This is a genomic window from Mycobacterium sp. NGS54, from assembly GCF_059812465.1.
Genome location: NZ_JCALCS010000003.1, coordinates 1 through 225,286, shown reverse-complemented (window position 1 = coordinate 225,286; position 225,286 = coordinate 1). Strand labels below are relative to the sequence as shown.

Here is a 225,286-nt window from a genome sequence, read left to right as displayed (position 1 = left end):
CCCGGGGCGGGATCTGACGCGTACCTCCCGGATTGACGCTCGGGTTTGCTGTATATTTGCCTGACTTCGGCGCCAGCAAAGAGAGGCAGCTGCCATGAGTTATCCCCCAGGGCCCTATGAGGGTTCCCCAGAATGGCAGGGCCAGCAGCCGCCGGCGTGGCAGGGCCAGCCGCCACCGCCGCCGCCCGGATACCCGGTGCCGCAGCCGGGTTGGCCGGCCCAGCGCGAGCCGGACAACTATCTCGTCTGGGCGATCCTGGTGACGGTGCTGTGCTGCCTGCCGTTCGGGATCGTCTCGATCGTGTACTCCACCAAGGTGTCCGGGCTGTGGACCCAGGGTCGGTACGCCGAGGCGCAGTCCGCGGCCGACAGCGCGAAGAAGTGGGCCATCATCGGCGCGATCGCGGGCGTGGCCGCCTTCGTCATCATCGGCATCCTGTACGCCTTCGTCTTCGCGGTGGCCGTCTCGAACCTCCCGTCCACGACCACCACCACCTATTCGGGCTTCTGAGCTTTGACGCCTTGGGCGCCAACGTAAGTCGCGTCAACCAGCCCCCACTCCCGGGCTGTCTCGGCGCCGATCGTCCGGCCGGACAGCACCAGGTACGCCGTGCGCCAGCGCCCGATCCGCCGGGCGATGCTGACGGTCCCGCCGGCACCGGGGATCAGGCCCAGGCCCAATTCGGGTAGCCCGAACACCGAATCGTCGCGCGCCTCAATCCATCCGCAGAACGCCGCCATCTCCAGCCCGCTGCCCATCACCCGGCCGTGCACCCGGGCGCGGCAGGACGGCCCGAGCCGCGCGGTCAGCGCGTCGAGGGCCAGCGCGGGGCTGTGTCGGGTGCGGGCCAGGTGCGCGCTCGCCGGGTCGGCGAAGGTGCCGAATTCCGCGAGGTCTCCACCGCTGCCGAACGATGGGCCGTTGCCGCTCAACACGATCCCGGTCACCGACGGGTCCAGCAGCGCGACGGTCAGCGCCTCGAGCAGCGCGGCCCGCGCATCGGTGGAGAACGCGTTGTGGCGCTGCGGCCGGTTCAAGGTGATCCGCAGGGTGTCGCCGTCGCGCCGCGCGAGCACCGGCTCGGCGATCTCGGGCACGCGGGCCGGGCCGCGTTCGGCCAGCCACCGCGCGAACTCCGGGCCGGCCTGCAGGGTGGAGTAGGCCAGCGATTCGGTCACCACCCCGGCCAGCGTCGGGCCGCCGGGGTCGATCGCGCGCAGCACGTCGTCGCACACCGCGCTGGCGTGCGGCCAGCGCTCACAGCGCTCGGTGAGCTCGGCCAGGGCATCGGGCACCGAGTCGACGACGACGACCCTGCGATCGTCACACGATTCTTCGGTCAGCGTGAACGTGGCGCGATCGAGCCAATATTCGTCGGCGTCCGCGATCGGCCCAACGGCGACCTGCACACCGGGCAGCGCATCGCCATCGGGCTGCGGCGGCCCGCTCAGACCAACGACGCGCAGGGTCACACCGAGTACTTCTCGATCAGCCCATTCTTGTAGAGCTTGCCGGTGTCGGTGCGCGGCAGCTGCGCCTCGAAGGCGATCGAGCGCGGACATTTGTAGTGCGCCAGGCGGTCCCGCAGCCATCCGGTCAGTTCGTCGGCGAACTGGTCGGTGGCGTCGGCCGGGTCGACGGTCTGCACGGCCGCCATGACGCGCTGGCCCATCTCGTCGTCGGGAACGCCGAACACCGCGGCGTCCAACACCTTCGGGTGGGTGACCAGAAGGTTCTCCGTCTCCTGCGGGTAGATGTTCACCCCGCCGGAGATGATCATGTGGTGGCGCCGGTCCGTGAGGTAGAGGTAGCCCTCCTCGTCGAGGTAGCCGACATCGCCGACCGTCATCCAGCCGTGCGTGTCGCGCGAGGCGGCGGTTTTCGTCGGATCGTTGAGGTATTCGAACGAGTGCCCGCCCTCGAAGTAGATCTCTCCGGGCTGGCCCGGCGGCAGCTCGGTGCCGTCCTCGCCGAGGATGTGAGCCGCGCCCAGGTACGGCTTGCCGACCGAACCCGGATGCGCCAGCCACTCCTCGGCGCTGATCAACGTCGCCCCGATCGCCTCGGAGGAGGCGTAATACTCGTCGATGATCGGCCCCCACCAGTCGATCATCTGCTTCTTGATCTCCACCGGGCACGGGGCCGCGGCGTGCATCGCGCGCTTGAGGCTGGACAGGTCGTACGAATCACGAACGGCCGCAGGTAGTTTCAGCATGCGGGTGAACATCGCCGGCACGAACTGGCCGTGGGTGATGCGGTGGCGCTGGATGGCGTCCAGTGTGCCCTCGGCGTCGAACTTCTCCAGCACGACGGTGGTGATGCCGCCGGCCTGCGCGCTCATCGACCACACCGACGGCGCGGTGTGATAGAGCGGGGCGGGGCTCAGATAGATCGAGTCGGGGGACATCCAGATCTCGACCAGCGCCGACATCATCCCCGGCGCCTCGGCCGGCGGGAGATGCGGCAGGTCGCGTCGGATCCCCTTGGGCCGCCCGGTGGTGCCCGACGAGTACTGCAGCAGGTCGCCCTCGATCTCGTCGTCGATCGGGGTATCCGGTTGGTGCGCAACGCATTCCGGGTAGCGCTCCCAGCCCGGCAGGTCGCCGTCGGCGATCATCAGCAGCTCCGGCAGCCCGGGCAGATGGTCACCCAACTGCACCAGCGTGTCGCGCAAGGCCGCCGAACCGATGATCGCCTTGGCGTTGCTGTTGTCAACGATGTAAGCGGCCTCGGCCGCGGTCAGGTGGGTGTTGATCGGCACGTAGTACAAACCGCTGCGGCGGGCCCCCCACATCACCGCGTGGATGTGCTCGTTGTTCTCCATCAAGATCGCGACGGTGTCCCCCTCGCGCAGGCCGGCCTGGCGGAACCGGTGCGCCAGTCGGTTGGCGCGGGCTTCCAGGTCATCGAAGGTGACGACGGTGCCGGACGGGTACAGGATCACGGCAGGCTTGTCGGCGCCGACATGGGGGCGAATCTGCATGCGCAGACTGTACGACGCCCGGTTTGACACGTGTCATGCGGGCAGCAGCAGCGCGCTGTCCCCGAATTCGTGCCACAGATAACCGCGCGCGACGGCCTCTCGGTAGGCCGCCGCGACCAGGTCGGGGCCCGCGACGGCCTCGAGCAGCAACAGATGCGAGGCGCCGGCGTCGTGCCACCCGGTGATCAGGCCGTCGACCACCCGGCATGGGCGGTGCGGGCCGAGCACCAGGTCGGTCCAGCCGACCGCCGGGCGGACCACGCCGGCGGCGTTCGCGGCCGACTCCAGCGCGCGCGTCACCGTGGTGCCGACGGCGATCACCCGGTTACCGGCCGCGCGCGCCGAATTCACCAGCCGCGCGGTGGGCGCCGGCACCTCGAACAGCTCAGGTGTCGGCGGCTCGCCGGCTTCCACCGAGGACACCCCGGCGTGCAACGTGATCGGCGCGATCACTATCCCAGCGGAGACCAGGGCAGTCACCAGCTCGGTGCTGAAAGGACGTGCGGCGCTCGGCATTTCGGCGCTTCCGGCGGACCGGGCGAACACGGTCTGGTAGTCGCGCAGCGGCCACTCCCGCGGCACGTACGCATACCGGATCGGCCGCCCGTGCCGCGCCAGGTAGGCCCCCAGGTCGCCCTCCAGGATGACGCGCGCGGTCCACAGCCGCGCGCCCTCGGCCCCCGGTTCCGGATACGACGACCCGATGGCCAGGCCCGCGCCGCCGGGCAACTCGACGCGTTCGCCGGGCCGCACGTCGGTGAGGTGGCCGGTGGCGTCCGCCGGGGGCCGCAGTTCCACCACCCACTCCGTGTCGCCGCGCGCCGTCGAGAAGTGCACCGCGACGGCCCGCCCGCCGCGGCGGCCGTCGACCGCGGCGGGCATCGTGGCGGAGTTGTTCACCACCAGCAGATCGCCCGGTCGCAGGTAGTCTCCGAGGTCGGCGAAGCGGGCGTGGCTGACCCCGTCCGGGCGGGCGACCAGCAGCCGGACCGCGTCGCGGGCGAGGCCGCGGGCTTCGGGCGGCTCGCCGGCGTCGGAGCCCGGGGGGCGCTGGAAGTGGATCATGACAGCGCACCCGACAACAGCTCCGCGGCCCGGTAACGACCCGCGGGCGGCCGCCTTTCCAGCAGGCGCAGCAGGGCCGGGACGACCGACTCGGGCTCGGCGCGATCGGAGATGTCCGCACCGGGAAACGCGGCCTGGTGCATCTCGGTGCGCATGTCACCCGGGTCGAAGGCGTAGACGGCAATGGCCGAAGCCTCGGCCGCCAGGACGGCCGACAGCTGATCCAGCGCGGCTTTGGACGACCCGTAGCCGCCCCACCCGGCGTACGGCTCGACGGCGGCGTCGGACGACAGGTTGACGATCGCCCCCGCGTTGTCGGCGAGCGCCGGCAGGGCCGCCCGGATCAGCGCCAGCGGGGCGAACACGTTGGTTTCGTATACGTCGCGCAACTCGCCGACTGGGTAGTCCGCGAGCGCCGGCTGCGGGCTGGGCCCAAGCCGGCTGGCGTTGTTAACCAGCAGGCCAAGGGGGCCGGCCCCGAGCGCGGCGGTCAGCAGCGCGTCACGGTGCGACGCGTCGGTCACGTCGCCCGGTAATCCGATCAGTCGATCCGAATTCAGCTCTGCAACAGTTGCTTTGAGTTCATGGGCGCGGCGGGCGTCGGCGACGACGGTCCACCCGCGGTCGAGCAGGGCGGCGGTCACCGCCCGGCCGAAACCGCGGGACGCGCCGGTGACGATGGCGACGGGGCTTGGTTGCGATTGAGTCATAGCGCCCATACTGATAGTTAAAGTAAACTTTAAGTCAAGTCCCCAATTCGAGAAGGCCGACAATGGACAAGCGGGATCTGTTCACCGTCAGCGAGATCGCGCGCCGCAGCGGCTTCGCCGCCTCGGCGATCCGCTTCTACGAGAGCCAGGGGCTCATCACGGCGACCCGGACGTCGGGCAATCAGCGCCGGTTCGAACGGCAGATGCTGCGGCGGCTGGCGTTCATCAAGGCCGCCCGCAACGTCGGGCTGAGCCTCGACGAGGTGGCCGACGCGCTGGCGACCCTGCCCGACGGCCGCACCCCCACCCGCGCCGACTGGGCCCGGTTGTCCAAGACCTGGCGCGCACGGCTGGACGACCAGATCGCCGGGTTGATCGCGTTGCGCGACAACCTCGACTCGTGCATCGGTTGCGGCTGCCTATCACTGAAGCGCTGCGCGATCTCCAATCCGGGCGACCTGGCGGCCGGCGCCGGAGCGGGCGCGGTGTACCTGCCGAGATCGCTGCGACGCCCGGCTACGGGTGCAAAACTTTAGGACTCGGCGAGCCGCTGCTTGAGCGCCTCGAACTCGTCCTTGACGCCGGTCGGCAGTTTGTCGCCGACGAACTCGAACCACTCCTCGATCAGGGGCAGTTCCTCGCGCCACTCGTCGGCGCGGACGGCCAGCGCCTGCGCGACCTCGTTGGCGTCCGCGTCGAGGCCGTCCAGGTCCAGGTCCTCGGGGGTCGGCACGATGCCGATCGGGGTGTCCTGGCCGCCCGCCCGGTGCTCGATGCGGTCGACGATCCACTTCAGCACACGGCTGTTCTCGCCGAAGCCGGGCCACAGGAACTCGCCCTTCTCGCCGCGGCGGAACCAGTTGACGAAGAACACCTTCGGCAGCTTGGACTCGTCGGAGTTCTTGCCCAGGTCCAGCCAGTGCTGGAAGTAGTCGCCGACGTGGTAGCCCAGGAACGGCAGCATGGCCATCGGGTCGCGGCGCACGGTGCCGACCTTGCCCTCGGCGGCGGCGGTCTGCTCGCTGCCCATGGTCGCCCCCATGAACACGCCGTGCTGCCAGTCGCGGGCCTCGGTCACCAGCGGCACCGTGGTCTTGCGGCGGGCGCCGAACAGGATGCCCGAAATCGGCACGCCCTGCGGGTCGTCCCACTCCGGCGCCAGGATGGGGCACTGCGACATCGGCGTGCAGTACCGTGAATTCGGGTGGGCCGCATTGGTTTCCGTCTCGCGGAAGTACCAGTCGTTGCCCTTCCAGTCGGTGAGGTGCTGCGGGTCGCCCTCGAGGCCTTCCCACCACACCTCGTCGTCGTCGGTGAGCGCGACGTTGGTGAAGACGGTGTTGCCCGCGGCGATGGTGCGCATCGCGTTGGGGTTGGACTTCCAGTTGGTGCCCGGCGCCACCCCGAAGAAGCCGAACTCGGGGTTGACCGCGTACAGGCGGCCATCCTTGCCGAACCGCATCCAGGCGATGTCGTCACCGAGCGTCTCGGCGCGCCAGCCCGGGATGGTCGGCTGCAACATGGCCAGGTTGGTCTTGCCACACGCGGACGGGAACGCCGCGGCGAAGTAGTACGCCTTGTTCTCCGGGGAGATCAGCTTGAGGATCAGCATGTGCTCGGCCAGCCAGCCCTCGTCGTGCGCCATCGCCGAGGCGATGCGCAGCGAGTAGCACTTCTTGCCCAGCAGCGCGTTGCCGCCGTAGCCGGAGCCGTAGCTCATGATCTCGCGGGTCTCGGGGAAGTGGGTGATGTACTTGGTCTCGTTGCACGGCCACGCCACGTCCTTCTGGCCCGGCTCCAGCGGGGCCCCGACGGAGTGCAGCGCCTTGACGAAGAAGCCGTCGTCGCCCATCTTCTCCAGGGCCGCCTTGCCCATCCGGGTCATCACCTTCATCGAGACGACGACGTATTCGGAGTCGGTGATCTCCACGCCCAGCTTGGGGTCGTCGGCGCCCAGCGGGCCCATGCAGAACGGCACCACATACATGGTGCGGCCGCGCATGCAGCCGCGGTACAGCTCCGTCATGGTGGACCGCATCTCGGCCGGGTCCATCCAGTTGTTGGTCGGGCCGGCGTCGATCTGCCGCTCGGAGCAGATGAAGGTCCGCGACTCCACACGCGCCACGTCGGAGGGGTCGGACAGCGCCAGGAAGGAGTTGGGGTACTCCTTGGGGTTCAGCCGCTTGAACGTGCCCGCCGCGACGAGCTGCTCGGTGAGCCGCTGCCACTCCTCGTCGGACCCGTCGGCGAAGACCACCCGGTCGGGCTGGGTCAGCTCGGCAACCTCCGCCACCCAGGACAGCAGCCCCTGGTGATTGGTGGGCGCGGTGTCCAAACCGGGGATGGTCGCTGAAGTCATCGAAGTCTCCTGGATTCTTCTGCCTGCTTACTCGGCTCGTGTTTGAGTTGCCTTGCTATGCCCTCGCCCACACAACTGTTTACATGGTGGCGTTAACTACAGGTTATCGTGAGCTACTTGTCGGAGAGGTCTCGGGCGGGTATAAGCCTTCTCACAACAACGATTCAGAAACAGGGCCGAACGTCACGCGTCGTCGCCATTCTCGCTCCCCGAAACCGGTTCATCGTTTTCGCCCTCGCGGTGGGGTATACCCGGTTGTCCCAGTTCTGCACGCACGGCGTCCAGGGCGGCCTGCACGGTCGGCATTTCCCGGTCGCGCACCGCGGCCGCCCGCGCCGCCGCGATCGCGTGCTCGCGCAGTTCGCTGTCGATCGCGCTGACCTGGTCGGCCACCTGCGCGTTCTCCGCCTCATCGCGGGCGACCAGCGCGGTGCTCAGCACCGACTCGGCGACCAGCACCCGGGTCGCCACCAACTCCTCCACCGTGGACTGCAGCGACGACGTCACATCGGCGGCCCAGCGGTCCAGCAGCGACCGGTCGCGCAGCAGTCCGCGGATGTGGACGACCACAAACGTGACCGCCACCCCGACGGCAACGCAGCCGACCGCGCCCGCCGCGGCCAGGGCGGGGCTGAGCCGGGAGGCCAGCCCGCCGACCAGCCGGCTGAGGGTCAACGCCACACCGAGCCCGAAGCCGGCGCCCAGGAGCATCATCAGCCAGGTTTCGTGCCGCCGGGATTTCAGAGGCGCGGGCGGGACCTCGACGGTCGGCAGCTGATCGACGCCGGGCAGGGCGACCGGCACACCCAGCACCTGCGCGACCTCGGCGAGGTGGGTGCCGGTTCCCTCGCTCACCTCGGCCACCACCTCGTCGACGCGGCCGCGCGCGTACTCACCGAAGCCGGCCATCTTCCGCCGGGACAGGCCGGCGGCGTCCTCTTGCAGCTCGGTGCGCACCGACGAGCACCGGTTGCGGGCGAAGTAGGACAACTGGACGCGGGCCTGCTGAATCTGGCCGCGCAGCGTGATGGTGCGCTCGGTTTTCGCCTGCCGCCGCTGCCGCAGGGCCCCGCTGCGCTCCTCCCGCAGCGCGTCGACCCGTGCCCGGCGCCCGGCGCCCTCGGCATCGCGGTCAATGCGCTTGGCGACCGTCTGCAGCCGGGATTCCCAGGCGCGCAACCTGTTTCGCCGCGGGATGTCGGGGGCGGCGAGTTGCTCGTCGACGGTGCGCACCAAATCGTCGACGCTCGGGTCGCCCACGTCGGGCAGGGCGGCGGCGCCGACCCAGGGCACGTGGGCGTACCGCGGCGCATGCGCGGCCAGGGTGTCACGGTTGGCGGCGAGGACGTCGCGCCAGTTGCGGTGCACGTCCACCTTGGACACCACGCCGACGACGACGTCGGTGTGCTCGGCGGCGGCGTCCAGCAGCGCGCAGTCGGATCCGGTCAACTGCGCCGCCGCGGAGACGACGAAGACCACCGCGACCGGCGCGTCGCCGGGTCCAAGATCCGCCGACTCGACGAACTTGTGCTGCGACAGCCGTTCCCGCAGCGCCGACACCACGGCGCTGACGCCGGCCATCCACGGGCCGGTCACCAACACCACGTCGCGACGGTTGATGCCGGGCGAATCCAGCCGGGGCCCGATCGCCGCCACCAGCGCGTCGACCTCGGCGGCCGGATCGTCGCCGCTCACCGTGGCTCCCCGAGCGGCGACCCGCACGCCTGCGACCACAACCGCAGCGATCCCCGGGCGATGTCCGCGCCGCAGGCGCGCTGCAGACCACTCACCGGTCCCAGCCTGCCAAGGCTGTAGCGCTGCCAGCGCACCGCCCGGGGCAGGGGGCCCGCGGGCTCGTCGCCGCCGGGGTCGAGCCCGGCGGCCTCGGCCAGGTCGACCGCGGCCGCCATCCGGGCGACCACCGTGTCGTCGCGGGACACAAAGCCGCTGATCACCTCGCCGGCCTCGCCCCACGTGACGGCCAGGGCCTCCAGCTCCGCGACGGCCCGCAGCACCCGCCGGTAGCGCACCTCCGCGCCGATCGCCGCGATGTTGTCCACGACCGCGTCGACGCCGCTCAGCTTGCGCAGCAGGGCTCGGGCCTGCGGCGGGGTCCTGCCCTGCCGGGCCGCCGCGATGCCCAGCGCGGTGCCGAACAGGTCGAGCGTCTCCAGCAGGCGCAGGCGCACGTCGGTCGGCACTGGAAGGTCCGCCGCGAGGAAGCCGGTGTAGGAGCCGTCCAGACAGCGCGCGCCCGCCGGGTCGGCGGCCAGCGCCCGCAGCGCCGCCCACAGCGCCGCGTCCAGACCGTCCAGCCCGGCGAGCGCGAGCAGACCGCTCATCGGCGCGATCGGCGCCCCGACGAGCGCCGCGAACCGCGCGGTGCGGGCGCTGGCGGACAGCCGGGCCAGGTCGGCCTTGTTCAGCACGGCCAGCACCGGGCGTCCGGCGGCGGCGACAGCGTCGGCGTCCTCGGGCTTGATCACCTCGGCGGTGACATAGACGACCACGTCGGCACCCGCCGCCGGCGCCGCCGTCGCCGTGATCCCGCGCCCGGCCCCGGCGCGGTCCAGGGCGCGGGCCACCGTGCGGCGACCCACCCCGCGGCGGCCGCGGACGGCCACGCGCAGCGGCGCGCCGGCCCGCTCGGCGATCGCCGCCAGGCGCGGGTCGGCGCGGCCGGCGGCAAAGCGCGCCAGCTCGTCGACGAAAATCCTGTGCCCTTGTCCCGTCATGTCCTACCCGTTCGATCCGACGGGCGTCCGTTTGCCGGGCGGCCAGTCGGGCCTCACCGAATGGTGGCATCTGCGTCATCGAGATGCGAGCCACCGCTACCAGCCGAAGGCAACTGTTGGGTATCAATCTGGACCAGGGGCGGCTACATCGAGGGTTCATGGGCCACCATGGACAAATGCATGCGCAACCCGGGGTCGGGACGTGTCCCGGCGCGCCGGTGGGAGTGGAGGCTGGCCTGCAGACCGGAGAACCGCCTGGTCCCGAACATCGCCGCCTGCCGGCCACGAGTTTCCGGTCGCGGCGTTCCGCGCTTTCGGAGGCCCAGCGCCAGACCTGGGAGCGGCTGTGGCCGAAACTGGGCATCTCGGTCGGCCCTCCCCCGGCCGGAGCTCCGCCGCGCCCGGAACCGCTGGACACCCGCGCATGGTTCGGCCGCCACGCCCCGGTGGTGCTCGAAATCGGTTGCGGCAGCGGCACATCCACCCTCGCGATGGCAAAGGACGAGCCCGACGTCGACGTGATCGCGGTGGAGGTCTACCGGCGGGGCCTGGCGCAGCTGCTGTCCGCGATCGACCGCGAGCAGGTCGGCAACATCCGGCTGATCCGCGGGAACGGCATCGACGTGCTGGACCGCCTGATCGCGCCGGGTTCGCTGACCGGGGTGCGCGTCTTCTTTCCCGATCCCTGGCCCAAGGCCCGTCACCACAAGCGCCGGTTCCTGCAGCCGAGCACGATTGGCCTGATCGCCGACCGGTTACTCCCTGGTGGTGTCCTGCACGCCGCGACCGACCATCCCGGCTACGCCGAGCACATCGCCGAGGCCGGCGATGCGGAACCCCGGCTTCGTCGCGTCCAGCCGGGAAGCCGGCTGCCGATCTCGGTCGTGCGCCCCACCACCAAGTACGAGACCAAGGCCCAAGAAGCGGGCAGCGCCGTGAACGAGTTCATCTGGAGTAGGCGATAGATATGAGCCTGACCGAAGAGGCGACAGCAGCGGAAGCGGCACTGGAACCGCTGGAAGCACCGGCGGTTCTGTCGGCCGAGGGCCTGAGCAGCTTCCAACCCCCAGCCGGGCGCGTGCTGCTCGTCTGGGACGCTCCCAACCTCGACATGGGCCTGGGCTCCATCTTGGGGCGGCGCCCCACGGCCCTGGAGCGACCCCGCTTCGACGCCCTGGGTCGCTGGCTGTTGGCGCGAACCGCGGAGGTCAGCTCGGGCCGCCCCGGCGTCGTCATCGAGCCCGAGGCCACCGTTTTCACCAACATCGCCCCGGGCAGCGCCGACGTCGTGCGGCCGTGGGTGGACGCGTTGCGAAACGTGGGTTTCGCGGTCTTCGCCAAGCCGAAGATCGACGAGGACAGCGACGTGGACCACGACATGCTGGCCCACATCGCGCAGCGGCATTCGGAAGGGCTCGCGGCGCTGGTGGTGGCGTCCGCCGACGGTCAGGCCTTCCGTCAACCGCTGGAAGAAATCGCGCGGACCGGGGTTCCCGTCCAGGTGATCGGATTTCGCGAACACGCCAGTTGGGCGTTAGCGTCGGATACCTTGGACTTCGTCGACCTGGAAGACATCGCGGGTGTGTTCCGGGAGCCGTTGCCGCGGATCGGCCTGGATTCGCTGCCTGACCATGGAGCATGGCTGCAGCCGTTCCGGCCGCTGTCCGCCCTGTTGACCACGCGTGTGTGAGACTGGGAACCCAATGCGTGGGTCGCTAGAGATCCAGTAAGGAGCTTACGTGTTCGCCTGGTGGGGACGAACTGTGTACCGATACCGGTACATCGTCATCGGGGTCATGGTGGCTCTGTGCCTCGGCGGCGGCATTTTCGGCATGAGCCTGGGCAAACACGTTACACAGAGCGGCTTTTACGACGACGGCAGCCAGTCCGTCAAGGCGTCGGTCCTGGGTGACCAGACCTACGGCCGCGACCGCACCAGCCACGTCGTCGCCACCTTCACCGCTCCCGACGGCAGGACCGTCGAGGATCCGGCGTGGCGGCAGAAGATCGTCGACGAGCTGAACAAGTTCAAGAACGACCACCCCGACCAGGTCGTCGGGTGGGCGGGCTGGCTGGCGGTGGCCAATCCCGCCGACGCGCCCCCGCTGATCAAGGGGATGGCGACCGAGGACAAGAAGCACACGTTCGTGTCGATCCCGCTGAAGGGCGACGACGACGACTCCATCCTCAACAACTACAAGACCATCGCGCCGGACCTGCAGAAGCTCGACGGCGGGACCGTCCAACTCGCGGGCCTGGAGCCGATTGCCAACGCCCTGACCGGCACCATCGCCACCGACCAGCGCCGCATGGAGGTGCTCGCGCTGCCGTTGGTGACGGTGGTGCTGTTCCTGGTGTTCGGCGGCGCGATCGCCGCCGGCCTGCCGGTCATCGTGGGCGGGCTGAGCATCGCGGGCGCCCTGGGCATCCTGCGGTTCGTCGCCATGTTCGGGCCGGTGCACTATTTCGCGCAGCCGGTGGTCTCGCTGATCGGCCTCGGCATCGCCATCGACTATGGGCTTTTCGTGGTGAGCCGGTTCCGGGAAGAGATCGCCGAGGGCTACGACACCGAGGCCGCCGTGCGACGCACCGTCATGACGGCAGGTCGCACCGTCACCTTCTCCGCGGTGCTGATCATCGCCTCGAGCGCCAGCCTGCTCGTGTTGCCGCAGGGCTTCGTGCATTCGCTGGTCTACGCGATCTTCGCCGCCGTCGGGCTCGCGGCGCTGCTGTCGATCACGCTGCTGCCGGCCTGCCTGGGCATCCTGGGCCGCCACGTCGACGCGCTGGGCGTGCGGACCGCGTTCCGCGTTCCCTTCCTGCGGAACTGGAAGGTGTCGCGCGCCTACCTCAACTGGCTGGCCGACCGGCTGCAGAAGACCAAGACCCGCGAAGAGGTCGAGGCCGGCTTCTGGGGCAAGCTGGTCAACTTCGTGATGAAGCGGCCGCTGGCGTTCGCCATCCCGATCGCCGTCGGCATGATCCTGCTGGTCATCCCGCTCGGCAACCTGTCGTTCGGGGGCATGAGCGAGAAGTACCTGCCGCCCAACAACTCCGTGCGCCTGGCGCAGGAGCACTTCGACAAGCTCTTCCCCGGCTACCGCACCGAGCAACTGACCGTGGTGATCAAGAGCAACAACGGCAGCAAGGTCACCGACCAGCAGGTGGCCGACATCCGCAACAGGATCGCGCCGATCACCGGGTTCACGGACAAATCCTGGGAGGAGCGACCGTGCCCGGCCATCGCGGGCAACCCCTGCGTCAACGGCCCGAACGGCGCGACGCAGCCCAAGAACGACTCGGTGCGCGTCATTCAGAACGGCCTGGTCAACAAGAATGACGCCGCCAAGAAGATCGACGAGCTGCGGGCCATAAATCCGCCGAAGGGCCTCACCCTGCTGGTCGGCGGCACGCCCGCGCTGGAGCAGGACAGCATCCACAGCCTGTTCGACAAGGCGCCGCTGATGCTGGTCCTGTTGCTCGGCGCCACCACCTTGCTGATGTTCCTGGCGTTCGGATCGGTGGTGTTGCCGATCAAGGCGGTGGTGATGAGCGCGCTGACGCTCGGGTCCACGCTGGGCATCCTGACCTGGATCTTCGTCGACGGGCACTTCTCGACGTTGCTGAACTTCACGCCGACACCGCTGATGGTGGTGCTGATCGCGCTCGTGGTCGCGGTGGGCTTCGGCCTGGCCACCGACTACGAGGTGTTCCTGGTGTCCCGAATGGTCGAGGCGCGCGAACGCGGCATGTCCACCGCGGAGGCGATCCGGATCGGCACCGCGACCACCGGACGCCTGATCACGGCCGCCGCCCTGGTCCTCGCCGTCGTCGCCGCGTCGTTCGTCTTCTCCGACCTGGTGCTGATGAAGTACCTGGCGTTCGGCCTGATGGCGGCGCTGTTGCTGGACGCCACCGTGGTCCGCATGTTCCTGGTGCCGTCGGTGATGAAGTTGCTCGGCGACGACTGCTGGTGGGCCCCGCGCTGGGCCCGGCGCCTGCAGAACAAGATGGGACTGGGCGAGATCGACCTGCCCGACGAGCGCAAGCGCCCCACCCTCAACGGCCGGCCCGCCCGGCCCCCCGTCGCGGCGGCCAGCCTGGCCGCCGGGGCACCGCGCGCACCGCACGACCCCACCCACCCCGGCTCGCTGGAGCCGTCGCGGGCGGGCCACCCGGACCAGCTCGAACCCCGGCCCGCCCGGGAACTGGCGGCGGGCGCGAGCACACCGTCCGCCGCGAGCACCACGCGCCTGCAGGCCCAGCCGACGGAAGCGAAGACCGCGCGCCTCACGGTGCCTCCGAACGCGGCCCCCAAGCCGCCGGTGTCGCCGCGGCCGCCGGTGCCCCCGACACCCTCGAGCGGTCAGACCCGGGCAATTCCGGTGCCGCCCAACAGCTCCGGTGACCACGACCCGGCCGACCCCACCGCCGCCCTGCCGGTCATGGGTTCGGACGCCAACGACTCCGACGCGGCCACCGAGAAACTCAACGCCCGCGGGCAAGGCGAGAACGGCGACCGGCGTCGCCGCGGCGCCGGCGGGGGCGTCAGCGCGCAGGATCTGCTGCGCCGCGAGGGACGGTTGTAGCGCCCGACGGCTCAGTCCGGCTCGTCCGGCTCCGCCTGGACGACGACCCCGGCCTCGTCGGTCTCCTCGGTCTGCTTTTCCGCCTTCGCGGACGGGTCCCGCGCGAGCAGCACCTGGATCGCGTTGTTGAGGAACGCGACCGTCGGCACGGCGAGCAGGGCCCCGACGATCCCGGCAAGCACGCCGCCGGTGGAGATGGCCAGCACCACCGCCAGCGGGTGAATGGAGACCGCACGCCCCATCACCAGCGGCTGCAGCAAATGCGCCTCGAGCTGGTTCACCGCGATCAGCAAACCGAAGGTGATCAGCGCGTAGACGAGCCCCTTGGCCAGCAGCGCGACCACCACCGCCAGCAGTCCCGAGACCAGCGCACCGATCAGCGGAATGAACGCGCCGAGAAACACGATTGAGGACAGCGGCAGCGCCAGCGGGATGCCCATGATCGCCAACCCGGTGCCGACTCCCGCGGCGTCGGTCAGGGCGACCAGGAAGGTGGCGCGCACGTAGCCGATCAACGACACGTATCCGGCGAAGCCCGCGGCCCGCACCCGCTCTCGGGCGCCCTCCGGGAAGATCTTCGTGACGTACTGCCAGATGTTGCGGCCGCCGTAGAGGAAGAAGATCAGCGTGAACAGCGTCAGCACGGCGGCCGTCACCAGCTCGGTGATGGTGGCCGCGGTGGAGAGCGCGCCGCTGGTCAGCTTGGACTGGTTGTTGTGCAGCGCCTGGATCGCGGCGTTGCCCGCGTTGGAGATCTGTTCGCCGCGCAGGTGCAGCGGGCCCTCCATCAGCCAGCGGCGGCTGGAGTCGATGCTGCGGCTGATCTGCTCGGTCAGGTCGGGCAGACCGTAGACGAACTGGACGATGACGAACGTCAGGATGCCGCCGAAAACCGCGAACCCGCCCAGCATGACCAACGCCACGGCCGCCCCGCGCGGCAGGCCACGCCGGTCGATCCAGTCGACGGCCGGCACCAGCAAAGCGCTGACCATCAGCGCCAGCAACACGGGAACGACGACGACTTCCAGCTTCTGCACGACCCAGAGCAGGGCGACCGCCGCGGCCAGGATGACCAGCAAACGCCACGCCCAGGCCGCGGCCTTTCGGACCAGAGGTTCGACGGACCCAGCCTCCAAGGCGTCGTCGGTGTTTGCCGGCATCAGGCCAGCCTATCTGGCGGCGGCGCGCCGCGACCGGCCGTCGGGCGTCCCGCGCGTGGCCCCGCCCGGCACGATCCGGTTACGACCCCGACACAGTCGGAGCTTCGCCTCGCTGGCCGCGCCACCTGCGCGGTTACCCTAAAGCACGTGTCGCACGACGCACCCGCTCGCAAGCTGGACCTGACGCGCGAAGAGACCCCGCGCGGCAGGTACTGGTGGGTGCGCTGGGTGGTCCTCGGGATCGTCGCGATCGTGCTTGCTGTCGAGATCGCGCTCGGCTGGCGCCAGTTGGCGAAGGCCTGGATGAGCCTCTACGAGGCCAACTGGTGGTGGCTGATCGCGTCGGTGGTGGCGGCGGCCGCGTCGATGCACAGCTTCGCCCAGATCCAGCGCACCCTGCTGAAATCGGCGGGCGTGCACGTCAAGCAGTTGCGGTCGGAGGCCGCGTTCTACGCCGCCAACTCGCTGAGCACGACCCTGCCCGGCGGGCCGGTGCTGTCGGCGACGTTCCTGTTCCGCCAGCAGCGGCTCTGGGGCGCGTCGACGGTGGTGGCCTCGTGGCAGTTGGTGATGTCGGGCGTGCTGCAGGCGGTGGGGCTGGCGCTGCTCGGCCTGGGCGGCGCCTTCTTCCTGGGGGCCAAGAACAACCCGTTCTCGCTGCTGTTCACGCTCGGCGGCTTCGTCGCGTTGCTGCTGTTGGCCCAGGCGGTGGCGTCGCGCCCGGACCTGATCGAGGGCATCGGCAGCCGGGTGCTGTCGTGGGTCAATTCGCTTCGCGGCAGGCCTGCCGACACCGGCCTGGACAAGTGGCGCGAGACCCTGATGCAGCTCGAGTCGGTGAGCCTGGGCCGCCGCGACCTGGGGGTGGCGTTCAGCTGGTCGATGTTCAACTGGATCGCCGACGTCGCCTGCCTGGGCTTCGCGGCGTACGCCGCCGGCGATCACGCGTCGGTCGCCGGGCTGACGGTCGCGTACGCCGCCGCCCGCGCGGTCGGCACGATTCCGCTGATGCCGGGCGGCCTGCTGGTGGTCGAGGCGGTGCTGGTGCCCGGCCTGGTCTCCAGCGGGATGTCATTGCCGAGCGCGATCTCGGCGATGTTGCTCTACCGGCTGATCAGCTGGTTGCTGATCGCCGCCATCGGCTGGGTGGTGTTCTTCTTCGTCTTTCGCACCGAAAACGTCGCCGACTCCGACGATGACGACCCGATCACCGGCCCGCTGGCCGTCGTGCGCGACGGCGACCCGACCACCGACCCGACCGAAACCGCCCTGCAGGGTCCGCTGCCGCCGCCCGAGCCCACCCAGGAAATCGACGGTTAGCGCGCGCCACCGATCGTCACGCCGGGCAGCGTCGGGGCCGGCACACCGCCGGCCGGGGAGGCGGCCGGCGTGCCACCGCCTGGCAGCGCGGGCAGCCCGCCCGCCGCGCCCTGCGCCTGCTGCATCATCCCCATCGCCTGCGGGATGCTGATCGGCAACTTGCACTGCGTCGACAGGCTGGTCAACGGCGACGCGATCGACGTCATGTCGCCGGCGACCTTCGGGTTGGCCTCGAAGTAGGACTTCAGCCCCGTCAACGACTGCGGGCCGGCCTGCTGCTGCAGCATCGAGGTCATCGTCTGGTTGGTCTCGGGATGCGAGTCCAGGTAGTCGCCCATCGACTTGGAGACCGAGCCGATGGTCCGGGCGATCTCGCTGGCCGCGCAGGGGTCGTTGGCGCCCGTCGCCGGCGGACCGGCGAGGACCGCGACGGCGGCGCCGGGCACCGTGATGGCCAGCAGCCCGGCGAAGATTCTGCGGCGCCCGGTCGCGGTGGCTGTCGTCATGGGTCACTCCTTGAAAGTTTGCGAGGCTGCGCGGCGTCGTGGGCACATCGCAAAACGGTTGGCGTGAACGGCTCTTCGTGACGGGGTTCCCCGCTCCCCCGCGCGGCCACCGGACATCCTGCCATCCCCACACGGCCGCTGCCAGTTCGTGTGATCCACATCCCGCTTGGTCACCGGTGCACAACGACTGGGCGGCGTCTTGGCAACATCCGTGTCGTTGCAGCTCAGGATGCAGATAAGCCGACATAATCCACAGGCTGCTGCGGTATTCTCGCCTGCACGCATTGCGCGAGAACCCGGGGAGTGAAGAAATCCAGCAGTTCATGATGCGCCTCAGTCGCAGCCTGCGTAAGTACCGCTGGTTGGTCTTCACAGGCTGGTTGCTGGCATTGGTGCCGGCGGTGTACATGGCGATGACGCAGTCGGGAAACCTCACCGGCGGCGGTTTCGAGGTGACCGGCTCGCAGTCGCTGGCGGTGCACGACCAGCTCGAGGATCTTTATCACGACCAGGGGGCGTCCTCGCTGGCGCTGGTGGCGGCCCCCCGCCCCGACGCCAGCTACGCCGACATCAACGACGCGGTCGCGCAGCTGAGGCAGATCGCCGGCGAGTTCCCCGGCGTCACCGAGGTCCCCAACCCCACCCAGCGGCCGCCGCAGCCGGACCGGCCGTACGTGATCTCGCTGCGGATGGACGCCCGCAACGCCGGCACCAGCGACCTGGCCAAGCAGTTGCGCCAGAAGGTCGGCATCAAGGGCGACCAGTCCGGCCAGACGGCGGACGGCCGGGTGCGGCTTTACGTGATCGGGCAGGGCGCCCTGTCCGCCGCCGCCGCGGCGAACACCAAGCACGACATCGCGGCCGCCGAAAAGTGGAACCTGCCGATCATTCTCGTCGTCTTGCTGGCGGTGTTCGGTTCGCTGGCCGCCGCGACGATCCCGCTCGCCCTCGGCATCTGCACGGTCGTCGTCACCATGGGCCTGGTCTACTTCCTGTCGGCCTACACCACCATGTCGGTGTTCGTGACCTCGACGGTGTCGATGTTCGGGATCGCGCTCGCCGTGGACTATTCGCTGTTCATCCTCATGCGTTTCCGCGAGGAACTGCGCGCCGGGCGCCAGCCGGACGAGGCCGTCGACGCCGCGATGGCCACGTCGGGGCTGGCGGTGGTGTTGTCCGGGATGACCGTCGTCGCCTCGCTGACCGGCATCTACATCATCAACACCCCGGCGCTGAAGTCGATGGCGACCGGCGCGATCCTGGCCGTGGCGGTGGCGATGCTGACCTCGGCCACCTTGACGCCGGCGGCGCTGGCCACGTTCGGGCGGGCGGCCGCCAAGAGGTCGCGCCTGCTGCACTGGTCGCGCCGGCCGGAGGGCAGCCAGTCCCGGTTCTGGATCCGGTGGATTTCAGCGGTGATGCGCCGGCCGTGGGCGTCGGCGGTGGCCGCGGCGGTGGTGCTCCTCGTCATGGCCGTGCCGACCGCGTCGATGGTGCTGGGCAACAGCCTGCTGCGCCAGTTCGACTCCGCCCATGAGATCCGCGCCGGCGTCGGAGCGGCGGCCCAGGCCCTCGGGCCCGGCGCGCTCGGCCCGATCCGGGTGCTCGTCACGTTTCCCGACGGCGGCGCGGCGTCGCCCGAGCACAGCCAGACGGTCACCGCGATCCGTCAGCGAATGACGCAGGCCCCCAACATCGTTTCGGTGTCGCCGCCGCAGTTCGCCGAGGACAACGGCAGCGCGCTGCTGTCGGCGGTGTTGTCGGTCGATCCCGAGGACATGAAGGCCCGCGAGACCGTCGGCTGGATGCGCGCGCAGCTACCCAAGATCCCCGACGCGGGGACGGCGCGCGTGGACGTGGGCGGCCCGACCGCGCTGATCAAGGACTTCGACGACCGGGTGTCGCAGACCGAGCCGCTGGTGCTGGCATTCGTCGCGTTGATCGCGTTCGTGATGCTGCTGATCTCGATCCACTCGATCTTCCTTGCGCTCAAGGGCGTGCTGATGACACTGCTGTCGGTCGCCGCCGCCTACGGCAGCCTCGTCGTGGTCTTCCAGTGGGGCTGGTTGAGCGACCTCGGTTTCACCCAGATCAGCTCGATCGACAGCACGGTGCCCCCGCTCGTGCTGGCGATGACCTTCGGGCTGTCGATGGACTACGAAATCTTCCTGCTCACCCGGATCCGGGAACGCTTCCTGCACTCCGGGAACACCCGCGACGCGGTCGCGTACGGCGTGAGCACCAGCGCCCGCACGATCACCAGCGCCGCCCTGATCATGATCGCCGTGTTCATCGGGTTCGCGTTCGCCGGCATGCCGCTGGTCGCCGAGATCGGGGTGGCGTGCGCCGTCGCGATCGCGGTCGACGCCACGGTGGTGCGCCTGGTCCTCGTCCCGGCGCTGATGGCGATGTTCGCGCAGTGGAACTGGTGGATGCCCCGGCTCCTGCGCCGCGTGCTGCCGTCGGTCGACTTCGACCGGCCGCTGCCCCAGGTCGACCTCGGTGACGTGGTCGTCATCCCCGACGACATCTCCGCGCTGGCCGCGCCCAGCGCCGACCTGCGGATGGTGCTCAAGTCGGCGGCCAAGCTCAAGCACCTGGCGCCCGACGCCATCTGCGTGGCCGACCCCCTCGCGTTCACCGGTTGCGGGCGCAACGGCGAGGCGACGCCGTCGGCCGCCGCCGATAGCCGCGGCCTCGGCCCCGGACAGATCCCCCACCAGGTCGACATCGACGACGGCGGCGCGGGGGTCGCGGCGAGCCCGGCCAAGAACGGCAGCAACGGCCATTCGCCCACCAAGAAGCTGGTCGGCGGCCTGGCGTCGCGCAACGGCATCGCCCGCGCGATCGCCGGGGACCGGCCCGTTCATCCGGTCACGCTGTGGCGGGGCCGGCTGTCCGTCGCGATCGACGCGCTGGAGACCGACGCCTCGAGCGCCGCCGCCTACGAGCGGCGTAGCCCGGTGGAGACCACCCACGTGCAGCTGCCAACGGGCGATCGGCTGCTCGTCCCGACCGGCGCGGAGGCGCTGCGCCTCAAGGGCTATCTGATCATGTGCCGTAACAGCAGCCGCGATTACGCCGACTTTGCAGACATGGTTGACAACGTGGAACCGGAGACCGCCGCGGTGGTGCTGGCCGGGATGGACAGGTATTACTGTTGTCAAACACCCAGGCGGGAATGGATGGCCACCCAGTTGGTCCGCCGGCTAGCGGACCCACATCCCTCCGATATCAGCGACGAATGGTCGGATTCCGACGCGAAAGCGGACTGGGACGACGTCAGGCAGCGCTGCCTGTCGGTGGCCGTGGCGATGTTGGAGGAGGCGAGGTGACTTTGGCATCCGAACGGCGCCCGGCACCGCCGCCCGAGCGGCCCGCCGGCGAACAACGCATGGCCAATGGCCCTTTTGACTCCGACCAGCCCGTCGAGTTCTGGTCGACGTCCGCCATCCGTTCGGCGCTGCAGGGCGGCGACATCACCACCTGGAAGCGCATCGCCGCGGCACTGAAACGCGACCCGTACGGTCGGACCGCGCGCCAGGTCGAAGAGGTGCTCGAGGGCACGCGGCCGTACGGCATCGCCAAAGCCCTCTGGGAGGTGCTGGAGCGCGCCCGCACCCACCTGGAGGCCAACGAGCGCGCGGAGGTGGCCCGGCACATCCGGTTGCTGATCGACCGGTCGGGCCTGGGCGAACAGGAATTCGCGTCGCGCATCGGGGTGTCGCCCGAGGACCTGGGCAGTTACCTCGACGGCAGCGTCAGCCCCACGTCCGCGCTGATGATCCGGATGCGCCGGCTCTCCGATCGGTTCGTCAAGGTGAAATCCGGGCGGTCCGCCGAATCCAACTGACGCGTCGGCGCTTGGTCGGTTTTAGAGGACCTGGGCGCTCACCACAGTGGCTAGGGCCCTCGCTGCCCGTCGGGCCCCGGCACGCCGAGCAATATCCCGCCGCTACCGCCTTGTCCGACGGTGCTACCGGTGCCGAAGCTGTTGCCGCCGTAGCCGCCGTTGCCGATCAGGATGGCACTGCCACCATCACCGCCGTTACCTTTGGCGACGCCGGTCCCGGCGCTGCCGCCGTTACCGCCGTTACCGATTAGGGCGCCATTGCCACCGTGACCACCGCTACCGGCGGTTGCGCCACCCTGGCCTCCGTCGCCGGCGTTCCCGCCGTTGCCGAACAGCCCAATCGCGTTGCCACCGGCACCGCCCGTGCCGCCAGTTGCGCTGGATTCCCCGCCGGGGCCGCCGTCGCCACCGTTGCCGATCAGCGCCCCGCCGAGACCACCGGCACCGCCGGCACCACTGGCCCCAGCGCCGACAGCGTCTGCGCCAGCCCCGCCGTGGCCACCGTGGCCGATCAGCCCGGCATTCCCGCCGTTGCCGGCGGGCTGGCTGCCGGCGATGGTGCCGTCTGTGGCGTTGCCGCCGCCGCCGCCGTTGCCGTATATCAGGCCGCCGTGGCCGCCGTGCCCCCCTGCGCCGCCTTCGGTGACGCCGGTAGCGGTGCCGCCGGCCCCTCCGGTGCCGCCGCTGCCGAATAACCCGATTGCGTTGCCGCCGGCCCCGCCTGCGCCGCCGCCGACGCCGCTGGAGGGAAAGATGGTGGAGTCATAGACGCCGCCGACGCCTCCTGGCCCGCCGTTGCCAAACAGCAACCCGCCGGTGCCGCCGGCGCCACCAGCGCCAGCGGGGGAGCCGGTGGTGCTTAGGCCGCCGGCCCCGCCGCGGCCGCCGTTGCCCCACAGCCCAGCGGGGCCGCCGTTACCGCCGGGTGAGTTTGGCGCGCCGGAGCCGCCGTTGCCGCCGTTGCCCCAGAGAATTCCGCCGGCGCCGCCATTCTGGCCGGTTCCCGGCAACCCGTTGGTGCCGTTGCCAATCAACGGGCGCTGTAAAAGCAGTTCGCTGGGCGCATTGATGACGCCGAGGACGTCTTGCTCGAGCGTCTGTAGGGGGTTGGCATTGGCTGCCTCGGCAAGCGCGTATTGCGACGCACCACCGTTGAGGAGTTGGACGAACTGTTGATGGAATTGCTCGGCTTGGGAGCTGAGGGCTTGATAGGCCTGCCCGTGGGCGCCGAAGAGGGCCGCGATGGCCGCTGAGACCTCGTCACCGGCCGCGGCGGTGATGGTTGACGTCGCGTGTGAGGCCGCGGTGTTGGCGGAGCTGATCGTCGAACCGATGTCGGCCAGATCTGTTGCCGCGGCCGCCACGTATTCCGGTGCGGTTAAAACGAACGACATCTTGGGTTCCTCCTTGAGCTTGCCTTTTGGGTGTGGTCGGGTTATCGGCTGTCAGACGTGTTGTTGGACAGTGGTATTCGTGTCGGTGGTTCACCAGGGTCCGACGGAGAAGTCGAGCAGGTCGGGTGAGTTGTCGCGGGCCGGGCTGGTCGGCTGCGGGCGCCGATTGGCTCGCGCAACCCGCAGCGCAAAGCGGGGTCCTAACAGCCGCCGTAGGGGGTCGATCATGGCGATCACGCGCACGAATTGTTGGGCGACGTCGATGTCGGTCTCGGCGGCGGTGAAGACCCGCTGTAGGTAGGCGTTACTCAGGCGCATGGAGACCGGGCGCGGCCCGACGACTTCGGGCAGGGCCAGATCGGAGCCCACGGCGGTGTACCACGCCACCCGCAGGTGTTTGGCGCTCGCACGAAAGAAGCGCCGGTGCAGGTAATGAGCGCCGCGGTGCAGGCAGTCCCGCAAGACGGTCGCTTCGATCGCGGCGACGGTCATGCCTTGGCCGTAGATCGGGTTGAAGCTGCAGATGGCGTCGCCGAACACCAGTAGCCCTTTGGGGAAGCGGCGCATCTTGTCGTAGCGTCGCCACCGATTCGAGGGCACCCGGTGGTGGGCGATCGTGCCGAGGGGTTCACCGGCTTGCAGTGCCTCAAGCGCATGCGCGGGCGCGAACTCGCGTGCCATGGCGATCATCTCGTCGCGCCCGCTCGGTGGCTGCCGTCCGGCCATGGCGCCCACGGCGAACATCCAGGTGTCGTTTTCGTAGCCGATGCCAGCGAACATGGTGGGCCGGCCCGGTTCGGGGTTGATGATGATCATGTGTTCGGCGATGCTGCCGGGTGGGATGCGCATCGTTTGGCAGGCGTAGGCCAGCTGGACCATCAGCTCGTCTTCGGGCGGCCTGCGGTAGCCGAGCTGCTCGAGGAAGGTCGGTGTGCGCGATCCCCGGCCGGTGGCGTCGACGACCAGATCAGCCCCCAGCGACGTCTCGGTGGCGGTGGCGCGGTTGACCATCCGGACGCCGGTGATGCGGTCGTGATCGGGCGAGGCGGTCAGCCGCACCACGTCATGGCCTTCGATGAGCCGTACGTTGGCGAGCGCGCGGACTCGCCGGCGCAGGTTCCATTCCAGCAGCGGCCGACTGGGAAACGTGATGGACATCGACCGTCCGCCGCGCGCAACGCCTTTCGCGACAAATTGATGCCCGCCCACCGAGACGCATACCTTGGAGAAGTCGCGGCCATCCCAGGTGGCCACGCCTGCGGCGGCGAGCTCATCGACAAACCCGGGAAACAGCTCGTCCATAATCTGTGTGCCGCGCGCCTGAACCGCGTGGATCATCCGGCCCTGGGGAACACCGCGCCGGTTGACCGGGTCAGTGGGCAACAAATCGCGCTCGACCACGCTGACCCTGGTATAAAAGTCGGCCAGCACCCGCGCGGCCAGCAAACCACCCATGCTTGCTCCCAAAACGACAGCATGCTCACCAAGCCATTCGTCGCGGGCCCCGATCATTTGCGTTGTCCGCGAAGGGGTTTCCTCAATCTTCGGTGTTGCTGAGGCTTTCATCGCGGCGGTCTCCTTTAAGGTGATGGTTGGGCTTGCGGGATGCGGTACGTCCAGAGTCGGACGCCCAGGCGCCGGGATCATCGGCCAGAACGCGTAACTCGCTGAACCGGCGGCGAAGGTCACTGCGCGGTTACGCGTAAAAGCGGCGCGGGCGTGGCGCGCAGCCAGGGACCGTGGGTGAGGTAGAACAAATTCGGACCGAGCAAGTGGCGCGTTAGGGCGACATCATCAACGGTCTCGACCATGGGGTTTCCTCACTTGGCGTCGACTGAACATCGGTACCTGGGGCTGATCGGTACGCTATGACGGGCGGCGACCGCACGGTTGAGTAGTCGGCTACCCCATTTGGACGAGTCAGTCATCCAACAGTCGGCATCAGAGATCTTCGAAGCCGTCAGCGGTCTTGCGGGCGGGGTCGAATGCGATGGGCAGGGTGGTGGGCCCGCCCAGCCCTGACCCTGGTTTCATGGGCGCCTGTGACGCCGGCGAGTTCGACATCCTCGACGGCGGGCGCAACGTGACGAACGTCGGCGTGGCCCAGCTCGTCAGCGAAGGACTGGGAAACAAGGGGACCGGCGCGCGCCTGTTCATCTCGGCGCACCGTCCAAGCCCACCTCACCCACGTCTAGAACCAACTCGGCCTGACCTCACGCGTACAACTGGCGCAGCAAGCAACCCGCGGTTGAAGCACCGGCAACCTGGTCGACAACGCTAGCCGGGAGCGCACAGGTGAGAAATGTCGAATTCCGTTACAACAGGCACGGTTTCACCTGACTCGCATCGTGTCAACCGCCTCGCCGTTCAGCATCGTAGGAGCCACCGCTCATGCGGATGCGGTCATGCCATACCTAAATCTAACTTAGGCATGTCGAGCGGCTTCTTGGACGAGCTGCACCCGCGAGGACACTCCGAGCTTGGCGTAGATGTGCGTGAGATGGGACTGCACGGTACGTGGGGAGATGAACAGGCGCGCGCCGGTCTCCTTGTTTCCCAGTCCTTCGCTGACGAGTCGAACGACGTCGAGTTCGGTGGGTGACAGCGACTCCCAACCGCTGGCCGGGCGCCCGCGTGCGCCGCGACGGCGCTGCGCATAGCTGATGGCCTCGGCGGTGGACAGCGCGTTGCCTTTCGACCATGCAGTCTCAAAGGCATGCTGCCCCAACGTTTCCCGTGCGATCTCCACCGCCGTGTCATAGCCGTCTTGGTAGGTCTTGAAACGCACCTCACCGTGCCGCTGCCGCATGGCGTCGGCCGCGCCGAAAAGTCGGGCGGCATGTTCGGGATTGGTGTCGGCGGCCAGTGATGCGAGACATTCGAGGGCATCCGGGAGGAACAGGTGCCCGCCGGTGCGCTCGGCGACTGCGACGGCATCGTGCAGGTCGGCTTCGGCCTGCTGCGGCTCGCCCTGGGCAATGGTGACCCGGGCGCGCGCGGTCAGCGCCAACATCTGATGGCACCCCGGAGCGGCCGCAACCGTGTCGTCCGCCCAGTGGCGGGCGGCGGCGAGATCCCCACAGCCCAGGTCCGCGTTGGCCATCGGCACGATGCTCCTGGTGAACAGCTCCTTCAACGGATAGGTGTGCCGCCATGCCGCGTCGCAGGCTTCTTTCGCCATAGCGGGGTCACCCCCCGCCAGCGCGGCAGTGGCCAAGGCCACGTAGGTGCTGTCCTCGTGGAATCCGCCCAAGGTGGCCCCGATTTCCAGGGCGGCTTCGGCCGACTCGCGCGCCGTCGCGGCATCGCCGGTGAACGCGAGCGTTTGCGCCAGCGCTATCAGGCCGAATGCCTCCATCGGGCGGTCCCCGGCCGCCCGTGCCTCCTCGACCAGCGAACGGGACACCAGCAGGCCCTCGGCCAGCTTGCCCTGCAGCGACAGCGCAATGCTGAGAAACATCCGGCTGTACCGGGACATGAAATTCTCGCCGAGAGCGTCCCCGAGGTCTCGCCCCTCCTCGCCGGCCGCCTGGGCAACGATTGGATCTCCGACAACAACGCCCGCGAAGCATTGGTAGGCGCGCAGGTGACAAAGCGCCGCAACATCACCCGATGCACGAGCCAGATCCGCCGCCTCGGCGAGATACGAGCGTGCCAATTCGGGGTTGTAGATCGCCAGCATGCCGCATGTCATCAAGACACGTGCGACGAGTGCCTGGTCGCCGAATTGGCGCACGGCGGCCAGGGCTTCTTCCGCGCGCCGCAGGCTAGCCGGGACAGAGAACCAGACCGCTAGCAACCCGGCGTCGGCTACCGCCCGCTCCCAGACCCCAGGCGCGACATCGACGTCGCGGTAACGCTCGTCGCCGAAGACTGCGTCGAACCCGGCCACGCCCTCCCGGAAGCGCCCCCGCGTCAGCCAGATCCGCTGCAACGCCGAGACGAGCCGCAACGCCGGCCCGAACTCCGCGGCATCGCAACTCCACGCATAGGCGGCTCGCAGGTTGTCCATCTCGAGTTCGGCCCACGGGATTAGCGGTGCACCGTCGCCGCCTGATTGCGATTCCAACGTCACCGCAGCTTCGGTGTAGTGGTCGCGGTGTCGGGTCCGCACGGTCTCGGCTTCGCCGGATTCCGTGAGCTTTTCCAGCCCGTACTGTCGGACGGTCTCCAGCAGGCGGTAGCGCATGGTGGCGTCGGTTTCTTCGGCGATGACCAGCGATTTGTCCACGAGCAGGCCGAGCAGGTCGATCAGCTGAAAATGCTCGACGTCCGCGTCGGCGCCCACAGCCTGGGCAGCGTCGAGGTCGAAGCCACCCATGAGCACCGCCAGGCGGCGAAACAGAACGCGTTCGGGTTCGGTGAGCATGGCGTGCGACCAGTCGATGGACGCGCGCAATGTCTGCTGGCGGCGAACCGCCGTACGCCCGCCGCCGGCGAGCAGGCGGAAGTTGTGGTGCAGGCCCTCGACGATCTGGGTCAGCGACAGCGTGCGAATCCTTGCGGCCGCCAGCTCGATCGCCAACGGCATGCCATCGAGGCGCCGGCAGATCTTGGCGATCGCGGACGAATTGTCTTCGGTCAGGCGGAAATCCGGCCTGGTCCGGCGGGCACGGTCGACGAACAACTCGACCGCTTCGCCGTCCACCGACAGCGACGGAGCCCGCCAAGTCAGCTCCCCTGCGATACCGATCGGCTCCCGGCTGGTCGCCAGGATCGTCACGTCCGGGCCTGCGTCGAGCAGAGCCATCATCAGGTCCGCGCTGGCGTCCAGGAGGTGCTCGCAATTGTCCAATACCAGCAGCATGGTGCGGTTGCAGACGAACTTCGCCACCGTCTCCATCGTTGAGCGGCCTGGCTGGTCGACAAGTCCCAAGGTGCGCGCCAGCACGACAGGCACGACAAGAGGGTTGGTGACCGGCGCAAGGTCGACAAACCAGACCCCGCCGGCGAATTCGGTTGCCACTTCGCCCGCGACCTGCACCGCCAACCGGGTCTTTCCGACGCCGCCCGCCCCGGTCAGGGTCACCAGCCTGTTCTCTTTGACGAGCTGCAAGATGTCGCTGATCTGCGGGCCGCGGCCCACGAAGCTCGTCAACGGGACCGGAAGATGCGACCCGCCAGTGTCATTGGTGCTGCGCAGCGGCGGGAAGTCGTTGCGCAGCTCGGGGTGATTGAGTTGTATGACCCGTTCCGGCCGTGGTAAGTCGCGCAGGGCGTACACGCCCAGGTCAGTCAGCCAGACGCCGACGGGGAGCCGGTCGATGACCAGCTGTTCGGTGGCGCCGGAAAGAACCGTCTGCCCGCCGTGGGCCAAATCGCGTAGTCGCGCGGTCCGGTTGATGGTGGGTCCGGCATAGGTGCCGGCGTCACGCAACTGCACTTCCCCGGTGTGCAGGCCGATGCGGATGCGGATCGGGGGCGGGACGGCGAGCTGCAGCTGCAGTGCGCAGGCGACGGCATCGCTGGCGCGGGCGAACGCGGCGACGAAGCTGTCGCCCTCGCCCTGCTCGACGGGCCGCACCCCGCCGTGGACGGCGACCAATTCGTCGACGCTGTCATTGAGCTGCTCCAGTGCGGTGGTCATGGATTCCGCTTGGGTTTCCCACAGCCGTGTGGAGCCTTCGACGTCGGCAAGGAGCAACGTCACGGTTCCGGTTGGCAGCTCGCCCACGCTCTGCTCGTTCCAGGTCGGCAGCGGCGTTTCCGCCGGCAAATCAATTGCGCTCATGCTAGCCAGCATCCAGGCACGGCGACTGGGAAAACATCAGCACAAACGCGTAAAGCCCGGCACACAGCACGCGGATTTACGCCCCCGGCCGGCGTTTTGTGAGGCACCCCGGATCATCGTCGGCCCCACCCGCCGCCAAGCGCGCATCGCCGTCGGGCTCGCCGAAGTTCTCCGCTACGAAGCGGGTCTTACCAGTCCACCAGCACACTGCCACCGCCACCGCTACTCCGCAGCCATTGGCCCTGGCAGCCGCTGACACAACGACGCCAGGAAATGGCGGCGGAATGGCCGCGCGTTTGGGTCCCGCCTCCGGAACCGGAGCCCCCGTTGGGCGATTCGGACTGGCTCACTACTGACGCGTCAGCGGGCGTTGATCGGCGTCACGTTGGACACCAGCCAGGTGTCGCCCTTCTTGGCCAGCGTCACCCGCAGCGCGGGCGCGGCCTGACTGGGCGGCTGGCCCGGGGCGTTCTGGGTGACCCGCAGGATCACGGCCACGCTGGCCGCCGACGGCCCCAGCGCCTCGACCCCCGCCGACAGCGTCGCGGCCTGCGCCGTCACGTTGTGCTGGGCCAGTTCCGCGCTCGACTTCCGGTACTGCTCCCGAAACGCGTCCGCCTGGTCCGGCACCATCATTGCCGCGGCCCGGTCGATGGAGCTGGTCGGGGTGTTCGGGGTGAACGAGGCCATCGCCTCGGCCATGCCCGTGGCGACCTGAACCACCTCGCGGGTGTCCTTCTTGAAGTTGCGGTCCGTCTTGGTCCAGTGCGTGTACCCGGTAAGCACGGCCGCGCACAGGGCGGCCGCGCACAGGAAGACGACGGCCAGCCGCAGCCCCGGGGCGTCGTCGTCGGTGCCGACGCTGACCGAATCGCGGCGCAGCAGCCAGAAGTTGACCCCCACCCCCTCGACGATCAGCAGCACCAAGACCGAGCACGCCGACACCCACCACAGCGGCCAGCCGAGGACGAACCCGATCGCCAACAGCGCGGCGATCGCGGCCAGCGGGGCCGCGATGTCGAAGGCCAGCAGGCGCCAGATGTTTCTCATCGGATGGAACTCAGCCCGGAGATCATCAGCTTGCCGTCGACGTCGGCCACCTCGAGCCGCAGGTTCCAGTGCACGACCTGCGGCTTGGCGCCGACGTTCTCGCTGACCGACGTCGCGACCAGCATCACCGAGTCCATCCGGCTGGCGAACGGCGGCAGCTTGGTCGTTACCACCGGTCGGGAGGCGCCGGGCTGGGTGTCCAGGTCGCGGTGCACCGTCTCGATCGCCACCGCCTCGATCCGCCCGGCGCTCTGCGACTGCAGCTTCTGCACCACCTGCCGATAGGGGTCCACGGCCGCGTCGAAGTCGGTGTTGAGTTCCCCGACCGTCCCGTCGTGCAGCTTTTGCAGGCTGGCGTCGATGTTTCCGCTGTTCATGTTGATCAGCACGCCCGTCCACTCGGCGGCGGTCTGCATGACGCGGGTCAGATAGACGCGCTCGGCCAGCTCGTCGCGGTGCGCGGACCAGATGACGTAGCCGAGCACGACGGCGGCGACCGCCAGCACACCGAGGACCGTCGACGCGATGCCGTAGGTGGAGAAGATCCGCCCGCCCGCGGGTTCGGATTCGTCTTCGGTTTCGACGTCGTCTTCGGTTTCGACAGCCTCGGCGTCGTCTGACATGGGCCGATCGTCGCATCCAAAAGAAGATGGAAGGATGGCGGGGTGACAGTAGAGGCCATTCGATCGGGCGTCGACCTGAGCTTTGTCGACGCGAACGCCCGCCCCCAAGACGACCTTTTCGGCCACGTCAACGGCCGCTGGCTGGATGACTACGACATTCCGCCGGACCGGGCGACCGACGGCGCGTTCCGCGCGCTGTACGACCGCGCCGAAGAGCAGGTGCGCGACCTGATCACCGAGGCGGCCGAGCGGGGCGCCGCGGCGGGGACCGACCCGCAACGCATCGGTGACCTCTACGCCAGCTTCCTCGACGAGGACGCCGTCGAGCGCCGGGGCGTGCAGCCGCTGCTCGACGAGCTGGCCGTCATCGACGACTGCGCCGACACCGCTGCGCTGGCCGCCGCGGTCGGCGCCCTGCAGCGCACCGGGGTCGGCGGGGGCATGGCGATGTACGTCGACACCGACGCCAAGAATTCGGCCCGCTATCTGGTGCACTTCTCCCAGTCCGGCATCGGCCTGCCCGACGAGTCCTATTTCCGCGAGGAGCGGCACGCCGAGGTGCTGGCCGCCTACCCGGGACACATCGCGCGGATGTTCGGCCTCGTCTACGGCGGGGACCCCGGAACCCACGCGGACACCGCGGCCCGGATCGTGGCGCTGGAGGCCAAGCTCGCCGCCGCCCACTGGGACGTGGTCAAGCGCCGCGACGCAGACCTCACGTACAACCTGCGCACGTTCGCCGAGCTGCGGACCGACGCGGCCGGCTTCGACTGGGACGGCTGGGTGAGCGCGCTGGGCGGCACGCCCGATGCGCTCGCGGAAGTGGTTGTGCGGCAACCGGATTACCTGGCCGCATTCGCCGCGTTATGGGACAGCGAAGATTTCGAGGACTGGAAGCGCTGGGCCCGTTGGCGTTTGATCCGCGCCCGTGCCGCCTGGCTGACCGACGACCTGGTCGCCGCGGACTTCGACTTCTACGGCCGGCTGCTGACCGGCGCCGAGCAGATCCGGGAACGCTGGAAGCGCGCGGTGGCCCTGGTGGAGAATCTGATGGGCGACGCCGTCGGAAAGCTTTACGTGCAGCGGCATTTCCCGCCGGACGCCAAGGCCCGGATCGACACCCTGGTGGACAACCTGAAGGCGGCGTACCGCCAGTCCATCGGCGACCTGGACTGGATGACGCCGCAGACCCGCGAGCGCGCGCTGGCCAAGCTGCAGAAGTTCACCGCCAAGGTGGGCTACCCCGAAAAGTGGCGCGACTACTCGAAGCTGGTCATCGACCGCGACGATCTGTACGGCAACTACCGGCGCGGGTACGCGGTCAACCACGACCGCGAGCTGGCCAAGCTCGGCGGCCCGGTGGACCGCGACGAGTGGTTCATGACGCCGCAGACCGTCAACGCCTATTACAACCCGGGGATGAACGAAATCGTCTTCCCCGCAGCCATTTTGCAGCCACCGTTCTTCGACGCCGAGGCCGACGACGCCGCCAACTACGGCGGGATCGGCGCGGTGATCGGCCACGAGATCGGGCACGGCTTCGACGACCAGGGCGCCAAGTACGACGGCGACGGCAACCTGGTCGACTGGTGGACCGACGACGACCGCACCGAGTTCGGCGCCCGCACCAACGCGCTGATCGAACAGTACGAGGCGTACGTGCCGCGGGCGCTCGGCGACGGCCACCACGTCAACGGCGCCTTCACGGTCGGCGAGAACATCGGCGACCTGGGCGGGTTGTCCATCGCGCTGCTGGCCTACCAGCTGTCGCTGAACGGCCAGGCCGCCCCGGTCATCAACGGCCTGAGCGGCGTGCAGCGCGTGTTCTACGGCTGGGCGCAGGTGTGGCGAACCAAATCGCGTGACGCCGAAGCGATCCGGCGCCTCGCGGTGGACCCGCATTCCCCGCCGGAGTTCCGTTGCAACGGCGTAGTCCGCAACATGGACGCGTTTTACGAGGCCTTCGGCGTGGCCGAGGGGGACGCGCTGTACCTGGCCCCGGCGAGCCGGGTCCGGATCTGGAACTAGGCAACCGCCTCGATGCGCGCCGGCACGTGCTTGTGCCACGGTGTGCCCGCGTAGGGGTCGCGCCATTCGGTGGAGGTGAGCGCGTTCGGGGCGACGCCCGGAACGACGGTGCACCCGTCCTCGTCGAGGTAGTCGAGACCGAAACCGTTGGGCAGGGCGGCATGCCCGGCGAGCATGGTCTCGGTGACTTCGACGGTCGCCTCGGCGCTGCCGGCCGCGGTGCTGACGCGCGCCCGGCCCCCGTCGACGAGCCCGAGCACCTGGGCGTCCTCGACGCTGACGCGCAGCGCCCCGTCGGCGTCGCGTTTGCGCCAGGACGGGTCGCGGAAGATGTCGTTGGCGGTGTAGGCGCGCCGCTCGCCCACCGACAGCACGATCGGGAACTCCGACGTGGTCAGCTCGGGCGGCGCCGCGGCCAAAGCCCTTAGGTCGTCCAGCATTTCGGGGATTTCCAGCGCGATCTTGTGATCGGAGTGGCCGATCAGCGCGAAGTCATCCTCGTAGTTGTGCGCGGTGAACGTGACCCCGGACGGGTTGTCCAGGATCGCGTCGAACAGCGCGTTGCCGTCGGCGTGGCCGGCCCGCCGGACCGCGTCCGGATAGGTCATGGCGGTCTTCTGGGCCAGCCCCCACAGGGCAGCCGCCCCGGCCATGCCCGCCGGCAGCGTGGGCCCCAGCGTCTCGTACAGGACGTAGGGCAGCAGCTTCGCCATGGCCGGGTTGCCGCCCACCGCGGTGAGGAATGCCTCGGTGTAGGCCTGGCGGCCCCGCTGCGCTGCCTCGCGCAGGGGTCGCAGGTCGGCGTCGCCGACCACCCCGAGAGCGCGTACCAGCCGGGCCCAGATCTCCGGTTCGGGCAGGGTGCCCGGCAGCGGCTCCAGAAGCGGGCGGCGCAGCTGAAAACCGTTGTGCGGGAATTCGAAGTTGAAGAACGTGGCTTCCGGCTTCTCGAACTGCGACGCCGCGGGGAGCACGTAGTGGGCCAGCCTGGCCGTCTCGGTCATCGCGACGTCGACGACCACCATCAGCTCCAGCGATCCGAACGCCTCCCGGCACGCCGCCGAATTGGCCAGCGAGTGGGCGGGATTCGCGCTTTCGACGACCATCGCCCGGAAGCGGTCCGGGTGATCAGTCAGGATCTCCTCGGGCACGGCGTTGCTGGGGATCAGCCCTGCGATGATCGGCGCGCCGGTGACGGGCGTGCGGCCCGTGACCGTGCTGAACAGCGGTGCGAGTGACGAATGCAGATGCTGGCCACCCTTTTTCGCGAAGTTGCCGGTGAGGATCCACAGCAACTTGTTCAGGTAGGAGCACAGCGTGCTGTTCGGTGCCTGCTGGATGCCGAGGTCTTCGAACACGGCGACGCTGGCGGCGCTGCCGATGCGCCGCGCGGCCGCGCGCAGCAATTCCTCGTCGACGCCGCAGCGCTGCGCGTAGTCGCCGACCGGGACCTCGCGCAGCTCCGCGCGGACGGCGTCGGCGCCGTGCACGTGCTCGGCGAGAAACGCTTCGTTGCAGAGGTTTTCCTGAACCAGGACGGCGGCCAGCGCCGCCAGGCACCAGGCGTCGGTCCCGGGCCGGACCCGCAGATGGAAGTCGGACATCTTGGCGGTGTCGGTGAGGACGGGATCGATCACGATCATCGACCGGGCCGGATTCTTGGCGATCTCGTTGAGCACCACCCGGGCCCGGGGGAAGCTCTGCGACATCCACGGGTTCTTGCCGACGAACACCGACACCTCGGCGTGCTCGAACTCGCCGCGCGTGTGTCCGCCGTACAGGTGCGCATCCACCCACGCTTCGCCGGTCTTCTCCTGTGCCAACGCATTTGACCGGTAGCGCGCGCCCAGCGCCTTCAGGAACGCCCCGCTGTAGGCCCCGCCCAGGTGATTGCCCTGCCCGCCGCCGCCGTAGTAGAAGATCTTGTCGCCGCCGTAGGTGTCGCGGATGTGTTTGAAGCCCTCGGCGATCTCGACAACGGCGGTGTCCCAGTCGATCTCCTCGAAGGTTCCGTCGGCGCGGCGGCGCATCGGCGACGTCAGGCGGGCGCGGTTGTTCTGGTAGTGGTCCAGCCGCAGCGCCTTGTTGCAGGTGTAGCCCTGCGTCCCCGGATGCTCCTTGTCACCCCGGATGCGGGCCAGTTTGCGATCCTCGACCTGCACCACGATGCCGCAGTTGCATTCGCACAGGATGCAGGCGGTGGGCTGCCAATCGGTGGTCGTCATTGCGAATTCCTCTCGGAGAGCTCGGCCGCCAGCAGCCGGTGCAGCTGCCGGTGCACGACATCAAGGGGTGTCAGGTCGCGCCGCACCCGGGCCAGCACGATCGCGCCCTCGAGCGCGCTCGTCGCCAGCACCGCGAATTCGTCGGCACGGTCCGGGGCCACGCCGTCGGCGACGACGCGATGCCCGATCAGGTCTGACCAGCGGTCGAACACCGCCGCCGCGCGCTCGACCACCGGCGCCATCCGCTCGCGGTCGGATTGCTCGCCGGCCTCGACGGCGACCGCGACGACGGGGCAGCCCGCGCGGAAGTCGCTGTCCAGCAGCTGGCGGCGGTACTTCTCGAACAGCGTGTCCAGCAGCTCGAGGCTGCCGCCGGCCTCGGCGATGACGGCGGCCACGTGCTCGCCGGCGTAGTCGACGGCCTCGCAGAGCAGCTGGGTCCGCCCTCCCGGGAAGTAGTGATAGGCCGACCCGCGCGGCGCCCCGCTGTGCTCGAGAACGTCCGAGATGGCGGTGGCGTGCGCCCCGCGCTCCCGGATCAGCAGGGCGGCGGAAACCACCATCCGCTCGCGGGGGCTACGCATATGTATGATGCTATACATAATCCGATGCCGCGCGAAAGTGCTCGCGCGAGAAGACACAAAATCGCCCTATTCCGAGCAAGAATGGGCGCTTTGCGTCTGGTGGTGGGGTTTAGTTCATCCAGTCGGCGGAGCCGTCGTTCTTCTTGTAGTCGCCGCCGGTCGAGTTCTTCACGATGATCGGGTCGCCGGGCCCGAAGTTGTCGAAGAACCACCGCGCGTTGCTCGGGCTGATGTTGATGCAGCCGTGGCTGACGTCGCGCTTGCCCTGGTCGTCCACCGACCACGGCGCGCTGTGCACGAAATCGCCGACGTTGTCGAAGCGGACGGCCAGCTCGACCGTCACCTTGTAGCCGTACGTCGAGTTCACCGGGACCCCGTAGGTCGAGGAATCCATCACCACCGAGGGCATCTTCTCCTGCACGTAGTAGGTGCCGTTGGGGGTCTGGTGGTTGCCGGACGTCATGCCCATCGACATCGGGATGGTCTTCTCTACGGTGCCGTTGCGGGTGACGGTCAGTTGGTGCGTGGAGTCGTCCGCCGTGGCCACCAGGGTGTCCCCGGTGTGGAAGCTCATCACGGTGCCGCCGGCGTCGACGGTCACGTCGGTGTGGGCGGGCCAGAAGCTCAGCGGGCGCCAGCGCAGCTGCGTCGGGGTCATCCAGTAGAACTTGCCCGGCACCGGCGGGGTCGACATCACGTGGACCGCGTCGATGGCCGCGCCCGCATCATCGACCCGGCCGGGGAAGTTGATGATGATCGGCTGGGCCACGCCCACCGTCGAGCCGTTCTTCGGGACGAACGAGGGCGGCCCGAACGGCGCCGTGCCGGTGAAGGGCGTCGGGTTCTGCCCGGCGGCGGGACCCGCGGCCGCGGGCAGTGCGCCGGGGAATTGGAACGGCGGCGGCGCGAGCGGTTCGGCGGGCGGCGGCGCCGCAACGGGCGGTGGCGCGGGAGCGGCGGGCGGGTCCGCGGGCGCCGCCACGGTCCCCGGATCGCCCGGGGCCGGGTCGGGATCGGCGAGCGCGGGCACCGCGCTCAGCACCAGGACCCCGCTCAACACGGAAGCCAATCCGGCCGCCTTCAGAGCCGCGAACATATGCATCCCTCCAGTCGACTACTCCGAAATAGTGTGGCATAGCGCTCGCCCCGGCTACCCATTCCGCGGCGGGCGGCGCCCCGGTGCGCGGCCCGGTCGGCGCCGCTGACCTGCGCAGCTATGAATTGCGTGAGCTTGCCGGGGCGGGCGCTGGAGCGGGGTCGAGCATCTGCCGATTGGCCGCCATCCCGGCCAGCGCGGCGCCCATCAGGCCGGCCGAGGCGGTCAGCATCAGCGCGACGCTGCGCTCGTAGAGCAGTCCCCCCGCCAGCGAGCCGGCCATGATGCCCACCTGGAACGCCGTCACGTACAACCCCGAGGCCCCGTCGGGGTCGTCGGCCCCGTTGCGCATCGCGGCGGACTGCAGCATCGGCGAGACGGCGGTGGCCATGGCGCCCCACAACACGATGGCCCCGATCCCGACCAGCGCGACCGAATAGGGGGCCGCGGCGCGTCCGCCGCCGAACGCGAGCGCGGTCAACACCACGAACGCGGCGGTCAACCCCGCCATGCAGACGAGCACGGCGCCCCGAGGCCGGCGGTCCAGGGGCCGCGCCACCAGACCCACGGCGATCACCCCGGCCGCGCCGTAGGCGGCCAGCACCCAGGCGAGGTTCGGTCCGCGCACGCCGACGACCTCCCGGATGATCACGACGATGTAGGTGTACGACACGAAATGGCCGGTGACGCCGACCATGGTGATGAGGCTGACGACGATCAGGGCGCGGTTGCGGTGGTGGCGCGCCCGCGGCCCCACACACTTGAGCTGGTCGGCGGACAACACCAGCTCGGGCAGCAACAGCCAGGCCGCCAGGGTCACGACGGCCGCCGCGACGGTGACGCATACCGCGGCCAGCCGCCAGCCCCACATCAGGCTCAGGGCGGCCGTGAGCGGGCTGCCGATCACCAGCGCCAGGCTGGTGCCGATGTAGATCGACATCGTGGCGCGTCCCGCGTGGCTCGGCGGCACCAGCCGGGTGGCGAGCGGGGCGATGATCGACCACAGCAGCCCGTGGGTGAGCGCGCAGAGCACCCGCCCGACGGCGAGCACGGCGAAGTTGGGCGCCAGCGCCGAGATGAGCTGCGAGACGGTCAGGCAGACGAGGCTGGCGACCAGCGCCCGGCGGCGCGGCCAATGCGCCGTCCAGCGCACCAGCGGAAACGTCGACAGGGCCGCCACCAGCGCGTACCAGGTCAGCAGGGTTCCCACCAGGACGACGCTGACCTGCAGGTTCCGCGCGATCGCCGACAGAGCGCCCACCGGCAGGATTTCCGCCGTGACGTACGTGAAGGCCGCGGCGGCCAGCACCGACAGCTGCGCCGCGACCCGTGGCGTCCACGTTCGCGCGGCAGTGGTGGCGGCTTCGACAGTCATAGGATCGGGTACGCAATCGGCCGGGCAAGGCTGGTTGGCGAGATCACGCTGCACCTACCGTACGCACCGCAACAATAGGTTCCCCGGAGTTAGCGGTTCAACACGCCTACCGAGACGCGATCAGGAACGGACCAGGCGCGCGATGGCGGCCGAGGCTTCGGCCAGCTTGTCGTCGGCCTCGTCGCCGCCCTCAGCGACCGCCCGGGTCACACAGTGGTTCAGGTGCTCGTCGAGCAGGTTCAGCGCCACCGACCGCAAGGCGCTGTTGACCGCGCTGATCTGGGTGAGGACGTCGATGCAGTACTTGTCTTCCTCGATCATGCGCGCGATGCCCCGCACCTGGCCCTCGATGCGCCGCAGCCGCTTGGCGTAGTTGTCCTTCTGCTGCGAGTATCCGTGCTCGGTCGTCATGTATCCATGCTACTTGGTACCCCGACGGGGTATGCCCGCAAATATTGGGTTGGTCGCGCCGCGCATACTTGCACGATGGCCCCTGACATCAAACCCCGCAGTCGCGAAGTCACCGACGGTCTGGAGAAGGCCGCCTCTCGTGGCATGCTGCGCGCGGTAGGCATGGGAGACGAGGATTTCGCCAAGCCGCAGATCGGGGTGGCCTCGTCGTGGAACGAGATCACACCGTGCAACCTGTCCCTGGACCGGCTCGCCAAGGCGGTCAAGGAGGGGGTGTTCTCGGCCGGCGGCTACCCGCTCGAATTCGGCACGATCTCGGTGTCCGACGGCATCTCGATGGGCCACGAGGGCATGCACTTCTCGCTGGTGTCGCGCGAGGTGATCGCCGACAGCGTCGAGACCGTGATGCAGGCCGAGCGCTTGGATGGGTCCGTGCTATTGGCCGGCTGCGACAAGTCGCTGCCCGGCATGCTGATGGCCGCCGCCCGCCTGGACCTGGCCGCGGTGTTTCTCTACGCGGGCTCAATCTTGCCGGGGGTGGCCAAGCTCTCCGACGGCAGCGAGCGCGAGGTCACCATCATTGACGCGTTCGAGGCCGTCGGGGCGTGCGCGCGCGGGTTGATGCCGCGCGAGGACGTCGACGCGATCGAGCGCGCGATCTGTCCGGGCGAGGGCGCCTGCGGTGGCATGTTCACCGCCAACACCATGGCCAGCGCCGCCGAGGCGCTGGGTATGTCGCTGCCGGGCAGCGCGGCGCCCCCGGCCACCGACCGGCGCCGCGACGGGTTCGCCCGGCGCAGCGGCCAGGCCGTCATCGAGCTGCTGCGCCGCGGCATCACCGCGCGCGACATCCTCACCAAGGAGGCGTTCGAGAACGCTATCGCGGTGGTGATGGCGTTCGGCGGCTCCACCAACGCGGTGCTGCACCTGCTGGCCATCGCGCACGAGGCCGACGTGGAGCTGTCGCTCGAGGACTTCAGCCGGATCGGGTCGAAGGTGCCGCACCTGGCCGACGTCAAACCTTTTGGTCGCCATGTGATGTTCGACGTCGACCACATCGGCGGGGTTCCCGTGATCATGAAGGCGCTACTGGACGCGGGCCTGCTACACGGCGACTGCCTGACCGTCACCGGCCAGACCATGGCCGAAAACCTCTCGGCCATCGCCCCGCCTGATCCGGACGGCAAGGTGCTGCGGGCGCTCGACAACCCGATCCACCCGACCGGGGGCATCACGATCCTGCGCGGTTCCTTGGCGCCCGACGGCGCGGTGGTCAAGTCCGCGGGCTTCGACTCCAACGTGTTCGAAGGCACCGCAAGGGTTTTCGACGGCGAGCGCGCCGCGCTGGACGCCCTCGAGGACGGCACCATCACCAACGGTGACGCCGTGGTGATCCGCTACGAGGGCCCGAAGGGCGGGCCCGGGATGCGCGAAATGCTCGCCATCACCGGTGCGATCAAAGGCGCCGGGCTGGGCAAGGACGTGCTGCTGCTGACCGACGGCCGATTCTCCGGCGGCACCACCGGCCTGTGCGTCGGGCACATCGCCCCGGAGGCGGTCGACGGCGGACCGATCGCCTTCCTGCGCGACGGCGACCGAATCCGCCTCGACGTCGCCAACGCCACACTCGACGTCGTGGGCGATGAATCCGAATTCGCTTCTCGTCGTGAGGGTTTCACCCCCCCGCCGCCGCGCTACAAGACCGGCGTGCTGGCCAAGTACGTCAAGCTGGTCGGCTCTGCGTCGGGTGGCGCAATCTGCGGCTAGGCTCGCGTGGCCGCCTGGCGCGTGCGCATGCCGAAGTAGGTGGCGTTCAGGCCCAGGAGGGTCAGCAACCCGCCCGCAACGACATTCGACCAGATCATGCCGCCGGTTGCGGTGAAGCCGGGCAGCACCCACGGCGCGACGACGAGCCACGCGCCCAGCACCGGCAGCGTCCACGTCATGCCGTGGGCGCGATCCAGGGCCGTCGCGAAGCCGTAGGCCAGGAACGCCACCGCGATCCCGACGATCAGGTCGGACGTGGCGAGCGATGCCGTTCCGCTGAATCCCACCAGCCACGGTGAGGCGGCCACATACAGGCCGGTCAGCAGGGCCAGTCCGAAGGTGACATGCGCGCTCGTCGACTCGGCGACGCGCTCGTAATTCGCGCGCAGGGCCAACAAATCGGGGTGGTGATCGATTGATGAATGGACTGTACTCATTTTGTGACCTTTCTGTTATGCAGCAAGCCTTTTGGGCTTGGCTGCACCCATCCATCCGCTGTCAAGATTACGCGCGGATGTCGCGCGCCAGCAACGAAAATCCGGGCCCTCGGCGACACCGAGTGTGTGCCCTATGTACAAGATCTGCCTTGAATTCGTCCCTAGGCCCCACACGCGAAACTGGATTGGCCGCGTAGCGTCGTGGACATGGACATCGCGGACCGGCTGCGGCTCGATGTTCCGGTGGGACAGGCCGGAATGGGCGGCGGCATAGCGCGGGCGGAGCTGGCCGCCGCGGTCGCCAACGCCGGTGGCCTCGGCACCCTGGGCATCGCCACCGCTCGCCAGCTGCGGTCGTCGATCGATGAGGTGCGCGAGCGGGCACCCGGGCGCGCGGTAGCGGTAAACCTGTTGATGCCCTTCGTCCATCGCAAGCACGTCGCGGTCTGCGTCGACGCCCGCGTGGGCGCCGTCGTGCTGGCGTTCGGCGAAAAGCGGGGGCTCGTCGGGCACCTGCGCGAGGCCGGGATCTTCGTGTTCGTGATGGTCGGCACCGAGGCGCAGGCGCGCGCCGCGATCGCCTGCGGCGCCGACGGTTTGATCGCCCAGGGACGCGAGGCCGGCGGCCACCTCGTCGGAACCATGCCCGCGCTGGATTTTCTGCCCCGGGCCCTGAGGGCGGCCGGGACGCGTCCGGTGTTCCTGGCCGGCGGCATCGCCACCGCCGCCGACACGCGCGCCGCGCTGGACGCCGGGGCCGGCGGGGTCGTCGCCGGCACCCGGTTCCTGTTGACGCACGAGGCCAACGCGAGCCGCGCATACCAGCGGCGACTCATCAACGCGGACACGACCATTGAAACCAACCTGTTCGGCCTGAGCTGGCCGCTGCGCCACCGTGTCGTGCCCAACGCGGCGACCCGCCGCTGGTGCGGGGAGGACGGGAAGGCCAAGGCCCTGCCCGCCGCTCTCAACGCGGCCAGCCGCCCGCTGTCGGTGCTCGGCTATTTCGACGCGGGCGCGCTGATGCGGCTGCAGTCGCCGGGCCGCCCGTTCTTCACCCCGCTGGTGCCGGTGGCCGGCGTGCCCGATGCCTGGCTGGACGGCGCCGCCCTGTACGCCGGCGAAACCGCCTTGCGCATCGGCGAACTCACCTGCGCCGCACAGGCCGTCGCCGACCTCACCCCGCGGTGACGGGCTGCCGCACCAACGCCAGCGCGAAACCGTCCCAGTGCTTGGCCCCGACCGTCTGGATCACCGCGGTGTCCAACTGAGGGTGCTCGCCCATCAGCTGCAGCGTCCGCCGCGTCGCCCGCACCCGCTCGTCGTCGCAGTCGGGATCGAGGATCCGGCCCTCGCGAATAACGTTGTCCAGCACGATGACCGAACCGGGGCGGGCCAGCCGCACCGCCCACTCGAGGTACGCGGCGTAGTTCTCCTTGTCGGCGTCGATGAAGACCAGGTCGAAGGGCCCACCGGTCAGCGTCGGCAACGTGTCGAGCGCGGCGCCCACGATCACCTCCACGCGGTCGGCCACCCCGGCGCGCTGCAGGTTGGCCCGCGCGACCTGGGCGTGCTTGGGCTCGTATTCCAGCGTCACCACCCGCCCCTGCGGGCCCGCACCGCGCGCCAGCCAGATGGTGCTGAAGCCGCCCAGCGTGCCGATCTCGAGGACGCGGCGCGCCTGGGTGGCACCGGCCAGCAGGCACAGGAACTTGCCCTGCTGAGCCGACACGGCGATCTGGGGTAACCCGGCCACGTCGCTGGCCTCGAGGGCCGCGGCCAGGGCCGGGTCCTCGCCGACCACGGTGTTGTCCAAGAATGCGTCGACGTCTTGCGGGGTCGGCTTTTCGGTCATGACGCCACGCTAGGCGTGGGTATTTACCGGATACCCATAGGGGGTATAGAGTGGCGGCGTCCACGAAACACAGGAGGGCGATCGAAAATGGCCGAGTACGAGGCGGGAACGCTGCTGAGCTGTGGCCACGAGGGCTGCGGATGTCGCGTTCGCATCGAGGTTCCCTGCCACTGCTCCGGCGCGGGCGAGCCGTACCGCTGCACCTGCGGCGACGAGCTGAGGCCGGTGGAGTAGCCCCGCAGCGCCCGCGATCAGCGCCCGAACGCGCGACCGGCCAGCTCGACCCCGGCCTGCAGCCGAAGGGCGGTGGCCGACGCGCCGACGGCAACCGCGTGGCCGCCGGGCTCGATGCGCCAGGTTTGGGCGCCGCCGTCGTAACGGGCGAGCAGGCGGGGATCGGCTTCGATGGTCACCCGGCGGGTTTCGCCCGGCTCGAGCTCCAGGCGCTGGAATCCCAGCAGGCGCAGGCATCGCTTGCCGGGGGCCGCGGTCAGGTACAGCTGCGGGACGTCGGCCCCGGCGCGGTCACCGACGTTGGCCACGGTGAAACTCGCGGTGATGCTTTCGCCGCCGGCCACCACCAGGTCCCGGTATTCGAAGCTGGTGTAGGACAGGCCATGACCGAACGCGAACGTCGGTGTCAGGCCGTTCCCAGCGAACCAGCGGTAGCCGACGTCGGCCCCTTCGAAGTAGTCGATCGTCGTCGGCGTCCCCCACGGGGCATCCGGGTGGGGCAGCTCCGGCCGCGGCGTCTGGCCCAGGTCCACCGGGAAGGTGATCGGCAACCGGCCCGACGGATTCATCCGCCCGGCAAGGACTTCCGCGATCGCCCGGCCGCCGGCCTGGCCCGGATACCAGGCCTGCACGATGGCGTTCACCGAATCTAGCCACGGCATGGCCACCGGGTTGCCGGTCTGAAGCACCACGACGGTATTCGGGTTGGCGGCCGACACCGCGGCGATCATCGCGTCCTGGCCCCAGGGCAGCGAGAGGTCGGAGCCGTCGAAGCCCTCGCCTTCGGCGCGGACGGCGAAGACGATCGCGATGTCGGCCCGCCGCGCGGCCCGCGCGGCCTCCGCGGGGCTGACGCCGGGATCGAAATCGATCTGCGCGCGCGGAAGTTGGCTGCGCAGCTCGTTCAGCGGGCTCGACGGCAGCAGGTAGAGGTTGCGTAACCCGGCTTCCAGGCCCGGGCCCCCGATCGGGATCACGCCGGCGTAGCCGCCCGGCGGCACGACGGCGCTCGAACCGTAGCCGGCCGCGACGCCCAGCTGCGCGTATCCGCCGATGACGGCGATGCGCGCCGTCGAGGAGGGCGCGATGGGCAGCACGCCGCCGTTGGCCAGCAGTACGATCCCCTGCCGCGCGATCCGCAACGCGATGTCGTTGTGCGCGTTCATATCCGGCTCCGGCGCGGACCCGCGCCGCTCGATTCCGACCGCGAACATCGACCGCAGGATCCGCCGGACCATGTCCGACAGGCGCTCGGCAGGCAGCCTCCCGTCGGCGTGGGCGGCCCGCAGCCCCTCCCCGAACGCCTCCGATTGCCACAGCAGCGCGTCGATCTGCGCGCCGCACTCCTGGTCGAGGCCGGCCAGCGCGCATTCCCAGGTGGGCGTGCCGCCCCAGTCGGACATGACCCAACCGCGGTATCCCCAGGCGCCTTTCAGCACCTGGTTGATCAACACGTCGTTGGCGGCGGCGTAGTCGCCGTTGACCTTGTTGTAGGCCGCCATCACGGCCCCGGGCGAGGAGCGCTCGACGGCGATCTCGAAGGCCAGCAGGTCGGATTCGCGGTGCGCGGCGGGATCGATGACCGCGTTCAGCCAGTGCCGGTTGGTCTCGTTGCAGTTCAGCGAGAAGTGCTTGACCGTCGAAATGACGCCCTGTTGCTGGATCCCGTTGACCGACTCGGCCGCGAGTGTCCCGGTCAAAAGCGGGTCCTCGGAAAGGTATTCGAAGTTGCGGCCGTTGCGCGGGTCGCGCGCCAGGTTCATCGCGCCGGCGAGCTGCACGTTGAACCCGCGGCTGCGCGCCTCCCGGCCGATCACGGCGCCGGCGGCGCGGGCCAGCGCCGGGTCGAAGCCCGCGGCCAGCGCCAGGCCGGCCGGCAACGCGGTGGCGGTGTCGCCGGGGCGGTAGCCGGGGTTGGTGACGCCGAGGCCGGCGTCGCTCATCAGCAACGCCGGGACGCCGAGCCGCGGAACCCCGGGCGCGTACCCGGCGCTCATCGGGACGCCCGGCGGGATGCGTTCGTCGCGCAGCGGCCACAGCTCGCCCGCGCCCATCACTCCCACGATCAGCGAGAACCGCTCGTCGTCGGTCATCTGGGCCTCGACGTCGCGCGCGCGAACGTCGGGATCGCTCACCGCACACCTTCTTTCGCGTACACGACCCGCAGCACGTGACCCAGCTCGGGTCCCATCACCAGCTCCGCCAAACCGCAGAAGGTCGCGACGAATTCCGGGCCGTGCGCCGGCTCGGCCCGGCACAGGTGATGCGCGACCTCGTGCAGCACCACCAGCTCGCGCAGCGCCCAGTCGGCGGTGTCGCGGTCGGGAACCGCGATAGTGCCCGCGCCGTCCCGGTTTTCGTAGTGCGCCGCGGTGGCGGCCCGCCGCGAGCGCACCCGCAGCGGCGCCACGTCGGGCCAGCGCCGCCGCACCGACGGCAGCGCGAGCACCTCGTCGACGTAGCGCTGGACGGAGGCGACCGACCCGAACCTCCCCTCGGGCGGCAGCGTCAGCCGGGTTCCGAAGAACTCGACGGAGGGCGACCCGTGCTCGGCGGCGCGGTCGAACAGCGTGCGGACGAAGTCCTCGGCCGCATAAACCCTGGCGCGCTGCGAATCGCGGGCCCCACCGGCCCGAGTCACTGGCGCAATGCGCTCCGGGCGCCGGGCAGTTCGGGGCTGTTCCCGAGCCGCGCCCGCCGGCCGGCCCGGTCCCCCGCCCGGCGCGCCGCCGACGAGTACCCCGCCGTCGCGCGGCTGACCTGATAGGTGCCGCGCGCCTTCGACGCGCCGCGGTAGAAGTCGCGCAGCTCGAGTTCCTTGTCGCGCAAGGCGATCGCGGTGCCGGGCGGGCGGCGGCGGTCCCTGGTGGCCTCGCGCGTGGCCTCCTCGCGGGCCTCGGCCAGGCGCTGGCCGACGCGCGCGCCGAACGCGAGCTGAAAGTTGAGGCGGGCCGTGATCGTCGGCGTGGGGCGGTGCGCGCCGGACGCCAGGTAGGCGTCCGACGCCCGCACCATCTGGACGACCAGGCCGGCGTAGAGGGCGTGGGTCGCGTCGATGTCCTCGGCGAACCCGTACGCGTAAACGAACGTCGAGTTCGACGCCACGTCGCAGCGCACGTCGTTGGCCAGGGCGATCACCACGAAAAGCTGGACATAAGTCCGCAGCCCCCGGGTGCCGGCCGCGCCGATGGTGATGGTCCGCTGCGTCGGGGCCTGCACCGGCGAGCGCTTGGCGGCGTGCGAGCGCGCCACCGCCAGGTCGATGGAGGCCGCCGTCGCCAGCCGTTGCGCGGCGGTCATGAAGGCGTCCGCCTCGTGCGAGTTGTCGGTGCCCTCGGCCTGACGCAGCAGCGCCGCGATGCGGGCCAGCATCTTGTCGTCGGTCATATGCGCCAAACTAGCGCAGCCAGACGACACGTCGCCTACAGCCGTTTGGTGATCCAGGAGACCACGTCGCCGAGCACCTGGTCACGCTCCGGCTCGTTGAAGACCTCGTGGTACAGGCCGGGGTAGACCTTCAACTCGACGTCGGTGGAGCCCACGCATTCGACCAGGCGGCGGCTGCCGTCGACGGGGATCAGCCGGTCGTCGGAGCCGTGCACCACCAGCAGCGGCGCCGTCAGCGCCGGTGCGCGCTGCGGCATGGTCTGGCCGACCTCCAGCAGCGCGCGCCCGACGCCGGCCGGGACCTTGCCGTGGTACACCAGCGGGTCGGAGTTGTAGGCCGCCACCACCGCGGGATCCCGCGAAATCGCGTCGACGTCGAGCTCCTGCACCGGCAGGCCGGGCACGACCACGCCGAGCACCTTCGCCGCCAGGATCATCAACGGGGACACCAGCTCCTGGGCGGCAACCGCCGGGGCCGACAGCACCATCATGTCGTAGTTGTCCGGGCGTTCGACGCCGTAGGCGAACACGATTCCGCCGCCCATGCTGTGACCGAGCACGATGCACTTGAGGCCCGGATGCTCCCGCGTGGCGATGCCGACCAGGGTGTCGAAATCGGTCGTGTACTCGGAAATGTCCCGCACCAGCATCCGCTTGCCGCCGGAGCGGCCGTGGCCGCGGTGGTCCAGGGCGTAGGTGACCAGCCCGGCGGCGCCGAAGCACTGCGCGACGTGGTCGTAGCGGCGGGCGTACTCGCCGAGGCCGTGGGACAGCACCACCACCGCCCGGGGCGCGGCCTGCGGCGTCCAGACGTCGTAGACGATGCGCACGCCGCCGAGGCCGTCGAAGGTCCGTTCAGCGCGAGTTGTCATTACCGGGCAGCGTAGTGGCTCGGGGTCGAGCCGGTGTCGGAGACACTGCGTAGGCTCGTTCAGTGTGAAGCTGCTCACCGAAAATTCTCAGGGCGGCCCCGGGGTCGGCGGGGACTTCTCGACCGACGCCGAGCCGTACCGTCGCGAACTGCTCGCACACTGCTACCGGATGACCGGGTCGCTGCACGACGCCGAGGATCTGGTGCAGGAGACCCTGCTGCGGGCCTGGAAGGCCTACGACCGTTTCGAGGGCAAGTCGTCGATGCGGACCTGGCTGCATCGCATCGCCACCAACACCTGCCTGACCGCGCTGGAGGGCCGGCAGCGCCGGCCGTTGCCGACGGGGCTGGGGGCGCCCAGCTCGGACCCGACCGCGGAGCTGGTGGAACGCCAGGAGGTGCCGTGGCTGGAGCCGCTGCCGGAGCTGACGGAGGACCCGGCGGACCCGTCGGTCATCGTCGGGTCACGCGAGTCGGTGCGATTGGCGTTCGTCGCTGCGCTGCAACACCTTTCACCCCGGCAGCGCGCGGTGCTGCTGCTGCGCGACGTGCTGCAGTGGAAGGCCGCCGAGGTGGCCGAGGCGATCGGCACCACCACGACCGCCGTCAACAGCCTGCTGCAGCGGGCCCGCACCCAGCTCGAGGCCGTCGCGCCCAGCTCCACCGACCGGTTGACGCCGCCCGATTCGGCCGAGGCCCAGGACCTGCTGGACCGCTACATCGCGGCGTTCGAGGCCTACGACATCGACCGGCTGGTCGAGCTGTTCACCGCCGAGGCGATCTGGGAGATGCCGCCGTACGTCGGCTGGTACCGCGGCCCCCGGGACATCATCACGCTCATCCACCAGCAGTGCCCGGCCGAACGTCCCGGCGACATGCGCCTGCTCCCCGTTGTCGCCAACGGCCAACCCGGCGCCGCCATGTACATGCGCGCGGGTGACGTGCACGTGCCGTTTCAACTGCATGTCCTCGACATCAGCGACGGCCGGGTGTCGCGGGTGGTGGCGTTCCTCGACGGCACCCTCTTCGAGAAATTCGGGTTGCCCGCTACCGTGTGACGATGCCGAATCCCCCGCTCGTCACACCCGCGCCCGGGCGGCCGCTGCTGTTGCTGGGCGGTTTCGACATCGCCGCCCTGGGCTACGCCGCCGAGGAGTTCTTCGTCTCCGGAACGGCCACCTCCTACGCGCCCACCACCGCGCTGGGCCCTGACGGCGGGTGGAGCGTAACGCCCAGGGACACCGCGGAATACACCACGCGCATCGTGGCGCTCACCCCAACCGACCCGACCCGGTTCAACGGGACGGTCCTGGTGGAATGGCTCAACGTGAGCGGCGGCATCGACGCCCCGGCGGTGTGGATGATGGCGCATCGCGAGATCCTTCGCGCGGGCTACGCCTACGTCGCGGTCTCGGCCCAAAAGGTGGGGGTGGACGGCGGCGGCGCCAACCTGCTCGGCTTCGACATGTCGCTGAAGAGCCAGGACCCGGCGCGCTACGCCGCGCTGGGCCACCCGGGCGACGAGTACTCCTACGACATCTTTTCCCAGACGGGGGCACTCGTCCGTGACGGCATACTCGGCGATCTGCCGGTGCGCCACGTGGTCGCCGTGGGCGAGTCGCAGTCGGCCATGTTCCTGACCACCTACGTCAACGCCGTCGATCCGCTCGCCCAAAGCTACGACGGCTTTCTGGTGCATTCCCGCTTCGGGTCGTCCGCGCCGCTGGACGGCGCTTCCATCTTCGACGAATCACAACTCGACGTGCCCGACGCGGTCACGTTCCGCGCCGACCTGCGCGTCCCGCTCCTCACGATCATCACCGAGACCGACCTGTTCGGCGGCCCGCGGGAAGGCTACTACTTCGCCAGGCAGCCCGACGGCCACCGGCTGCGCGTCTGGGAGATCGCCGGCGCCGCTCATGCCGACAACTACACGATCCAGGTGGCGCCGATCGACGACGGCTCCGCGCCGCTCGATGCCATCGTGGCCGCCTACGCGCCGACGAACACGCTGATGGGCCAGCAGCTGGAGCACTTCATCAACTTCGCCCCGCAGCACCACTACGTCGTGCAGGCGGCGCTCGCCGCGCTGCATACCTGGGTCAGCACCGGCGAACCGGCGCCCACCGCCCCACCCATCGAGGTCCACCACGGCGAGCTGCCCCGGCCCGTTCTCGATCACCACGGCCTGGCCCGGGGCGGCGTCCGGACCCCGTGGGTCGACGTGCCGATCGCCCGGACGTCCGGCCTGATCGGCTCGGGAGCCGAAGCCGAAAGCATCATGGCGGCGATCTTCGGCGCCGGCGAACCGTTCGACGCGGCGACGGTGGACCGGCTCTACCCTGGCGGCACCGAGCAATACCTCGACGGCTTCACCGCGGCGCTCGACGCGGCGATCGCCTCGGGGTTCATCCTGCCCGCCGACCGCGCCGAGATTCTTGAGCTCGCCGCCGCGGTGTACCCCCAAAGCTAAAGGGCGCGTTCAGTTTTCGGCGGCCAGCACGTCGCGCACCGCGGCATCGGCGGCGCTGAGCAGGTCCGGGTCTATGCCGGCGCGGCCACGCACCAGAACCGTGGCGCAGTTGGCCGGCGGCAGCCCCTCGGCCGGGCATAGGCCGTCGGGGAGCTTGCCGATCATCGGGAGCAACGCCAACCCGAGACCCGAGCGCACCGCCGCGTAAAGTCCCGACAGGTCACCGCATTCGGCGGCGATCTCGTAAGGGACGCCGTGTTTTTCGAGGATCGAGAAGGCCGGCTCGCGCAACGTGCACGGCTCGGCGAAGATCACCAACGGCAGCGGGTCGCCCCGGCGCGCGACGAACGTCCGCGCCGAAACCCACCTCAGCGCTACGACTCCCGACGCGTTGGCGCGATCCAGGCCCGACCCGTCGAGCATGATCGCCAGGTCCAGAAGCCCCCGGTCGAGGGCGTCCGCCAGGGAGACGTTGCGGTCGAGCCGGAACCGCGGCCGCCGGTCGGGAAGCCGCTCGCGCAGGACGCCGGTGAGGGCGGGCAGCATGACGTCCGCGCCATGCTCGGTGGCCCCGACCGTCAGCAGCCGGTGTTCGGTGGCGCCGAGGTCGTCCAGCGCCGCGTCGTGCGCGGCCAGGATCGCGCGGGCGTGCCCCAGCACCTTGTGTCCGACTTCGGTGAACAAGACACCCCGGCCGGAGCGTTCGACCACCGGCCCGCCCACCACGCCCTCCACCTTGCGCAGATGCTGGCTGACGGCGGACTGACTCAGGTGCAGCGCGGCGGCGGCCCGGTGAAATCCGCCACAGTCGGCGACCGCGACGAGGCTGCGCAGCGGCGCGATATCGAGGACCTGAGCCATGCGGCGAATGCTAGTCCGATCAGTAAGGATGATCAATTAGTCGCGGCGATCCGCTGGAAATCGGTATTTCCGAACGACATCCGATAAGTGTTTGCGATCGATTCCGATCGCTAATAATCGTTGGACGGCATGGGTCGGCGTCGACGACCATGGAGGCATGGACCTGTCGCGCATGCCGTTGACCACCGCCTCGGCGGTCACCTTCACCTACGCGATCGGTTATCCCATCGGAGCGCTCGCGGTGGGAGCGATGACCCCGATGGCCGTCCTGGTGCTGCGATTCGGTTCGGCCGCAATCATTCTGGCGTCCTGGGCCGCGCTGGCCAGGACGGCATGGCCGCGGGGAGCACAGTTCGGGCACGTCGTCGTCGCGGGTCTGCTGATCCAGGCCGTGCAGTTCTGCTGCCTCTACGAGGCGCTCCTGCTCGGCGCGCCGGCGGTGCTGTGCGCGGTGGTCGTCGCGATGAATCCGGTCACGACGACGATCCTGGCCGCGCTGTTCCTGCGCGAACCGCTCGGCTCGCGGCGGGTGTTCGCCCTGGCCCTGGGGGTGGTCGCGGTGCTGGCCGCATGCGCCAAGAGGTTGCTGAGCACGCACGGCGTCGACCCCGTCATCGCGCTGCTGGTGGTTGCGCTGCTCGGCCTTTCGGCCGGCGGCGTGTACCAGCAACGGTATTGCGCCGGCGTCGACTTCCGCGCGATGAGCGCGGTGCAGAACGCCGTGGCGCTGATTCCCGCGACGGCGCTGGCGCTCCTCACGCCCTTCGCGGTGCACGACGCGGTCCACGCCGCCGTCGCGGTCACCGGCATGGTGCTGCTCAACGCCACGCTGGCGGTCAGCATCTACCTGCGGGCGATCAGCCTGCACGGGGCCGCGGCGGTGGCGATGCTGTTCGCCGTCATTCCCGCGGTCGCCGCGGTGCTGTCCTGGCTGATGCTCGGCCAGCGCCCGGACGTCGGTGTCGCGATCGGACTGCTCGCCGGGGGCCTCGCGTGCTGGCTGAACAGCGGGACAGCCCGCCGACGCGACGCGGCGCCCGCGGTGTGCGCGCGGCCACGCCTAGAAGAGGCGGCTGTCGGGTGACGGGCCCGGCACCGGGCGGACCAGGCCGGCGCCGGTGACCAGCGGCAGATCCAGCGCGGACAGCAGGCCCGGCCGCGCCGCACACACCGCCGGGATGGCGTTGACCATCCGCGACGCGCCGGCGACGCGCGCGCCGAGGTCGTGGTCGCGGTCCTCGGCCATCTCGAATTCGCAGCGCATCGCCGGGGAGCCCTCGATCTCGACGCGGTAGAGGCCACGGCCGGACGCCGGCCCGTAGCCGAGATCCTTCGGCGGGATGCGGATGTGCGGCTGCGGCCAGTCCGGGGCGACGTCGTCGCGCATCCGCGTCACGTGATCGACGACGAACGTCGCCGTCTCGCCGACGTATCCGGTCAGCGTCGAGCGCATCGCCGCGATGGTTCCCGCCGCGATGTGGCCGGTGGGCGTGTCGAACGACTCGGTCGCGGCGACGCGTTCGTTGTTCTCCTCGACGCGGTCGATCTTGACGCCGAGCCCCGCGGCCAGCTGGTGCAGCACCGGACCCCAGCCGAAGGTGAAGACCCCCGGCGTCGCCGCGAGGGCCTGATACTCCGGCGGCTTGCCGAACCCGAGGATCTCGTAGACCGCGGCCCGGTCCGGGTAGGTCGCGTAGTTGAACATCTCCGTCACCCGCACCGACTCGATCACCCGCGATACCCCCGAAAGCGCCAGCGGTAGAACGTCGTTGGCGAACCCGGTGTCGATCCCGGTGGTAAAAAACGACACACCGCCATCGAGCGCGGCCCGGCGCAACGGATCGGTGAACGCACGGTCCACGCCGTCGGGATACACCAGCGGCACCACCGAACACGACACCACGTTCTTCCCGGCCCGCAGGATCGACGCCATGTCCTCGACAGCCTCCAACGGCCGCAGGTTGGCGCCGGCGGCATACACCACCGCGTCCGCATCGCCGGCCAGCATCGGGGCCGGGTCCCGGGTTGCGACCACCCCCACCGGCGCGGCGCCGCACAGCTCGCCGGCGTCGCGGCCCGCCTTGGCTTCGCTGTGCACGACGACGTCGACCAGCTCCAGCTCCGGGTGGTCGATCACCCCGCGCAGGGCGACGACGCCCATCGAACCCGGCCCCCAGACCCCCACCTTCAACACCACATATTCTCCTATTATTAGGACGCTTATTCTTAGATTTTGGACGGATCGTAAGGAGGCGCGCGTGGGTGAGTCAACCGCCAAATCGCCACCCACCGCCCGCGTGATGGATGTGCTTGGCGCCCTGGCGGATTCCCCGAACGGGCGCACGTCGGCCGAGCTGGCAAAGGCGTGCCGGATCAGCACCTCGACCTGCGCCCTGGTGCTCGCCGAGCTGGAACGGCGCGCCTGGGTGGCGCGGCACCAGGACCGCCGCTACGTGCTGGGCAGCGGCATGTTCGGCCTGGTGCACGGGCTGCGGACGCAATTCCCCCTGCTGGACCGCGGGCGGGACGCGCTGCGCTTCCTGCACGACGCGCTCGGGGCGGGCTGCTCGCTGTCGAGGATCGGTGAGCGCCACCTCACCACCGTCGACACGGTCGGCCACGGCACCGACGGCGAGCACGCCGTCGGGCAGCGCTTCCCCATCGACCCGCCCTTCGGGCTGGTCGCCATGGCCTGGCGCGACGACGATTTCGTCGACGCGTGGCTGCACCGAGTCACGCCCCGACTCACGCGCACCGAGGTGGCCCAGCATCGCCGGGTGCTCGCCGACATCCGCGCCCGCGGCTACGGCGCGTGGCGGTTCGACGACACCCACCGGGCGCTGCACCACCGGCTGGCCGACGTGCTGGCCTCGCTGGAACCGACCGCGCAGGTGACGCGCCAGCTGACCACGCTGATGACCATGGTGACGCTGCGATCCGTCACCGACACGCTCGAAACCGGCTTGGAGTCAACCGAATTCGTCGTACTGCCGATCTTCGGCCGGGACGCCCAGCCGGAGTACCAGATCGAGATCCACCTGGGCCGCCCGGCCGGGCTGACGCTGGAGGCGCTGGAGGCCGCGCTGCGGCGCGCGCAGGAAATCTTGGCCTAGGCTGGAGCCCATGCCCGCAACCGTCGACATCCGGCGCGCGGCCGACCGGGCCGTCACCGCGACACCCTGGCTGAAATCGCGGCATTCGTTCTCGTTCGGCGACCACTACGATCCCGACAACACGCACCACGGCCTGCTGCTGGTCAACAACGACGACATCGTCGAGCCGGGAACGGGATTCGACACCCACCCGCACCGGGACATGGAGATCGTGACGTGGGTGCTGAGCGGCGAGCTGACCCATCGGGATTCCGCAGGCAACCAGGGCATCATCTATCCCGGTCTGGCCCAACGCATGTCGGCGGGCCGCGGCATCCTGCACTCGGAGAAGAACGATTCCCGCACCGACCCAGTACATTTCGTGCAGATGTGGGTGGTTCCCGACGAGCCCGGCATCGACCCGAGCTACCAACAGCACGAGATCGATTCGGAGCTGTTGGGCACCGGACTTGTGACCATCGCCTCAGGCATGCCGGGCAATGAGGCGGCCATCACGTTGCACAACCGCAACGCCGCGCTGTACGGCGCGCGGCTGGAACCGGGAACGTCGGCGCACCTGCCGCAGGCTCCCTACCTGCATCTATTCGTCGCGCGCGGCCGGGTCACCACCGCCGAAATCGGCGACCTCGAACACGGCGACGCGGTCCGGTTCACCCACGCCGACGGCCCGCGGGTGACGGCGAGCGAGCCGTCGGAACTGCTGATCTGGGAGATGCATGCACAGTTGGGCGGCTGAGAAGACATAGAGTGGGCACGACAGACAGGAGCCCGCATGTCTCAATCGCAGCCGCGGCACGCGGCGCCCAACCCCAAGCGGAACATCAAGGCAGTTCGGACCGTGCGGTTCTGGGCGCTACCCGTCGTCGTCACGCTGGCGCTGATGTCGGCGCTGTGTGCGCTGTACCTCGGGGGCATCCTGAACCCGATGACGAACCTGCGTCATTTCCCGATCGCCGTGGTGAACGAGGACGCCGGGCCCCTCGGCGCGCAGATCACCGACGGGCTGGTTGCGGGGTTGGACAAGAACAAGTTCGACGTCCGGGTGGTTTCCCACGACGAGGCGCAGCGACTGCTGGACACCGCCCACGTCTACGGGGAGCTGGTCATTCCGCCGACCTTCTCGTCCAATCTTCATGAGTTCGGGGCCGGTGCGGTCGCGCCGGGCCGTGTGACGCGGCCCTCGGTCACCATCTCCACCAACCCGCGCGCGGGCACCCTGGGCGCCAGCATCGCCGGGCAGACGCTGACGCAGGCGATGGCTGTCGCCAACGGCAAAGTGGGCCAACGACTTACGGCCGACGTCACGGCCGAGACCGGGGGTGCGCCGCTGACCGGCGCGTCGGCGCTGGGCCTCGCCAGCCCGATCGACGTCAAGACCGGCGTCTACAGCGCGCTGCCGAACGGCACCGGCAACGGGCTGTCGGCGTTCTATTTCGCGCTGTTGCTGCTGCTGGCGGGCTTTACCGGCAGCGTCGTGGTGAGCACGCTGGTGGACGCGCTGCTCGGGTACGTGCCGGCGGAATGGGGCCCGGTGTATCGCTTCGCCGAGCAGGTCAAGATTTCGCGATTGGCGACGCTGCAGCTCAAGTGGGCCATCATGGCCCTGCTGGCGCTGCTCACGTCGGCGGCATACCTGGCCATCGCGCACGGGCTGGGCATGCCCATCCCGCTCGGCTGGGAACTGTGGGCTTACGGCGTGTTCGCGATCGTCGCGGTGGGCGTCACGTCGAGTTCCATACTGTCGGTGCTGGGTTCGATGGGCCTGCTGGTCAGCATGCTGATCTTCGTGATCCTGGGACTGCCTTCGGCGGGCGCCACCGTCCCGCTGGAGGCCACGCCGCCGTTCTTCCGCTGGCTGGCCGAGTTCGAGCCGATGCACCAGGTGTTCCTCGGCGTCCGGTCGCTGGTCTATCTCAACGGGCGCGCGGATGCCGGTCTGTCCCAGGCGTTGTGGTTGACGGGCATCGGCCTGGTGATCGGCCTGCTGCTGGGCGGGATCGTCACGCACCTCTACGACCGCAAGGGCTTTCACCGGATCCAGGGGGCGGTCGAGATGGCCATCGCGGCCGAGCACCAGGCGCAGTACCAGGCGCGCGTGAACAAGCGCGAGAGCCCCGACGAGACCCCGGCCGAGGAACCGGCCGCCGAGATCGAAAGCCCAAGCGAGTAAGCGTAATTCGAGTGCGCCCCAAGCGTCACGCGTTCGTTATCGAAATTGACAGTGTGACTGGTGTGACTGATGCTATTTATGTTGCATAGCCATCAGTGCCGAAAGGTCCATCGTGCTGACGCCCCTTGCCAGCTTGCGCCGGCTGGCGTTCTGCTGCACCGCCGTGGTGGCGTGCGCGGTGCTGGCCAGCACCACGGGACAGCCCGTCGCCCGCGCCGCGGACGGCCGCGACCTGCTCGCCGGCGCCATCGAGACCACCAAGGGCTCGTACCTGGTCTACAACTTCGGCCCCGGCCACCCCACGCCGATGCTCAACGCCGGCGGCAGCTGGTACGAGATGAACAACGGTGGGCACCTGATGGTCATCAAGAACGCCTCGGGGCGGCTCGCGCCACACCTGCTGGTGGACAGCCACCAGGGTGATCAGGCCCGCTGCGAGAACAACCCCGGGGCGCGCACGGGCGAGGGATTGTGGCAGGCCTCGGAGGTGTACGCGCCGCTGCAGGCGTGGCAGCGGATGGGGCAGCCGACGATCGCGATCAACGCCAACTTCTTTGACATCCGACCGCAGAAGGCTGGCTCCTGGCGCCAGACCGGCTGCAGCTCACCGCTGGGCGCGTTCGTCGACAACACGCACGGCCAGGGCCGGGCGAACCAGGCGGTCACCGGCACCGTCGCGTACCCCGGCAAGCAGGGCCTCTCCGGGGGCGGCGAGAGCTGGAGCGCCCTGTCGACGATGATCCTGCCGTCGGGTGGCGCGCCGTATGTGTTGCGCGCCAGGAACCCCCAGGACTACGACGTCGCCACCCCGGTGGTCGCCGACCTGCTGAACCGCAACGAGCGGTTCGTCGCGGTGTCGGGGATCGGCCTGCTGTCCCCCGGCAAGACCGGGCAGCTGAACGACGGTGGGCCCAGCGCGGCGCGAACGGCCCTCGCCTACGTGAAGCAGCGGGACGAGATGTACATCTTCGAGGGCGGCAGCTACACGCCGGACAACATCCAGGACCTGTTCCGCGGTTTGGGCAGCGACACCGCGGTCCTGCTGGACGGCGGCGGCTCGTCGGCAATCGTGCTGCGCCGTGACACCGGCGGCATGTGGGCCGGCGCCGGGTCTCCGAGGGGATCGTGCGACACCCGAGAGGTGCTCTGCGACTCCCACGAGCGCGCGCTGCCCAGCTGGCTGGCCTTCAACTAACGGTCACTGGGCTTCGGGCCGAAGCGGAAGATCAGCAGGCTGGTCGCCACCACCGCGGCGGTGACCGCGAACACCGGGGCGACGACGAATCGCGACATCGTCGCGCCCAGCAGGGCGCCTGCGCACATCGTGAAAACGACACTGAGGCGCAGCTTTTCGCGCTCACCCGTCCCGCCGGCCAGATGGCTGTCCAGGCCGAGGCTGACGATGGTGGACGTCAGCACCGTGGTGGAGAGTTCCTGGATCCCGAACTGGCGCGCGCTCGAGTGCTGCAGACCGAAGGTGACCGCGAGCAGGCCGATCATGATCAGCTTGGTGTTGTCGTGGTAGTGCAGCACGCCGGCGCCGGCCAGAATCGACAAGGCCACCAACAACACGATTTCGATTGCCAGCACCGTGCTGATCCACGACCGCGTCCGCCGATCGAAATGCCTTGCCAGCCGGCCGCTGACGATCGTGGTGCAGACGAAGGTGGGCAACGCCACCACGACCGCCGTCAGGTCGATGCTGGTTCTCGGGGCCAGCCAGAAGCCGAGGAAGATCACGTTGCCGGTCATGTTCGCCACGAAGACGTGACCGAGTACCAGGATGCTGATCGCGTCCGCGAGGCCGGTGGCGAACGTCAGCAACAACAGCGCCGCGACGGTCGAGCGCTCGGAGACCGGCGAAGCAACGGCCATGGGGCGATTTGGGATCCGCGCTATACGTGCGGCGTCAGGTCCAGCGAGGTGATCGTCGTCATCCTCGTCACCAGCCAGCGGCCGTTGGTGCGTTTCATGAACAACCGGTAGGAGAGGTATTTCAGCGACGGGATGTTCTTGGTCAGCGGGCTGGTGGACGTGGTGTTGGTGTACACGATGACCACGGCATTCGGGTCGTCCAGCGACTCGACCGCGGCGCCGGTCACTTCGGTGTTGTTGGTCACCTTGGCCTGCTTGTTCGGCCCCACGATCGCGTCGACGAACTTGCGGTACTGGGCCTCGAAGTCGCCGCTGAGGTAGGCCGCGGCGCGATCGGCGAGGCCGTCCATGTTCTCCGGGGTATAAGTCCACAGCGCCGTGATCGCGTTAGCCGCGGTGCGGGCCACCTTCAACTTCGTTGCGGCAGTGGCGCGATCGGTCAGGTACGGCTGCACCGCCGCACCCGCGAACGCGGCGGAGCCGACGAACAGCACCGCGGCCACCGCGATGGCGATGGCGAGCCGCTTGCCGGCCAAAATCTTGCGCCGTGGGCGCTTTGCCTTGGCGCCCGTCGCGCCGTCGCCGGCCCCGTCGGCCTCTTCGGCAGCCGCGGTCTCAGCGGATTCGGTTGTCGCATCGGCGGTTTCGTCGGCCTCGCCCGTGGCGTCTTCCGTCGTTGCCGCGTCGGCGGTCAGATCACCTGTATCAGGCTGCTGATCTTCCACTGATTCCCTTCCTGCGTGACGGTTGCCATCCAACGATTGGTGTTGTCGAATACCTGCTTTTCATCCGGCGACTTGGAGGTCACGTCGGTGGCCACCATCACGGTGGCGGTGCCGTCGTCGTTCCACCGCTCCAGGCCCGCACCGAGGACGGTCCCGGTTGCGGGCTCGGCCCGGGCCACCTGGAGCAGGATTTCGTTCGCCTTCTCGTGGTACTGCTTGGCGAAATCACCGGTGGCTTGGGCCATCACCCGTGTCACGTAATCGTTGGCGTGATACGGGTCGATGGAGGTGAACTGCGCCATGAACCCCGACACGTAGCTGAGCACCTGGCGCTCCTTGGCGGCCGCGCGCACGCGCGACTGATGCGCGATCAGCATCAGGCTGCATGCGGCGATCGCCGCGACCACCAGCACCGCGGCGACCGCGCCCGCAGCCGGCTGCCACCAGGGCCGCCCCGGCGGCACCGGGCGCGCGATCAGCAGCGATTCCTCGCCGGGCTCAAACTTGCGGCGGGGGCTCATTTTCCGTTCCCTGGCGGTTTCGGCCTGGTCAGTACGGTGAGATCGTCGACGAGCCAATGTTGGTCCGCGCCTTTGGCGAATTCCACCCGAACGGTTGCGCTGATCGGGCGTTCCTCGGGTCCCACTCCCCGCCTGCCCTGCAGGAACAACAGCATCGTCGCCCGGTCCGGCGTGGCGGATTGCACCGACCCGTCCGTGGACCAGTACTCGTTGATGACGGGATTGCCCTTCTGGACCACGTCCTGCTGCGCCGCCAGCTGACTCCGGTATTTGTCGGTCGCCAGCGACCTGGCCCGAGCGAAGTCGTCGCGCAACGACTTTGGGTCGTACGTCAACATCTGCGCCACGATCTTGGGCCCTTGCGTTGCGATCTCGGCCCTGGTTTGATCGCTCGCCCGGTCGCGGGAGTACACCACCAGGTAGCTCACGGCGGTGCCGCCGACACACACCAGCACCGCGGTCAGCACCGCCGCCGCGGTCCAGCGCCGCAACTTGGGCCGAACCTCGTCGTATTCGACCCGGCGCACTTCGGTGCCCAGCAGCATGTCGGCGAACGTACGGCGCCGCGAATCCCACAGCGGCCAAAGCCATCCCACCACCGACACCGTGTCAAGCAGGTGGGCCAGCTCGCGCAGCAGCAGTCCCCATGGCCCGATGGCGGCGCCGTCGCGGCGCACCACCCCGACGCCGAACAGGCCGCGTCCCAGGCTCCAGCCCGTGATGGTCGGCAGCAGCAACCGGTTGACCAACATCGCCAGGATGGCGAGCCCGGCGACCGAGACGCAGACCCACCACCAAACCGCATGCTGATCCACGGTCCAGGCGACCAATGCCATGGTCACCGCCACGGCGACGCACGGAACGACGTCCACGGCGAACGCGCCCGCACGAAGCTGCCAGGGGGCCAAGGCATCCCGCGGTGACTCCGGTAGCGCCGCAGTGGTCGGGTTCTTTTCGACCACCACCGTCACTTCGTCACCTGGTCGAGCTTGGAAATCCGGTACTGCCCTTCGGCGAATGCCATCTTCACCCTCAGCCGATACCCGGTTTCCTTTTGCGACTGATCGCTGGCCACCTTGACGCGCATCGCGACGAGCACGTCGACCGAACCGTCGTCGTTGTTGCGCTCCACCGCCGCCCGCACGTCGGCCACCTGAACGTGGACATTCGCGGCCTGATAGGCCTGCACGATCATGTTCGTGTACAGCAGCGCCTGGGAGCGGAACGCGTCCGTGCCGCACTCGATGATCTTCTGTTCGCTCTGGGCCATGGCGTTGGTGTCGGGCGCCTGGGTCGCCGACACACAATCCACCGCCGCCTTGAGCGCGGCCGCGTCGTTGCGCGCGATGACCTGGCTCTCGTGGTGATAACGCAACGCGAAGTAGCCACCGGCCCCCAGACCGGCGGCCAGCAGCACGAGCGCGGCGGCGATGCCGGAGAGCCACCCGCGCCCCAGGCGCGACGGACGGCGTTCGACGTCCGCGGCTTCGGTTTCGGCGACAGCGACGGCGTCATCCTCGGCCTCGGGTTCGGCATCGGTTTCGGCGTCGGGCGACTCGAGGCTGGTCGCCTCGGCTTCGGTTTCGGGCGATTCATCGTCCGTCACCTGGGTGGTCGTCTCGTCGTCAGCAGCCGCCGGCTCCTGATGACTCTTCGGACTCGATCTCTGGGAGGGCTTGCGCAGTCGACGAAACCTCGGCATGGGTGGGGGGTTCAGCCGGCCGGCGCCAGCATCTCCTTCCATCCGTCGTCTCCTGTTTTGCTCGAGTTCTCGACGGAGTATTTCACTCCATCGGGCCCGACCAGCTCACCGCTCTGCGGACTGTAGATGGCGACGGGGGGCCCGCTCGGAGTGTAGACACACGGGTTGGGCTGCTGGCCGTTGCACTGCACCGTGCCGGTTCCCGGCCGCGACAAGGGGTCGCTGGTCGGCGGCGGCGTGCCCGGGACGCGGTCCGACGGAGCCGGGTTGAGGCCGTTGTTGACCGAAGGCGCCGGGATCACCATGCCGGGGCGCACCGACTGATCACAGCGCGCCGCGGGGGCGGGGCAGGTCAGGATCTGGTTCGGGTCGCCGTACCAGGGGTTCGTGCCCGCCGGAACGTATGGCCTGGGATCGCGGCATTCCCGCGGGGTGGCCGCCCGCTTGCCGGGCACGTCGGTACACGGGATGTTGCGCGAACCGCGCACGCTGTTGGCCGGCGTCTCCATCGGAATCTTGCAGTAGGTGCCCGACGGCAGCGGCGCCAGGTTGGTGTCCGCCGGGGACCGCCACTCCTCCGCCGGAATGAAGCCGGTCAGGCAGGGCGGCGGCTGGTTGATCGACAACGCCAGGTCGAGCGCGGCCTGGTTCGGGAACGGCGCGGCCACCGTCTGCGCGATCGATGCACCCTGCGGCAGGAAGACGAACACCTGCTCCACGCCGGTGTGGTAGCGCTTGAGCAGGTCGAACACGACCTCGAGGTTCGCCAGCGTCTGTGGCAGCGAGTCGCGGACGTCGTTGAATACCTCGTTGACCTGGTCGGCGGTCGGCGCCGCCTGGCGCAGCACGCTGCGCACATGACTGTCCTCCCGCGCGGCCTGCGCGGACAGGTTGTTCAGGTTGCGTGCCCACCGCTCGATCGCGGCGTTGGAATTGACCTGGCTGTCCAGGACCGGCCCGGAGTTCTGGATGATGTCGTTGACGTTGGTGATGTTCGTCTTGAAGTCACCGACGATCGCCTGGGTGGAGTCGACCAGCCGCTGCAGGGCGGGCCCCAGCCCGCCGACGGCCTGCGCCGTCTCGTCGAGCAGCTGGCCGATCTTCTCCTTGGGCAGCACGGCAAGACCCCGGTTGGCGGTGTCCAGCGCCGGCCCGATCTCGCTGGGCACCGTGCCGTGGGTGATGGTCTGGCCGTCGGCCAGGTCCTTGCCCGGGTTGCCGGTCGACACCAGATCCAGATACTGCTCACCGACCGCCGACACCGAGTGCACGTTGGCGACGGCGTCGACCGGGATCTTGTAGCGGCTGTCGATGCTCATCGTGGCCTTGGCGCCGTTCTCGGTGGGCTCGACGTCGGTGACCTTGCCGATGGTGATGCCGCGATACGTCACGTTGGCGGTCGGGTACAGGCCACCCGACGCGGGCAGGTCGGCCTTGAGCGTGTACCGGCCGATGCCGACCAGGCTCGGAAGCTGCAGATAGTAGATACCGAGCACCAGGATCGAGATCACCGTCAGGATCCCGAAGGCGATCAGTTGGCGTCGGACGAAGGGAGTCAGCAATTCCTGTCCGCCCTTTCCACCAAGGGTCCGCCCGGCGCGTCGCTCGGGTTGGGCGTGTAGCGGACGTCGGGAATCATCGACTCCGGGTCGCGCCCGTACGACTGCTCGAGCGCGCGCAGCGCCCCCGACATCCCGGTTCCCGTCAGGAACGCGTTGTCGATCGAGCTCCAGGTGACGTCCAGCGTGATCGAAATGTTCTGGTAGTCGCCGCGCATGAGCTTCGGGATGGTGTCGATGTCGTAGGGCTGCGTCAGGATCAGCTTCAGCGCCCCGATCAGGTACGGCGAGGCACGGCCGAGCTCTCTGAGCGGGCACTGCAGCGACTGCAGGTCCTGGTGCAGGGGGCCCCTCGCCTCGGACAGGTACTGGTCGGCGGCCTGGCTGAGCCGTCCCACCGAATCAACGGCGTTGATCAGCAGCTGCTTGGTGTCGGCGAAATGCTTGATCAGCGGCGGGACGTCGGTCAGCACCCGGTCCAGCACGTCGGCCCGGCCACCCACGTACGTCAGCAGCCGGTTGGTGGAGTCGATGGCGTGGGTGATGTCGTCGCGCTGCTGGTTGAGCTGGGTGGTGAACGTGTCCAGCTTGCCCAGGAACGCCCGAATCTGGTTGCCCCGCCCGTTGAAGATGTTGAAGACCTCGTTCTGCAGCACCTCGAGGTTGGGGATGCCGCCGCCGCGCAGGATCAGCGACAGGCTGGCCAGGGTCTGCTCGGTGGTGGGGAACGCCGTCGAGTTCTTCAGCGGGATGGTGTCGCCGTCCTTGAGCAACTCCGGCGACGGGTTGGGGGGCGCGGCCAGTTCGACGTGCTGCGAACCCAGCAGCGAGGTCTGGCCGATCTTGGCGGTGGCGTTCTTCGGCAGCTTGACGCTCTTGTCGACGCCCAGCGTCAGCGTCGCCACCCAGTTCTTCAGGTTGATGGCCCTGATCGAGCCGACGAAGACGTCGGCGACCATCACCTTGCTGTTGCCGTTGATCGCGAGCGTGTCCGGCATCTGGACGTAGAGGGTGTAAGACCCGCTGCCGCTCCCCGGGCCGCCCGGGATCGCCACGTTGGAGATCCCCTTCCAGCCGCACGAGCTCAGCACCAGCGCGGCCACCAGGAGTACCAGCGCCTGCCAGCCCCGGTGACGTATCCGACGCGCAATCGCGGTCACTGCCCACCTCCGAGACCGGCGGCCGCCGGCGGCCCGCCGGCGTTGGGGGCCGGCGCAGCGACGGGCGCGGGCGTCGGAGCGACCGGGCCGGGGGCTACCTCCGGCCCCGGCGGCGGCGGGGGTATCGGCACCTGCGGCGGGTTCTGACCGATCACCGGCGAGGGGCCCTCGTCGTAGGCATTCGGCGGCCCGGGCGGGGTTTGCAGGGTCGACTGCACGGGCGGGATGTTGGGCCCACCCATGAGTTCGGCCAGCGACTCCGGCGTCATCAGGCCTTGCGTGATCGGGCCCACCTGCTGCCCCTGCATGCCGGGGGCGACGATCCACCCGTGTTCGGTGTTGCGGTGCGACGTCGGCGTATCCGGCGACCAGATGCCCGGGACGGTGGTGTCCTTATATCCGTCCGGTGGATGCAGGCGCGGCTCGGAGTAGGCGACATCCTTGGGCAGCGTCTCGGCCGTGCTCGCCACGTTCAGGCCGAACGGCAGGTAGTTGAACTTGATCGCGTCGAGGATCGGCGCCAGGTATTGCGCACACAGCTCGGCGGAATCCTGGTAACCCAGGCGGCTGCCGGCCTGGATCGAGCTGCAGATGAACTGCATCGGGTTGGCGAAGTTGGTGATCGCCGGAACGGCCACCACCGAACCGTGCGTCGGGTGGTAGATCTGGTTGATGTTCGCCGCGGCCGTCGGCAGGATGTGCAGCGCCGTCTCCAGCCCGTTCAGCGGATCCGGTTGCAACAGCGCGTTCGTCGCCGTCGACAGGTTGTTGATGTCGTGGGTCAGCACCTCGCGGTTCTGGTCGAGCCAGGGCCGCACGGTCTTGAGCAGGCCGTCGAACTGCTGTACCGCGTCGGCCAGGGCCCCGTCGGAGCTGGCGAGCCGGCTGGTGAACTCCGCCAGGTTCTGGTTGAGCGCCACGAACTGCTGATCGTCCTGGTGCAGCGCGTTGACGAACAGCGCCAGGCTGCGCACCACCGCGAAGAAGTCGCCGCGACCCTCATTCAAGGCGGTCAGCGCCTGCGACAGGCTGTTCAGCGTCGTGTTGAACTCCTTGCCCTTGCCGGCCAGCCCGTTCGCGTACGACTCGATGACCTCACCGAACGGGCCCTTGGGCTGCTCCGGCGTCGGGCCCAGCTTGGAGATGATGTTGGTGACGCTGTTGCGCAGCTGGTCCCACTCCACCGGCACCTGGGTGCGGTCCTCCGGGATCACCGCGTTGTCGGCAAGCACCGGCCCGCCCTTGTAGGCCGGCTCCAGCTGGATCGCGCGCGACGCCACCAGCGTCGGGTTCAGGATCACCGCCGACGCGCTGGCCGGCACCTTGTACTTGTTCTCGTAGTGGAAGGTGACCTTCATCTTGTCGCCGGCCGGCTCGATCTTGTCGATCGCACCCACCCGCAGCCCCATGATCTGCACCTTGTCGCCCGGGTAGAGCGCGTTCGCCGCCGGGAAGTAGGCCACGACGGTGTTGTTCGTCAGCTTCTGGTAAAGCCGCCAGCCGACGTACCCCAGAATCAGGGCCAGCACGATCACCAGCGACCCGATGATCACCGATGTCCGGGACAGCTTCGGCAGCCGGATGTTGCGAACATCAAAGATGGTGCTCAATTCTGGCTACCTCCCGTGATGCCGCTGCCTCCCGTGCCGCCGGGGTTGATGAACGGCGCCGGTAGCTGGATCCCCGGCCCGGGCGGTGCCGGCGGCCCGGGCGGCAAGGCCGGCGCGAACGTCGACGGGGGCGGCGTCGGGCCGGCCGGGCCAAGGTTCTCGGTGCGCGCGCCCGGCGGCGCCTGCGTCGGCAGCGGCACCGGAGTGCCCGGGACGTCGGGCGGCGGGTCACCCGGGCGCCCCGCGATGTTGATGCCCGGGGTGGGCGGCAGCCCATCGGGATTGGGCGGCGACGTCAAGACGTCGACGGGCGCCGGGAAGCCGACCCCGCCGAACGGGCCGATGCCCGCCCCCGCGCACGGCAACGGGTTCCACGGCCGCGGCAGACCCTCGTCGCCGACGGTGACGTTGCCGCCGGGGTTTGCCGGCGTGTACGAGCACGGCGACCCGGGCGGGACGGCGGGACCGGGGTGATCGGGCGTGCCCTCCAGCACCGGCGGCGCCGGCGGTGGCGCGCCGTTGGGTTGCCGGGTGCCGTTGGGGTCGGGCCACCGGAATTCCGGCAGGCCGGCGCTGCGCCAGAAGTTCTCCGGGTCGATGCCGCGCTTCTTGAACGCGGCGTCGATGAACGGTTGCACGATCTGACCGGGGAACAGGTTGTGCAGCACCACCTTGAAGAACGGCCCCGACGCGATGGCCTCGTTGAGCGACGGGAGGAACCGGCCGACCTCGGTGAAACCGGCGGCGAGGTCGTCCTTGCGCTGGACCAGGATGTCGCTGACCGTGCGCAACTGCTCGAGCACGTGGTTCAGGTTGGGGTTGTCGTTGATGAAGCCCTTCACCTGTTCGGAGAAGGCCGCGACGTTCGCCAGCAACGCGTTGATGGCCTGGCCGCGCTCGTTGAAGGCGGCCAGCAGGACCTTCGTGTTCACCAGTAACCGGTCGATCTGGTCGGCGCGGTCACCCAGGATGCTTGCCACCTGGTTGGACTGGGCGAGCAGGTGCTTGATCTGCTCGTCGCGCTTGCCGATCGTGTCGGAGAACTTGGCCACCCCGTCGAGCGCGGCGCTCAGGTGCGGATAGGTCTGGTCGATGGTCTCCGACAGCACATGCAACGACTGCTTGACCGTGTCGATGTCCCACCCGCTGGCGGCCTTCGTCACGTCGAAGAACGCGTCATAGATCTGATAGGGGGTGGTGCTCTGCCCGATCGGCAGCGAGTCGCCGGGCCGCAGCCGGCTGTTGCCCCGGTTCTCGATCTCGAGGACCTTCTTGCCCAGGATGGTGTCCGTCTTGATCGCCAGCCGGCTCTCGGTGCCGATGCTTTCGGTGCCGATGTTGAACTTGATCAGCACGTGGTCGCCGTCGATGTCGAGGCTCTCTATCTTGCCGACGTCCAAGCCGGCGATGCGCACTTTGTCGCCCGTGCTGAGGCCGCCGGTGTCGGTGAACTGCCCGTAGTAGTGCGGCTTGGCCATCAGCATGGGCACACTCGTGAAGCTTTGACCGACGCCGATGACGAGCAGCGTCACGAGGATGCCCATCAGGCCGATGCGCATCCGGTTGGGGGGTTCCAGCGTCCTCATTGCGGCGTGCACCTGCCCGTCGGCTGGTTGAAGAGCTTGACCGTCCGGATCGGACCGCCGGCCTGCAACCCGTTGATCTTGAGTGTGATGTCGCAGGCATAGAAGTTGACGAAGTCACCGTACGAGCCGATGGTGCGCCCGATCATGTTCAGCGCCGTCGGCACCTTGTGGATGAAGTCGTTGAGCTGCTCGCGCTGATCGATGAGCGGCTGCTGAACGGCGTCGAGGTAGTTGAGGCTGCTGTGCAGGAGCCCCCGGTCCTCGGCGAGCAGGTCGGCCACCGTCCCGGCGGCGTTGCTGATGTGCGCGGTCCCGCCCGCCAGCTGCTCGCTGTGGCCCTTCAGCCCCGTGATCAGGACCTCCAGGTTGTTGACGGTCTGATCGAATTGCTGGCGATGCCGAACCGTGGTGTCCAGCACGATGTTCAGGTTCTTGACCACCTCGCCGATCGCCTGGTCGCGCTCGCCGAGCTGGTTGGTCAGCTGCGCCGTCTGGTCGAGGATGTCGTTGATGGTGCCGCCCTGACCCTGGAACACGGTGACAAGTGCCGTCGCGATGGTGTTGACCTTCTGCGGGTCCAGCGCCCGAAACAGCGGCTTGAACCCACCGATCAGCGCGTCGAGGTCAAGCGCCGGCGACGTCCGCGACGCGGGGATGAATCCGCCCGGGGGCAGCACCTTTTCGGAGCCCTCGCCCTCGCCGCGCTTGAGCTCCAGATACCGGTTTCCGATCAGGTCGAGGTAGCGGATCTGGGCGGTCGTCGACTGATACAGCGGGATCGACCGGTCGACGTTGAACTCCACCCGCGCCCGCCGGCCACCGTCGACCAGCTTCACCGAACTGACCTTGCCGATCTCCACCCCGGAGGCGCGGACGAACTGGCCCTGCCGCAGCCCGCTGACGTTGGTGAACTCGGCCGAGTATCCGTTGGTGCGGTCAAACCGCATCTGGCCGAACACCACGACGATCATCACAGTGAAGACCAACAGCACCAGTGAGAAGATGCTGAGTCGGACGATGGTACCGGTGATTTTCATGGGTTGATCGTGTTATCCCCTACCTGACGACCCCAGACGTACTCGATCGCATACGGCGAACCGGTGTCGAGGTGGTTGTACGGCGCGATGCTGTTGCCGGAGTCCATCACCAATTCGGGTGCGGGCCAAAGGTCATGGGTGATGTGCTGCCAGCAGCCCGGTGCGCCGCCCGGCCCGCCGCGCGCGTTCACCCGCGGCAGGTTCTCCGGCCACACATAGGGGTTCGGCGCCCCACCGATCAGGGTGGCGATGTTGCCCAGGCCCGCCAGCCCTTGGGTGGGCAGCGCGAAGATCCCGATCAGGCCGACCAGCGTGATCGCCGACACCGGGTTGAGCAGCAAGCCCAGCCCGGACAGCAGCTTCGTGTCGGCGTTGAGCGAATAGCCGTTGCCGCCGAGGAACGACCGGGCCGTGGGCTCGATGTCGTGGTAGTTGCGGACGGTGCAGAACAGCTCGGGGCTGTAGGTGTCCAGCAGCTCGGCCGTCGGCACCAGGTCCTTGGCCCCGCGCGCCAGGTACGGCCCGCCCTTCTCGAAGAGGTCGGCGCCGGTGTTGCCGAAGCCGGCCGCCGACAACAGCGCCTGATCGAGGTCCTTCTGCTGCGCGTTGATCGAGCGCGCGGTGACCACCGAGTTGTTGAGGAAGTCGATCAGGTCCGGCGCTGCATTGGCGTAGGTGTCGCCCAGATTGGCCAGCTGCGCGATGTCGCGCCGCGCCTGCGGCATCTGCGGGTTGACGTCGTCGAGGATCGCGTTGGCGTTGACGATCGACTGCCCGACCCGGTCACCCAGCCCGGCCAGCGATTGCGCGGCGGCGCTCAGCGTCAGGTTCAGCTTCACCGGATCCACCTGCTGCGCGATCTCGGTGATGGTCTGAAACAGCGTGTTGATCTCCGTCGTCACCGAGCGGGCGTCGATCACGGTCTGCGGTGTGATCCGTTGCGGCGACGGGTTTTTCGGCGTCGTCAGCGACACGTACTTGCCGCCGAACACCGTGGTCGCCTTGATGTCGGCGGTCACGTTCGACGGGATCAGCTTGAGGTAACGCGGATACACGTCGAGGCTGAACTTGGCCGCCGGCTTGCCGTCCTTGACGATCTCCGAGATCTTGGCCACCCGGCCGATCTCCACCCCGTTGTAGGTGACCTTCGAGCCGGGATCCATCACCAGGCCGGCCCGGTTGGCCACCATGGTCAGGTGTTCCTTCTTGGTGAAGTCGCCCCGGAACTGCCCGTACACCAGGACGAGTGCCACGGCCGCGGCGACGAGCAGCGCGACCCCGGCCAACTTGTACGGCGGGTTGCGGGGCGCGTTGATCTTTCCGGCGGGTGACGTCATGGCTACACCGTTAACGCGAAGTTGGGGTTGACGCCGTAGAGCGCCAACGCGGCGGCCAAAACCACAACCTGTACCGACACCAGCGAGAAGCGCATCGACCGGCCGACGGCCTCACCGACGCCGACGGGCCCGCCACCGGCGTTGTAGCCGTAGAAGCAGTGGGTGATCATCACGACGGCCGTGATGATGATGGCCTCCACGAACGACCAGAACACGTCGTCGGGGCGCAGGAACGTCCGGAAGTAGTGCTCGTAGGTGCCCTGCGACTGCCCGTACAGCACCGTCGTGGTGATCTGCGGGGACAGGAACGACATGATCATCGCCAGCGCGTAGAGCGGAATGATCACCACCAGCCCGGCCATGATCCGCGTCGTCGCCAGGAACGAGATCGACTTGATGCCCATCACCTCGAGGGCGTCGATCTCCTCGCTGATCCGCATGGCGCCCAGCTCCGCGGTGGCGCCGGCCCCGACGGTGGCGGCCATCGAGATGCCGGTGACGACGGGCGCGGCGATGCGCACGTTGATCAGCGCGGCGAAGAAGCCGGTGAAGGCCTCGACGCCGATGTTGCCCAGGGAGGCGAAGCCCTGGATAGCGACGAGCGAGCTACCGGACAGGGTCACGAAGCCGACGATCGCGACGGTGCCGCCGACGACGGCCATCGCGCCGGTGCCCATCCCGATCTGCGCGATCAGCCGCAGCGTTTCCTTGCGGTAGTTGCGCAGCGCGTGCGGGATGTGGCCGAGGGCCACCGCGCCGAACCAGGCCATCTGCCCGGCGTCGTCGAGGCCGCGGCCGAGGGCGCCGCCGTAGCGGCTGAGGTTCTCGACGAACCGGGGATGAACGCCCCGCGTGACGGTGCCGATCGACATGTCAGCGCCCCGTTCCGAATCGCACACCGATCGTGGTCAGCACCACGTTGACCGCGTACAGCGCGACCACGCAGAGCACCACGGTTTCGTTGACGGCGGTGCCCAGGCCCTTGGAGCCGCCGCGCACGGTCAGCCCGCGGAAGCAGCCGACCAGTCCGGCGATGAGCCCGAACATCGCGGCCTTGACCGTCGCGATGACCACCTCCGGCAGGCCGGTGATGGTGGTCAATGTGGCGAGGTAGGCCCCGCCCGACACGTTCTGCAAGTACACCCCGAACAGGTAGCCGCCCACCAGGCCGACGGTGATCACCAGGCCGTTGAGCAGCGTGGCGACCAGGGTCGCGGCGATCACCCGGGGCACCACCAGCCGGTGGATCGGGTCGATGCCGAGCACCTCCATCGCGTCGATCTCCTCGCGGATGGTGCGGGCACCGAGGTCCGCGCAGATCGCCGTGGACCCGGCGCCGGCCACCACCAGCACCGTGGTCAGCGGGCCGAGCTGGGTGACCGCACCGATGGCCGCCCCGGCTCCGGACAGGTCCGCGGCGCCGAACTGGGCGAGCAGCACGTTGAGGGTGAAGATCAGCAGCACGGTCAGCGGGATCGAGACCATGATGGTCGGCAGGAATGCCACCCGCATGATGAACCAGCACTGCAGGACGAATTCGCGCCATTGGAAGGGCCAGCGGAACAGCGCCCGGCCGGCCAGCACACACATCCGGAAGAACCCACCGATGAGCGTCAGCGGCGTCTCCAACTGGTCGCGCAGGTAGCCGACCAGGTGTGGACGATCCGTCGTCGAAGTCACCGGTTCCCCCTCACCTCGACATCGTGTGCCCCGGGGGTCCGCAGCGAAACGAGTCGCACGCGTCGCCCCCTCTCCGTCCCGCGGTCGGGGGAACCCGCACCCCTCCCCGACCATGTGTCTGTGACCATCGGCTCCCTACCCGCAAGTAGTAACGGAGACCACAGGAATGTACCCGATGGTCGTGAGCGTGTGAACTGCATCCGCACAATTAACCCTTCGTCAACAGCGGGCAAACGTTACAGCTTCCGTCAGCCCTCCCCTTGTGTGGTCAAATCCCTTGCCGCGGAACCGCTTTCAGTTATATTGACGGCTGCGTAGCGAACCCGTAACTCGGTCTTGAGCACCTTTCCGGCCGGATTGCGGGGCAGTGCGTCGACGATTTCGAGCGCCTTCGGATGCTTGTACCGCGCGAGCCGCTCGGCGAGGAACTCGAGCAGGTCGTCCAGCCGCAACTCCTCGCCGGCGACCGCGGCGACCGCGATCGGCACCTCGCCCCACTTCTCGTGGGCCCGGCCGATGACGGCGACTTCGACGATCTGGGGATGGCCGGCGAGAACGTTCTCCACCTCGGCGCAGTAGATGTTCTCTCCGCCGGAGATGATCATGTCCTTCTTGCGGTCGACCACCCAGACGTAGCCGTCCTCGTCCATCCGGACCAGGTCCCCGGAATGGAACCAGCCACCGGCGAAGGCCTCCGCGGTGGCCTGCGGGTTGTTCCAGTAGCCGCTCATCAATGTCGGTGCGCGGTAGACGATCTCGCCCACCTCGCCGACGGGGACGTCGTTCATGTTTTCGTCGACCACGCGGGCAGTGACCGTGGGGATCACCTTGCCCACCGAGCCGCGCTTCCGGATCGCGTCGTCGCCGAGCAGCATGCAGGTGACCGGCGACATCTCGGTCTGGCCGAACGCGGCGAGGATCTGGGTCCCGGGGAACGTCGCCGACATCTCCCGCAGCAACGCGTCCGTCGCCGGGGCGGCCCCCCAAGACATCACCCGCAACCTCAGATCGCGGGGCCGCGCCTGCTGTTCGGCGCACACCGCCTGCCACTGCGCCGGAACCAGAAAGAGCCCGGTGACCTTCTCCGCCTCCAACACGTCGAGCAGCTGGCCGGGGTCGAAGGCGCCCAGCGGGTAGATCACCGTGGGGATGCCGAGCAGCATCGACGTCAGCATGTTGCCGATGCCGGCGATGTGGAAGAACGGGACGCCGACGAAACCGACGTCGTTATTTATGTCGGCGCCCATCGTGTACAGCCCGGTCATCGTCTGGCCGGTCAGGTTGGCGTGGGTCAGCACCGCGCCCTTGGGCCGGCCGGTGGTGCCCGAGGTGTACATGATCAGCGCCGGCGAATCGTTCGGGATGTCCGGGATGTCTCTGGACCCTCGCCCATCGCCGGGCTCCTCGATGAGGTCGTCGTAGCCGAACACCCCTTCGTCCGACGAAGCGCCGGCGACGACGATGGTGTCCGGCATCGGCTGGATGTCGCGCACGCCGGTGGCCACCGGGGCGAGCACCGATTCGGTGATCAGCACCCGCGCCTCGCAGTCCTCGACCAGGAAGACGATCTCGGCCGAGGTGAGCCGGAAGTTGAGCGGGACCGCGATGGCGCCCAGCGCGTTGACGGCCAGCACCGCCTCGACGAACTCGGTGCGGTTGAGCATCAGGATCATTACCCGGTCGCCGAAGCCGACGCCCCGGCGACTCAACGCATCGGCCAGGGCCATGACCCGGCGGTGCAGGCCCTGCCAGGTGACCGTGTTGCCCAGGAACCGCAGCGCCGTCGCGCCGGGTTGCATCAGCGCGTGCCGCTCGAGTTGGTTGACCCAGTTCTGCCGCCGGGCCAGGTACGGCTGCTCGGTGGCCTGGGCCAGCTGGCTGGCCAATTGCGCGGTCAACTGCTGTCTCCCCTTCACCTCGAGCACCGCTTGCGACAGGTTGATATTTGATAAAACATGGTGTTACGTGGGTCACATTATGGCTTTAGTGCCGCTGTGACAAGACCCCGACGAGACCCGCCCAGCCCGCGAAACCCCTGGCAGCCCGCGTGAACGCACCGATGTCGACCAAGCCGAGAACCCGCCGGCCACTGCGCCGGGCGCAGTTGTCCGACGAGGTCGCGGGTCACCTGCGGGCGGCCATCATGTCGGGGGCGCTGCGGCCCGGAACGTTCATCCGCCTCGACGAGACGGCCGCCGAACTCGGGGTCAGCGTCACGCCGGTGCGCGAGGCCCTGCTGAAGCTGCGCGGTGAGGGCATGGTGCAGCTGGAGCCGCACCGCGGCCACGTCGTGCTGCCGCTGAGCCGGCAAGACATCCAGGACATTTTCTGGCTGCAGGCGACGATCGCCAAGGAGCTGGCCGCCGCCGCCACCGACCACGTCACCGACGACGAGATCGACGAGCTGGACCGCATCAACAACGCGCTGGAGGCGGCCGTCGGCTCCAGCGAGCCGTCGACCATCGCCGGCATCGAGCACGCGTTTCACCGCGTCTTCAACCAGGCCGCCGGCCGGATCAAGTTGGCATGGTTCCTGCTGAACGCCGCGCGCTACATGCCGGCGGAGGTGTACGCGGCCGACCCCGAATGGGGCGCGGCCACCGTCGCCCACCACCGGGAGTTGATCGCGGCGCTGCGCCGGCGCGACGCGCACGCGGTGGTCGAGCACACCGTCTGGCAGTTCACCGACGCGGCGGCCCGGCTGACCGTGATGCTGAACCGGGCCGGCGTCTTCGACTGAGCCGCGCCCGCTCAGCCGGCCAGCTGCTCGGCGCGCTGCTTGAGGTTCTCGGCGAGATGGTCGAGCACGTTGCCGGCGAGCGACTTCACCATCGGCGCGGGAATCGGCATCGACGTCTCGACGTCCATGTCCACCGTCAGCAGGCTCGACATGCCGGTGTCCACCGCACTGAACAGCTGCTCCTGCTTGGTGAACAGGTCGCCCTGCTGCAGGACGGTCTGGATCTGGTTTTCCCCCGGGTAGTAGATCGCCTGGATGAAGGTGGCCTGCATGCCTTGGTAATCGGCGTCGAGCCGCACCTGGCTGGGGCGCCCGTCGTCGTAGCGGGCGAGCACCCAAAGGCCCTTGATCTCCTCGTTCCACTCCGGGTAGCGCTCGAAATCGGCGACGATGCCCATGATCGACGCGGCGTTGGCGCTGACCTCGACGGTCTTGCTCAAAACTGGCATGGCGCAAGCATATCGGGCGATCGGCCGCGCTATTGATCCACGCGGGCCGTCGCCAGCAGCGCGCGAATGGCGTCGGGAATCGGCACCGGTTTGCGGCTGGCCCGGTCGACGTAGACGTGCACCCAGTGTCCCAGCGCGGTGATCGGTTGCGGTCCATCGCCCGAGCGGAACACGCCCAGCCGGTAGGTGACGCTGCTGCGGCCCAGGCGGGTCACCGCGAGGCCCACCGTGAGGCCCTCCGGGAAATGCAGTTCGGAGAAGTAGCGGCAGCCCGACTCGGCGACGATGCCCAGCGCGGGCGTGGCGAGGGGGTCGATCCCGACGCTGGTGTTGATCCAGGCGTTGATCGCGGTGTCGAACAGTTGGTAGTAGACCGCGTTGTTGAGGTGGCCGAACATGTCGTTGTCGGCCCACCGGGTTCCCACCGGCCACAGCACGGGGAAATCGGCGCTGGTCAGGTTGTCCGACGGGGGTGAACTCATGGTCTACCAGTACCGCATGGCCTGCCGAAACAGGTCCCCCAGCACCGGTTTGGTCATCTCTCGCGGGGCGTTCTGCAACAGGCGCTGCTGGGGGTAGGCGCCCTCGGTCAGGGCCGCCGCGTCGTCGTCGGTGTAGCCCACCCCGCCCAGCCCGTTCGGCATGCCCACCGCCCGCATGATCCGGATGAGCTCGCCGGCGAGCACCTCGCCCGCGTCCCGCGCGCCGGCGCCCGCGGTGTTGGCGCCGAGCAGCCGCGCCCCCTGAAGGTGCCGTTCCGGATTCGCCGACGCGGTGAAGCGAAACGACGCCGGCGCGTTGAGGATGACGGCCATGCCGTGCGGCACGAGCGGCTCGTCGGGCGGGTAACCCCCGGGCCGGAAGTCGCGCACCAGCCCCGCGACCGCGTAGGCCATGCCGTGCGGCACGTGCACGCCCGCGTTGCCGAAGGCGATGCCCGCAAGCGTTGCGGCCCACATCATTTGCTCGCGGGCCTCGCCGTCGGTGGCGTCCTTCGTCGCGCGCTCCAAGAACTGCCCCAGCAGGCGCAGCGCCTCGCGGCAGCCCAGATCGCTCCACGGATTGGCGCCCTGGCTCATCGGCCGCTGGCTGGGTCGCTCGGGCGCGCGCCGCCGCAGGTAGGGCCGCGCGGTGTAGGACTCCAGCGCGTGGGACAGCACGTCGAGGCCCGCCGAGGCGACCACCTCGGGCGGCAGGCTCGCGGTGCAGTCGGGGTCGACGAGGGCCTCGGTGGGGCGCAGCGCGTGAGAAGCGATGCCCGTCTTGGCCTTCAGCGACACCAGGTCGAAGATCGCGATGCCGGTCACCTCGCTGCCGGTGCCGGCCGTGGTGGGGCAGGCGATGTGCGGCCTGAGAGGGCCGGGCACGGGTTTGCCCTCACCGATCGGCGCGTTGACGTAGGCGAGGAAGTCGGCGGGATGGGTGGCGTACAGGTTCGCGGCCTTGCAGGTGTCGATCACGGAGCCCCCGCCCAGCGACACGTAGCCGTCGGGCTGGCACTCCTGCGCGAAGCGCGCCGCGTCCCGAAACGACGCGTCGGTGGGCTCGACGTGGACCTCGGTGTAGACGACGACGTCCAGGCCGGCCGCGACGAGCGAGTCGCGGGTTTTGGCGAAGACGGGGAGCGCGGCGACGACGGCGTCGGTGAACAACGCCACCCGCCGCAGCCCGAGGGCGCGCGCTCGATCACCGACCTCCGCGAGGCAGCCGCGCCCGAAGGTCACCCGTGACGCGTCGACGGTGAAGGCCCCGTCGCAGTCCTCGGCGGGAATCGGGACATCGCAGCACGCCATCCCGTCATTATCTCGGATGCAGCGGCGCGATCGGTTCCGCCGTCGTGTCGGGAAGCCGGTGGCTTTCGATGTAGTCCCACCGGATTTGGTAGCCGAGCCCGGGTCCCGACGGCAGGTCGACGAATCCGTCCGGGCCGAGCGGATCGCAGGACGCCTCGAGGTAGGGCGGGGCGGCGTCGTAGCGGGCGCCGGGCCCGAGCAGGCCGCGCTCGTAGTATTCGCAGACGTCTTCGCTCGTGGCGCCGAGGACCGCCAGATTGCCGAAGCCGCTCATGTGCAGCTCGCAGCGCATGCCGACGGCCTCGCACATCCCGGCCAGCTTCATGACGCCGGTGATGCCGCCGCGCAGCACGTCGATGCGGCTGATGTCGGACGCGTTGCGCAGGATCCAGTCCGCCCGGGTGTAGATGCCGCCCTCCGCGATCTCGGGTGAGCAGATGGGGATGTCGAGCGCACCGGCCAGCTTCGCGTAGGACTCGACCCGGTACTCCGGCATCGGATGCTCGTACCAGTAGAAGCCCAGCCGTTCGAGCTCCCGGCCGACGCGCAGAGCGTCCTCGTAGGTGTGATAGGTCCCCCACGGGTCGAACATCAACACCATCTCGTCGCCGACGGCCGCCCGTACCTCCCGGCACACCCGGATGTCCCAGTCCACGTACGACGGCCGGGGCAGCGCGAACTCCCCCGTCGCCGGGTTCCAGTAGTGGTACGGATGGATCTTGTAGGCGCGATAGCCCTGGCGGCGGCAATCCGCGGCGTGGGCGGCGTACTGCTCGGGCGAACCCAGGTTGTTGAAGCTGCTGGCATAGGCCTTCACCCGGTCGCGGGCGCCGCCCAGCAGCTTGCGCACCGGCAGCCCCGCCACCCGGCCCGCCAGATCCCACAGCGCCAGATCGATGACGCTGCAGACGTTTTCGGGAAGCTTGGCCGCCCACAGCTGACGCCATATTTCCGCCCGGTCGAGCGGGTCCTGGCCGGCGAGCAGCGGGCTCAGGAACTGGGCGATCAGCGCCTGGTCGCCGGGCAGCAGGCCATCCTGGTCGCCGTGGAAATGACCGCCGAAGTAATAGCCCTCCGCCCCCTCGTCGGTGCGCACCTTGGTCACCGTCTGGACCACCCGGTAGTCGGTGACCAACTGGCCGAAGGAGATTCGGTCGACGACCGTCTCGAACGGGATGACCTGAAGGCCGACGATCTTCATGGCAGCCGATTGTTCCGGCCGATCGGGCGTTCAAGTAGAGCCGAAGGTCCTCGCCAGGGCCTGGCCCTGCAGGGCGAACAACCGCTCGGAGTCCGACCAGTCCGGCAGCAGCGAATCGAACCCGTGACAGGCCCGCGGAAACACGTGCAGCTCGGCGGAGACCCCGGCGCGGAGCAGCGCCAGCGCGTAGTCGACCGCCTCGTCGCGAAACGGGTCGATCTCGGCGCAGGTGATCAAAGCCGGTGGCAGACCACCCAATTGGACTCGTCGGGCGGGCACAGAGCCCGGCAGTCTCGCGTGGGGACCCAGGTAGTGGCGCCACATCAGCTCGGCCGCCTCGCCGTCGAAGGCCGGGCTGGTGCCGAACTCGGCTTTGGACGCGGTTTCCCGATCGTCCAGCACCGGCTGGTGCAGCAGCTGGAACACGACCGCGGGCAGCGAGGCATCGGCCGCGCCGTGCGCCAGGCACGCCGCCAGGGTGGCGCCGGCGCTGCTGCCCCCGACCGCCAGGCGCGCCGGGTCGACGCCGAGTTCCGTCGCGGTGGCCGCCACCCAGCGCAGCACCGCGATAGCGTCGTCGAGCGCGGCCGGGTAGGGGTGCTCCGGCGCCAGCCGGTAGTCGACCGACACCACCGTGCACTGGCCCCGGCTTGCCAGCTCGACGCACTGCCGGTGATCGGTGTCGAGGTTGCCCAGCGCGAAACCGCCGGCGTGGCAGTAGATCATCGCCGGCACCGGGTTCCCCTCGCCGCCGCGGTAGATGCGCACCGGCACGCCGCCGGATTCGGTCGCCACCGTGTCGTCGACAATCCGCACGCCCCGCGCGTCGGTGCGTTCGGCCGCCTCCCGGCGGCGCTGGTTGAACGGCTCGCGAATGAGCCCGATCGACTCGGCGGAAAAGTCGGTCCGCGTCGTCGCGACGGCTTGCAGGGCGGGATCCAGCCGCCCGAAGCCGTCCAAGCCGTCGGGTTCGGTCATCCGGCCGGGGCCTGGAAAGCGAAGTCGGCGGGCTTGAATCGGCGCGTCATTCCCCAGAAGGTACGCGCGCTGCGCGGCCACTGCGTCACCACCCGCCCGTTGGGGGCGCGGAAGTAGTTGCTGCACTGGGTGGTCCACACCGTGCCGACCATCCAGCGGTCGACCTTGGCGACGAACTCCGCCAGCGCGGCGGGCCGCACGACCACGTACGTCTTGCCCCGGCGCCGCATGTGTTTCAGCGCCCGCACGATGTAGCGGGCCTGGGCCTCGAGCATGAAGATCACGCTGTTCGAACCGACATTGGTGTTCGGCCCGTACAGCATGAAGAAGTTCGGGAATCCCGGAACGGCCATGCCGAAATACGCGTGGGCCCCGTCGCGCCACACCTCCCGCAGCGTCGTCCCGCCCTCGCCGGACACGTCCAGCCCGGCCAGGTAATCGGCCGCGGCGTAGCCCGTCGCGCACACCACGACGTCGACATCGCGTTCGGTGCCGTCCTCGGTGACCAGGCTGCGCGCGCGCAGGCAGCGCGCCGGGCTGTCCAGCACCTCGACGTTGGGGCGGACCAATGCGGGCAGGTAGTCCGAGGAGAACACCAGCCGCTTGCAGCCCATCGGATGGTCCGGGGTCAGCTTGCGGCGCAATTCCTCGTCGGCGACCGTGTTTTCGAGCATGCCCAGCGCGACCGTCTTGAACTCCTCGGTCTTCTCGCTGCCGTGCTCGATCACCGAGATGTTGGATTCGCTGCGCAGCCACAGCCGCGTGCGATACAGCTTCTTGGCGAACGGTATGTGCGCGAAGATCCAGCGCTCCCGTTCGGTGTAGGGCCGGTCGGGCTTGGGCAGGATCCAGGTCGGTGACCGCTGCACCGAATACACCTTGTCGGCCACCTTCGCCAACTCCGGCACCAGTTGCGAGGCCGTCGATCCGGTGCCCAACACGGCGACCCGCGCCCCCTCGAGCGAGACCGAATGGTCCCAACGCGCGGTGTGCATCAGCGTGCCGGTGAACGGCTCCTCTTCCACCAGGCCCGGGAGCAGGGGGCGGCTGAACAGGCCCACCGCGGACACCACGACGTCGAAGTGGTGCGTCTCGCCGCTCGCCGCGGTCAGACACCAACGCTGGGCGTCTTCCTCCCAACGCGCGGCGACGATTTCGGTGCGCAATCTCAGGTGTGGGCGCAGGCCGTACTTGTCGGCGCAGCGCTGGAAGTACGCCAGGATCTCGGGCTGCGCGGGCCACAGCCGCGACCAGTCCGAGTTCAGGTCGAACGAGTACGAGTACAGGTGCGACTTGACGTCACAGGCCAGCCCCGGATAGGTGTTGATCAGCCAGGTGCCCCCGACGTCGTCCTCACGGTCGAAGATGGTGAAGTCACCGAAGCCGGCCCGAGCCAACAGGATTCCCAGGGCCATGCCTCCGGGCCCGGCACCGATAATGCCGACCGACAGGTTCCCGCTCACCTTATTTGCAGGCATTGCCCACCGTCGACGACCAGTTCCGCGCCGGTGATGAACGACGCCTCGTCGGAGACCAGAAAGGCCACCGCGTCGGCGATCTCGGCCGGTTGGCCGATCCGCCCGAACGCCGACGACGCGGCCAGCCGCAGCTGGGTGGCGTCATCGAGCATCGGGGTCGCGACGGGTCCGGGAAACACCGCGTTGACGCGGATGCCGAAGGGGGCCAGCTCGGCGGCCGCGTTCTGGGTCAGCCCGCGCAGCGCCCACTTCGACGAACCGTAGGCGCTGTGGCGCGGAAAGGGCCGGATCGCCCCGGTGCTGCAGATGTTGACAATGGCCGCGTTCATGGCCGCGTTCATGGCCGCGTTGCCGGCCGCGCGCAGGTGCGGCAGCGTCGCCTGGATACCCAGGAAGGCGCCTAAACAGTTGACCCGCCAGGCATTTTCGAAGCCCTCGGCGGTCTCGTCGGCCAGCGAGGCGCGGTGCAGCGCGCCGGCGTTGTTGACGAGCGCGCTCAGCGAGCCGAAGCGCCGCACGACCGTGTGCACGGCCGCCTCCCACTGCGCCTGCGAGGTGACGTCGAGCGGGATCCCGATCACCCCGTCGTCACCCAATTCGTCGACCGCGGCGGCCAGTTCGTCGGCCCGCCGATCGCACGCGGCCACCGAATGGCCGGCCGAGCGCAGCCGTTGGGCCATGGCCCAGCCCTGTCCGCCTGCGGCGCCGGTCACCAGTGCGACGCGTTGATTCACGAGGACGGCACCTCGGGGCTGTCGGACAGGCCGCGGCTGGTGACGAACTGGCACCGCCGGCGCGCAAAGCGCCAGCCGCCGTCGGCGCGGACCAGCTGGTCGTCGTACAGGGCGGGCCGCAGGTGCAGGTCACCGGCCCTGACGAACAGCACCTGCGACCGGGCCGTCGCGGTGTCGCCGTGCACGTCGATTCGCGAGACCCCGGTCAGGTGCAGGCCGCGCGGCGCGTTGCGGAACATCGTGTCGATGCCGTCGTGGCCGACGAACGCCCGCCCATAGACGTCGAATTCGCCATCGGGTGCGAACAGCGCCACGCAGGCGTCGATGTCGCCGGCGTCGAGGGCGAGGGCGTAGGCGGCGATCAGCTCGCGGATCGCGACGCGGTCGTCCGTCATCCCCCGGTCGCCTCGCGTAGGTGTTCGGCCGCTCCGCGCCGCAGGGCCTGGGATTCTGCGGCCAGGGTGATCATCCGGAAGCCCAGCCCTGCCATGGCGCGGCCCGTCTTGCCGTCTCCCGCGTGGATGCCGGTGATCAGGCCCGCCTCGGTGGCGGCGCGCTGGATCCGGGCGATCGCGTCCAGCACCGCCGGATGGTTGGTCGCGCCAACGACTTCCACGCCCAGCGAAAGGGCCAGGTCGGCGGGCCCGACGTACAACCCGGCCAGCCCCTCGACTGCGCAGATCTCGTCGAGGCCCGATAGCGCCGCCGCGGTCTCGATCATCGCGAACACGCTCACCCGGGACTCCAGCGCGGCCGTGTCGTGGCCCAGGCTGGCGCGCAGCGGGCCGAAGCTCCGGACGCCCACCGGCGGGTAGCGGGTCGCGGCCACCGCGGCGGCGGCCTGGTCCGCCGACTCGATCATCGCGATGATCACGGCGTCGGCGCCGGCGTCGGCCACCCGCCCGATCGGCGCGGCGTCGGCGTTCGGCAGCCGCACCGCCGTGCCGATCGGCACGTGCTCGATGCGCCGCAGCATGCCGGCGATGTCCGCGTCGTCGATGTAGCCGTGCTGGGCGTCGAAACCGACGTAATCGTAACCGGCCCGGGCGAATTCCTCGGGACCCAGCAGCGTGGGTCCCGTGATCCAGCCGCCCCAGGTGGGGGTGCGGTCGCCGCCGAAGACGCTCATCCGGCGATCGCGATCTTGATGCGCTCGGGCGCCGGCCGGCAGGCCAGCTCGAATGCGCCCTGCACGTCGTCCACGCCGAAGGTGTGGGTGAGATAGGTGCCGAGCAGCTCGGGATGCTCGTCGGCGAACTTGGCGGCGGCGTCCAGGACCCGCCGCCGGTCAAGCGTCACACCGGATTTCAAGGTCAGGTTGTTGCGCAGCATGAGGCGCATGCTGATCGGGTAGGCCTCGTCGTCGGCCACGCCGAAATAGAAGACCGTGCCGCCGGGCGCGGCGGCCTCGACGGCGTGCCCCAGGGTGGCCACCTGGTGCCCGACGGCTTCGATGACGACGTCGGCGCGGTCGTCGGGAGCCAGTTGGCTCACCCAGCGGTCGCTGGTGGCGCGCACCGGGTCATCGACCCCGAATGCCGTTGCGTGGCTGGCGCGGTCGACGGGGTCGACCCCGGTGACCCGCCGCGCGCCGGCGGCCTTGGCGACGTAGGAGAACAGCAGGCCGATCGAGCCCTGGCCGATGATCGCGACGTGCCGGCCGGCGAGGTCCGGCAGCTGTTCGCAGGCGTAGAGGACGCACGCCAGCGGTTGCAGGCCGATCGCCTCCGCCGGGCTCAGCGCCGGGTCGTAGGGCGCGAGCATGCCGCCGTCGCTGATTACCCGTTCCATCAGGCCGTCGAACCCGGATGCCCAGCCCACCACGCGGTCGCCGGCGCGGTGATCCGGGTGGCGGCTGGCGATCACCTCGCCGGCGACCTCGTGGATCGGGAACCCGTCCTTTTCGGCGGCGCTGCGCCCGTCGTCGCCCGGTAGCCGGCCCCTGTTGCCGCGAAAGGCCGGCAGATCGCTGCCGCAGACGCCGGCGGCCGAAAACCGCAGCAGGACTTGGCCGTCGGTCAGCTGCTCGGGCGTCTTGTCGGGGATCGACGTCCGCTCGAACTGGTATGGGGCGGTGATCCGGTAGGACCACACGTCAGACCTCCACCGGGATCTTGTTCCATCCCCACTGGAAGCTGGACGGCAGCCGGGTGGCGGCGTCGCCGTGGATCGCGAAGTCCGGCACGCGGCGCAGCCATTCGCCCAGCAGCACATCGATTTCCAGCCGGGCCAGGTGGTAGCCGATGCAGAAGTGCTGGCCGCGGCCGAAGGCCAGCGAGCGGCGGATCGGGCGGTTCCAGACGAATTCGTCGGGGCTTTCGTACTCGCGTTCGTCGCGGTTGGCCGACGCGAGCAGCGTGATGATGCGCTGGCCCGGCTCGATGGTCTGGTCGTGAATTGTGTACGGCCTGCGCGCCGTTCGGGCGAACCACTGCGCCGGGGCGCAATAGCGGATCATCTCCTCGCGCGCGACCGGCACGTTGGCGGCGAGGTCGGCGCGAACCCCGGCCATCTGGTCGGGCCGCTGGCCGAGTTCCCACAGGCCGTGCGCGACGATCTTGGGCACCGTTTCGGTCCCACCGATGAAGATGCAGAGCATCTGGGTGGCGGCTTCGACGTCGGACAGGGCGCTGCCGTCGGGCAGGCGGTAGCCGAGCAGGCCGTCGACCACCGGCAGCGCGTCGCCCGACGAGTCCGCTCGGCGGCGCTGCACCGACGGGATCAGGTATTCGAGGTAGTTCGGCCTGGCTTCGGCGACCTCGACGCCCACGCCGGGTTCGGCGAGGCTGCCGGCGTTGACCGCGGCCAGCACCTGCGAAGCGAGATCCGTTGGGATGCCGAGCAAATCGCACACGACGGACGCCACCACGATGCCGCCGTAGTCCTGCGTCAGGTCGAACGAGCCTTGCGGCAGCAGCGCGTCGAGGCGCTCGTTGGCCAGCGTGCGGATCCGGGCTTCCAGCCCGGCGACCGCCCGCGGCCGCAGCGGGGCCGAATGCGCGCGACGGATCTCGCCGTAGAGGTCGGTGTCGAACACCGCGTGGAAGGGCAGCGGATGCAGGGGCGGGTCGTCAACCGGCCCGGTGTTGTGGGTGGCCAACACCGATGCCGCGGGCAGGGTTCCCTCCGACGCCACGAACGTGCCGTCGTTGACCTCCAGCACCCGCCAGATGTCGTCGAAGCGGGAGAGCGCGTAGGTGTCCCACTGCGGCATGTAGTACACCGGGTGCTCATCGCGCAGAATCCGGTAGTACGGCAACGGGTTTGCCATGACTTCCGCGTCGAACGGATCGTAGGAAAAGCTCACTGCAGTGGCGACGGGGATAGGGCTTGCAGAATCGAGTCCTCCCAGCCGTCACGCAGGGCCGGCGCCACGCTCATCCAGGTGACGATCTCGGCGGGTGGGCTGTCCTTCCAGGACGGGTAGTGATTGGCGAAACACTCCCAGCCGCCGTCCAGCGCCCAATAGTGGATGACCTCGTTGTAGCGGAAGGTCGTGGTGAACGAACCCAACCAACGCTTGCCGGTGCGCTCCGACCAGGGGACGTAGAGCCGCTCCAGCTCGCGGATGTAGTCGTCCTGGCGCCCGGGTTTGGTCTGCATGGTCTCCTGAATTACCAGCGAGGCAACGAAATTCGCCTCGCGCAGCTGTGCCAGCGTTTTGTTGCTGGGTCCCGGGTACATGATTCGCCCCTCACCCGAGGCGCCGATACCGGCCAGGAACTCCGACCATTTGCCGGCCGCGACCTCATGGCTGCCGCCGCGCGCCTGGGCGGCCCCGATCCGGGCGTAGTCGGTGAACCCGTCGATCTCCCAGATGATCGTCACCTCTGGCCAGTGGCCGTTGTACGGGGTGGTCTCCCAGATGGCGAACAGCCGGGCGCCGAGCTCGTCCATCATCGGCTGGTAAGTGCCGGTGAACATTTCGGTGAAGGCGTCGCTTCGCCCTGATCCCAGAGCGATCGTCTCGTGCAGGTAAAGCAGTGTGTGGCCGTAGTACTTCTTCATCAGTCGAGCCGGGCGGCCATGTCGCACAGCAGCGTCTCGGTGGGATCGACTGACTCGCAAGGCAATCCCGCCGCCGCAAGCGCGTAGCCCTTGAACCTGCGGGCCGCCGCGCTGAGGACGTGCTGCGTCCGGGTCATCGCGCGGTTGACGCCCAGCGGCCACCCGTCGCCCCACAGCGCGACCTCGGTCAACCGGTCACCCAGCGACTCGAGCACCTTTTCCCGCACGAGCGGGTCGGCGGCGAACGCCTCGGCGCTGACCGCCAGGCTCTGGCTCCACGACGCCGTCGGGTCCGGCCGCGCCGCGGCGTCGAACGCCTGCACGCCAAGGATCCGCAGCGACCGGGATTCGCGGCCGTGCGGCAGGAGCGCGGTCACCTCCCAGCCGGCCATGACCCGGTCGTAGAGCCAACCCCCTGCCGATTGCACGACGTCGGCGGCGCTGGCCGCCACGACGTCCAGCCGATATCGCAGGCATTCGCCGTCCGCGCGGGCCGATCGTGCGGCGCCGACCCGGGGGCTGTGGCCGACGTCGAAGGTTGGAGTGACCATCAATCCGTTCCTCACCGATGGGCTGACTGTCACCGGACAGCGTGACACTTCGACGGAATTTTGTAAAGGTTCCTAGCCTCGCCGCGCCTCGAGTTCGGCGAGAATCTCGTCGGTGTGCTGGCCCAATTCGGGGGCCACGGAGCGCGGCGCCCACGGCGTGCCGTGGAAGTCCGCCGGCGTGGCCACCATCGCGACGCCGGCCTCCCCGTCCGGGACTTCCACCAGGCCGCCGGCGGCGTGGAACTGCTCATCGGCCACGACGTCCTCGAGCGCGTTGATCGGCGCCCAGAAGAGTTCCGGTTCGCCGGCGAAAGTCCGCGCCCATTCGTCGAGCGAGCGGGTCGCGAAGATCTTGTCCAGCTCGGCGATGAGCGCCACCGCATTGGCAGCGCGGGATCGGGCGTCGGCGAAGCGGGGGTCGTCGCACCATTCGGGGCGGCCGACGGCGCGGCACAGCGGGGGCCAGTGGCGCTCGGCCTCCAGCCCGACGATCCAGAACCGCCGCCCGTCGGCGGCGGCGTAGTTGTTCATGCACGGGTTGCCCATCGACTCGCGCTGGCCGACGGCGATCGGCTGCCCGGTCAGCAGGTAGGTGTTGAGGTCGAAGCTCACGGTGTAGGCGCCCTGGCGGTACAGCGAGGTGCTGACCAGCTGGCCCGCGCCGGTGCGTTCGCGGGCGAGCAGCGCCGCGCACACGGCGGCGGCCAGCGTCATCCCGGCCGAGTGGTCGCCCATGCCGCCGCGCTGGAACGGGGGCGTATCCCCGGGCCGGGTGAGCAGGTGGGCCAGACCGGCGCGGGACCAGAACGCGGCGACGTCGTAGGCGGCGCGGTCGGCGTCGGGCCCGGTCTCGCCGTAGCCGGTGATCAGGCCGTAGACCAGGCGCGGGCTGCGGGCCGACAGCGTCGCGTAATCCAGGCCGAGGCGCTGCAACGCCGCCGGACGCACGTTGGTGATGAAAACGTCTGCGCCGGAAAGCAATTCGAACGCGGTGTCGCGGTCCGCCTCGGCGTTGAGGTCCAAGACGATGCTGCGCTTGGACCGGTTGTCCATTTCGAACGGCGGGTTGACTCCGAGATCGCAACCCAGCATCCGGCCGAACAGGCGGCCCGGGTCGCCGGTCGGCGGCTCGATCTTGATCACGTCGGCGCCCCAGTCGGCCAGGATCCCGCCGGCGGCCGGTCCGGCCACCCAGACCCCGAGTTCGACGACCCTGATGCCTTCTACCGGTCCGGCCATGGCTTGCACCCTAATCGCGTCGAACCGGGCGCCGGCCCTACAGGTAACCGTTGGGCCCGGGGAGGCCGGCCCGGCCGGTCGCCCCGCCGACAGCCGGCGATTGGGGTTGGAAGAACTGCAGGACGCCGCTGTTGCCGCTTAGGAGCGTGACGGTCACTTGGGAAGTGCCGCCGCCAGTCATGAACGACGAACTCGCTGGACTGATGCTGTTGATGTTGCCGCCGGGAGCGGGAAGGTAGGCGACGATAGCTCCTCCGGGCGTGTTGTTCACCATCGTGAAGCTGCCCGCACCGACGGTGAGGTTCACCGCGCCTACGCTGCTGCTGCTGCCGGTCGCCCCTTGCCCACCGGCTCCGCCCAGGCCGTGAATCCACCCGCCACGCCCGCCGTCGCCGCCATTGCCGCCGTTCAGCACGATCGGAGTGCTCTGGCCGAGGGACACCGTCGCGCTGTTGGGACCGACGCCACCGCCCTGCCCGCCGCTCCCGCCGGCGCCCCACAAGCCCGCAGCCCCACCGACTCCGCCCGTCCCGCCGGTAAAGGCGTTCAGGCCGCCGTCCCGCAACGCGATCCCGCCGGTACCGCCGCCGCCGCCGTTCCCATACAACAACCCGCCGGTGCCGCCCGCCCCGCCCGCCGCGCCGGCCCCGCCGACACCGCCGAGGCCGCCGTTGCCGACCAATCCGGCCGGCCCGCCGGCACCGCCGGCGACCCCGGGGTTGCCCGTTTGCGAAAAGCCGTCGCCGCCGTTGCCGATCAAAAACCCGCCGGCCCCACCGTTGGGGTTGGCCGCCGTCCCGTTGGCGCCGTCGCCGATCAGCGGGCGCCCGAACAACAAATTGGTGGGTGCGTTGATCGCCGCCAAAACGTCTTGCTCCAGGGTCTGCAACGACGGCACGTTGGCCGCCTCGGCGGCCGCATACGCCGCGGCCGCGCCGTTCAACGCCTGCACGAACTCGGCGTGAAACGCCGCCGCCTGGGCGGTCAGGCCTTGAAAGGCGCGCGCGTGGCCGGAGAACACCGACGTGATGGCCGCGGATATCTCGTCACCCGCAGCGGGCACGATCGACGTAATGGGGGCCGTCGCGGACGCGTCCGCCGCGATCAGCCCCGCGCCAATATCCGACAGATCCGATGCCGCCAAGGCCACGAAGTCGGGAACCACCGCGAGATACGCCATCGCTTCCTCCTACCGACGCGTCGGCCCAGCGTACGCAGATTCCAAGCTGATATTTAGGCTTTCCGACAACGCGGACGCCTACGCTTATGTCACGGCCGTGGCCGCCCTACGGAAAGGGTTGGGACGCAATGAGTCTGGTTGCGGGACGCGGACCGCTGAGCACGCATCCAGCCGGGAGGTTCTCGGCCTCGATGGTGCACCGGCTGGCGCCAGCATCAGACGGTGCCGCCCGGGGAGAGCAGTTCCCAGTCCTTGATGTCGGCGACGGGACCAAACAGATCGGCGGGAATGTCGCCAGCGAGTAGTTGACCCGCGCGAACCAGGTGCGGCCAATTGCGGTTGGCCAACGCTGGTTTAGCCAGAGTGATCACGTCGCCGATCCCGGATTCGAGAACGGCGGCCGCATCGCGGGGATCGTCAAGGTGTCCGTTGACGAGGACGGGCAGGCCGCTGTGCTGTTTGGCCAGTTCGGCCAACGTCTTCGGGCCCGCATCGAAAGCCGGTGCCAGCGCGCGGTACTCGGTCGTGTGGATGTAGTCGATGCCCGTGTCGGCCAACGCCCCGAAAATGACCGCGGCGTCCTGTTCGCCACCGGCCCACCGGTGCTGATGGTCGGACACTTTCCCTTGGGAGATGCGGATTCCGGTGGTGATCTCCGATCCCACCGCAGCCGCGACGTCGCTGCTGATCTCTGCGGCCAGGCGAACGCGATTGGCGACACTTCCCCCGTACTCGTCGCTGCGAGTGTTCAAGTAGTCGGTGAGGAACTCGTCGAGCAGATACCCGTTCGCCCCGTGGAGTTCGACACCGTCGAAGCCGGCATCGCGGGCCAGGCGCGCAGCCCCCACAAAGGCCCGGCGCACCTCGCGAACCTGCTCGGCGGACATCGCTTCGGGCATCGTGTACGGGCCCGATCCGCGATACATGGCGGCTTGTGCGCCCTTCGGACGCACCGCGGACGGACCTACGGTCGAGGATGTGTAAACGTTGCCCTGAGATTGGCTGCCGGCGTGCATCAACTGGGCAAAGATTTTCGCGCCGGCCGCGTGTACCCGCTCGACCACGGGCTGCCAGGCCTTGGCCTGAGCCGGAGTGGCGATGCCGGGCTGGAACAAATAACCCTGGCTGGCCTGCTCGTCCATGTAGATGCCTTCGGTGATGAGCAGGCCGAATCCCCCGTCGGCGTACACGCCGTAGTACGAAACCATCCGCTCGGTCGCCAGTCCCTCAGCGGTAGCGCTCACGCGGGTCATCGGCGCCAGGGCGACGCGGTTTTTCAGGTCCGCGCGCCCGATCGTTGCCGGAAGGAACAGGGACTCATGTGGTGGCCGGCTCGCCGCAGTCACCGGCCCGTCTACTTCCTGGTTCGTCACGGGCGACACAACAGTGCGCCCTCCGGAAATGTTCCGAACGGCCTGACCGGCCCTGCAGATAAGCTTTGGCCAATGAGTTTGGTAGCAGGACGGGGACCGCTGTCCGCCGATCCGGCCGGGCGGTTCGCTCCCCAGATACCCGCCGGCGCGGTCTACGTAGAGCCGCATCCGCGGCGGGTTCAGGCGCTACTGGGCGGCCGCCTGGTGATCGACACCGAGCAGGCGCTGCTGGTGCACCGGCAGGGCCGACCGCTCAGCTATGTGTTTCCTGCCGACGGGGTCGGCGACCTACCGAACGAGCCAGAACCCGAGGCGCCGGGTTTCGTCCACGTGCCCTGGGACGCCGTCGACACCTGGCTGGAGGAGGGCCGCGAGCTCGTGCACTACCCGCCGAATCCGTATCACCGGGTCGACTGTCGGCCGACCAAGCGGCGCCTGCGCGTCAGCGTCGCGGGCACCACGCTGGTGGACACCGACGACACGGTGATCCTGTTCGAGACCGCGCTGGAGCCCCGCCTCTACGTCGCTCCCGCTCACGTGCGCACCGAGTTGCTGCGTCGATCCGAGACGTCGAGCTACTGCAACTACAAGGGTTTCGCGACGTACTGGTCCGCGGGTGAGGTCGACGACGTCGCCTGGAGCTACCCGGATCCGCCGCCGGAAAGCCTTCCCATCAAAGGGTTTTTGAGCTTCGACGCCGCGCGCGCCGAAGTGGTCGCGGAGCTGCCGGTCAGCCTCCGTAGCTAGGGCGGCCAGCGCCGATTGGGCTGTCAACGCTTAGGCGTGCGTCGACTGTTCCGATGTGTTCGAGAGGCATCTGCGCGGCTCTGGATGCCGGCCAGCAGCATGTCGAGGGCGCGGTCGAAGTCAGCGGACATCGATGATTGTTGACTGGTCGATGCCAGCGCTGCCAGGTAGGGGTGGTCATCGCCCGCCAGGCGTCCGATGCGGCGGGCGGCGGCGACGTTCAGCTGCTCTGGGGCGCCCACCGCCGCAGGGCCGGCCAGCTCGACTTGAGCGGCACCCATGACGAGGCTGAGCACCCCGCGGAAGGCGGCCAAGAGATCGTGGTCGGCAAGTCCGCCACGGACCAGTGCCGCGACGAGCTGCTCTGCGGGCGCGAAGCTCTCGCTCGAGACGGTGCGGCGGGTCAAGACCAGCGGAACAGCGTTACGGTGACGGCGCATCGATTCCCATACGGCGATCGCAATGGATTTCACGTCGGCGAGCCAATCGTCCGACGGGAGAGGCAGTTTCACGTCGGTCAGCACCGCTTCTGCGACTAACGCTTCGAGTTCCTCCCGGTCTTTGACGTAGTTGTAGAGCGTCATCGGTCCGGTGCCCAAGGCGCTGGCAAGCGAGCGCATGTTCAGCGCGCCGAGCCCGTCGCGATCGACGATCCCCATTGCGTGTGCGCGCACTTCCGAGACGGTGAATCGGGCCCGCACAGCTCACCTCCTCGTCATCACCGCTTGACACGTACAGCGTACCTAACGTAGATCTATACGTACAACGTACGTATAGAGAAGGAGGTTGCCGTGAGAACTCACATCACCACCACCCCGGTGTCGTTCACCTCGCACGGCGCTCGGTGCGCGGGCTGGTTGACCCTGCCCCGCGGCGCTGGTCCGCATCCGGGGGTGGTGCTCTGCCACGGCCTCGGCGCAACGCACGACATGGTGATGTCGCAATACGAGCAACACTTCGCGGATGCCGGCGTGGCGACACTAGCCTTCGATTATCGGCACACCGGCGCTTCGGACGGCTCGCCACGGCAGCGCTTCAGCATGCGCCGACACCAACAGGATGTCGGAGCTGCGCTGGACTGTCTGCGTCACCACGACCGCATCGACTCGCAACGAGTCGGCTTGTGGGGCACCAGCCTTGGCGCGATGCACGTGCTGAGGGAAGCCGGAGCCCGTAGTGATCTGGCCGCGGTGGTGGTGCAGTGCCCGATCGTTTATGGACCGGCAACGCTGACCCGCGGCGGGTGGCGGCACGCTCTGCGCACGACGCCGGCGATCCTCGACGACGTGCTTCGCCGGATCCGCGGCGCCGCACCAAGATATGTTTCGATCGTCGGCGAGCCGGGCAGCCTGGCCGCGGTCACCACCCCCGGTGCTCTCGACGGGTGGTACTCGACGGTCCCCGCCGGCGCGACCTTCGACAACCGCATTGCCGCCGCCGACGTAGTCGGCATCGCCGTGACCAGCGCCAAACACGCCGCCGCGAAGATTGTGGCTCCACTGCTGGTATGTGTCTCGGCACGAGAGACCCTGATGGACCCGCGTCACGCCGCCGACGTCGGGCACCGCGCGCCGCATGGCGTCGTCCGTCACTACGACGGCGACCACTTCCAGATCTATCACCCGCCCCTACTAGGCGAACTGCTCGCCGACCAAACCCAATTTCTTCTGGAGAATTTGAATGTCCACGGCAGTTAACATTTTGCGAGACAACGATGCTCGGCTGATCGCATTCCTGCGCACTCTCACCAATGACCAGTGGGCGCAGCCCAGCCTGTGCACAGACTGGAGCAACCACGACGTCCTGGCCCACCTCGTCGTCGGCTACTCGGCCACGCTGGCGTCGATCGTCGCCGGCACGCTGCGACACCGCGGTTCGTTCGACCGCACCAACTCCTCGATGGCCCGCACCCTGGCAGCACAACGGGGCCCGCACATCCTCATCGATGACCTCGCGGCATTGACGCAGCGGCCCCGAGGCGTCGGCCGCCTGTTCCCCCGGCGACTGCTCCTCGGCGATCACGTCATCCACCAACTGGACATCACCTACGCGCTCGGCGCAGACTCCGCGATTCCCCCGGCAATACTCGCCGCAGTTCTCGACACCGAAATAAAAGTCCCGAACCCCTTCGTCCCTGCCGCCGCACGCGCACGAGGCCTGACCCTCATCGCCACCGACACGCCGTGGTCACGCCTCGGTGACGGACCCTCGGTCACCGGCGAAGCCGGCCACCTTGCCTCAGTGCTGGCCGGCCGCCCCTGGGCGCTACGGCATCTGACCGGCAATGGAGTCTCGATACTCGCCGCCCGTCTCCGGCCGTCGCCAAAGTCCTTGCGGCGACGCGCCGTCCAGCACCACCACTGACGGCGCGCCTCACGAACGTTCGGTCCTCCTACGACTAGCCGCGTCGGCGGCGGCCCAAGTCGATGATTGATTTATCGTCCCGACGGCGAGTTGGCGCCGCGCGGTCACGTCCAGTTTGATGAAGACTTTGCGCAAGTGGTACGCGACGGTGTTGGGACTGATGAACAACTGGGCGCCGATCTCCGAGTTGGTGGCCCCGCGCGCGGCCAGCGCGGCGATCTGTGCCTCACGCGGTGTAAGGCCCGAATCGCCGCGGCCGGCAGGCTTTTCGCGAATGCGCTCGCCGGTGGCTTCAAGTTCAAGCCGCGCACGCCCAGCAAAGGCTTCCATTCCATTGCTCGTGAACACTTCATAAGCCGGCCGTAGCTGGACGCGAGCGTCGAGCGGCCTGCGTTCCCGACGCAGCCACTCTCCGTAGACAAGCCGTGCACGCGCGGCGGCCGGACGCAGGTTTGTGCGGTCCAGCCGCTCGATCGCCTCACGGTAGAACCGTTCCGCCGGCCCGCCCCTGCTTACGAGTGCCCGCGAGCATGCGTAAGTTCCTAGCGCCCAATCTGTTCCAGCAGCCTGCGCGCTCTCTTCAAGGCAGGCAAGAGCATCACGCGCGTCGCTGGTTTGCGCACAACGAGTTGCCGCCTCTATCAACTCGGGTAGCAAGAACGTCGTCCACAGCTCTTCTGCGTGCTCGCACCCTCGTCGGGCTGCCGCCAGGGCCTGCTCATAAACCCCCAGCCCGTTATACAGCAGCGAAGTCGCCAATTCGATTGACGCCAAGCCCATTCCCTCACCTCGGGCTAACGCGTAGTGGGTCCCCGCCTGCACCAATCGTGCAGTTTCGGTTTGGTCACCCTGCCAGGCCGCAAGCGGGAGAGCCGCGTAGGGAAACACCGTCAAAGCCGTCGACGCCGCGATAGAGTCGGCCTCGGTGATCAGCTGCCGGGCCGCTGTGAAATTCCCATTCCAAGTCAGCGCCGCCGCTAGCGAATGCAACGCCACGGGCAACACCCGTTGATCTTCCGCCGCACGGGCGAGCTCGACTTGTCGGGCCGGCAGGTGCAACCACGCGCGATCGTCCCAAGCGATGATGGCGCCGTGGCAGGCAAGCCATAGCCAGCGCGTCCCGTCCTCGACACTTGGCCGGCCGGCGGCACAGAAGCCGTCCAACGCGCTTTGAACCAGCGGGATACCAGCTCGGGGCCCAGTGACGACCAGCGCCGTCAACCCATCCAGCAAAAGATCTGGCGGGCTTTCTGGTCGCCGGGCCGCGGGGGCGCCCGCAGCGGCCCTCGCCACTTCCAACACGCCGCCGGCGCCGGCGAAACGGCCCGCGAACAGGACCGCCGATAGCGCCTCCAGGTACAGTTCGCGCGCCGCCACCGCATCGTGCGGCGCACATTCCTGGGCCAGGGTGATCAACGCGGCAGCGGCGTCACTGCCGCACTTGGACGTGAACAGCATCTCGCCGCGCAGCGCGGACGGCAGGGGACGGCTTCGACCCAGCAACGAGACCCGGTCCGCCGGGCGCATCAGTGCACTCGCCGACGAAGCGGCGGCCGCAGGTCAGCGCCGCCGGTCAGCGGGACGACAAGGCGAAACTTGATGACTTCGCGCCCGCCCCGGCTCCGGGCGTAAATCATGTGCGAATTGTATCGGCTTCAGGGACGCAATGCCGTGGGTCGAATTGCCGAACCGGTGCCCCGAACCCGAAGGTGGCTCGGCCGTCGATCGCACGTCGACTACCAGGTCCTGAGGATTCTCCTTTGGGTCGCGGCGGACCATCATCGAGGTAAGCCGGGCGTACCAGCCCACCCGCTCATCTGTGGAGCTTTGGAGGCAGCAACATGACCACCGTTCGTGAGGCGATCCTCGACTTGCTGCGCGCACATGAATTGACGACCTTTTTTGGCAATCCGGGCTCGTCGGAATTGGCTTTGCTGCAAGACTTCCCAGACGACTTCCGCTATGTGCTGGGGCTCCAGGAAATGGTCCCGGTCGGGATGGCCGACGCATATGCCCAAATCACCGGGCGACCCGCTCTTGTCAACCTGCACACCGCTCCCGGAATGGGTAACGCGCAGGGCCAGCTCTACAACGCATTCATCAACAAGACCCCGCTGATCGTGACCGCCGGAAATCAGCGCCGCACGATGCAGAACCAGTACTGCCTGCTGACGAACAGCGAACCCGCTTTGGTGCCAAAGCCATTCGTGAAATGGGCGGCCGAACCGGCGATCGCCAGCGAGGCTCCTGCCGTGCTGGCCCGCGCCATCCACCTGGCGACCACGCCGCCGATGGGTCCGGTATTCGTCTCTCTGCCGATGGATGACATGCCGGTCCAATTCGACGACGCGCAGGCCACCGATGTCATCGCCGTGCGAAACCGCTTGGTGACCCGCACCGCGGGCTTTTCCCCCGAACTCGCCGAGCAGATCAGCGGCCGGCTGGAGTCCGCGAAATCGCCGGCGCTGATTGTGGGCGGCGACGTCGAACGCTATGGCGCGTGGGAGGCGGTGATCGCGTTGGCGGAGCGCACCCGATCGGCCGTCTGGACGGCACCACTTACGGGGTGGAGCGGATTTCCCGAGAACCACCCGCTGTATCAAGGAATCCTGCCGCCCGGAGCGGGCTGGATCTCCGAGATGCTGGCCGGACACGACCTACTCGTGGTGATCGGGGCACCCGTCTTCCGGTATTACCCGTTGGTACCGGGACCGTATCTCCCCGAGGGTGCGAGCCTGATTCAGATCACCAATGATCCGGACGAGGCTGCGCGCGCCCCCGTCGGGGACGCGATCATTGCCGACATTGCCAGCGCGGCCGAAGCACTCCTCGCGGCGACCAAGCCCACCCAGCGGCAGACCCCAGCAGCCCGTGCGCCGATCCCGGACCTGGCAAATTCGCAGACGCCGCTGCGCCCCGAAGCACTATGGACGGCTGTCGGCCGGGCCGCGCCGCCGGACACGTTGTGGGTCAGCGAGGCGGGCAGCAATGAAGTCGCCATTACGAACAGCATTCGACCCGCTAATCCGTTCTCGCATCTATCGTCGGCCGGCGGCGGATTAGGATTCGGGCTGCCCGCATCCGTCGGTGCTCAACTTGCGGCCCCAGACCGTCCTGTCGTCGCGTTAATGGGTGACGGTTCGATGCAATACGCGATTACCGCGCTGTGGTCTGCGGCGCAGTACCAGATCCCGGTGACAATCGTGGTGGCCTCCAACACCGAATACGGTGTGGTCAAAGAATTCGGTGGATGGGAAAAAACACCGGGCGTACCCGGGCTCGACATACCCGGGCTCGATGTCGTGGCAACGGCGGCCAGCTACGGCGTCGACGCCTATGAGGCCCACACCACGGATGAGGTCACCGAATTGGTCAAAAGCGGCATCGCCGACCGGCAGCGACCCACCCTGATCAACGCCCGCACTACGCCGGTGGCCGCCTGGTGATCGCTGAGCATCCGGTCAGCCACCGTAGCTAGGACGCCCCAGCTTCAGCGTGTGCTGGGCGATCATGTTGCGGAACACCTCGAGGGTGCCGCCGTAGATTCCGAGCGGTAACGCGAGCCGGTAAAGGTGTTCCGCCGCACCGTCACTCGCGGAGCCCTGCGTCGCGGCGGGCAGCGCGGCGGCCGCCCCCAGGATGTCCATCAGGTCCGGGGAGATGTCGCGCATCGTCTGCGCGATCGCGACGCGCCCGAACATGCCGGGCGTGGACAGCGCCGCCTCCATCCGCGCGACTGCCCGCCCGAGCCGATACTTCACCGACCCGTCGTCCACCTGCGCGACGAGCGCCGCGACCGTGTCGACCACTTCGGCCATGATGTCGCCGTGCGCCGACATCGCCGCGACGTATTGCAGGCCATGGTCTTCCCGATCCACGATGCCGTGCTCGGAGTCCAGCGCCGAGCGCATCACCGTCCAGCCGCCGTTGATCTCGCCGATGCGGTAGAGGTCGTCGACGCGCACGTCGCTGTAGTAGACGATGTTGGTGCGGTCGCCGTCCAGGGTGCGGATGGGTTGGATCTCGATGCCCGGCGTATCGAGCGGCACCAGGAACATGGTCAGGTTCTTGTGTTTCGGGCCCTGCGGGTCGGTGTTGGTGAGCAGGAAGACGTACCGGGCGTTCTGCGCGTTCGAGGTGAACATCTTGGAGCCGTTGATAACCCATGCGTCCCCGTCGCTCACCGCGCGGGTCTTGCAGGTGGCGACGTCCGAGCCGCCCTCGGGCTCGGTGTAGCCCAGGCACAGCCGGATCTCTCCGGACAGCACGCCGGGCAGCACCTTGTCGGTGAGCTCCGGCGCGCCGAACCGCTGCACCAGCCGCGCGACGACGGACGTGGTTCCCCAGTGGTACCAGGGCGTGTGGGCCCGGGCGATCTCGAGATGAAAGATGCGCCGCCGGACCGGGCTGAATCCACCCTCGGACTCGAGCCGCCAATCCGACGCCAGGTAGCCGGCCTCGCCCAGCGCCAGATGCACCTGCTCGTCGAAGTTTTCCCCGAACTCACGCTGGCGGCGCAGCACGTCGTCGGTGACGTGCTTGGCGATGAAGGCCCGGGTCTCCTCGAGAAATTCCTGGTCCTCGGCGCTGAGCTCGACGGCTGAGAAGTCCATCTACATCGCGTCGCTCACGAGCGTGCGGAACCGATCGAGGGTCTCGAGCGCATGCGCCATGCTGTCACCCGGCAGGTGGACGCCGACCCACGTCACACCCACTGCCGCAAGCTTTTCCAGGCCGCCCAGGTAGGCGTCGGCGTTGAAGTCGTCGGTCGCGGGGCTGCCGCCCTCGAAGTTGGTGAAGGTGATGTCGATCGCCGACCAGTCCCTGCCCACCGCGTCGCAGCGGCGCCGCAGGTCGTCGACGCCCTCGGTGAGACGCTCGACGGAGTCGATGACCGCGGTGCCGGAAGTCTTCGCCAGCTGCGGCGGGGCGGGAAACGGGCACCAGCCGTCGCCGTACTGCGCCACGCGCTGGCGAGCGGCCGTGGTGTTGCCACCGATCCAGATCGGCGGATGCGGCTGACTGAGCGGCCTGGGGTGCGCGGTGATGCCGCGCGCGCTGAAATGCTTGCCCTCGAACGAAATGTCGTCGCTGGTCCACACCGCGCGGATCACCTGAAGGGCTTCCTCGAACAGTTCTAGCCGCTCGTCATAAGTCACGCCCAGCGCCGCGAACTCCCGCTTGAGATAACCCACTCCGACCGCGAGCGTGAACCGGCCACCCGAGAGCAGATCCAGCGTGGCGCCGGACTTGGCCACCACGAACGGGTTTCGGTACGGCAGCACCACGATGTTGGGAATCAGGCGCAGCGTTGTCGTCCTGGCCGCGGCGAAACCCAAAGCGACAAACGGATCTACGGCGTCATGCCCCCCGGCCTCCAGCCAGCGCTGCGACGGCGCGGGGTGGTCGGTGAAACCGAACCCATGGATGCCGGCGGCCTCGGTGGCCTCGGCCACCTTTCCGATGCCTTCGCCGCTGACCAGCTCCGGGTTGTACGGATGGCTGTGCATCGGGTGGGTGATGGTGAAGCGCATGGCGGTCAGAATCGTGCGCGGGAATCGATCGCCGTGTCGCTGGTGCGCAGCGGACGGATCAGCGCCTCCTGGGCGAAGGAGGCCAGCAGCTCCCCCTCCTCGGAGTGCACGGTGCCGCGCACGTACGACATCCCCGCGCCGACCTGGGTGCTCTCGTGGGTGTAGAGCAGCCAGCCGTCCCAGAGCACGGGTTCGTGGAACGCGACCGAGATGCTCATCGGTGCGGTGGACACCGTCAGGTGCGCCTGGCTGGTGCCGATGCCCGGGTGCGCCCGCATGGTTGTGGAGATCCCCAGATGCCCGGTGAAGTACGCGACGAGCGCCTTGGCAAGGTCGTCGCGGGTCGGGATCGGGTCATAGTGCAGCCACGCGTACAACTCGGGCGGCCCGACCTCGTCGGGGCTGTTGACGTCGATGACGTCGACGAGGCGCAGTTCGCGTCCGACCATCGGCATCGGCGAATGGTTGGCGTCGGCGGGGGCCGCCACGTCGGGACGCGGCAGGTGATGGCGGATGACGTCGCCCGTCGGGACGTCTGCCAGCACGGTGATGCTCAGGCAGCGCCGGCCGTTTTGGTGCACGGCCACGACCGCGGTGGCGGTAGACCGGCCCTCGGCCACGACGTCGAGAACGAGTTCGATCGGCGGGCCGACGGTCACCGCGCGGGAGAACACGGCGTGGGCCGAGCGCACCGACTTGTCCGGGAATCGCTTGGCCACCGCGACAATCGCCTGAGCGAGCACCTGGGTGCCCTCCACCACCTGCCGTTCGTCGCCGACGGCGATCCCGGTGTCGCCGGTGAACCGGTCCTGCCCGTCGGCCCGCACGTCGAACAGGTCCAGCAGACCCTGCACCGTCCACTCGATCTGCTCGGATTCCTCCGAAGCCTTCGTCAAATCCGCTCCACCTCCGCGCCAGCAGCTCAGGGCTCAGCGTGACACTTTGAGTAAGATTTGTAAAGCTTGGCTAACAGATACACGGAGGCAACGCAATTGGGCATCGTGACGAGCACCTCGGAGACCGCGTTCACCCATTCCGCCGAGGCCGTGTACGACTTCGTCACCAACCCGGCGAACTGGACCAAGACCTATCCCGGCAGCGCGCACATCGGCAACTTGCCCGAGCTCCCGCTGAAGGTCGGTGACACCTGGGAGGAAGCCGGGCCCGACGGGGAGCGCATCTTCAGCTGGCAGCTCGCCATCGCCGACCGGCCGACGCTGTTCATGTTCAATTCGGTGGGTCGCCTCGGCCACGACCGCAACGGGAACGGCGGGATGGAGGGCCGGATCACCGTCACCTACCGGTTCACCCGGCCCGGCCGGGACGTCACCCTGTTCGCCAGGACGATGACGATCGAGGCGTTCAAGCACGCGCCGCTGCCCGATGCGCTGTTCCAGCAGGCCAATCCGGCCCGGATCGACGCCTACCACGCGGCCGTCGCGCGCGAGCTGGGCGAGATTGACACCGATGCGCGCAGTGCGTGACACTTTGGCGGTGTTTTGTAAAGGCCTGAGCCGATGATCCCCGAGCCCCTGGCCAAGGGGTTCTGCTTCGGCGAGGGCCCGCGCTGGTTCGAAGGCCTGCTGTGGTTCTCCGACATGCTGGGCGAAGCCGTGCACACCGTCGACCTGCGGGGTTCGCTCACCACGCTGGCGCTGCCCGGGCGCTCCCCGTCCGGCCTCGGGTTTCGCCCCGACGGATCCCTGCTGATCGCCTCGACCGAGGACCGGCAGGTGCTGCGCTACGACGGCGAAACGGTCGAGGTCGTCGCCGACCTGGCCGACCTGACGCCGGTCAACCTGGGCGACATGGTCGTCGACGACGCCGGTCGCGCCTACATCGGCTGCCAGGCGTTCTCCGGTGGCGCGATCATCCGCCTCGACGCCGACGACACCGCCACCATCGCCGCCGAGGACCTCGACTTTCCCAACGGCATGGTGATCACGCCGGGCCGAAAGACGTTGATCGTCGCCGAATCGACGGGCCGCCGCCTGACCGCGTTCGCCATCGGCGACGACGGCGGGCTCGGCGGCCGCCGGGTCTTCGCCGACGGCCTGGACGGGCCGCCGGACGGCATCGCGCTCGACGCCGAGGGCGCCGTGTGGGCCGCCATGACGCTGGCGCACCAGTTCGAGCGGATCAGCGAGGGCGGCGCCGTGACCGACCGCATCGACATGGGCGAGCGGGCGGCGATCGCGTGCGCGTTCGGCGGTCCCGCGCGCCGTACGCTGTTTCTGCTGTCGAGCACCGACGCTTATCCCCAGCGACTGATCGGCACCCGGCTCTCGCAGCTGGACGCGGTGACCGTTGACACCGCCGGCGCGGGCCTACCCTGACACCCGGAAGGCAAAGGATGACCGACTCCTACTACGAGCTGATCGACGACGCCGACCCGCGGGGCGAGAAGTTTGCGGCGACCGATCTGGCGCGCGGCACCTGGTCGGCCGCCATCCAGCACGGCGGCCCGGTGTCGGCGCTGTTGGTCCGGGCGCTGGAACGGTGTGGGCGGCGCGACGACACCCGGCTCGGCCGGGTCGTCATCGACCTGCTGGGTGGGGTGCCGGCCGAGGGTGACCTTTGGGTCAGCTCGCAAGTGCAGCGGGGCGGCAAACAGATCGAGCTCGTCACGGCCGAGATGCTGGCGCCGGGGCCCGATGGCGAACCCCGGCCGGTGGCCCGCGCCAGCGGGTGGCGGTTGCAGCACCAAGACACGCACGCGGTGGCTCACGGCGCAGCTCCCCTGCCCCGGCCGCGGGCCGAGGCCCGCGACCGCAACCTCCGGGCCAGGGATTGGGACCGCAACTACGTGCACAGCCTGGACTGGCTGTGGCTGACCGAACCGCTGAGCGAGGGCCCGGGCGAATCCTGGATCAAGCCGACCGTCGACCTCGTCAAGGACGAGGCCATGACCCCGCTGGAGCGGCTGTTCGCGGTGGCCGACTGCGCCAACGGCATCGGCAGCAAGCTGGACATCACCAAGTGGACGTTCCTCAACACCGACCTCGCGGTGCACGTGTTCCGGATCCCCGACGGCGACTGGATCGGCATTCGCGCGGAGACCAGCTACGGCCCGGACGGCATCGGCACGACGGTCGGCACACTTTTCGACGAGGGGGGCGCGGTCGGCGCCATTCAACAATGCGTGCTGGTGCGCGGGCGCCCCGGCCGGGAAGCGAAAAAACAGTGACACGCTCGCCATACTTCGTAAAGTTTCAGTTATGAGCCAGCCGGCCCCAGCCGCGGACATCGACACCTCGACACGTCAGCGCATCCTCGACGCCACGGCCGAGGTGCTCGGCCGCAACGGCAAGACCAAGCTCAGCCTGTCCGAGGTGGCCGCCCAGGCGGGCGTCTCGCGTCCCACGCTGTACCGCTGGTTCGCCTCGAAAGAGGAGTTGCTGTCGGCGTTTTCACACTACGAGCGGCAGGAATTCGAGAGCGGTCTGGTCAAGGCCACCGCCGGACTCAAGGGCGCCGACAAGCTCGACGCCGTGCTGCGATTCATCGTCGAATACCAGCATTCGTACTCCGGGGTGCGCATGGTCGACGTCGAGCCCGAGCACACCATCGCGCAGTTCGGCCGCGTCATCCCGCAGATGCGCGACGGCCTGCAACGGCACCTCTCCGGCCCCAACGCCGCGGTGCGGGCCGCGACGGTCATCCGGATCGCGATCTCGCACTACATCGTCCGAAGCGACGATGCCGACCAGTTCCTGGAGCAATTGCGCCACGCGGTCGGGATCAAGGGCGGCCCCTGATCAGTCGAGCCGCACCGCGACCTTGACGCGGCCCTTCTCGTCGCGGCTGGCGCGCGCGTGCCCGGTGCGGTCGGCGCCGCCGAAGTTGAGCAGTGTGATCGGCCCGCCCTCGCCGAGGAAGTTTCGCCACCACGTCTTGCTGTCGGGCGACATGACGTTGATGACGATGCCGTCGCCGGAGCGGCGGTACCCGACCGGGGTCTGGATCGTCTTGCCCGAACGCCTGCCGACATAGCGAATCTTGATCAACCCGCGCCGTACCAGTGGCCCCACGACGGGGGCGTCGATCAAGCCGTCAAAGACGTTATTGATGATTCCGGCGATGGGCGTGTCGAAGATTCCGGATGCCATGAATGCCAGCGTATGTCAGACGGCGCGATAAGGATCAGTCGAACAGCACGGCCGCGTTCAGGTAGCCGGTCGGGTCCAGGGCGGCTTTGACCGCCCGCATTGCGGCGATGTCGGCGGGCTCCCGCGACATGCCCAGGTACTGGCGCTTGCGGCTGCCGACACCATGCTCGGAGCTGACGTTGCCGCCACACCGCGCGATGAGGTCCATCATCGGCGCATACAGCGCCTGCTCGCGCTCGGGCGGGCAACGCAGCACGTTGAGGTGCAGGTTGCCCTCGCCGACGTGGCCGAACAGAAGGGGCAGCGCCTCGGGCGCATGAACGCAGGCCAAATCGACTGCCTGCCTTGCGAATTCGCCGACGGCCGACAGCGGCAGAGACACGTCGAACTTCAGCGGTGGCCCGTAAATGCCGAGCACGTCAGCCAGCGATTCCCGCACGCGCCACAACCGTTGCTGCGCAGCGGCATCCACGCCGACCGCGGGTTCCCCACACAGATGGACGCCGTCCAGCAGGTCGGCGAGCCGATCCGTCTGGTCGTGGTCGGCGGCCAGCTCCACCAGCAGCAGCCAGTCTCCCCGCACGGGCGCGCCGACCCCGAGGTGTTCGGCGGTCAGCGCGGCGGCCCGGCCGTCGATCAGCTCCAAAGCCGCGATCCCATCCACGTCGCGAAACGCGCGGCCGGCGTCGACCAGCGCCTCGAGTTCGGAGAACCCGCAGACCGCCGTCACCCGGTGCGACGGCGTGGGATGCAACCGCAGGTCCAGCGCGGTGATCACGCCGAGGGTGCCCTCGGCGCCGACGAACAGCGCCGGCAGGTCGTAGCCCGTGTTGTCGCTGCGCACCTCGCTGTGGCGGCGCATCAGCGAACCGTCGGGCAGCGCCACCTGCAGGCCGACGACCTGCTCGCCCATGTTGCCGTAGCGCACGGTGCGCAGCCCCCCGGCGTTCGTCGACGCCATGCCGCCGACGGTGGCGGTGTCGCGGGCGGCGAGATCCACGCCGAACACCAAACCCGCTGCGGCAGCGGCGTTTTGCACGGCGGCCAGAGCGGCTCCGGCGCCGGCCGAGACGCGGCGCTCGACGGTGTCCACGTCGCCGAGCCCGCAGAGGCGTTCGGTCGACAGCAACACGTCGTCATGCTCGGGGACGGTCCCGGCCACCAGCGAGGTCCGTCCGCCCTGCACGGTCACGTGCGCGCCCGCGTCGCGGCACACCCGCAGCGCCTCGGCGACCTCCTCGGCCGACCCCGGCCGCACCAGCGCGCTCGCGCGCCCCCGATAGCGCCCGGTGTGATCGACGCTGCGGCCGGCCAGGACGTCGGCGTCGGTGACGACGTGGTTGGAACCGACAATCTTTTTCAGATCCGCAAGGCCGCCGGGCATGCTCGCGGTTATAGCACCGCCGCCCCGTGCCCGGCCAAGGCCCCCGACTGGGCGCCAGTCAGCCGATGCGGCGTTTGGTCCGCTCGCTCAGGAAGTTCGACCAGGAAGCCACCTCGGGGTGCTGATGGAGCAAGGCTCGGCGCTGTCGCTCCGTCATGCCGCCCCAGACACCGAATTCCACTTTGTTGTCCAACGCCTCGGCGGCACACTCGCGCATGACCGGGCAGTGGCGGCACAACACCGCCGCCTTGCGCTGGGCGGCACCCGTCACAAAGAGCCCGTCGGGATCGGTGTCGATGCACAGGGCTCTCGCCGTCCACCGATCCGGTTCCTCCGCGTCCGCGCCGCGGCCCACGCCTCGCAACCTCGTCCCCTTCTTCCGGTCCGATATCCCCACTGACGTGCGTCTTAGATGATTCCCCCGCGCCGCGCCGCTTAAACGACACGAGTCGATAGTGGGCGAGCGCCGGACTAGACGGGCCGAAGGTCAGAACTCTTTGTGGTTCACGTCGGTGATCAGCCCGCCGTCCATGACGAATTCGCTTCCCGTCGAGTAAGACGACTCGTCGCTGGCCAGGAACAGCACGAAAGTCGCGACCTCGCGGACCTCACCGGGACGGCCGAGCGGGATGGTGACCATGTCTTCGGGTAGGTGCGCGGTCATCGGGGTGCGGATGAAACCGGGGTGGATCGAATTCACCCGGATGTTCAACGGCGCCAACTCCAGCGCCGCCGACTTGGCCAGCCCGCGCACGCCCCACTTGGACGCGACGTACGGGTGCACCATCGGCGCGCCACGCAGCCCCTCGATCGACGAGACGTTGATGATGGAGCCACCCCCGGCCGCGGTCATCGGCTCGACAACCGCCCGCATGCCCAGGAAGGTGCCGGTCAGGTTGACGTCGATCACCTTCTGCCACTTGTCCAGCTTGAAGTCCTTCAACGGCCCCAGCGCAACCGTTCCCGCGTTGTTGACCAGCACGTTGAGCTTGCCGAATTCACCGACGGCGGTCGCGACTGCGGCGTCCCACTGGTCGGGCTGGGTGACGTCGAGGTGGACGTAGCGCGCGGCGTCGCCGATCTCTTCGGCGAGCGCCTTGCCCTGGTCGTCGAGGATGTCGCCGATAACGACCTTGGCGCCTTCCTCGACCAGCAGCCGCGCATCTTCGGCGCCCATGCCGCCGGCGGCGCCACTGATCAGCGCTACCTTGCCGTCAACCCGTCCCATTAATCAGTCCTTTCGAATTTACTGAGCTACCAAGTCTTTTGGCGCATAAAGTCCCTTACCGGTGACCAGCGGCAGGTCCAAGGTGGTCGTGATCCCCGGCGGCGCGGCGATCACCGCCGGGATCGCGTTGACGATCCGACCGGCGGCTCCGGCGATCGCGGCGTGGTTGTGGTCGCCCTTGCGGCTGCTCGGAACGATGTCCACCGCGTAGGACGGCTCGCCGGTGATCTCGACGCGATACGAGCCGTCGCCCGAAGCGGGCTGCGGCAGGTCGGGGCGCAGGTCGGGCCGCAGCCGGGTGACGTGTTCGATGACGATCGCGGGGTGGCCCTTGACCATGCCGCGGATCTCGAACTGCAGCACGGCCAGCGTGCCCTTGGCCACGTGTCCGATCGCGATGTCGAAGTCCTCGGGCGCCGGCTCGCGCTGGTAGGACTCGGTGATCTCGTCGACCTCGATACCCAGCCCGGCCGCCAGCTGACGGATCGCCGTCCCCCACGCGATGCTCAGCACGCCCGGCTGCAGCAGCATCGGGACGTAATCCAGCGGCTGGGCGAACCCCATATAGCTCATCACCTCGACGCCGTCGTAGCTCGCGTAGTCGTGAATCTCCATGCAGCGCACCTGCTCGATGCGCTGACAGGTTCCGGCGAGCGCGAACGGGATCAGGTCGTTGGCGAATCCGGGATCCACGCCGCTGATGAAGATGCTCGAATTGCCTTGCCGGGCAGCATCTTCCACGCGGGCGATGTACTTGTCGGGCATGACGCCCCACGGGTACTGCAGCAATCCGGGTGACGACCCGACGACGTTGATGCCGGCGCCCAGGATGCGCATCACGTCCGCCATCGCGTCGGGCAGCCGCGTATCGCCCATGGCGCAGTAGACGACGCACTCGGGCTTGGCGGCCAGGATGGCGTCGAGGTCCGAAACGGCGCCGACGCCGGTCACAGTGTCGGCGTCGAGGCCCACGCCGCACAGTTGTCCGGCGTCCTTGCCCACCTTCTCCGGCGTGGAAACGCACACGCCCGTCAGTTCGAATCGGGGGTCGGTGATCAGGTGGGCCAGGGCCAGCCCTCCGACATTTCCGGTGCCGACGTGTGCGACGCGGATGGCCATGAGAGTCTCCGTCCCTCGAACGCTCGAAACGTTTCTAGACAGTAGTCCACAACTTCTGCGACGCCTACCGGCCGGGCAGAATGGAAACGCTGATGACGCAACGCGAGGACGTCCGATTCAGATCCGGTGCCGACCGGATCAGCGCGTGGCTGTACCGACCGGAGCGCGGTGGCCCCGCGCCGCTGCTGGTGATGGCGCACGGGCTGGGTGCGGTGCGCACCATGCGACTGGACGCCTATGCCGAACGATTCAGCGCCGCCGGCTACGCCTGCCTGGTGTTCGACTACCGCAACTTCGGCGACAGCGAAGGCCAGCCGCGGCAGCTGCTCGACATCGGCATGCAGCTCGCGGACTGGGCGGCCGCGGTCGCCCACGCCCACACCCTGGGTGGCGTCGATCACGATCGAATCGGCGTGTGGGGCACCTCTTTTGGCGGCGGGCACGTGATCGCGACGGCGGCCCGGGTGCCGGGCATCGAGGCCGCCGTGGCCCAATGCCCCTTCACCGACGGCGTCGCATCCGCGCGCACGCTCAGCCCGGCGATCTTCGGCCGTGTCGGCCTGCTGGCCGCGCGCGACCTCTTCGCGGCCCGGCTGGGCAGGTCGCCGGTCACGATTCCCGCGGCCGGCAAGCCGGGTGAGGTCGCCCTGATGAACGCGCCCGATGTGTACCCCGGCTACATGAGGCTGGTCCCCGAGGGCCAGACGGTGCCCAACGAGGTCGCCGCCCGGCTCGCCTTGAAGGTCATCACCTACCGGCCGGGCCGGCTGGCCGCGAAGGTGGCCTGCCCGATCCTGTTCTGCGTCTGCGAGGCCGACTCGGTGGCTCCCCCGGTGCCGACGCTGCGCTACGCGGCGAAGGCCCCGCGCGGCGAGGTCCGCATGTATCCCGAGGGGCATTTCGATATCTACGTCGGCGACGCGTTCGAGCGCGTCGTCGCGGACCAACTCGCCTTTCTCGACCGACACCTCTAGCGTGTGACTGCTTAGAACTTGCGCAAAACGCCGGACTTCCCGGCGGGACGGATTTACCCTCGGTCAATACCTAATACCCACGGTTCCGGATAACTCCCATTGGGCCGGGATGGGGTCCGTGGGGAAAGGACGGGGAGATGTCCGACTTAATTGCTGCCCCTGAGACCTTGGCGTCAACGGCCGCCGATGTGCAAAGCATCGGTTCGGCGATCGACGCGGCCGGCGCGAATGCCGCGGGACAAACGACCGGTTTGCTCGCGGCGGCCGAGGACGAGGTGTCGGCGGCCATCGCGAACCTGTTCGGCGCGTACGGCCGGGAATATCAAGCGCTTCTCGGGCAGGCCGAAAGTTTTCATAGCCAGTTCACCCGGGCCTTGGGGGCCGCGGCGGCCGCCTACGCGCAAGCCGAGGCGACAGGCGCGGCCCTTCTCGGGGTGGCACCGGTCACCGGCGGCGCGTCCACCGGCGGCGTCCCGCTCTCGGCGGTGCAGTTGGCCCCCGGAGACCCGCTGTTCGCGTTGATCATGGGCGGCACGAACAACCCGCAACCGGACCCCAAATATCTGACGAGCGTCTTTAACTCGTACATCAAGCCCCTGTACCCGTCGGTCTCGTCGCCGCCGTTGCCGGTCTTCACGCCCGAGCAGTTCTGGCCGGTGACGCCGAACCTCGGCAGCATGACGTTCGGCCAGTCCGTGGCCAAGGGCGTCACGTTGCTGAACAACGCGATCACTTCGACACTGAGCGACCCGAACAATAGCGCCGTGGTTTTCGGCTACTCGCAGAGCGCCGCGATCGCCACTAACGAGATAAACGCCCTCATGGCGGCGGGATCCCCGTATCAGGGCCACTTGAACTTCGTGCTGATCGGCAATCCCAACAACCCCGTCGGCGGCATCCTCGAGCGCTTCCCCGGCTTCTACATCCCATTCCTGGACGTGGCGTTCAACGGCGCGACCCCGCCGAATTCGCCGTACCCGACCTCGATTTACACATACCAATACGACGGCATCGCCGACCTACCCCAGTACCCGCTCAATCTCGTCTCCGACCTCAACGCGTTCATGGGCTATTTCTTCGTCCACAGCTCCTATCCCGACCTGACGGCTACCCAGGTGGGCACCGCCGTGCAGCTGCCCACGTCGCCCGACTACACCGGCAACACGAAGTACTACATGTTCATGACCCAGAACCTGCCGCTGCTGGAGCCGATCCGCGCCATCCCCTACGCCGGTCCGCCGATCGCCGACATCTTCCAGCCGGATCTGCGCGTGCTCGTCGACCTGGGCTACGGCGACTACGGGCCGGGCGCCAACTACGCGAACATTCCCACCCCGGCCGGACTGTTCGACCTGCCGAACCCGTTCACGGTCATTCCCGACCTCGCCCTGGGCGCCGTGCAGGGTCCCTATGGCGCCGCGGTCGAGATCGGGGTGGAAGCCGGCCTGCTGTCGCCCTCGTACTTCCCGGACACCTACCCGTGGGTTCCGTCCATCAACCCGGGCCTGAACGTGTCGTTCGGCCAGTCCAGCACGACGCTGCTGTCCCTGCTGAGCGGGGCGGCCGGGAACGTGCTGCACCTGATCCCGCCGCCCAATTTCGGCTGACGGCTACGGGCCGAGCGGGGAATGCTGCCGGATCGACTCGTCGCGAATCAAACCCCGCAGCAGCGCGGTGCTGAACTCGGCGGCGATCTCCTTGGCGGTGCGCCGCCCGCTCGGCCGCAGCCACCGGTAGCTGCCCAGCGTCATCCCGATGTAGCCCAGCGCCACCACGTGGGAGTCGCACTTGTAGAACTCGCCGCTGGCGATCCCGCGGTCGATGAGCCCGTGCACGTGCTCGTAGACCTGGGCCTCCTTCTCGCGGACCTCGGCGACCTGCTCGGAGGTGAACCACTCGGTGATGTACGGCTGCTCCTGGAAGTACACGGCGGCCCGCTCCGGATTGGCCGCGATCCCGGTCAGCAGGCGGACGGTGTACTGGTAGAGCGCCTCGCGGGCCGTCCACGACGGATCGTCGTGCACGGCGGCCAGCGTGCCCTCGGCGGCCTGGCGGTAGATGTCGAAGAGGATCAGCGACTTGCTGGCGTAGTAGTGGTAGACGGTCGCCTTGTTCAGCCCGATCACGTCGGCGACGTCGTCCATCCGGGTGCCGTGATAGCCGCGCGCGGCGAACAGCTTGGTGGCGACGGCCAGCAACTCCTCGCGGCGGGTCAGCCCGTTCTCGGATGGCATTTGTCTCTGGGTGCTCTCTATCGTTCACCGCCGGCGGGCCACGCTGGGGCCCGGATAAGGCAAAGTATCAATCAACTGGTTGGACAGTTTAAGCGCACCGCCGCCTGTCGCAGCGGCGCGTCTGGGACTAGCATGGTGTGTCGAACCGGTCGCGAGTCGAGAGGTGGGGACATGGATCCGAGTCCGGACTATGACATGAGCGACGAGATCGAGTTCTTCTTCAAGTACGTCCCGTGGGGTCTGCGCGGCGTCGTCGACGGCAACGGATACCCGCCTCCGGCGTACCCGCCCGTCTAGAGCGCCTTTAGCTCCTCGGCGACCTCCGTCACCGACTTCTTCGCGTCCCCGAACAGCATCGTGGTCCCGTCGGCGTAGAACAGCGGGTTGTCGATGCCCGCGAATCCCGAGTTCATCGACCGCTTCAGCACGATCACCGATTTCGCCTTGTCCACGTTGAGGATCGGCATGCCATAGATCGGGCTGGACGCCTCGTTGCGGGCCGCCGGGTTGGTGACGTCGTTGGCGCCGATGACGATCGCGACGTCGGTGCGCGCGAACTCGTCGTTGATGTCGTCCATGTCCTTCATCGCGTCGTAGTCCACCTCGGCCTCGGCCAGCAGCACGTTCATGTGCCCGGGCATGCGGCCGGCGACCGGGTGGATCGCGTACTTCACCGCGACACCCTTGTCCTCGAGCAGCGAGGCCATGTCCTTGACGGCGTGCTGGGCCTGCGCGACGGCCAGGCCGTAGCCCGGCACCACGATCACCTGGTTGGCGTAGGCCATCTGGATGGCCGCGTCGGCGGCCGACGTCGCCTTGACGTGCTTGTCGCCGCCGCCGTCGGCGCTGGGCGCCACCCCGCCGCCGCCGAAACCGCCCGCGACGATCGCGGGAATGGAGCGGTTCATGGCCTTGGCCATCAGGTTGGTCAGGATCGAGCCGGACGCGCCGACGATCATGCCGGCCACGATCATCGCGGTGTTGTTCAGCGCCAAACCGGCCGCGGCGGCCGACAGCCCCGTCATCGCGTTCAGCAGGGAGATGACCACCGGCATGTCGGCGCCGCCGATGGGCAGCACCACCATCAGGCCGAGCACGCCGGCGGCGGCCAGCAGGCCGATCATCCACCACAGGGCCACCCCACCGGTGCCCGGATGCGCGCCCAGGCCGATGACGACCGCGGCGGCCACCGCGCCGGCCAGCAGCAGCAGGTTGATCGGTTGCTGGGCCCTCCCGAAGCCGATCGGCGATCCGGAGATGATCTCCTGCAGCTTGCCGAAGGCGATGATCGAACCCCAGAACGAGATCGACCCGATGATCGCGGCGAACAACGACGCGACCACGATGTGCACGGTAGGCGACTCGCCGTGCTGGAAGGCCGAAAAGCCTTGGGTTTCAATGAATTCCGACAGCGCGATGAGGGCGACGGTGCCACCGCCGACGCCGTTGAAGAACGCCACCAGCTGCGGCATAGCGGTCATCTTTGTGTAGCGGGCCGGCGGGACGCCGAGCGCGACGCCCACGACCAGCCCGAGGATGATCAGCACCCACTGGTCGGTGTGCCGGATCTTGATGAGCGTCGCCGTCACGGCCAGGGCCATGCCCACCGCGGCGATCAGGTTGCCGCGCACGGCGGTCTTGGGCCCGGTCAGGCCCATCAGCCCATAGATGAACAGCGAGAACGAGATGATGTAGAGGACGGTGACCAGGTAGTTCATTTGGCGACCTCGTCAACTTTGGCGGGCACCGGCTTCTTCTTGCCCTTGAACATCCCGAGCATCCGGTCGGTGACGATGAAACCGCCGATGACGTTGAGCGTGCCGAACACCACCGCGACGAACAGGATGATCTGCACCGCGAGCGACGGGTGCTCGACCTCCCCGAACACCACCAGCGCGCCGAGCACCACGATCCCGTGGATGGCGTTGGTGCCCGACATCAGCGGCGTGTGCAGCGTGTTGGGCACCTTCGAGATCACCGCGAACCCGACGAACCCGGACAGCACCAGGATCGCCAGGTTGGCCAACAGCTCGTCGTACATCTAAGAGTCCTTTCGATCGCGGGTCACACACGACTCCGCGATGACTTCGTCGTCGAAGTCCGGCGCCAGCTTCCCGTCCTTGATCAGCAGGTCCAGCAGCGCCGTGATGTTCTTGCTGTACAGCTCGCTGGCGTGCTCGGGCATGGTCGCGGGCAGGTTCAGCGGCGAGGCGATGGTGACGTCGTGCTTGACGACGGTGCGGCCCGGCTCGGTCAGTTCGCAGTTGCCGCCGGTCTCACCGGCGAGGTCGACGATCACGCTGCCGGGTTTCATCGCCTCCACCGCCGCTGCGGTCACCAGCCGCGGCGCCGGGCGGCCGGGCACGAGCGCGGTGGTGATCACCACGTCGAATCCGGCGATCGCGTCTTCCAGCGCCTTCTGCTGTTGGGCGCGCTCCTCGTCGGTCAGCTCGCGGGCGTAGCCGCCCTCACCGGCCGCGTCGATGCCGACGTCGAGCCACTGCGCACCCACCGAGCGGACCTGGTCGGCCACCTCCGGACGCACGTCGTAGCCGGTGGTGCGGGCGCCCAGCCGCTTGGCCGTCGCCAGCGCCTGCAGCCCGGCCACCCCGACGCCGAGCACCAGCACGGTGGCGGGCTTCACGGTTCCCGCCGCGGTGGTGAGCATCGGGAAGAACCGGGTCGATTCGGAGGCCGCCAGCAGGACGGCCTTGTACCCGGCCACGTTGGCCTGTGATGACAGGGCATCCATCACCTGGGCGCGCGAGATGCGGGGAATCGCCTCCAGCGCGAACGCCTGAACCCCGGCCTGCTTCAGCGCACCGATCGCGTTGTCGGCGTTGCGCGGCGCCAGAAAACCGATCAGCGTCTGGCCGCGGTGCAACCGGGCGACCTCGTCGGCGGTCGGCGGCGCGACCTTGACGACCACGTCGGCCGCCCAGGCGTCCCCGATGCTCGCCCCCACCTCGGTGTACAGCCCGTCGGGCAGCAGCGCGCCCTCGCCCGCACCGGACTCGACCACCACCGCCAAACCGCTGTTGACCAGCGACGCGACCGCCTTCGGCACCAGCGCGACGCGCCGCTCGTCGGCCCCGGACTCGGCGACCACCCCCACCGTCGTCTGCGCATCTGTCATGGCGCGTACATCTACTTTCCTTATGTCTTTGGCTTGCCGCAGACACCCTAACCTGTCACCAGAGCGGGATATCTTGCCCGTGTTCCGATGCGGGCCGGGGCCCGAAGTAGCGGCGCTCCGACTCCTCGATCGGCACGTCGTTGATACTGGCCTCGCGGCGCGCCATCAGCCCCGACTCGCTGAACTCCCACAACTCGTTTCCGTAGCTGCGGTACCACTGGCCTTCGTGGTCGCGGCACTCGTACTGGAACCGCACCGCGATGCGGTTGTCGTGGAAGTCCCACAGGCTCTTGCGCAGCGAGTAGTCGAGTTCGCGCTCCCACTTGCGGGTCAGGAACGCGACGATCTCGTCGCGGCCCACGATGTGTTCGCCGCGATTGCGCCAGTGCGAGTCGGGCGTGTACGCGAGGCTGACGCGCTCGGGGTCGCGGGTGTTCCAGGCGTCCTCGGCGGCCTGTACCTTCTGCAACGCAGTTTCGAAGGTGAACGGCGGGAACGGGGGGCGGGATTCGGTCATGGCGCCATGTCTACCGCGAGCAGACAGTGAATCGCACGAATTGTCACTGCGGCATGCGATTCTGCGTCTGCTCGCGCTGAAAGATATCGTGACGGTCATGGACTTCGCGATGTCGGCCAAAGCCAGCGACTACCACAAGCGATTGTCCGACTTCATGATCGAGAACGTCTTCCCGGCCGAGGCCGCATACGACAAATACCGTCACGAGGCCGGCCCCGATGACCACACCGTTCCGCCGATCATCGAAGAACTGAAAAACAAGGCCAAACAGCAGGGCCTGTGGAACCTGTTCCTGCCGGCCGAGTCGGGCCTCACCAACCTGGAATACGCCCCGCTGGCCGAGCTGACCGGCTGGAGCCTGGAGATCGCGCCCGAGGCGCTCAATTGCGCGGCGCCCGATACCGGCAACATGGAGACCCTGCACCTGTTCGCCACCGAGGAGCAGCGCAAGCAGTGGCTGGAGCCCTTGCTGGCCGGGGAGATCCGCAGCGCCTTCTCGATGACCGAGCCCGCCGTCGCCAGCAGCGACGCCCGCAACATCGAAACGTCCATCGAGCGCGACGGCGCCGACTACGTCATCAACGGCCGCAAGTGGTGGACGTCCGGGGCGGCCGACCCGCGCTGCAAGATCCTCATCGTGATGGGCCGCACCAACCCCGACGCCGCCAGCCACCAACAGCAGTCGATGGTGCTGGTGCCGATCGACACCCCGGGCGTGACCGTCGTCCGCTCGACGACGGTCTTCGGTTACCAGGACCAGCCCGGGCACTGCGAGATCATCTACGACAACGTCCGGGTGCCGGTCACCAACCTGCTCGGCGAGGAGGGTGCCGGCTTCGCGATCGCCCAGGCCCGGCTGGGACCGGGCCGCATCCACCACTGCATGCGGGCGCTGGGCGGCGCCGAACGCGCGCTGGCCCTGATGGCCGACCGCGCCCGCAACCGGGTGGCGTTCGGCCGTCCGCTGGCCGAGCAGGGCGTGGTGCGGGAGGCAATTGCCAAGTCCCGCAACGAAATCGACCAGGCCCGGCTGCTGTGCGAGAAGGCGGCGTGGACCATCGACCAGCACGGCAACAAGGCCGCCCATCTGCTGGTCTCGCAGATCAAGGCGGTCGCCCCGCAGGTGGCGTGCAACGTGATCGACCGCGCGATCCAGGTGCACGGCGCCGCCGGCGTCAGCGAGGACACCGTGCTGGCCCGGTCGTACGGCTGGCATCGCGCCATGCGCCTTTTCGACGGACCCGACGAGGTGCACATGCGGACCATCGCGCGCTACGAGCTCGGCGGGGAGCAATCCGCGCTCGCCGCGGCGGTAACCCGGCATGGCTGAGGCCGTGCGAGAACTGTCCGGCGCGTGGAACTTTCGTGATGTCGCTGACGGTGTCGACGCGCTGCGGCCCGGGCGGGTGTTCCGGTCCGGCGAGCTGAGCCGCCTCGACGACGACGGCCGCGCGACGCTGCGCCGGCTGGGCATCACGGACGTGGCCGACCTGCGCGCGGCGCGCGAGGTAGCCCGGCGCGGCCCGGGGCTGGTGCCCGACGCCATCGAGATCCACCTGCTGCCGGTTCCCGACCTCTCCGACCAACCCGACGACGACGGCGAGGCCGCCGCGCCGCACGAGGAGGCGTTCCAGCGGCTGCTGCGGGGTGAGTCCGACGGCTCCGAGGAATCGGTGAACGAGACCGCCGTCCGCTTCATGACCGACGAGTACCGCCAATTCCCAACGCGCAACGGGGCGCAGCGCGCGCTGCGCCGCGTCGTCACCCTGCTGGCCGCCGGGCGCCCGGTGCTCACCCACTGTTTCGCGGGCAAGGACCGCACCGGCTTCGTCATCGCGACCGTGCTCGAGGCGGTCGGCGTCGACCGCGACGCCATCGTCGCCGACTTCTTGCGCAGCAACGACGCCGTACCCGAGCTCCGGACGCACATCTACGAAATGATCCAGCAGCGCGGGGACACTGAACTGACGCCGGAGGTGGTGACCTTCACCGAAGCCCGGCTGTCCGACGGCGTCCTCGGTGTGCGTCCCGAATACCTGGCCGCCGCCCGCCAAACGATCGACACCGAATTCGGTTCGCTCGGCGCGTATCTGAGCGACGCGGGCATCACCCAGGCCGACCTGGATCGGCTGCGCACCCAACTGCTCGGCTGAGCCGCGTGCCGTCGGCGCAAACGCCGGACAGGATCGGCAGATCGCCCTAGGCTGACGGGGTCCGCCTGCAGCGGTCGAGTCACGCCTTTGCCGGGAAAGGATCAGGCCGATGACGTATGTGATCGCCGAGCCGCAGATGATGGCGTCGGTCGCGGCGGAAATCGAGGGAATCGGTTCGGCGTTCAGCGCCGCGACGGCCGCGGCGGCGGCCCCGACGTCGGGTCTGGCGGCGGCGGCCGGCGACGAGGTGTCGGCGGCCATCGCCGATGTGTTCGGCACGTTCGGCCAGGAGTATCAGGCCCTCGTCGCGCGGTTGGGGGCGTACCAGAGCCAGTTCCAGCAGACGCTCGCGTCTGCGGGAATCGCGTATGCGGAAACGGAGGCCGCCATCGCCGGCACCCTGGGGCTGGGAGCGGCCGCACCCGCGGCGCCGGTGCCCGCGGCCACCATTCCCCCGTTCCCGGCAAACCTGGTGTCGATTTTCATCGGCGGCACCGGGGTCCCCATCCCGTCACCGTCATTCGTCACCCGGGCCAACAACCTCTACGTCCGTTCGCTGACCACCTTGGAAGCGCTGTACACGCCCGAGCAGCTGTACCCGCTCACCGGTGTCAAGAGCCTGCCGCTGAATCAGTCGGTCGCCGAGGGCGTGACGATTCTCGACAACACGCTGTACAACACCATCCACAATCAGGGGCAATCGGTAACGGTTTTCGGCATTTCGCAGAGCGCCATCATCTCCTCGCTGGAGATGCAGAACCTCGCCAACGGCACCTCTTTGTTCGGTGCGAACCCGCCCCCTGTCAACATGCTCAACTTCGTGCTGACCGGCAACGAGGTCAACCCCAACGGCGGCATGCTGTCGCGGTTCCCGAATCTCTCCCTGCCCGCCCTGGGTCTGGACTTCTATCCGGCGATGAATGCCAACACGCCCTACCACGTGGCCAACTACACGCTGGAATACGACGGGTTCGCCGACTTCCCGCGGTATCCGATCAACATCGTTTCCGACCTGAACGCGGTCGCGGGAATCGTGTTCGTGCACACCACATATCTGGATCTGTCGACGACCCAGGTCAACAACGCGATTCAATTGCCGACGTCCCCGGGCTACACCGGAAACACCACGTATTACATGATTCCCACGGCGGACCTGCCGCTGCTGAAGCCGCTGGATGCCATCCCGGTCATCGGAAAGCCGCTGGTCGATCTGATCCAGCCGGACATAAAGGTACTGGTCAATCTGGGTTACGGTCCCGACCCCACCCTCGGCTACTCGACGAGCTACGCCGATGTGCCGACGCCGTTCGGCCTGTTCCCGGATGCCAACCCCACCACCGTGTTCAACGCGCTGGCGACCGGAACCCAGCAGGGAATCCACGACTTCTCCCTCGACCTGCAGCAGATCGCGTCGCAACCCCCCACCACCGTCGTGCCGCAGTTCGCCCTGCCGACTTCGCCGCCGGACCCGACGACGACGCTAGCCAATTTCCCGTCACCGCAACGGGTCTTCGACACCGTCAACAAGATCGTGTCGACCGACTACGCGGTCGCGCTTCCGACGGCCGACATCGGCTACTCGCTGGCCACCGAGCTGCCCTTCTACGACACCGAGCTTTTCCTGAGCCAGCTCGGGCAGGGCAACCTGGTCAACGCGATCGGCTATCCGATCGCGGCAGACGTGGGACTGGGAACGATCGCGGGAGGGGTCGAATTCCTCACCATCGCATCGGCACTCGCGAGCAACATCAAGGACATCCAGAGTCTCATTCCCTAACGCGCACAATGGATCCGGTACAAACACGCCACTCCCAGGCGGCGCCAGCGCTCCTACGCCCAAAAACGCCGTCGCAAAATGCCAACAAGGAGACGCTCGCGCTCCTAAGCTAGCTGGGTGCCGGTTCCGGCGATGCGCCTGGTCATCGGGTTAGCCGCGTCGTCGGGACTCCCGTGTCCGGAAGGGAAGAGCCGATGACGAGCTTGATCACGCAGCCCCAGATCTTGACGACGGCCGCAGCGGATGCTTCTGCGATTGGTTCGGCGATCGACGAGGCCAAGGCGGCCGCCGCGGGTCCAACCACGAGTCTGGCCGCCGCGGCCCAAGACGAGGTGTCGGCCATCACCGCGCAGTTCTTCGGCTCGTTCGGGCAGGAATACCAGGCGCTGCTGCAGCAGGCGTCCGCGTTCCACGGGCAGTTCGTTGCGGCGTTGGCCGGCGCCGGAAACGCTTACGCCCAGGCCGAAGCCCAGATCGCCGGCACGCTCGGGCTGAACGGCGCGGCGGGCGGCGTGCCGTTCACGGCGGTGACCCAGGCGGGCGACCCGGCCGTCAAAGCCATCCTGGTCATGACCGGCACCGGTACCGCCAACCCGCCACAGAGCTATGTGACCAACGTCAGCACCCGCTACCTGACCGCGTTCACCAGTGCTCTCACGCTCCCGGTGACGACGGCCGAGGGGTTGTATCCGTTCAGCGGCGTCAAAGACCTGACGCTGGACATCTCCTTGGCCCGCGGCGTCACCGCGCTGGACAACATCATCAACCAGCAGATCACGCCCGGCTTGGGTGGGCCGACGAATAGCGTTTCCATACTCGGCTATTCGCAGAGTGCGATCATCTCCTCGCTGGAGATGCCGAAACTCCTCGCCGAGGGCTTTGTGGGTTCACTCAACCCGGCGACGAACCAGGTGTACTTCACGTTGCTCGGTGACCCGGCCAATCCCAACGGCGGCCTGATTGCCCGCTTCCCGGGCCTGAGCTTCCCGAGCCTGGGCGTCACCTTCGGCACGTCCACGCCGAGCAATGACTTCCCGACCACCATTTGGTCGCTCGAATACGACGGCTTCGCCGACTTTCCGCGCTATCCGATCGATATCTTCTCCGACCTCAACGCCCTGGCCGGCATCGTGTTCATCCACGGAAGTTATCCGCATCTGACGCAGGCGACGCTGAATACGGCCGTGACGCTGGGGCAGTCCGGGAATCCGTCCATGACGACCTACAACATGATCCCCACCGAGAATCTGCCGCTGCTGACACCGCTGCGGCTGCTCCCGGTCATCGGCAACCCGCTCGCGGACCTGATCCAGCCGGACCTGAAGCTCCTCGTCAACTGGGGCTACGGCGACCCGAACTTCGGCTGGTCGACCAGCCCGGCCGATATCCAGACGCCGTTCGGCTTCCTGCCGCCGCTCAGCGCAACGACCGAACTGGGCGCCCTCTTGCCCGGCGCCACCGCACAGGGGGTCAGCGCCTTCGCCCACGACATGTCGAACCTTGCGAGTGCCCTTCCGGGAGCCGCGTCAACGGGCTTCGCCCAACTGACGTCGCCACCGTCCGCGTCGCTTCCGACCACGCCCACCGGCATCATCCAGGCCATCGAGTCCGCGAACACCAACATCGTCGGGACGCTGACGGCCGATGTCTCGACCGCCTACGGGACGCTGCTCCCGACCGCGGACATCGCGACCGCCGTCGTGGTGACCCTCCCGTCGTACGACCTCAACCTGTTCCTCGACGGCGTCACGCAAGCGCTTAACGGCGATCCGGTTGGGGGGCTCATGAACGCATTCGGCCGTCCGATCGCCGCCGACGTCGGATTGGTCACGCTCGCAGGCGGTTTCGAACTTATCAACTTCGTGAACGCGGGCGAGACGATCTTTACCGGCGTACCGAACCCAGGTCCCCAGTAATCGACGGGCGCTAGGCTAACGGAAACGGATAACGCTGCGGCGGAGGCGCTTTCCATCAGGGTTCGCTCTACAATCATGCGGAAGTCCGGTCGAGCCACAACCGTGAAGGCCGATAATCGATGACCAGTTTGGTTACGGAGCCGCAAGCCTTGGCGGCGGCCGCAGCAGACTTGGCGAAACTAGATTCCGCGATCAGCGCCGCCCGAGGCGCCGCCGCGGGGCCAACGACCAGTCTGGTTGCCGCGGCGGAAGATGAGGTGTCGGCGCTCACCGCGGCATTCTTTGGCGGATACGGCCAAGAGTTCCATGCGCTCCTGTGGCGGGCGGCGGCATTCCATGATCGGTTCACGACCGCATTAACCGTTGCCGGGAACGCGTATTCGGGAGCTGAGGCCGCGGCGTCGAACGCGCTGGGCACGCTCGAGGCCGACATCGAGGCGCTGCTGGGCGGCAGCGCCGCTCCCGTCTCGAGTACGGTCACGGGCGCATTGACGACCGCGGTGCCCGCGGTGCCGCCCGGTGACCCCGTCACGACATTGCTCATGGGCCCCAGCGGAATCCCGAACCCCACGCCGCAGCAGATCGCCCTCATCGTCCCGAAGTACATCGACCCGTTCTGGCCCAACACCGGCAACAATGTGGGAGTCTTCACGCCCGAGGGTCTATATCCGATCACCGGCATCAAAGACTTGACCTTCAACATCTCGGTGGCGCGTGGTGTGACCGCCCTGAACAACGCGATCCAGCCCCTCGCCGTCCCCGGAAACACCATCAACGTTTTCGGTTATTCACAGAGCACCGTTGTCGCCTCATTGGAAATGCAGGCGCTCGACCCCACCAATACGCCGGGCGGCAGCTTGCTACCGCCGGGCGTAACCCTGAACTTCACCCTTGTCGGCGACCCGAGCAACCCCAACGGTGGTCTGCTCACGCGCTTTCCAGGGCTGACCATGCCGAGCCTGGGCCTGACGTTCGGCACCGCGACGCCCGACAACTCCTTCCCGACCCGCATCTATACGATCGAGTACGACGGCTTCGCGGACTTCCCGAGGTATCCCATCAATCTCCTGTCCGATCTCAATGCCTTCATGGGCATCGCGACCGTGCACGGCACGTATCAGGATTTCACCCTCAGCCAGATACAAACGGCCACCCAGTTAACGAACACGTCCGGCCCCACCCAGACCCAATATTTCATCCTGCAAACACCCAACCTGCCGCTGCTGGAACCGGTGCGCGCGATCCCGATCCTCGGCAACCCCATCGCGGACCTGGTCCAGCCGGATCTGCGCGTCCTGGTCGACGTGGGCTACGGCAGCACCACCCAGGGCTGGTCACCGGACCCACCGAACGTGCCCACCCCGTTCGGGGTGATCCCGCCGGTCAGCCCGGGAGCGGTGCTGAGCGCTCTGTCCACGGCGACACCGCAGGGCATCGCCGCCTTCACTGCGGACGTCAATGCCGGAATCGCCGGCGTTCCGTCGCTCCCGCACGTCGCATTTTCCAACCTGACGTCGACAATCGAGCAGGTCGGTTCCGGCGGCATGACCTTCGGGCCGACTCCGTCACCGACGCCGCCCTCGCCCGACGCCCTCATCGCAAACCTGCAATGGGCGAACACGAGAATCACGAACACAATTGCGCGCTCGGCGTCGGCGGCCTACGCCACGCTGCTTCCGACAGCCGACATCGCGACCGCGGTCGCGGTCACCCTGCCGTCGTATGACATCAACCTCTTTCTCGACGGCATCACGCAGGTGGTCAACGGCGACCCCGTGGACGGGCTGATCTACGCGTTCGGCGCTCCGGTGGCCGCTGACATGGCGTTGGGCACGCTCGCCGGCGGTTTCGAAGCCCGAGTCATCTCGGGTGCCGCCAAGGAGATTTACTACGCCTTCCTGGACCAGCCCGTGCCGGAGCCCGGCTAAGGCTCGAGCACCAGCTTGCCCAGCACACCGCCGTCGGCCAGGCTCTGCAGCGCGGCCTGCCCCTCCGACAGCGGATAACGCTGCGGCGGAGGGGGTTTCAGCCCGAGAAAGACCAACTGGTTCAGCCCCCAGGCGAACAGGGCCGCCGAACCGGGAACCCTGTTGAGGTACTCGCCCCACGCGACGCCCACCACGCTGACGTTGCGCAGCAGCAGCCGGTTGACCTTCACGGTCGGAATGCCGCCGGCGGCGAAACCGATCACCAGCAGCTTGCCGTCGATCGCCAGGACCCGGATCGCGTCGTCGAACGCCGGGCCGCCGATGGGATCGACGACGATGTCGACCCCGCGGCCCTGGGTGTAGTCACGCACCTGGTCGGCCCAGCCTTCGGCCAGGGGCACGACGAGGTCGGCGCCCAGCGACGCGACGTAGTCGGCCGCGGCCTCGCGATGCACAACGGCCAGCACCTTTTTCGCGCCCATCGCCCGCGCCACCTGGATGGCCGCGGTGCCCACTCCGCCGGCGGAACCCAGCACCAGGACCGTGTCGCCCGGCCGCATCGCGGCGCGGCGCGACAGCGCGAAGTACATGGTGTTGTAGTTCACGAGCAGCGAAACCGCCTCGGCGTCATCGAGTTCCGCGGGGCTGCGCATCACGTTGGGTACGGGAACGGCCACCTGCTCCGCGTAGGAACCCAGGATCCCGAACGCCGAGACCCGCTCGCCCACCCGGAACCCCGAGCCCTCCGGCGCCGAGCTGACCACACCGGCGGCTTCCATGCCCGGGACGAACGGCGGGGGCAGCTTCAGCTGGTACTCGCCCTTGGTCAGCAGCAGGTCGGGAAAGCACACCCCGGCGGCCCGGACGTCGATGACGACGTGGTTGGCGTCGGCGCTGACGTCATCGATATCGGTGAAGACCATGCCGTCCGGACCGGACAGCTCTTGCACCACACAGGCTTTCATGACCTTAGAGCTTGAATCCGGCCTTTTGCGCTGCGGAGAGGTCCGTGATCTCCGTCCAGTGCGCGGCGACGTCCTGCACTGACGGCGGCTGGTCGAAGGTGACGCCGTCGTTCTGAAACAGCGCGGCACGCTGCACCTTGCCGCCACCGACGATGAAAACCGATCCGTTGTCGGCGCATTCCTCGGTGCACAGATAGGCCATAACCGGCGCGACGAAATCCGGCGTGAGCTTCTCGAACACCTCGGGCGGCAGGATGTCCTGGGTCATCCTGGTGGCCGCGATCGGGGCGAGCGCGTTGGCGTGGATGTTGTACTTGGCCCCCTCCTGGGCCAGCGTGTTGATCATGCCGACCAGGCCGAGCTTGGCCGCCCCGTAGTTGGTCTGGCCGAAGTTGCCGAACAGCCCGCTGGTGGAGGTGGCGACGACGACGCGCCCGTAGCTCTGCTCGCGGAAATGCGGCCAGGCGGCGCGAATGACGTTGTAGCCGCCGTACAGATGCACCTTGAGCACGGCGTCCCAGTTCTCGAATGTCATCTTGTGGAACGTGCCGTCGCGCAGGATCCCGGCGTTGCTCACCACACCGTGGACGGCGCCGAATTCGTCGAGCGCGGTCTTGATGATGTTCTCGGCGCCCTCGGGCTCGGCGACGCTGTCGTAGTTGGCCGCCGCCCGGCCGCCCGCATCCTTGATCTCCTTGACCACCTCGTCGGCCATGTTGTGGCCGGCGCCGGTGCCGTCGCGGGCTCCACCGAGGTCATTGACGATGACGCTGGCGCCCTCCTTGGCCAGGGTGAGGGCGTATTCGCGGCCCAGTCCTCCACCGGCTCCCGTGACGACGATGACGCGATCCTGCACTCCGGGCATAAGGTTCCTCTCTGATGTGAAAACTGAATCTGGCAAGCGATTTGGGGCGGTCGACCCGTCAGAACATCCTGCGGGCCATCTTGAAGGCACGCTCCGTGTACGGCGGGTAGATGAAGCTGGAAAGGTCGGGCCGGGTCGGCTTGGTCAGCACCGACTTGCGGTGGCTGAACTCCTCGAAGCCGTACCGGCCGTGGTAGGCGCCCATCCCGGAGGCGCCGACGCCGCCGAACGGCAGCTTGGCCGTCGACACCTGGAAGGCCAGGTGGTTGACCAGCATGCCGCCGGCGGGGACCTCCTTGATCACTCGCTCGCGGACCTCGCGCGCCTTGGTGAACAGGTACGCGGACAACGGCTTTGGCCGCGAGTTGACGAAACGTATTGCCTCGTCGAGAGACTGGACCGTGATCACCGGCAGGATCGGCCCGAAGATCTCGTTCTGCATCAGCGGGCCGTCCGGGTCGGGATCCACGACGACCGTCGGCTGGATGCGCAGGGTCGACGCGTCGCAGCCGCCGCCGACGGTGACCTTGCCGGTCCCGTCCGAGAGGTAACCGCTGATCCGGTCGAACTGGCGCTGGTTGACGATGCGAATTCCCTGCTGCTCCTTGGAGCGCATCTTCGTGATGGCCGCGCCGATCTTGTCGACGAGTTCGTCGCGGATCTTCGCGTCGGCCAACACGTAGTCGGGAGCGACGCAGGTCTGCCCGCCGTTGAGCAGCTTGATCCAGGCGATGCGCTTGGCCGCGACGTCCACGTCGGCGTCGGCGGCCACGATCACCGGGCTCTTGCCGCCGAGCTCGAGCGTGCAGGGGGTCAGGTGCGGTGCCGCGCCTTCGTAGACCTTGCGGCCGATCTCGGTGCCGCCGGTGAACATCAGGCGGTCCAGGCCCTGCGCGATCAGTTCCTGGCTCACCGCGCCGTCGCCCTCCACGACCGCGATCGCGTCGTTGTCGAGATAGCGCGGCACCAGCTCGGCCATCAATTTCGATGACGCGGGCGCGATTTCCGACGGCTTGAGGATGACGGCGTTCCCGGCGGCGATCGCCCCGACCGCCGGACCCAGCGTCAGGTAGAAGGGGTAATTCCAGGCGCCGATGATCAGCACGGTGCCGTAGGGCTCGTACTCGATCCAGCCGCGCCCGGGCCGCTGCGGCAGCTCCAGCCGTTGATAGCGGCGCCGCGTCCACTTCCGCAAGTGTTTGGCCGCGTATTTCGCTTCACCGGCGGTCGTGGCGATGTCCGCGATGAAGGACTCGAACTTGTTGCGGTCCAGATCCGCGGCGAGGGCGGCGCCGATCGCCTCCTCGTTCTCCTCCATCAGCTTTTGCAGTTGCAGCAACTGCTGCCTGCGCCACTCGATGTCACGGGTGCGGCCGGAGGCAAACGTCTTGCGGAGCCGGGCCACCGTGGCGGGGATGTCGACCGTCTGAGCCGGCGCGCCGTTCGTGGATTCCGGGGCCTTGTGTGCGACCGATTCGGTGGTCATCATTGTCCTTCCCGAGCAGAGTCGCCCGCAGCAGTGCGGGTAGCCGCTCATCGGTGATAACCGCGATCCTAACCATCCGGTTGGGGGAGCAGTAGGAAGGATCCGCCCTAGCTCAGGGTTTGGTTGCCGTCACGAAGCTGTTCACAAACGGCCGTGCGTCGGACTCCGGCGGGCGCCCCAACCGGCCCGCTTCCTCGCGCGCGCTCACCGACTCCGTCTCCCAGCCCTGCGCGGCGAACCAATCGGCCGGCTCCGAGCGGCCGCCGTGGTCAAACCAGAGATCAAAGGGGTTGAACGAGGTGTCCTCGCCGCGCGCTTCGCGTTTGGCCCGCAGCTCGGCCCACTTTTGTTCGGCCTCTTTGCGCTTTTCTTCGTCGGCACCGAAGATTTCCACGGCCACCCGGCTGCCCGATCCGCTCAGCTCGTCGATCGAGGCAAACATGGCTTCCTGCGCGGCCGCCGGCAGAAACGGCAACAACCCCTCTGCGAGCCAGGCGGTCGGACAGGTCGCATCGAAGCCGGCGTCGCGTAGCGCGCGGGGCCAGTCGTGGCGCAGGTCCACCGGCACCGGGCGCCGGTCGACGATCGGGGCGGCCCCGTGCGCGGCGAGCGTCTCGGCCTTGTACTCCAGCACCTTGGGCAGATCGATCTCGTAGACGACGGTGCCGTCCGGCCAGTCGAGGCGGTAGGCACGCGAATCCAGCCCGGCCGCGAGGATCACCACCTGCCGAATACCGGCCCCTGCAGCCGCGGCGAAGTAGCGATCGAAGAAGTGGGTGCGGACCGCCTGATAGTTGATCATCTGCTGAGCGCCGACCGCGTGGTCCACCTCATCGTCGGGATCCCCAGCCCACCAGGCGGCGACCTGCTCGCGAACCCCCTCGAGTTCGGGAGTAGACACCAGCACCTCGGCGAATCGGTCGGAGATCAGCGGCTCGGGGCTGGCTGTCTCGGCGGCGCGGGCCAGCGCCACCATCACCGCGGTCGCCCCGACGCTGGTGGCGATGTCCCAGGAGTCGTCCGCGGTGCGCGGCATCTACAGCCGCTCGGCGATCACGAAGTCGGAGAACGCGTCCTTGTCGTCGGCCATCGGGACGTTCTCGACAAGGCGGCCCAGCCGGCGCATCGCGTCGATCGAGTGCTCCGCCGTCGCGCGCCAGCCGTGTTCGTTGAGCCACTCCGCGACGTCCGCGCGGTGGTCGTCGCGGTACATCAGCTCCCCGACGTCGACGGTCTCCTCCAAGCCGATCTCGTCGGCCACCTTCCTGAAGCGTTCCCGCATCAGCTGGCGCCGCTCTTCGGCGTGGTTGGGCGCGGTTTCGGCCGACACCCGGCTGCCGGCAGCGCTCAGCTCGCCGATCAGGGTGAAGAGCCGGTCCTGGGCCTCGGCGGGCAGGTACATCAGCAGCCCCTCGGCAAGCCATGCGGTGCGCTGCGTCGGATCGAAGCCCGCGGCACGCAGCGCCGCCGGCCAGTCCTGACGCAGGTCGATGGCCACCTCGCGGCGATCCGCGGAGGGCTTCACGCCGTTCTCGGCCAGCGTAGTGGATTTGTAGGCCAGCACCTCGGGCTGGTCGAGCTCGTACACCGTGGTGCCGGCCGGCCAGTCCAGCCGGTAGGCGCGCGAGTCCAGCCCCGACGCCAGGATGACGATCTGGCGGATCCCGGCGGCGACGGCATCGGTGAAGAAGGTGTCGAAGAAGTGCGTCCGCACCGCCTGGTAGCCGCGCATGTGGTGCAGGTGGGCCGCGGAATCCTCGTCGAGGGCCTCGACCTTGGCCGCAATCTCCGGGTCGAGCATGGCCTCCCACAAGACGCCGGCGCCGGCGTTGCTGACCAGCAGCCGGGCGTACGGGTCACGGATCAGCGGGTCGGGCCGTTCGGTTTCGACGGCGCGGGCGGCGGCAACCATGACCGCGGTGCTGCCGACGCTGGTCTTGATGTCCCAGGTGTCGTCGTGGGTGCGCAGTGAGCTCATAGCGTTGCTTGCTCCTTAATCAGCTGTTCAACCCGCCGAGACGCGCGCGCAGCAGCATGCTGCGGACGGCCTCGTCGTCCAGGTCGTCGGGAACGGGGCGGCCCAAGCGGGCCATCTCGTCGCGGTTGTTCACGGCGTCCACCCGCCAACCGTGGTCGGTCAGCCAGGCAACGGCGTCGGTCCGATCGGGCTCGTGGTAGGTCAGCGCCTGCACGTTGACGTCCAGGCCGAGTCGCTCCCGCATCCGCAGCCAGCGCTGCGAATTGCTTCGTTTGTTCATGCCGAACGCCTCGATGGCGACCTGGCTGCCCGGCGCGCTGAGCGATGTGAACGTTTCGAACAGCCGGTCCTGGGCGTCGCTGGGCAAATACGGCAGCAACCCCTCGGCGAGCCACGCGGTCGGTTGGGTGCGATCGAAGCCGGCGGCGGTCAGGGCCGCGGGCCAGTCGTCACGCAGATCCACCGGAACGGGCCGCCGGCCTGCGGCGGGAGCCGCGCCGTGTTCCTCCAGCGTCCGGGTCTTGTACTCGAGCACCTTGGGCTGGTCGATCTCGTAGACCACGGTGCCGGCCGGCCAGTTCAACCGGTAGGCCCGCGAGTCCAGCCCGGCGGCCAGGATCACGACCTGCCGAATCCCGGCGCTGACGGCAGTGGCGAAGTATTCGTCGAAGAAGTGGGTGCGCACCGCCTGGTAGTCGATGCCGAGCCGATGCGCGCGTTGCCCCTGTGGATCCCCGTCGAGCCAGGCCAGCTCGGCGTCGGCCAGCCGCGCCCACGCGGTACCGGCCGACGACACCAAGAGGCGGGCGAACTCGTCACGGATCAGCGGGTCAGGTCCGGCCGTTTCCGCGGCGCGCGCCGCGGCAACACCCAGCGCGGTGGCGCCGACGAGTTCGGTGATGGCCCAGCTGTCGCCGTCGGTCCGAAGGGAAGGCGGTAGGGAGGCGTCCACATCAGTCATGACGGCACCATGCTACCGAATAAGTTAGTTAGCCTATGCGCTTTGTGCGCAACTTCACTGCGCCCGGCCGGTCAGGTCTCCGGACTCCAGAGCGCGCCTTCCAGCAGCCGGCGCAGCACGTCGCTGATCGCCAGGATCTCCTCATAGCTGCGGATGTAGCCGGCGTAAAACCCGACCCCGCAGAGCACGACTATTAGCGTCTCGACCAATGCGGACGCGTCGATATCGGGGGCGACCTCCCGGCGCTCGATTGCATCGTTGACCGCCGACGTCAGAAATTCGCGGCTGATTTTGACCGAATCAATTTCGGCTCCGCTTAATTCTGGATGCCGTTGCGACTCGAGCACCGCGGCAATCATAAACGCCGAGACGGCGGGATTGTCGGAGTTTGCCCGCACCGCCGCGGTGATGAACGCCGTGAGCCGCCCCGTGAGCGTGGTCTCGCTCTCCGCCTGTCGGATGCCGGCCCCGATGACGAGGCCGTTCGTCTGTTTCAACACCTCCCGGTACAGGAGCCGCTTGGTGGAAAAGTAGTGGTTGATCGCCGGTCGGGTCAGGTCGGCGCGCGCGGCGATCGCCTGGAACGTCGCGCCGTCGTAACCCCGCTCGCTGAACACCAGGCGAGCCGCCTGCATGATCCGCTGGCGCGTCTCGTCCGCCTTTGCGGCGGGCGGACGTCCCGGCCGGCGACTCGCCGTTTGCGACATTTCTAGAGTGTGCCACCGCCTCGGTGTGGCATTAAAGCATTTGGCGGAACGCTGCCGAATTTTCCGGCCTGGTAGTCCTGCAGCGCCTGGACCAATTCGGCACGGCTGTTCATCACGAAAGGCCCATAGTGGAATACCGGCTCGCGAATCGGCTGACCGCCCAGCAACAACACGTCGATCGATTGCCGGTCGGCCCCCACGGTGATCCGGTCACCCTGCCCTAGCACGGCCAATTGCCCCGAGCGGATCGGGTGGCGCACCGGACCGACGTATCCGCTGCCGGACAGCACGTACACCAGCGCATTGAAATCGCGCCGCCACGGAATGTTGAGCCGGGCGCCGCCTTCGATCGTCGCGTGGGCCAGCGTGATCGGCGTGTGGGTGATCCCGGGGCCGTGGTGACCGTCGATCTCGCCGGCGATGATGCGCACCAGGGCTCCGGCGTCGTCCGACGCGACCAAGCCGGCGTCGCCGCCCTCGATGGCCTGATACCGCGGCGCCGCGAATTTGTCCCTCTTGGGCAAATTCACCCACAGCTGGACGCCGTGGAAGACGCCGCCGCTTTCGACCAGCTCCGCGGGCGGGGTCTCGATGTGCAGGATGCCCGAACCCGCCGTCATCCATTGTGTCGCGCCGTCGGTGATCAGGCCGCCGCCGCCGTGCGAATCCTGGTGCGCGAACTTCCCGTCGATCATGTAGGTGACGGTTTCGAACCCTCGATGCGGATGCCAGTCGGTGCCCCTGGGTTCACCCGGCTGGTAATCCACCTCGCCCATCTGGTCCATGTGCACGAAGGGATCCAGGGCGGCGGCGTCGATCCCGGCGAACGCCCGGACCACCGGGAAACCCTCGCCCTCGTAGCCGCGCGGTCCGGTGGTGATCGACCGGACCGGCCGTTCGGTCTCGGCGGGGCCGGCGGCGCCGACGCGCGGCAGCGTCAACGTATTTGTGGTTATAGCGGGCACTTTTACCTCCTCGGTAACGGATACCCATATAACCGGACTTTGGTCCGCTTATTCCCCGGCGTGCGGCCGGTCGCGCTGCATAAGATGACGTGATGCTTGGGGTCAGGCGCGCGGCGTGAGCGACCCGGCGGAGGCCCCGGCCCGCGCCGCGGGCGGGCGCTTCGGGGCCTCGATCCGCAAGTCGGGCTACCTGCAAAAGTGGCTGCTGCTGGGCGTCATCATCGGCGTCATCGCGGGCCTGGGAGCCGTCGTCTTCTACTTCGCGCTGAAGTACACCGCCGAGTTTCTGCTCGGCTACCTGGCCGGATATCACATCCCGACGCCCGTCGGGGAGGGTGGCGGCCACGGGTCGGCGGGCTTCAGCCGGCCGTGGGCGATCCCGTTGGTGACGACGGGCGGCGCGTTGCTGTCCGCGTTGATCGTGACGAAGCTGGCCCCGGAGGCGACCGGTCACGGCACCGACGAAGCCATCCAGGCCGTCCACGGTGATCCCCGCGCCATCCGCTTCCGTGCGGTGCTGGTGAAGATGGCGGCGAGCGCGCTGACCATCGGCTCGGGCGGTTCGGCCGGCCGCGAGGGCCCGACCGCGCAAATCTCGGCCGGCTTTTCCTCGCTGCTCGCCCGGCGGCTGAACCTCTCCGACGAGGACGGCCGGACGGCGGTGGCGCTGGGCATCGGCGCGGGCATCGGCGCGATCTTCGCCGCGCCGTTGGGTGGGGCGGTGCTGGCCGCGTCGATCCCCTACCGTGACGACTTCGAGTACCGCTACCTGCTGCCCGGCTTTATCACGTCGGGCACGGCCTACGCGGTGCTCGGGGCCTTCCTCGGCTTCGATCCGCTGTTCGGCTACATCGACGCCGAGTATCGCTTCGAGAAGGCATGGCCGCTGCTGTGGTTCGTGGTGATCGGTCTGGTCGCGGCGGCGGTCGGCTATTTGTATGCCCGCACCTTCCACACCACCGTGCGGCTCACCGACCGGCTGCCCGGCGGGCCCGTGCTCAAGCCGGCGCTCGGCGGCCTGCTCGTCGGGCTGCTGGGACTGTTGCTCCCGCAGGTCCTCAGCAGCGGCTACGGCTGGGCCCAGCTGGCGGCCGATCGCACGTCGCTGATGGCGATCCCGTTGTGGATCGTCGTCGTCCTGCCGATCGCCAAGATCGTCGCCACATCGCTATCGATCGGCACCGGCGGATCCGGCGGGCTATTCGGGCCAGGGATCGTGATCGGCGCCTTCGTAGGGGCCGCGGTCTGGCGCCTGGGCGAGCTGTCCGGACTGCCCGGGGTGCCGCACCAGCCGGGCATCTTCGTCGTGGTCGGCATGATGGCGTGCTTCGGCAGCGTGGCGCGCGCGCCGCTGGCCATCATGATCATGGTCGCCGAGATGACCGGCTCATTTTCGGTGGTGCCCGGCGCGATCCTCGCCGTCGGGATAGCGGCGTTGGTGCTGTCGCGCAGCAACGTCACGATTTACGAGGCGCAGCGGCTGAACCGGGAAACCGCCGAAGCCGAGCGCGCGCGCCAAGCTTCGCCGGTCGCCGACGGCGAATCGCCCACCCAAAGCTAGGACTCGCGTCGCGCGCTGCTCGCTGCGTCCTTTTCGGTGCTGGTTCCCTCGTGGGCCAGCGCGCCCCCGGCACTTTCCAGATGTGCCCGGACAAACCATTGGAACTTCTCGAGTTGCCCCGCCTGCCCGATCAACAGGTCCTGGGTCACCGGGTCGAGTTCGTCCGTCTCGTCGATGGCTTGGCGGATGTCCTCGATCACGCCGTTGTAGACCAGGTCCAGCGCCGCCAGATGCGCCTGGACGGTGTCGCGGCCGACGGAGTAGTCGTCCCACGAGCGGTCCTTGATGATCGCGCCCGGCGTGCCCTGCGGCGAAGCCCCAAGCGCCGCAATGCGTTCGGCGACATCGTCGGCGAAGTTCCGCACCGCGTCCACCTGGGGGTCGATCATCTCGTGCACGCCAATGAAATTCGGGCCCACCACGTTCCAGTGAATGTGCTTCAACGTGAGGTGCAGATCGTTGTAGGTGCTCAGTTGCCTTTGCAGCAGTTCGGTGAGTCGCGCCGCCTGCTTGTCGGTCAATCCCGGAATAGTGAACTGGGTCATTGCTTTTCCTAGCTTCCTTCCCTGCGGTTCGCGTGCTTGCCCTGCTGGGTACCCGATGGCCCAGCTGGAAAACACCGCGGGTCAGAGCGTGCGGATTTGCTGCACCGGCAGCCGCGCGCCGCGCCGCGGCTCGTACGCCAGGCCGCTGGCCTCCAGCAGCCGCACCACCCGGTGGCGATGCGGGCGCATCGGTTCTAGCAGCTCGAGCATCACCGCGTCGTCGACGGGGCGGCCCAGCAGCGTCCAGCCGATCATCTTCGGGATGTGATAGTCGCCCACCGACACGGCGTCGGCGTCACCGAATGCCCGCTGCGCGGTTTCGGCCGCGGTCCACTCGCCGACTCCTGGCAGGGACATCAACGCCCGGCGGGCCTGCTCCGCCGGGCGTGACACCAGCCGCTCCAGCGAGGCCGCCCGTCGCGCACAACTCACCACGGTCTGCGCCCGCCTCGGGTCGACGTTGGCGCGATGAAACTCCCACGACGGGATGTGCCGCCACGCCTCGGCCGACGGCGGCACCCGCATCCCGGCCGGCGCCGGTCCGGGCGCGGGCGTCCCGTGCTTGGACACCAGGACGCGCCAGGACCGAAACGCGTCGGCGCCGGGCACCCGCTGCTCGATGATCGCCGGGATCAGGGCCTCCAGCACCCGCCCGGTGCGGCCCAGTCGCAGGTGTGGCACGCGTTGGTGCGCGGCGGCGACGATGGGGTCGCGCGGTTCGAAGTCCGAGGCGTCGTCGTCGGCGCCCAGCATCGCGGGCAGCGTCTCGAGGAATTCCTGCGCCCCGCCACCCCAGGCCTCGCAATGGGCCGCGTTGGCGGCGGCGCGGCTGATCCGCGCCGTGACGGGCCCACTGGGCAGCAGGCCGGTTCGCCAGATGGTGCCGTCGCCCGGCAGCCGGAAACAAGGGTCGCCTGAACCGCGGCGCAGCGGTGCCAGGGTGTGCCCGAAGCTGGCCGCCCCGGGGAACGTGACCGTGCGCGCGCTCTTCACCCGATATCTCTGCAGTCTGGGGTCACAGCCGACTCCGGGGATCGAGCTGATTGACCGCTAACGATGTCCCACGACAATATTGCGATGTGATGACGCCTTTCGATGCCCCGCAGACCGAACTCGCCTGGATGTTCCTGCAGAGCTTGAGCGAGGGCGGCGACTTGGACGAGGGCTTCATGCTGCTCAGCGACGACTTCACCTACTGGAGCCTGTACACCCGGATCTCCTTCGACAAGGCGACCCTGCGGCAATCGGTCGACTGGCGCAAGCGGACCCTCGAGATCACCGTCGACCTGCGCCGCTGCATCACCGAGGGCGACACAGTGGTGATCGAGGCCAATGCGTCCGGCACCACCACCGACGGCGCCGAATACGACAGCCCCTTCGTCTGCATCTTCGAAACGCGCGACGGGCTCATCGTGTCGATGCGCGAATACAGCGACACCCGCGCACAGGAGCGGGCGCTGCCCCCGTCACCCAGCGGCGGCTACTGAGATCTCCGCCTTGTTCGGGTAGAAGGCGACGTGCCCCGCGATCGCCGCGACGGCGGGGTAGGGCTGCTCGTATGTCCAGATCACATCGTCGACCGTTTCGCCGGCCGCCGTGGTCACGCTGTAGTAGCTGGCGTCACCCTTGAACGGACAGTGGGTGCTGGTGTCGGTGCGAGTGAGTCGATCGGAGACCACGTCACCCATCGGGATGTATTGCACCGCAGGCAAAGTCGCCTCACGCAGCTCCAACGCCGCCGTGGTGTCGGCGACGAGTTCGCCCTTGACGCGGACCTGCACCCGGCCCCTCGTCGGCTCGATGGTGATCGGATGCCCGGCGCTCGGTTCTTTGATTTCCGGGTGGCTCATGGGTTCCTCCTCAGACGCGGATGCAGCTTGCAACACCAACCAGGGTCCAAGACTTCCCGGGGAGCTTGCTTAGGGCGAACATCCGGGGGTATGCGCGCGCATGAAACTCGGAGTGCGCGGCGTGGGCTCCAATTCGGCGCAGCTGCAGGCGGTCGACGCGGTGGCCTAGCTGCAAATTCCGACCGTGCAGGTGAGCCCGTGGGCGCTGCGCCCACGGGCGAACTGCCGCTGCATCCGCCGCAACTCGCCTCGTCCGCGACGGCCGATGACGCGATCGTCACGACGTTGCCGTCGAGGCCGGCCAACTGAAACCGGGACAAGCGACCGCGCGCTCAACCCTCCCCGATCAGGCCGGCCCGAATGCGTAGCGGTGGTATTGCGCCATGTTGGCGACGGCCTCAACCAGCGACATGACCTTCCCCAGCGCCCGCGTGGAGGGCGGGAGTTGCGCGAAGGTGTACGACTCGAACCACCGCTCCCAGGCCATGAGCCGCACACCCGGCACGGCGTCGACGATGTCGTCAGGCCCGTTGATCGCCCAGGACAGCGTGGATCCCGAACGGCGCACGACGGTGTTGAGCCACTGCGACTTGATCCCGAGCGAGTTGAAGGCGTCGAACTGCAGCTCGCCCGAGCCGAAGTGATCGACCACGCGGCGCAGTAGTGCGGTGCCGTCCTGCTCGTTGAGGTACATGGTCAGCCCCTCGCCGATCATCAGCGCGGGACGGTCCGCGGGAATGTCCCCGAGCCAGGCCGGGTCGGTGACGGAGGCGGCGATGATCCGATAGTGGTCGCGCGCGGGGTAGAGCTGGGCGCGCAGCGCGGCGACTTCGGGGTAGTCGACGTCGTACCAGTCGACGCCCGGGCCCGGCTGCACCCGCAGACACCGGCTGTCCAGTCCGCAGCCCAGGTGCAGCACGACGGCCCGCGGGTGCGCCGCAAGAAATTGGCGGACCCAGGCGTCGAAGTGCGCGGACCGGGTGGTGACCGACGGCGCCCTGCGCGCGGTGATGGTGGTCTTTTTCCAGTCGTAGTCGATGCGTTGGACGATCTCCTTCGCATACCGGTCGCCCAGGATCGGTGTCTTGAAGTCGGCGTCCAGCGCCTTGGCGTACAGCGTTGCCAGCATCGTCTGGGGCGCCCCGCTGAGGTCAACGCTTACCTTTTCGGCAGTCACGCCGCCCGAGGCTAGTCGCGGGGCGGCCACGCCAGCAGCGTTGAACGCCCGGCGGCGCGGCGTTCAGCTCGGCGTCGCGCTTTTGCCGCTGGCGACCTTCAGCTCCGCCCAGAACCGGGCCGCCTCACGGATGGATTCCTCCACCGGGCGTGGCTGCCAACCCAATTCGCGCTTTGCCTTACTGCTGTCGACGTCCGCTTCGGCGCGCATCATCCGCACCGACTTGAGGCTGAGTTCGGAGTCCTTGCCGGTGAGTCGCGCCCGCAGCGTGCCGAACGCGGCCAGGGCATAGAGCACCGGCACCGAGATCGCGCGCCGCGGTGGCGGTACGCCGGCCTCGTCGGCCGCGATTCGCACCACATCGTTCAGCGCGAACATCCGCTCGGAGACCAGGTATCGCTCCCCGACGCGGCCGCGGTCCGCGGCCAGGATCATGGCCCGGGCGGCGTCGTCCACGCCGACGACCTCGAGCTGGATGCCGTTCATCAGGAAGGGCAGCTTGCCGAAGACCGCGCCGGCGATGAAGGCACCGTGCGGGGTGCCTCCCCAGTCCCCGCTGCCGTACGTCGTCGAGACGCACATCGCGACGGCCGGCAGCCCGGCGTCGGCGACGTAGCGCATCACCAAATCTTCGGCCTGGACCCGGGATTGGACGTACGGGGTCAGGCCGCGGGGATCGATGACGTCCTCTTCGGTCGCCACGTGCCCGTGTCGCCGGCCCACCGTCGCGTAGGTGCTGGTGAAGACGAACCGGCGCAGGCCGGGTTCTTTGACGGCGACGTCGAGGACGTTGCGCAGGCCGTCCACGTTGGTGCGAAACAACGGCGACGGGTCACGCAACCAGGCGCGGGTGTCGACGACGCAGTAGTAGACGTCGTCGACGGCGTCCATCGCCGCGCGCACCGTGTCGGTGTCGAAGACGTCGCCCAGGAATCGGGTGACCTCGAGGTCGTCGATGCTGCGGGTGTTTGCGTTCGGGCGCACCATGACCCGCACTTCGGCGCCGTCGGCGACGAGCTGGCGGGTCACATGCGAACCCAGAAAGCCGTTGGCCCCGATGACCAGCTTGGGTTTCGCGCTCACTGTTGACCGCCGTTCTGTTGCATCCAGCGCGCCGCGTCGTCGTCGAGGGTGCCCAGCGCCTGCGCCTTGCGACACCACTTCATCCCCGCCCGCAGGAAACGCAGCGGGTTGTAGATGTCTTCCTCGCGGCTCCACAAGCCGTCGCCGGCGTACGTGATGATGGTGATGTTGGTGGCGCTGATGACGCTGCCGTCGCCGGGGTCGCGCATCGGGTTGTCCAGCTCGAGGATGACCCGCCCGGTGGGCTCGTCGATGACCGACCACAGCGTCGGGAACGCGACCATGTGGCTGCCGGGGAAGGTCGTCATCGTCTGCTTGATCCACTCGCGCACCTCGTCGCGGCCGCGCATGGTGCCCGCCGCGTGCTCGATGTACTCGACATCCGGCGTGTACTGCTCGACCCAGGCGTCCCAGTCCCGGGTTTCGGCCGCCCGGGCGACGGTTTCCTCGAATTTCTCGAAGGCGGCGGCGAGTTCGCCGCGCGAGAAAGTGCCGGTAGTCATGCCAAAACTAGAACACGTTCTATTGACGTTTGTCGAGCATTGCGCGCCGGCGGCCGCCAGGGGCGGCTATGCGGAATAATCGGAAGATCGCCTCGGGTTGCACGCGACTACGGGTAGCGAGACGGCAAGGAGGGGCAAGTAATGACAGATCCTCAAAAGGCGGTTCTCGCCGGCGGCTGCTTCTGGGGCATGCAGGACCTGATCCGCAAGCAACCTGGCGTCATCTCGACCCGGGTCGGCTACACGGGTGGCGACGTCCCCAACGCGACCTACCGCAATCACGGCACGCACGCCGAGGCCATCGAAATCGTCTATGACCCGGCGGTCACCGATTACCGCGCGCTGCTGGAGTTCTTCTTCCAGATCCACGATCCGACGACGAAGAACCGCCAGGGCAACGACATGGGGACCAGCTATCGCTCGGCCATCTTCTACCTCGACGACGAGCAGAAGCGGATCGCGCTCGACACCATCGCCGACGTCGACGCGTCGGGCCTGTGGCCGGGCAAGGTCGTGACCGAGGTCAGCCCCGCCCGGGATTTCTGGGAGGCCGAGCCCGAGCATCAGGACTACCTGCAGCACTACCCCAACGGGTACACCTGCCACTTCGTTCGTCCCGGCTGGAAGCTGCCGCGCCGCGCCGCCGCCGGCGGCTGATTTAGTCCCCGGCGCTCCGCCGCCGGTGCACCACGATGCGCCCGCCGTTCTTGGGGGTGTAGGCGACGCCGCGGGAGTGCCAGCGCTCGCCTGGTGCCGTCGTGGTCTCAATCGTGAAGTCGCGCAGCACCGTTCGCAGCACCACGTCCATCTCCATGTTGGCGAACGCGGCCCCCACGCAGCGGCGGGTACCGCCGCCGAACGGGATCCATGCGAACGTGGACGGCTTGCCCCCGATGTAGCGCTGCGGATCGAAGCGCTCCGGGTCGGGATAAATGTCGGGGTTGTCGTGGATCTTCGCGATGCTGATGATGATCGAATCCCCTTGGGAGAGGACCCATTCGCCGAGCTGGAAGGTTGGCGGATAGACGCGGCGCGCCGCGAAATCGATGACGGTTCTGGCCCGCTGCACCTCCAGGATCGCCGCCTGGCGCAGCTCACTGCCGCCGTTGTCGGCCTCCTCGACCAGGTCGGCCAGCACCTCGGGGTGCCTCGTCAGCCGCTCGAACGCCCAGCCCAGGGTGGAGGCGGTAGTCTCGTGGCCGGCGGCCAGCAAGGTGAGCAGCTCGTCACCGATGTCCTTGCGCGACATGGCCGAGCCGTCCTCGTAGGTGCTGCGCAGCATCAGCGCGAGCACGTCGGTGCGGTCGGCGAAGTTCGGATCCGCCAGCTCGGCGTCGATCAGCTTGTCGATGACGACGTCGTACTGGCGCCGCCATTCGGCCAGCCGGCCCCACGGGCTGAACCGGCCGTATGTCCGTTCGGGTTTCGGCAGTGCGGCCAGCCGCGAGCCGAGCGTGACCCACGGCGGAATGAGCCGGCGTAGCTCGTCGAGCTCGGCGCCGTCGGCGCCGAACACGGCGCGCAGGATCGCGTTGAGCGTGATGTGCATCATCGACGGCAGCGTCGGGAACGGCCGGCCCTCCGGCCAATTGGCCGTCTCGCGCAGCGTCTCCTCTTCGATGATCGCCTCGTAGTTCTTCATGCTCTTGCCGTGGAAGGGCGGCGCCAACAGGCGCCGCCGCCGGCGGTGATCGTCCCCGTCGAGCGCGAACACGGAGCCGGTGCCGAACAGGCGGCTGAGGTTGGGCTGGATGTTGCCGAGCTCCTCGGGGCCGGTCGTAAAGATCTGCTTGGCCAGCTGCGGGTCGCCGACCATCACGACGCGACCGTAGATCGGGATGTTGAGCGTGAACACGTCGCCGTGGCGGCGCGCCAGGCGGCTGACCATCCCGCGGCGCGAAGTCGCGAAGGCGATGCCACACAACAGCTTCGGAATCCGTGCCGCGGGCGGCAGCTTGACTGCCGGGGCCCCCGGCGGGGCGGTGACGACGTCGCTCATGGCGTTGCTGCTCCCCATATTCTGCCCCGGATCTGGGACGGTACCGCGGTGTACCAAAACCTTTCCCGATACGGTACTCTGTGGTACCAAGCCTGACAAGGTCCCGTACTCACCGAAGGGAGCGTCCGCCGTGACAGCAGCGGTGTCACCAACGGCTGACGACGCGGCGCTCGACGACCCGCCGGCCAAGCCCGACGCGTTTCGCGTCCGGCTGCTCGACGGACTCGCCACCGCGATCGGAGAGCGCGGCTACCGGACCAGCACGGTCGCCGACATCGTCCGCCACGCCCGCACGTCCAAGCGGACGTTCTATGACCAGTTCGCGAGCAAAGAGGACTGCTTCCTGGAACTGCTGCGGGCCGACATCGAGAAGCTCGGCGAGAACATTGCCGTGGCCGTGGACCCCGAGGCCGACTGGCACCACCAAATTCGGCAGGCCGTCGAGGCCTACGTCGGACATATGGAGTCCCGCCCCGCCATCACCTTGAGCTTGATCCGCGAGCTGCCGTCGCTGGGTGCGGTTGCCCGCCCGGTGCAGCGCCGCGGCGTGCACTTGTTGTCCAACCTGCTGATCGACCTCAGCGCCAGCCCGGGATTCCGGCGCGCGGAGCTGCCGCCGTTGACCGCGCCCTTGGCCGTGATCCTGTTGGGCGGCCTGCGCGAGCTGACCGCGCTGGCCGTCGAGGATGGCAAACCGGTGCGCGGGATCGTCGAACCGGCCGTGGACGCCTCCATAGCCCTGCTCGGGCCGCGACACTAGGCTCGATCGCAGACCCACAGACGGAGGACTGCGATGCGGCTATCGACCCGCAACCAACTCAAGGGAACGATCACCGAGGTCGATCTCGGCGCCGTGATGGCGATCGTGAAGGTCAAGCTCGACGGCGGCGATCAGATCGTCACGTCGTCGGTCACCAAGGACGCGGCGGTCGACCTGGGCCTGGCGGTCGGCCAGCCCGCGACCGTGTTCATCAAGTCCACGGAAGTCACCATCGGCGTCGAGTAGCGCCGCAACACTGCAACGACGCACGCGACACGCCGAAAAGTGTCGCAGCAGTTTATATTTCGCCGCGCAGGAAGGCGCGCAGCCGGTCGAGCACCAGCTCGGGTCGCTGCTCGACGATCCAGTGGCCGACGCCGTCGACCAACTCGACCTTGAAATCGGTTATGTGATCGGCGTATCCGTCGAGCAGATCCGGCGTCAGCACCGGATCCTTGGTCCCGCTGAGCCAGCGCACCGGCACCTCGACGCGGGCGTCGTCGTACTCGCCGCGCATCCAGCGCCACACCTCGGTGCTCTGGAAGGTGCGGTACCACCGCGAGCCGGCCACCGCGTGCCCGGGCTGGCGCATGCACTCGATGTAGAAGCGCACGTCGTCCTCGTTGACCAAGTAGCCGCCGCCGACCCACGACGCCAGGAACCGGTAGAACCGGGCCTTGGGATCGGCGATCACGCGCGGGCCGATCACCGGCAGCATGATCGGGATCTGGTACCAGAACCGCCACACATTGCGAACGAGCTTGAGATCCTTTTTGAACCACGGCGCGGCGGTGTTCATGCCGAAATACCCGGTGACCTTCTCCGGGTGGCGCAGCATCATGATGAACGAGATCGGCCCACCCCAGTCGTGGCCGACGAGCGTCACGGTGGCGACCCCCAACCGGTCCAGCACCGCGGCCAGGTCGTCGGCCATGTCGTTCTTGCGGTAGTCGGAGCGCGGCGCCGAACTCCAGCCGGCGCCCCGCAGGTCGGGACACAACACCCGGTAGCCGTCAGCGGCCAGTGGGCCGATCAATTCGTGCCATTCCCACCAGTTTTGGGGGAACCCGTGCACCAGCATCACCGCCGGACCGTTCGCCGGGCCCGCGTCGGCGACGTGGATCGTCACGCCATCCCCGAGTTCGACGTACCTGTGTTCGACACCGTCCAGCGCGGGCATAGCGACCATGAATTCTGAACGTAGTCGACCGCCACCTCAGGTCAGGAACCGGTCGACGTATGGCGCGAAGCGCTCCCGCAGGGCGTCCTCCGTCAACCCGAACATCTCGTACGACGTCTCGACGTTCCCCAGCCGTCCGCGCTGGTGACCCGCCAGGTAACCGGCGACCGCCGCGCGCGCCTCGTCGGTGAGCGGCTCGCCGGCCAGCGCGTACACCCGCTCGGCGACACCGAGCTCGTCGGCCATGAAATCGTCGAAGCGGATGTCGACCGAGCGGTCGGGACCGATGGCGTCGCGGTCGCGGACCAGCGCGCTAAGCATGTGATCCAGCCGGTCGACCCACTGCTCCGCGATCTCTCGCACCGGCACGGGCGAGCGGTGCATCCGCGCGGAATAGGTGATCATCGCGATCATCGACAGCGCCACCGGGACCGGATCGCGATGGGTGAACACCACAACGCTGCCCGGAAAGACCCGGTCCAACACCGGCACCTGCTCGAGGTGCTGCGGCGACTTGAGCAGCCAGCGCCGGCCGCCGCGCAGGAACTGCATGGCCTTGAGCTGCCGGGCCAGGTACCGGTAGTGCGGCGTCTGATCGTGCGCCTGGTAGTAGCGCCGCCAGCGGGGGGCCTCGGCGAGGGTCTCGAAGAGCATCGTCGAGAAGTCGTTGGCGAGCAATTGGATTTCCTCGTGCACGTGGTCCGTCGTCATCTCGTGCATCAGCGGGAAATACGGCATCACGGTGTTGATGACCGCGACCCCGACGTCCATCCGGGTACGCCGTGGATCCGGCTCCATCCCCGCCTCGGCCGGCAGCGGGAACGGTTCGACGCTTTCCCAGTACGGCATGGTGCGGAAGGTGGGCGCCGCCGCCAGCAGGTTGTGCAGGTGGGTGGTGCCGGTGCGGGGCAGGCCCGCGATCACGATCGGCGGCTGCAGCTCGATGTCGTCGATCTCGGGATGCCGGCGTAGTAGGTCGGTGAGCAGCAGCCGGTTCTTCAGCAGCTGTACCAGCTGCGCGAAGAAGTTGACCGCTCCTGCGCCGTGCAGCCCGTCGATGTCGCGCAGGTCGGCGATGTAGACGTCGAGTCGTTCTCGGTAGTCGTCCGCGCCGAAATCGTCCAGGCCGGTGTCGGCGCTGGCGCGCAAGTGCAGGGCGTCGGCGTCGAGCGGACAGTCCGGGGCCATCGTGGCCATCATGTCGAGGATTTGCTGGGCCTCGGCGCCGAACCGGGGCAGCGCCAGGTCGTCGAGGGGAACGGAGCGAACGGCATCGGTCACGGCGACTTATGTTACTCTGAGTTTCGTAATGGTTGTAGATTTCGGCCGGCCCCGTGACCCGCGTATCGACGCCGCCGTGCTGCGCGCGACGGTCGAACTTCTCGCGGAAACCGGCTATCCCGGCCTGCTGGTCTCCGCCATCGCGGAGCGGGCCGGCACCAGCAAGCCCGCGATCTACCGGCGCTGGCCGAGCAAGGCGCACCTCGTGCACGAGGCGGTGTTCCCGATCGGCGCCGCTACGGCGATTCCCGACACCGGATCGCCGTCCGACGACTTGCGCGAAATGGTCCGCCGCACAATGGCTTTCCTGACGACGCCGGCCGCGCGGGCGGCGCTGCCGGGCCTGGTCGGCGAGATGGCTGCGGACCCGACCCTGCATTCGGCGCTGCTGGAGCGGTTCGCCGGCGTCATCGCCGGCGGCCTCGCCGAGTGGCTGCAGGCCGCGACCGCCCGGGGCGAGGTGCGTGCCGACGTCACCGCCGCCGATCTGGCCGAGGCGGTCGCGGGCCTCACGCTGGTCGCGCTGCTCACCCGCGCCAAGGAGTTGGACGACGAGTGGGTCGATCGCACCACCACGTTGCTACTGAAGGGAATCAGCGCATGACGCACGACTCGACGGCGGCGTGGCAGGACCTGCTCGCCACCCTCGGTGAGCTCGACCGCGGCTTCCTCGAGGGCGAGCGCGCCGTCACCGACGACCGCCACATCGCCGACGGTTACCGCATGCTCGCCGCCACGCTGGGCGTGGCCCTCGACGCCTACCTGTTCCCCGAGCCCGGCCGCCCGCAATTCGTCGCGGTGAACACGCCGTTCCGGCGCGACCGCCGCTGGGGCGGCGACAACACGGACGCCTACTACTTCCTGTGCCCGGTGGACCCGAAGCGGCGCTACCGCGTCAGCGGCAATCGCGGTGACAGCGTGTACTTTTCGGTCACGGCCTACAACGAACCCTCACCCGGCGCCTGGTCGGACCGGGTCGTCGCGATCGTCCGCGACAGCGACCTCGACGTGGACGCGGACGGCAACTTCAGCTTCGAATTCCCGCCGACACCGGACGCGGCCGTGCTGATGACCCGCGACTATCAGGCCGACCCGATGACTGGGCGCCCGGTCGTCTGGCACATCGAGGCGCTCGACGAGCCGGACCCGATCCGGCACGGCGATGCCGAGACCGCCGCGAGCCTGCGGGCGGTGGCGACTTGGCTGCGTACGATGTTTGCAATCGTGCCGCTGGCCGTCGGCACCAGAGCGGACGACGAGCATGCGCTCGGGCACGAGACGGCCCATGCGGCAAACGAATTCGCCGACCCCTACCAGGTTCCCGACGCCAACTTCGGCTGGTCGGCGCGCGATGCGTGCTATTCCTACGGCAGCTTCGTTCTCGACGACGACGAGGCGCTGGTCATCACGCACCGGCCGCCGTCCTGCCGGTTCTGGAACATGGTGGTGTGGAACCAGTTCATGGCCACCTATGGCGCGGCCGATGCCAGGTGCTCCGTCAACGGCAGCAGCGCCGTGCCCAACGGTGACGGCTCGGTGACGATCGTGCTGTCCCGCGGCACGACGAGCCATCCGAATTCACTGACCACGCTGGACTATCCGCGAGGCAACCTCGCCTTCCGGTGGTTCCTGGCGGACGGCGTGCCTGCGCGTCCCGAGGTGCAGCTGGTCAAGGCCGCCGACGCGCCGACGCGGGTGCACTAGGTCTCGCCAACCAGCTCGATGGCCCGCCCCAGGGTCGCCAGCCTGTCGTTCATCGTGTCCCCCGCGGGATACAGCCGAACCGTGTCGACCCCGGCGTCGCGCCAGACCGCGAGCCGTGCCCGGATCATCTCCTCGGTTCCGATCAGCGTGGTGGCCAGTACCATCTCGTCGGTCACCACCCCGGCGGCGCCGTCGCGGTCGCCCCGCTGCCAGCGCTCCCGGACCTCGGCCGCGGCCTCGGCCCAGCCTTGCCGGCTGTACGCCTGGTTGTAGAAGTTCGTGCTCGATGACCCCATGCCGCCGAGGCTGAACGCGAGCTCCTTCTTGCGGCCCGCGACCATGCCGCGCAGCTCGTCCTCGTCGACGGCGAAGGCGACCTCGGCGCCCTGGCAGATGTCGATGTCGGAGCGGGCGCGACCGGCGGCCGCCAGCCCCTCGTCGAGGTGGGAGAAGAACGCGTCGCCCGCGCCCTCCGGAACGAAGCTGGTGCCCAGCCAGCCGTCGGCGAGGCGCCCGGTCAACCGCAGCATGGCCGGTGACAGCGCCGCGAGGTAGATCGGAATGGTGTGTTCGGCCCGGGTCGACAATCGCATGGGCACGGCCTCACCGCCGGCTCGGGGAATCTGAAATTCCTTGCCGGAGTGCGAGATTTTGCCACCCGCGAACACCTGCCGCACAATGTCGACCGTCTCGGCCATCCGGGCCAGCGGCCGGCCGAACGAGACGCCGTGCAAGCCCTCGATCACTTGCGGGCCCGACGCCCCCAGCCCGAGCAGGAATCGCCCGCCCGACAGGTTCGACAACGTGATCGCGGTCTGGGCGACCAGGACGGGCGACCGGGTGCCGATCTGCAGGACGCCGGAACCGAGCAGCATCCGATCGGTCCGCGCCGCGATGAAGCCGAGCGCCGAGGGCGCGTCGGCGCCCCACGCCTCGGCGACCCAGCACACGTCGAGCCCCAGCCTTTCCGCCTCGACGACAAACTCGACGACTCCGCTTGCGGCGCTGGATAATTCGACCGTCGTCGCGGTGCGCATCAACGCACTCCGCGTTCGGCCAGCCTCTTGATCGCGGCGAGCGTCTTGCCGATCGCGGCCTCGAACTCCCGCATCCGCACGAATACGATCTTTTCTTCTTTGTCCGGCATCGAGTCGATGGCCACCGACAGCCCCGAGCGTCCCGGTCCCATCTGCATCCAGAAGCTCAGCAGCGTGCCGCCGTCGCGGGGCGTCAGGCGGAACCGCCAGGTCGCCGAGGGGTGGTCGGGTTCGCCGACCGCCCAGGCGAATTCGCGCGGCGCATCGCAGGCGACGATCTGCGAGGTGCTGGTCCACTGGCCGAACGCGTCGTGCTCGTTGTGTCCGACGAAGCGGGCACCGACGCGGGGCCGGTCCGAGCCGTCGGCCCATTCCACCGCCTTCAGCTCGTTGCTGAATCTCGGCATCAGCTCGATGTCGGAGACCAGATCCCAGACCCGCTCGGGGCGGGCGTCGATCCACGCCGACGCCTCCACCGTCGGGGTATCCGCGTAGCGCGCGCCGGTCCATTCCACGCACCTCATTGTCCCCCCGAACGGTCCCGAGGCAATGCCTCGGGACCGAAGCGGGACTCATACGTTATGCGGCGACCGGAACCCGATCGGCGGGCCGGTTGCCACCGGGTTTCGGCAGCAAGGAGTCCGGGAAGGTCAGCTTGACGATCTTGCGCACGACGGTGCCGAACTGGCGCATCAGCGGCCCGCGGTTGTAGGGGATGCCGTAGCGCTGGCAGATCTCCTGCACCTCGGGCGCGATGTCCGCGTACCGGCGCGCCGGCATGTCCGGGAACAGGTGATGCTCGATCTGGTGCGACAGGTTGCCGGACAGCAGGTGAAAGAGCTTGCCCCCGGTCAGGTTTGCCGATCCCAGCACCTGGCGGAAGTACCACATGCCGCGGGATTCGTCCTTGGTCTCCTCGACGGTGAATTCCTGGGTGCCGTCCGGGAAGTGGCCGCAGAAGATGATCATGTACGACCACACGTTGCGCATCAGGTTGGCGGAGAGGTTCCCCGCGAAGACGAACGGCGCGAACGGCCCGGCCAGCAGCGGGAAGGCGACGTAGTCCTTGAGCGTCTGGCGCCGGGTCTTCTTCCAGATCTCGCGGAGCACCTCGCGCTTGTCGCGCAGCCGGATCTCGCCCGAGCGGATGCGCTCGGTTTCCAGTTCGTGCAGCGCGACGCCGTACTGGAACAGCACCATCAGCAGGAACGCGTAGACCGGGTTGCCCAGATAGTAGGGGTGCCAGCGCTGGTCTTCGCTCATCCGCAGGATGCCGTAGCCGATATCGCGGTCCATCCCCACGATGTTGGTGTGGGTGTGGTGCATGTAGTTGTGCGAGTGCCGCCATTGATCGGCGGGGCAGGCCGTATCCCACTCGAACGTGCGACCCGAGATCGCCGGGTCGCGCATCCAGTCGTACTGACCGTGCATGATGTTGTGCCCGATCTCCATGTTGTCCAGGATTTTCGACACGCCCAGCAGCACGGTGCCCAGCGGCCACGCCGGCGGCAGGAACAACAGAGCGCGCCCGCCGACCTCCAGCGCACGCTGGGTCTTGATGACGCGGCGGATGTAGTCGGCGTCCTCTTCGCCCAGGTCCGCCATCACGCGCTCCTTGATGGCGTCGAGTTCGCGGCCGAACGCCTCGGCCTGCTCGGGTGTCAGGGTGATCGTGTTGTGTGTCATGGCTTCTCCTTTCAAGTCCATTGATGTTCGAAAAGCTAGAGCGACAGGCCGACGTCGCCGACCGGGACGGACACGCAGATCTGCACGTCCTCGTCGGGCTGGGCCGACACCGCGCCGGTGACCAGGTTGCGCACGGTTCCGGCGGTCTTTCGCCGCGTGCAGGTGTGACAGATGCCCATCCGGCAACCGTTCTGCGGTGTCAGCCCGGCCGACTCGGCCTGCTCCAGCAGCGATCGGCCATCGTCGACGACGTCGATGCCGCTGTCCGCGAACGTTATTCGCCCGCCCGACGGATTCGCCGGTGCATCGAAGACCGGCGGCACGAAGCTTTCGGTGGACACGTTGTCGCAGTGTTCCCGCACGGCCTCGACCAAAGTCGCCGGCCCGCAGACGAACACGGCGTCCGGGTTGGGCATCGCGGCGGCCAGGTGCTCCGGCCCGAAGCGTCCGACGAGCTCGCCGGCCTCCGAGCGGGTGTAGCCGTGCAGGACGCGGACGCCGGGCCGATCGTTATGGGCGGCGAGTTCCTCGCGGTAGCACGCTTCGGCGGGGGTGCGGGCGTAGTGCACAAACGCGACCTCGCCCCAATGGCCCTCGGCGATCAGCGTGCGCAGCATCGCCATCACCGGACTGACGCCGCTTCCGCCGGAGACGAACAGGATGCGACGCGGGCGCGCCGCGGGCAACACGAAGTCGCCGCCGATCCCGGCCAGGCCGACCACCATGCCACGGCGGGCCCGCTCGTACAGATAGCTCGACACCAGCCCGCCGTCGTGGTGACCGATCGTCAGCTCGAGGGTCGCGCTGCCTTCGGCGCCGGCCGGTGAGTAGCAGCGGGTGTGCCGGCGACCGTCGATGTCGACGGTGAGGTTGACGTACTGGCCGGCCTTCAGGGTGTGCGCGGACAGGAAGGCGTCGTTGGGGGCGAGCGTGAGGGTGACGCTGCGCGGCGTTGTGCGGCGCACGTCGATGACCTTCGCGCGGGCCTCGCCCAGCGTCCAGGTCGGCGCCACCAGCTCGGTGTAGCGGTCTATACCGTGCGGCCCGGTGAGGAGGTTTAAGAGGTCTGAGCCCAGGACGCGCCTGCGCAGGGTTTGCGCGAGGTTCCGGGACGAAGTCTGAGTGAACATGTGTACACCGTGCGTCCGCGCCCCGCAGGTAGTCAAGGGTTTAGTGCTGGTTTGTGGTAGGGTTCACATAGTGAACAGCCGTACTCCTACCTCACGCCCGCATCGGTCGGGCAGAGAGCGCTCGCGCGAGAACCCGTCGCGCGAGGAGCGCAAGGAGGCCACGCGGCGCGCCATCATCGCCGCGGCCCTCAAGCTGCTGCAGGACCGCAGCTTTTCCAGCCTGAGCCTGCGCGAGGTGACCCGGGAGGTCGGGATCGTGCCCGCGGCGTTCTACCGTCACTTCGAGTCGATGGAAGCCCTCGGGCTGGTGCTGATCGACGAATCGTTTCGCACCCTGCGCGACACGTTGCGCGGGGCGCGGACCGGCCGGCTCGACCCGAACAGGGTGATCGAGTCGTCGGTCGAGACCGTCATCGCCAGCATCACCGATCGCCGCGAGCACTGGCGGTTCATCTATCGGGAGCGCTCGGGCGGGGTCACCGTGCTGCGCTATGCCATCCGCACCGAGCTGCGGCTGATCACCTCCGAACTGGCCACCGACCTGGCCCGCTTCAACCGGCTCAACGAGTGGAGCACCGAGGACCTCAACGTCCTGGCGACCCTGTTCGTGAACTCGATGATCGTCATCGCCGAGGCGATCGAGGACGCCCAGAGCACCGAGGCGCTGGAAGACATTCGACGGCTCGCCGTCAAACAGTTGCGGATGATCACCATCGGCATAGCCGGCTGGCGAAGCGCTCCGTAGGTCATTTCATCGCCGGAGTGAACAACCGAGCACTGATTTCGGTCTACTCGTCGACGACCTCGTAGAGCGAATCGCCGTCTTCGGGTGCGCCGTCGATCTGGCCGCGGTGGGCGCGCCGGGGGCCGTCGTCGGCCGCGTCGAGCGTCGGGCCGGATACATCCGGCTCCTCCTCGGCCAGCCGGTCGTCGAGGGATTCGCCCTGCCGCTCCTCGCGCGCCGTCATCCCGAACCGGTCGGCTTCGCTCCAGCCCTCGGGTGGGTCGACGACGATGTCGCCGTCGTCGTTGCGCAGCTCATCGGAGTCGGTGCTTTCGCTCGGGTTGAGGGTGTCGCCCGAGCCGCCTTCCGCCGGGAAGTCGCCGTTGTCGTTAGCCATGCAGATCGGTTGCCCCGGGCCCCGGCGATTAAACTTTTCCCAATTCCCCGTGTGACTCGCCCCTTTGCCGCATACGCTGCGATCTTCGGGCAACTTCACAGAGCGAGAGAGTCTCGGCACATGTTCTTCCGCGCATCTCCCGTCGCGGCCGCCATCTTGGTCGCCGGGTCGCTGATCGGCGGGGTCGGGTTGGCGCCGACGGCGCAGGCGGACGTCGCCGACGACTCCTTCCTCCAGGCCCTCGATGGCAACGGCATCCCGTACGGCACCGTCGACAACGCGATGTTCGTGGCCAGGGCTTACGTGTGCGACCAGTTCACCGCCAACCCGGGCGAACCGATGAACGACGTCGTTGCCGGCGTGGCCGGTTATACCAACTGGTCCAACGCCGACAGCGCGTTCTTCACCTCGTCGGCCATCGCCGCATACTGCCCGCAGTACCAATACATGGCCAGCGGGCCGACCAACGTGCCGATCTCTTAGGACCGCCCTACCGCGGCTCCCGCCACATCGCCCACAGCGTCGGGCCGCCATCGGGCAAGTTGATCTCGCGGGTGACGGTGAACCCGAAACGCTCGTAATACGGCACGTTTTCGGGCTTGCTCGACTCGAGATACGCCGGGCAATATTCGGCATCGCAGCGATCCAGCCGCGACCGCATCAGGGCCTGGCCGAAGCCCTGGCCGCGGACCGCCGGGTCGCTCCCGAGCACGGCCAGATACCAGTGCGGTTCTTCGGGGTGTTCGGTCTTCATGAATTCCTGCACCGTGCGCGCCCGCGCCGAATGCAGGCCGAACACCCGGATGAAGTTCGGCATCATCGCCAGCTCTTCCCGGCGTGAATGCCGCCACCGATTCGGCGGATCCCAAAGCGCCGCGGCACCGATGACCGGCCCGTCGCACGCCACCTCGACGCCGCCACCGGCCAGATGGTGGCGGCGTGTCATCGTCGCGAACAGCCGGATCAGCTGCGCCGGCCGCGCGTCGTCGTCGGGCAACATCCAGGTGGTGACCGGATCGTCGTAGAACGCCCGGGCCAGGGTGCGTGATAGCTCGCGGATGTCGGCTTTGCGCGCCGGGCGCGCTTGGGGGACCACCCACGTCACGTTAATGGGTGTGACGTGCCCCGCGAGGGGTATGCCGCTCCGGTGACCGGCATCTCGCGGCGAAAGCTCGGGCGGATGGCCGCCGGCGCGGGCGCGCTCGGCGCTGTCGGACTACCGCAGGGCTGCGAGAAGCCGGGGGCCGACCGCGCCAATCCGGCCGCCCCGCCGCCGGCGGTGGGCAAGGGCGTGGGGGTCGTGCTCTCGCACGAGCAGTTCCGCACCGACCAGCTGGTCGCGCAGGCCCGGGCGGCCGAGCAAGCCGGCTTTCAGTACGTGTGGGCCAGCGATCACATCCAGCCGTGGCAGGACGACGAGGGCCACTCGATGTTTCCCTGGTTGACCCTGGCCCTGGTCGGCAGTGCCACCAGCCGAATCTCGTTCGGCAGCGGGGTGACCTGCCCGACTTATCGCTATCACCCCGCCACCGTGGCCCAGGCGTTCGCCTCGCTGGCGATCCTCAACCCGGGACGGGTGTTTCTGGGATTGGGCACCGGCGAACGGCTCAACGAACAGGCCACCACAAATGCGTTCGGCAATTACGCCGAGCGTCATGACCGACTGGTCGAGGCGATCGGATTGATCCGTCAGCTGTGGAGCGGTTCGCGAATCTCCTTCGCCGGCCGTTACTTTCAGACGAACGCCTTGAGGCTTTACGACACGCCCCCGACGCCGCCACCGATCTTCGTCGCCGCCGGCGGGCCCAAGAGCGCGAAGCTGGCGGGTCAGTACGGCGACGGGTGGATCACGCAGGCCCACGACGTGACGAATGCGACGCTGCTCGCCGCATTCAGCGCGGGGGCGCAGGCCGCCGGGCGGGACGCCGCAGCATTGGGGAAGCGCGCCGAACTTTTCGCGGTCGTCGGCAACAACGACGTGGCCACCCGCGCCGCGACCCTATGGCGCTTCACCGCCGGCGCCGTCGACCAACCGAATCCCGTCGACATCCAACGCGCCGCCGAGGCCAATCCCATCGACAAGGTGCTGGCTAACTGGGCGGTCGGCACCGATCCCTCGGCCCACGTGGGTGCCGTGCAAAGGGTTATCGACGCCGGAGCGATCCCGTTTCTCCACTTCCCCCAGGACGACCCCGTCGCCGCGATCAACTTCTACGGCGCCAACGTCTTGCCCAGACTGCACTGAAGCGGCCCGGGTAGATTCGGGCGACGGCGGGTACCCGGGGGTGGCGGACGAGCCGCAACCGAACTCTATGGACATTTCACACCCAACCTCCAACCACGAGCTAGCCATGCGCATGGCTGCGCTCGCCCGGGAGATCTCCGCGCCCCGGGCGTGCGAGCAGGTGCTCGCCGATGTGACCGGCGCGGCGGTGCAGCTCATACCGGGAGCCGACGTCGCGGGCGTGCTGCTGGTGAAAAAGAGCGGCGACTTCGAGTCGCTGGCGGACACCGATGACGTGGCCGGGCGGCTCGACAAGCTGCAGCACGACTTCGGTGAAGGGCCCTGTGCCGATGCCGCTCTCAAGCAAACGATCGTGCGGAGCGACGACCTGCGCGACGAGCCGCGCTGGACCCGATACGCGCCGGCGGCTGTCCAGCTCGGTGTGCTCAGCAGCCTGTCGTTCAAGCTGTACACCGCCGACCGCACGGCGGGCGCACTGAACTTGTTCAGCTTCAGGGCCGGCGTTTGGGACACCGAAGCCGAGACCATCGGTTCGGTGTTCGCCGCACACGCGGCCGCGGCGATCATGGCCGGGCGCCACGGGGAACACATGGAATCGGCGCTGTCGAGCCGCGATCGCATCGGTCAGGCCAAGGGCATCATCATGGAGCGCTACGGCGTGGACGACGTGCGAGCCTTCGAGATGTTGCGGGCGCTGTCGCAGGAAAGCCAGAACAAGCTTGTCGACATCGCCCGGCGCGTCATCGAGACTCGCGGCGACGCCTGATCGCTTTCCGCCGCGGCCTAGGATGGGGTGGCTTATCAACGAGTCCGGTGCGGCGCTGCGCCGGGGAACGGTTGGCCACGGTGTGGGACTTCGAAACTGACCCGGAATACCAGGCAAAGCTGGACTGGGTCGAAAAGTTCATGGTCGACGAGCTGGAACCGCTCGACCTGGTCGCGCTCGACCCGTACGACAAGAAGAACGCCGAGATGATGGCGATCCTGCGGCCGCTGCAGCAGCAGGTGAAGGACCAGGGACTGTGGGCGGCGCATCTGCGGCCCGAGCTCGGCGGTCAGGGCTTCGGTCAGGTCAAGCTCGCGCTGCTCAACGAGATCCTCGGGCGGTCCCGCTGGGCACCTTCGGTCTTCGGTTGCCAGGCGCCCGATTCGGGCAACGCCGAGATTCTCGCGCTGTTCGGCACCGATGAACAGAAGGCCCGCTACCTGCAGCCGCTGCTGGACGGCGAGATCACCTCGTGCTACTCGATGACCGAACCGCAGGGCGGTTCGGATCCCGGGATGTTCGTGACGGGCGCGACCCGCGACGGTGACGACTGGGTCATCAACGGCGAGAAGTGGTTTTCCAGCAACGCCCGGCACGCGTCGTTCTTCATCGTGATGGCGGTGACCAAGCCCGACGCCCGCACGTACGACAAGATGTCGCTGTTCATCGTTCCGGGCGAGACGCCGGGCATCGAGATCATCCGCAACGTCGGGGTGGGCGGCGAGTCGGGCAAGCATGGCTCGCACGGCTACGTCCGGTACAACGACGTGCGGGTGCCGGCCGATCACGTGCTGGGCGGCGAGGGTCAGGCGTTCATGATCGCGCAGACCCGACTCGGCGGCGGCCGCATCCACCACGCGATGCGCACGATCGCCTTGGCGCGCAAGGCATTCGACATGATGTGCGAGCGGGCGGTGTCACGCAAGACCCGGCACGGTCACCTGTCGGACTTCCAGATGACCCAGGAGAAGATCGCCGACAGCTGGATCCAGATCGAGCAGTTCCGGCTCCTGGTGCTGCGGACGGCGTGGCTGATCGACAAGCACCACGACTATCAGAAGGTGCGCCGCGACATCGCGGCGGTGAAGGTGGCCATGCCGCAGGTGCTGCACGACGTCGCGCAACGGGCCATGCACCTGCACGGCGCGCTCGGCGTGTCCGACGAGATGCCGTTCGTCAAGATGATGGTGGCGGCGGAGTCGCTGGGCATCGCCGACGGCGCCACCGAGCTGCACAAGATGACGGTGGCCCGGCGGACGCTGCGCGAATACCAGCCGGTGACAACGCCTTTCCCGTCCGCGCACATACCGACGCGGCGGGCCGAAGCCGAGGCCAGGCTGGCCGAGCGCCTCGAACATTCGATCGCCGAGTTCTAGCGCCGAGCAGACGCAGAATCGCACTCGCCCGCCGATTCTGATGCGATTCTGCGTCTGCTCGCCAACTTTCAGGAGATGTAGCGAACGATGCTTTCGGCCACGCACGCCGGCTTGGGAGAACCCTCGATCTCGACGGTGGTCGACACGGTCGCCTGCGCGGCGCCGTCGCCGAGGTCGTCGACGCTGACCAACGAGCTCTGGGCGCGAACCCGCGAGCCGACCGGCACCGGGGCGGGAAAGCGAACCTTGTTGAGGCCGTAGTTGATTGCCAGCTTGATGCCGTTGACGGTGTACATCTGGTGCTGCAGGCGCGGCAGCAACGAAAGGGTCATGAAACCGTGGGCGATGGTCGTGCCGAACGGGCCGGCCGCCGCCCGCTCCGGGTCGACGTGGATCCACTGGTGATCGCCGGTCGCGTCGGCGAACATGTTGACGTCTTCCTGGGTGATGGTCACCCAGTCGCTCTGCCCGATGGTCTCGCCCGCCGCGGCAGCGAGGTCGGCCACTGAATCGAAGGTGCGCATTGGTTCTCCTCGGGATGCTGACGATGCCCGCATGCACCCTATCCGAGCCGATCATGGCCGTTTCGCGCGACGCTGCGTGGGAAACCCGGATCCATGCCGGAAAACAAGGGCCACAGGGCCGAGGAAGACGTAGAACCCGAAGTGCACGAGGCTCGATCGCGGGCCGCCGAAGGGGACGACGACGGGTCGTATGTGGGGGCGGCGGGTTCCGACGACACCTTCGACGCGGGCGAGACGGGCGCCGAGGCGCGCAGTCAGGACGGCCGGCGGTAGCGCAAGATGGCGGCGTGAGGCTGCTGCTGATCGCCGACACCCACGTGCCACGGCGCGCCCGCGACCTGCCCGCCCGGGTATGGGACGAGGTCGCGCGGGCCGATGTGGTGGTGCACGCCGGCGACTGGGTATCGACCGACTTGCTGGACGCGCTGCAAACCAGAGCCGCGCGGCTGATCGCGTGCTGGGGAAACAACGACGGGCCGGCGTTGCGGGCGCGGCTGTCCGAACGCGCCGACGCCACGCTGGACGGGCTGCGCCTGACCGTGGTCCACGAGACCGGCGCCACGGCCGGCCGGGACGCGCGCATGTCGCGGCTCTACCCGGACACCGACGTGCTGGTGTTCGGCCACAGCCACATTCCGTGGGACACGACGACAAAGACCGGATTGCGCCTGCTCAACCCGGGATCGCCGACGGATCGTCGCCGGCAACCGTTCTGCAGCTACATGACCGCCGGCATCGACAACGGTGAGTTGACCGACGTGGCCCTGCATCTGCTCGAAAAGTAGCTGGGAGCTAGCCCACACACAGCTCTCACCCACATTTAGCTCGTAAACAGAGGTATATGGCCGCACTGACGTCCAGCACCGATATGGTCGCCGAGCTGTTCGGCGTCGTCGGCAGGTTTCGCCGGCAACTTCGCCGGTCGGCCGGTGGCGGGCTCGATTGCGCGCGGCTGTCCGAGGCCCAGGCGGAGCTGTTGTGGCTGGTCGGACGGCGACCCGGAATCTCGGTCAGCGCCGCCGCCGCGGAGCTCGGACTGGTGCCCAACACCGCATCCACCCTCGTGTCCAAGCTGGCCGGCAAGGGCTTGCTGATCCGGACCGTCGGCGAGTCGGACCGCCGCGTTGGCGAGCTGCGGCTCGCCGAGCCCACCCAGCAGCTCGTCGACGCGTCTCGGGCCGCGCGCCGGGCGCTGGTTTCCGACGTGCTCGGCGAACTCGACGACAACCAAATCGAGTCCCTGACAAAGGGATTGGAGGTACTCGACACGATGACACGACGACTGCAGGAGCGGCGATCATGAGCGAACGACTGCCGATGGCGATCGACTGCCGGAACCTGACCTACCGCTACGGCCAGTTCACCGCGGTCAACGACGTGACGTTGCAGGTGCGGCCGGGCGAGACCATGGGCCTGCTGGGACCCAACGGAGCCGGAAAGACGACGCTGGTCCGCATGCTCACCACGTTGACGCCGGTGCAGCGCGGCGAGTTGCGCATTTTCGGCATGGACGCCCGCAAGCAGACGATCGACATCCGCAGCAACATCGGCTATGTGCCACAACAACTTTCCGTCGAGCCCGCGCTGACCGGACGCCAAAACGTGCAGTGGTTCGCGCGGCTCTACGGGGTGCCCCGCGCCCACCGGGCCGAGCGGGTGGAACAGGCGCTGGGCGCCATGCAGCTGCTCGACGTGGCCGACCGGCGGGCGGGCGCCTACTCCGGCGGCATGGTGCGCCGCCTGGAAGTGGCGCAGGCGCTGGTGAACCGCCCGTCGCTGCTGGTGCTCGACGAGCCGACGGTCGGGCTGGACCCGATCGCCCGAGACGGTGTCTGGCAGCAGGTGCAGAGCATGCAGGCCCAGTTCGGCATGACGGTGCTGCTCACCACCCACTACATGGAAGAGGCCGACGCACTGTGTGATCGGGTCGCGCTCATGAACCGCGGTCAATTGCGGGCCGTAGGAACGCCCACCAAGCTCAAATCGACCGTGTCGCCCGGCGCCACGCTCGAGGACGTGTTCCGCCACTACGCGGCCGAGGACCTGTCCGGCCAGGCGGAATCGCCGGGCTCGTTCCGCGAGATCCGTTCCAGCAGAAAGGTTGCCAGCCGTGCCAGTTGACATCGCCCCCGACTCCCCGGCGGCCACCCTGGTTCGCGCCCCGCGCGGGTGGCAACGGGTCCAGGCAACACTGGCGCGGGTCGGTGCGTTCGCGATCGTCGAACTGCAGAAGCTGCGGCACGACCGGACCGAGCTCGTCACCCGGATGGTGCAGCCCGCGCTGTGGCTGCTGATCTTCGGCACCACGTTTTCCAAGTTGCACGTCATCCACACCGGGTCGGTGTCCTATCTCGCCTTCCTGGCGCCCGGGATCATCGCGCAGTCGGCGCTGTTCATCTCGATCTTCTATGGCATACAGATCATTTGGGACCGGGACGCCGGCCTGCTGGCCAAGCTCATGGTGACGCCGGCGCCCGCGTCGGCACTGATCACCGGCAAGGCGTTCGCGGCCGGTGTGCGGTCGGTCGCCCAGGTCGTCGGCGTGATGGCGTTGGCATACCTGATGAACGTCGGCCTGACGGTCAACCCGCTGCGGATACTGGCGGCGATGGCCGTCGTCATGCTCGGCGCGGCGTTCTTCGCCTGCCTGTCGATGACGCTGGCCGGCCTGGTTCTCAGCCGCGATCGCCTGATGGGGATCGGCCAGGCCATCACGATGCCATTGTTCTTCGCGTCCAACGCGCTCTACCCCGTCGACGTGATGCCCACGTGGCTCCACGTGCTGAGCAAGGTCAACCCGCTCAGTTACGAGGTGGACGCGCTGCGGGCGCTGTTGATAGGCACCCCGTTCAACCCGGCCGACTTTATTGTGCTGGTGGTATCCGCTTTGATCGGAATCGCCGCGGCCTCAACACTTTTGCGCCGACTCGTCGCGTAGGCCGCTGAATCGCAACAGCTGCGTGAGCCATTCGTGACCCGAGTGTGACGATTCCTGGCTGACTCCCAATCGTTAGCCAACCGCGATCTCCCACCTCGGCCGTGACAGCCCAATTACGCCCTCCCCCTGTGTTTCACTGCGCAGGCGAACAGATTCGACCGTAGTCGTGCGGCATCGAACAAGCGATGAAAGTTGGGATGGGTAGGGAGCTATGTCGTTCTTCGAAGAGGTGCGGAAGGTGAGTGGCGTTGCGGCGAGGATGCCGCGCCGGCTGGCCATCGCGGCTGTGGGCGCTGCCCTGTTATCCGGTCTGGTCGGCGCCGTCGGCGGTGCGGCTACCGCGGGCGCGTTCTCGAAGCCAGGACTCCCGGTGGAATACCTGGAGGTGCCATCGCCGTCGATGGGTCGCAACATCAAGGTGCAGTTCCAGCCCGGCGGACAGCACGCGGTCTACTTGCTCGACGGCCTGCGGGCACAGGACGATTACAACGGCTGGGACATCAACACCCCGGCCTTCGAGGAGTTCTACCAGTCCGGCCTGTCGGTGATCATGCCGGTCGGCGGCCAATCCAGCTTCTACAGCAACTGGTACCAGCCGTCGTCCGGCAACGGACAGAACTACACCTACAAGTGGGAGACGTTCCTGACCCAGGAAATGCCCGGCTGGCTGCAGGCCAACAAGCAGGTGTCGCCGTTCGGCAACGCCGCCGTGGGCCTGTCGATGTCTGGCGGTTCGGCAATGATCATGGCCGCCTACTACCCGCAGCAATTCCCCTATGCCGCTTCACTATCCGGCTTCCTCAACCCGTCCGAGGGCTGGTGGCCGACCCTGATCGGTTTGGCGATGAACGACTCCGGTGGCTACAACGCCAACAGCATGTGGGGCCCGTCCAGCGACCCGGCGTGGAAGCGAAACGACCCGATGGTCCAGATTCCGCGGCTGGTCGCCAACAACACGCGAATCTGGGTCTACTGCGGTAACGGCACCCCCAGCGACCTCGGCGGCGACAACATGCCGGCGAAGTTCCTGGAAGGCCTCACGCTGCGCACCAACGAAACCTTCCAGAACAACTACGTGGCCGCGGGCGGACGCAACGGGGTGTTCAACTTCCCGACCAATGGCACGCACTCGTGGCCCTACTGGAACCAGCAGCTGGTCGCCATGAAGCCCGACATCATCCAGGTGCTCAACAGCATCAACACCACTGCTCAGCCGGCACAACCAGCACCACCAGCCGCCTGAGCCCCTCCCAAGACGGCATGGGCAGCAGCGCACCGGTCAGCGCTGCTGCCCATGCTTTTTGTCCGACCTGTCCTCCAGCAGCGCGCGCCGGTCGGAGTGGAAGTACGTGTACCCGGTCGTCAACGCACACACGGACGTGGCGACCACCAGCATCCAGGTGCCGTTGACGACCAGGCTGATGCAGCCGCCCACCACGGCACCCAAGACGAAACTGCTGAACAGCAGGAAGTAGCCAAGCCAGTCCGCCGCGGTGCCGCCGGCGATGTGGCGCTCGATGCCCTGGCCCATCTTGACCAGCGTGCCGGTCACGTAGCTCAGCGGCACGGACACCTCGCCGTCCTTGACGAACGACGTGTTCAACGCGCCAATGGCGAAGGCGACCAACATGATTGGCGCGAAATCCAGGAGGTTCTCTTCCCATCCCTCGTCGAGCACGTCCACCACGGTGGCGGCCAGCAGACTGAAGGTGGTGAGCACGGTGGGGCCGTGCGGATGCGCGACCCAGAAATGCCTGCGGCACACCGATGCGATCACCACGCCGGCGACGAAGCACACGATCAGCAGCGCCGCCGACACCGACAGCACGATGTCGCCGCGGAAAAAACCCAGCGCGCCGCGCTGGGCATTCCCCGTCATGAATGTGACGAAGTAGCCGGCCGAGTGGGTGAATGCCGTCGCTCCCAGCACGCCGGCCAGCCCGGCCAGCACCCACGACAACCTCGCCTCGCTGTTGAAGGTCTCTCTCCCCACGCGGGACATGCTTGCAGACACGGCCCGTCGGCGCAGCCGCACCTAGGCGGCCGTCAGCCGGGCGATGGATCGCAGCGGGATCGGCAGCCAGCCCGGCCGGTGTCGCGCCTCGTAGCCGGCCTCGTAGACCGCCTTGTCCAGCTCGTAGGCGGCCAGCAGCTCCGCCGAAAGCCGTGGGTCGGCGCCGGACACCGCGGCGTAGCCGTCGCAGAACGCGGCGCAGTTGCGCTCCACCCATTCCCGGGCGCGGGCGGCCAGCTGCTTGTCGGCGCCCTGGTCGATCAGCGGCCCGTAGGCGGCGTACTCGAACGAGCGCAGCACGCCGGCCACGTCGCGCAACGGCGAATCCGGCGCGCGCCGCTCGTCGAGCGGCTGTCCCGGTTCGCCTTCGAAGTCGATCAGCAGCCAGCTCTCCGGCGTCCGCAGCACCTGGCCCAGGTGCAGGTCGCCGTGCACCCGCTGCATGGTGATCGTCTCGCCCGAGAGCTTTTGGAAGCGCTCCTCGATGGTCGCCGCGTACTCCTCGAGCTCCGGAACCTTGGCGACGGTCGACGCCAGCCGGGCCAGCACAGTGTCCACCGGGAACGTGGCCTCCGCCGTGCCGAGGCACTCCGCCAGGGTGGCGTGCACGGATGCCACGGCCTCGCCGAGCCGGCCGGATTCTGCGGCGAAGTCGCCGCCGACCTCGTACGCGTACAGGTCGCCCTCCGCGAACAGGTCGCGCACGCTGGCGGTGGCCATGGCCCAGCCCTCGGCGGCGTTGGACGCGAATTCGGTCACCATGCCCAGGGGCCACGGGTCACCGCCCGGCGGGAGCATCTCGTAGGTGCCGAGCAACCGCGCCACGTGCGGGTTGCCGGCGCGGGCGAGCGCCCGGTTCAGTTCGATGTCTGGGTTGATCCCGCTGCTGACCCGCCGAAAGACCTTGAACATGGCGTCTCGATCGAAGATCACACTGGTGTTGCTCTGCTCGGCGTCGGAGACGTGCGGCAACGCGTCCAACGGCAACTCGACGTCCGGCTCCTTGGTAAACGTCACTTCGTCGCCGGACGAGCCGCGCACGGCGCCCGCGTCGATGAGCGAGAGCAGAAACCGCGGCGCGTCGGTGTCATACAGGGCGTCGAACCCGGTGCGGTCGTCGGCCGCCCCGATGGTCGCTACGGTGCTGTACTCGGACACGGGCGCCGAGTCCCACCTGATGATCACCTGGTAGCGCTCCGACGAGCCGTCGGTGTAGCGGGCATCGACGAGGACCAGGTCAAGGTCCTCGCGCAGCGGCACGACGACGCCGGGCTCGGCGCCTGACAGCTCGCGGTTGCGTCCCGCGTACCACCGTTGCTGGGGGAGCCACTCAGACCACGGCAGCTTGCCTGGGTGGGTCATGAATTCTCCTCACATCCGGTCAACTGGAACCAGTAGAACCCGTGTCCCGGCAGTGTCAGCAGGTAGGGCAGGTGACCGATGCGCGGAAACTCCACGTGACCGGTCAGCTCCACCGGCGTGCAACCACTCCATTGCTGGAGGTTCAGTTCGATGGGCTGGGGGAACCGCGACAGGTTGTTGACGCACAGCACGGTGTCCCCGTCGTCCGCCGAGTGCCGCACGAACGCCAGGACCGACGGGTTAGACCCGCCCAGTTCCTCGAATCTTCCGATCGCGAAAGCCTTGTGTCGGCCTCGCACCGCCAGCATCACCCGGGTGAAGTTGAGCAGGGACGTCGAGGTGTCGCGTTGCGCCTCCACGTTGACGGCCTGGTACCCGTACACCGAGTCCTGGCTGGGCGGCAGGTACAGCCGGCCCGGGTTGGCCTTGGAGAAGCCGGCGTTGCGGTCCGGCGTCCACTGCATCGGGGTGCGCACCCCGTCGCGGTCCCCCAACCAGATCACGTCACCCATGCCGATCTCGTCACCGTAGTAGAGGACCGGCGAGCCGGGCAGCGACATCAGCAGCGCGGTGAACAACTCGATCTGATTGCGGTCGTTGTCCAGCAGCGGCGCCAGGCGGCGGCGGATCCCGACGTTCGCCTTCATCCGCGGATCCTTGGCGTACTCCGCGTACATGTAGTCGCGCTCTTCGTCGCTGACCATCTCCAGCGTCAGCTCGTCGTGGTTGCGCAGAAAGATGCCCCACTGCGCCATGTCCGGGATCGCCGGCGTCTGCGCGAGGATCTCGGAGATCGGGAACCGCGATTCCCGGCGGACCGCCATGAAGATGCGCGGCATCAGCGGGAAATGGAAGGCCATGTGGCACTCGTCGCCGCCGGTGCTGGGATCCCCGAAGTACTCCACGACGTCGCCCGGCCACTGGTTGGCCTCGGCCAGCAGCACCCGGCCGGGGAACTCGTCGTCGACGACCTTGCGGACCCGCCTGAGGAACGCGTGCGTCTCGGGCAGGTTCTCGCAGTTGGTGCCCTCGCGTTCGAACAGGTAGGGCACCGCGTCAAGGCGAAACCCGTCGATCCCCAATCCCAGCCAGAAGCGGATGACGTCGATCATCGCCTCCTGAACGGCCGGGTTCTCGTAGTTCAGGTCGGGCTGGTGGGAGAAGAACCGGTGCCAGTAGAACTGGCGGCGGACCGGGTCGAAGGTCCAGTTCGATTCCTCGGTGTCGACGAAGATGATGCGGGCGTCGGTGTACTTCTCGCTGGTGTCGCTCCACACGTAGTAGTCGCCGTATGGCCCGTCGGGATCGTGCCGAGACTCCTGAAACCACGGGTGTGACTCGGAGGTGTGGTTCATAACCAGGTCGGTGATCACCCGGATTCCCCGCTCGTGGGCGGCGTCCAGCAACGCGACGAAGTCGTCGACCGTCCCGAACTCGGGCAGCACCTTGTAGAAGTCCCGGATGTCATAGCCGCCGTCCCGCAGCGGCGAGTCGTAGAAAGGGGGCAGCCAGATGCAGTCGATGCCGAGCCACTGCAGGTAGTCCAGGCGTTCCATCAGCCCGCGCAGGTCACCGGACCCGTCGGCGTTGGCGTCGAAGAACGCCCGGACCAGCACCTCGTAGAAGACCGCGTGTTTGAACCAGGTCGGGTCGGCTGGCAGCGCGGCGGCATTGTCGAAATCCTCGGCGTTTGGATGCTCGACCACGCCACCCTCGACGTGGCTGCCCCCCGCGGGATCGTGTTCGACTGCGTCTCTTGCGTCGTTCATCAATTCCACGATGCCACGGGTACCCGACCGGGCGCATCCGGAATCACGGCCGCGATCGGACGGCCAATCGCGATGTGCCGCAAGCGGATCCGACCGGAGGCGGGCATTATCCGCGCGGCATCAGGCCGGCGGCCCGTCCGCCAGCGTCACCGGTCCGCTGCGATCTCCGTCACCTTTGGCGCGCCAGTGCAGGGTGATGGTGTCGCCGGGGTGATGCGGGACGAGCACATCCGTCATCGACGTGGCTCCGGTGATCGGGACGTTGTCGACCCCGGTGATCACGTCGCCGGCCGAGATTCCCGCCGACGCCGCGGGACCGCTGCCGACGACGCGTTCGACGCGGGCGCCGTTGCCGCCGTTGTCCGTCACTCCCAGGCCCAGGAAGGCCGTCGGGCCGATGTGCACCGTGTTCGACGCGGCGCCGGAGCGGATCTGTCCGGCGACCCCCATCGCCGTGCCGATCGGAATGGCGAAACCCTGCCCGCCGGACATCTTGTAGCTGTCGGTGGCGGCGGTGTTCATTCCGATCACCTGGCCGGCCTGGTTCACCATGGGCCCGCCCGAGTCACCGGGCCGGATCGCGGCGTCGGCCTGGATCAGCCCGCCGAGGTTCTCCTCCGCGCCGGTCAGGGTGTCGGTCGCCGAGACGCTCTGGTTGAGGCCGACGACCTTGCCGGCGACCGCGCTGGGCGTCCCGCCCTGACCACCGGCGTTGCCCAGCGCCACGATCGGCTCGCCGATCGAGACCCCGCCCCCGATGTTGGCGGCCGGCAGGCCGCCCCCTCCGCGAAGCTGCAGGACCGCCACGTCCGCCGTCCGGTCGTAGCCGATGACGTCGACGGCGTAGGTCTGGCCGTTGCCGACGGCGAACGCGCTGATGTCGGTGGCCCCCGAGATCACGTGGTTGTTGGTCAGGATGACACCGCCCGGATCGATGACGATGCCGGTTCCCGCCCCCACCGCGTTGTTGTAACCGAACTTGGTGCTGATGTCGACGACCTGCGGCCCGACCTTTCCGACGATGCCCGACGGGTCCAGCGGTGCCAGGGGCCGGTCGTATGCCGGCGACGCGGATGCCGGCGCCGCGGCCATGCCGAGGCCCAGCCCCACCGCGGCCAGCACGCTGACCACCCCTGACCACCGGACGGAGCGGTGGTGCGATTTGCTCATCCCGTCACCTCCTGCGACGCAGTAAGAACCAGAATTCGGCCCAGCCTCCCGGTCTGGGTAACACGACTCGATGGGTATAACCGTAATGCAGATAGCTATTCACAACAGTGGTCAGGCCCCTTGGGCCGGCGCGACGGGATGGGCCAGGTGCTGGCTGACGTCGCCGACCATGTCGATGAGCGTGAGATCGCGGTAGCAAAACCGCCACCGACCGTCGACGCATTCGAATCGGTCGTGATAGCGACCCGTGACGATGGTCTGCAGTGGCAGCTCGTCGGTCTGCTGCAGCACCGTGTAGTAACTGCGGCAGGACGCGGTGCCGGCCTGCTCATCGACCTCGATGATCGGATTGGTCGTCACGTGCTTGGTTCGCGGCGTCCCGTCCGCGTGGAGCACGATCAGCGATTTCCAGATCCCCAGCAGCCGGGCCGAGTCGACGGTGTCCGGGTCGGCCGCCGAGCCGCCGATGCGGATGCGAGCGTGTTGGAAGAGCTCCGCAGCACCCGCCAGGTCGCCAGCGTCGATGCATTCGGCGTAGCGATACAGGAGGTTCGCGATCTGGGTCTCGGCCGGCATGCGGTTAACGTAGCGCGGCGCCGGCCCTAGTCTGAGGCAGTGGGCGAATTCGACCCGAAGGCCAGATTCTCACAGTCCCCGATAGCCCGCCTGGCCACCGCCACGCCCGACGGCGCGCCGCACCTGGTGCCGGTGGTCTTCGCCGTCGGCGCAAATGACGTCGTGTACACGGCCGTCGACGCGAAACCCAAGACGACGCGACGGCTGCGGCGCCTGGCCAACATCGAACGCAACCCACAGGTCAGTCTGCTCGTCGACCACTACGACGACGACTGGGCGCGGTTGTGGTGGGTCCGCGCCGATGGTCTCGCCTCCATTCACACCGACGGCGAGGCGCTGGAGAGCGGCTCGCGGCTGCTGCGCGCCAAATACCGCCAGTATCAATCGGTTTCGCTGGATGGCCCGGTCATCGCGGTTGCCGTGCGGCGCTGGTCGAGCTGGCACGCCTGACCGGGCGGGCGACGGCATCGATCCGGCGGGGACAACCCGCCCGCAATTGTGGCCGGCCGGTGGCCTTGTGTTGGGCGGCAGTTGGGGGAAAAGTTGCCTACAGGCGTCCTGTGGTCTGCAACACACCGCGCTACAGCACGCCGCGGCGCTGCGGAACTGGAGGAAAGTCATGGCGGACAAGGCGAACGCTTCCCTGGGCGCGGCGGCCGCTCCCACCGCAAACGGTCCCGGCGATGTTCGCAACGTGGTCCTGGTCGGCCCCTCCGGTGGCGGCAAGACCACCCTGGTCGAGGCGCTGCTGGTCGCCGCGGGCGTGCTGAGCCGGCCCGGCTCGGTCACCGACGGCAGCACCATCTGCGACTACGACGAGGCGGAGATCCGCCAACAACGCTCCGTCGGGGTCGCGGTGGCATCCCTGTCGCACGACGGCGTCAAGATCAACCTGGTCGACACGCCCGGGTACGCCGACTTCGTCGGCGAGCTGCGCGCCGGGTTGCGCGCCGCGGACTGCGCGCTGTTCGTGATCGCCGCGAACGAGGGCGTCGACGAACCGACCAAGTCGCTCTGGCAGGAGTGCAGCCAGGTCGGCATGCCCCGTGCCGTGGTGATCACCAAGCTCGACCATGCGCGGGCGAACTATCAGGAGGCGCTGGCCGCCGCGCAGAACGCGTTCGGCGACAAGGTGTTACCGCTTTACCTGCCGCTCGACGGCGGCCTGATCGGCTTGCTGTCACAGAAGCGCTACCAGTATTCCGGCGGCAAGCGGACCATCGATCCGCCCGACCCGGCGGACGCCGACCGGATCGAGGAGGCCCGCGGCAGCCTGATCGAGGGCATCATCGAGGAATCCGAGGACGAGTCCCTGATGGAGCGCTACCTGGGCGGCGAATCGATCGACGAGTCGGTACTCATCGAGGACCTGGAGAAGGCCGTCGCCCGGGGCTCGTTCTTCCCCGTGATCCCGGTCTGCAGCGGCACCGGCGTCGGCACCCTGGAATTGCTGGAGGTCGCCACCCGCGGCTTCCCTTCCCCGATGGAACACCCGCTGCCGGAGGTCTTCACGCCGAACGGTGCGACGCACGCGACGCTGGCGTGTGACGCCGATGCGCCGCTGCTCGCGGAGGTGGTGAAGACGACGTCGGACCCCTACGTCGGCCGGGTGAGCCTGGTCCGGGTGTTCTCCGGCACCATCAGGCCCGACACGACGGTTCATGTGTCGGGCCATTTTGCGTCGTTCTTCGGCGAGGGCTCGAATGGGAGCGGGCATTCGCACCCCGATCACGACGAGGACGAACGCATCGGCGTCCTGTCCTTCCCGCTCGGCAAGCAGCAGCGCCCGGCGGCCGCCGCGGTGGCGGGCGACATCTGCGCCATCGGCAAGCTGAGCCGCGCCGAAACCGGCGACACCCTCTCGGACAAGTCCGAACCGCTGGTCCTGCGGCCGTGGACGATGCCCGAACCGCTGCTGCCGGTGGCCATTCAGGCGCACGCCAAGACCGACGAAGACAAACTGTCGGTCGGCTTGGGCCGGCTGGCGGCCGAAGACCCGACGCTGCGGATCGAGCAGAACCAGGAAACGCACCAGATCGTGCTGTGGTGCATGGGCGAGGCCCATGCCGGCGTGGTCCTCGACGCCCTGGCCAACCGGTACGGCGTCACCGTGGACACGATCGAGCTGCGCGTCCCGCTGCGAGAAACGTTCGGCGGCAAGGCCAAAGGACACGGCCGCCACATCAAGCAGTCCGGCGGGCACGGCCAGTACGCGGTGTGCGACATCGAGGTGGAGCCGCTGCCGGAGGGCTCCGGGTTCGAATTCGTCGACAAGGTGGTCGGCGGGGCGGTGCCACGGAACTTCATCCCGAGTGTGGAGAAGGGTGTCCGCGCGCAGATGGAGAAGGGTGTGCACGCGGGTTACCCGGTGGTCGACATCCGCGTCACGTTGTTCGACGGCAAGGCCCACAGCGTCGACTCATCGGACTTCGCGTTCCAGGCCGCCGGTGCGTTGGCGCTGCGGGAGGCGGCTGCGGCGACGAAGGTCACCCTGCTCGAGCCGATCGACGAGATCTCGGTGCTGGTGCCCGACGATTTCGTCGGCGCGGTGATGGGCGACCTGTCGGGGCGGCGCGGACGCGTGCTCGGCACCGAGGCCGCGGGGAACGAACGCACGCTGGTCAGAGCCGAGGTGCCCCAGGTCGAGCTGACGCGCTATGCGATCGACCTGCGTTCGCTGGCGCATGGCGCCGCGTCGTTCACCCGCTCTTTCGCCCGCTACGAACCCATGCCCGAGTCGGCGGCGGCCCGGATGAAGACCACGGCGTGACGCTTCGTCGGCGCGCGCCTCAGGATTGATCCGCGCGACCGAATTTCTCGGCGACGGCGCGGCGGTCCAGCGAGCCCTTCGCGGTGTGCGGCAGGGCGCCGGCTTCGGTGAAGGCGGCCGGCACCTCGAAGGGCGCCAGCCGCTCGCGGCAGAACACCGCCAGCTCGGCGGCTGTCGGCGCGGGCGATTCGCGGGGCACGATCACCGCGGCCACCGTCTCCCCGTACATCTTGTCCGGCAGGCCGAACACGGCCACCTCGAGCACGTCGGGATGGGTGGCCAGGACGCCCTCGACTCGCTCAGGCGAAATCTTCTCGCCGCCCCGGTTGATGAGCTCCTTGATCCGGCCCCGGATCGTCAAATCGCCGGCGGCCGAGAGCGATCCCAGGTCGCCGGTGCGCAGCCATCCGTCGGTGAAGTTCGCGGCGGTTATCGCCGGGTCGCCGAGGTAGCCGCGCACCACGGTGGTGCCGTGCAGCCAGACCTCCCCGACGGCCCCCGCGGGCACGGGCTGGCCGTCGGGGCCCGCGATCCGGATTTCGGGCCCCGTGGACCGGCCGACGAGACCCGGTGTGGCGGCCGGGTTTTCGCTCTGACCGGCTCCGGTGGTGGCCACCTGGTGAGTGGCCTCGGTCATGCCGAAGGCGCACACCACCGGCGCCGAAAACGTCTCCTGCAGCGCCCGGGCGGTCTCCGCGGTGAGCGGGGCGCTGCAACTGCGGATGAAGCGCAACGCGGCCCGCTTGTCGCCCGCCTGCTCGGTCTTGTTGCGCTCCAACAGGATCTGATGAATCGTCGGGACGGCGGTGTACCAGGTGGCCCGCACGGCGTCGATGTCGTCCCAGAACGTGTGCGCGGAGAACCGCCCCCGCGCCGGCAGCAGCGCCGTGCCCCCGGAGGCCAGCGTCGAGAGCAACGCGGCGATCAGCCCGTGACCGTGGTAGAGCGGCATCACCGCGACCGTCGCATCCTGTGGGCCCAGCCCGTAACCGGCGACGACCGCGCGCACCGAGTCGGCGATGTTCTGGTTGGTCCAGGGCACCATCTTCGGCACGCCCGTGGTTCCGCCGGTGAACATGATCATCGCGTCGTCGTCGGAAAGCCCCTGCGGCGTCGAAACGTCCTGCCCCGGCGGCGTCGCGGCGTCCAGGTGTACCGCCGGCGTGCCCTGCCCGGGGCCGACGGTCACGGCGATCGGCCACCGGCGCAAGTCCGGCTCCCGGTCGTCGCCGGGAGCCACGCCGTCGACCAGCACGGCCCGCGCCCCCACCGCCTCGCTTCGGGTGCGCTGCTCGCCGGCGGGCAAGGCCGGGTCCAACGGAACCGCGATCAGGCCGGCCCGCAGCACCGCCAACAACACGACGACGAACTCCGCGTTGCTGCCCGCGCGGAGCGCCACGCGATCACCGGCCCCCAGCCCGTTCCGCCTCAGTTGTCCCGCCAGGTCGTCGACCAGGCGCACCAGGTCGCGGTAGCTGACCGGGGTGCGATCGGAGCCGACGACGAGCGCCGGCGCGTCCGGCCGCCGGCTCGCCGCCACCTCGACCAGATCGGCGACCGTGTGATTGCCTGTCTTCATCGCCAAACGCCTTTCGTTGAATGTGCGAGCTCCTGCTCGAACCATGCCGCGAGACCTCGGTGTACGTCCAATACCGATCCGCTCACTATCGATAACCGCGCGCTATCGATAGACGGCGTGAATCGGTGCATAGCGGCCTAGTCTTGGACACCTGCGCGCACCGAGACGACAGTGATGACTGACCTTAGGTAGCTCACGAGGAGGCCGCCACCATGCCAGGTTTGACCGACGGCTTTCACCTCGTCGTCGATGCCCTGAAGGCGAACGACGTCGACACCATCTACGGGATCGTCGGCATCCCGATCACCGACCTCGCCCGCACCGCGCAGGCAGCGGGCATCCGCTACATCGGCTTTCGGCAGGAGGCCTCGGCCGGCAATGCCGCCGCCGCGGCCGGGTTCCTCACCCGCCGCCCGGGCGTGTGCCTGACCACGTCCGGTCCCGGGTTCCTCAACGCCTTGCCGGCGCTGGCCAACGCCACCACGAACTGTTTCCCGATGATCCAGATCTCGGGTTCCAGCAATCGCGCGATGGTCGACCTGCAGCGCGGTGACTACCAGGATCTCGACCAGCTCGACGCCGCAAGGCCTTTCGCGAAGGCCGCATACCGGATCGGCCGCATCGAGGACATCGGGCGCGGCGTGGCGCGCGCGATTCGCACCGCCGTCTCCGGGCGCCCCGGCGGCGTCTATCTCGACATCCCCGCCGATGTTCTGGGTCAGGCCATGGAGGCGTCCGCCGCGTCCGCCACCGTTTGGCGGGTCGTCGACGCGGCTCCGCGGCAGCTGCCGGCGCCGGAGTCGGTCGATCGCGCGCTGCAGGTGCTCAGGCAGGCGCGCCGGCCGCTGATCGTGCTCGGCAAGGGCGCCGCGTACGCCCAGGCCGACGGCACGATCCGGAAATTCGTGGAGGACACCGGAATTCCGTTCCTGCCGATGTCGATGGCCAAAGGGCTGCTGCCCGACTCGCACCCCCAGTCGGCGGCGGCCGCGCGTTCGCTGGCGATCGCCCGCGCCGACGCCGTCTTGCTGGTCGGCGCCCGGCTGAACTGGCTGCTCGGCCACGGGGCGGCGCCGCAATGGTCCCGCGACGCCAAGTTCGTCCAGATCGACATCGCGGCGTCCGAATTCGACAGCAACCGGCCGATCGAGGCACCGCTGGCCGGCGACATCGGCTCGGTGATGTCAGCGCTATGTGACGCGGTGGCCGCGGATCCCGTCGCCGCGCCCACCGAATGGGTCGACGAGCTGGCCGAGCGCAGGGCCCGTAACGAGGCCAAGATGCTCGAGCGGCTCGCCGACGACCCGCACCCCATGCGGTTTTACAACGCGCTGGGCGCCATTCGCTCTGTGCTGCAAGAAAACCCGGGAGTATACGTGGTCAACGAGGGCGCCAACGCACTCGATCTGGCCCGCAACGTCATCGACATGGAGTCGCCGCGGCACCGGCTGGACACCGGCACGTGGGGCGTGATGGGCATCGGCATGGGATACGCCATCGCCGCGGCGGTGGAGACCGGCGACCCCGTCGTCGCGATCGAGGGCGACAGCGCGTTCGGCTTTTCCGGCATGGAAGTCGAGACGATCTGCCGCTACCGGCTGCCGGTGACCGTCGTCATCCTCAACAACGGCGGCGTTTACCGCGGCGACGAAGCTCCGGCCGGCTCGGCCCCTCAGAGGGAGGACCCCGCGCCGACCGTGCTGAACGCGCGGGCGCGTCACGAGCTGATCGCAGAGGCGTTCGGGGGCAAGGGATATCACGTCACCACGCCCTCCGCGCTGCGCTCGGCGCTGGCCGAGGCGATCGCCGGCAAGGGGCCGTCGGTCATCGACTGCGAACTCGACCCGGCCGCCGGTGTGGAAAGCGGACATCTGGCGGGGCTCAACCCGAGCAGCGCGGCGACAGCACCGCCGGTGGTCAGCGCCGGCGCGTGATGCCCAGCAGTTGCGCGTCGAAGAACTCGTTGAGCTGCAACTTTTGCGCGGACGCGGTCAGCGCACGGGCGACCGGCGAGCCCGGCCCGGAGGAGTTTGTCACCAGCGCGATCTCGGCCTTCAGCGCCGGGTCGACCATCTCGACCGCGCGGACATCCGTTCCGAGCGGCGACGTCCACAGCCAGGTGTGCGGGACGATGCAGGCCCAGTTGCCCGTGGCCACCTGCGCCAATAGCGAAGCGACGGAGTCCGTTTCGACCTGCGGGGTGGCGGTGATGCCGTGACCGGCGAAGGCCCCGTCGATGATCTGACGATCCCGCATGTCGGCGGTGAGCAGCGCCAGCGGCAGCTGCGCCGCCTCGGGCCACGTCAGCGTCGACGTGCCGGCGGGCAACATGCTGGCCGTCGACAGCAGCACGTAGTGCTCCTCGTAGAGCGACACCAGGTTTACGTCGTGGGCGTCGTCGGTGGCGGTGTGCACGATGGCGGCATCCAGCTCGAACTCGCGTACCCGCCGGTACAGCTCGGTGGCCGCCAGCCGGGAGAGGATCTGCACCTTCACCAGCGGATGCTCCGAACAGAACGCCGAGAGCACCAGCGACGCCGTCGTGGAGGCGGTGGGCACCGTGCCCAGCCGAAGCGTTCCCGCGATGCCGGATCGCACGGCGTGCACCTCGGCCTTGAACGCGTCATGTTCGGCGAGAATCCGTTTGGCCCACACGACCAGTCGCTCGCCCTCGGGCGTGAGCCCCTCGAAGCTGTGTCCACGGTTGATCAGCGTGACGTTGAGCTCGCGTTCGAGCTTGCCGATCGCCGCGGACAGCGCGGGTTGCGAGACGTAGCACTTCTCGGCCGCCCTGGCGAAGTGGCGCTCCTGGGCGACCGCAACGAAGTACTCCAGTTGACGGAAAAGCACCCGCGCCCTCCTTGGTGTTCGGGCTAGGCCTTCGGGCACCGGCCTGGCTGAGGCTAACACGGCTTTGCTGCCGCGAAAGCCGTTGTGCCGCCACCGGTTTTGCGCGGCCGCCGACGGTTCAACGCTTTTCGGGCGTGGGCGGCGCCGCCACCCCCGCCACGGGCCGGTCCGAGCGGCGGTGGGCACGGGATCCAGCGAACACGTCAATGTTTGCTGAAAACCGGAATGCGCCGACAACCAGTAGAATATCGTTGTGTCCGTCCAACCATCGCAAAGGGTAAGCGCAATGCGTAGAGCGGTTCGTTATCTGTTCGTTATGGTAGCGATCGTCGGCATGGGCGCGTTGGGCAGCGGCGCCCGCACCGTGGCCGCCGTCCCGCTGCCCGAGCCGGTCCCCGGAGTTGCCGCCGTTCTGCCCGCTAACGGAGCCCTGGTGGGGGTGGCGCACCCCGTCGTGGTCACGTTCACCGCGCCGGTCACCGACCGCCCCGCCGCCGAACGGACCATCCACGTCACGTCGCCGAGCGACATGCCCGGCCATTTCGAGTGGGTCGAGAACAACGTCGTTCAGTGGGTTCCGAACCACTATTGGCCCACCCACACAAATGTCTCGGTGGGGGTGCAGGCCCTGACGACGGGTTTCGACACGGGTGACGAGTTGCTCGGGGTTGCCAGCCTGTCCGGGCACACCTTTACCGTCAGCCGCAACGGCGAAGTGCTGCGCACGATGCCGGCATCGATGGGCAAGCCCAGCCGCCCGACCCCGATCGGCAACTTCACCGCCCTGGAAAAGGAGCGCAGTGTCGTGATGGACTCGCGGACCATCGGCATCCCGCTGAGTTCGCCCGAGGGCTACAAGATCACCGCGCAGTACGCGGTGCGGGTCACGTGGAGCGGCGTGTACGTGCACTCGGCCCCGTGGTCGGTCGACTCGCAGGGCCACGCCAACGTCAGTCACGGATGCATCAACCTGAGCCCGGATAACGCGGCCTGGTACTTCAACCAGGTCAACGTCGGCGATCCCATCCAGGTCGTGTCCTGACCGACCGGCCGAAACCGGTGCGCACCAAGGACATTCCGCGCACCTGTGACTGCGGCCCGATTGGGGCTAGGCGGGCAAGGTGCCCTTGATGGCCGCGTCCTGCTTGCGGCCGATGTCGATCGCCACGCCCGGATCGATGGGATCGTTGGGCGCGCTGTCGAATTCCAGGTTGACGAGCGCCTTGCCCTCGTTGAAGAGCAGCACGGTGATCGCCTGCGTGTTGCCGGGGGCGCTACCGGAAATAATCGCCCCGTTGGTTCCGATGTCGACGGGCTGCCAGGTTCCGCTGACCTTGCCCGCGTAATTGGCCTTGGTGTTCTCGATTCCCGCCGCCGCCACCTTCGCGTCGGCGACGATCAGGATCGTGTCCCCGATTCGGCGGCTGTTGTCGGCATTGGCGAAAAGCTGCGCGACGCCCGCGGCGTTGTTCGGGTTCAGCACGGGTGGCTGGGGCGTGGTGAAGTCGCCGCCGATGTCGCCGGCCTTGATGAGCAGATTGCTGTAATCGGTCTGCTGCCCCGGGGAAGGGCTCGTCACCGCGCTCGAACCGGTCGACGACGCGGCCCCGGTCGGCAGCGACGCGGAGGGGGACGAATGGTGGTAGTCGCCGCAGCCGGTGGTCGCGGCGCCGACTGCCCCGGCGACCGCCCAGCCGGCGACAGTGATCCGAGCGCGCTTCATGGGGTTCCCTCCGTGTCCATCCCTGTCCCGTCCGCGGCGCCTGACGCTACTGCGAAATGTGGACGGTAACAAGGGGACGGCACACGCCTATGCTGGCCCGAGGCGGAGCCTATTCGTGGGGCAAGGGGGACAGATGGCGGCTGGGGTGGCGCGAGCGGTTCGATTCGACCGCTATGGGGGTCGCGACGTGTTGTACCTGGCGGATGTGGACATGCCGTCGCCCGGCCCGGACGAGGTGGTGGTCGAGGTTCGCGCCGCCGGGATCAACCCCGGCGAGGCGGCCATCCGAAGCGGGGCGCTGCACGACATGTTCCCCGCCACCTTTCCGTCGGGTGAGGGCAGCGACCTCGCCGGCGTGGTGACCGCCGTGGGATCGGGGGTCACCGGGTTTGCCGTCGGCGACGAGGTCCTCGGCTTCAGCTTCCGGCGGTCCAGCCACGCCACGCACACCGCCGTCCCGGAAAACCAACTCATCCGCAAGCCGCCCGAATTGAGTTGGGAGGTCGCGGGTTCGCTGTACGTGGTCGGTGTGACGGCCTATGCCGCGGTTCGCGCCGTCGACCCCCAACCGGGCGAAACGATCGCCGTTTCGGCGGCCGCCGGCGGAGTCGGCGGCCTCGTCGTGCAGCTGTTGGCCCTGCGCAAGGCGGTGGTGCTCGGCATCGCCGGCCCCGGCAACGCCGACTGGCTGCGCGCACACGGCGTCACCCCCGTCGAATACGGGGAGGGCCTGGCCGACCGGCTGCGAGAGGCCGCGCCCGACGGGATCGACGCGTTCATCGACCTGTTCGGCCCCGACTACATCCAGCTCGCATTGGACCTCGGCGTCGCGCCCGAGCGGATCGAGACCATCATCTCGTTCGAGAAGGCCGGCGAGGTCGGCGCCAAAGCAGAGGGCAGTGTGGACGCGTCGACGCCGGAAGTGCTCGCCGAGATGGCCGACCTGATCGCCACGGGCGCCATCGATTTCGAGGTCGCCGGAACCTACTCGCTGGACCGCGTCGCCGATGCCTTCGAGGAACTGGAAAAGCGGCACACCCGCGGCAAAATCGTTCTGCTGCCGAACGGTTCACAATGACGTGGCCGGACCGATTATTCCGGCCTGCACGACCTTGATGATCACGAACACGACGGCCACCACCAGATAGCCGCGCAGGGTAAGCAACCCGGCCCGCCGGATCGGTGACATGGTCGGCCGGTCGAGCATGGCGAGATTGGGGGTCTGCCAGTGTGCCCGGTCCTGTCGGCGCACGGCCCGCCGTTCGGCGCGCGTGAGGAGCGGTGCGTCGTCGAGCTCGTCGACCTCATTGGGGTCCAGGCCGCCGCCGAGCGCCCCCGCGATCGCTTCCGCGTCCCGCAGGTCGCGGTGGCGCCGGCCGGCGATGATCGCGACGGCTCCGCCCACGATGCCGATCGCGGCGCCGGCCGCGAGTCCGGCCTCGATGGTGGCCGTGGATAGGCCAGGGAAGAACGTCGTCGCCGTCAGGGCCAGCGACAAGACCACCAGGCACCACACGACGGTCCACGCGATGATGTTCTGCCGCACCGTGTTTACCCAGGGCCCGAGCACCGCGCGGTCGTTGCACAGCAAGACCAGGAACACCGTCGCCGACGGCAGCAGGACACCCGCGAGGGCCTGCACGCCCTGGGTCACCAGGCCGAGGATGTGGTCCGGGCTGAACGCGACCCCGGCGGACACCGCGAGCAGCACGGCGTACCCCCCGTAGAACAGTGGCGCCTCGCTGATCTTCCAATGCAGCGAGTGCCGCTTGCCCAAGGCGTCACCGACGGCATACGTGGTGGCCAGCCCGATCGCATTGGCGCCGATCAAAGACGCGTCCAGCAGGATGATCGCGAACAGCGCGCCCACCGTGCCGCTGAGGTGCCTGGACAAGCCCGAGGCGACCGCACCCGCGTCGGTGAAGCCACCGACGTCGGCGGTGCCGGCCAACCCGAATGCGGTCACCGCCATCAAGGCCGTCGCGCCGGCCATGACGACGACGATCCCGATGACCAAATCGGCTCGGGCGTAGGCGATCCAGCGGGTCGTGATGCGCTTGTCCACCACGTTGGACTGCTGGAAGAACAGCTGCCACGGCGCGACGGTGGTGCCCACTATCGCGACGACGAGCAGCAGCACGGTGGAGTTGAGCCCGCCCGGGAATTGCGGCACCAGTCCGCCCGCCGTTGCTTTCAGCGTGGGGTGCGCCATCAACACCATGGGAATGATCAGCACGTTCACCGCGATCAGCAGGAACATCAGGCCCTCCCAGCGGCGGAACGAACCGCCGGCCACCACGGCGAACAACAACACCGCGGCGGCCGGGATCGCGATCGCCCTGGGGCAGCCCAAGAACCCGAGCGCCAGTGATACGCCGATGAATTCGGTGACGATCGTCAGCGCGTTGAGGATCAGCAGATCACCGACGCTGAAGGCGCCCCAGAACTTCCCGAAGCGCTCGAAGATCAGCCGCGCGTGGCCGACCCGGGTGACCGCGCCCAGCCGCAGCACCATCTCCTGATTCACATACAGCACCGGGATCAGCAGTGCCAGCGTCCACAGCAGGCCCATGCCGTAGTTCTGCCCCGCCTGCGCGTACGTCGCCACGCCGCCGGCATCGTTGTCGCCGACCATCACGATGAGCCCGGGGCCGGTGATGACCATCAGTGTCCGCAGCCGCCGCCAGCGGCCACCGGTGCCCGCGCCGTCGCGGCGGATGCGGCCGAACGCGCCGACGATGTCGCCGGCGTGCGCCGAATCCAGCACTGCCTGGGCCGGCCCCTCGGAGGCACGCAGGCCCTCGACCTCCGCGGAAATCGACGTCATCGAATTCTCGCTATCTCAAACAAGTTCGGGCTCGGATCGGCGAATCACCGACGGGCGCTGTCCGACGGATGCGCGCCCAGCGAGGCCGAGATGACCGCAATCGGCATCCGCGACACGTAGAGGTTGGCCCGTTCCTGCGGGGTCAGCGCGCTGCGCGTGTGCAGCTTGTCGAGCAGGAGTCGGCCGATACGCAGCATCGATCGGCCGCGTCCCCTCTGAGGACCGGTAAGACGGTGTGTAACAACAAAAGCCATGATCGTCTCCTATCGGGAGGTCCGACCGGCCCGCGGCATACGCTGGATCGCCCGCAAAATGCTTGACGCGCAGCGTTATCGAGCACACGAGAAATCAGGCGGCGGAAAGAATGCCGGAACCGGATCGGGACAAGACGGAATTGGGATACGGACTGTCGCCGGGACTCATCTCGCCCTCACCTCCTCACGGCCGGGACACACGCGGGTGTCGTCACATTCACCTGAACGGGAGGAGGCGAAATGACCGGCGCAAACCGCCGATCGCACCCCTCTCGTCGGAGCTTCGGCACTGCACGGCGTATCCGAACGTAACCGATGGTCGCGACCCGCTGCGCCCGGCTTCGCCGCGCTTGCGATCGCTCCTCGTCCGGAAGCCACTTGGGCTCAACCCTTGGGTCCGGGAAGAGCTGTCCTGACCCGGGGCGTCTCTCGACGTTCGGGGTCAGTGGCCTGTATCCGTGCAGACGCCTCACCTACCGAGGTGCTTGCCCGTCCATCTTGCACCGCGACCCAATGCGCGTCAAATTAGTTTACGCAACCATTACGTTGGTTTCTGTTAACCAACGGGCCCATCTGCCGCCGCGGCTACCCTCGAAACCATGGCTAATACTTTGCAGGCGCCCGAGGTCGCGACGGCGCTCGACCGGATGTACACCGAGACGAAGAATCAGATGTCGAGGTTGCGCGAAAGGGTTGGTGATTTCGACCGGCCGATGAGCGCGCAGCAGCGCGCCGATGCCATGAGCGAGTTCTACATCCCCGTGACGCCGGAAGCGGGTCGCCTGCTCTACGCGCTGGTGCGCGCGACCCGGCCGACGACCATCGTCGAATTCGGCATGTCCTTCGGAATCTCCGCGGTGCACCTGGCCTCCGCGGTTCGCGACAACGGCGCCGGCCGGGTGGTGACCACCGAGCTCAGCGCCCCCAAGATCGCCGCGGCCAGGCAGACGTTCGCCGAGACCGGCTTGGACGACGTGATCACCATCCTCGAGGGAGACGCGCTGACCACGCTGGAACACCTCGACGGACCCGTTGAATTCGTCCTGCTCGACGGGTGGAAGGACCTCTACCTGCCGGTGCTCGAGCTGCTCGAACCGCACCTTACGACAGGGGCGCTGATCGTCGCCGACAACGCCAGTGCCGCCGACATGCGGCCCTACCTCGACCGCGTGCGTGACCCGGACAACGGGTACGTCAGCTTCAACTTCCTCGTCCGGGAGAGCGACAGCATGGAAATCAGCTGCCGCACGGGCGATTAACGGCTATCTCAAGGATTCCTCGAGCCAGGGCGTCAGCCATTTCACCCCTTCGGGGGTGAGGTGGACGCCGTCGCTGCGCACCTTGATGCCGTCGACCTTGGCCGTGTAAACCCCGTCCGGGCATAGCTTTTTGTTCAGGTCCAGGATCTGGACACCGCCGCGCTGAGCAACCTTTTTGCGCAGCATGGCATTCCACAGGTTGACGCGATCGGGCTGATCCTCCGGATACAGGCGACCGTCCGGCTTCTCGCCGCCCCGGCTGTACGGCACCGTCGCCACCACCAGACGAACGCCGTTGGCGCTCAGGATGTTCAGCGCTCGCTGCAACTCGCCGTTGAGGTAGGCGTCGAAGGTCGGATCGCCGATATGGGTCCACTGCCCCTCGTTCACGCGATCGACGGTCTCCCAGCGGCCGATGATCAACAGCGCCACATCGGGCTGATCCTGGCCGAGCTGCGCCGACCACCGGATCGGCCAGCCGTCGCATTCCGGTCTCTGCTCAAGGGTTTGGCCGATGTACCGATACGGCGTGCCGCGCACCAGGCTGCAGCCGATGACGGTGTGGTCGAGGAACGCGAACCCGGGCGTCGGCGGGAGGTAGTGCATCCAGGTCCACCCGATCGAATCGCCGAACACCGAAACGGTGAAGGGCCGGTGGGGATCGCGGGGTGCGGGCCGGCCCGCACCGGGCGGGGACGGCGACACCGCGGCCACCGCCGAGACCCCCGGCGGTAGACCTTCGCGCAACCCGGGCCCGGTTCCCACCGGGATCACCAGCAGCGTCACCGCGGCCGCGCTGGCCACGGTGGCCGCCGCGAGCGGCAGTAGCGGCACCCCGGCCGGCCGCCACCGCCGGATCGGTTGTTCGATCAGCCACCACGACGCGGCGGCGACCACCACCGTGGCGGCACACCGCGCGGCGAACAGCGGCAGCCCGGACCATCCGGTGCGTTCACCATTGAGGGCCAGAAAGATTGGCCAGTGCCACAGGTATACGCCGTAGGAGATGGTGCCCAGCCACACCAGGGGGCGCAGGGCCAGGATGCGGGCGACGGCACCGCGCTGCTCCATCGCCACCGGGGCGACCACGACGACGGATGCGATCGCGACCCCGATCAGCAGGCCGTGACGAAACTCGCCGGCGCGGCCCGACGCGAAGTGGGTCGCCGCCGCCAGCCCCGCCAGACCGAGCAGCGGCAGAAAACGGGCGACCCGCCGCCCCCACCGGCTCCGGATGAGGCACCAGCCGCGGTTCATCGACGGCCAATCCCTAACCAGCAGAGCCGCCGCCGCCGCGCCGGTGAGCAACGCCTCCGCGCGGGTGTCGGTGCCGAAATAGATCCGGTCCCGCGTGGAGTCGGAGGCCAGGACGATGGCGAGCGCCGCGGAAGCGAGCGCGCCGGCGGTGGCGATCAGGAAGGTGGCGAACCGCACCCCGCCGACGGTGGCGCGCCTGAAGTAGCGCCTGGCCCGCGCGGCCAGCAGCAGGGTCACCGCGATGAGCAGCACCGGCCAGATGAAGTAGTACTGCTCCTCCACCCCGAGCGACCAGGTGTGCTGCAGCGGCGACGGCGGGGCGCCCTGGGTGAAATAGTCGGTCTTTTGGGCCACGAACCGCCAATTCGCGACCCAGAGGAACGCGGCGATCGCGTCGTCGCGCAACCCGGTGAGCGACTGGCTCGGGAGGAGTTCGCGGGCCGCCCCGACGGTGAGCACCATCAACACCAAGGCCGGCAGCAACCGTCGCGCCCGCCGGATCCAAAAGCCGGTCAGCCCAATGCGACCGGTGCGCTGCAGCTCGTCGAGCAGCAGCGAGGTGATCAGGAATCCGCTGAGGACGAAGAAGATGTCCACGCCGATGAAGCCGCCGCCGACGCCGGGGATGCCGCCGTGGCCGACGAGCACCAGCGTGACCGCGATTGCGCGAAGCCCGTCCAGCGCCGGAATGCCGCTGCGCCGTTCCGGTTGATCCCAGATCGCGAGCCGGCCCACCCGGCGCACCGGGGCCACCCATCGCGGCCGCCGATCAGAACGCGCCGGTGCGGGGTACCTCCCGCCCGGCTCAGCGTCCGCGGTTAACGCGCCCTGGCCACTCTGTCGCCCGGCGCCAAGATTGATGCCGATACGTCGCTGCCCCTCCTCTTGACCGCAGCCAGCCTAATTGCGCGTCAGCCCGGATACGCGGAAGACACGCGCGCCCGAAGCCGCATCAGAGGGGAAATCGGTTGCGGATCCCGTCGAAGCGCTCCCACATCAATGCGGTGCGTTCGGCGCTCGTGACGCGCGCGGTTTCCGGCGGCAACACGTGCGCGAGGTCGGCGTGTTCGACGAGCCGGGTCGTCAGCGTCGCGGGCTGACCGACGAGCATGTGGCGGTAGGTGAGGTTCCCGCGTTCGAATCCCTGGGTGTCGATCCAGTTGCGGAAGCCCGGGTCCCGGTGGGCCAGAATCAGTCTGACCTTGCCGTCGTCGTCGACCGACGCGCGGCTCGGGGTGTAGCTGACCGGCCGGTAGAGAAAGTCCATGCTGGTGAAGTAGGCCCCCATGTTCGTGATCATCCACAAGCCCTCGTGGGCAGCGAACTCCACGATGAGGGCCTCGTCGGGGCCCAGTTCCCAGTACATGTTGGCGGCGGTTCGGCCGCGTTTGCCGTCCGCATCGGATGCGTCCAGGCCAGGGAACCGATTCGGGTGCGCGCCGTCGACGCCGCCGCGGGTGAACGGGAACTCGGGCCAGTCGCTCATCAGCCCGGTGACGAAATCACCGGCCCAGCGCATGGCCTCGACCATCGTGTCGGGAGTGGGCATCGGCTTCGGCGAGGTCATGTCGACCCGCTCGATGCGCATCCGGGCGGGGCGCTCGTCCCAGCGGTCGAAGCCCTGGCGGATGAACAGCTTGCGCGAATCCGCAGTGGTCGGCAGCCAGTTCGGGCCGCGCTCGGGCCCACCGACGTAGAGCTCGAAAGTGCCGTCGGGCCCGACGCGGAGTTGGTGACCGAACAGGTTCACCTCCGGCACGTCGCCGAACGGCTCATGCAAGACGTTTGGAGCATCCGGACGCGCACCCTGCACGGTGATGTTGAAAAACGGGGCGGTGCCGCGGGTTCCGGTGATCCGGTAGGTCGATTCGCCGTCGATCCACGCCTGCTGGTAGGTGAAATCTGCGCAGTCTCCGCCCAGCTTTCGGGTCGGGTTGCAAAACGCGTGCAGCACCGGATAGCGGGTGTCGCGGGTTTCCAGGGCCAGGTCGAAGGCCTGCCCCAGGTTCTGGGTGAGAAACCGAAACGCGTCGGCGCGCTGCAAGCCGGAGGCCGCGTTGAGATCCTTGAACGCCTGCCTGCCGGCGGCTCGCAATCGCTCGCAGAACTCGGCCCACGCCCGGTCGAGTGCCGCATCGTCGGGTCCATCGCCGAAAGCCACCGCGCCCCTGCCTTTCTCGACTTCTCAGCCGCCGAGCCTGTCGAGCATCGCGCTGACCGTCGCGCACGCCCGCGCGGCCGCCGCCAACCTGCCCTCCGCATCGATGCGCGGGCCGAGCAGTTCCAGGTCGAAACCGAACCGATAGCCCCCGGCCACCGCCTGAGCCACGAAGGGTTCGATCGGAATCGCGCCGTCGCCGGGCACCGCGCGGGCCGGCAGGGCCCGGTCCCCCAGCACGTAGTCGCTCAATTGGATCAGTTGCGTGCGGGGCAGCGCCCGCCGCAGCAGGCCCGCGAGGTCGGCTTCGGCCCAGCAATGAAACAGGTCGATGCAGATGCCGAGCCCCGCCAACTCGGCGAGGGTGATCGTGTCGCGCAGGCTGTGCGCGACATGGATATCGGCGTAGAGGCTCGACGCATTCTCGATGGCCAGGCCGACGCCGGCCTGCTCCGCCTGTCGCACGCACGGCTCGACCGCGCGACAAAACCGCTCCGCCGCCCGCTCCCAGGTGAGCCCGCCCCGCCCGCCGGTGAGCATGTAGATGCACCGCGCACCCGTGGCCGCGGCGGCATCGATCAGCCGGGACAACCCCGCACCGCCGCCGAACAGGTGGTAGACCGCCTCGACCGCGTACCCTTCGGATCGAATCAGGCGAGCGAACGCGGGTTCGAGCAGTTGCGCGTCGAGGACGCTCAGGTGTCGCAGGCCAAGGGCCGTCCAATTCTTGTGCAGCTCGGCGGTATCCGCACCGAGGAACGTCACGTTGTGGACCGACAGTGCGCGCACGAGCGTCTCAATCGCGCTTTTCGATGCTGACCCCGAACCGCTCCCGGAAGGGCGCGAATTCGGCGTGCAGGTCTTCGAGGTTCTCACCGATGTCGGTCAGCAAAGTGGTGGAGTACCGGAACTTCCCGTACCGGTCGCCGCGGTTGTGGGCCAGGTAATCACGCATCGCCGCCTCGGCCTCGCCGGTGAGGGCGCGCCCGCAAAAGGTGTAGTAGCGGCCGACGGTCCCGACCGGATCACCGATGAAATCGGTGTAGGGGATGTGCAGGATCCGCGGGTCGTCCACCATCGGGTTGGACATGGTGTTGGCGATGCTGGCGCGGGTCATCTCGAGGTGCTTCTTCGCCTCGACCGCGAGATCGATCGGACCGACGATGCCGTCGAGGATGTCGGCCATCATCATGGTGCGCGACGCCGCCACCTGGACCGGGTCGCGATGCAACCACAGCAGGTTCGCGTCGCGATAAGCATCGAAGAACTCCTCGAGGCGAAAGCCGTGGAATCCCTTCAGCACCCAGTACTTTCGGGGCCGGCCGTACTGGAACTGCTGCAGCATCGCCTTGTGCAGGCAGTATTGCGCGGCCGGGTCCGTCGGCAGGCCGCCGACGAGGGTCTGCATCGGCACCCGCCACCACGCGGTCGGAGTCATCACCCGAAAGTCGAAGGCCCAGGTGCGCTCGTCTTCGGGGAGGCCGTCGCCGAGCATGTCGTTGTACGGGTGGCTGAGCAGCCACTTGGGCATCTTCGCGTTGATCTCGCGCCAGTCGGCGTCGGCCCGGGCCCGACGGGGGTCGTCCGGGCCGGTGAGGCCGGGCGGTGGCGACGGGTACATCACCTCCCAGAAGCGCAGCGCACATGCATGCGGGTCCACCGCCATCAGGGCGTGCACGAGCGTGGTCCCCGAGCGCGGCTCCCCCGTCACGAACATCGGGTGATCGACCACCTCGGCGGGGATCGGGTAGCGGTTGCGATCCTCGATCAGCTCCAGCCGCGACGTCAGCAGCCAATGACAGACACGTTTTGCCTGCTCAATCCCGTTGGCGCCCATGTCGATACCGTTCAGGTGGTCGACGGCCAACCGGAATCGCTCCGGCAGGGTCGGGTCGCCGTAGTCGTCGAGTCCCGCCTCGGCCTGCGCGCGGGCCAGCATCGCGTTGGCATCGAGTCGGGCTGTCATGGTTGGCCTCCACATAAGGCCAACAGTTCGTCTTCGGTCTTGCGGACGTTGGCCGCCGACGCGGCGCTGAACTCCAGTCCGGCCATCGCCCCGTAATCCAGGATCTTGGGAACGCGGAGCCCGGCGTCCACATACGACTTGATGATCCCTGCAACCTGTCGGGGCGTGCCGTGCGGCACGACCGCCCGAATCGCTTCGGGCTTGACCCGGCCCAGGAAGTCGATGATCCGTTCACGCGTCAGCGTCGTGGGGTCGATGTCGTGGAACCCGCCCCAGTCGTCGCCCATCGGATGGTCGAAGCCGAAGCGGCGCAGCACGTCCGCCGACACTTGCAGCAGGAACGCGGCCACCAGCGGGGCGCGGACGATCCGCTCGATCGCGTCGTCGTCTTCGCCGATCAGGCAAACCTGCACGTAGCACGGTGTGATCGCCATCGGGTCGCGGCCGGCCCGTTCGGCCGATTGTCTTACCGCGCCGAGCATCTCGGCGTAGTGCTCGGGGGTCCATGCCCCAGCCGGCCACCAACCGTCGGCGTAACGCCCGACGATGTCGAGCATCCGGGGTCCGCTGGCGCCGATCCAGATCGGCGGGAAGCGCCCGTCGTACGGCTCGGTGTCCAGCCGGGCGTGGCTCAGCCGGTAGAAGCGCCCCTCGAAGTCCACCGGCCCGTCGCTGTCCCAAAGCAGCCGGATGACCTGCACTGCTTCCTCGAAGCGGCTGACGGGCCGGGCGAATTCGAAACCATAGGGCAGGATGTTTTCGGCCTCACCGCTGCCGAGGCCCAGGATGAATCGCCCCCGGGACAGATGGTCGATTGTCAGCGCGCTTTGGGCCAGCATCGCGGGATGGCGGCGCACCGTGTCCACGACGCTGGTCGCCAGCGGCACGGTGTCGGTCAGCACGGCCGCGGCTGCGGCGACGGCCATGCCGTCGAGGTGGCGATGCGGGGACGGCGATGCCGTCGCGAGGTCGGTGAACTCGGGGGTCCACAGCGCATCGGGCCAGAAGCTCACCATGTGATCGGGGAGCCAAATCGAGTGGTACCGACCGGTATCCAGCTCGGCCAGGCCCGACAGGTCCAGCGGGAGGGTGGTGCGCACGAACGCGGCGGGCGAAACCTTCACCGCGCGATCCACTCCGAGTTCAGCGCGAAGTCCGACAGGTACCTGGTCGAGCTCCAGCCGCCGTCGACGACGATCGTCTGCCCGTTGATGAAACTCCCACCGGGCGAGCACAAGAACGCGACGGTGCTGGCGATGTCGTCGACGGTGCCCAACCGCTGATGCGGCGTCAGCTCGGTGTTGATCTTGCGGAACCGCTCGTCCCGCAGGCGCTTTTCGACCATCGGCGTCACCGTCACGCCGGGCGCGACCGCGTTACAGCGAATGCCGGCGGGGCCGTACTGGCAGGCGATGTGGGTGGTCAGCGCGGTCAGCCCGCCCTTGGCGGCGGAGTAGGCGCCGCCGCGCAGCCCGCCCACGACGGCGAAGGTCGACGTGATGTTGATGATCGCCGACCCCGGTGGCATGTGCGGCAGCACTTCGCGCGCGAGCCGAAACGGCGCCCGCAGCATCAAACCCAGGAAGTAGTCCAGTGTTTCGTCGTCCGTCTCGTGTACCGGCTTGGGGTTGCCGACCCCGGCGTTGTTGATCAGGAAGTCGATGTGACCCCAGCGCTCGACGGCGGCCTCGACGATGCGCCGCGGCGCGTCGTCATGGGTCAGGTCGACGGCGACGGTCGCGACCCGCGCCGGGTCGGCGATGGACTCTTGCAGTTGGGCCAGCCGGTCCTCGTCGCGGCCCGTGCCCAGGACCGCCATTCCCATCTCGGCCAGTTTCTGTGCGCAGCCCAAGCCGATGCCGCTGGTTGCGCCCGTGACGATTGCGACCTGCATCTCACCCATCCCGTGTTAGAGCCGCCCTGATCTGATGTTTGAGGACCTTGCCCGCGTCGTTTTTGGGCAGCGCATCCCAGACGACCACCTGTTCCGGGGCCTTGAATTTCGCGACGCCCTTGCTTTGCAGCAGCGCGAGCAGGTCGGCGACGCCCGGCTTTGACCCACCCGGCTCCCCCGCGGGCACGATCACCGCGCACGCCCGTTCCCCGGTTCGATCGTCGGGCACCCCGACGATCGCGATTTCGGCGATGCCGGGGTGGTCGGCCAGCAGGTCCTCGACTTCCTTGGCCGAGATGTTCTCGCCGTTGCGGATGATGACGTCCTTGGCCCGCCCGGTCACGACGAGGTATTGGCCATCGACCCAGCGCCCGAGATCCCCGGTGCGGAAAAAGCCTGTGGCATCGAATGAATCGACGTCGTCTTGCCGATGGCGGTAGCCCAGCAGCATCTGCGGGCCGCGAACGCAGATCTCCCCGTCGCCGTCGGGCGCGGTGTCGTGCGCGACGAGTTTGATCTCGGCGATCCCGGCCCGCCCATCGGTGTCCGCGGCTCGGTCGGTTTCGTCTCGCCGGGGCGCGCCGACGGTCGCGACGGGCACCTCCGTGCAGCCATACACCCGGGTGACGACCGCTCGGTCGAAATATTCGGTGGCGCGCCGGATCAGCGACGGCGACACCGAGGCGCCGCCGCAGATAAATACCTTCAGGTCGGGCAGGCGATCCCCGGCGCGTTCGGCGGCGGACAGCAGCTGCCGCAAAAACGGTGTCGCCCCGGCCATGTGGGTGCAGTGTTCACCGTTCATCAGCGCCACGGCCGCCACCGGGTCCCACCGGTCCATGAGCACCGCCGTCGTGCCCAGCAGCAGCGGGCATTCGAACGCGTAGATCGACCCGCCGATGTGGGCGACGGGCGAGGGGACCAGGAAGGTGTCACCCGGCTCGACATTCCAGTGGTCACGGATCTGACGGATCAGCGCGTGTATCGAATTGTGACTGTGCAGAACGCCTTTCGGGCGGCCGGTGGTGCCCGAGGTGTACAAGACCATTCGCACGGCATCGGGATCCAGGGCCGGCAGCGGCGCGGGATCCGGCCGCTCCTGCAGCAGGGCCGGGTACGGCGTGTGCGCGCCGGTTCCCGTGCCACGCAGCACCACCACTTCGGGGGCGGGGCTCATCGCGGCGGTCACGCGTTCGAGCATCGCGGCGTAGTCGTGACCGCCAAACAGGTGCGGGACGAAGATCATCGCGGATTCGACGTCCTCGAGGATGAAACGCAACTCGTGGTCGCGTAGCGACGGCAGGATCGGGTTCACCACCATCCCGGCCAGGGTCGCGGCCAGGTAGACGACCGCGGCCTCGTGCCAGTTCGGCAGCATGAACGACACCGCGCTGCCGGTCGGCATGCGCTCCAGCAGGGCGTTGGCCAACCGGGTCGCCTGGCTGTACAGCGCGGCGCAGTCGAGCCGGGTGTCCCCGTCCACCAACACGGTTCGCTGCGGTGAGGCCTCCGCGGCCGCGAGCAGCGCGTCGGCGAGCGTGCTGGTCACCCACAGCCCGCGCCGGTAGGCCTCCGCCGCGCGTGCCGCATCTATCACTGCACCCGCCCTAATCATTGACGCGGCGCATCGTCATGGCGTACCGGAAGCTCGACGACAGGTGGGTGTTGACCGTTACCTGAGCGACCTCGCCGTCGGAGGTCGTGTAGGTGCGCCGCATCTCCAGCGCCGCCGTGCCCGCCACGACCCCCAGGCCGTCGGCCAGCTCGGGCGGCAGCAGCACCGCGGCGATCTCCTGCCGCAACTCGGCGATGCTCACCCCGAACAGGTCCTCGATCAACGGAAAGATCGGGCCGGTGTGGCGTTGCAGCAGCCGGCCGACGGCGGCGAAATCGCGGTTGATGTAGTACTCCGTCCGGCACAGGGGCGCCGACGCGCCGTCGGCCCGCCGGTAGCCGCGCACGGACAGCCACTGCGTGCCGACGGGCAGCCCGGTCTGTGCGGCGAGTTCGTCGTCGATCGTCACCATCTCGTTGGACTCGATGTTCAGCCGCGCTCCGGACGCGAACGCGAGCAGGTCGTCGATCGACATCGTGTCCTGCGCATAGGAACTCGACGCCGGCCGGGGAACCACCCGGGTCCCCGCGCGGGGCCGCGACGCGACCAGGTTGTCCTGGCGCAGCCGGCGCAGCGCTTCGCGGACGGTGTAGCGGCTGACCGCGAATCGCTCGCACAATTGGTGTTCGGTCGGCAGCTGCGAGCCCACCGGGTAGACGCCGTCGACGATCTCTTTGCGCAGCGTTCGCGCGATCTGCAGATAGCGGTGCTCGCTTGAGATGGCCTGGGACATCAGCGGCCGCCGCCCGATCGGCGCAACGCCAGGACGCTGCCGTCGCCGTCGGCGGAGACATAGAGCGTCCCGTCGGCCGCGGCCGCGATCCCGGCGAAGGGGCCCTGCGGGCCGGAGAACGGCGGCATGCCCTTCAGCGGCTTGGGCACCACACCCGCCGGGGGGCCGACCGGTAAACCCGACGCGATGGTCCGCCGAACCCCGGTGTTCGTGTCGAACGCGACCAACTCCTTCGCACCGGCGTCGACGATGTAGAGCACCTCGTCGTGCACGCAAATGCCTTGGGGTCGTTGCAGATCGGCGACCACAGTGTCGATCCGCGATCCATTCACTCCGACCACCCGCCCGGCGCCGGCCTCCGCGACCAGGCACGCCCCGTCCGCGCCGATCGCGACGCCGACCGGTTCGCGCAGGCCGCTGGCGAGCACGTCGATACCGCCGGTCCGCAACGACAGCACCCGCCCGGTGCCCAACTCGGCGAAGACCACGCCCCCCGGCCCGACCGCAACTCCGTATAGCTGGTCGAAACCGTCGGCCAGCACCTCGGTTTCGCTCGCCGTCGGCCGATAACGGCCGACCTGGCCGCCAGAGGTCGTGACGACGAACTCGCCGGGCCCGCTCGACGCGACGCCGCGCAAAAAGCCGGGATAGCCGGGGCTGAACAACATCCCCACGGTCTGCAACGCCCCGTCGGGCGCGGCGGCATAGAAGTATGTGCCGTCGGCGATGTAGAGCCGCCCGTCGTGGCCCACGGTCAGATCCAGCGGCCAGTTCAGCCCGCCCGGCAGCACCGTTCGCGTTGCGCCGTCCGGTGATATCTCGGTGATCTCGCCGGTGAAGTTGGATACCAGCACCCGGTCGCCGACGAGGGTGCAGTTGTCCAGGCCCGGTCTGAGCTGGGCGAGCAGCCGCCGCTCGCCGCTGCGCGGATCGATGCGCAGCACCTGCCCGCTGGCCACCTGGGTGGAGACGATGTAACCCTGCGAATCGAACTTGACCGAGTCGGGCACACCGAGATCGCCGGCGACGCACTGCGTTTCGCCCCCGTCGGGATCGACGCGCCAGATCTCGTTGGCGCCCATCACCGGGAAGTACAGCAGCCCATCTGGGCCGACCTCCATCGCGTTCGGGGAGGGCACGCCGTCCAGCATGACGCGCGGCGGGCCGCCGTTCAGGTTCAACTCCAGCAGGCGCCCGCCCTCGCGGCATTCGCCGATGAACAACCGGTCCCGATGAACGGTGATGCCGTTGGCCGACGGAACGTCGTCGCGCAGCACCCGGGTCCGACCGGCGTTGTCGCGCACGCTGACCCGGCCGTCCATCACCTCGGTGGCGTACAGGTTGCCGCGCGCGTCGAACGCGACGTCGTCGGGGGCCACGATCTCGCCGCCCCTGGCACTCACGACCGCCAGCTCCCCGGTGCGGTGATCCAGCGCGCTGATCTGGCTGCCGGTCACCTGCGCGATGTACACGCGCCCGTCCGGACCGGTGCGCAGGCCGTTGGCGCCGAACAGGCGGCTTGCCGCGGTGACCCGCTCGAGCCGCCAGTCGTCGGCGACGTCGATCGACTGCGGGACCGCATACCGGGATGGCCGCGGTGCGACGCCCCGTGAAATGGACATGCCGTGCCGAGGTCCTTCCGTCAGCCGTTTGAGCTGGACGCTATCAACTTCGCCTAGTCCAGACAATAGCTTCCGAAACGGGCGGTCTCGGTCTTGACAGCCCCGTCCACCGATGGGAATAGTGTTCTCCAAGGGACAGAATGCAGTATTTTGTCCGGACAAGTCTTGCCGTAGATCCCGTGGGCGCCGGGGGAAAGCAGGTCATGGACGATCGCGAGGATCTGCTGGCGCTCGACGGTCGCATCGTCGTGGTGTCCGGTGCCGGTGGCGGCGGCATCGGCACGACCGTGACGGCCATGGCCGCCCGCGCGGGGGCAACCGTGATCGCGGTGAGCCGGTCGAAGGAAAACCTCGACGAGCACGTCGCCCCGCTGGCTCAGCAAGGCCTGGCGGTGGTGCCCGTCGCGGCCGACGCGTCGACCGACGAGGGCATCGCCGCCGTGATCGACCACGCACGGCGCGCCGACGGGAGCCTCTACGGTCTGGTGAACGTCGCGGGCGGCGCCGAGCCGTCGACGTGGATGCCGTCGACACGGGTGACGCGCGACGACTGGCGCAAGATCTTCACCGACAATCTCGAAACCGCGTTCTTCATGAGCCGGGCCGTCGCGGCCGAACTCGTCGCGCAGCAGCGGCCCGGGTCGATCGTGTCGATCTCGTCGATCAGCGGCATGAACGCCGCGCCGTTTCACATCGCCTACGGGACCGCCAAGGCCGCGATCACGGCGATGACCCGCACGATGGCGCTCGAGTTGGCTTTGTCCGGGGTCCGGGTGAATGCGGTGGCGCCGGGCGTCACCGAGACCGCGGCCTCGCGCACCTACGTGGACGAGGACCCGGACCGCGATCGGCAGGCGATCGCGATGGGCCGGCGCGGCCGGCCCGAGGAGCAGGCCGGCGCCATCCTTTTCCTGCTCTCGGACCTGTCGAGCTACATCACCGGCCAGACGCTGCTCGTCGACGGGGGCCTCGACCTCAAGTGGAGCCATCTCGGCGCCGACAACACCTCGCTGTTCCTCAAAGACGAATCCTTCCGCGCCGCGATCAGGAGGGTGTGATGACCGATCTGGCCAAGGATGTGAAATCATCGCCCGCCGAGGAACTCTCGAAGCCGATGACGATCGGCGTCGAGGCCTACATCAGCGCGGACTACGCCCGCGCCGAGCGCGACAAGCTGTGGCGAAAGGTCTGGCAGCAGGTCGGTCGCGTCGAAGAGCTGCCCGAGGTGGGCAGCTACCTGACCTACGACATCCTCGACGACTCGATCATCGTTGTTCGCAGCGGAGACAACGAATTTCGCGCGCACCACAACGTCTGCATGCACCGGGGCCGCCGGTTGATCGACACGCCGCAGGGCGCGAAGAACGCCTGCGGCCGCGCCCGCAAGTCGTTCGTGTGCGGCTTCCACGGCTGGACCTATGGCCTGGACGGGGCGTGCACCCACATTCGCGAGCGCCTGGACTGGCAGGAGGCGCTGACCCCGGAGAACACCCACCTTCGGCCGGTCAAGGTCGACACCTGGGGCGGTTGGTTGTGGATCAACATGGACCCCGACTGCGAGCCGCTGGCCGACTATCTGTTTCCCGCCGCCAAGATCCTCGATCCGTTCGGGTGTGAGAACATGCGCTACAAGTGGCGCAAATGGCTGTATTTTGACTGCAACTGGAAGGTCGCGTTGGAGGCGTTCAACGAGACCTACCACGTCTACACAACCCATCCGGAATTCAACAAGTTCGGCGAATTCAAGGGGTGGGCCAAGGCGCAGGGCAAGCACAGCAACATCGGCTATGACGCCCCGGACGATCTCGCGGCGACCAAGTCCAAGATCCGCCTCGGCACCGGCGCCGATCCGCGGGTGTCGACCGCCCAGATGCAGATCTACACGATGGAGGAAACCAACACCTCGACCACCGAGACGCTGGTGAACGCCGCCAAACGGCTGGTCGACGAATTGCCGGAGGGCACACCGGCGGACAAGGTCCTCGAGCATTGGCTGGCGTCCGCGCGACGCGACGACAAGGCCCGCGGCGTGATCTGGCCGACGATTCCGCCCGACATCCTCGGGCAGGCCGGCACCGCGTGGCAGATCTTCCCGAACTTCCAGATCGGTCAGGGTCTGACGGTTGCGCTGTGCTACAGCGCCCGGCCCGACCCGAGCTACAACCCCGACAAGTGCATATTCGAGGTATCGGTCTTCGAATTGTTTCCCAAAGGCGAAGAGCCGCAGACGGAGTGGGAGTACACGCCGGTCGGTGATCCCAGGTGGCGCTCGGTTCTGCCGCAGGACTTCTCCAACATGGCCGCCGTGCAGCAAGGCATGAAGTCGCTGGGCTTTCCGGGCACCAAGCCCAATCCCTATCGGGAGCGCAGCACCGTCAACCTGCACTACCAGCTGTCGAAGTACATGGGTACCGGTGCGCCGAAAGAGATTCAGTGACGAATTTCGACACCTGCGGGCCGACCGACACCCCACAGGACATCGACATCGACGCGCTTCGCGGGAAGTACCTCCGAGAGCGCGACAAGCGGCTGCGCCCCGAGGGATCGAAGCAGTATCTGGAACTCGCCGGCGATTTCGCCGAGTTCGCCGAAGTCGATCCGCACACGCCGGTGACTGTCCGCGCGCCGATCGCCGAGGACATCGAGGTAGCGGTCCTCGGCGGTGGTATCGCCGGCCTGCTGGCGGGCGCCTACCTCAAGAAGTCCGGTGTCGACGACGTCCACGTCATCGAGATGGGCGGGGACTTCGGCGGCGTCTGGTATTGGAACCGCTTCCCCGGAATCCAGTGTGACAACGACGCGTACTGCTACATCCCGATGCTCGAAGAGCTCGACTTCATGCCGAGCAAGAAGTTCGCCGACGGGGCAGAGATCTACGAGCACTGCCGCCGCATCGCCAAACACTTCGGGCTGTACGACGGGGCGATCTTCTCCACCCAGGTGCGCACGGTGCGCTGGGACGACTCGATCCAGCGCTGGCGGCTGCGGACGAATCGCGGTGACGACATCCGCGCCCGCTTCGTGGTGATGACGCAGGGCTCGTACAACAGGCCGAAGTTGCCCGGCATCCCCGGCCTGAAGGACTTCAAGGGCCACGTCTTCCATTCCGCTCGCTGGGATTACGACTACACCGGCGGCGACGCGAGCGGCGGCCTGCATAGGCTCGCCGACAAGCGGGTCGCCCTCGTCGGCACCGGGGCGACCGGTGTTCAACTGGTTCCCCACCTGGGCCGGGATGCCCAGCACCTCTACGTGTTCCAACGGACACCATCGTCGGTGGACGAGCGCGGAAACGAGCCTACGAATCCGGCATGGGTGGAATCGCTGCAGCCCGGGTGGCAGGCGGAGCGCAAGCGCAATTTCCATCGGTGGTCGCCGTTCGAGGGAGTGGTGTTCGACGCGGCGGATCAGGTTTGCGACTTCTGGACAGAGCTGGGACGCAACATGACCGCGCGAATCGCCGCCAGCGGGGACCCCGCGTCGCTGAGCATCGAGCAGATCATGGCGATCCGCGAGGAGGAAGACTTCAAGATAATGGAGCGGCTGCGACGCCGGATCGCCCATATCGTCGAGGACCCCGATACCGCCGAGGCGCTCAAACCGTACTACCGGTTCCTCTGCAAGCGGCCGTGTTCGAGTGACGAATACCTGCCCACCTTCAACAATCCCAACGTCACGTTGATCGACGTGTCGGAGTCCAAGGGCGTGGAACGGCTCACCGAGAACGGCATAGTCGCCAATGGCGTTGAGTACGAGGTCGATTGCGTGATCTTCGCCAGCGGCTTCGAGATCTCTACCGAGATCAGCCGCCGCTATGCGATGGAAGCGATCGAGGGCCGCAACGGCCTGTCGCTCTTCGATCACTGGCGTGACAGCTATAAGACGCTGCACGGCATGACCACTCGCGGTTTCCCGAACCAGTTCCACACCGGCTTCCTCCAGGGGGGCGTTTCGGCCAACACCACGGCGATGTTCGAGCAGCAGGCCGAACACATCGCCTACCTCATTTCCGAAGCCATCAAGCGCGGCGCGACCACGGTCGAACCGAGTCAGGAGGGTCAGGACGACTGGGTCACCACGATCCGGGACCTCGCGATCGACAACTCGGCGTTCGAAGTGGCCTGCACGCCAGGCTATTACAACAACGAGGGCGGCGGAGGCGGAGAGGGTATCCGCTCGTTTCTCGGGGAGCCTTACTCGCCCGGCTTCTACGCGTTCGACGACCTGCTCAAACAATGGCGCGCAAGAGGCGACCTCGCCGGCCTGGTCCTTGGAACATAGATGGCCGACTTGAGATTCGACGGCAGGGTGGCGATCGTCACCGGGGGTGGTCGAGGGCTCGGCCGCTCCTACGCCACGCTGCTCGCGTCGTTGGGGGCGAAGGTCGTCGTCAACGATCCGGGGGGCGGCCTCACCGGCGAGGGCACCGACGCCGATCCGGCCGACGATGTGGTGCGCGAGATCGTCGCTGCCGGGGGTGAAGCCGTCGCCAGCACCGATTCGGTGGCCACCGCGGCCGGCGGCGAGGCGATCATCGAGGCGGCGCTCGACACGTATGGCCGCGTCGACATCCTCATCCACAACGCCGGCAACGTGCGGCCCGGCTCGCTGAAGGAGATGAGCCACGAGGATTTCGACGCCGTGCTCGACGTGCACCTGCGGGGCGCGTTCAACGTTGTGCGTCCGGCGTTTCCGGTGATGTGCGAGGCCGGATACGGGCGCATCGTGTTGACGTCCTCGATCGGCGGCCTGTATGGAAATCATGGCATGGCCAACTACGCGGCCGCCAAGGCCGGCGTACTCGGGCTGGCCAACGTCGCCGCCCTCGAAGGCGCGGCCGAGGGCGTGAGGTGCAACGTGATCGTCCCGGCCGCGCTGACGCGGATGGCCGACGGCATCGACACCTCGGCCTACCCGCCGATGGGGCCAGAGCTCGTCGCGCCCGTGGTGGCTTGGCTGGCCCACGAAAGCTGTTCGGTGACCGGGGAGATGTTCATCGCGCTGGCGGGCCGGGTGGCGCGGGCGGTGATCGCCGAGAGCCCCGGGGTGCATCGGCCGGCCTGGACGGTCGAGGACGTCGGAACGCATCTCGACGCGATCCGAAACGTCGAGGCGCCGTTGGTCTTTCCCGTGGCGCCCGACGGTCATGGGCAGCACATCCGCTACAGCTTCGACCTCGCGCACCGTTCCAGCGATCGCGGAGTGCTGCATGGCTAGCCGGACGGGCGCGGGACCGCTGGCCGGTGTGCGGGTGATCGACCTCACCGCGATGGTGATGGGGCCGTACTGCACACAGATCATGGCCGACATGGGCGCCGACGTGATCAAAGTCGAACCCCCCCAAGGCGACAACACCCGCTACATCTCTGTCGGTCCCGCGCCGGGAATGAGCGGCGTCTTCGTCAACGTGAACCGCGGCAAGCGCAGCGTCGTGCTCGACCTGCGAACCGACGAGGGAGCCCGCGCGCTGCGCGCCCTCGTCGCGACCGCGGACGTGTTCATCCACTCGATGCGCGCCAAGGCGATCGCCAAACTGGGCTTCGCCTACGACGACGTCGCCGCGATCAACCCGGCGATCGTCTACACCAACTGCTACGGGTACGGGCGCCGCGGACCCGAACGGGACCGGCCCGCCTACGACGACACCATCCAGGCCGAGTGCGGCCTGCCCGCGGTGCAACAGCAACTGACCGGCGAGGCCGACTACGTCGGAACGATCATGGCCGACAAGGTCGCCGGGCTGACCGCGCTGTACGCGACGACGATGGCGCTGTTCCACCGCGAGCGCACCGGCGAGGGGCAGGAAGTCGAGGTCGCCATGTTCGAGACCATGGCCTCGTTCATGCTCGTCGAACACGCCAACGGCGCCTTGTTCGACCCTCCCCTGGGCCCGGCGGTGTATCCGCGCACCGTGGCGCCGAACCGTCGTCCTTATCGCACGAGCGACGGCCACATCGCCGCGCTGATTTACAACGACAAGCACTGGACCGCGTTCATCGACGCCGTGCAGCCGCCGTGGGCCAGTGAGCTGTATTCGACGTTGGAACAGCGCGCGCGAGAGATCGACACTGTCTACGGACTGTTGGCCGAGACGATGAAGCAGCGCTCGACCCAGGAGTGGCTGGCGCTGTTCCGCGAACTCGAGATACCCGCCGCGCCCCTGAACACCCCGGGCGCGCTGTTCGATGATCCGCATCTCAACGCCGTCGGCATGTTCCAGACCGTCGACACCCCGCACGGACCGGTGCGCTTCCCCGGCGTACCCACCTGGTTCTCCCGGACGCCGGGTCGCGTCGCGGGGCCCGCGCCGGAGCTGGGCGCCGACACCGCAGACGTGCTGGCCGAAATCGGCGCGGGCTGGGGGCATCTCGCTCGCGACGGAAAGGAACTTTGACCATGACCGTGCCCGTCTACAAGCGCATCCTCGACCTGTTCGAGGCCGAGGGTGTGAACACGCTGTTCGGTATCCCGGACCCGAATTTCGTGCACATGTTCACCGAGGCCGACGCCCGCGGGTGGTCCGTCGTCGCGCCGCATCACGAGCTGAGCGCGGGATTCATGGCCGAGGCGGCGTCGCGGATGACGGGTAAGCCCGGCCTGTGCATCGGCACGCTCGGCCCCGGCGTGGCCAACATCTCCGGCGCGATGATGTGTGCCCTCGTGGAGAACTCGCCGGTGATCTTCCTCGGCGGCCAGCGCGCCCGCATCACCGAGCGCCGGGTCCGGCGCGGACGCATCCAATTCGTCCAGCAGGAAGGCCTTTTCACGCCGTCGGTCAAATACAGCAGCTCGATCGAGTACGCCGACCAGACCGACGAGATCGTCCACGAGGCGATCCGGCGGGCCATGTCGGGTACGCCCGGACCGGCCTACATCGAGTACCCGTCGCACGTCATCCTCGCCGAGCTCGACGTGGCGGATCCGCTTCCACCCGAACGGTATCGGCTCGTCAGCCAGACCGCGGGTGAGCGCGAGGTGGCCGAAGCGGCGAAGTTGATCCGTGCGGCCCAGAGCCCGATCCTGTTGGTCGGGCACGGGGTCCACACATCGCGCACCGGTGCGGCGGTCCGGGAGCTGGCCGGCCTGATGGCCTGCCCGGTGATCCAGACCTCGGGCGGCACGTCGTTCATCGAGGGTCTCGAGGACCGCACCTTCGCCTACGGATTCTCGCCCGCGGCCGTCGAGGCGGTGGTGAAGTCGGATCTGTGTGTGGCGCTGGGTACGGAGCTGGGCGAACCGAGCCACTACGGCCGGACCCGCCATTGGGCGCAGAACGATGCGGAACGCAAATGGGTTCTGGTCGAACAGGATCCGGTTGCCATCGGCGTCAACCGTCCCATCGACGTCCCCCTGGTCGGTGACCTTCGCGGGGTGGTGCCCCAGCTGGTAAAGGCGCTCCGTGACAGTCCGAGAAGGGCGTCCGTCGACCTCGACCGCTGGATCAGACAGGACGCGACGGAGCTGGCGCAGCTCGCGGAGAACGCGCCGACGGGCCGGACGCCGATACACCCGGCGCGGTTCGTCGTCGAGGCCACTCGAGCGTTCCCGACGGACGGCATCCTGGTCCGCGACGGCGGCGCGACCGTCATTTTCCAGTGGACCTACTCACAGGCCAAACCACGCGACGTCATCTGGAACCAGAACTTCGGCCATCTCGGCACCGGCCTGCCGTACGCGGTCGGGGCGTCGGTCGCCGAGGGCGGCAAGCGCCCGGTGATGCTGCTGACCAGCGATTCGGCGTTCCTGTTCCACATCGCCGAGTTGGAAACCGCCGCGCGGCAAAAGCTTCCGCTGGTGTGCGTGGTGGGTGTCGATCACCAGTGGGGACTCGAGGTGGGCGTCTACAAGCGCACCTTCCCCCAGCCGTCGCCACAACCCGGCGTGCATTGGAGCAAAGACGTCCGCCTCGACAAGGTCGCCGAGGGCTTCGGCTGCCACGGCGAGTACGTCGAGAAGGAGGACGAGATCGGCCCGGCGATCGGGCGGGCCTACGCCAGCGGCAAGCCCGCCGTGGTCCACGTCTGCATCGACCCGAAGGCCAACTCCGAGGAGATGCCCAAATACGACGAATTCCGCACCTGGTACGCGGAAGGCACCCAGTAGGGAGTAAGGAGTAGTCATGCGCGAATACCTGAAGTTCTACATCGACGGCCGCTGGGTCGACCCGGTGCGGCCAAACACGTTCGACGTGGAAAACCCGGCGACCGAACAGGTCTCCGGGAAGATCTCGCTCGGCTCGGCCGCCGACGTCGACGTGGCGGTCAACGCCGCCCGGCGCGCTTTCGACGACTGGTCGCAAAGCAGTCGCGAACAGCGCCTCGAGCTGCTGGAGGCGATCCTCGCCGAATACGGCAAGCGCGCGGGCGATCTCGCCGAGGCGGTCACCGAGGAAATGGGCGCCCCGCCGTCGCTGGCCGCCGGCCCACAGGTCCAACTCGGGCTCGGTCATCTGGTGACGGCGATCGACGTGCTGAAGAACTTCTCATTCTCCGAACAGCACGGGGCGACGCTGATCGCCAAGGAGCCGATCGGCGTGTGCGGGCTGATCACGCCGTGGAACTGGCCGCTCAACCAGATCGCGGTCAAGGTGTACCCGGCGTTGGCGACCGGGTGCACGATGATCCTGAAACCGTCCGAGGTGGCGCCCTTCTCGGCCTACATCTTCACCGAGATCCTCGATGCCGCGGGCGTCCCCGCCGGGGTGTACAACCTGGTCAACGGCGACGGTCCCGGCGTCGGAGTCGCCCTGGCCAGCCACCCCGACATCGACATGGTGTCGTTCACCGGGTCCACGCGCGCCGGTGTCGAGGTGGCCAGGAACGCCGCGACGACCGTGAAGCGGGTGACCCAGGAACTCGGCGGCAAGAGCCCCAACATCGTCCTCGACGACGCGGGCTTTGCCGACAGCGTGCGCGCCGGCGTGGCCAACATGATGCCGAACACCGGGCAGAGTTGTAACGCGCCGTCGCGCATGCTGGTCCCGAATTCGCGGATGGCCGAGGCCATCGACGTCGCGCGCGAGGTCGCCGAGCAGGTGAAAGTCGGCAGCCCTGACGACAAGAGAGCGATCGGGCCGGTGGCCTCGCAGGCGCAATTCGAAAAGGTCCAACGCCTGATCCAGACGGGCATCGACGAGGGCGCGACCGTGGTGGCCGGCGGGCCGGGCCGGCCGGTTGGGCTGGACAAGGGTTACTACGTCAAGCCGACCGTTTTCGCCAACGTCACCAACGACATGACGATCGCGCGCGAGGAGATCTTCGGTCCGGTGCTGTGCATCCTCGGCTACGACGACATCGATCAGGCCGTGCAGATCGCCAACGACACCGATTACGGCCTGGCCGGCTACGTCTCGGGGGCGGACCTCGACAAGGCCCGGGAGGTGGCCCGCAAGATCCGCGCCGGGTGGGTGACGATCAACCACGCCTTCGACATGAACTCGGCGTTCGGCGGCTACAAACACAGCGGCAACGGGCGGGAGTGGAGCGAGTTCGGGTTCAACGAGTACCTGGAGGTCAAGAGCACTCTGGGCTACGCGCCCCAGTAGGACGCGCGCCGCCGGGGAGGTTGCCATGAAGTGTCGTGCCGCCGTGTTGCGCGGGGTCGGCGAGGACTGGGAAGTCCGCGAGATCGTTCTCGATCCGCCGCGCGCCGCTGAGGTCCTGGTGCGGATCGCCGTCGCGGGGATCTGCCATTCCGACGACCACGTGTTCACGGGTGACGTGGTGCCGACGCCCGAGGTGCTGGCCGCGAGCGGCCAGCCCGCGCCGGACTGGTTCCCGCTGCTGGGCGGTCACGAGGGCGCCGGTGTCGTCGCCGAAGTCGGGCCGGGCGTGACGACGGTGCGGCCGGGCGACCACGTCGCGCTCTCCTTCATTCCCGCGTGCGGCAATTGCCGGTTTTGCGTCAACGGTCAAAGCTACATCTGCGAGATCGGCGCGAGCCTGTTCGTGCGGGAAATGCCCACGGACGGGACGTGCCGCCGGCACCTGGGCGACGAAAACCTGTTGGCCTATGGGCAACTGGGCACTTTCGCGGAATACGCGGTGCTATCCGAGAGGTCCGTCATCAAGATCGACGACGCGATCCCCTTCCACGCCGCGTCACTGGTCTCGTGCGGTGTCAGCACCGGCTGGGGCTCCGCGACGGTCTCGGCGGGCACCGAACCGGGCGACACCGTCGTCGTCATCGGGACCGGCGGTGTCGGAATGAACGCGCTGCAGGGGGCCCGTGCGGTCGGCGCGACCTACGTCGTCGGCGTCGATCCCGTTGAGTCGAAGCGGGATTCGGCCAAGATCTTCGGCGCCACGCACACCGCCGCCTCCGCGGAGGAGGCCATACCGCTGGTGAAAGACATCACGGCCGGCGTCATGGCCGACCGCGTCATCGTCACTCCCGGCGTCGTGCACGTGGACTTGATCCCGCTGGCGATGACGCTGCTGCGCAAGGGCGGGGTATGCGTACTCACCGGGATCACCCCGTATACCGAGCCGCCGGTTCCGTTGGTGCTTCAGGAGATGACTCTGTCGGCCAAACAACTCAGGGGCGCGCTCTACGGAGGCATGAATCCACGCACGAGCGTTCCCATGCTGTTGTCGCTTTACCAGGCGGGCGCGTTGAAACTGGACGAGCTGGTCACCCGCCATTACGGGCTCGACGAAATCAACGAGGCGTTCGCGGACCTGCGCGAGGGGCGCAACATCCGCGGAATCATCGATTTCGCCGGCCCGTAGAACGCCGCCCCGTTCACGCGGATTCGAAGTGGCGCCGGATGCCGGCCAGCATCTCGATGTGGGCCTTGACGGCCTCGCGCGTCGTCATCGCGGCGAGCGGCCGGGGTGCGGCGATCCGGATCCGCTCGGTGATGCGGGTGCCGCCGTCGATCGGCGCGAACGTGACCGTTCCGCGCAGGCGTACCCCCGGAGACTGGTCGGCCTCGGTGTCCACCTCGCCGTCGGCCCGGACGTGCAGCCGCGCGTGATAGGTGATCGGCATGCGCAGCGGCCCCAACGGAATCCGGTCCACCACCCGGTAGCTCTGCAGGTACCCTTCCGGCGTTTCGGTGCGCGACGTCGCCTGCACCGACACGATCAGCGGATGCACGATCTTGATGTTGTCCAGATCCACGTAGAAATCGCGAACGTCGCCGGGCGCAGCCGGCACATCCTCGGACAGCTCGGTTTCGGCGTGCGCCGTCCACCAGCTCACAGATACAGCTCCGCGGCGAGAACACCCGTGCGCCACCAGATCAACGCCGCAAACACACCCGATACCAGGACCGTCACCAAGGCCTGGATCAGGTTGCGGCGTTCCCGCGACGCGTAAACGTAAGCCGCGGCGACCAATCCGCCGGTGACCAGCCCGCCCACGTGTCCCTGCCAGCTGATCCGTTGGGAACTCACGGCGGGAGCGACGAACGTGTAGAGCAGATTGATCGCGATAACGGCAACAACCCAGCGCAGGTCCAGGTTGAGCCGCTTCGCCACCACGAAGGTGGCGCCGAAAAGGCCGAACACCGCGCCCGATGCGCCCGCCGTCGCCGTGTTCAGCGTGATCAGGTAAACCAGCACCGACCCACCCAGCAGGCTCAGTGCGTACAGTGCGCCGAAGCGCAGCCGGCCGAGCAGCCCCTCGAGCGGTGGGCCCACGACGTACAGCGCCCACATATTCAGCAACAGGTGAGTGGCGCCGTAGTGCACGAACGCCGAAGTCACCAGTCGGTACAGCTGACCGTCGGCGACCGCGGGCGGCCAGAGGACGAGCTGACTTTGCAAGCCCCGCACCGACATCTGCAGTGCGAACACCACCACGTTGATCGCGATCAGCGCGTAGGTGATCACCGGCGTGCCCGCCCGCTCCCGCCCGCCGAATTGCGTCCGGGGCTGACGAATGCTTCGGGCACCCTCCTCCACGCATTCCACGCACTGGTGACCGACCGCGGCCGCGCGCATGCAGTCCGGGCAGATATAGCGTTCGCAGCGGTTGCAGCTCAAGTAGGTCGGGCGGCCAGGGTGCCGATAGCAGACGCCGGCCGACTGCCACTGTGGTTCGCTGGGGCCGGTCACGGCACCAATCTTGCCTGTTCCCTCGTCCGTTGAGTTGTCTTACTGTGATTTCCGTGGAGTCGGGGTCGGGTACCGTCGAGTGCTACCTGGAATGCCTGGCCGCCCACGATTGGGACGGCCTGGCCACCACCATTGCCGACGACGGGCTGACCCGCGAGGGCCCGTTCTGCGATGTGGTCGAGGGCAAGCAGCACTATGTCGCCTACCTGCGCAAGGTCTGTACCACCCTGAAGGGCCACCGGCTGGAGGTGCAGCGGGTCTCGCACGTGAACGATCGCCTGTCCTACGTCGAGTTGACCGAGGCGTTCGAGATCGACGGCGTAAGCGCGACGTGGCCGGAATGCATTCTCTTCGAGCGGGGCGATGCCGGGCTGATCAAGCGCGTCAGCGTGTTCTTCAAGCAACGCTCACCCGACACCCCCTAGCGGTCTATTCCCTCCCCCGCGGAATTGACCTACCGTGTTGGGATGGAGGAAGAAGGAACCCCGGAGTCGGTGCCGGTCGAGAAATTGCACTCGGGCGACCCGATCACCGATTGTGGTCAGCGGTACATAGTTCTCGAGTCGAAATCTCTCGGCGACAGTTGCGTGGTTCTGGAGCTGGAGTCCCGGGTGAACCACCAGCTGCAGGTCATCGAGAAGTCCTTCCCGGCCGGATACCAGGTCGGCCGGGCGAATCACCGGATTTTGTAGACCTCTATCCAAGCCGAATGCGCGAGTAGCCGTCCGACGGCTACCGCGCATTTGTGCTTTTCGGCCTTGCCTATTCGCCCGTCGTTCGAAATAACGCCTCCGCCAATGCGGTTCGGCGTCGCGACACCGCAAGCGCCGCCGTGGTCAAGGTTTCGCCGCGCGCGTGTTCTCCCAGGTTTGCTGTGTCGCGAACCCGGTAATGTTCCTGCCAGGAAGCGATTGCACCCCTGGTAACCGAGCGAGTCCGACGCGCCCACTCGCTGGTGTTTTCGCTCGGCCGTCCATCCGGCCCATATGTGGACAGGCCACAGGCACGCCAGGATCATTAGGCGCGGATAGACGGGTTTGAAGGGTGACGGAATGAGGATTCCGGGTGTAGCCAGCGTCGTCGCTGGCGTGACCGGCGGAGCCGCGCAGGTGGTGCGGGCCGGCGTCTCCACGGCGGCCGGCGCCGCGGGCGCGGTGCAGATGTTCGCCAGCCCGGTGATGGAGCTGGCCGGCCCGGTGGTGACCTCGGTGGCCCACACGACGGGGCGGGCGATCGGCATCGGCTCCCCGTCCGGCGGCTCCCCCGACGCCGTCGTCCCGCCGGTGCGCTGGCGTAGCGGGCGCCGGGTGCATCTGGACCTGGACCCGCTGCTGCCGTTCCCCAGCTGGCACGAGCACGCGGCGGTGGTGGAGGAACCGGTTCGCCGGATCGCCGGGGTGGCCACCGCCCACGTCGAGGGCGCGCTGGGCCGGCTCGTGGTCGAACTCGACGGCGACGCCGACGCCGATCACGTCCTCGACGAGGTCCGGGAAACGGTTTGCGCCGTGGCCGCCGATCTCGCTTTCACCGGGCCCAAGGCGGTGAGCCGCACCGCGCCGTTCGCCGACCCGGGTAACCCGCTGGCGATTCTGGTCCCGTTCACCGCGGCGGCGATGGACGTCGCGGCGATCGGGGCCGCGGTGACCGGCTGGCTGGGCCGCCTGCCCGTCGCGCCGCGCAGCGCGCGCGCCGCGGCCGCCCTGCTCAATCACCAGCCGCGGGTGGTGGCCGTCCTGGAGTCGCGGCTGGGCCGCGTCGGCACCGACATCGCGCTCAGCGCCTCGACGGCGTTGGCCAACGGGCTCACCCAGGCGGTGGGCACACCGATGTTGGACCTGGCGCAACGCAGCCTGCAGATCTCGGAGGCCTCGGCCCATCGTCAGCGATGGCGGGAGCGGGAGCCGCAGCTGGCCTCGCCCGATCGGCCACAGGCGCCGGTGGTGCCCGTCATCTCGTCGGCCGGGCCCAGCTCGCAGGCCCCGCGGCACAACTGGGCCGCGGCCGCCGCCGGCGAGGTATCCCACGTCATGGTCGGTGGCGCGATCGACGCCGCCATCGACACCGCGAAGGGTTCCATGGCCGGGCCGGTCGAGGAGTACGCCGACCAGGCCGCGAACGCGTCGCTGATCGCCGCGGCCGGCGCGCTGCTGGCCGGCGGCGGCACCGAAGACGCGGCCGGGGCGCTGCTGGCCGGCGTGCCGCGGGCCGCGCATACCGGCCGCCAGACCTTCGCCGCCGTGCTGGGGCGCGGGCTGGCCAACGCCGGACAACTGATCCTGGACCCCGGCGCCCTGCGCCGGCTGGACCGGGTCAAGGTGGTCGTCATCGACGGGGCGGCGCTGCGCGGCGACAACCGCGCGGTGCTTCAGGCACGCGGGGACATCCCCGGTTGGGATGAGGACCGCGTCTACGAGGTCGCCGACGCGCTGCTGCACGGTGAAGAGGCGCCCGACCCCGACCCAGACGAATTACCCGCCACCGGAGCCCGCCTGCGATGGCTTCGGGCCCAGGAGCCGTCGGCGACGCCCGCCCAGGGCCTCGAGCACGCCGACCTCATCGTCGACGGTGAACGCGTCGGCGGCGTCGATGTGGGGTGGGAGGTCGACCCGTTCGCGATCCCGCTGTTGCAGACCGCCCACCGGACCGGGGCGCGGGTGGTGTTGCGCCACGTCGCCGGCACCGAGGACCTGACGGCCAGCGTCGCCGTCAGCCATCCGGCGGGCACGCCGCTGCTGCAGTTGGTCCGCGATCTGCGGACCGACCGGGGGCCGGTCTTGCTGATCACCGCCGTGCACCGGGACTTCGCGTCCACCGACACGTTGGCGGCGCTCGCCGTCGCCGACGTCGGCGTGGCGCTCGACGATCCACAGGCCGCGACGCCGTGGACCGCCGACATCATCACCGGCACCGACCTCGCCGCGGCGGTTCGGATCCTCTCGACGCTGCCGGTGGCCCGGGAGGCCACGGAATCGTCGGTTCGCCTCGCCAAGGGCGGCAGCACGCTGGCCGGCTTGTTGCTGGTCACCGGCGAGCCCGGCACCACCAACCCGTTGGCCGTACAGCGCTGGCTCAATCCCGTCAACGCGGCCGCCGCGGCCGCGTTGGTGTCGGGTGTCTTCTCGGCCACCCGGGCGCTGCGGTTGCCGGATCCCACGCCGCAGCCGCTGACCGCCTGGCACGCCCTGGACCCCGAAATCGTCTACTCGCGGCTGGCCAGCCGGACGCGGCCGCTGGCCGTCGAGCCCGGCGAGGCGCCCTGGCGTCAGGTCCTCGACGACCTCTCCTACAACCCGCTCGTCGCGCCGCTGCGGGGCCCGGCCACCCGGGTGGGGCGGCTGCTGTCCGCGACGCGGGCCGAGCTGGCCGATCCGCTCACACCGATCCTGGCGGTGGGCGCGGCAGCCTCGGCGATCGTCGGCAGCAACGTCGACGCGCTGTTGGTCGCGGGCGTGATGACGGCCAACGCGATCGCGGGCGGGGTGCAGCGGCTGCGGGCCGAGGCGGCGGTCGCCGAGCTGTTCGCCGAGCAGGACCGGCATGCGCGGCGCGTCGTGCTGCCGACCGTTGCGACGGCGCGCCGCCGGCTCGAGGCGGCCCGTTCCACCGAACGAACGGTGACCGTGAGCGCCAAATCGCTGCGCCCGGGCGACATCATCGACCTGGCCGCCCCCGAGGTGGTGCCCGCGGATGCCCGCCTCCTGGTGGCCGACGACCTGGAGGTCGACGAGTCCTTCCTCACCGGTGAGTCGCTGCCGGTGGACAAGCAGGTCGATCCCGTCGCCGTCGCGGACTCCGACCGGGCCAGCATGCTTTTCGAGGGCAGCACCATCGTCGCCGGCCGCGCCCGGGCGATCGTGGTCGCAACCGGCGCCGGCACCGCCGCGCAACGGGCGATGTCGGCGATCGCCGACGTCGAATCGGCCGCCGGGGTGCAGGCGCGACTGCGGGAACTGACCAGCAAGGTGCTCCCGCTGACGCTTGCCGGCGGCGCGGCGGTGACCGGATTGGCCCTGGCGCACCAGGGTTCGCTGCGCCAGGCGGTCGCCGACGGTGTCGCGATCGCGGTGGCCGCCGTCCCGGAGGGCCTCCCGCTGGTGGCCACCCTGGCCCAGCTCGCCGCCGCCCAGCGGCTGTCGCGGCGCGGCGTGCTGGTCCGCACCCCGCGCGCCGTCGAGGCGCTGGGCCGGGTCGAGACAGTGTGTTTCGACAAGACCGGCACTCTCACCGAGAACCGCCTGCGCCTCGTGCGGGTGGTGCCACTGGAGACCAGCGCGGACGGCCCGTTCCCGGATCCGAGCGATCCGGGCGCCGCCGACGTGCTGCGCATCGCCGCGCGCGCGTGCACCCAGCCGCACAACGGGCAGGGGCATGCGCACGCCACCGACGAGGCCATCCTGACCGCCGCCAGTTCCCTTGACGGTCAGGGCGATTCGGAGTGGACCGTGCTCGCGGAGGTGCCCTTCGAGTCCAGTCGCGGCTACTCCGCCTCGATCGTCGCCGCGACCGGGCAGACGGCGGAGCCGATGCTGAAGGTCAAGGGTGCCCCCGAGGAGATCCTGCCGCGGTGCGGGTTCGCCGATCGGGACGGCGACCGAGACCGTGCCGAGTCTTTGGTATCGGCGCTCGCCGGGCAGGGCCTGCGGGTGCTGGCGGTGGCGCGGCGCCGGTGGGACCGGGGAACCGCCGAGGAGGACACGGACGCGGACAACGTCGACGCGGCCGCGCACGACCTGGAGCTGGTCGGCTTTGTCGGATTGGCGGACACCGCCCGCCCGTCGGCGCGGCCACTGATCGAGGCGCTGGTGGAAGCCGGGCGCAGGGTCGTGCTGATCACGGGCGACCACCCGATCACCGCGCGGGCGATCGCGCGTCAACTGGGGCTGCCGGCGGATGCGCGCGAGGCCACCGGGGCCGAACTGGCCGCCCTCGATGAGGACGCCCGCGCCAGGCTCGCCGCGGACGTGCAGGTCTTCGCGCGCGTCAGCCCCGAGCAAAAGGTGCAGATCGTCGCCGCGCTGCAGCGCAGCGGGCAGGCGGTCGCGATGGTCGGCGACGGGGCCAACGACGCCGCCGCGATCCGCATGGCCGACGTCGGCATCGGCGTCAGCGGCCGGGGTTCGTCGGCCGCCCGCGGGGCTGCCGACATCGTCTTGACCGACAACGACCTCGGCGTCCTGCTCGACGCGCTGGTCGAGGGCCGCGGCATGTGGGGCGGCGTGCGGGACGCGGTCAGCATCCTGGTCGGCGGCAACGTGGGTGAGGTGCTCTTCACGATCATCGGGACCGCGTTGGGCACCGGCCGCGCGCCGGTGGGCACGCGCCAACTGCTGCTGGTGAACCTGCTCACCGACATGTTTCCCGCGCTCGCGGTCGCCGTCACCCCCCAGTACCCGCAGCCGGAAGAGGACGAGGACGACTCCGACCGCGACGCCGAGGAGATGCAGCGGGCCTTCCAGTTGGCGGCGCTGTCGGAACCCTCGCCGTCGCTTGACGCGCCGCTCATGCGCCAGATCGTCACCCGGGGTGCCGTCACCGCGGCCGGCGCGACGGCGGCCTGGGCCATCGGGCGCTGGACGCCGGGCACCGAACGCCGCACAGCGACAATGGGTCTCACCGCGCTGGTGAGCACGCAGCTCGCGCAGACCCTGCTGACCCGCCGCCACAGCCCGCTGGTGTTGGCCACCGCCCTGGGCAGCGCGGGTGTGCTGGTCGCGATCGTCCAAACCCCCGGTGTCAGCCAGTTCTTCGGCTGCACACCTTTGGGGCCGGTCGCCTGGTCCGGGGTGATCGGCTCGACGGCGGGCGCCACCGCCGTGTCGGTGCTGGCGCCCAACTGGCTGGCCAACCGGGTCGCCGCGCTGGAGCCCAAAAAGGACTGAGCAATAGCCGCCTCTAGCTCGACAACTCCTTGCGCACCACCTTGCCCGCGGGATTGCGCGGGATGCTGTCGACGATGTTGATGTCTCGCGGCTGCTCGAAGCGGGACACCCTGCCCCTCAAGTAATCCCGCAGCACCTCCGGGTCGAGGCTGCGCCCGGGCTGTGCGACCACGAAGGCCGCCAGCCGATGCCCGAACTGCTCGTCGGGAACGCCGATGACCGCGTTGTCCGCGATGTCGGGGTGTTCGGCGAGCGCGTTCTCGACCGCGCGGGGGTAGACGTTCTCGCCCCCGGAGATGATCATGTCGTCCTCGCGGCCGACGATGTAGAGCCGGCCCGAGTTGTCGAGATAGCCCATGTCGCCCGTGCTGGTCATGGCGCCCACGACCGCCTTGGCTCCGCCGTCCGTGTAGCCCTCACTCGCCAGGTCGCCGCCAACGAAGATGCGGCCGGTGACGCGCGGACCGACAGGCCGGTCGTTCTTGTCGAAGATGCGCACCGGGCAGCCGGCGACGGGTTTTCCGACCGTTTCGGGGGCCTCCCGCAGGTCGGCCGGCGTGGCCAGCGCGCCGATGCCGACTTCGGTTGACCCGTAGCCGTTGTAGAGAATGTCACCATAGGCATCCATGAACCGCTGCCCGAGGTTGGGATCGAGCCGGTCCCCGCTGGACAGCACCACCCGCAGGTAGGGCAACGGGTTTCGCGCCCGCACCCGTTGCGGCAGGTCCAGGATGCGCGCGAGCACGACCGGCACCGCGGTGAAGGCGTCGGCGCGATGCAGCGATGCCTGCGCGAGCGCGGCTTCGGCGTCGAAGTGGCGATTCGTCAGGACGGTCCCGCCGAGGGCGACGGTCAGCATCAGCATGCCCAGCCCTAAACCGTGAAACATCGGCATTGCCACCGAGATCCGCGACCCGGTCCGCAACCCGGTGCGATCGAGGATCGTCACCCAGACGCCCACCGCCGAACGCAGCTGGGGTGTGCGTGGCACCCCTTTGGGCTTGCCCGTCGTACCCGACGTCAGCAGGACGATCCGGCCGGGCGTCGCCACGTTGGGTCTCGAATTGCGCCCGCCTTCGTCGCGCGCACCGACCGGCCCCGGGTCGACGAGCGCGACCGATTGATCGGCGGCGCGCACCCGGTCCGCGAACTCGTCGTCGGCGACCATCGTCGTGATCCGGTGCGCGCTCAGCGCGGCGGCCAACGCATCAGTGCGGAAATCCGTATTGACGAGCACGACGTCGGCGCCGATCAGCGCGGCGGCGAAGAAGCCCTCGACGAATCCCCGTCCGTTGCGGCACATCACCCCGATGGCGTGACCGGAACCGGCTCCGGCGCCGGACAACGCGCGGGCCAGGGATTCCGTTTCCGAGCGCAGCTCGCGGTAGGTGAGGGCGCCGTCGTCGTCGACGATTGCGGCGCGGTCGGGCCAGCGGGCCGCGGTGACCGCCAACAGTGTGTAGGGGTTGGTGCCGCCGCGGCGTGCCTCGCGAATGAGCCGGAACCCGGCCACCGGGGAAGGCGGACTGAGCAGTCGGGAGCGCACCAGCGCGCGCAGCGCGGTGACGACCACGCCGTCCGTCATGGTCGGGCCTCTTGCGCTTCTGCGTCGGCGAAGAAGCGCCGGTGCCACAACCGCGCCGCGCGATCGGCGGGCCCGGCCAGCAGCACCGACGCCAGCTCCGCCGGCCACACCCAGGGCGGTTCGTTGGTGCGGGGCCGCTCGATCACCGCCTTGGCGATCGCGTCGGCGGCCTCGTCCGGGGACAGGCCGGGAAGCCGGCCCAGGATCGGTGTGGGGGCGATCATCCGGGTCCGCACCAGCGCGAAGTAGACCGCCGTGACGTCCACCCCGTCGGCGTGCAATTCCGGTGCCACGCTGCGCAGCCAGCGGTCGAAGGCGCCCTTGGAGGCCTGGTAGGCGCCCCATTGGGGGCCGGGCACGACGCGCACCCCGACGCTCGACACGTTCACGATGTGCCCGCCGCCGCGCTCGCGCATAGCCGGAAGCAGGCCCAGCAGCAGCCAGATCGGTCCGAGGTAGTTGACGTCAATGGTGCGCTGGAAGTCGTGGGGGCGGTCGTACTGCTGGTGCAGGGAGCGGCGCAACGACTTGCCGGCGTTGCTCACCACGATGTCCACCGCGCCGTGGTCCTCGGTGACCCGCTTCGTCAGCTCGCTGACCGCGGACTCGTCGGTGAGGTCGGTCGGATAGGCGACCGCGCGGCCGCCGCCGGCGTTGATGGCCGCCGCGACGTCCTCGAGCTTTTCCGCCGACCTGGCGACGATCAGCACGGTCGCTCCCGCGGCGGCCATCTTGCGGGCCGTGGCTTCGCCGATTCCGTACGACGCACCAGTCACCAACACGGTCTTGCCGGAAACGGCGCCGCGCAGCCTGTCGGGATCCGCGACCCGCGCCGGATTCGCCAGGCGATCGGTGGCCGCCGCCAAGGTTTTCGCTATCACGTTCACGTTCACTGCCGCATCACTCCGAATTGCGCGCGAGGGGCGGCGCTGGCTTGACCGTATGCCTCGACTCGGACTACCGCTAGCAGACCACACCGAAACACCGGCCCGCGCTGCGGCCCGCGTTCAGCATCTCGAGCGGCCTGTCGCGGATCCGTCGCCGGCGCGCCGCGGCGCGTCCGACGCACGTTTTACGAATCTGAAATAATTCGCTGGAAGATCACTGTTTAGGCAGGCGTTCAGATGGGCACAATTGCGGCATGATCGCACGTCACCTCCCTCGTTTCCTTGGTCCAGCGGTAGTCGCGGGGGCGGGGCTCAGCGCCTCCGTCTTTGCCCCTGCCCTCCCCTTCGCAGTCGCCCAGCCGTGCCCAGACGTGCAGGTGGTGTTCGCCCGCGGTACCGACGAGCCGCCCGGCCTCGGCGCGACCGGGCAGGCGTTCGCCGACACCCTCCGCTCGCGCGTCGGCGCAAGGTCGTTCGACGTCTATCCGGTGAACTATCCCGCCAGCCACGAGTGGGAAACGGGCCTCGACGGCATCCGGGACGCGGGCGCGCACGTCGTTTCCATGGCGCACGACTGCCCCAACACCAAGATGGTGCTCGGCGGCTTCTCGCAGGGCGCGGCCGTGATGGGGTTCGTCACCTCGTCCGCCGTGCCGGATGGGGTCGATCCCGCCACCGTGCCGAAACCCCTGGGTCCCGACGTGGCCAACCACGTCTCCTCGGTGGTGCTCTTCGGTACGCCGAACGTTCGGGCGATGAACTTCCTCAACCAGCCCCCGGTCTCGATCGGTCCGCTGTATCAGGGCAAGACCATCAAGGTGTGCGCCCCCGAGGACCCGGTGTGCTCGGACGGCATGAACTTCGCCGCCCACGACGCCTACGCCGACGACGGGGCGATGATCGACAAGGGCGTTGCCTTCGCGCTGAGCCGTCTTGGCGAGGGCCCCGCCGGCCCGGTGGGCCCCGCGGGGCCGACCACGGTCGTCGCGTCACCGAATGGCGGGGGCTTCGGCAGCTAGGGCCTACCCGCTGACGAACCCCTTGTTGCGCATCAGGAAGTCCGGCAGGAACCCGTCGTGCGGGATTTCGGGTGCCGTGTGGAAGGTCGGGTGGGGTCCGAAGTACACGTTGGCGACGGTCGGTTCGGCGAGCAGGTCGTCGACGAGGCGCTCGTCGCCGGTGATGGCGGTGACCACCAGTGAATGCCGCAGCGGTTCGACCCCCGCGGCGCGCGACCACGGCGCCACCCACACGCACGGAAACGGCAACTCGGTGTTGAGCGGGTCGGTGAGCCGGCCGGAGCCGGGTTCGTCCAGCAGGTGCACCGCCGGCCGCAGCGCCGCGCAGCCGTCGCCGATCGGGGCGACCACCTGGTCGGCGCCCAGCAGCGGCGTGCTCCCGGCGGCCTTGGCGGCCAGGTAGGCCGCCAGCGCCCGCGCCCTGTCGAGGGGCTGGGTGGGCAGGATCGCGCGCTCGTCCTCGCCGGGCAGCGGCTCGATGTCGGCCAACCGCTGCGCGATCGCGCGAGCCAACGGGGCGGGGTCGCCCTCGTAGAGCACCGCGGTGGCGTTGACGCACGCCATCCCGCCCAGGTTGGCGATCGAGTCGACGACGACGTCGACGTGGTCGCGCCAGTCCCGGTCGGCGGTGATGAGGATCTTGGTGCGCCCGGGGCCGTTCACCATCACCGCGGGGTCGTCGGCGTACTTGTCCACCACGTCCTGGCCGCCGTACACCATGGCAACGTCGGCCGAGCGGATGATCTCGTCGGCGCCGCCGTGGTCGGTGGGCAGATACACCGCGTCTTCGGGCCGAAATCCCGCCTGGCGCAGCGCATTTACCAGTCGGTGGCCGGTCAGCGGCTCGCGGCGCGATGGGCGCACCGCCACCCGGTATCCCAGCGCGAGCGCCTGGGGCCACAGGGCGTGCACGCCCGGGCCGTTTCCGGCCGCGTGGACGGCGAACACCTCGCCGCGCCGCGCCCACACCGCACCGCCGCGACGGATGCGCTCGTCGCGCCAGTCGAACGCCGCGCCGGCGGGCCGAGCCGGTCGGACCGCATCGAACGCCGAGGCGACGGCGTCGGCTACGCCACGCGCGCCGGCCCGGGCGACCGCGATCGGCAGCCCGGAAATGCCGCTGGCCAGCCGCACGTACTCCTCGAAGTCGAGGCCGCCGATCACCGCGGAGCCGAAGAGCTCGGCCGCGCCGGCCAGCGCGGCTTCGCGCCGCTCGACGGGCAGCGGCCCGGTCTTCCGCTGCGCGCCGATGGTGCGCGAAACATACAGCGGCGGAACGATACTCAGCTCGGCAACCGCGGCGCCAGCGGTGCTCGTGATGACCTCGCGGTTGCGGGTGCGATACTCGCCGCCCGCACCGAGCGCGTCGATGCGCACCAAATCGGTTGTCGGGAACGGCTGTTGGCTTCCCACGGTCAGTAGACGCCTTCGATCACGGCCTCGCCCTCGAAGGTCGTTACGGGTCGAACCTCGCTGACGGAATCGCTGAGTGGGCCGGCCGGCCCGGGCATCCGGATGGCCAGGTCCCGCTCCAGGTTGTTGGGGATGAACATGCCCTTGCTGATGTGGTTCATCACCACCTGGCCGCGTTGCCCGTACGGCACTTGCTCTCCGGTGTCGGGGTCGACGACCCAGAAGACGACGTATGGTGTCCGCGGGTCGAAGACGAACGAGTCGCCGTCGACGGTTCGGGTGATCGCTTGCGAAAGCACCATGGTGCTGCCGAAGGCCATGGTGATCGTCGTGTCCGGGAAGATGTCGCGCAGCAGGTCGAGCGTGTCGGCGTCCACGTGGGCGCCGCTGAGCAACAGGTAGCGGACCTTGTCGTTGACCAGGTCGACCACCCGGTCGTTTCGGGCGATGGCCTCGAGCAGCGGCGGGGTGGTGTGCAGGTTGGCGACGTTCTGGGTCTGCAGCACGAACACCGCCTGCTCGACGACGTGGTCGATGTAGGCGGCCACCTCGCCGGCCGCCTTGCGGGCCGCGAGTTTCTTCACCCAGCGGGGGTCGATGTCGATCGCATGGAAGACCGCGCCGAGGCGCTCGGACACCAAACGGGAGAAGTAGCCGACGCCGTGCGGCCCGCTCGGCATCAGGCACAAAAAGCCCCGGTCCCGGACAAAGCCGCCCCCGGCAAAGTCCTCGGTTTGCCATTCGACGACCTGCGCGATCCAATCCGGCATCTGCACAGTGCGTTTCGGCGCGCCGGTGGTACCGCCGGATTCGAATATCTGGGGCAGTGGCGGGGGCGATCCGTAGCCGCGCGGAATCAGGTCCTCGACCGGCGCGCCGCGCAATTCGTTGACGAGGTTGGGGAACAAGCGCAGCTCCGCAAAGCTTTTGACGTCGGTCAACGGGTCGAAGTCCAGCGTCCGTGCGGTGCGCAACCAGAACGGGGACCCGGTGTCCGCGCCGAAGTGCCACGCCATGGCGGCACGCAGGTACGCGTCGGGGTCCGCGATCCGAACCGATCGGGGAACGTCCAACAGCGAAAAGTCGCCCATGGCATCGATCCTGTCGTATCCGCGAGCGGCCCGACAACCGCGCCGGGACGGGACGGGCATACGGGCGCTGAACGTTGCCCCATGCCCCGGCGAACTCTTTGTGGCCGGCCGGTTTTCAGCCGTTACGCGACTGGGCGACGGCCGCCACCATCGCCTCGTTCAGGGCGGCAAAGGTGTCCTGATAGACGCCGTCGCGTTCGGCGCAGCGGAACGGCCTGACGCGCTCCACGATGATCTCCTCGGCGTCCGGTTGCGTCTGCAACAGGCTTATCGTCTCGGCGATGTACTCGTCCAACGGCATCGCCCTGGGGTCGCTGGTGTCGAATCCCCGGCCGCGCTGCAGCTCTGTCTGCACGTGCGGCGGGATTATTTCGATCACCTGGACCGCGGTTCCGCGAAGCTGAAAGCGCAGCGACTCGGTGTAGGAATGCAGCGCCGCTTTGGTGGCGCAATACGTCGGCGTCACGGCGCTGGGGACGAAGGCGAGGCCGGACGTGACGTTGAGGATCGCGGCTTGCGGCTTCTTCAGCAGCGACGGCAGCAACGCCGCCGTCAGCCGGATCGGGCCCAGCAGGTTGATGGCGACCGTCAGCTCGGCCACGCTGGGGCCGGTCGTGGTGAGGTTCTCGAAGCGCTGGACGCCGGCGTTGTTGACGACGACGTTGACGTCCCGAAAGTAGTCGGTCAGCTCCGTGGCGAACCGGCGGATGTCGGCGGGATCGCCCTGATCCAGCGACAGCGTCCGAATGCCCGGGTTGGCCTTCGCGACGTCCTGCAGCAGCTCGCGGCGCCGGCCGGCGATGACAACCGTATTGCCGAGGCGGTGAAACGCCTCGGCCAGGCCGCGACCGATTCCGCTGCCGCCTCCGGTTACCAGCACCGTATTGCCCGTCATCTGCATGGCCGCTCCCCTCCTTCGGTTTCGCCTACCCCCTCACTTTCGTGCTTTCGGCGACCGATGGGTAGACCCCAGGGCGGATTGACGCGCAGACCGCGCAATACTGCACGTCACGCGCTCACCACGGATAAGGGAGACCGATGCGCTACATCGCGTTGGAGGAAGCGTTTTTCGTTCCGGAACTGGCCGACCTGCAACCGGCACATCAGCGGCTGATGCAGCTGTTGAAACCCGAATTCGCCGAGCGATACGAACGCCGGCTGTCCGACTTCACCGAATACCGGCTGGCCGAGATGGACGACGCCGGCATCGACGTCCAGGTCCTGTCCCTGACCTCCCCGGGTTTGCAGGTCGACATCGACGCCGAGAAGGCGCGCAGCAACGCCCGGCTCGCCAATGACTACCTGGCGAAAATCATTGCCCAGCATCCCGATCGGTTCCGTGGGTTCGCCGCCTTGCCGCTACAGGACCCGGCCGCCGCCGCGGCGGAGCTGGAGCGCGCCGTCACGCAGGACGGGTTGTGCGGGGGTCTGGTCAACGACTGCATCAGCGGCCCCGGCGGACGCTATTTGGACGCGCCCGAATACGACGAGTTGTGGTCCGCGGTGGAATCCCTTGACCTGCCGCTGTATTTGCACCCGGGCGCGCCACCGGCGGACCACTGGCGGGTCATCGACGGGCGCCCGGAACTGTACGGCGCGACCTGGAGCTGGGCCGCCGAGGTCAGCGGGCATGCGCTGCGGCTGGTGTTCGGTGGCGTGTTCGACCGGCATCCCGACGCGACGCTGATCCTGGGCCACATGGGTGAGTTCCTGCCGTTTCAGCGCAGCCGGCTGGACTCCCGCTACGCCACGATCGCGACAACGGCTCCGCTGCGGCGCGCCCCGTCGGCGTACCTCGGCACCAACGTCGTCTTCACCAACAGCGGGGTGTTCTCTCCGGCGGTGATGCTGGGAGCGGTGCTGGAGGTCGGCGCCGAGGCGGTGATGTTCTCTGTCGACTATCCCTACGAGTCCTCGCGCGAGGCGGTCCAGGGGTTCGAGCGGACGACGCTGTCCGCGCCCGACCGGGCAAAGATCGCGCACGGCAACGCCGAACGGCTGTTGCGCATCGGTTAAGCCGCGCGGTTGTGCAGCTTTCGCGGGTCCACACCCGCGCGGCGCCACGCCGCGGCCGCCCACGGCAGGTAGATGAACGACACGGGGAGCCGATTGATCAGCGGGTTGAGCGCGCGCACCGCGGCGGCGAATCGCTGGAATCGCTTCTCCTTCCTGGCATCCCACTGCAGCTGGCACACCTCGCGCATCTGCGGTGGCAGGGTACCGACGAGCACCAGCCGGGTGTAGGCGTTGAGCGGCGCGGACAAGATCTTCCAGACCGGCCCGGGAATCCAGCGCGGGCCCGGTATCCCCTTGCGGATGTAGCCCGTGCCGTACAGGACGGTCTTGTGCGGGACGAACCGCTCGAGCATCCCGTCCCAGTACGCGACGAACTCGTCGTAGGTCTGCGGCTGGCCGCGGTCGCTGACCCCGTACAGGCCGTACCAGATCTTGCCCTCGTTGAAGATCTGTTCCTTTTCGGCGCGGGACAACCGGCGGATGAACGTGTCGGCCGTGTAGATGACCTGATCGACGAAGGTGGCGTGCGCCCAGTAGAACAATTCCGGATTCAGCGCGTGATACCTCGAGCCGTCGCTGATGGTGCCCTTGATCGGCTTGTGGAAATCGCGGACCTTGCGGCCCCACTCGTGCGGGTCGGCGGAATAGACGGTCTTCATCAGGGGCGGACCGGTTCGTTTGGCCCGTCCCAGCGTGTCGTTGAAGATCACCGAGTGATCGAGCACGCCCTGCGCGAGCTGCTCGATGCAGTTCTCCACGCCGGCGGTGCGCTGAAACCCGAAGAACTGGGTCCGGTGATCCCCGTAGAACTTCCACGTCAACGAGTCGGGCCCGAGCCGCGGCGACGCGTCGGCGATTTCGTCGTCGACCGGCATGGGGACGGCTTCGCGAACACCGGTGTCGAAATCCTGGCCGGCCCGTTGCGCCGTCATCGCATCCTCCTGCCCGACACGCTGAGTATGAAACAGAGAAACAAACACGTATCTTTGTGTCACAGTAACAGGGTCGCGTCAAAATTGCCGGGAGGGTGGTGATTCATGCAGAACCGCAGCGCTGGCGGCAATCTCGCCGAACCGAACGACCTCGACCGCACCATCCTGGACACCGCGCGAACGGTCTTCGAGACCTACGGCGTGCGCCGCGCGAACATCGAAGACGTCGCGGCCCGGGCCGGCGTCAGCCGCAGCACCATCTATCGGCGTTTTCCGACCAAGGACGACCTGTTCGAGCAGGTGGTGCGCAGGGAAGCAGAACTCTTCTTCAGAACGCTCGACCAGGCGACCGCGGGCTGTGACCCAAAACAGGCCGTGATCGAGGCCTTCGCGCTCGGCGTGCGCCTCGTCCAGGATTCGCCCCTGTATTCCCGGATTGCCGAAAGCGAGCCCGAACTGTTGGGGATGTTTTCCCGATCGCGGGCCTTTCCGATCGGCCAGTTCGCCGAGGGGATCGCCCACACCCTGCGGCGGTGCGGGGCCGGGGCATCAGAACCCGACCTGGCCAACATCGCCGACATCCTGCTGCGCGTGGCCCTCGGCATCATCGTGTTCCCCACCGACCGACTCGACACCTCGAACCAAGCGGCGGTGCGGGACTATGCGGCCCGCTACCTGGTCCCGATCATCGGCGCTTAGTCGAGATGGAAGTGCGGCCCGACGTCTTGGGCAGGCCAGGGCAGAACGGGGTTCACGTTGTAACACTCCTCACGAGGCGGGCCTTGAGTCACGACACGGCCGTCATCGATCGTGTCTCCGGGCGCCTCGTGACAGCGCTGCCAGGTTCCGTTGGGCTGGATCGGAAAGTCGCAGTACGACTCGAAAGGGGCGGTGGTCTGACATCCCGCCGATGCCGAGGGCGCCAGCCCAACGCCCACGCTCACGAGTCCACCGACCATTGCCGATGCCGCAAGTCCCGCGATCACGTTTTTCATTTAGTGGACGCTACGACACTGGTTCTTGGTCCGCTACTCAACACGCGCCAGAAAGGTGGCACGGCCGCCGGAGACGCGGCTTCGACTTGTCGGGGCCCTGAATTAGCCTGATACCCGTGGCTGGGTTTTCTGGCACACCACGCACCCGATATGCCAGTTGCGGCGACACCGACATCGCCTACCAGGTGTTCGGCGATGGACCGATCGACCTGATACTGCTTCCGGGACCCTCGATTCCGATCGACTCGGTCGACGCCGAGCCGTCGATGTACCGCTTCCATCGGCGGCTGGCGTCATTCGCCCGGGTGATCCGGCTCGACCAGCGCGGGATCGGGCTGTCGTCCCGCGTCCCCTCGATCGACCTGATCGGGCCGCAGTTCTGGGCGAAGGACGTCGTCTCGGTGATGAACGCGGTGGGCTGCGAGCGGGCCACGATCGTGGCGCCGGGCTTCACCTCGATGACCGCGCTCACGCTGGCGGCCGAATACCCGGAACGGGTGAGCAGCCTGGTCATCATCAACGGCGCGGCCCGCACTCTGTACGCCCCGGACTACCCGATGGGCGCCAAGATAGAGACCCTCGACCCGTACACGACCGTCGCAATCGACCCGGACGCCGTCGAGCAGGGCTTCGACATGCTCGGCATGATCGCGCCCAGCGTCGCCCACGACGACGCCTTCCGCGCCTGGTGGGACGCCGCCGGTAACCGCGCCGCCTCGCCCAGCATGGCCCGCGCGATGATCCTGACCATTCGGCAGGCCGACGTGCGCGACACCCTGCCGCGCATCACCGCACCGACGCTGATCCTCCATCGCGCCGGCTCCGAATTCACCCCGGTCGAGCACGGCCGGTACCTGGCCGAGAACATCGCCGGCTCGCGCTTCGTGGAGCTACCGGGCGACGACACCCTGTACTGGGTAGGCAACACCGCCCCGATGCTCGACGAGATCGAGGAGTTCATCACCGGCATGCGGGGCGGTTCGGACGCGGAGCGCCTGCTCACCACGATCGTGTTCACCGACATCGTCGGCTCGACCGAACGCGCCGCCCTGCTCGGCGACGGCAGGTGGCGCGACCTGCTGGACAACCACGACACCATCATTCGGCACGAACTGCAGCGGTTCGGCGGGCGTGAAGTCAACACCGCCGGGGACGGGTTCGTCGCCACCTTCTCCAGCCCCAGCGCCGCGCTCGCGTGCGCCGACGACATCGTCGACGCGGTGCGGGTGCTGGGTATCGAGGTGCGGGTAGGAATTCACGCCGGCGAGGTCGAGGTGCGCGGGGCCTTGAAAAACGATATCGCCGGCATGGCCGTGCACATCGGTGCGCGGGTGGCGGCGCTCGCCGACGCCAGCGAGGTGCTGGTGTCCTCGACGGTGCGCGACATCGTCACCGGCTCGCGCCACCGGTTCGCCGACCGCGGCGAAAGCGAGCTCAAAGGCGTGCCGGGTCAGTGGCAGCTCTGCGCCTTGGTGCGCGAGCGCGCCGCCGTCCGGCGGTGACGAACGGGTCGGCGTAGGCTGCCAGCGGGGGTGTGTCGGAGCCGGAGCTCACAGGGCGCCCACCTCGATTCCTGCTGCACCACTTGATTTTTGATCGAAGGAGTACGCGTGACCGACGTGCATGTCTCGCTGCCACCCGCGCTGCGCCGAGCGCTGGACCTACTTGCCGATCCGCCGGCGGATCCGGACGTGAGCAAGGGCTATCTGGATCTGCTCGGCGCCGGATCGGCCGAGGACGAGGCCGTCCCGAAGAACACCGGTCCGATACAGGCGGCGTGGGCGTCACCGATCGGGTCGATGTTGTACGACAACGCCCAGGCGCTGTCACGGCGGCTGATCAGCGCGTGGCAACTGCCCATCGAGTGGTTGAGCATCCCGCCCGGCGGCGTGGCGCTGGACGTCGGCTCGGGTCCGGGCAACGTCACGGCGTCGCTGGCACGCGCGGCCGGCCCCGACGGGCTGGCGCTGGGCGTCGACATCTCCGAGCCGATGCTGGCCCGCGCCGTCCGCAACGAAGCCGGGCCGCAGGTCGGCTTCATCAAGGCCGACGCGCAACGACTTCCGCTGCGCGACAACACCGTTGACGCCGTGGTCTCGACGGCCGTGCTGCAGCTGGTTCCAAATCCGGCGGCGGCACTGGCCGAGATGGCCCGGGTGCTGCGGCCGGGCGGGCGGCTGGCGATCATGGTGCCGACCGTCGGGCAGGCCGCCAGGTTTTGGCAAAAGCTGCCGAACGTGGGGGCGCACGTGTTCGGCGACGACGAAATCGGCGACATCCTGGAAGACAACGGATTCGTCAGCGTGCGGGTCAAGAACTACGGCACGTTCCAGTGGGTGCGCGGCAAGAACGGCTGAGCCTCAGCCCCGTTTGAAAGCCGGATGCCCGCGCCTCAGCACCGGCAGCAACAGCTCGGGGGGCGCGACCCGGAAGAAGGCCGACGCCACCCGGTTGACGCGGCCGGGCACGACGACGGCCTTGCCGGCCGCCAGCCCGTCGATGCCGGCCTGGGCGACCTTGTCGGCGGGCACCCACATCACTTGTGGCAGGGCCGATTCGGCCTCCTCCTTGGAGAATCCGGCCGCCTCACCGAATCCGGTGTCCACCGGCCCCGGGCACAGCGCCGTCGCGCCGACCCCGGTGCCGCGCAGCTCACCCCGCAGGCTGTGGGTGTAGGACAACACGAACGCCTTGGCGGCACCGTACGCCGCCTGGCCCGGCAGCGGTCCGAACCCGGCCACCGATGCCACGTTCAGCACGGCGCCCCGACGGCGCTCGACCATTCCCGGCAGGAACCGGCTGCACAGGTCCACCACCGCGGCCACATCCACCTCGACGAGGTTAACCTCCTGCTCCGGAACGGATTTCGCAACCAGGCCGAGCGTCGAAAGACCGGCGTTGTTGACCAGGATGTCCGCAACCAGACCTAGGGCGCCGACGCGCTCCGGCAGACCCGCCCGCGCGCCCCGGTCGGACAGGTCGGCCGGCAGCGGGTGCGCGTTGGGACCCAGGCGCGCGGCCAGCGTTTCGAGACGGTCGGCGCTGCGGGCCACCAGCACCACCTGATACCCGCGCCGCGCGAGTATCTCGGCGAACTGCTCGCCGATTCCCGACGAAGCGCCGGTGACGATGGCGGCGCGGTCGGCGCCCGGCGGTGGCAGGGCCATGTCAGCCGTCGCTCGCCTGGGCGAGCGTGGCGAGCCGGTCGATCGACTCGCGCAGCATGTCGGAGGTTATCGAGGCAGCTCTGGCCAGCCGGGTGCTGTCGTTCAGCTCCGTCCAGTCGTAGGTGTGGGTCACGCTGGTCAGGGTCGCGTTGATTGGTTGCAGCTCCCAGCGCCACAGGTGGCCGGGCGGCAGCTTCTTGGGCTCTGCCGGGCGCCAGGCGATTTTGGTGCCTTCGATGAATTCGACGACGTGATTCTCCCGCACCGCACCGTTGGTGAGCGTCATCTTGAACACGTCGCCGACCCGGTGCACCCGCTGACCCGGGGCGGCCGAGGCGAGGTTGTCGTTGCCGTCCCAGCTCGGCTGCTGGGCGGGATCGGCGATCAATTCGAAAATCCGCTCGGCGCTCGCCGAGATGACACGGGTCGCGCTCACGATGCGTTCGGGTTCCATGTCGCCATCCAAACATGCCCGCGGGGCGGCGCGGATGTGACTTTCGGCCAACGGTCGGGGACCTTCGGCCGTCGCAGCGTTCGCGCGCGCAATGCGATCGTAGTTCTCGCCGGGACAACCCGGTGGCCTGTCCGAAGTGCAGCAAGCCCATTTTTGGGTGAGGCCCCCACGGCCTGCTTGACCCACCGTCACAAGACGGGGATCTGCCTTCGGACAGGCCATTTACGCGCCCGCCCGGGTCAGCCCACGCGGAGCGCCTCGACCGGTCCCGACAGCGCGGCCTTCATGTACCGCGTGTCGTCGTCGGCCAACACCTCGGCGTCGCCGCGCTCGACGCCGTCGACGATCTGCCGCGCGACATCGCGCGGGTCGTTCTTCGGCGCGTCGAAGCCGGCGGCCATGTCGGTGTCGGTGAAGCTCAGGTGCGCGCCGGTGACCAGGGTGCCCTGCTTTTCCAGCTCGATGCGCAGCGAGTTCGTCGCCGCCCACAGGGCCGCCTTGGAATCGCCGTAGCCGCCGAAGCCCGCGACCCAGGACAGGATCGACAGGGTGTTGACCAGGGCCCCGCCGCCATTGTCGGCCAGGATCGGGGCGAACGCCTTGGCGACCCGGAGGGCGCCGAAGTAGTTCGTCTCGAACACCTCACGCACCTCCTCGATGTCGCTGCCGAGCAGCTTCGGCGCACCGATGATGCCGGCGTTGTTGATGACGATCTCGGCGTCGGTCGCCGTAGCAGCCAGCGCCGCAACGGAATCCGGCTTGGTGACGTCCAGCTCGAGGGCGACCACCCGCGGGTCCTCGCTGGGCTTGGGCGCCCTCGCCGTGGCGTAGACCTTCGCCGCGCCCCGCCGCAGGAACTCCTCCACGATGGCCTTGCCGAGTCCGCGCTGCCCGCCGGTGACCACGACCGTCGAGCCTTTGATGTTGACCATGATCTACACTCCTTGACGTAGGTGAAAATGTTTTGCTTCTGTCACCGTAGTTGACCGCGCCGACATATGCAAGTATATTTTGGCTATGTCTTTAGAATGGTCTGCGTCACAGCGCTACGAGCTGGCGCCGGCCCCCGGCGGCCTGGGCCTGGTCCAGGACTTCCTCAACACGGCGGGCATCGAGGGATACGGGCCGGACCTGCTGGCCGACACGTCCGTCGCGGGCGACTGGGCGGCTGGGGCGGTGCGGGCATGGGCGACCGCGCGCGGGCTGGACGTGCAACCGCCGCTGCTCGGCGACGCGGACGTGGCGAAGCTTCGCGCCGTGCGCGACACGATCGCGGGGCTGGTCTCGGGGAAACCGCCGGCGGGAGGCCCGACGGGCACCGCCTCGGCGTCCCTGACGCTGTCGGAGGCCGGCGAGGTACGGCTCGAACCCGCCGGAACCGGCTGGCGCTGGCTGGCGTCTGCGCTGTGGGGAGAGGTTCTGCTCAGCCAGCGGGACGGCACCTGGCGACGGATCAAGCGGTGCCACAACCCCCAGTGCGCATCGACGTTCTACGACCGTTCGAAGAACAACAGCGGGGTGTGGCACGACGTGAAGACGTGCGGGAACGCCGCGAATTTGCGGGCTTCGCGCGCCCGCCGACGCGAACGCGACCGCGCGGGGGGCTAGTCCGGGCCCCCGGCCCTCAGCAGCGCTCGACCCCCTTCGGCATGATCCGCGGGTGAGAACCCGCTCGGCGCGGCGCGCTTCTCAGCACCGCCTGCAGGGCGTCGCACGCCCGTGCCTTGATCGGCGTGACGATGTCGAGGCTGGTCGGGCTCTGACGCACCCAGTGCTGCAGTGTTGGCACAGTTGCCGTCCTTGTCCGTCCCTTGTTCATTCGGTCAGTTCGCCGACTCATTGAATTGCATCCCAGGGGTTTTACGGGCGCGCCGCGCCGCGGTAAACGTCGCGAAAAGCTCTTTTGTGGCGTCAGGCACATTCGCGGCGGCGCGACGGGCCCGTCACACCCCGGCCCGGAACCGTCGCAGATAACCGAACAGCCGGTGCGCCGGTATGGCCTTCGGCCAGTCGTCGGCGCGGAAGTACGCGTCGGTCCCGCCGTCGACGAAAATAACGCTGCCACAAAGGAAGTCGGCGGCGTCCGACAGCATGAAACGCATCCATTCGGCCAGTTGCCCAGCGTCGCCGAAACCGCCGACCGGCACCGGGAACGATCGAACCGCTTTCGCCTGCCGCGGGTCCGACAGCTGCTCTTGCAGCATCGGCGTCATGATGGCTCCCGGCGCCAGGGCGTTGAGGCGCACACCCGAGCCGGCCCACTCCGGTTGCACCGCATGCCGGCGCACCCAACGGGCCACAGCGATTTTCGAGGCCGCATACATCATCGTCGGCGCGGCCGGCCCGAACGGCCACACCGATCGCACCGCCCTGTCGGCGTCGTGCGCGAGCAACGCCCGCACGGTCCGCCCGGGCACCGCGGGCACGGTCGTCGTGGAATTGCTGGAGACAACGACGACTTTCGCGCTGCCAGCCGCGGCCAGCGCCGGTCGCAAGGCGACCAGCAGCTCGACCACGCCGAGGTAATTGACCTGAGCGATCAGTCGGGCCCGGTCCCGGCGCCGACTAGGGCCCAGGCCGGCGGCCAGCACGGCACCCCCGAGCCTGCCGCCGCAGGCCGCCAGGACGCCGTCGGCGGCCGCCTCGCGGCCGTGCGGCGTCGACAGGTCGGCGACCACGTCGGCATCCTTCACGTCGACACCGATCACGGTGTGTCCGTCGGCCCGGAGCCGCTGCGCGGCCTCGCGGCCCATTCCGGACGCGGACCCACTGATCGCGTACGTGCCCATTCAGATCTCCGTTGCTCGCCGGTCAGGTCGTGGTGGCGGCGCGCTCGACGTCGAGCAGCTGCTCGCCCCGGCGCTCCTCGTCGTACGCCTTGCGGCCGCCCCGCAGCCCGAACAGCCGTTTCGATATCAGCAGGTAGATGACGGCGGCCACATTGATCGTGAAGGTGACCAAGCGGGTCATCGTGATGCCCTTGGCGAGGTCGTGGATTTCCAGCGGCAGGAAGACCGACGTGGCCACCACCGCGAAGTACTCGCCCCAGCGCTTCAGCAACCACAGACCGACGGCCTCGATGACTTCGATCAGGGCGTAGCCGACCAGCATCAAAGTCAGCAGCGCCAAGGTGGATGGCTTGGCCGCCAGCGCCTTTTCCAGCTCGTGCACGATCGTCATCTGATCGACCTTGAACCCGGCGGCGCGGAAGATCGGCAGGTCACGGTCCAGGGTGGCCTGGATGGCCCCGCGTGCCCCGCGGAATTTCCAGACGGCGTACGCCGCGAGGGCAATCACGATCGCCCGAAACAGCCGTTCGACCGCGAGCGCACGAATGATGATGGCCTGGCGTAAAGCCTTGCCGCGCATGATCATCGGTGCGTCGTCGGCATGGCCACGCCCATGCGGTGCACCGACGGTGAACTCCCCGCAACGCAGGCAGCGCCAGACTTCGCCCAGGCCGGTGGTGCCGCTGAGCCGCTCAGCGAGCGCCTGATCGTCCGGCGCGTACGTCACATGCCCGGCCAGCGCGCAGGTGACCAGTTCCCACCGGTTGATGCCGCGATCTTTGCGCATGGCCGATCATTCAACGCCCGGCGCGAACGACGCAAGGGGGCGGGGTCAGAAGCGCACCCTGGTGCGGCGACGTCGGGCGCTCGGGCTGACCGCGCCGAGCAGCGCGGCGAACTCGGCGACGGGGATCTCGTCCAGGTGATCGACGGCGGCGACGATGTCGTCGCGCAGCGCCTCGTCGCAGAACGGCTCGGCGAGCCAGCCGAGCTTGTCGACGACGCGCTGCCAGGACATCGGCCGGGTGGGCGATCCCTCGTAATCGCTCTGCTCGCGGCTGAATTCCCGCCTGTCGCGCGTGAGCACGTGCACGCGGGCCGCGGTGCGTTGGGGGTAGGCCGCGTTCAGGTCGGGCGCGGCCTTGACGTCGACCCGGGCCAGCAGGTCCTGAACGTCGCCGCGCAACAGGCGTTCCGACTCGATCTGTCCGGGACCGACGCCCCCGTCGAGCAGCGCCACCGCGCTTAGGTATTTCAGGTTGTAGTCGGCCTGTTCCTTGGTCAGCGGGTGGTCCTTCCCGCCGTACGCTCCCCCGCCGGCGAAGTCATAGGCGCCCTGGAACACCTCGAGCCTCACCCCCGCGACGTCTTCGCCGCGCAGCCCGTTGTCGCCGCGGATCGCCAAGACCGCGTCAATGATGGCCTGCCCGTGGATAAGTGAGCAGTACTGCTTCAGGTAGGTCTGCTCGACGCAGGCGAGCGTCCGGTCTGCGGTGTGGAAGTCAATCGGCTGATCGAACAGCTGCACCAGGCCGTGCGGGCCTTCGAACAGCGATTTGGGCCCGGTGACCCCGCGACCGGCCAACATCGTCGTGTACACCGCGCGCATGCCGGTGATGGCAGGCGAGATGCCCTTCCAGTTCGAGACCGGTTCGGCGTGCACGGCCGCGAGTGACACGTTGTCGGCGGTGGCGGCGGCAATCGCGTTGGCGGTTTGCTCGGCGTCGAGCCCCAACAGTTTGGCCGACCCCGCCGCGACCGACATCGCCAGTTGTAGAGCGTGATTGAGCCCGCACGCCATCACGGGAACCTGGGCGCTGAACCGGCACTGGATCTCGTAGGCGACCGCGAGCGCCAGCAGGAAATCGGCACCGGTGGCGTTGACATGCTCGGCCACCGCCAGGATCGCACCGAAGTTGTCGGCGGGATGGCACAGTCCCCCGGCCGTCAGATAGGTGTCGAGCAGATCGGGGTAGCGCACCAGGACCGCGTTGAAGAACGCCGCCTGATCCACCGAGGCCCGGCCACCCCCGACGAGCGTCGCGGTGGGGACGCCGCTGAACTGGTCGGCGTGTTCGCGAATCGTGGCGATCAGCTCACCGTCCAGCGAACCGACGGCGCAGGCGACGCTGTCCAGCACGTTGCGTTTCAGCAAGGCCCGGGGTTGTCCGCTCAGGTCCTCCTGCCGGGCGCCGACGACGAAGCCGGCAAGCTCGTCGACAACATAGTTATGTGCCATGGGGTTTCGTCCTCCCGTCGTTGCCTCCACTGAAGCGCGGCACCGACACGGAAGTCCAGGACCGATCTCTTACCAGTGCTCGACCGGAGTTCCTACCGCAGTTCGGCGCCCGAGGCGAGGGCGTCGCGGTGCGGGTCGTCGGCTGGAGCCCACCACCGGTCGGTGGGAGGGACGAGCCAGCCGCGGCCGCGCGCTGTCGTCAGCAGCGCGTCCACCAGCCCACGCACACCGGCCCGATCATCGTCTTGGCGGTGCAACAACGACCATGTCCACAGGGGTGTCGGCTCGGCGACGGGCCGCTGGCCCAGGCTGGGTGGAATGACTGCGGTATGTCGCTTCGGTGAAGCCAGCACGGGGGCGCCGATCCTGCGCACGTGGGCGTAGAAGGCGTCACCGGTGACGCCGCCATCGTCGATCCTGACTATCCGCGCACCCGTGTGGGCCGCGAACTCGCCGGCGAACCGATTCCACGACGACCATGCCGACTCGTCAGCGTCGACGAGGACCTTGACCCGTTGCGCGGCAATCGGTTCCGGTGATCCGACGCCGGGAAGCACGGCCTGCAGGGGTTCTGCACGCAGCAGGTGGGCCGTCAACCCGCGTTGCTTGACCTGCTCGGCGGTCACCCACGCCAGCGCGATATCAAGCGTGCCCTCCGCCACGCGGTCGGCCTGCGCGTGCGACGGCAGCACCCATTCGTCGACTCGCAGCGCCACCTCGGGCCCAAGCAGGCTGGTAATGTCGTCGGGCAGCCAGCTGACGTAACCCAGCCGCACCGGCGTGCTCTCGGCCGCCCCCAGCTGCAGTCGACGCTTGGCGTCGTCGGCCAGGCCCAATATTCTCAGCGCGTCCGGCAGCAGGGTGCGTCCGGCTTCCGTCAGCCGGACGCTGCGCCGGTCTCGTGCGAACAGCTCGGCCCCCAACTCGCGTTCGAGGGCGATGATCTGTTGGGAGAGAGCCGGTCCCGAAATATGCTTCCGCTTGGCAGCGCGACCGAAGTGCAACTCCTCGGCAACCGCCACGAAGTAGCCCAGCTGCCGTAGTTCCATGAGATGAGCTTAAGTGGCTCTACCTGCGGTAGGAAGCGTGACTTAGCACTGGTCGAAAGCCCGTCGTGGACGCGCCGACGTTCCGGGGGTTGGCTGGGCTAAACAACCGCGATCACCCGAGGAGGGGCCGGTGCGACTCCCGCTGTTGCCACCGAGCGGTTTGACCGCCGCACAACAAGACCTTTACGCCGACATGCGTGCCGTAATCGACAGTGGCTTCGGCGAACTCGTGGCATACCGCGGCGACGGCGCGCTGATCGGGCCGTTCAACGGTTGGCTCCACTTTCCCCAATTCGGCTCGCCGGCTTGGGCGCTCAACAGATCGCTGTGGGAGCACGCCGTACTGCCCGGCAACGTCCATCAATTGGTCATTCTGGTAACCGCGGCGAAGTTCGGGGCGCGCTACGAGATCTACGGGCATGAGTACTTCGCCCGCCGCGCGGGGCTGTCCGGCGACAAGATCGCCACCATCGCCGCCGGTGAGCGCCCCGCCGACTTGACCGACGACGAACGCGTCGCGTACGACATGGCGGCCGCGCTCAACCGCGGCGGCGTGCTTCCCGAAACCACCTATCGAGCAGTCGTAACTCGGCTCGGCGAGCAAGGGGCTGCCGAGATCGTGTTTCTGGTCGGCTGCTTTTCGATGGTCGCCGTGACACTCAACGCATTCGACGCCGGAGTGCCCGGCCGCGAGGAGACGTAGCCCCTCTACCCGGTCAGGATCCGATACTGCGCGGCCAATTGGTGCTGCGCGCTATCGAGCTGGCGTGCAATCGTTTTAATGGTGTATCGCCCCGACGCGGCCAAACACCAATAACGCGGCACCAGCCCGCTGGCCCCGGCGACACGGGTGCAGCGGCTCCCGGGCAGGCCAGCCGCCGGCGAAGAAGCCTGTGCCGCTGGGGTTTTGGCTAGGATGTCACTGTAGGCGTCGGCAAGCGTCTGGGCGCCGGCGGGGTCCTTTGCTTGGTACAGGGTGGCGAGGTTGACGGACACATAGTCCACACCCGCCGCGGTCAGCGCCGGGCCGGCCTGGACCGGGTCGTCTTCCAGGTGCAGCGCGCCCGCCGTCTCGTAGGCGGCCCCGGACATCGGGGTGGTCTGGTCGGCGGGCAACGGCAGGGTGCGGGCGACGAGACCGGTGGGGTCCAGGGGGAGCGCGGGGAACTGGTTGGCGTCAGTGGGCCGAAACGCGTCGATCAGCGGTATCTGAAGATCGATCGTGCGGGCGGCCAGCGGTGCTTCGCAATCCGGTCCGGTGACGCAGCGCGCGACCTGGACGAGAACATAGGGACCATGGGCGGTGAACACCGTCAATTCACGCACCGTCTGGGCGCCGTCCTGGTAAGTCAGCAGTGCCGCCGCCGCGTCGGGGTGGCCCGGGATGGGGACGGCTTGCTCGGGTTCGGTGACGATGGGCGTGGCGCTGGGAAGGCGTGGCATGGCCATCGCCCTGGCGTGCATGCCGTGGGCCGCCGAGGTCGCGGTGCCGGGGTTGGCGAAGCGCAGGACGGCATTGCGCAGCGACATCTGGTGGTCGGGCCCGGGCGTTTGTCGCTCCGACATGAATCCGACCACGAAGGGAAGAGCGAAGGCCCCGCCCGTGATTGGCGTCCAAACAACTTGGGAGAGTTGGTCGAAGTTTTTGATCACGGTCGCCGAGCTGTTGGAACCCGGCGCGGTCAGGGAGGGGTCGGCCTGCCAGGGCCCGACGACAAAGGCGGCCATGCGGCGGCCCTCGACAAGGCGACCGGCTTCCTCGGATCCGGCGTTACCGAGTGGGGGCAAGGGGTCGGTCGGGTAGTTGCCCGGATCGAGCAACGAGGGGTTCACCGAAGACGACGGATTTGACCCCGGCTGGGACGCCTGCCGCGCGGAGCCCGCAGTGGTGTGGTGGCAGGCCACCAGAACGGCGGCGAGCAGCACCGCGCGCATCGACTTCTTCGCCCGTGCCCCTGGACTTTTCACGGTTTGCAGATCTTCCAGCCGTCTTCGAGTTTCAGCGGCAAGCTCACCGACCGCGACCCCAGGGCCTCGTTTTGCGCGTCCATTGTCGCGGTGGCGGTATCGCCGGTGATCGCCACCGAGGTGATCTTGACGGTGGTGAGGCCGTTCTGGGCGCGGCTCTTCTTGAGATAATCCATTACGGAACCCGTGAATTCGATGCGCATCGCCGAGCACATCAGTTCGGTGTAGGCGTCCCAATTCTGGGTGTTGTAGGCGTCTTGAAACGCCATCACGGTCTGGCGTATCTGGTCTTCGGCGGACTCGGTCGTCGGGGGTGGCGGCGTAAGCGGGGCATTGGTCGGGCCCGCGACCACCGAGGTGGTGTTGTGCGGGAACACCGGGGTGCCTCCGGTGACGACGGAGCAGGCGGCGGTGACGGCGGCGACGCCCAGCGCGGCTCCCGCTCTGGCCCACGCCGACGCCGGCGCGCGCATTGCCCACCTCATTGGCGCGGCACCCTGGCGGCGGTCGCGATGACCAGCGCAGCGACGTCGGGGGCGCCGGTTGAGCGGCATTGCCGGATGTCGATGATGACGTTGCCACGCACCTGCATGCCGTGCTGACAGGTGGCGCCGCCCCCGCGCACGGTGGCGGCCAGGACGAGCACACCGGAGGTGGTGGTCGGCTGGGCGAAGTCCCACGCCTGACCGGCCGTGCCCGGCGCGGTCACCGTGATGGCCTTGCCCCCGCACAGGGCCCACTGCCCGCGCTGGTTGACGTAGGAAGGTCCCGCCTTGTCCGGGGGAAACGCGATGACCGCCTGGGTGACACTGTCCTGCCACGCCGTTTCGTTCAGGGCGCGCAGGATCTGCACCGCCACGCCGGTGTAACCGCTCGCCCCGTACGCCGATTGCTGTGCCGGTGCCCACGCCCCGGCGCACTGCGGGCTGTCGAGGGTCGCGGAGTCGTCCGACAAAGTGGAGCCGTCATGTTCGAGAACCAGGGGGCCTCCGTTCGTTCCGCTCGGAATCTGTGCGGCCGTCAGCAGGATCGAGCGCAGCTGGGCGGCAGCGATATTGGTCGCCGGTGGGCCTTGCGGCGACTCCGAGACCGACCCCGGCGCGGTGCCGGGGTCCGTGCCTGGGCCCCCGCGCCCTCGATCGGGCCAGACCAGCACGGTGACCACCGCGGCCGCGACCAACCCGGCGGCGGCCACCGCGGCGCCGATCACGCCCCATCGGCGCCGGCGCGGTGGCGTTCGCGGGCGCGGATCCGGTGGAATAGTGCGCTGCCCGCTGTGCTGCCACCAGGCCGGCGCCGGGGACCGCACGGGATAGGGGCCGACCTGCCCGCTCGGTATGGGCGGCAG

213 protein-coding genes, 3 pseudogenes and 1 riboswitch (1 of these 217 cut by a window edge) are annotated in these 225,286 nt (G+C 68.6%); of the genes and pseudogenes, 80 read left to right on the top strand and 136 right to left on the bottom strand.

The genetic code is table 11. The features are described from left to right. Positions 1 to 17, top strand: the 3' end of a protein-coding gene (locus AC5Y5E_RS10005) for an acyl-CoA dehydrogenase family protein (RefSeq protein WP_499902831.1). The gene continues 1,150 nt to the left of window position 1, outside the view; only the last 17 of its 1,167 coding nucleotides appear in the window; the start codon falls outside the window, past its left edge; its stop codon occupies positions 15 to 17. A gap of 77 nt (positions 18 to 94) precedes the next feature. Next, complete coding sequence (locus tag AC5Y5E_RS10000) at positions 95 to 511, top strand: CD225/dispanin family protein (protein ID WP_499902830.1); 417 nt, start codon at positions 95 to 97, stop codon at positions 509 to 511. Here the strand turns inward: AC5Y5E_RS10000 and AC5Y5E_RS09995 are convergent. Genes AC5Y5E_RS09995 through AC5Y5E_RS09980 form a run of 4 tightly spaced genes read right to left on the bottom strand, consistent with a single transcriptional unit; the run spans position 496 to position 4,759 of the window. Then, positions 496 to 1,467 (bottom strand): enoyl-CoA hydratase/isomerase family protein, encoded by a 972-nt coding sequence (locus AC5Y5E_RS09995; RefSeq protein WP_499903275.1) that lies wholly within the window; start codon positions 1,465 to 1,467, stop codon positions 496 to 498. The genes AC5Y5E_RS10000 and AC5Y5E_RS09995 overlap by 16 nt on opposite strands. 2 nt (positions 1,468 to 1,469) lie before the next feature. After that, a complete protein-coding gene (gene fadD4, locus AC5Y5E_RS09990; protein ID WP_499902829.1) occupies positions 1,470 to 2,984 on the bottom strand; it encodes a fatty-acid--CoA ligase FadD4 in 1,515 nt (504 codons plus the stop codon). A gap of 33 nt (positions 2,985 to 3,017) precedes the next feature. Beyond that, on the bottom strand, positions 3,018 to 4,049 hold the full coding sequence (locus tag AC5Y5E_RS09985; protein ID WP_499902828.1) for an S-adenosylmethionine:tRNA ribosyltransferase-isomerase: 1,032 nt from the start codon (positions 4,047 to 4,049) through the stop codon (positions 3,018 to 3,020). Further along, complete coding sequence (locus tag AC5Y5E_RS09980; protein WP_499902827.1) at positions 4,046 to 4,759, bottom strand: SDR family NAD(P)-dependent oxidoreductase; 714 nt, start codon at positions 4,757 to 4,759, stop codon at positions 4,046 to 4,048. The genes AC5Y5E_RS09985 and AC5Y5E_RS09980 overlap by 4 nt, the downstream gene beginning before the upstream one ends. Before the next feature lie 62 nt (positions 4,760 to 4,821). On the opposite strand from AC5Y5E_RS09980, the gene soxR reads away from it, so the two are divergent. Further along, on the top strand, positions 4,822 to 5,295 hold the full coding sequence (gene soxR, locus AC5Y5E_RS09975) for a redox-sensitive transcriptional activator SoxR (protein WP_499902826.1): 474 nt from the start codon (positions 4,822 to 4,824) through the stop codon (positions 5,293 to 5,295). Here the strand turns inward: soxR and AC5Y5E_RS09970 are convergent. The 3 genes from AC5Y5E_RS09970 to AC5Y5E_RS09960 form a co-directional block, all read right to left on the bottom strand. Further along, positions 5,292 to 7,118: a phosphoenolpyruvate carboxykinase (GTP) gene (locus AC5Y5E_RS09970; protein ID WP_499902825.1), complete on the bottom strand. Its 1,827-nt coding sequence runs from the start codon at positions 7,116 to 7,118 to the stop codon at positions 5,292 to 5,294. The genes soxR and AC5Y5E_RS09970 overlap by 4 nt on opposite strands. Positions 7,119 to 7,301: 183 nt before the next feature. Next, on the bottom strand, positions 7,302 to 8,813 hold the full coding sequence (locus AC5Y5E_RS09965; RefSeq protein ID WP_499902824.1) for a hypothetical protein: 1,512 nt from the start codon (positions 8,811 to 8,813) through the stop codon (positions 7,302 to 7,304). Then, the gene (locus AC5Y5E_RS09960; protein WP_499902823.1) at positions 8,810 to 9,853 is read right to left on the bottom strand and encodes a hypothetical protein; all 1,044 of its coding nucleotides are present in this window, start codon (positions 9,851 to 9,853) and stop codon (positions 8,810 to 8,812) included. Before AC5Y5E_RS09960 ends, AC5Y5E_RS09965 begins: the two co-directional genes overlap by 4 nt. A gap of 158 nt (positions 9,854 to 10,011) precedes the next feature. Between AC5Y5E_RS09960 and trmB the strand changes: the two genes are divergently transcribed. Genes trmB through mmpL3 form a run of 3 tightly spaced genes read left to right on the top strand, consistent with a single transcriptional unit; the run spans position 10,012 to position 14,442 of the window. Further along, positions 10,012 to 10,818, top strand: a complete 807-nt coding sequence (gene trmB, locus AC5Y5E_RS09955; protein WP_499903274.1) for a tRNA (guanosine(46)-N7)-methyltransferase TrmB — start codon at positions 10,012 to 10,014, stop codon at positions 10,816 to 10,818. 2 nt (positions 10,819 to 10,820) lie between these two features. Further along, on the top strand, positions 10,821 to 11,543 hold the full coding sequence (locus AC5Y5E_RS09950) for an NYN domain-containing protein (RefSeq protein WP_499902822.1): 723 nt from the start codon (positions 10,821 to 10,823) through the stop codon (positions 11,541 to 11,543). 49 nt (positions 11,544 to 11,592) lie between these two features. Continuing rightward, positions 11,593 to 14,442, top strand: a complete 2,850-nt coding sequence (mmpL3, locus tag AC5Y5E_RS09945) for a trehalose monomycolate exporter MmpL3 (RefSeq protein WP_499902821.1) — start codon at positions 11,593 to 11,595, stop codon at positions 14,440 to 14,442. Between the two features lie 11 nt (positions 14,443 to 14,453). On the opposite strand, the gene AC5Y5E_RS09940 is transcribed toward mmpL3, so the two are convergent. Beyond that, positions 14,454 to 15,602 (bottom strand): AI-2E family transporter, encoded by a 1,149-nt coding sequence (locus AC5Y5E_RS09940; RefSeq protein WP_499902820.1) that lies wholly within the window; start codon positions 15,600 to 15,602, stop codon positions 14,454 to 14,456. A 147-nt stretch (positions 15,603 to 15,749) separates the two neighbouring features. Here AC5Y5E_RS09940 and AC5Y5E_RS09935 point away from each other — a divergent pair, with 147 nt between their 5' ends. Then, positions 15,750 to 16,922 carry a lysylphosphatidylglycerol synthase transmembrane domain-containing protein gene (locus AC5Y5E_RS09935; protein ID WP_499902819.1) on the top strand — a complete coding sequence of 391 codons (1,173 nt, stop codon included), beginning with the start codon at positions 15,750 to 15,752 and terminating at the stop codon, positions 16,920 to 16,922. Here the strand turns inward: AC5Y5E_RS09935 and AC5Y5E_RS09930 are convergent. Further along, complete coding sequence (locus AC5Y5E_RS09930; protein ID WP_499902818.1) at positions 16,919 to 17,428, bottom strand: hemophore; 510 nt, start codon at positions 17,426 to 17,428, stop codon at positions 16,919 to 16,921. The genes AC5Y5E_RS09935 and AC5Y5E_RS09930 overlap by 4 nt on opposite strands. A gap of 323 nt (positions 17,429 to 17,751) precedes the next feature. Here AC5Y5E_RS09930 and AC5Y5E_RS09925 point away from each other — a divergent pair, with 323 nt between their 5' ends. Both AC5Y5E_RS09925 and AC5Y5E_RS09920 read left to right on the top strand, forming a co-directional pair. Continuing rightward, complete coding sequence (locus AC5Y5E_RS09925) at positions 17,752 to 20,763, top strand: MMPL family transporter (protein ID WP_499902817.1); 3,012 nt, start codon at positions 17,752 to 17,754, stop codon at positions 20,761 to 20,763. Further along, on the top strand, positions 20,760 to 21,281 hold the full coding sequence (locus tag AC5Y5E_RS09920) for an XRE family transcriptional regulator (protein WP_499902816.1): 522 nt from the start codon (positions 20,760 to 20,762) through the stop codon (positions 21,279 to 21,281). Before AC5Y5E_RS09925 ends, AC5Y5E_RS09920 begins: the two co-directional genes overlap by 4 nt. Positions 21,282 to 21,331: 50 nt before the next feature. Here AC5Y5E_RS09920 and AC5Y5E_RS09915 read toward each other — a convergent pair whose 3' ends face one another. The 3 genes from AC5Y5E_RS09915 to AC5Y5E_RS09905 form a co-directional block, all read right to left on the bottom strand. Further along, a complete protein-coding gene (locus AC5Y5E_RS09915; protein ID WP_499902815.1) occupies positions 21,332 to 22,675 on the bottom strand; it encodes a PE family protein in 1,344 nt (447 codons plus the stop codon). 90 nt (positions 22,676 to 22,765) lie between these two features. Then, positions 22,766 to 24,364, bottom strand: a complete 1,599-nt coding sequence (locus tag AC5Y5E_RS09910) for an FAD-dependent oxidoreductase (protein ID WP_499902814.1) — start codon at positions 24,362 to 24,364, stop codon at positions 22,766 to 22,768. Next, positions 24,361 to 24,486, bottom strand: coding sequence for a hypothetical protein (locus AC5Y5E_RS09905; RefSeq protein ID WP_499902813.1), 126 nt, complete (start codon positions 24,484 to 24,486; stop codon positions 24,361 to 24,363). Before AC5Y5E_RS09905 ends, AC5Y5E_RS09910 begins: the two co-directional genes overlap by 4 nt. Positions 24,487 to 24,773: 287 nt before the next feature. Here AC5Y5E_RS09905 and AC5Y5E_RS09900 point away from each other — a divergent pair. After that, positions 24,774 to 24,870 (top strand): annotated as a pseudogene (locus tag AC5Y5E_RS09900) (LuxR C-terminal-related transcriptional regulator); the annotation flags it as partial. 230 nt (positions 24,871 to 25,100) lie between these two features. On the opposite strand, the gene AC5Y5E_RS09895 reads toward AC5Y5E_RS09900, so the two are convergent. The 3 genes from AC5Y5E_RS09895 to AC5Y5E_RS09885 form a co-directional block, all read right to left on the bottom strand. Continuing rightward, positions 25,101 to 28,418 (bottom strand): helix-turn-helix transcriptional regulator, encoded by a 3,318-nt coding sequence (locus AC5Y5E_RS09895; protein WP_499902812.1) that lies wholly within the window; start codon positions 28,416 to 28,418, stop codon positions 25,101 to 25,103. A gap of 348 nt (positions 28,419 to 28,766) precedes the next feature. Further along, positions 28,767 to 29,456: a hypothetical protein gene (locus AC5Y5E_RS09890; RefSeq protein WP_499902811.1), complete on the bottom strand. Its 690-nt coding sequence runs from the start codon at positions 29,454 to 29,456 to the stop codon at positions 28,767 to 28,769. After that, positions 29,453 to 30,079: a hypothetical protein gene (locus AC5Y5E_RS09885; RefSeq protein ID WP_499902810.1), complete on the bottom strand. Its 627-nt coding sequence runs from the start codon at positions 30,077 to 30,079 to the stop codon at positions 29,453 to 29,455. Before AC5Y5E_RS09885 ends, AC5Y5E_RS09890 begins: the two co-directional genes overlap by 4 nt. Positions 30,080 to 30,121: 42 nt before the next feature. On the opposite strand from AC5Y5E_RS09885, the gene AC5Y5E_RS09880 reads away from it, so the two are divergent. Continuing rightward, a complete protein-coding gene (locus tag AC5Y5E_RS09880; protein WP_499902809.1) occupies positions 30,122 to 32,107 on the top strand; it encodes a M13 family metallopeptidase in 1,986 nt (661 codons plus the stop codon). On the opposite strand, the gene AC5Y5E_RS09875 is transcribed toward AC5Y5E_RS09880, so the two are convergent. From AC5Y5E_RS09875 to ricR, 5 genes are all read right to left on the bottom strand, one after another. Next, the gene (locus AC5Y5E_RS09875) at positions 32,104 to 34,332 is read right to left on the bottom strand and encodes a molybdopterin-dependent oxidoreductase (protein ID WP_499902808.1); all 2,229 of its coding nucleotides are present in this window, start codon (positions 34,330 to 34,332) and stop codon (positions 32,104 to 32,106) included. The genes AC5Y5E_RS09880 and AC5Y5E_RS09875 overlap by 4 nt on opposite strands. Further along, positions 34,329 to 34,916: an LmrA/YxaF family transcription factor gene (locus AC5Y5E_RS09870; RefSeq protein WP_499902807.1), complete on the bottom strand. Its 588-nt coding sequence runs from the start codon at positions 34,914 to 34,916 to the stop codon at positions 34,329 to 34,331. The genes AC5Y5E_RS09875 and AC5Y5E_RS09870 overlap by 4 nt, the downstream gene beginning before the upstream one ends. A 109-nt stretch (positions 34,917 to 35,025) precedes the next feature. After that, positions 35,026 to 36,012, bottom strand: coding sequence for a L,D-transpeptidase (locus tag AC5Y5E_RS09865; RefSeq protein WP_499902806.1), 987 nt, complete (start codon positions 36,010 to 36,012; stop codon positions 35,026 to 35,028). Between the two features lie 118 nt (positions 36,013 to 36,130). Beyond that, positions 36,131 to 37,387, bottom strand: coding sequence for an MFS transporter (locus AC5Y5E_RS09860; protein WP_499902805.1), 1,257 nt, complete (start codon positions 37,385 to 37,387; stop codon positions 36,131 to 36,133). 120 nt (positions 37,388 to 37,507) lie between these two features. Beyond that, entirely contained in the window at positions 37,508 to 37,798 is a 291-nt protein-coding gene (gene ricR, locus AC5Y5E_RS09855) for a copper-sensing transcriptional repressor RicR (RefSeq protein ID WP_067005235.1), read from the bottom strand. A gap of 75 nt (positions 37,799 to 37,873) precedes the next feature. Between ricR and ilvD the strand changes: the two genes are divergently transcribed. Then, on the top strand, positions 37,874 to 39,565 hold the full coding sequence (ilvD, locus tag AC5Y5E_RS09850; protein WP_499902804.1) for a dihydroxy-acid dehydratase: 1,692 nt from the start codon (positions 37,874 to 37,876) through the stop codon (positions 39,563 to 39,565). On the opposite strand, the gene AC5Y5E_RS09845 is transcribed toward ilvD, so the two are convergent. Next, positions 39,562 to 40,002, bottom strand: coding sequence for an SPW repeat protein (locus AC5Y5E_RS09845; RefSeq protein ID WP_499902803.1), 441 nt, complete (start codon positions 40,000 to 40,002; stop codon positions 39,562 to 39,564). The genes ilvD and AC5Y5E_RS09845 overlap by 4 nt on opposite strands. Before the next feature lie 207 nt (positions 40,003 to 40,209). On the opposite strand from AC5Y5E_RS09845, the gene AC5Y5E_RS09840 reads away from it, so the two are divergent. Further along, positions 40,210 to 41,193, top strand: a complete 984-nt coding sequence (locus AC5Y5E_RS09840; protein ID WP_499902802.1) for a nitronate monooxygenase — start codon at positions 40,210 to 40,212, stop codon at positions 41,191 to 41,193. On the opposite strand, the gene AC5Y5E_RS09835 is transcribed toward AC5Y5E_RS09840, so the two are convergent. Further along, complete coding sequence (locus tag AC5Y5E_RS09835) at positions 41,180 to 41,857, bottom strand: O-methyltransferase (RefSeq protein ID WP_499902801.1); 678 nt, start codon at positions 41,855 to 41,857, stop codon at positions 41,180 to 41,182. The genes AC5Y5E_RS09840 and AC5Y5E_RS09835 overlap by 14 nt on opposite strands. Positions 41,858 to 41,944: 87 nt before the next feature. On the opposite strand from AC5Y5E_RS09835, the gene mymT reads away from it, so the two are divergent. After that, positions 41,945 to 42,091, top strand: coding sequence for a copper-binding metallothionein MymT (gene mymT, locus AC5Y5E_RS09830; RefSeq protein ID WP_499902800.1), 147 nt, complete (start codon positions 41,945 to 41,947; stop codon positions 42,089 to 42,091). 17 nt (positions 42,092 to 42,108) lie between these two features. Here the strand turns inward: mymT and AC5Y5E_RS09825 are convergent, their stop codons facing one another. From AC5Y5E_RS09825 to AC5Y5E_RS09810, 4 genes are read right to left on the bottom strand one after another with little or no spacing between them, the layout of a single operon-like run. Beyond that, positions 42,109 to 44,226, bottom strand: coding sequence for a glycoside hydrolase family 3 protein (locus AC5Y5E_RS09825; RefSeq protein WP_499902799.1), 2,118 nt, complete (start codon positions 44,224 to 44,226; stop codon positions 42,109 to 42,111). Then, positions 44,223 to 44,732 carry a TIGR04338 family metallohydrolase gene (locus AC5Y5E_RS09820; protein WP_499902798.1) on the bottom strand — a complete coding sequence of 170 codons (510 nt, stop codon included), beginning with the start codon at positions 44,730 to 44,732 and terminating at the stop codon, positions 44,223 to 44,225. Before AC5Y5E_RS09820 ends, AC5Y5E_RS09825 begins: the two co-directional genes overlap by 4 nt. Continuing rightward, entirely contained in the window at positions 44,729 to 45,478 is a 750-nt protein-coding gene (locus AC5Y5E_RS09815) for a DUF2786 domain-containing protein (protein WP_499902797.1), read from the bottom strand. Before AC5Y5E_RS09815 ends, AC5Y5E_RS09820 begins: the two co-directional genes overlap by 4 nt. Before the next feature lie 35 nt (positions 45,479 to 45,513). Then, a complete protein-coding gene (locus tag AC5Y5E_RS09810) occupies positions 45,514 to 46,350 on the bottom strand; it encodes an alpha/beta hydrolase (RefSeq protein ID WP_499902796.1) in 837 nt (278 codons plus the stop codon). On the opposite strand from AC5Y5E_RS09810, the pseudogene AC5Y5E_RS09805 reads away from it, so the two are divergent. Both AC5Y5E_RS09805 and AC5Y5E_RS09800 read left to right on the top strand, forming a co-directional pair. Then, a pseudogene (locus AC5Y5E_RS09805) lies at positions 46,301 to 47,407 on the top strand (sigma-70 family RNA polymerase sigma factor). The gene AC5Y5E_RS09810 and the pseudogene AC5Y5E_RS09805 sit on opposite strands and share 50 nt — an antisense overlap. Positions 47,408 to 47,409: 2 nt before the next feature. Continuing rightward, complete coding sequence (locus AC5Y5E_RS09800; protein WP_499902795.1) at positions 47,410 to 48,822, top strand: alpha/beta hydrolase domain-containing protein; 1,413 nt, start codon at positions 47,410 to 47,412, stop codon at positions 48,820 to 48,822. A gap of 9 nt (positions 48,823 to 48,831) precedes the next feature. Here AC5Y5E_RS09800 and AC5Y5E_RS09795 read toward each other — a convergent pair whose 3' ends face one another. Next, positions 48,832 to 49,683: a LysR family transcriptional regulator gene (locus tag AC5Y5E_RS09795; protein WP_499902794.1), complete on the bottom strand. Its 852-nt coding sequence runs from the start codon at positions 49,681 to 49,683 to the stop codon at positions 48,832 to 48,834. Positions 49,684 to 49,855: 172 nt separating this feature from the next. Here AC5Y5E_RS09795 and AC5Y5E_RS09790 point away from each other — a divergent pair, with 172 nt between their 5' ends. Further along, positions 49,856 to 50,767, top strand: a complete 912-nt coding sequence (locus tag AC5Y5E_RS09790; RefSeq protein ID WP_499903273.1) for a DMT family transporter — start codon at positions 49,856 to 49,858, stop codon at positions 50,765 to 50,767. Here AC5Y5E_RS09790 and AC5Y5E_RS09785 read toward each other — a convergent pair. Next, the gene (locus tag AC5Y5E_RS09785; RefSeq protein ID WP_499902793.1) at positions 50,744 to 51,877 is read right to left on the bottom strand and encodes an NAD(P)H-dependent amine dehydrogenase family protein; all 1,134 of its coding nucleotides are present in this window, start codon (positions 51,875 to 51,877) and stop codon (positions 50,744 to 50,746) included. The two genes, AC5Y5E_RS09790 and AC5Y5E_RS09785, sit on opposite strands and share 24 nt — an antisense overlap. 106 nt (positions 51,878 to 51,983) lie before the next feature. On the opposite strand from AC5Y5E_RS09785, the gene AC5Y5E_RS09780 reads away from it, so the two are divergent. From AC5Y5E_RS09780 to AC5Y5E_RS09765, 4 genes are all read left to right on the top strand, one after another. Further along, a complete protein-coding gene (locus AC5Y5E_RS09780) occupies positions 51,984 to 52,796 on the top strand; it encodes a MarR family transcriptional regulator (protein ID WP_499903272.1) in 813 nt (270 codons plus the stop codon). Between the two features lie 10 nt (positions 52,797 to 52,806). Continuing rightward, positions 52,807 to 53,532 (top strand): pirin family protein, encoded by a 726-nt coding sequence (locus tag AC5Y5E_RS09775; RefSeq protein WP_499902792.1) that lies wholly within the window; start codon positions 52,807 to 52,809, stop codon positions 53,530 to 53,532. A 36-nt stretch (positions 53,533 to 53,568) separates the two neighbouring features. After that, positions 53,569 to 54,966: a YhgE/Pip domain-containing protein gene (locus tag AC5Y5E_RS09770; RefSeq protein ID WP_499902791.1), complete on the top strand. Its 1,398-nt coding sequence runs from the start codon at positions 53,569 to 53,571 to the stop codon at positions 54,964 to 54,966. An 85-nt stretch (positions 54,967 to 55,051) separates the two neighbouring features. After that, positions 55,052 to 56,161 (top strand): phosphodiester glycosidase family protein, encoded by a 1,110-nt coding sequence (locus AC5Y5E_RS09765; RefSeq protein ID WP_499903271.1) that lies wholly within the window; start codon positions 55,052 to 55,054, stop codon positions 56,159 to 56,161. On the opposite strand, the gene AC5Y5E_RS09760 is transcribed toward AC5Y5E_RS09765, so the two are convergent. The 14 genes from AC5Y5E_RS09760 to fadD5 form a co-directional block, all read right to left on the bottom strand. After that, the gene (locus tag AC5Y5E_RS09760) at positions 56,158 to 56,841 is read right to left on the bottom strand and encodes a YoaK family protein (protein ID WP_499902790.1); all 684 of its coding nucleotides are present in this window, start codon (positions 56,839 to 56,841) and stop codon (positions 56,158 to 56,160) included. The two genes, AC5Y5E_RS09765 and AC5Y5E_RS09760, sit on opposite strands and share 4 nt — an antisense overlap. A 20-nt stretch (positions 56,842 to 56,861) precedes the next feature. Further along, positions 56,862 to 57,566, bottom strand: a complete 705-nt coding sequence (locus tag AC5Y5E_RS09755) for a hypothetical protein (RefSeq protein WP_499902789.1) — start codon at positions 57,564 to 57,566, stop codon at positions 56,862 to 56,864. After that, positions 57,533 to 58,087, bottom strand: coding sequence for an Rv1363c family protein (locus tag AC5Y5E_RS09750; protein ID WP_499902788.1), 555 nt, complete (start codon positions 58,085 to 58,087; stop codon positions 57,533 to 57,535). The genes AC5Y5E_RS09755 and AC5Y5E_RS09750 overlap by 34 nt, the downstream gene beginning before the upstream one ends. Further along, a complete protein-coding gene (locus tag AC5Y5E_RS09745; RefSeq protein ID WP_499902787.1) occupies positions 58,084 to 59,058 on the bottom strand; it encodes an RDD family protein in 975 nt (324 codons plus the stop codon). Before AC5Y5E_RS09745 ends, AC5Y5E_RS09750 begins: the two co-directional genes overlap by 4 nt. Further along, positions 59,055 to 59,831, bottom strand: a complete 777-nt coding sequence (locus tag AC5Y5E_RS09740) for an Rv1363c family protein (RefSeq protein WP_499902786.1) — start codon at positions 59,829 to 59,831, stop codon at positions 59,055 to 59,057. The genes AC5Y5E_RS09745 and AC5Y5E_RS09740 overlap by 4 nt, the downstream gene beginning before the upstream one ends. Then, a complete protein-coding gene (locus AC5Y5E_RS09735) occupies positions 59,801 to 61,351 on the bottom strand; it encodes a virulence factor Mce family protein (RefSeq protein WP_499902785.1) in 1,551 nt (516 codons plus the stop codon). The genes AC5Y5E_RS09740 and AC5Y5E_RS09735 overlap by 31 nt, the downstream gene beginning before the upstream one ends. Continuing rightward, positions 61,345 to 62,508, bottom strand: a complete 1,164-nt coding sequence (locus AC5Y5E_RS09730; RefSeq protein ID WP_499902784.1) for a virulence factor Mce family protein — start codon at positions 62,506 to 62,508, stop codon at positions 61,345 to 61,347. Before AC5Y5E_RS09730 ends, AC5Y5E_RS09735 begins: the two co-directional genes overlap by 7 nt. After that, complete coding sequence (locus AC5Y5E_RS09725; protein ID WP_499902783.1) at positions 62,505 to 64,118, bottom strand: virulence factor Mce family protein; 1,614 nt, start codon at positions 64,116 to 64,118, stop codon at positions 62,505 to 62,507. The genes AC5Y5E_RS09730 and AC5Y5E_RS09725 overlap by 4 nt, the downstream gene beginning before the upstream one ends. Then, on the bottom strand, positions 64,115 to 65,704 hold the full coding sequence (locus AC5Y5E_RS09720; RefSeq protein WP_499902782.1) for a virulence factor Mce family protein: 1,590 nt from the start codon (positions 65,702 to 65,704) through the stop codon (positions 64,115 to 64,117). The genes AC5Y5E_RS09725 and AC5Y5E_RS09720 overlap by 4 nt, the downstream gene beginning before the upstream one ends. Next, on the bottom strand, positions 65,701 to 66,741 hold the full coding sequence (locus AC5Y5E_RS09715; protein WP_499902781.1) for a virulence factor Mce family protein: 1,041 nt from the start codon (positions 66,739 to 66,741) through the stop codon (positions 65,701 to 65,703). The genes AC5Y5E_RS09720 and AC5Y5E_RS09715 overlap by 4 nt, the downstream gene beginning before the upstream one ends. Beyond that, positions 66,738 to 68,078 (bottom strand): MCE family protein, encoded by a 1,341-nt coding sequence (locus tag AC5Y5E_RS09710; RefSeq protein ID WP_499902780.1) that lies wholly within the window; start codon positions 68,076 to 68,078, stop codon positions 66,738 to 66,740. The genes AC5Y5E_RS09715 and AC5Y5E_RS09710 overlap by 4 nt, the downstream gene beginning before the upstream one ends. Before the next feature lie 2 nt (positions 68,079 to 68,080). After that, positions 68,081 to 68,950 (bottom strand): MlaE family ABC transporter permease, encoded by an 870-nt coding sequence (locus AC5Y5E_RS09705; RefSeq protein WP_499902779.1) that lies wholly within the window; start codon positions 68,948 to 68,950, stop codon positions 68,081 to 68,083. Between the two features lies 1 nt (position 68,951). Continuing rightward, on the bottom strand, positions 68,952 to 69,758 hold the full coding sequence (locus tag AC5Y5E_RS09700; protein ID WP_499902778.1) for an MlaE family ABC transporter permease: 807 nt from the start codon (positions 69,756 to 69,758) through the stop codon (positions 68,952 to 68,954). Between the two features lie 248 nt (positions 69,759 to 70,006). Next, positions 70,007 to 71,656, bottom strand: coding sequence for a fatty-acid--CoA ligase FadD5 (gene fadD5 / locus AC5Y5E_RS09695; protein ID WP_499903270.1), 1,650 nt, complete (start codon positions 71,654 to 71,656; stop codon positions 70,007 to 70,009). Positions 71,657 to 71,817: 161 nt separating this feature from the next. Here fadD5 and AC5Y5E_RS09690 point away from each other — a divergent pair, with 161 nt between their 5' ends. After that, the gene (locus AC5Y5E_RS09690; protein WP_499903269.1) at positions 71,818 to 72,498 is read left to right on the top strand and encodes a GntR family transcriptional regulator; all 681 of its coding nucleotides are present in this window, start codon (positions 71,818 to 71,820) and stop codon (positions 72,496 to 72,498) included. A gap of 11 nt (positions 72,499 to 72,509) precedes the next feature. On the opposite strand, the gene AC5Y5E_RS09685 is transcribed toward AC5Y5E_RS09690, so the two are convergent. The 16 genes and pseudogenes from AC5Y5E_RS09685 to AC5Y5E_RS09610 form a co-directional block, all read right to left on the bottom strand. Further along, positions 72,510 to 72,947, bottom strand: coding sequence for an SRPBCC family protein (locus AC5Y5E_RS09685; protein ID WP_499902777.1), 438 nt, complete (start codon positions 72,945 to 72,947; stop codon positions 72,510 to 72,512). Positions 72,948 to 72,976: 29 nt separating this feature from the next. After that, on the bottom strand, positions 72,977 to 73,429 hold the full coding sequence (locus AC5Y5E_RS09680) for an acyl-CoA thioesterase (protein WP_499902776.1): 453 nt from the start codon (positions 73,427 to 73,429) through the stop codon (positions 72,977 to 72,979). Between the two features lie 3 nt (positions 73,430 to 73,432). Then, complete coding sequence (locus AC5Y5E_RS09675; protein ID WP_499902775.1) at positions 73,433 to 74,740, bottom strand: hydroxyacid-oxoacid transhydrogenase; 1,308 nt, start codon at positions 74,738 to 74,740, stop codon at positions 73,433 to 73,435. Between the two features lie 7 nt (positions 74,741 to 74,747). Further along, positions 74,748 to 75,941, bottom strand: a complete 1,194-nt coding sequence (locus AC5Y5E_RS09670) for an enolase C-terminal domain-like protein (protein ID WP_499902774.1) — start codon at positions 75,939 to 75,941, stop codon at positions 74,748 to 74,750. Between the two features lie 30 nt (positions 75,942 to 75,971). After that, positions 75,972 to 76,919, bottom strand: coding sequence for an alpha/beta hydrolase (locus tag AC5Y5E_RS09665; protein WP_499902773.1), 948 nt, complete (start codon positions 76,917 to 76,919; stop codon positions 75,972 to 75,974). Further along, positions 76,916 to 78,397 (bottom strand): flavin-containing monooxygenase, encoded by a 1,482-nt coding sequence (locus tag AC5Y5E_RS09660; protein WP_499902772.1) that lies wholly within the window; start codon positions 78,395 to 78,397, stop codon positions 76,916 to 76,918. The genes AC5Y5E_RS09665 and AC5Y5E_RS09660 overlap by 4 nt, the downstream gene beginning before the upstream one ends. After that, a complete protein-coding gene (locus AC5Y5E_RS09655; RefSeq protein ID WP_499902771.1) occupies positions 78,379 to 79,131 on the bottom strand; it encodes an SDR family NAD(P)-dependent oxidoreductase in 753 nt (250 codons plus the stop codon). Before AC5Y5E_RS09655 ends, AC5Y5E_RS09660 begins: the two co-directional genes overlap by 19 nt. Beyond that, entirely contained in the window at positions 79,128 to 79,526 is a 399-nt protein-coding gene (locus AC5Y5E_RS09650; protein WP_499902770.1) for a nuclear transport factor 2 family protein, read from the bottom strand. The genes AC5Y5E_RS09655 and AC5Y5E_RS09650 overlap by 4 nt, the downstream gene beginning before the upstream one ends. Next, a complete protein-coding gene (locus AC5Y5E_RS09645) occupies positions 79,523 to 80,260 on the bottom strand; it encodes an HpcH/HpaI aldolase family protein (protein WP_499902769.1) in 738 nt (245 codons plus the stop codon). The genes AC5Y5E_RS09650 and AC5Y5E_RS09645 overlap by 4 nt, the downstream gene beginning before the upstream one ends. After that, the gene (locus AC5Y5E_RS09640) at positions 80,257 to 81,225 is read right to left on the bottom strand and encodes a zinc-binding dehydrogenase (protein WP_499902768.1); all 969 of its coding nucleotides are present in this window, start codon (positions 81,223 to 81,225) and stop codon (positions 80,257 to 80,259) included. The genes AC5Y5E_RS09645 and AC5Y5E_RS09640 overlap by 4 nt, the downstream gene beginning before the upstream one ends. 1 nt (position 81,226) lies before the next feature. Then, complete coding sequence (locus tag AC5Y5E_RS09635) at positions 81,227 to 82,438, bottom strand: cytochrome P450 (RefSeq protein WP_499902767.1); 1,212 nt, start codon at positions 82,436 to 82,438, stop codon at positions 81,227 to 81,229. Continuing rightward, positions 82,435 to 83,139 carry an NIPSNAP family protein gene (locus AC5Y5E_RS09630; protein WP_499902766.1) on the bottom strand — a complete coding sequence of 235 codons (705 nt, stop codon included), beginning with the start codon at positions 83,137 to 83,139 and terminating at the stop codon, positions 82,435 to 82,437. Before AC5Y5E_RS09630 ends, AC5Y5E_RS09635 begins: the two co-directional genes overlap by 4 nt. Then, positions 83,139 to 83,690 (bottom strand): hypothetical protein, encoded by a 552-nt coding sequence (locus AC5Y5E_RS09625; protein ID WP_499902765.1) that lies wholly within the window; start codon positions 83,688 to 83,690, stop codon positions 83,139 to 83,141. The genes AC5Y5E_RS09630 and AC5Y5E_RS09625 overlap by 1 nt, the downstream gene beginning before the upstream one ends. Positions 83,691 to 83,762: 72 nt before the next feature. Continuing rightward, the gene (locus AC5Y5E_RS09620; protein ID WP_499902764.1) at positions 83,763 to 84,929 is read right to left on the bottom strand and encodes a CaiB/BaiF CoA transferase family protein; all 1,167 of its coding nucleotides are present in this window, start codon (positions 84,927 to 84,929) and stop codon (positions 83,763 to 83,765) included. 376 nt (positions 84,930 to 85,305) lie between these two features. After that, positions 85,306 to 86,109, bottom strand: a pseudogene (locus AC5Y5E_RS09615) (PE family protein); the annotation flags it as partial. Positions 86,110 to 86,324: 215 nt separating this feature from the next. Further along, positions 86,325 to 87,455 carry an oxidoreductase gene (locus AC5Y5E_RS09610; RefSeq protein ID WP_499902763.1) on the bottom strand — a complete coding sequence of 377 codons (1,131 nt, stop codon included), beginning with the start codon at positions 87,453 to 87,455 and terminating at the stop codon, positions 86,325 to 86,327. A 99-nt stretch (positions 87,456 to 87,554) separates the two neighbouring features. Here AC5Y5E_RS09610 and AC5Y5E_RS09605 point away from each other — a divergent pair, with 99 nt between their 5' ends. Continuing rightward, a complete protein-coding gene (locus AC5Y5E_RS09605) occupies positions 87,555 to 88,229 on the top strand; it encodes a DUF427 domain-containing protein (RefSeq protein WP_499902762.1) in 675 nt (224 codons plus the stop codon). Between the two features lie 23 nt (positions 88,230 to 88,252). On the opposite strand, the gene AC5Y5E_RS09600 is transcribed toward AC5Y5E_RS09605, so the two are convergent. After that, a complete protein-coding gene (locus tag AC5Y5E_RS09600; RefSeq protein WP_499902761.1) occupies positions 88,253 to 88,930 on the bottom strand; it encodes a TetR/AcrR family transcriptional regulator in 678 nt (225 codons plus the stop codon). Positions 88,931 to 88,981: 51 nt separating this feature from the next. On the opposite strand from AC5Y5E_RS09600, the gene AC5Y5E_RS09595 reads away from it, so the two are divergent. Then, positions 88,982 to 89,926, top strand: coding sequence for an alpha/beta hydrolase (locus AC5Y5E_RS09595; RefSeq protein ID WP_499903268.1), 945 nt, complete (start codon positions 88,982 to 88,984; stop codon positions 89,924 to 89,926). Further along, positions 89,910 to 90,593, top strand: coding sequence for a maleylpyruvate isomerase family mycothiol-dependent enzyme (locus AC5Y5E_RS09590; protein WP_499902760.1), 684 nt, complete (start codon positions 89,910 to 89,912; stop codon positions 90,591 to 90,593). Before AC5Y5E_RS09595 ends, AC5Y5E_RS09590 begins: the two co-directional genes overlap by 17 nt. Positions 90,594 to 90,602: 9 nt before the next feature. On the opposite strand, the gene AC5Y5E_RS09585 is transcribed toward AC5Y5E_RS09590, so the two are convergent. Beyond that, positions 90,603 to 92,120, bottom strand: a complete 1,518-nt coding sequence (locus tag AC5Y5E_RS09585; RefSeq protein WP_499902759.1) for a helix-turn-helix transcriptional regulator — start codon at positions 92,118 to 92,120, stop codon at positions 90,603 to 90,605. A gap of 314 nt (positions 92,121 to 92,434) precedes the next feature. On the opposite strand from AC5Y5E_RS09585, the gene mdlC reads away from it, so the two are divergent. Then, on the top strand, positions 92,435 to 94,039 hold the full coding sequence (gene mdlC / locus AC5Y5E_RS09580) for a benzoylformate decarboxylase (RefSeq protein ID WP_499902758.1): 1,605 nt from the start codon (positions 92,435 to 92,437) through the stop codon (positions 94,037 to 94,039). 15 nt (positions 94,040 to 94,054) lie between these two features. Here mdlC and AC5Y5E_RS09575 read toward each other — a convergent pair whose 3' ends face one another. The 3 genes from AC5Y5E_RS09575 to AC5Y5E_RS09565 are packed head-to-tail and all read right to left on the bottom strand — an operon-like array spanning position 94,055 to position 97,023. Continuing rightward, complete coding sequence (locus tag AC5Y5E_RS09575) at positions 94,055 to 95,206, bottom strand: acyl-CoA dehydrogenase family protein (protein WP_499902757.1); 1,152 nt, start codon at positions 95,204 to 95,206, stop codon at positions 94,055 to 94,057. Next, on the bottom strand, positions 95,207 to 96,127 hold the full coding sequence (locus AC5Y5E_RS09570) for an LLM class F420-dependent oxidoreductase (RefSeq protein ID WP_499902756.1): 921 nt from the start codon (positions 96,125 to 96,127) through the stop codon (positions 95,207 to 95,209). Positions 96,128 to 96,132: 5 nt separating this feature from the next. Continuing rightward, a complete protein-coding gene (locus AC5Y5E_RS09565; protein WP_499902755.1) occupies positions 96,133 to 97,023 on the bottom strand; it encodes an acyl-CoA thioesterase in 891 nt (296 codons plus the stop codon). Positions 97,024 to 97,119: 96 nt separating this feature from the next. Between AC5Y5E_RS09565 and AC5Y5E_RS09560 the strand changes: the two genes are divergently transcribed. Genes AC5Y5E_RS09560 through AC5Y5E_RS09545 form a run of 4 tightly spaced genes read left to right on the top strand, consistent with a single transcriptional unit; the run spans position 97,120 to position 99,885 of the window. After that, a complete protein-coding gene (locus AC5Y5E_RS09560; protein ID WP_499903267.1) occupies positions 97,120 to 97,611 on the top strand; it encodes an SRPBCC family protein in 492 nt (163 codons plus the stop codon). Positions 97,612 to 97,644: 33 nt separating this feature from the next. Beyond that, entirely contained in the window at positions 97,645 to 98,463 is an 819-nt protein-coding gene (locus AC5Y5E_RS09555) for an SMP-30/gluconolactonase/LRE family protein (RefSeq protein WP_499902754.1), read from the top strand. A gap of 17 nt (positions 98,464 to 98,480) precedes the next feature. Next, the gene (locus tag AC5Y5E_RS09550; RefSeq protein ID WP_499902753.1) at positions 98,481 to 99,314 is read left to right on the top strand and encodes a thioesterase family protein; all 834 of its coding nucleotides are present in this window, start codon (positions 98,481 to 98,483) and stop codon (positions 99,312 to 99,314) included. 31 nt (positions 99,315 to 99,345) lie between these two features. Then, complete coding sequence (locus AC5Y5E_RS09545) at positions 99,346 to 99,885, top strand: TetR/AcrR family transcriptional regulator (RefSeq protein WP_499902752.1); 540 nt, start codon at positions 99,346 to 99,348, stop codon at positions 99,883 to 99,885. On the opposite strand, the gene AC5Y5E_RS09540 is transcribed toward AC5Y5E_RS09545, so the two are convergent. The 5 genes from AC5Y5E_RS09540 to AC5Y5E_RS09520 form a co-directional block, all read right to left on the bottom strand. Next, positions 99,886 to 100,236 (bottom strand): PNPOx family protein, encoded by a 351-nt coding sequence (locus tag AC5Y5E_RS09540; RefSeq protein ID WP_499902751.1) that lies wholly within the window; start codon positions 100,234 to 100,236, stop codon positions 99,886 to 99,888. A gap of 34 nt (positions 100,237 to 100,270) precedes the next feature. Continuing rightward, positions 100,271 to 101,620, bottom strand: coding sequence for an FAD-binding oxidoreductase (locus tag AC5Y5E_RS09535; protein ID WP_499902750.1), 1,350 nt, complete (start codon positions 101,618 to 101,620; stop codon positions 100,271 to 100,273). Positions 101,621 to 101,678: 58 nt separating this feature from the next. Then, complete coding sequence (locus AC5Y5E_RS09530; protein WP_499902749.1) at positions 101,679 to 102,017, bottom strand: WhiB family transcriptional regulator; 339 nt, start codon at positions 102,015 to 102,017, stop codon at positions 101,679 to 101,681. Between the two features lie 90 nt (positions 102,018 to 102,107). Beyond that, the gene (locus AC5Y5E_RS09525; RefSeq protein ID WP_499902748.1) at positions 102,108 to 102,848 is read right to left on the bottom strand and encodes a glucose 1-dehydrogenase; all 741 of its coding nucleotides are present in this window, start codon (positions 102,846 to 102,848) and stop codon (positions 102,108 to 102,110) included. An 18-nt stretch (positions 102,849 to 102,866) separates the two neighbouring features. Continuing rightward, on the bottom strand, positions 102,867 to 103,967 hold the full coding sequence (locus AC5Y5E_RS09520; RefSeq protein WP_499902747.1) for an NAD(P)H-dependent amine dehydrogenase family protein: 1,101 nt from the start codon (positions 103,965 to 103,967) through the stop codon (positions 102,867 to 102,869). 92 nt (positions 103,968 to 104,059) lie between these two features. Between AC5Y5E_RS09520 and AC5Y5E_RS09515 the strand changes: the two genes are divergently transcribed. Next, positions 104,060 to 104,941 carry an alpha/beta hydrolase gene (locus AC5Y5E_RS09515; RefSeq protein ID WP_499902746.1) on the top strand — a complete coding sequence of 294 codons (882 nt, stop codon included), beginning with the start codon at positions 104,060 to 104,062 and terminating at the stop codon, positions 104,939 to 104,941. Between the two features lie 137 nt (positions 104,942 to 105,078). Beyond that, positions 105,079 to 106,548 (top strand): PE family protein, encoded by a 1,470-nt coding sequence (locus AC5Y5E_RS09510; protein WP_499902745.1) that lies wholly within the window; start codon positions 105,079 to 105,081, stop codon positions 106,546 to 106,548. Positions 106,549 to 106,551: 3 nt separating this feature from the next. Here AC5Y5E_RS09510 and AC5Y5E_RS09505 read toward each other — a convergent pair whose 3' ends face one another. Beyond that, the gene (locus AC5Y5E_RS09505; protein WP_499902744.1) at positions 106,552 to 107,175 is read right to left on the bottom strand and encodes a TetR/AcrR family transcriptional regulator; all 624 of its coding nucleotides are present in this window, start codon (positions 107,173 to 107,175) and stop codon (positions 106,552 to 106,554) included. Positions 107,176 to 107,346: 171 nt separating this feature from the next. Here AC5Y5E_RS09505 and AC5Y5E_RS09500 point away from each other — a divergent pair, with 171 nt between their 5' ends. Beyond that, entirely contained in the window at positions 107,347 to 107,472 is a 126-nt protein-coding gene (locus AC5Y5E_RS09500; protein ID WP_108637325.1) for a hypothetical protein, read from the top strand. Here the strand turns inward: AC5Y5E_RS09500 and AC5Y5E_RS09495 are convergent. Genes AC5Y5E_RS09495 through AC5Y5E_RS09480 form a run of 4 tightly spaced genes read right to left on the bottom strand, consistent with a single transcriptional unit; the run spans position 107,469 to position 110,828 of the window. Next, positions 107,469 to 108,893, bottom strand: a complete 1,425-nt coding sequence (locus AC5Y5E_RS09495; RefSeq protein WP_499902743.1) for an NAD(P)(+) transhydrogenase (Re/Si-specific) subunit beta — start codon at positions 108,891 to 108,893, stop codon at positions 107,469 to 107,471. The two genes, AC5Y5E_RS09500 and AC5Y5E_RS09495, sit on opposite strands and share 4 nt — an antisense overlap. After that, positions 108,890 to 109,216, bottom strand: coding sequence for an NAD(P) transhydrogenase subunit alpha part 2 (locus AC5Y5E_RS09490; protein ID WP_066933457.1), 327 nt, complete (start codon positions 109,214 to 109,216; stop codon positions 108,890 to 108,892). Before AC5Y5E_RS09490 ends, AC5Y5E_RS09495 begins: the two co-directional genes overlap by 4 nt. Continuing rightward, the gene (locus tag AC5Y5E_RS09485) at positions 109,217 to 110,311 is read right to left on the bottom strand and encodes a Re/Si-specific NAD(P)(+) transhydrogenase subunit alpha (RefSeq protein ID WP_499902742.1); all 1,095 of its coding nucleotides are present in this window, start codon (positions 110,309 to 110,311) and stop codon (positions 109,217 to 109,219) included. Between the two features lie 55 nt (positions 110,312 to 110,366). Beyond that, positions 110,367 to 110,828 (bottom strand): nuclear transport factor 2 family protein, encoded by a 462-nt coding sequence (locus tag AC5Y5E_RS09480; protein ID WP_499902741.1) that lies wholly within the window; start codon positions 110,826 to 110,828, stop codon positions 110,367 to 110,369. 109 nt (positions 110,829 to 110,937) lie between these two features. Here AC5Y5E_RS09480 and AC5Y5E_RS09475 point away from each other — a divergent pair, with 109 nt between their 5' ends. The 5 genes from AC5Y5E_RS09475 (at position 110,938) to AC5Y5E_RS09455 (ending at position 118,602) form a co-directional block, all read left to right on the top strand. Beyond that, positions 110,938 to 112,158 carry an acyl-CoA dehydrogenase family protein gene (locus AC5Y5E_RS09475; protein WP_499903266.1) on the top strand — a complete coding sequence of 407 codons (1,221 nt, stop codon included), beginning with the start codon at positions 110,938 to 110,940 and terminating at the stop codon, positions 112,156 to 112,158. Beyond that, positions 112,151 to 112,981 (top strand): tyrosine-protein phosphatase, encoded by an 831-nt coding sequence (locus tag AC5Y5E_RS09470; RefSeq protein WP_499902740.1) that lies wholly within the window; start codon positions 112,151 to 112,153, stop codon positions 112,979 to 112,981. Before AC5Y5E_RS09475 ends, AC5Y5E_RS09470 begins: the two co-directional genes overlap by 8 nt. A gap of 109 nt (positions 112,982 to 113,090) precedes the next feature. Continuing rightward, positions 113,091 to 114,758 carry a PE family protein gene (locus AC5Y5E_RS09465; protein ID WP_499902739.1) on the top strand — a complete coding sequence of 556 codons (1,668 nt, stop codon included), beginning with the start codon at positions 113,091 to 113,093 and terminating at the stop codon, positions 114,756 to 114,758. Between the two features lie 194 nt (positions 114,759 to 114,952). Continuing rightward, on the top strand, positions 114,953 to 116,674 hold the full coding sequence (locus tag AC5Y5E_RS09460; protein ID WP_499902738.1) for a PE-PPE domain-containing protein: 1,722 nt from the start codon (positions 114,953 to 114,955) through the stop codon (positions 116,672 to 116,674). Between the two features lie 119 nt (positions 116,675 to 116,793). Then, on the top strand, positions 116,794 to 118,602 hold the full coding sequence (locus AC5Y5E_RS09455) for a PE family protein (protein WP_499902737.1): 1,809 nt from the start codon (positions 116,794 to 116,796) through the stop codon (positions 118,600 to 118,602). On the opposite strand, the gene AC5Y5E_RS09450 is transcribed toward AC5Y5E_RS09455, so the two are convergent. From AC5Y5E_RS09450 to AC5Y5E_RS09415, 8 genes are all read right to left on the bottom strand, one after another. After that, positions 118,599 to 119,567 (bottom strand): NADPH:quinone oxidoreductase family protein, encoded by a 969-nt coding sequence (locus AC5Y5E_RS09450; RefSeq protein ID WP_499902736.1) that lies wholly within the window; start codon positions 119,565 to 119,567, stop codon positions 118,599 to 118,601. The genes AC5Y5E_RS09455 and AC5Y5E_RS09450 overlap by 4 nt on opposite strands. Positions 119,568 to 119,571: 4 nt before the next feature. Then, on the bottom strand, positions 119,572 to 120,432 hold the full coding sequence (locus AC5Y5E_RS09445; RefSeq protein WP_499878494.1) for an SDR family oxidoreductase: 861 nt from the start codon (positions 120,430 to 120,432) through the stop codon (positions 119,572 to 119,574). 58 nt (positions 120,433 to 120,490) lie between these two features. Then, on the bottom strand, positions 120,491 to 121,921 hold the full coding sequence (locus AC5Y5E_RS09440) for an aldehyde dehydrogenase family protein (protein WP_499902735.1): 1,431 nt from the start codon (positions 121,919 to 121,921) through the stop codon (positions 120,491 to 120,493). A gap of 109 nt (positions 121,922 to 122,030) precedes the next feature. Further along, complete coding sequence (locus AC5Y5E_RS09435) at positions 122,031 to 122,954, bottom strand: SAM-dependent methyltransferase (RefSeq protein ID WP_499902734.1); 924 nt, start codon at positions 122,952 to 122,954, stop codon at positions 122,031 to 122,033. Next, positions 122,955 to 123,887, bottom strand: coding sequence for a class I SAM-dependent methyltransferase (locus AC5Y5E_RS09430; protein WP_499903265.1), 933 nt, complete (start codon positions 123,885 to 123,887; stop codon positions 122,955 to 122,957). A 28-nt stretch (positions 123,888 to 123,915) separates the two neighbouring features. Next, positions 123,916 to 124,857, bottom strand: a complete 942-nt coding sequence (locus AC5Y5E_RS09425; RefSeq protein ID WP_499902733.1) for a class I SAM-dependent methyltransferase — start codon at positions 124,855 to 124,857, stop codon at positions 123,916 to 123,918. Positions 124,858 to 124,928: 71 nt separating this feature from the next. After that, entirely contained in the window at positions 124,929 to 125,564 is a 636-nt protein-coding gene (locus AC5Y5E_RS09420) for a TetR/AcrR family transcriptional regulator (protein ID WP_499902732.1), read from the bottom strand. A 2-nt stretch (positions 125,565 to 125,566) separates the two neighbouring features. Further along, positions 125,567 to 126,529: a pirin family protein gene (locus AC5Y5E_RS09415; protein WP_499902731.1), complete on the bottom strand. Its 963-nt coding sequence runs from the start codon at positions 126,527 to 126,529 to the stop codon at positions 125,567 to 125,569. 115 nt (positions 126,530 to 126,644) lie between these two features. On the opposite strand from AC5Y5E_RS09415, the gene AC5Y5E_RS09410 reads away from it, so the two are divergent. After that, positions 126,645 to 128,090 (top strand): chloride channel protein, encoded by a 1,446-nt coding sequence (locus tag AC5Y5E_RS09410; protein WP_499902730.1) that lies wholly within the window; start codon positions 126,645 to 126,647, stop codon positions 128,088 to 128,090. Here the strand turns inward: AC5Y5E_RS09410 and dps are convergent. Both dps and AC5Y5E_RS09400 read right to left on the bottom strand, forming a co-directional pair. Beyond that, entirely contained in the window at positions 128,087 to 128,635 is a 549-nt protein-coding gene (dps, locus tag AC5Y5E_RS09405; RefSeq protein ID WP_499902729.1) for a DNA starvation/stationary phase protection protein Dps, read from the bottom strand. The two genes, AC5Y5E_RS09410 and dps, sit on opposite strands and share 4 nt — an antisense overlap. Positions 128,636 to 128,716: 81 nt before the next feature. Continuing rightward, positions 128,717 to 129,628, bottom strand: coding sequence for a DNA-3-methyladenine glycosylase family protein (locus AC5Y5E_RS09400; RefSeq protein WP_499902728.1), 912 nt, complete (start codon positions 129,626 to 129,628; stop codon positions 128,717 to 128,719). A gap of 86 nt (positions 129,629 to 129,714) precedes the next feature. Between AC5Y5E_RS09400 and AC5Y5E_RS09395 the strand changes: the two genes are divergently transcribed. Then, positions 129,715 to 130,122, top strand: a complete 408-nt coding sequence (locus tag AC5Y5E_RS09395) for a nuclear transport factor 2 family protein (protein ID WP_499902727.1) — start codon at positions 129,715 to 129,717, stop codon at positions 130,120 to 130,122. Here the strand turns inward: AC5Y5E_RS09395 and AC5Y5E_RS09390 are convergent. From AC5Y5E_RS09390 to AC5Y5E_RS09375, 4 genes are all read right to left on the bottom strand, one after another. Beyond that, complete coding sequence (locus tag AC5Y5E_RS09390) at positions 130,102 to 130,485, bottom strand: DUF427 domain-containing protein (protein WP_499902726.1); 384 nt, start codon at positions 130,483 to 130,485, stop codon at positions 130,102 to 130,104. The two genes, AC5Y5E_RS09395 and AC5Y5E_RS09390, sit on opposite strands and share 21 nt — an antisense overlap. Positions 130,486 to 130,831: 346 nt before the next feature. Next, positions 130,832 to 131,614: a class I SAM-dependent methyltransferase gene (locus AC5Y5E_RS09385; RefSeq protein ID WP_499903264.1), complete on the bottom strand. Its 783-nt coding sequence runs from the start codon at positions 131,612 to 131,614 to the stop codon at positions 130,832 to 130,834. Positions 131,615 to 131,725: 111 nt separating this feature from the next. Further along, positions 131,726 to 132,745 carry an NAD-dependent epimerase/dehydratase family protein gene (locus AC5Y5E_RS09380; RefSeq protein ID WP_499902725.1) on the bottom strand — a complete coding sequence of 340 codons (1,020 nt, stop codon included), beginning with the start codon at positions 132,743 to 132,745 and terminating at the stop codon, positions 131,726 to 131,728. Beyond that, positions 132,742 to 133,248 (bottom strand): nuclear transport factor 2 family protein, encoded by a 507-nt coding sequence (locus AC5Y5E_RS09375; RefSeq protein ID WP_499902724.1) that lies wholly within the window; start codon positions 133,246 to 133,248, stop codon positions 132,742 to 132,744. Before AC5Y5E_RS09375 ends, AC5Y5E_RS09380 begins: the two co-directional genes overlap by 4 nt. A 141-nt stretch (positions 133,249 to 133,389) precedes the next feature. Here AC5Y5E_RS09375 and msrA point away from each other — a divergent pair, with 141 nt between their 5' ends. Then, positions 133,390 to 133,905, top strand: coding sequence for a peptide-methionine (S)-S-oxide reductase MsrA (gene msrA, locus AC5Y5E_RS09370; protein WP_499902723.1), 516 nt, complete (start codon positions 133,390 to 133,392; stop codon positions 133,903 to 133,905). Position 133,906: 1 nt separating this feature from the next. Here msrA and AC5Y5E_RS09365 read toward each other — a convergent pair whose 3' ends face one another. Further along, positions 133,907 to 135,247: a cytochrome P450 gene (locus AC5Y5E_RS09365; protein WP_499902722.1), complete on the bottom strand. Its 1,341-nt coding sequence runs from the start codon at positions 135,245 to 135,247 to the stop codon at positions 133,907 to 133,909. 142 nt (positions 135,248 to 135,389) lie between these two features. Here AC5Y5E_RS09365 and AC5Y5E_RS09360 point away from each other — a divergent pair, with 142 nt between their 5' ends. Both AC5Y5E_RS09360 and AC5Y5E_RS09355 read left to right on the top strand, forming a co-directional pair. Further along, positions 135,390 to 136,007, top strand: coding sequence for a TetR/AcrR family transcriptional regulator (locus AC5Y5E_RS09360; protein ID WP_499903263.1), 618 nt, complete (start codon positions 135,390 to 135,392; stop codon positions 136,005 to 136,007). A gap of 33 nt (positions 136,008 to 136,040) precedes the next feature. Then, entirely contained in the window at positions 136,041 to 136,253 is a 213-nt protein-coding gene (locus AC5Y5E_RS09355) for a TOBE domain-containing protein (protein ID WP_067157920.1), read from the top strand. Between the two features lie 52 nt (positions 136,254 to 136,305). Here the strand turns inward: AC5Y5E_RS09355 and AC5Y5E_RS09350 are convergent, their stop codons facing one another. Beyond that, positions 136,306 to 137,196, bottom strand: coding sequence for an alpha/beta fold hydrolase (locus AC5Y5E_RS09350; protein WP_499902721.1), 891 nt, complete (start codon positions 137,194 to 137,196; stop codon positions 136,306 to 136,308). A 27-nt stretch (positions 137,197 to 137,223) separates the two neighbouring features. Further along, positions 137,224 to 138,468 carry a sulfotransferase family protein gene (locus tag AC5Y5E_RS09345; RefSeq protein ID WP_499902720.1) on the bottom strand — a complete coding sequence of 415 codons (1,245 nt, stop codon included), beginning with the start codon at positions 138,466 to 138,468 and terminating at the stop codon, positions 137,224 to 137,226. A 28-nt stretch (positions 138,469 to 138,496) separates the two neighbouring features. Here AC5Y5E_RS09345 and AC5Y5E_RS09340 point away from each other — a divergent pair, with 28 nt between their 5' ends. Both AC5Y5E_RS09340 and AC5Y5E_RS09335 read left to right on the top strand, forming a co-directional pair. After that, positions 138,497 to 139,072, top strand: coding sequence for a TetR/AcrR family transcriptional regulator (locus tag AC5Y5E_RS09340; protein WP_499902719.1), 576 nt, complete (start codon positions 138,497 to 138,499; stop codon positions 139,070 to 139,072). Continuing rightward, entirely contained in the window at positions 139,069 to 140,172 is a 1,104-nt protein-coding gene (locus AC5Y5E_RS09335) for a DUF1214 domain-containing protein (RefSeq protein ID WP_499902718.1), read from the top strand. The genes AC5Y5E_RS09340 and AC5Y5E_RS09335 overlap by 4 nt, the downstream gene beginning before the upstream one ends. Here the strand turns inward: AC5Y5E_RS09335 and AC5Y5E_RS09330 are convergent. Genes AC5Y5E_RS09330 through AC5Y5E_RS09315 form a run of 4 tightly spaced genes read right to left on the bottom strand, consistent with a single transcriptional unit; the run spans position 140,169 to position 144,025 of the window. Then, the gene (locus AC5Y5E_RS09330) at positions 140,169 to 141,209 is read right to left on the bottom strand and encodes an LLM class flavin-dependent oxidoreductase (protein ID WP_499902717.1); all 1,041 of its coding nucleotides are present in this window, start codon (positions 141,207 to 141,209) and stop codon (positions 140,169 to 140,171) included. The genes AC5Y5E_RS09335 and AC5Y5E_RS09330 overlap by 4 nt on opposite strands. Further along, complete coding sequence (locus AC5Y5E_RS09325) at positions 141,209 to 141,733, bottom strand: SRPBCC family protein (protein WP_499902716.1); 525 nt, start codon at positions 141,731 to 141,733, stop codon at positions 141,209 to 141,211. Before AC5Y5E_RS09325 ends, AC5Y5E_RS09330 begins: the two co-directional genes overlap by 1 nt. Positions 141,734 to 141,788: 55 nt before the next feature. After that, complete coding sequence (locus AC5Y5E_RS09320; protein ID WP_499902715.1) at positions 141,789 to 142,895, bottom strand: fatty acid desaturase family protein; 1,107 nt, start codon at positions 142,893 to 142,895, stop codon at positions 141,789 to 141,791. Positions 142,896 to 142,930: 35 nt separating this feature from the next. Then, a complete protein-coding gene (locus AC5Y5E_RS09315; RefSeq protein WP_499902714.1) occupies positions 142,931 to 144,025 on the bottom strand; it encodes a ferredoxin reductase in 1,095 nt (364 codons plus the stop codon). A 70-nt stretch (positions 144,026 to 144,095) separates the two neighbouring features. Here AC5Y5E_RS09315 and AC5Y5E_RS09310 point away from each other — a divergent pair, with 70 nt between their 5' ends. Next, positions 144,096 to 144,770 carry a TetR family transcriptional regulator gene (locus AC5Y5E_RS09310; RefSeq protein ID WP_499902713.1) on the top strand — a complete coding sequence of 225 codons (675 nt, stop codon included), beginning with the start codon at positions 144,096 to 144,098 and terminating at the stop codon, positions 144,768 to 144,770. A 43-nt stretch (positions 144,771 to 144,813) separates the two neighbouring features. Here AC5Y5E_RS09310 and AC5Y5E_RS09305 read toward each other — a convergent pair whose 3' ends face one another. Next, positions 144,814 to 145,146, bottom strand: a complete 333-nt coding sequence (locus AC5Y5E_RS09305) for a hypothetical protein (RefSeq protein WP_499902712.1) — start codon at positions 145,144 to 145,146, stop codon at positions 144,814 to 144,816. 120 nt (positions 145,147 to 145,266) lie between these two features. Here AC5Y5E_RS09305 and AC5Y5E_RS09300 point away from each other — a divergent pair, with 120 nt between their 5' ends. Then, the gene (locus AC5Y5E_RS09300) at positions 145,267 to 145,629 is read left to right on the top strand and encodes a DUF732 domain-containing protein (protein ID WP_499902711.1); all 363 of its coding nucleotides are present in this window, start codon (positions 145,267 to 145,269) and stop codon (positions 145,627 to 145,629) included. Positions 145,630 to 145,636: 7 nt separating this feature from the next. Here the strand turns inward: AC5Y5E_RS09300 and AC5Y5E_RS09295 are convergent, their stop codons facing one another. Continuing rightward, entirely contained in the window at positions 145,637 to 146,242 is a 606-nt protein-coding gene (locus AC5Y5E_RS09295; protein WP_499902710.1) for a GNAT family N-acetyltransferase, read from the bottom strand. A 51-nt stretch (positions 146,243 to 146,293) separates the two neighbouring features. On the opposite strand from AC5Y5E_RS09295, the gene AC5Y5E_RS09290 reads away from it, so the two are divergent. The 3 genes from AC5Y5E_RS09290 (at position 146,294) to AC5Y5E_RS09280 (ending at position 149,533) form a co-directional block, all read left to right on the top strand. Continuing rightward, positions 146,294 to 147,391: a F420-dependent hydroxymycolic acid dehydrogenase gene (locus AC5Y5E_RS09290; protein WP_499902709.1), complete on the top strand. Its 1,098-nt coding sequence runs from the start codon at positions 146,294 to 146,296 to the stop codon at positions 147,389 to 147,391. A gap of 67 nt (positions 147,392 to 147,458) precedes the next feature. Beyond that, positions 147,459 to 148,157, top strand: a complete 699-nt coding sequence (locus AC5Y5E_RS09285) for a GAF and ANTAR domain-containing protein (RefSeq protein ID WP_499902708.1) — start codon at positions 147,459 to 147,461, stop codon at positions 148,155 to 148,157. An 80-nt stretch (positions 148,158 to 148,237) separates the two neighbouring features. Further along, a complete protein-coding gene (locus AC5Y5E_RS09280; protein WP_499903262.1) occupies positions 148,238 to 149,533 on the top strand; it encodes an acyl-CoA dehydrogenase family protein in 1,296 nt (431 codons plus the stop codon). Between the two features lie 68 nt (positions 149,534 to 149,601). Here AC5Y5E_RS09280 and AC5Y5E_RS09275 read toward each other — a convergent pair whose 3' ends face one another. Next, positions 149,602 to 150,057: a MaoC family dehydratase gene (locus AC5Y5E_RS09275; RefSeq protein ID WP_499902707.1), complete on the bottom strand. Its 456-nt coding sequence runs from the start codon at positions 150,055 to 150,057 to the stop codon at positions 149,602 to 149,604. Positions 150,058 to 150,150: 93 nt separating this feature from the next. Here AC5Y5E_RS09275 and AC5Y5E_RS09270 point away from each other — a divergent pair, with 93 nt between their 5' ends. The 6 genes from AC5Y5E_RS09270 (at position 150,151) to ag85C (ending at position 154,238) form a co-directional block, all read left to right on the top strand. Next, positions 150,151 to 150,330, top strand: a complete 180-nt coding sequence (locus tag AC5Y5E_RS09270; protein WP_499878464.1) for a hypothetical protein — start codon at positions 150,151 to 150,153, stop codon at positions 150,328 to 150,330. A gap of 14 nt (positions 150,331 to 150,344) precedes the next feature. Further along, positions 150,345 to 150,842 (top strand): metallophosphoesterase family protein, encoded by a 498-nt coding sequence (locus AC5Y5E_RS09265; RefSeq protein ID WP_499902706.1) that lies wholly within the window; start codon positions 150,345 to 150,347, stop codon positions 150,840 to 150,842. A 56-nt stretch (positions 150,843 to 150,898) separates the two neighbouring features. Then, positions 150,899 to 151,360, top strand: a complete 462-nt coding sequence (locus AC5Y5E_RS09260; protein WP_499902705.1) for a MarR family winged helix-turn-helix transcriptional regulator — start codon at positions 150,899 to 150,901, stop codon at positions 151,358 to 151,360. Further along, on the top strand, positions 151,357 to 152,178 hold the full coding sequence (locus tag AC5Y5E_RS09255; RefSeq protein ID WP_499902704.1) for an ATP-binding cassette domain-containing protein: 822 nt from the start codon (positions 151,357 to 151,359) through the stop codon (positions 152,176 to 152,178). Before AC5Y5E_RS09260 ends, AC5Y5E_RS09255 begins: the two co-directional genes overlap by 4 nt. Beyond that, complete coding sequence (locus tag AC5Y5E_RS09250) at positions 152,168 to 152,995, top strand: ABC transporter permease (RefSeq protein ID WP_499902703.1); 828 nt, start codon at positions 152,168 to 152,170, stop codon at positions 152,993 to 152,995. Before AC5Y5E_RS09255 ends, AC5Y5E_RS09250 begins: the two co-directional genes overlap by 11 nt. 211 nt (positions 152,996 to 153,206) lie before the next feature. Then, positions 153,207 to 154,238 (top strand): diacylglycerol acyltransferase/mycolyltransferase Ag85C, encoded by a 1,032-nt coding sequence (gene ag85C, locus AC5Y5E_RS09245; RefSeq protein WP_499902702.1) that lies wholly within the window; start codon positions 153,207 to 153,209, stop codon positions 154,236 to 154,238. Between the two features lie 36 nt (positions 154,239 to 154,274). Here the strand turns inward: ag85C and AC5Y5E_RS09240 are convergent, their stop codons facing one another. The 5 genes from AC5Y5E_RS09240 to AC5Y5E_RS09220 form a co-directional block, all read right to left on the bottom strand. Next, positions 154,275 to 154,997 carry a YoaK family protein gene (locus tag AC5Y5E_RS09240; protein WP_499902701.1) on the bottom strand — a complete coding sequence of 241 codons (723 nt, stop codon included), beginning with the start codon at positions 154,995 to 154,997 and terminating at the stop codon, positions 154,275 to 154,277. A 33-nt stretch (positions 154,998 to 155,030) separates the two neighbouring features. After that, a complete protein-coding gene (locus AC5Y5E_RS09235) occupies positions 155,031 to 156,371 on the bottom strand; it encodes a maltokinase N-terminal cap-like domain-containing protein (RefSeq protein ID WP_499902700.1) in 1,341 nt (446 codons plus the stop codon). Next, complete coding sequence (gene treS / locus AC5Y5E_RS09230; RefSeq protein WP_499902699.1) at positions 156,368 to 158,140, bottom strand: maltose alpha-D-glucosyltransferase; 1,773 nt, start codon at positions 158,138 to 158,140, stop codon at positions 156,368 to 156,370. Before treS ends, AC5Y5E_RS09235 begins: the two co-directional genes overlap by 4 nt. A gap of 120 nt (positions 158,141 to 158,260) precedes the next feature. Further along, on the bottom strand, positions 158,261 to 159,310 hold the full coding sequence (locus AC5Y5E_RS09225) for a S1C family serine protease (protein WP_499902698.1): 1,050 nt from the start codon (positions 159,308 to 159,310) through the stop codon (positions 158,261 to 158,263). Positions 159,311 to 159,421: 111 nt separating this feature from the next. Next, positions 159,422 to 159,886 carry a nuclear transport factor 2 family protein gene (locus tag AC5Y5E_RS09220; RefSeq protein WP_499902697.1) on the bottom strand — a complete coding sequence of 155 codons (465 nt, stop codon included), beginning with the start codon at positions 159,884 to 159,886 and terminating at the stop codon, positions 159,422 to 159,424. Between the two features lie 39 nt (positions 159,887 to 159,925). Between AC5Y5E_RS09220 and AC5Y5E_RS09215 the strand changes: the two genes are divergently transcribed. Both AC5Y5E_RS09215 and AC5Y5E_RS09210 read left to right on the top strand, forming a co-directional pair. Then, positions 159,926 to 160,336, top strand: coding sequence for a TIGR03668 family PPOX class F420-dependent oxidoreductase (locus AC5Y5E_RS09215; protein WP_499902696.1), 411 nt, complete (start codon positions 159,926 to 159,928; stop codon positions 160,334 to 160,336). Positions 160,337 to 160,505: 169 nt separating this feature from the next. Continuing rightward, a complete protein-coding gene (locus AC5Y5E_RS09210; RefSeq protein ID WP_499902695.1) occupies positions 160,506 to 162,656 on the top strand; it encodes an elongation factor G-like protein EF-G2 in 2,151 nt (716 codons plus the stop codon). Positions 162,657 to 162,675: 19 nt separating this feature from the next. On the opposite strand, the gene AC5Y5E_RS09205 is transcribed toward AC5Y5E_RS09210, so the two are convergent. Continuing rightward, positions 162,676 to 164,235, bottom strand: a complete 1,560-nt coding sequence (locus tag AC5Y5E_RS09205; protein ID WP_499902694.1) for a FadD7 family fatty acid--CoA ligase — start codon at positions 164,233 to 164,235, stop codon at positions 162,676 to 162,678. A gap of 212 nt (positions 164,236 to 164,447) precedes the next feature. Here AC5Y5E_RS09205 and oxc point away from each other — a divergent pair, with 212 nt between their 5' ends. Next, positions 164,448 to 166,169, top strand: a complete 1,722-nt coding sequence (gene oxc, locus AC5Y5E_RS09200) for an oxalyl-CoA decarboxylase (protein WP_499902693.1) — start codon at positions 164,448 to 164,450, stop codon at positions 166,167 to 166,169. On the opposite strand, the gene AC5Y5E_RS09195 is transcribed toward oxc, so the two are convergent. After that, on the bottom strand, positions 166,153 to 167,085 hold the full coding sequence (locus AC5Y5E_RS09195; protein WP_499902692.1) for a LysR family transcriptional regulator: 933 nt from the start codon (positions 167,083 to 167,085) through the stop codon (positions 166,153 to 166,155). The two genes, oxc and AC5Y5E_RS09195, sit on opposite strands and share 17 nt — an antisense overlap. A 286-nt stretch (positions 167,086 to 167,371) precedes the next feature. On the opposite strand from AC5Y5E_RS09195, the gene AC5Y5E_RS09190 reads away from it, so the two are divergent. Further along, entirely contained in the window at positions 167,372 to 168,127 is a 756-nt protein-coding gene (locus AC5Y5E_RS09190) for a L,D-transpeptidase (RefSeq protein ID WP_499902691.1), read from the top strand. Positions 168,128 to 168,193: 66 nt separating this feature from the next. Here the strand turns inward: AC5Y5E_RS09190 and AC5Y5E_RS09185 are convergent, their stop codons facing one another. Further along, positions 168,194 to 168,808, bottom strand: a complete 615-nt coding sequence (locus AC5Y5E_RS09185) for a hypothetical protein (RefSeq protein ID WP_499902690.1) — start codon at positions 168,806 to 168,808, stop codon at positions 168,194 to 168,196. A 133-nt stretch (positions 168,809 to 168,941) separates the two neighbouring features. Between AC5Y5E_RS09185 and AC5Y5E_RS09180 the strand changes: the two genes are divergently transcribed. Beyond that, positions 168,942 to 169,886, top strand: coding sequence for an NADP-dependent oxidoreductase (locus AC5Y5E_RS09180; protein WP_499902689.1), 945 nt, complete (start codon positions 168,942 to 168,944; stop codon positions 169,884 to 169,886). On the opposite strand, the gene AC5Y5E_RS09175 is transcribed toward AC5Y5E_RS09180, so the two are convergent. Further along, a complete protein-coding gene (locus AC5Y5E_RS09175; RefSeq protein WP_499902688.1) occupies positions 169,878 to 171,635 on the bottom strand; it encodes an NRAMP family divalent metal transporter in 1,758 nt (585 codons plus the stop codon). The two genes, AC5Y5E_RS09180 and AC5Y5E_RS09175, sit on opposite strands and share 9 nt — an antisense overlap. Positions 171,636 to 171,679: 44 nt before the next feature. Next, on the bottom strand, positions 171,680 to 171,832 hold the full coding sequence (locus tag AC5Y5E_RS09170; RefSeq protein WP_499902687.1) for a hypothetical protein: 153 nt from the start codon (positions 171,830 to 171,832) through the stop codon (positions 171,680 to 171,682). A gap of 317 nt (positions 171,833 to 172,149) precedes the next feature. Continuing rightward, positions 172,150 to 172,377: riboswitch (M-box (ykoK) riboswitch) on the bottom strand. A gap of 111 nt (positions 172,378 to 172,488) precedes the next feature. On the opposite strand from AC5Y5E_RS09170, the gene AC5Y5E_RS09165 reads away from it, so the two are divergent. Then, complete coding sequence (locus tag AC5Y5E_RS09165) at positions 172,489 to 173,148, top strand: O-methyltransferase (protein WP_499902686.1); 660 nt, start codon at positions 172,489 to 172,491, stop codon at positions 173,146 to 173,148. 3 nt (positions 173,149 to 173,151) lie between these two features. Here AC5Y5E_RS09165 and AC5Y5E_RS09160 read toward each other — a convergent pair whose 3' ends face one another. The 9 genes from AC5Y5E_RS09160 to AC5Y5E_RS09120 form a co-directional block, all read right to left on the bottom strand. Beyond that, on the bottom strand, positions 173,152 to 175,149 hold the full coding sequence (locus AC5Y5E_RS09160) for an acyltransferase family protein (RefSeq protein WP_499902685.1): 1,998 nt from the start codon (positions 175,147 to 175,149) through the stop codon (positions 173,152 to 173,154). 208 nt (positions 175,150 to 175,357) lie between these two features. Then, complete coding sequence (locus tag AC5Y5E_RS09155; protein WP_499902684.1) at positions 175,358 to 176,566, bottom strand: DUF1214 domain-containing protein; 1,209 nt, start codon at positions 176,564 to 176,566, stop codon at positions 175,358 to 175,360. Between the two features lie 24 nt (positions 176,567 to 176,590). After that, the gene (locus AC5Y5E_RS09150) at positions 176,591 to 177,352 is read right to left on the bottom strand and encodes a sugar phosphate isomerase/epimerase family protein (protein WP_499902683.1); all 762 of its coding nucleotides are present in this window, start codon (positions 177,350 to 177,352) and stop codon (positions 176,591 to 176,593) included. A gap of 7 nt (positions 177,353 to 177,359) precedes the next feature. Continuing rightward, entirely contained in the window at positions 177,360 to 178,529 is a 1,170-nt protein-coding gene (locus tag AC5Y5E_RS09145; protein ID WP_499902682.1) for a sulfotransferase family protein, read from the bottom strand. After that, entirely contained in the window at positions 178,526 to 179,653 is a 1,128-nt protein-coding gene (locus AC5Y5E_RS09140) for an LLM class flavin-dependent oxidoreductase (protein WP_499902681.1), read from the bottom strand. Before AC5Y5E_RS09140 ends, AC5Y5E_RS09145 begins: the two co-directional genes overlap by 4 nt. Next, the gene (locus AC5Y5E_RS09135) at positions 179,650 to 180,432 is read right to left on the bottom strand and encodes an SDR family NAD(P)-dependent oxidoreductase (RefSeq protein ID WP_499902680.1); all 783 of its coding nucleotides are present in this window, start codon (positions 180,430 to 180,432) and stop codon (positions 179,650 to 179,652) included. The genes AC5Y5E_RS09140 and AC5Y5E_RS09135 overlap by 4 nt, the downstream gene beginning before the upstream one ends. Then, positions 180,425 to 182,020, bottom strand: coding sequence for an AMP-binding protein (locus AC5Y5E_RS09130; protein WP_499902679.1), 1,596 nt, complete (start codon positions 182,018 to 182,020; stop codon positions 180,425 to 180,427). Before AC5Y5E_RS09130 ends, AC5Y5E_RS09135 begins: the two co-directional genes overlap by 8 nt. A 10-nt stretch (positions 182,021 to 182,030) precedes the next feature. Continuing rightward, positions 182,031 to 182,771 (bottom strand): GntR family transcriptional regulator, encoded by a 741-nt coding sequence (locus AC5Y5E_RS09125; RefSeq protein WP_499902678.1) that lies wholly within the window; start codon positions 182,769 to 182,771, stop codon positions 182,031 to 182,033. Continuing rightward, positions 182,771 to 184,393: an SMP-30/gluconolactonase/LRE family protein gene (locus tag AC5Y5E_RS09120; protein ID WP_499902677.1), complete on the bottom strand. Its 1,623-nt coding sequence runs from the start codon at positions 184,391 to 184,393 to the stop codon at positions 182,771 to 182,773. The genes AC5Y5E_RS09125 and AC5Y5E_RS09120 overlap by 1 nt, the downstream gene beginning before the upstream one ends. Positions 184,394 to 184,596: 203 nt before the next feature. On the opposite strand from AC5Y5E_RS09120, the gene AC5Y5E_RS09115 reads away from it, so the two are divergent. From AC5Y5E_RS09115 to AC5Y5E_RS09080, 8 genes are read left to right on the top strand one after another with little or no spacing between them, the layout of a single operon-like run. After that, the gene (locus AC5Y5E_RS09115; RefSeq protein WP_499902676.1) at positions 184,597 to 185,451 is read left to right on the top strand and encodes an SDR family NAD(P)-dependent oxidoreductase; all 855 of its coding nucleotides are present in this window, start codon (positions 184,597 to 184,599) and stop codon (positions 185,449 to 185,451) included. Continuing rightward, positions 185,451 to 186,830, top strand: a complete 1,380-nt coding sequence (locus AC5Y5E_RS09110) for an aromatic ring-hydroxylating oxygenase subunit alpha (RefSeq protein ID WP_499902675.1) — start codon at positions 185,451 to 185,453, stop codon at positions 186,828 to 186,830. Before AC5Y5E_RS09115 ends, AC5Y5E_RS09110 begins: the two co-directional genes overlap by 1 nt. Beyond that, positions 186,827 to 188,674: a flavin-containing monooxygenase gene (locus AC5Y5E_RS09105; protein ID WP_499902674.1), complete on the top strand. Its 1,848-nt coding sequence runs from the start codon at positions 186,827 to 186,829 to the stop codon at positions 188,672 to 188,674. Before AC5Y5E_RS09110 ends, AC5Y5E_RS09105 begins: the two co-directional genes overlap by 4 nt. Then, positions 188,675 to 189,610, top strand: coding sequence for an SDR family NAD(P)-dependent oxidoreductase (locus AC5Y5E_RS09100; protein ID WP_499902673.1), 936 nt, complete (start codon positions 188,675 to 188,677; stop codon positions 189,608 to 189,610). Then, a complete protein-coding gene (locus tag AC5Y5E_RS09095) occupies positions 189,603 to 190,787 on the top strand; it encodes a CaiB/BaiF CoA transferase family protein (RefSeq protein WP_499902672.1) in 1,185 nt (394 codons plus the stop codon). Before AC5Y5E_RS09100 ends, AC5Y5E_RS09095 begins: the two co-directional genes overlap by 8 nt. A 2-nt stretch (positions 190,788 to 190,789) precedes the next feature. After that, positions 190,790 to 192,496, top strand: coding sequence for a thiamine pyrophosphate-binding protein (locus tag AC5Y5E_RS09090; protein ID WP_499902671.1), 1,707 nt, complete (start codon positions 190,790 to 190,792; stop codon positions 192,494 to 192,496). A 16-nt stretch (positions 192,497 to 192,512) separates the two neighbouring features. Continuing rightward, a complete protein-coding gene (locus AC5Y5E_RS09085) occupies positions 192,513 to 193,937 on the top strand; it encodes an aldehyde dehydrogenase family protein (protein WP_499902670.1) in 1,425 nt (474 codons plus the stop codon). A 25-nt stretch (positions 193,938 to 193,962) separates the two neighbouring features. After that, positions 193,963 to 195,123, top strand: coding sequence for an NDMA-dependent alcohol dehydrogenase (locus AC5Y5E_RS09080; protein ID WP_499902669.1), 1,161 nt, complete (start codon positions 193,963 to 193,965; stop codon positions 195,121 to 195,123). A 13-nt stretch (positions 195,124 to 195,136) separates the two neighbouring features. Here the strand turns inward: AC5Y5E_RS09080 and AC5Y5E_RS09075 are convergent, their stop codons facing one another. Together AC5Y5E_RS09075 and AC5Y5E_RS09070 are read right to left on the bottom strand one after the other, a co-directional pair. Further along, positions 195,137 to 195,598, bottom strand: a complete 462-nt coding sequence (locus AC5Y5E_RS09075; protein ID WP_499902668.1) for an SRPBCC family protein — start codon at positions 195,596 to 195,598, stop codon at positions 195,137 to 195,139. Further along, positions 195,595 to 196,455, bottom strand: a complete 861-nt coding sequence (locus AC5Y5E_RS09070) for a rhomboid family intramembrane serine protease (protein WP_499902667.1) — start codon at positions 196,453 to 196,455, stop codon at positions 195,595 to 195,597. The genes AC5Y5E_RS09075 and AC5Y5E_RS09070 overlap by 4 nt, the downstream gene beginning before the upstream one ends. Positions 196,456 to 196,502: 47 nt before the next feature. Here AC5Y5E_RS09070 and AC5Y5E_RS09065 point away from each other — a divergent pair, with 47 nt between their 5' ends. From AC5Y5E_RS09065 to AC5Y5E_RS09055, 3 genes are all read left to right on the top strand, one after another. Next, positions 196,503 to 196,880 carry a nuclear transport factor 2 family protein gene (locus tag AC5Y5E_RS09065; protein WP_499903261.1) on the top strand — a complete coding sequence of 126 codons (378 nt, stop codon included), beginning with the start codon at positions 196,503 to 196,505 and terminating at the stop codon, positions 196,878 to 196,880. Positions 196,881 to 196,922: 42 nt separating this feature from the next. Beyond that, positions 196,923 to 197,147 carry a hypothetical protein gene (locus AC5Y5E_RS09060; RefSeq protein ID WP_499902666.1) on the top strand — a complete coding sequence of 75 codons (225 nt, stop codon included), beginning with the start codon at positions 196,923 to 196,925 and terminating at the stop codon, positions 197,145 to 197,147. A 360-nt stretch (positions 197,148 to 197,507) separates the two neighbouring features. After that, positions 197,508 to 202,334, top strand: coding sequence for a cation-translocating P-type ATPase (locus AC5Y5E_RS09055; protein ID WP_499902665.1), 4,827 nt, complete (start codon positions 197,508 to 197,510; stop codon positions 202,332 to 202,334). Positions 202,335 to 202,347: 13 nt separating this feature from the next. On the opposite strand, the gene AC5Y5E_RS09050 is transcribed toward AC5Y5E_RS09055, so the two are convergent. Then, the gene (locus AC5Y5E_RS09050) at positions 202,348 to 203,919 is read right to left on the bottom strand and encodes an AMP-binding protein (RefSeq protein WP_499902664.1); all 1,572 of its coding nucleotides are present in this window, start codon (positions 203,917 to 203,919) and stop codon (positions 202,348 to 202,350) included. Then, complete coding sequence (locus AC5Y5E_RS09045) at positions 203,916 to 204,806, bottom strand: SDR family NAD(P)-dependent oxidoreductase (RefSeq protein ID WP_499903260.1); 891 nt, start codon at positions 204,804 to 204,806, stop codon at positions 203,916 to 203,918. The genes AC5Y5E_RS09050 and AC5Y5E_RS09045 overlap by 4 nt, the downstream gene beginning before the upstream one ends. A 254-nt stretch (positions 204,807 to 205,060) precedes the next feature. On the opposite strand from AC5Y5E_RS09045, the gene AC5Y5E_RS09040 reads away from it, so the two are divergent. Further along, positions 205,061 to 205,825, top strand: a complete 765-nt coding sequence (locus tag AC5Y5E_RS09040; protein ID WP_499902663.1) for a cutinase family protein — start codon at positions 205,061 to 205,063, stop codon at positions 205,823 to 205,825. 3 nt (positions 205,826 to 205,828) lie between these two features. Here the strand turns inward: AC5Y5E_RS09040 and AC5Y5E_RS09035 are convergent, their stop codons facing one another. The 3 genes from AC5Y5E_RS09035 to AC5Y5E_RS09025 all read right to left on the bottom strand — a co-directional run bounded on the left by AC5Y5E_RS09035 (position 205,829) and on the right by AC5Y5E_RS09025 (position 209,230). Continuing rightward, complete coding sequence (locus AC5Y5E_RS09035) at positions 205,829 to 207,205, bottom strand: aldehyde dehydrogenase family protein (protein ID WP_499903259.1); 1,377 nt, start codon at positions 207,203 to 207,205, stop codon at positions 205,829 to 205,831. A gap of 35 nt (positions 207,206 to 207,240) precedes the next feature. After that, positions 207,241 to 208,329, bottom strand: a complete 1,089-nt coding sequence (locus AC5Y5E_RS09030; protein WP_499902662.1) for a phenazine antibiotic biosynthesis protein — start codon at positions 208,327 to 208,329, stop codon at positions 207,241 to 207,243. A 115-nt stretch (positions 208,330 to 208,444) separates the two neighbouring features. After that, on the bottom strand, positions 208,445 to 209,230 hold the full coding sequence (locus AC5Y5E_RS09025) for an SDR family oxidoreductase (RefSeq protein ID WP_499902661.1): 786 nt from the start codon (positions 209,228 to 209,230) through the stop codon (positions 208,445 to 208,447). Between the two features lie 137 nt (positions 209,231 to 209,367). Between AC5Y5E_RS09025 and AC5Y5E_RS09020 the strand changes: the two genes are divergently transcribed. Further along, on the top strand, positions 209,368 to 210,345 hold the full coding sequence (locus tag AC5Y5E_RS09020; protein WP_499902660.1) for an amidohydrolase family protein: 978 nt from the start codon (positions 209,368 to 209,370) through the stop codon (positions 210,343 to 210,345). Here AC5Y5E_RS09020 and AC5Y5E_RS09015 read toward each other — a convergent pair. Then, positions 210,342 to 211,277 carry an oxygenase MpaB family protein gene (locus AC5Y5E_RS09015; protein WP_499902659.1) on the bottom strand — a complete coding sequence of 312 codons (936 nt, stop codon included), beginning with the start codon at positions 211,275 to 211,277 and terminating at the stop codon, positions 210,342 to 210,344. The two genes, AC5Y5E_RS09020 and AC5Y5E_RS09015, sit on opposite strands and share 4 nt — an antisense overlap. A 105-nt stretch (positions 211,278 to 211,382) precedes the next feature. On the opposite strand from AC5Y5E_RS09015, the gene AC5Y5E_RS09010 reads away from it, so the two are divergent. Next, positions 211,383 to 211,976, top strand: a complete 594-nt coding sequence (locus AC5Y5E_RS09010) for a TetR/AcrR family transcriptional regulator (RefSeq protein ID WP_499902658.1) — start codon at positions 211,383 to 211,385, stop codon at positions 211,974 to 211,976. Here the strand turns inward: AC5Y5E_RS09010 and AC5Y5E_RS09005 are convergent. Further along, the gene (locus AC5Y5E_RS09005; protein WP_499903258.1) at positions 211,973 to 212,236 is read right to left on the bottom strand and encodes a CDGP domain-containing protein; all 264 of its coding nucleotides are present in this window, start codon (positions 212,234 to 212,236) and stop codon (positions 211,973 to 211,975) included. The two genes, AC5Y5E_RS09010 and AC5Y5E_RS09005, sit on opposite strands and share 4 nt — an antisense overlap. A gap of 152 nt (positions 212,237 to 212,388) precedes the next feature. Here AC5Y5E_RS09005 and lipJ point away from each other — a divergent pair, with 152 nt between their 5' ends. Continuing rightward, positions 212,389 to 213,774: a bifunctional lipase/adenylate cyclase LipJ gene (gene lipJ / locus AC5Y5E_RS09000; RefSeq protein ID WP_499902657.1), complete on the top strand. Its 1,386-nt coding sequence runs from the start codon at positions 212,389 to 212,391 to the stop codon at positions 213,772 to 213,774. Between the two features lie 108 nt (positions 213,775 to 213,882). Further along, positions 213,883 to 214,629 carry a class I SAM-dependent methyltransferase gene (locus AC5Y5E_RS08995; RefSeq protein ID WP_499902656.1) on the top strand — a complete coding sequence of 249 codons (747 nt, stop codon included), beginning with the start codon at positions 213,883 to 213,885 and terminating at the stop codon, positions 214,627 to 214,629. Positions 214,630 to 214,632: 3 nt separating this feature from the next. Here AC5Y5E_RS08995 and AC5Y5E_RS08990 read toward each other — a convergent pair whose 3' ends face one another. The 3 genes from AC5Y5E_RS08990 to AC5Y5E_RS08980 all read right to left on the bottom strand — a co-directional run bounded on the left by AC5Y5E_RS08990 (position 214,633) and on the right by AC5Y5E_RS08980 (position 216,825). Continuing rightward, positions 214,633 to 215,439: an SDR family NAD(P)-dependent oxidoreductase gene (locus AC5Y5E_RS08990; protein WP_499902655.1), complete on the bottom strand. Its 807-nt coding sequence runs from the start codon at positions 215,437 to 215,439 to the stop codon at positions 214,633 to 214,635. A gap of 1 nt (position 215,440) precedes the next feature. Continuing rightward, the gene (locus AC5Y5E_RS08985; RefSeq protein ID WP_499902654.1) at positions 215,441 to 215,893 is read right to left on the bottom strand and encodes an SRPBCC family protein; all 453 of its coding nucleotides are present in this window, start codon (positions 215,891 to 215,893) and stop codon (positions 215,441 to 215,443) included. Positions 215,894 to 216,132: 239 nt separating this feature from the next. Further along, a complete protein-coding gene (locus AC5Y5E_RS08980; RefSeq protein WP_499902653.1) occupies positions 216,133 to 216,825 on the bottom strand; it encodes an SDR family oxidoreductase in 693 nt (230 codons plus the stop codon). A gap of 85 nt (positions 216,826 to 216,910) precedes the next feature. Between AC5Y5E_RS08980 and AC5Y5E_RS08975 the strand changes: the two genes are divergently transcribed. Beyond that, positions 216,911 to 217,501, top strand: a complete 591-nt coding sequence (locus AC5Y5E_RS08975; protein ID WP_499902652.1) for a CGNR zinc finger domain-containing protein — start codon at positions 216,911 to 216,913, stop codon at positions 217,499 to 217,501. Between the two features lie 16 nt (positions 217,502 to 217,517). On the opposite strand, the gene AC5Y5E_RS08970 is transcribed toward AC5Y5E_RS08975, so the two are convergent. From AC5Y5E_RS08970 to AC5Y5E_RS08950, 5 genes are all read right to left on the bottom strand, one after another. Beyond that, entirely contained in the window at positions 217,518 to 217,682 is a 165-nt protein-coding gene (locus tag AC5Y5E_RS08970; RefSeq protein WP_499902651.1) for a hypothetical protein, read from the bottom strand. A gap of 154 nt (positions 217,683 to 217,836) precedes the next feature. Further along, positions 217,837 to 218,682: an SDR family oxidoreductase gene (locus tag AC5Y5E_RS08965; RefSeq protein WP_499902650.1), complete on the bottom strand. Its 846-nt coding sequence runs from the start codon at positions 218,680 to 218,682 to the stop codon at positions 217,837 to 217,839. A gap of 22 nt (positions 218,683 to 218,704) precedes the next feature. After that, entirely contained in the window at positions 218,705 to 219,469 is a 765-nt protein-coding gene (locus AC5Y5E_RS08960) for a DUF2127 domain-containing protein (RefSeq protein WP_499902649.1), read from the bottom strand. A 45-nt stretch (positions 219,470 to 219,514) separates the two neighbouring features. Continuing rightward, positions 219,515 to 220,921: an MmgE/PrpD family protein gene (locus AC5Y5E_RS08955; RefSeq protein ID WP_499902648.1), complete on the bottom strand. Its 1,407-nt coding sequence runs from the start codon at positions 220,919 to 220,921 to the stop codon at positions 219,515 to 219,517. A gap of 92 nt (positions 220,922 to 221,013) precedes the next feature. Beyond that, positions 221,014 to 221,970: a LysR family transcriptional regulator gene (locus AC5Y5E_RS08950; RefSeq protein ID WP_499902647.1), complete on the bottom strand. Its 957-nt coding sequence runs from the start codon at positions 221,968 to 221,970 to the stop codon at positions 221,014 to 221,016. 130 nt (positions 221,971 to 222,100) lie between these two features. On the opposite strand from AC5Y5E_RS08950, the gene AC5Y5E_RS08945 reads away from it, so the two are divergent. Further along, positions 222,101 to 222,673, top strand: coding sequence for a carboxymuconolactone decarboxylase family protein (locus AC5Y5E_RS08945; protein WP_499902646.1), 573 nt, complete (start codon positions 222,101 to 222,103; stop codon positions 222,671 to 222,673). Between the two features lie 5 nt (positions 222,674 to 222,678). Here the strand turns inward: AC5Y5E_RS08945 and AC5Y5E_RS08940 are convergent, their stop codons facing one another. The 3 genes from AC5Y5E_RS08940 to AC5Y5E_RS08930 form a co-directional block, all read right to left on the bottom strand. Next, entirely contained in the window at positions 222,679 to 223,938 is a 1,260-nt protein-coding gene (locus tag AC5Y5E_RS08940; protein ID WP_499902645.1) for a DUF7373 family lipoprotein, read from the bottom strand. After that, complete coding sequence (locus AC5Y5E_RS08935) at positions 223,935 to 224,423, bottom strand: Rv0361 family membrane protein (RefSeq protein WP_499902644.1); 489 nt, start codon at positions 224,421 to 224,423, stop codon at positions 223,935 to 223,937. Before AC5Y5E_RS08935 ends, AC5Y5E_RS08940 begins: the two co-directional genes overlap by 4 nt. After that, positions 224,420 to 225,286: sensor domain-containing protein (locus tag AC5Y5E_RS08930; protein ID WP_499902643.1), on the bottom strand; the 867-nt coding region annotated here is incomplete at its 5' end. The genes AC5Y5E_RS08935 and AC5Y5E_RS08930, both read right to left, overlap by 4 nt.

Bases quoted from the DNA above. Each gene is read 5' to 3' on its own strand.
- AC5Y5E_RS09970 (WP_499902825.1), bottom strand. From the start codon at position 7,118: ATGACTTCAGCGACCATCCCCGGTTTGGACACCGCGCCCACCAATCAC.
- mdlC (WP_499902758.1), top strand. From the start codon at position 92,435: ATGACCACCGTTCGTGAGGCGATCCTCGACTTGCTGCGCGCACATGAA.
- ag85C (WP_499902702.1), top strand. From the start codon at position 153,207: ATGTCGTTCTTCGAAGAGGTGCGGAAGGTGAGTGGCGTTGCGGCGAGG.
- ricR (WP_067005235.1), bottom strand. From the start codon at position 37,798: ATGACGACCGAGCACGGATACTCGCAGCAGAAGGACAACTACGCCAAG.
- AC5Y5E_RS09440 (WP_499902735.1), bottom strand. From the start codon at position 121,921: ATGATGACCACCGAATCGGTCGCACACAAGGCCCCGGAATCCACGAAC.
- AC5Y5E_RS09870 (WP_499902807.1), bottom strand. From the start codon at position 34,916: ATGCGTAGCCCCCGCGAGCGGATGGTGGTTTCCGCCGCCCTGCTGATC.
- AC5Y5E_RS09720 (WP_499902782.1), bottom strand. From the start codon at position 65,704: ATGAGGACGCTGGAACCCCCCAACCGGATGCGCATCGGCCTGATGGGC.
- AC5Y5E_RS09485 (WP_499902742.1), bottom strand. From the start codon at position 110,311: ATGACAGATGCGCAGACGACGGTGGGGGTGGTCGCCGAGTCCGGGGCC.
- AC5Y5E_RS09590 (WP_499902760.1), top strand. From the start codon at position 89,910: ATGTCCACGGCAGTTAACATTTTGCGAGACAACGATGCTCGGCTGATC.
- AC5Y5E_RS09305 (WP_499902712.1), bottom strand. From the start codon at position 145,146: ATGGCTAACGACAACGGCGACTTCCCGGCGGAAGGCGGCTCGGGCGAC.
- AC5Y5E_RS09330 (WP_499902717.1), bottom strand. From the start codon at position 141,209: ATGCGCACCGCGACGACGGTCGAATTATCCAGCGCCGCAAGCGGAGTC.
- AC5Y5E_RS09515 (WP_499902746.1), top strand. From the start codon at position 104,060: ATGACGCAACGCGAGGACGTCCGATTCAGATCCGGTGCCGACCGGATC.
- AC5Y5E_RS09470 (WP_499902740.1), top strand. From the start codon at position 112,151: ATGGCTGAGGCCGTGCGAGAACTGTCCGGCGCGTGGAACTTTCGTGAT.
- AC5Y5E_RS09110 (WP_499902675.1), top strand. From the start codon at position 185,451: ATGACCGATCTGGCCAAGGATGTGAAATCATCGCCCGCCGAGGAACTC.
- AC5Y5E_RS09660 (WP_499902772.1), bottom strand. From the start codon at position 78,397: ATGCCTGCAAATAAGGTGAGCGGGAACCTGTCGGTCGGCATTATCGGT.
- AC5Y5E_RS09275 (WP_499902707.1), bottom strand. From the start codon at position 150,057: ATGCGCACCTTCGATTCAGTGGCCGACCTCGCTGCCGCGGCGGGCGAG.
- AC5Y5E_RS09890 (WP_499902811.1), bottom strand. From the start codon at position 29,456: ATGAGAAACATCTGGCGCCTGCTGGCCTTCGACATCGCGGCCCCGCTG.
- AC5Y5E_RS09835 (WP_499902801.1), bottom strand. From the start codon at position 41,857: ATGACCGAAAAGCCGACCCCGCAAGACGTCGACGCATTCTTGGACAAC.
- AC5Y5E_RS09650 (WP_499902770.1), bottom strand. From the start codon at position 79,526: ATGACGGACGACCGCGTCGCGATCCGCGAGCTGATCGCCGCCTACGCC.
- AC5Y5E_RS09520 (WP_499902747.1), bottom strand. From the start codon at position 103,967: ATGGCCATCCGCGTCGCACACGTCGGCACCGGAAATGTCGGAGGGCTG.
- AC5Y5E_RS09475 (WP_499903266.1), top strand. From the start codon at position 110,938: ATGTCGGCCAAAGCCAGCGACTACCACAAGCGATTGTCCGACTTCATG.
- AC5Y5E_RS09005 (WP_499903258.1), bottom strand. From the start codon at position 212,236: ATGGTCGGTGGACTCGTGAGCGTGGGCGTTGGGCTGGCGCCCTCGGCA.
- AC5Y5E_RS09455 (WP_499902737.1), top strand. From the start codon at position 116,794: ATGACCAGTTTGGTTACGGAGCCGCAAGCCTTGGCGGCGGCCGCAGCA.
- AC5Y5E_RS09815 (WP_499902797.1), bottom strand. From the start codon at position 45,478: ATGACCGACGACAAGATGCTGGCCCGCATCGCGGCGCTGCTGCGTCAG.
- AC5Y5E_RS09905 (WP_499902813.1), bottom strand. From the start codon at position 24,486: ATGGTCGAGACCGTTGATGATGTCGCCCTAACGCGCCACTTGCTCGGT.
- AC5Y5E_RS09100 (WP_499902673.1), top strand. From the start codon at position 188,675: ATGGCCGACTTGAGATTCGACGGCAGGGTGGCGATCGTCACCGGGGGT.
- AC5Y5E_RS09545 (WP_499902752.1), top strand. From the start codon at position 99,346: ATGAGCCAGCCGGCCCCAGCCGCGGACATCGACACCTCGACACGTCAG.
- AC5Y5E_RS09525 (WP_499902748.1), bottom strand. From the start codon at position 102,848: ATGGGACGGGTTGACGGCAAGGTAGCGCTGATCAGTGGCGCCGCCGGC.
- AC5Y5E_RS09875 (WP_499902808.1), bottom strand. From the start codon at position 34,332: ATGACGACCACCGATTGGCAGCCCACCGCCTGCATCCTGTGCGAATGC.
- AC5Y5E_RS09750 (WP_499902788.1), bottom strand. From the start codon at position 58,087: ATGAGCCCCCGCCGCAAGTTTGAGCCCGGCGAGGAATCGCTGCTGATC.
- AC5Y5E_RS09030 (WP_499902662.1), bottom strand. From the start codon at position 208,329: ATGGGCGACTTTTCGCTGTTGGACGTTCCCCGATCGGTTCGGATCGCG.
- AC5Y5E_RS09980 (WP_499902827.1), bottom strand. From the start codon at position 4,759: ATGACTCAATCGCAACCAAGCCCCGTCGCCATCGTCACCGGCGCGTCC.
- AC5Y5E_RS09255 (WP_499902704.1), top strand. From the start codon at position 151,357: ATGAGCGAACGACTGCCGATGGCGATCGACTGCCGGAACCTGACCTAC.
- AC5Y5E_RS09385 (WP_499903264.1), bottom strand. From the start codon at position 131,614: ATGCTGGCAACGCTGTACGCCAAGGCGCTGGACGCCGACTTCAAGACA.
- AC5Y5E_RS09315 (WP_499902714.1), bottom strand. From the start codon at position 144,025: ATGTTCACTCAGACTTCGTCCCGGAACCTCGCGCAAACCCTGCGCAGG.
- AC5Y5E_RS09940 (WP_499902820.1), bottom strand. From the start codon at position 15,602: ATGCCGGCAAACACCGACGACGCCTTGGAGGCTGGGTCCGTCGAACCT.
- AC5Y5E_RS09490 (WP_066933457.1), bottom strand. From the start codon at position 109,216: ATGTACGACGAGCTGTTGGCCAACCTGGCGATCCTGGTGCTGTCCGGG.
- AC5Y5E_RS09710 (WP_499902780.1), bottom strand. From the start codon at position 68,078: ATGACGTCACCCGCCGGAAAGATCAACGCGCCCCGCAACCCGCCGTAC.
- AC5Y5E_RS09740 (WP_499902786.1), bottom strand. From the start codon at position 59,831: ATGGAAGGAGATGCTGGCGCCGGCCGGCTGAACCCCCCACCCATGCCG.
- AC5Y5E_RS09665 (WP_499902773.1), bottom strand. From the start codon at position 76,919: ATGACCGAACCCGACGGCTTGGACGGCTTCGGGCGGCTGGATCCCGCC.
- AC5Y5E_RS09055 (WP_499902665.1), top strand. From the start codon at position 197,508: ATGAGGATTCCGGGTGTAGCCAGCGTCGTCGCTGGCGTGACCGGCGGA.
- AC5Y5E_RS09050 (WP_499902664.1), bottom strand. From the start codon at position 203,919: ATGACGGACGGCGTGGTCGTCACCGCGCTGCGCGCGCTGGTGCGCTCC.
- AC5Y5E_RS09325 (WP_499902716.1), bottom strand. From the start codon at position 141,733: ATGAGGTGCGTGGAATGGACCGGCGCGCGCTACGCGGATACCCCGACG.
- AC5Y5E_RS09885 (WP_499902810.1), bottom strand. From the start codon at position 30,079: ATGTCAGACGACGCCGAGGCTGTCGAAACCGAAGACGACGTCGAAACC.
- AC5Y5E_RS09260 (WP_499902705.1), top strand. From the start codon at position 150,899: ATGGCCGCACTGACGTCCAGCACCGATATGGTCGCCGAGCTGTTCGGC.
- AC5Y5E_RS09350 (WP_499902721.1), bottom strand. From the start codon at position 137,196: ATGGTCGCTATGCCCGCGCTGGACGGTGTCGAACACAGGTACGTCGAA.
- AC5Y5E_RS09505 (WP_499902744.1), bottom strand. From the start codon at position 107,175: ATGCCATCCGAGAACGGGCTGACCCGCCGCGAGGAGTTGCTGGCCGTC.
- AC5Y5E_RS09445 (WP_499878494.1), bottom strand. From the start codon at position 120,432: ATGCCCGGAGTGCAGGATCGCGTCATCGTCGTCACGGGAGCCGGTGGA.
- AC5Y5E_RS09335 (WP_499902718.1), top strand. From the start codon at position 139,069: ATGACGCACGACTCGACGGCGGCGTGGCAGGACCTGCTCGCCACCCTC.
- AC5Y5E_RS09240 (WP_499902701.1), bottom strand. From the start codon at position 154,997: ATGTCCCGCGTGGGGAGAGAGACCTTCAACAGCGAGGCGAGGTTGTCG.
- AC5Y5E_RS09095 (WP_499902672.1), top strand. From the start codon at position 189,603: ATGGCTAGCCGGACGGGCGCGGGACCGCTGGCCGGTGTGCGGGTGATC.
- AC5Y5E_RS09040 (WP_499902663.1), top strand. From the start codon at position 205,061: ATGATCGCACGTCACCTCCCTCGTTTCCTTGGTCCAGCGGTAGTCGCG.
- AC5Y5E_RS09800 (WP_499902795.1), top strand. From the start codon at position 47,410: ATGCCGAATCCCCCGCTCGTCACACCCGCGCCCGGGCGGCCGCTGCTG.
- AC5Y5E_RS09865 (WP_499902806.1), bottom strand. From the start codon at position 36,012: ATGTTCGCGGCTCTGAAGGCGGCCGGATTGGCTTCCGTGTTGAGCGGG.
- AC5Y5E_RS09115 (WP_499902676.1), top strand. From the start codon at position 184,597: ATGGACGATCGCGAGGATCTGCTGGCGCTCGACGGTCGCATCGTCGTG.
- AC5Y5E_RS09675 (WP_499902775.1), bottom strand. From the start codon at position 74,740: ATGGCGTGCTGCGATGTCCCGATTCCCGCCGAGGACTGCGACGGGGCC.
- AC5Y5E_RS08950 (WP_499902647.1), bottom strand. From the start codon at position 221,970: ATGGAACTACGGCAGCTGGGCTACTTCGTGGCGGTTGCCGAGGAGTTG.
- AC5Y5E_RS09795 (WP_499902794.1), bottom strand. From the start codon at position 49,683: ATGGCTCAGGTCCTCGATATCGCGCCGCTGCGCAGCCTCGTCGCGGTC.
- AC5Y5E_RS09550 (WP_499902753.1), top strand. From the start codon at position 98,481: ATGACCGACTCCTACTACGAGCTGATCGACGACGCCGACCCGCGGGGC.
- AC5Y5E_RS09790 (WP_499903273.1), top strand. From the start codon at position 49,856: ATGCCGTTGACCACCGCCTCGGCGGTCACCTTCACCTACGCGATCGGT.
- AC5Y5E_RS09540 (WP_499902751.1), bottom strand. From the start codon at position 100,236: ATGGCATCCGGAATCTTCGACACGCCCATCGCCGGAATCATCAATAAC.
- AC5Y5E_RS09375 (WP_499902724.1), bottom strand. From the start codon at position 133,248: ATGACTACCGGCACTTTCTCGCGCGGCGAACTCGCCGCCGCCTTCGAG.
- AC5Y5E_RS08960 (WP_499902649.1), bottom strand. From the start codon at position 219,469: ATGCGCAAAGATCGCGGCATCAACCGGTGGGAACTGGTCACCTGCGCG.
- AC5Y5E_RS09845 (WP_499902803.1), bottom strand. From the start codon at position 40,002: ATGAGTACAGTCCATTCATCAATCGATCACCACCCCGATTTGTTGGCC.
- AC5Y5E_RS09225 (WP_499902698.1), bottom strand. From the start codon at position 159,310: ATGAGCAAATCGCACCACCGCTCCGTCCGGTGGTCAGGGGTGGTCAGC.
- AC5Y5E_RS09210 (WP_499902695.1), top strand. From the start codon at position 160,506: ATGGCGGACAAGGCGAACGCTTCCCTGGGCGCGGCGGCCGCTCCCACC.
- AC5Y5E_RS09495 (WP_499902743.1), bottom strand. From the start codon at position 108,893: ATGAACTACCTGGTCACCGTCCTCTACATCATCTCGTTCTCGCTGTTC.
- AC5Y5E_RS09060 (WP_499902666.1), top strand. From the start codon at position 196,923: ATGGAGGAAGAAGGAACCCCGGAGTCGGTGCCGGTCGAGAAATTGCAC.
- AC5Y5E_RS09960 (WP_499902823.1), bottom strand. From the start codon at position 9,853: ATGACGGGACAAGGGCACAGGATTTTCGTCGACGAGCTGGCGCGCTTT.
- AC5Y5E_RS09860 (WP_499902805.1), bottom strand. From the start codon at position 37,387: ATGACTGTCGAAGCCGCCACCACTGCCGCGCGAACGTGGACGCCACGG.
- AC5Y5E_RS09775 (WP_499902792.1), top strand. From the start codon at position 52,807: ATGCCCGCAACCGTCGACATCCGGCGCGCGGCCGACCGGGCCGTCACC.
- AC5Y5E_RS09760 (WP_499902790.1), bottom strand. From the start codon at position 56,841: ATGGCCGTTGCTTCGCCGGTCTCCGAGCGCTCGACCGTCGCGGCGCTG.
- AC5Y5E_RS08975 (WP_499902652.1), top strand. From the start codon at position 216,911: ATGTCTTTAGAATGGTCTGCGTCACAGCGCTACGAGCTGGCGCCGGCC.
- AC5Y5E_RS09685 (WP_499902777.1), bottom strand. From the start codon at position 72,947: ATGCCAGTTTTGAGCAAGACCGTCGAGGTCAGCGCCAACGCCGCGTCG.
- AC5Y5E_RS09125 (WP_499902678.1), bottom strand. From the start codon at position 182,771: ATGTCCCAGGCCATCTCAAGCGAGCACCGCTATCTGCAGATCGCGCGA.
- AC5Y5E_RS09690 (WP_499903269.1), top strand. From the start codon at position 71,818: ATGTCGACCAAGCCGAGAACCCGCCGGCCACTGCGCCGGGCGCAGTTG.
- AC5Y5E_RS09605 (WP_499902762.1), top strand. From the start codon at position 87,555: ATGAGTTTGGTAGCAGGACGGGGACCGCTGTCCGCCGATCCGGCCGGG.
- dps (WP_499902729.1), bottom strand. From the start codon at position 128,635: ATGACCCAGTTCACTATTCCGGGATTGACCGACAAGCAGGCGGCGCGA.
- AC5Y5E_RS10000 (WP_499902830.1), top strand. From the start codon at position 95: ATGAGTTATCCCCCAGGGCCCTATGAGGGTTCCCCAGAATGGCAGGGC.
- AC5Y5E_RS09120 (WP_499902677.1), bottom strand. From the start codon at position 184,393: ATGTCCATTTCACGGGGCGTCGCACCGCGGCCATCCCGGTATGCGGTC.
- AC5Y5E_RS08985 (WP_499902654.1), bottom strand. From the start codon at position 215,893: ATGGAACCCGAACGCATCGTGAGCGCGACCCGTGTCATCTCGGCGAGC.
- AC5Y5E_RS09175 (WP_499902688.1), bottom strand. From the start codon at position 171,635: ATGACGTCGATTTCCGCGGAGGTCGAGGGCCTGCGTGCCTCCGAGGGG.
- AC5Y5E_RS09010 (WP_499902658.1), top strand. From the start codon at position 211,383: ATGCAGAACCGCAGCGCTGGCGGCAATCTCGCCGAACCGAACGACCTC.
- AC5Y5E_RS09390 (WP_499902726.1), bottom strand. From the start codon at position 130,485: ATGAGCCACCCGGAAATCAAAGAACCGAGCGCCGGGCATCCGATCACC.
- AC5Y5E_RS09420 (WP_499902732.1), bottom strand. From the start codon at position 125,564: ATGTCGCAAACGGCGAGTCGCCGGCCGGGACGTCCGCCCGCCGCAAAG.
- AC5Y5E_RS09950 (WP_499902822.1), top strand. From the start codon at position 10,821: ATGAGCCTGACCGAAGAGGCGACAGCAGCGGAAGCGGCACTGGAACCG.
- AC5Y5E_RS09780 (WP_499903272.1), top strand. From the start codon at position 51,984: ATGGATGTGCTTGGCGCCCTGGCGGATTCCCCGAACGGGCGCACGTCG.
- AC5Y5E_RS09840 (WP_499902802.1), top strand. From the start codon at position 40,210: ATGGACATCGCGGACCGGCTGCGGCTCGATGTTCCGGTGGGACAGGCC.
- AC5Y5E_RS09320 (WP_499902715.1), bottom strand. From the start codon at position 142,895: ATGACACACAACACGATCACCCTGACACCCGAGCAGGCCGAGGCGTTC.
- AC5Y5E_RS09270 (WP_499878464.1), top strand. From the start codon at position 150,151: ATGCCGGAAAACAAGGGCCACAGGGCCGAGGAAGACGTAGAACCCGAA.
- AC5Y5E_RS09190 (WP_499902691.1), top strand. From the start codon at position 167,372: ATGCGTAGAGCGGTTCGTTATCTGTTCGTTATGGTAGCGATCGTCGGC.
- msrA (WP_499902723.1), top strand. From the start codon at position 133,390: ATGACAGATCCTCAAAAGGCGGTTCTCGCCGGCGGCTGCTTCTGGGGC.
- AC5Y5E_RS09915 (WP_499902815.1), bottom strand. From the start codon at position 22,675: ATGTCGTTCGTTTTAACCGCACCGGAATACGTGGCGGCCGCGGCAACA.
- AC5Y5E_RS09025 (WP_499902661.1), bottom strand. From the start codon at position 209,230: ATGCAGATGACGGGCAATACGGTGCTGGTAACCGGAGGCGGCAGCGGA.
- AC5Y5E_RS09460 (WP_499902738.1), top strand. From the start codon at position 114,953: ATGACGAGCTTGATCACGCAGCCCCAGATCTTGACGACGGCCGCAGCG.
- AC5Y5E_RS09500 (WP_108637325.1), top strand. From the start codon at position 107,347: ATGGATCCGAGTCCGGACTATGACATGAGCGACGAGATCGAGTTCTTC.
- AC5Y5E_RS09535 (WP_499902750.1), bottom strand. From the start codon at position 101,620: ATGCCCGGCGGCCTTGCGGATCTGAAAAAGATTGTCGGTTCCAACCAC.
- AC5Y5E_RS09135 (WP_499902680.1), bottom strand. From the start codon at position 180,432: ATGGGTGAGATGCAGGTCGCAATCGTCACGGGCGCAACCAGCGGCATC.
- AC5Y5E_RS09185 (WP_499902690.1), bottom strand. From the start codon at position 168,808: ATGAAGCGCGCTCGGATCACTGTCGCCGGCTGGGCGGTCGCCGGGGCA.
- AC5Y5E_RS08955 (WP_499902648.1), bottom strand. From the start codon at position 220,921: ATGGCACATAACTATGTTGTCGACGAGCTTGCCGGCTTCGTCGTCGGC.
- AC5Y5E_RS09810 (WP_499902796.1), bottom strand. From the start codon at position 46,350: ATGACAACTCGCGCTGAACGGACCTTCGACGGCCTCGGCGGCGTGCGC.
- AC5Y5E_RS09895 (WP_499902812.1), bottom strand. From the start codon at position 28,418: ATGCTGGCTAGCATGAGCGCAATTGATTTGCCGGCGGAAACGCCGCTG.
- AC5Y5E_RS09425 (WP_499902733.1), bottom strand. From the start codon at position 124,857: ATGACTGATGTGGACGCCTCCCTACCGCCTTCCCTTCGGACCGACGGC.
- AC5Y5E_RS09165 (WP_499902686.1), top strand. From the start codon at position 172,489: ATGGCTAATACTTTGCAGGCGCCCGAGGTCGCGACGGCGCTCGACCGG.
- AC5Y5E_RS09770 (WP_499902791.1), top strand. From the start codon at position 53,569: ATGTCTCAATCGCAGCCGCGGCACGCGGCGCCCAACCCCAAGCGGAAC.
- AC5Y5E_RS09465 (WP_499902739.1), top strand. From the start codon at position 113,091: ATGACGTATGTGATCGCCGAGCCGCAGATGATGGCGTCGGTCGCGGCG.
- AC5Y5E_RS09300 (WP_499902711.1), top strand. From the start codon at position 145,267: ATGTTCTTCCGCGCATCTCCCGTCGCGGCCGCCATCTTGGTCGCCGGG.
- AC5Y5E_RS09090 (WP_499902671.1), top strand. From the start codon at position 190,790: ATGACCGTGCCCGTCTACAAGCGCATCCTCGACCTGTTCGAGGCCGAG.
- AC5Y5E_RS09985 (WP_499902828.1), bottom strand. From the start codon at position 4,049: ATGATCCACTTCCAGCGCCCCCCGGGCTCCGACGCCGGCGAGCCGCCC.
- AC5Y5E_RS09645 (WP_499902769.1), bottom strand. From the start codon at position 80,260: ATGAGCGTCTTCGGCGGCGACCGCACCCCCACCTGGGGCGGCTGGATC.
- AC5Y5E_RS08980 (WP_499902653.1), bottom strand. From the start codon at position 216,825: ATGGTCAACATCAAAGGCTCGACGGTCGTGGTCACCGGCGGGCAGCGC.
- AC5Y5E_RS09085 (WP_499902670.1), top strand. From the start codon at position 192,513: ATGCGCGAATACCTGAAGTTCTACATCGACGGCCGCTGGGTCGACCCG.
- AC5Y5E_RS09715 (WP_499902781.1), bottom strand. From the start codon at position 66,741: ATGAAAATCACCGGTACCATCGTCCGACTCAGCATCTTCTCACTGGTG.
- treS (WP_499902699.1), bottom strand. From the start codon at position 158,140: ATGAACGACGCAAGAGACGCAGTCGAACACGATCCCGCGGGGGGCAGC.
- oxc (WP_499902693.1), top strand. From the start codon at position 164,448: ATGCCAGGTTTGACCGACGGCTTTCACCTCGTCGTCGATGCCCTGAAG.
- AC5Y5E_RS09170 (WP_499902687.1), bottom strand. From the start codon at position 171,832: ATGCTGCGTATCGGCCGACTCCTGCTCGACAAGCTGCACACGCGCAGC.
- AC5Y5E_RS09450 (WP_499902736.1), bottom strand. From the start codon at position 119,567: ATGAAAGCCTGTGTGGTGCAAGAGCTGTCCGGTCCGGACGGCATGGTC.
- AC5Y5E_RS09925 (WP_499902817.1), top strand. From the start codon at position 17,752: ATGATGCGCCTCAGTCGCAGCCTGCGTAAGTACCGCTGGTTGGTCTTC.
- AC5Y5E_RS09510 (WP_499902745.1), top strand. From the start codon at position 105,079: ATGTCCGACTTAATTGCTGCCCCTGAGACCTTGGCGTCAACGGCCGCC.
- AC5Y5E_RS09680 (WP_499902776.1), bottom strand. From the start codon at position 73,429: ATGAGTTCACCCCCGTCGGACAACCTGACCAGCGCCGATTTCCCCGTG.
- AC5Y5E_RS09220 (WP_499902697.1), bottom strand. From the start codon at position 159,886: ATGCCGGCCGAGACCCAGATCGCGAACCTCCTGTATCGCTACGCCGAA.
- fadD4 (WP_499902829.1), bottom strand. From the start codon at position 2,984: ATGCAGATTCGCCCCCATGTCGGCGCCGACAAGCCTGCCGTGATCCTG.
- AC5Y5E_RS09340 (WP_499902719.1), top strand. From the start codon at position 138,497: ATGGTTGTAGATTTCGGCCGGCCCCGTGACCCGCGTATCGACGCCGCC.
- AC5Y5E_RS08965 (WP_499902650.1), bottom strand. From the start codon at position 218,682: ATGGGCACGTACGCGATCAGTGGGTCCGCGTCCGGAATGGGCCGCGAG.
- ilvD (WP_499902804.1), top strand. From the start codon at position 37,874: ATGGCCCCTGACATCAAACCCCGCAGTCGCGAAGTCACCGACGGTCTG.
- AC5Y5E_RS09080 (WP_499902669.1), top strand. From the start codon at position 193,963: ATGAAGTGTCGTGCCGCCGTGTTGCGCGGGGTCGGCGAGGACTGGGAA.
- AC5Y5E_RS09705 (WP_499902779.1), bottom strand. From the start codon at position 68,950: ATGTCGATCGGCACCGTCACGCGGGGCGTTCATCCCCGGTTCGTCGAG.
- AC5Y5E_RS09670 (WP_499902774.1), bottom strand. From the start codon at position 75,941: ATGAAGATCGTCGGCCTTCAGGTCATCCCGTTCGAGACGGTCGTCGAC.
- AC5Y5E_RS08935 (WP_499902644.1), bottom strand. From the start codon at position 224,423: ATGAGGTGGGCAATGCGCGCGCCGGCGTCGGCGTGGGCCAGAGCGGGA.
- AC5Y5E_RS09355 (WP_067157920.1), top strand. From the start codon at position 136,041: ATGCGGCTATCGACCCGCAACCAACTCAAGGGAACGATCACCGAGGTC.
- AC5Y5E_RS09625 (WP_499902765.1), bottom strand. From the start codon at position 83,690: ATGGTCACTCCAACCTTCGACGTCGGCCACAGCCCCCGGGTCGGCGCC.
- AC5Y5E_RS09435 (WP_499902734.1), bottom strand. From the start codon at position 122,954: ATGCCGCGCACCGCGGACGACTCCTGGGACATCGCCACCAGCGTCGGG.
- trmB (WP_499903274.1), top strand. From the start codon at position 10,012: ATGGGCCACCATGGACAAATGCATGCGCAACCCGGGGTCGGGACGTGT.
- AC5Y5E_RS09570 (WP_499902756.1), bottom strand. From the start codon at position 96,127: ATGCGCTTCACCATCACCCACCCGATGCACAGCCATCCGTACAACCCG.
- AC5Y5E_RS09585 (WP_499902759.1), bottom strand. From the start codon at position 92,120: ATGCGCCCGGCGGACCGGGTCTCGTTGCTGGGTCGAAGCCGTCCCCTG.
- AC5Y5E_RS09235 (WP_499902700.1), bottom strand. From the start codon at position 156,371: ATGACCCACCCAGGCAAGCTGCCGTGGTCTGAGTGGCTCCCCCAGCAA.
- AC5Y5E_RS09365 (WP_499902722.1), bottom strand. From the start codon at position 135,247: ATGAGCGACGTCGTCACCGCCCCGCCGGGGGCCCCGGCAGTCAAGCTG.
- mymT (WP_499902800.1), top strand. From the start codon at position 41,945: ATGGCCGAGTACGAGGCGGGAACGCTGCTGAGCTGTGGCCACGAGGGC.
- AC5Y5E_RS09575 (WP_499902757.1), bottom strand. From the start codon at position 95,206: ATGGACTTCTCAGCCGTCGAGCTCAGCGCCGAGGACCAGGAATTTCTC.
- AC5Y5E_RS09620 (WP_499902764.1), bottom strand. From the start codon at position 84,929: ATGGCCGGACCGGTAGAAGGCATCAGGGTCGTCGAACTCGGGGTCTGG.
- AC5Y5E_RS09015 (WP_499902659.1), bottom strand. From the start codon at position 211,277: ATGACGGCGCAACGGGCCGGCCAGGATTTCGACACCGGTGTTCGCGAA.
- AC5Y5E_RS09145 (WP_499902682.1), bottom strand. From the start codon at position 178,529: ATGACAGCCCGACTCGATGCCAACGCGATGCTGGCCCGCGCGCAGGCC.
- AC5Y5E_RS09630 (WP_499902766.1), bottom strand. From the start codon at position 83,139: ATGAAGAAGTACTACGGCCACACACTGCTTTACCTGCACGAGACGATC.
- AC5Y5E_RS09205 (WP_499902694.1), bottom strand. From the start codon at position 164,235: ATGAAGACAGGCAATCACACGGTCGCCGATCTGGTCGAGGTGGCGGCG.
- AC5Y5E_RS09180 (WP_499902689.1), top strand. From the start codon at position 168,942: ATGGCGGCTGGGGTGGCGCGAGCGGTTCGATTCGACCGCTATGGGGGT.
- AC5Y5E_RS09020 (WP_499902660.1), top strand. From the start codon at position 209,368: ATGCGCTACATCGCGTTGGAGGAAGCGTTTTTCGTTCCGGAACTGGCC.
- AC5Y5E_RS09930 (WP_499902818.1), bottom strand. From the start codon at position 17,428: ATGACGACAGCCACCGCGACCGGGCGCCGCAGAATCTTCGCCGGGCTG.
- AC5Y5E_RS09480 (WP_499902741.1), bottom strand. From the start codon at position 110,828: ATGACCGAATCCCGCCCCCCGTTCCCGCCGTTCACCTTCGAAACTGCG.
- AC5Y5E_RS09285 (WP_499902708.1), top strand. From the start codon at position 147,459: ATGGACATTTCACACCCAACCTCCAACCACGAGCTAGCCATGCGCATG.
- AC5Y5E_RS09555 (WP_499902754.1), top strand. From the start codon at position 97,645: ATGATCCCCGAGCCCCTGGCCAAGGGGTTCTGCTTCGGCGAGGGCCCG.
- AC5Y5E_RS08990 (WP_499902655.1), bottom strand. From the start codon at position 215,439: ATGGCCCTGCCACCGCCGGGCGCCGACCGCGCCGCCATCGTCACCGGC.
- soxR (WP_499902826.1), top strand. From the start codon at position 4,822: ATGGACAAGCGGGATCTGTTCACCGTCAGCGAGATCGCGCGCCGCAGC.